This is a genomic window from Paenibacillus sp. RS8 (genome assembly GCF_041956825.1).
Taxonomy (GTDB): domain Bacteria; phylum Bacillota; class Bacilli; order Paenibacillales; family Paenibacillaceae; genus Paenibacillus_AQ.
Genome location: NZ_CP168131.1, coordinates 2,874,179 through 3,104,864, shown reverse-complemented (window position 1 = coordinate 3,104,864; position 230,686 = coordinate 2,874,179). Strand labels below are relative to the sequence as shown.

Below are 230,686 nucleotides of genomic sequence, written 5' to 3'. Positions count from 1 at the left end.
TTAAAAATCAGATTATATTACGCTTTGCGGATAGCTGCAACAATCAGGTCGCCCATTTCAGATGTACTGATCGCTTTGCTCTTATCTACCGCAATATCACTTGTACGGTGTCCTGCATCCAATACTTCAGCCACAGCAGCCTCTATCGCAGCAGCCGCATCCTCATAACCAAAGGTTAAACGGTACATCAGTGCTAAAGACAAGATCGTTGCAATTGGGTTCGCAAGCCCTTGTCCGGCAATATCAGGTGCGGAGCCGTGGACGGGCTCGTAGAGGCCATAATTACCGTCGCCCATCGAAGCAGAAGCAAGCATACCGATAGAGCCAGTCAACATCGCAGCCTCATCGCTCAGGATGTCACCGAACATGTTCTCGGTAACGATAACATCAAAGCTGGCTGGACGGCGCAGCAGCTGCATGGCGCAGTTATCAACGAGCACATGCTCTACTTCTACCTCCGGATATTCTGGAGCAATCTTATTTACAACCTCACGCCATAAACGTGATGTTTCAAGGACATTCGCTTTATCAACACTTGCAAGCTTATTGCGACGCTTGCCAGCAATTTCAAAAGCCTGACGTACGATTCGTTCCACTTCCATTACGTTGTATACACAAGTATCTACAGCTTCTTCTCCATGTTCACCTTGACGACGCAATTTATCTCCGAAGTAAATCCCGCCTGTCAGCTCACGAACGACCATAAGATCTGTTCCTTCCAGAACTTCCGGCTTTAGGGTCGAAGCATCCTTAAGGCAATCGAATACGACTGCTGGACGCAAGTTTGAGAACAATCCAAGCGCTTTACGAATGCCAAGCAATCCGGTTTCAGGACGAAGCTCCTTTGAATTGTTATCCCACTTTGGTCCGCCTACAGCACCCAGTAATACAGCGTCTGCACTACGACAGATTTCTAATGTATCTTCTGGCAGCGGTGTGCCTCTCTCATCTATTGCAATGCCACCAAATAGAGCGTGCTCCGTTTCAAAGGCATAACCAAATACTGCTTCCGTTCTTTTCAATACTTTTTCTGCTTCAGCTACTACTTCAGGTCCAATACCATCCCCTGCGATTACGGCGATTTTTTTAACCTCACTCATCTCAGTCACTCCTCAAGTGGTCTGCTCTAACAGACATAGTTCTTCTTTATATTGTTGTATCATACCCAGTCATAAAGGACAAAGATATAAAATCTATTGAACTGATAGGTAACGCCTATAAGTTAGGTTAGGAAATCCCATCTACCTATAAGGTTGGGGGGATTTTTAGCGTTAAATAATCTATTTTGGGAACTATGAGATTGTCATCCACCAAAAAGAGCTTTTCAGGCTTAAATAACTGTATCTTTTTCAATTTATAAAAATCGTAAAGCACCTGTTCAATTGACAAATTATTCATTAAAAGATATTTCGTCTCTAACATGGTGTTTAGTAATTGATCCTGCAAAATCAAAAATTGACCATTTATTTAGATCGCCAAAGAAAAAAGGTAGTACACCATCGCAACTGGCATTGGCGTGGACATTAGCAAAAGGAGCACTTCCAATACCAGGAACGAGACGAATTAGTTATTTAGAGGAAAATGTAGGAGCTGTGGACATTGTGCTGACTCCCGATGACTTAGCACGTATTGAAGCTGTTAGTCCTCAGTCAGCCGTTCAAGGCGGTAGATATGATGATAGCAGCATGAAAGGTCTCAATATCTAAATTCGTTATACGAATAGACAGCTTCAAATAAGCAGAAAGAAACCCGGCGGGTTACTTAGGTATGCGCTCTATGTAAAAACCATCCTAAGTCCGCTTCATATTTGCTCTTCTTTCTGAAGATGTTTACAATTAAGTTGAAATCATCTACCTAAGGAGTGAATGCGAAGTGCAATATGCTAAGCTTGGCAAATCCGGTATGAAGGTCAGTCGGCTATGTCTTGGAACAATGAACTTCGGCCCACAAACAGATGAACAAGAAGCCTTCCGTATTATGGACGCTGCACTCGACGCAGGTGTTAATTTTTTTGATACCGCTAACATTTATGGCTGGGGTGAGAATTCCGGTCTAACCGAAACGATTATTGGACGCTGGTTTAAGCAAGGTGGTGGGCGACGTGAAAAGGTCGTGCTGGCTACCAAGGTGTACGGAGCTATGAGCGATAAGCTCGACGGACCTAATGATGAACAAGGCTTATCCTCCTATATCATTCGCCGCCATCTAGAGGGCTCTCTGCAGCGTCTCCAGACCGATCATATTGAATTGTACCAGATGCACCATGTGGATCGCAGTGTCTCTTGGGACGAGCTGTGGGGGGCGTTCGAGCTTGCTGTAAATCAAGGCAAGATTGGTTATGTCGGCTCCAGCAACTTTGCGGGGTGGGATATCGCTGTAGCTCAACAAGAAGCCAAGGCACGTGGCTTTTTAGGGTTAGTTTCTGAGCAGCATAAATACAGCCTGACCTGCCGACTTCCTGAACTTGAAGTATTGCCAGCTTCTCTCCATCTTGGTTTAGGTGTTATTCCTTGGAGCCCACTGGATGGAGGTCTTCTCGGGCGTAATGCACTTAAGAAAATAGAAGGCAGCCGCAGTGGAGGAAACGCCGAGCGCGTAGAGCAATTCAAGGATCAGCTTGAGGCATTTGCAAGCTTATGTATGGAGCTTGGAGAACCGCAAGATAATGTAGCTCTAGCATGGTTGCTAGCCAATCCTGCTGTAACCGCACCAATTATTGGACCACGTACACTGGAGCAATTTGAGAGTGCACTACGCAGTCTTGAGATTGTACTAGATGAGTCAGTACTTAAACGGCTAGATGAAATCTTCCCAGGACCGGGCGGAGAAGCCCCTAAAGCTTACGCTTGGTAGGACTATTATACAAAAAGGGAGCCTAGACTAGGCTCCCTTTATTATTCGTGCTTATTCAGCTGTGTCCACGGTCACGCTTCCATTACTTGTGCTTAGGTCCACAGTATATGTTCCTTTACCGAGAATGGCAGTGCCATAGCTATCCCCGTCTCGATCCCAGGACACATTCCCTTTCAGCGAACCATTGCTGGTATCTGCTGTAATCTTCGCATCGGACACCGATGGCAATCCCACCGTAATCTTTCCGTTACTTGACGAACACTTCCATTTTCCGGTCACTGCTGAATTAATAGTGATCTTGCCGTTACTGCTTTTTGCGGTTAATGCACCATCTATATTATCCAATATAATAGCTCCATTAGAGCTTTTGAGTTGCGCTCCACCTTGGATGTTCTGAACAGTCAGTGAGCCATTACTGGTATGTGCCTCTACTCCGCCGGCAACATCATGAATATTTAATACCCCATTACTTGTGTCCACCACTAAGCCAGACTTTAAATTCCAGGCTTCTATCGACCCATCGCTAGTATCAACCTCAACAGCAAGGCTGCTAGGTACATTCACATTTAGATACGGACTTTTAGTATTAAATCCAAACTGAATATTAGAGAACCAATTATGATCTGTATCGAGCTCCATAATCAGCGTATCTCCCTCAGTTTTAACTTTCCATTTCTTTTCCAACGCACTTTCAGCTTCACTTTGGGATTTTCCAGGCAGAAGTAGGCTTCCCTCATAATCCAATGAGCTTCCATCTATCCCCTCGACCTTTACTTTTCCACTTGGAAGTACGATTTTCAGCGTCGTAATATTTTCTTTCACTTCGACATTCCCGCTAAGTGGAGTCAAATGTGTATTCCCAATTAGACTGCTCAGTGAGCCTCCGGCCATTACTGACTGAGCGCTGCTTGCTCCAATCAGCAAGATGATCAATAGGATAGCCCAGCCGCTTACACGGCTTTTGACATCGGATTTAATAAACAGCCTGAGCAACATCTCGAGTCCGAACAGGATCAACAGTGCTGGCCATAAATAACCTAGTACTTCATAGCTGATCATATTATACTGAGCCATTACAATAATGACGCCAAGCGTAATACAGCCTAAGGCTGCAGTGAAGCTCCCGATTTTCCATCTCCCCATAGTCAAATCCCCGTTTCTTATGCTCTCGTATTGTTTCGCAGCATCTTGAGTCCGTATGCTATCAGTCCCAATGAAAGCAAGATCGTACCAATGTTAATCTCAATCAACATTCTCCACAACGTCGGGAATGCTGAAATTACCAGCATAAGAAACCCGGCAACAACACATCCGATACCGACCCAAGCTGGATTCACATCTTCATGTGGGTAACCCGGCATAGAGGATATCCCCATCGTCCAAGGTTCTCCGAAACTGTCTGGATGAAACATCATACGCTCGTGTTCGGCTGCAGTTATTTTCATCCAAGCTGCTTTCTGCAGGGCATCAAACAATTGGTAAAACCATAGTGCAGCTAGGGCAAAAGGGAAGATCATGGGCTCAGACGGAATAAACATAATACATAAGGAAGCCCCGATCATAAACTGCAGTCCCTGCTTTTTGAAGCCTAAATACAAATGACCTACACCAGGAATCATAGCCAGCATAAAAGTGAGCCAACGTCTCTTCTTAATCATAATACATCCTCCTAAATTTTGGATAGCATAAACTTTGGTTTATCTGAATCCATCTATTTTTTATTAATCTCTTTATGACTATTTTCCAAAGCCACCAAACCATTGGGTCACCGAATTCGACACATGACCATTAATTTCAGTGATTCCATAAGCCAAATTCTCAAAAACTCCAAACTGTAACAATAACAAGCTTAAGCAGGCAGCCACAGCATAATGCATCCATGAAGTTCTAGGAGCAGAACGACGTCTTACGCTTGTCGCTTTAATTGCTCGCTCTCTCCGCCCTGTTTCGAGCTGCTCGATATGGGCCATAACACCTGATGCAAGATCTGGAAAGTCCATCTGTTCATGCTGATATTCGCTGTCTGCTTCCATTTCTGACCATAGAGCTGACATTTCCTTCGCTTCCTCCAGCCACTCCGCGCAATCAGGACAGGATTGTATGTGCAACCGGATACTCAGCTCCATATCTGAAGACAGTAGACCGTCAATGTAATGTGGCATCCATTCCTTCACTATTGCACAATTCATCGCAATTCCTCCCTTTGTCTACGCATCATCTGTCTGGCACGATATAGCTGCGATTCGATCGTCTTAACGGATACACCTTTTTGCTCCGCTATCTCTTGATAAGAATTCCGCTGAAAATAGTACAGCTGTACGACCGACCGGTACGGTTCAGCAAGGCTGTTCACATTCTCACCCAATTCAGCTGATTGTTCCTGCTCTAGCACCTGTTGCTCAGGTGTTTGAGAAGTTACCCAATCATTCTCAGTGTAATCAGCTGCACTTCGATGCCTCCACTCCCTATCATTAGCGCGTTTCCAGTCCAGACAGGTTCGGTAGGCTATCCGATACAGCCAGGTCGAGAAGGAAGACTGTCCTCTGAAGGAGGGGAGCGCTTTATATGCTTTTATAAAAACCTCCTGGGCCATATCTTTGGCCGATTCGGCTTCCCCAGTAATCTTGACGCACACTCTGTATACCATGCCTTGATAACGTGTCACCAAATGCCCAAAGGCTTGATGCTCACCGTTCAGCACGGCTGATATCCATTCCGCCTCTTCCAGCTTTCTCCCCTCCTTCACCTTCATAACGTTAGACGCCGGACAAATCCACTTCCCTGCAACTTCATCAAATCTTTTTAAAAAAAATTTTGAAATATCTTTGAGAAGGGAATATATTGTTTTTTGTCGAATAATGTTTAATTACTATGACCAAACGAAAACTCTTTCTAATTATCGTGTTATTTCTTACCATACTTACTTGCTTTCGCTTCCTATGGATTTGGGCTTCGCCTCATGCTATACAACCACAATTAGTCAAAGGAGTACTCGATTTACGGAATAACGAATTGAATCAAGACAAGCTCCTTACCTTAAAAGGGCAATGGGAGTTCTATCCTAATACGTTGCTTCCCACTTTCAATAAAGAATCGCTAAATAATGCTACGCCTAAAAAATATATACAAGTTCCAGGTCAATGGAACGAAGCAATTAATAATGGCAAAAAAACGGCTTTCGGTTACGGTTCCTACCGGTTACGTATTCTTGTAGATAAAAATGAAAAGCAGTCTTACGGCATCCTCATATCCGGGGTTCGAACCTCTTCGAAAATTTATATCAATGGTGAACTGCTAGGAAGTTCAGGTTCTCCGTCTGCCGATAAGGAAGACTATATTCCTCATGTATTACCTTACTCCATATCGTTTACAACTGATGAGAGTGAGATTGAAATTGTCATTCATGCAGCCAACTACTCTTTAGCTCATACAGGTGGGATTTACAAACCTATTTTATTTGGCAACGAAAAAGCTTTAACACACCAGAGGATCGTTTCCATAGGCCTTCAGCTGTTATTATGTGTAGTACTTCTACTTCATGCAGTCTATGCAGCAATATTATATACCATTGGACCGCGGCAAAAGATGTTGATCTATTTTATTCTATTGGTAATTTCCGCTATAACTACTGTTCTCATTGATGATGACAAACTTTTGCTGCATATGCTTCCCATAAACTACCAATGGAGCTTAAAACTATTAATCATATCTAATATTTTCGCTTTTATATTCATCTTACTAACAAGCAAGCAACTCATGTTCCAGAATTTAAAAATTAAAAGTGTTCGGATCCTGACTAGCTTATCTCTGGTACATATCCTTTTCATACTGCTCGGTCCCGTTGTCCACTATTACGAATCGTATATACTTATTTTTTTCATCAATATATTCGTTCTATCATTAGAAGTTGTAGTTCTCTTTCTGAAATCTACTCTTAGAAACCACGATGGCTCTATTTTTCTATTGTTATCTATCTTAGCCATCGTTAACAGCACCCATTGGGGATTGTTCAAAAATTACGACCTGATCAACGTTACCTATTATCCTTTTGACCTCATTATTGCCTTTTTATGCTTTGCGACTTTTGGATTCAAACGCTATTTCTGGAATACTAAGCAGACTGAGAATCTGGCACAGAGCCTGCAAAGAACTGTTACACAAAAGGATAATTTCCTAGCTAATACCTCTCATGAGCTGAAAAACCCGCTACATAGCATCATTAATATTGCTGAGACCATCTTAGACAGTGAGAGAGAATCCTTAATGCTTGAGAACGCAAATAATCTAGAACTGCTAATTACCGTTGGAAGACGTATGTCGCTACTAATAAACGATCTACTAGATCAATCACAGCTTCGTGAGAGCAACATTCAATTGCAACTAAGAGATGTTCCCATTCAATCCGTAGCTGTTGGTGTGCTCGATATGCTCAAATTTCTAACGGAAGGCAAAAACATTACCTTAATTTCGGAGATCCCTGATTCCTTTCCTTCTGTTGTGGCAGATGAAAAAAGGCTCATCCAGATTTTGTTCAATCTGCTTCAAAATGCTGTTAAATATACGAGTACCGGCTCAGTGAGAGTCCATGCGGATATTCATAAAGGTTTGGCGCGCATCCATATTACGGATACTGGGATTGGGATGAACGAAGAAACACAGCTAAGAGCCTTTCAACCCTATGAGCAAGGTGACTCAAACATGACAGCAATCAGTGGTGGAATCGGATTAGGCTTAAGCATTTGTAAACAACTGGTTGAACTTCACGGTGGAGAGATTAGCGTAAAATCTTCACTTGGCAAAGGCTCTACTTTTACTTTTTCTATGCCTCTATCCGATGCCAGCATCCAAAAATTCAATTCAGATCCCCCAACAGTGTCTGAATACAAGGACAAGCAATCCCAAATTACGCTATCCGAAATTGCCGCTACATCTACTTCATCAACGGATGGAAGAAGACCTAGGATTTTGGCTGTCGATGATGATCCCGTTAATCTGAAAATCCTTACTAGCGTACTGTCCATCAAAGACTATGAAATGGTTACGGTAACCAGTGGAATCGATGCTTTAATAAAGCTGGATACGGATCAATGGGATTTAATCATTACAGATGTAATGATGCCCCAGATGTCCGGCTATGAATTAACACAGAAAATTCGTGAACGTTTTACCATAGCTGAGCTTCCTATTCTACTTCTGACCGCACGTAGCCAGCCGGAAGATATATACACAGGATTTGTTTCGGGTGCAAACGACTATGTAATGAAACCCATGAACGCTATGGAGCTAAGAGGAAGGGTACGTTCCTTAACAGACTTAAAGCAGTCCGTAAATGAACGGCTTCGTCTGGAAGCAGCGTATCTACAAGCGCAAATACAACCACATTTCTTATTTAATACATTAAATTCTATATCTGCACTGGCATCTTTTGATACAAAGCGTATGAGTCATCTCATTGATGCCTTTAGTTCTTATTTGCGCTTAAGCTTTAACTTTTTGAACGCTGAGCCAATGATACCGATTGAACACGAGCTTGAGCTTGTGCGTGCCTATCTGTACATAGAGAAAGAACGCTTTGAGGACAGGATGACCATCAACTGGGATTTACCAGAGAACCTGCATTTTCAGTTACCACCCTTGACCATTCAGCCACTAGTTGAAAATGCCGTTAGGCACGGTATATTAAGCCGCTCCAAAGGAGGTACGCTTACAATATCCATCAAAGAACTCGCTAATGATATTGAGATTACGATTGCTGATAACGGTAAAGGTATGACTGCCGAACAACTTCATCAACTACTGAGCAGTCAGTCTAATGTAACACAAGGGATTGGATTTCTTAATACACATAAGCGGTTGTTACGTGTCTACGCTACGGGTTTGCAAATTAAAAGCAAGGAAGGGCAAGGAACTTCAGTAAGTTTCATAATCCCTTCTGAAAAAAGAAATATGATTCGCAAAAATTCCTATTCACAGACAGACTAGAATGAACCGAAATAGAAGTAAGAGTTTATTGTTTTTTGCTAAAAATACTATGTTGAGTGGTGAAATAACAATGATTCAAGCAGTGTTGGTGGACGATGAACGGCTTGCCCTCGTAAAGTTAGAATTCATGTTAAAAGAAATGGAATCTGTTCAAATACTCGCATCCTATACAGATCCTGTCCAAGCCATACAAGAAACTCCAGCATTGGAGCCTGACGTTATTTTTATTGATATTGAAATGCCTGAAATAAGCGGTCTTCAGGCTGCCGCAATTCTGCAAGAGATCTGCCCAAACGCAAATATCGTTTTCGTGACCGCGTATAACCAATATGCAGTGGAAGCCTTTGAATTAAATGCGATCGATTATATATTGAAGCCCGTACGACATGACCGGTTGCTCAAGACCGTGCAACGCTTGGAGGACAGATTGAAGCTTGCTCCAAAAAGCACAAGGATAGCGCATGAAATAACGATTCGTTGTTTTCAATCGCTGCGCTTTGAACGAGGAGGACAGCCATTGAACAATCTCCGCTGGAGAACCTCTAAGGCTCAAGAATTGTTTGCTTTCTTGCTTCATAATCGCAACCGATTTGTCAGTAAAGACACCCTGATTGACCTGCTGTGGCCAGACTTCAACCTTAAAAAGGCTTCCACCCATCTCTATACAACCATTTATCAAGTAAGGCAATGCTTAAAGCAGAGTGAGGTGGACCTGCATATCAGCAACGTCAGTGGCGGTGAAGGGTATTCGCTTGAGACCGGTCCGCTTCTAATTGATGCAGCCCAGTGGGAGCACAACATTCTCACACTCGAAACTATCACAGAGGATAATTGTGCAGAACATCAAAGCTTATTTGATCTTTATTCAGGAGATTATTTTGGAGATTACGATTATCTGTGGGCAGAGGGCGAACGACAACGCCTGCGCACCATTTGGCTGCACCATGCTATGGGGATGGCCCAGTTCTATATCGACAGCAGCAGAGTTCCTGAAGCTGTAACCGTGTATCAGAGGGTAGTACAGCTCCAGCCCTATTTTGAACAATGACATTTAGGATTAATGAAGGTCTACGACAGTATCGGGGAACGTTCCGCTGTGGAAGAACAATACAAAATTCTCAAAGATCTATTAATAAGTGAACTCAGTATCGGACTCCCAGCCAGTGTTGAAGAGTGGTACGAACAATGGGAGCTCCATAACCTCAGAGTTCAATAAACAAGAATATACTTTCTGAACATAACAAAGACACCCGATACTATCTGGGTGTCTTTGTTATTACGATATATTATATGCCCTATTATCCTAATTCCGGTTGATCTACGAAGGTAACAGCGGTATCTGAAGTGCTGTGCAATTCAAAGATGACAATCTCATTGTCGCCTTGTTTCAATAGAAGACCTGGCACATACATTGTTTTCTGTGGTCCGATATTCCAATAGCGTCCAAGGTTAAACCCATTAATGAACACGACGCCTTTAGTCCATCCTTCCATGCTCAAGAAAGTATCACAAGGTTCATCCACAACCAAGGTGCTGCGGAAGAAGCTAGGTTCCACTTGCCTGAATAAACCTTCAAACTGCAGACCAGATAAATCCGTTAATGGCAACGTATAAGTCGTCCATTCCGACAGAAACTGCCGTCCATAACGCACCCCTTCGGTAATCCCTTTACAATCTCTCATAAAAGGACCATAGTTGACGCGTCCTAAATTCTCCACAAGTATACTAACATGCAGCCCTTCGGCCGGCACCTCGAACTCTAATTTCACCTCTGGCTCTACACGATCTAAGGTTGCAGTGAGCTCTCCATTCAGAAAGACTAATGCGCGATCATGTAAATCCTGGATGAAGAACTCGTCTTTGGGACGAGGTCCTGTAAGGAACGTACTATAATGAATAAAGCCATAATCCTGACCCAATTTCTCCATCGGTTCAGGGTATGCAGAGTGAATGGGTACAGAAATGCGATTCAAGTTTGCGGTAAGTGAAGTTTGCTCCTTCATCTCTACTCTCCCATATGCTCTCTTAGCAACAGGAGCTGGAAGCTCAATGGGCCCCAGATCTACATATTTGGAGATCACTTCACGAACTGCATAATATTTAGCTGTCGGCTCACCGGATTCACTCAATAAGGAATCATAGTCATAACTAGTTATTGTTGGTTCATAGCTGTCAAACGTATGTCCATTCGCTCCGTTGTAGAACCCAAAGTTGGTTCCGCCGTGGAACATATAGAAATTGACGGATGCGCCTAAACTAAGTATCTCATCCAATACCTTCGCTACATCCTCAGCCGGACGCGTATGATGCTCCTCACACCAATGATCAAACCAACCGTTCCAGTATTCCATACACATGATTGGAGCCTCTGGTTGGTATTCACGGAGCTTGTTGAATGCTTCTACTGGACGTGATCCAAAGTTCACCGTCTCCAGAACACCTGGGACCATACCTCCCTGTAACATCGCGTCTTCAGGTCCATCGGAAGTGAATAGTAGTACATCTATCCCACGGGAAATCATGCTGTCTTTTAAATGAGTCAAATAGCGCTTGTCATTACCGTAACTTCCATACTCATTCTCAATCTGCATAGCAATGATCGGGCCGCCATTTGTACATAACAGTGGTTGTAATTTGGGGAGCAATACATCATAATACGCATCTACATGATCTAGAAATGGCTTATGGTAGCATCGAAGACGCATATCCGAATCAGCTAGCAACCAAGATGGCAGTCCACCAAATTCCCATTCTGCACAAATATAAGGTGCTGGACGAACGATGACATGCAGACCCAAATCTCCTGCCAATTCAATAAACCGGACTACATCTGCCATGCCTTCAAAATGAAGTTGGCCTTTCTTCGGCTCGTGTAAATTCCATGCCACATAGGTTTCAACCGTATTTAAGCCGCAAGCTTTTAATTTGATAAGACGGTCTTCCCAATGTTCCGGTAGAGTCCGAAAATAATGGATGGCTCCTGAGATAAGCCGTATCGCCTGATCGTTATAATAAAAGGAAGATCCTGAATAATGAAAAGTTGCCATATTCACAACACCTCGTAATGGTATGATCACTTAAGTAGAATAACTTGCTATCGCTTGATTGATCCGCTCTCTTGCCTCTAAGAGCCATGTTCCATGATCCCTTGGGTATACAGAGAAGGTCAACGATGTACTCAGACCCTCTTCCATAATGGCTATCGTTGCTTTCTTGCCAATTTTCTGTTCAAGTAATTCTAATGCGCGCAAATCCTGTAACCCTTCATATAGAACTTCTAATCGAATGGATTCAATCGGGCCTTCTTTTCCCGGATAGACCAAGTAGGCATCTCCTGAGGGAAATGCATGCTCAGCGTCAGTCGTACGATAAGGGTCCAGTTGCTGATTCAATGAATATTGCGAGTACCAAAAGTTATAACCCCAATGCAAGAAGCCCTGTAATCCGAATTTATACAATTGAAACCCGATTATACGATTTCTAGCAGACGGCATGTTGAAAAACCGGTTGGATACTTGTTCACCTTGAGCGCAGCAATAGTACGTCCAAAGGTCTGGAACCTGATGTTCTAAGAACGGTTCAATATGCGTATTCGCAGGAACCGGCCTTTTCACCAGGCCCTGTTCATACAACTCCAATTCGGACAAAGCGTCCATGATCGGGTAACTTGATAAATGTTTATAAATGATCTCACTTGCAGCTCGGTACGATTCCAAATGTTCCTCTCCTGGTTCATCTGAAATATGGAACCAGCTTTGCTGGTCTATTCCCTGCTCTTTCAAATATTGATCTAAGCAAGGTAATAATTGATCCAAGAAACTACGGTATTCCGCCGAGGATGCGTCCGTATCCCAGCCGAATAGTTGCTGATCTTCACCTTGAATGGTTACCATTATTTTTGGTGCACATTTTGCACCCCATTGAGTAAATAAATGAGAGAACTCAAAGTATTTGAAGCCAAGTCGGCGGCACATCGATACCCAACGAGTAAGCAGATCAAATCCGAATTCATAACGATCTCCCGCTTTAGTCACGGATATCAATTGAACGGTTGGACGTACTCCACCAATGGCTGTATCCAAAGGCGGTGTAAACAACGGAGTTAAGATCATGTTCATACCATGCTTAACCATCGTATCTGCATAACGTTCTATAAGGGCCCAATGCGCTTCACTAAATACTTCGACACCATACTTTGTAGCAAGACAATCCACATGGAACCATTCCGTATGAATTAGCTGTTGCGGCGGTAGTGTTGCAGGGATGACGGTTAACTCGAATACATCTGATTCACCTAACATCTGCCCTTCAGATGATTGGAAGAAGACCTGAATAGAGCGAAGCCCCGTACTCATTGTTTCATCCAAGGTTATCGTCACCCATAAAGATCGCCATTGTCCCGGGATCGATGAAATAGATTGTTGATCCAGCGTATACAATGGATCTGGATATAATCCCGGCGTAGTTCTTAGCACATCGTCATCATGATTTTTGAAACAAGGCATTTCTGAGGGAACAAGTCCAACGGATCTTATACATATTAAATCTGGAAGAGATGACTTTACCTCTACTTCAATATTCTTTAGAAGTGTGTCTGAGGTATAAGCGACTTGGAACGAAAATGTTTCTCCAACAAGTGCGGTTGCACTGTGATAGGATTCATGATTCGGCACTTCATCAGCAAATACCTTAACCAACGAACTTAATAACATCGTCTGAAATGGCTGCGGAGCATTCATCGTTGCTTCACCTCTTCATCATTACAGACACTTTGTGCAAATTCTTTCAGAACAATACTGTTACCCTCGATGCGAGATTGCTCTGCTGCAAAGGCCATAAGGTGACTTTGAACGGAATGATTGGCTGATGTAAGACCTTGAATCTTCCCTTCCGCTCGAACCAGCTTAACAAAATCTTTGATTAACCCCATATCGCCGCCGCCATGACCAACATGACCACCCGCATTCTCAAACGAGATTCTCTCTACCTTACCGCTGCCAAAATGGAGCACTTCAATTTCATTCTTCTCCATCGCACCGCGAATTTCTCCCGTGGTACCCATCAGCTTGAGGGTACGACTTACATCTTTGGTAAACGCACTCATTGTAAAAGCTATAGTTACGGAATTAGCGAATTCTAGATTTACCACTTGATGATCGACGACATCATTATCACAATGATAGACACATCGTCCATAAGGTCCTTCCTGAAGAGCATTCAGGCGGGCTTCATAGCTTGGATCATCACTAATTGCCGATGTAGGCCAATCCGTATTCTCCGTCAAATATTGATTAGGAGCATAATAGAGACATTTATCTGCTGCTGGGCATCCATCTGTGCAACGTAGCGGGGCTCCTTCCGGTGCTTCACTAGATTTAAAATGGGACAGTGAGCCAAAGGAAGACACTCGAACACATTCTGAATCTGTCAACCAGGAAAGAATGTCCAGATCATGACAAGACTTAGCGAGAATCATCGGACTGGACTCATCCTTTTTGCGCCAATTCCCTCTTACGAAGCTATGAGCTTGATGCCAGTAACCCACGTTCTCATTATGTTGAATGGACATCAATTGTCCGATCGCACCACTTTCCAGCAGTTCCTTAATCGTAGAGAAGAAATTGGTATATCTCAATACATGGCATATCGAGAAGACACGATTCACTTTAGAGGCCATTTCACCCATAAGTACACATTCCTTGGCATCAGGGGACATCGGTTTTTCTAATAGTACATGATACCCTGCCTCCAGTGCTTTCATTGTTGGCACATAGTGCTGATTGTCTTGGGTACAGATAAATACCGCATCTGCTACTTTCGGGGAGGCAAAAAAATCATCCCAATGGGTAAAGCACACGTCATCAGCCAGCTTATGTCTTTCCTTAAATTTATTTCTCCGCTTCGCATTCGGCTCTGCAACAGCTACAACTTGAAGCTCATTGGGGTGCTGAATCGCATATTCTGAATAATTAATTCCTCGCAGGCCCGCTCCAATTAAAGCAACAGTAACTTTCTTCATCGCAATCTGCTCCTTCATATGAGACTTTATGCTATGTCTGTACTCTATTTCTTTATTCTTTAACACTACCAACGGTCATTCCCTTTACGAAATACTTTTGTAAGAATGGATACACTACCATAATTGGCAATGCGCCCATGAATATTTGCGCCGTTCGGATCGTCTTCTCACTCAGGTTCTCCATCACCTTGAGCTGCTCAATGGACATCGATGACATCTGGGCATTGATAGACATAATCAAGGTAGAAAGATAGGTCTGTAGCGGATAATGCTCAGGTGAATTCAGGTAAAGGATACCGTCAAACCAAGCGTTCCAATGCCCAACTATGGTGAATAAGCCAATCGTTGCGATGGATGGAAGGGATATCGGTAAATAAATTTGCCAAAGTACTCTCCAATGTCCGGCACCATCAATCGTAGCCGCTTCATCCAATTCTCTTGGAATAGCTCTGAAGAAGTTAAGCATCAGAACCATATTCCATACATTCAATGCACCTGGTAAGATAAGCGCCCAAATGGAATCGATTAAGCCTGTATTTTTCACTACGATATACGTCGGAATTAAGCCGCCTCCAAAAAACATCGTAATCGCGAATATCCATACATATACGGTTCTAAACTTAAACTGATCATTCGATTTGGACAGTGGAAAAGCAGTAATAAATACTAGAAACAAGTTAACTACTGAACCGAGCACTACTCGTTTTACGGAGACTCCCAAGGAACGAAAAAACTCTACCTTTTCTCCTAAATATACATAAGCATCCCAGGAAAAGCCGACGGGCCAAAGCTTCACTTCTCCAGCCATCGCAGCTGTATTCGAGCTAAGTGAGATGGAGAGTAAGTGTACAAATGGGATAATGCCGAGTATGGTAATGAAAGTTAACAACAGCGTATTGAACACGATAAATAACTTTCTGCTGAATGATTGTTTATGTAGCACCATCTCCACCTCCTAGAATATGCGGTAATTGTTAAACTTGTAAGCTGCATAGTAAGTTGTTGATACCATAAATAAAGATATTATCGATTTAAAGAGACCCACTGCTGCCGCAGGTCCAAATTGTTGGCTGAACATCCCTAATCGATAGACAAATGTATCTATTATATCTGCGCCTGCATATACAGTCGGGTTATACATAATCAATATCTGCTCAAAACCTGCGTTAAGAATACCACCGAGACCTAATACACTAAGTAAAATAATAATCGGTGCTATACCTGGAAGTGTAATGTTAAGCATTTGCTTCCATTTCCCTGCACCATCTACCTCTGCCGCTTCATACAGCGTCGCATTAATTCCTGTGATGGCAGCAAGCAAGATGATCATATTGTAGCCCATGCCTTTCCAGACATCCGAGCCAATGATAATCCCCCTGAACCAACCATTATCAAGCATGAACATGATAGGTTCTAAGCCCATAGAGGAAATTAAGCCATTAATAGGTCCATTCAGAGAGAATAATTCAATAATGACACCCCCAAGGACGGTCCATGAAAGGAAGAACGGGAGGAAAATGGCGGATTGAATAAAACCTGCGAACCATTTCTTAGTAAGCTCATTTAATAATAAAGCTAGAATGAGCGGGACAAGCAGAGACAATACCATTTTGATGATGGCTATAACTAGCGTATTCCAAAGTACTTGCTTAAAATCCGGTAAATTAAATACATAACGGAAGTTATCTAATCCCACAAAATCGGATTTAAAAAAACCGGATAACGGCTCAAACTGTTGAAACGCCATAACCAGGCCGGCCATCGGTCCGTAGGCATAAATCAGTGTAACAATCACACCCGGTATTAACATGATATGAAGCGGAAATTCTTTCTTGAGTGATTTCATAGATGCCCTCCTCACCAACTTACTCATTTTAAAAACGGGAGGTGAGTCGTCTCACCCGACTCACCTCACCCGCTTTCTTGTTCCTATGATTTATTTCGTAGCTTCCGTGCTATACCATTCATTGACCTCATCGATAATTTCATTACCGCCAAGTGCCTTCCAGCTATCCACGAATTTATCGAAATCATCAAGAGAACCGCCCATGATAATCTTGGTAAAGGACTCTTGCATCAACTTATCCAGCTGACCACCCTTTTCCACTACTGTTGGTGTAGGAAGACCGTAAAACTCGTTGTATACAAATTGTTGATTTTCTTTAATTTGTCGTGTTAAGCCCCAACCACCGTCTTTTGCAGCCCGGCTATAATATTGACCCCAGTTTACACCTTTGGTAGCGTTAGATGTGTCGCCTGCTAGGAAGTCCTTAGTCGCTTTGAAAGTATCTGCAACGGTCTTATAATTTGCATCGTCTATTGTAATTTCAGTCTGATTAGCATCGAGCGCTTTGTTTACTTCCCTGTAAATCGTATCAATATCAACAGGGTTAGCAATCCGTGGGTTAAACCAGTTGTATACATAGCCATCTGCCGCTTTGTTCTTATCCTTGTATTTCTTATTACCAACTTCAATGTAGAAATTGAGCATCTTAATCGCTGCTTCTGGGTTCTTCATCTTTTTGTTCACAACGAAAATTTTATTGCTGCGGATTTTTGGAACAAGTGATTTAGCTGGACCATCAATCCCTGGAAGTTGAATTGCAATCCAATCCGCCTTTGGATCTTTGTCTACGTTGGAGTTAAGTGGCCAGTTCGGATACCACCACTCTCCGTAGGAAATACCCACTTTACCTGCAGTCAGATCTTCTACAGCCTTATTCTCATCCTTTAGTGCAAACTCTTTATCAATAATTCCATCTTTATACCATGCTTGTAGCTTACCAAGTGCAGTCTTCACTTCAGGCTGAATCAATCCCGGTAACAATTTGTCATCGCCGCCTTTAATCCAAGCCGATTGTTTATCACCAACGGAAGGATAAGCACCGAATCCATTAAAGAAACCTCTGACATCAAATCCCCAAAAGAAGAGATTCTTTTGCATGGCGATTCCATAGGTGTCATTCTTACCATTCTGATCTGGATCATTATGTGTGAATGCTTGTGCAACTTTCTCAAGCTCATCGATCGTCTTCGGTGCCTGTAAACCTAGATTATTAAGCCAATCTTGACGAACCCATAGCAACTGCGTGGATAAGAAGGGATCTTCAAATGCAGGAATACCTAATTGCTTACCATCCGCACTGAATGTTTTCATCGCGAATCCACCATCTGAGTCCATATAAGCCTTAAGAGCTGGTGACGCATATTGTGCATAAGCATCTGTCAGATCAGCAAGCATATCTTGCTTTTTAAGTTTCTCATAGTTCTTCTGATCAACTTCTATCACATCGGGTAGATCCCCCGATGCCATGGCAAGCGAGAACTTCTGCTCAAACTGGGCAGAGGGAACGGTCCATTTGTATTTCACTTCAATATTCATCATCTCTTTGAGATCTTTCAGGTAGGCATTTTGTTCCGGTGTTATTCCGCTTGGGGTTCTTGGATCTTCTGGTGGATTATATCCTAGTATTTCTGTAACAGTGACCGTTTCCGGATATTTCCCTAGTGGATCAGGTGCTGTGGCGCTGTCTGTCGCACTATTCGCAGTGTCTTCCTTAGGCGTAGTAGGTTCATTCGTATTTCCATTTCCTTGACTTCCACACGCTGACAATAATGAAAGAATCATCGTTACTGACAAAATCATTTTCCATGGTCCCATTTTTTTCATCTGAACGCTTCCCCCCTTTGTTTGCTGCAATTCTTGTTGTGAATCAGTGTTCCTAGTTATTATTTTAGTCACACGGGAAACCGCTTTCAATTTCACTTTTTTTACATCACTTTCACTTTATTTACTTATTTTGAATTTCGATATTCCTGTGGAGATAAACCCATTTTCCGTTTGAAGAATGTTGTAAAGTAGGATGGTGATTCAAAACCGACCCGGATGGCGATTTCATTTAATTTCAGAGTTGTATTCTTCATCAGCTGCAGAGCAACATGCAGCTTCGTCGACTGGATATACTCTAATAAATTTTGACCTGTCGTCTGTTTATAATAACGAGATAAATAGGACGGATTAAGATGCACCTCTGCAGCAATTGAGGTAAGCGATAAATCTCCAGATAGGTTCTCCTGCACAAATTGGTGAATTTGTTCGATGATTAGCGTCTTGAAATCTTCCTGCTCAATTCCTCCAGCTTTGTGCATCGTATCCTCAAGTTGACTTAGTTTCTCAAGGTCAAGGATAAGCATGTGCTGACCTAATAAAGCTCTCTTAAGAATCATAGAGCGCACTGCTTCAACTTGAAGATGGATCGAATCCCAATGGTTAAGTAAATCCCCCGATATTCCGAATGAAACGCAGACACTTAGCAGCTCATCACACTCATTCTGTACAGGTTCTAATATCCCTCTCATATAAGCAACGATTCCAGGCCAATTCACCCCTTGATCTGGATAGTTACTACGAAAGCGATTCAGCAACCCTTCATCCGGTTGAAGCAGCCATATGAATACACGATCATCATAAATCACTTCTTCACATGCAATAGATGCAGGCAGGTGATCATGGAAAATACGCTGAACAGACGGAGGCATTTTAAATTTAGGATCATCTAGTCGATCCAAGATACCCACAAGAAAGAACGAAGGACGATCTAATGCAATGCCGAACTCTACATCCTTGTAACGTGCATTATTGAGTATAGAAGTGATAGACTCCCCGCTCAGCACCCGCTCCATCAGCTCTCTCTTTAGGAAGGAACTAGCGATTTGATAGTGCATTTGTGCCTTCTCCAATTGAAGTCTACGACGGTTCTCCTCGTCTAGCTTGTCGACTGCTGCCTTCACAGCTTGGAAAATAGGTTCAATTCCTTCCGTTTTCAGAATGTAATTGTCCACATTCTTACGGATCGCTTCGTATACATAATCAAATTCACTGTATCCTGTAAGGAAAATCACTCGGCATAATGGCCAATAATAGACGATTTCGTCCACGAGCTGGAGACCATTCTTCTGAGGCATACGAATATCGCTAACCAAAATATCCAATTTCGTTTTCTTAGCAATTTCAAGAGCTTCGCTTGAGGAGTACGCTTTTCGTATATCCAGTTCAAATTCTGAGTTATCCTGAAACAGTTGGACTAATCCATTCACAATCACAGGCTCGTCTTCTACGATTAGTAATCTATACATAATCACACTTCCTTACTCTCATATTTAACTATCAGTTCTACCTTCAATCCTCCGTATTTGCTGCGTGAGACAAACAAGCCACTATCTGGTCCGTACTTCAATTGGAGTCTATTATTAACGTTGATTAATCCCGTCTTCTCAACTTGTTTCAGACCCATCGCAAGTTTCTTCTGCAAGTACTCTATTTCCTCATCTTTTAAAAGATTGCCGTTATCTTCAACCGTGATAATTACTACTCCCTCTTCGCATTCGGCACCAATATAAACAACTCCGTGTCGAGAGTCGTCTTCGAAAGCATGCTCGAACACATTCTCAACAATCGGCTGAATAATCAGCCTCGGTACTAAAATCGCATTCGCCAAAACGGGTATTTCTTCATATTCGAAAGAAATACGATTCGAGAAGCGAATACACTGAATTTCACAATAATCAAGCGCATGCTGATACTCCTTAAAGAAAGGCACCTCGTCCGATCCACTTCTCGTGATGTATTGATAATAGCTCCCTAGCTTTTGTGAGAGCTCAGCCGCACTATCGGAATCTCCTACTTTACACATCATGTAAATATTAAAGAAGCTGTTATAGAGAAAATGCGGGTTAATCTGTGACTGCAATTGCTTCAACTGCGAATGCTGCAGGGCAATCTTCTGCTCATAATTCTCCTCAATAGAACGCTTAAGTCTAGAAGCCATGCGATTAAAACTATTAAAAATATAGTAAAACTCATCTTTGGTCTTTGACTCGATGACTAAATCAAGATTATCCGTTTCTACCATACGGAATGTCTTAACCAATTTGGATAAGGGCCTATGAATCATTAGATTTACCGAATAAGAATAAAGTATCATTACCACAATAGCGATGACGAAAGAGGCATATAGTAGTGTGTTAAATTGGCTTAAGGGCCTTGTGATTTCATTCTGATTCACGTACATAATCAAGGATAGATTCAAAGAACTGATAAAGTTATGGGCAATAAAGTAACTTTTACCGCTCACCTTGTTTATTTCTGGGATATCGGAATTAAACTGATCCTGTTTGGTGATGAGCTTAAGGACCTCAGTAGATACTAACTGATCGTCTGTAGTAGATAGAATATTGCCCAGCTCATTACTTCCCAGAAATACCTCCGATTCTTGATATAAGGTTGCGATTTGATTCAGTGCCTCCAATAGCTTTCCTTTTGAGATTTCAATATAAGACCAAAGCTCCGCATTATCTCCTGTTTCTATAAGGAAAATCGCATCACCGCTCCGATAGAATGAAGGCTTCTGCTTAACGTTAAGTAACGAGGAAATTTTTTCGTACTCCATATTAGGAATAGGCGTGATCCCCGTCTTACCAGAAATCGTTTTGCCCAGAGACTTAACATATACCCCGGCGTTAACCACGTATTCGCTTGAGGCAATGATCCGATTCAATAGATCTTCAGCATTACCGATTAATTCTACCTCTTCATACTTTTCTAAACTTTCGCCTCGAAAACTAAGCTTCTGTATGTTTTTATCTTCTTGAAATTGTAATTGTTGATTGCGGATGAAATATATCTCTTTATCCAGTTGCTTGGAATAGAATGACGCCCCAGCCAGGGATGAGTCCAAAATCGTATTTTTGGTGAATGACATCCCCTTATAATTCACCCAAATATTCATCGATATGAGCGGAATCAAAAAGACGATAAAAACGATGACAACTTTCTGATAGACGAACCATTTTACTTTTCCCGTAGCCAGCAGCTTCATTCTCTACCTCCGTATCTACTCATTTTGAGCCCTTAAAGCTATAAAAAAGACCCGTAAAGTAGTCCTTTCCTCAAGGGAGGATTTTACGGGTAATGACTATTCTTTTAATTATAGATAGACTATCATCATGTCATGCTAAGAAGACTTTCATCCCATCATAGGAAATGATGAAATTCTCCTCTGCTGTATTCTTAACTAAAGTATCGTGCAACTCTGCGCTGTAATGAGAGAAATGAGTGAGAATAAATGATGTACTAGTATCACAGCTTTTTTGTTCAAGCAAACGTTCTCTTACAATCCGACATCCGGAGATCCCCATATGATAATCATATCTATCCTCTAGCCCATAATTACAATCTAGACTAACAACGTCCAGGTGTTTATCACGGAGATAATTGAAGGTTGCATCACTGAATACACCACTATCATTGCCGTATAAGAATCTTGTGTTATTCTGCTCAAGTAAATAGATAAAGCTATGTTCATCCGGCTTGTGATGGGCTGGCAATGCTGTTACTGTCACTTCTCCTAAAGTGAAGGGCATGAAAGGCTGTATGATATGAAACTCGTAAAAAGGATCTTCAATCTTATCGGTTCCATAATCATAGCGCAGAGCTGACTTCATCGTTTCTTCTACCGTTTCATTTCCGTAAATATGTAGTTTTTTTCCACTCTCCTGCAGCTGACAATACCAATGCTCATGCCTCATCATGAGCTCTGCTGCTGCAAAATGATCAGTATGCGAATGCGTAACAATCAAATGATTAACTTTCCCCAAATCCAATTTGTAACGAAGCTTATTCATATACATGTCAGGTGAGAAATCCAGCAGCAAATCAGAGTTAATAAGCGCTCCTGTACGAGCGCGAATATTCTTGCCACCAAGCTCCATCGCCATAGAGCAACGTTCACATTGACAAAATAAAGCTGGATAACCCTCACTTGCTCCAGTTCCTAAATACATAAATTCCATGGTATCATCTCCCAGCGCATTTTATGATAGCGCTTACTATTTAGTGAAAAAAGATATAAGCTAAATAGTGCCGCTGGCGCTACATTACGAATAATGAGCGAAAATCCCATTTTCGTCAAGGTTCACTTTGTTGGGAGTTAGGTAGCTCATCCGACTGGCACAGCCTCAAATTCAGTTCGTGTACTTTGGTCCTTGTGTTTGAGCAGGCTGTACGTTAGAGCGTGGAGATGCGAGGCTAAAGCCAGGCCCGGAAGCTCCCTCGAAGTGAAGAAGGTTATGAAGCGAGCAGCCATAGACCAAAAATAAAGAGTAAGGCTCCTCCAATAAGAGGAGGAGCCTTACTCCGTTGACATTTATACTATGGGAGTTGAGTGCCGCCTGTCTTCGCTCGCACCCTTGTCATTACGATGTATTAATTACTTCGTTTAAATCTTCGAGCTAACACAAATCCCACAAGAACTAGACTTCCACCTACTAAGTAAATAGGTAGCGCACTGTCTTCTCCCGTTTTCGGGAGCTGAGTTGGTTTATTGCTGTTATCCCCTGGTTCTTTCACTGTACCTGTCGGTACTTCCTCAACATCAATCTCAATCTCGATCTCTTCTTCATTTCCATTCTCATCTGTCACAATGATCGTGAACTTGTCTTTTCCAACGTAACCTGGATCTGGTGTATAAATCCACTTGCCGTCTTTAGTAATTGTTACCTTACCATGATCGGGCTTATCACCGATACTTGGCACGCCCCCAAGTGGGATTTCGCCTTCAAGCGGAATGTCCTCATCAGTTGTCAGATTCTGCACAGGTGGTGTTACCTGCGGAACAATAGGCGTACTAGTTGCCACCGGTGTGACTGTTGGCGCTGCTGTTGGTGTCACAGTTGGCATTGCCACCACAGGTGTTGCTGATGGAGTAGCAGTAACGATTGCTCCCGGTATTGACGTCGGGGTCGACACAGGGAAAATTGGATTGTCTGGCGTCGACGTCGGTGTTACTGTCGACACAGGTGTTTCCGTCGGCGTCGGCGTTGGTGTTACTGTTGGTGTTGATGTTGGTGTTACTGGTGATGTCGGTGTTGTTGTCGACGTCGGTGTTGTTGTCGACGTCGGCGTTGTTGTCGGCGTCGGTGTTGTTGTCGACGTCGGTGTTGTTGTCGGCGTCGGTGTTGTTGTCGGCGTCGGTGATGTTGTCGACGTCGGTGTTGTTGTCGGCATCGGTGTTACCGTCGGCGTCGGGATTTTATTGGTTATTGTTAACTTATAACCTGCCGTTGTATTAATATCCACTTCATGTGGTGTTGGATCAAGAATATATCCAACTGGTGCTTCTGTTTCAACTAATACATATTTACCACCTGGCAGCTTGGTAAATTCAAGTATACCATCTACACCCGTAGCACCCTTTTTAATCCAAATTTTGTCCTTATCAATGACACGATAGAGATCAAAGACAGCGCCACTTAGCAACTTAGCATTATCCTTATCATCTACCTTTGTAATCGTTAATGGACCTCTTACACCGCTTCCTGTACCGGAACCGCTAGAGAGCTTAACTGTAATATCCTCAGTAGATTCATGTGGAATGACCTTGATGTTCTTACCATCAAATTTAACCTTGTTTGTAACTTTATCATTATGATTTGCGGTGATCAGAGAGTCATATTTTAGAATGTAAGCCTCTGAAATATCTTTTAGGAAACTAAGCTTAAAGCTTTCCTTTCCATCGATATCCGTAGTAATCTCCAGCTTGTAGTCCGTATCTCTAATCAATTCTTGAGAAGTTTCTTTTACAGTTCCATCACTTAAGACTGTCGTTTTAAAGACATGGAATGTATTAGACAAGAGCATTTGATTATCACTCGGAATATCCGTAATTACAGCCTCTGTTACAAAAGATTGGTTACGGTTGATATTAATTACCCAATTAATCTTATTACCATTCTGTGATCCAGTTTTATTAACGTATTCCCCACCTTGAGGGACATTAACCGAAGCTTCCAGCTTTGCAGACTCTTTTGTATTACCGTCATATAGAATAGCTGTATTGGTAATTTTACTTAAATCAATCGCTTGATCAACAAACGTAGTTTTGAAAGTGACATAGAACGCGTAAGTAATGGCTTTGTTAAATGTTACCTTCAGTTCACTGCCAATCACCTTTGCTTCATAATCATTGGAATCCACATTTGCTCCCGGAGTTGGATCTCCATTCTTTCCATACCCCCATTTGTAAACTTTTACAGAATCCTTAACAACAACTTGGCCAGCCGGAATGGAATCAATCAGTTCGGGATTCTTTAACGTTTTCTGATTATAATTGGCGCCAACGTTCCAAGTAATTTCCTTCGTTTGAGCATTGTAAGAACCACTCTTTTTACCGTTGTTCTTTACCTCGGCTCTAGGATCAAAGGTAGCGGTAACTTCTTTTTTCTTCGGCTTACCATTCTCATCCCATTTAAGTGCGGCTGTATTGGAGAACTTATCCGTATTAGGAGCTAACCAATCGTAATTAAAGCTTGTTGTATAAGTAATTGTGTAAGGTTCTGATATCGGATCATTAAAAGTAATTACAAACCCATCAGTAATTGCAACTGGATTACTCTCATTGTAAACAACGCTATGAACGGTCGCAGTTCCACCTTTTGTCGGCTTAACCTTTAATGTATTTGGAACAAGCTTTAGTCCGGGATTACCGAAAGTATCCGTAACCACCAGATTATCCATAGTCACACTATCGTCGTTAATTTGGATGGTCCAATCAACTGTTTTATTGGCATAGTTAACATTACTATAATTTTTATGAAGAATATGCTGCTTGATATAATTTGAAGCGGGTTCAGTCTTTCCGTCATAAGTAACCTTGTTTGTAATCGTAGTATCATCATGAACTCTGTCATTTGCCTTTGTTTGATATTCAATTCTGTAGGCCGAATGAATATCATTGTTAAATTTCAGGTCAAAACCTTTTAAACCTGTCGCAGTTGTTGGGGTTATCGTATATTCGCTTGAATCAAGCGCTACTGCCGCCTTAACTCCTTGTCCATTTCCGTCGATAGTAACAGGATAGACCTTAACAGAACTAAGGATTAGATCTTGTGTATTGTTGAACAAATCATTCAATACAGCTTTTGCAGCTGTAATTGGTTTTTCATTGTAATTGAAATTTACAGCCCAGGAAATTATCTGAGTCGCTTCATCGTATCCTGTAGATACTTTAGACAACGGTTTACCGCGCCCTACTGGAACTGTAGCATCGTCTTTCTTAGATATTCCGTCACCTGTTAAGATAGCCTCATTCTTAAATGTTGTTGCATCTACACCAGCACCGATAATATCTGTTGAAAATCCGATCCGGTACGCCTTAGTAATCGGCTTGTCATTAAATTTCAGATTAAGCTCTCCAGAAGTGGAAGCTGTCACATCATACTTACTGTTATTCACCAAACTACCAAGACTTGCAGTCCCATCGACATTCACATCAAGCTCATACACAGCTATAGATACTGTATTTAGTGACAATTCTGCAGGAAGCTTGTCCGTAACCACCGCATTGTTAATACTATCTAGTGACTTATTCACATCAACAGTCCACGCGATGCTAGTTGGATTATAATACTGCGGCTTAGGCACACCATTTTTTTCTATCGAAGAACTGTCTTTGGGCTTAAGATTAAGTTCAATGATCTGAGTACCACCCTGTATCGGGAATGTTAGCGTCTGATTTGTGGAGCCTGTAATTTTCTTAGAACTCAAAAGCGATCTTACTGTAAAGGTCCCCCCCTACTTGATAGTGGGATTCGATATAATCGTTAAATGTAAATACAACTTTGTTCGTATTTTTGTCGACTGTATAAGTTCCAATAATTTCATCATCAAACATCAAGTTATCATTTAGGTCGTTATAAAGTTCAAACTGTGTAGGAAGATCAAAGGTAAAGGTTGATCCATCCTCATATTGATGTCCATCAGGAAGTGCCCATGTATAATTCAACTCCGTGTTGGAGTCAAGCTCATATACACTCCCAGTCACCGTACTAGTGTATTTGTCATCGGTGTATACAGCCAGCGTTACACTAGTAATGAGATTATCTCCAATCACAGTGCCGTTTCCACTCGCATATGCTGGCGTATTAAACCCGAAGCCAAAGCTATAAGCCCATTGCGTCACAAGTAATAATACTATGAGCCATGCGCTTATTTTCTTTTTTGATAACATTATTAAAAGCCTCCTTTTCAATTCGTTCATTGTGCTTTTCCAAAGCTCTATCTTTGGATCCAGTACTCTTATGCTCTGTATTTACCTCCTTGAACTTTTCTCCTTCTACAAATTGCCATGCTTACATCTATTGTAAATAGTGCATCTATACATAATCTGAACAGATTACTGTATCAGTCTTTTTAATCCCTTTTTATTCCAAATAAAAAAGCAGGGATATGCGAGTAACTCGCTTATCCCTGCGTATCAATAAATACCATTTGGACCTTAATTGTAAGGATAGTCAACTTAGAAGAAAGTTAATATAAAAATATACCTATTAAAGACTAGCGTGATCACGTTTGGTGTAAGTTTTACGTTTCTCCAAAAGCTTGTTCAGCGCATCAATATACGCGCGAGCACTTGCCTCTAGAATATCGGTACTAAGTCCACGACCCTGTGCAGCGACTTCACCCTGCGACAGTACTACATGAACCTCACCTTGTGCATCTTTACCACGTGAGACGGATTTAATGGAATAGTCCCCAAGGGTAACTTCCTCACCCGTAGCTTTGTCAATTGCGTTGTAGATAGCATCTACTGAACCATTACCTTCGGCAACCGCAACAATTGGCTGCTCTTCCGGACCATTAATAATAACCTTGGCCGTTGGAACAGCTTCATTGCCGTAAGTTACGTAAATCGTCTGAAGTCTGAATACTTCTGGGGTATCAATTAACTTCTCTTCAATTAATGCCAAAATATCTTCATCAGACACTTCTTTTTTCTTATCGGCCAAATCCTTAAACCTTGAAAAAGCTGTATTAAGCTCTTCTTCCGATAAATCATATCCTAGATCACTTAACTTATCACGGAAAGCATGGCGTCCAGAGTGCTTACCAAGTACCAGTTTGCTCTCTTTAAGGCCAATGGTCTCCGGTGTCATGATCTCATAAGTCGTTTTCTCTTTCAGCATCCCATCCTGGTGAATACCCGATTCATGAGCAAATGCGTTAGCTCCTACAATTGCTTTATTCCCTGGGACCACCATACCGGTGAGCTTGCTGACCAAACGACTTGTGCGAGAAATTTCGGACAACGTTAACGAAGTTTTAGCGCCAAAAAATTCAGCACGTGTCTCCAGTGCCAATGCTACTTCTTCAATCGCTGTGTTTCCAGCACGTTCACCGATACCATTAATCGTTCCTTCGATCTGATCGGCACCATTCTGAATCGCTGCGAGCGTATTTGCTGTAGCCATACCAAGATCGTTATGACAATGAGCACTAAGCTGTACACGTTCAATATCAGGTACATTTTCTTTTAAATATTTAAAAATAGCTCCGTACTCTGAAGGATTCAGATAACCCACAGTATCCGGAATGTTAACAACATTAGCACCTTCTCGGATAGCCATTCCGACCATTTCAGCCATGAATTCATACTCCGTACGACCTGCGTCTTCTAATGAAAACTCAAGCTTAGGGAAATATTTCTTGGCATATCGGATAGCGGATTGTGCAGTTTCCAGCACCTGAGCCTTATCCATCCGGAGTTTATGCTGGCGGTGAATAGGAGATGTAGCTAGAAAAATATGAATGCAAGGGTCCTGTGCCCCCTGCAGCGCTTCTTTTACAGCGTCGATATCTGTCTCTCTAGAACGCGAAAGACCGATTACCGTGACGTTCTTTACAGCTCTTGCTACCGCATTTACTGAAGCCAGGTCACCTGGTGAAGCAGCAGGAAAGCCCGCTTCCATGCGGTCAATCCCCAGCTTTTCCAGCTGGTAGGCGATCTCTACTTTCTCACGCGTGTTAAGGTTCACACCCGGCGACTGCTCTCCGTCTCGCAGCGTCGTATCGAACACATAAATTTTCCGCATGCAAAGCACCTCCCAAAGATTGTGCTAAAACCCTCAAATGCGGCTCGTATAGTCACGGCCGCATTTGAATGGTCACACTATTTAATCATAAGTATATATGATTACTTCTTAATCCAGTGCATCATTTCACGCAATTGGCTACCTACAACTTCTACTGGGTGAGCAGCTTCGTTGCGGCGAGTAGCTGTAAGGAAAGCACGTCCGGATTGGTTCTCAAGGATGAAGTCGCGAGCGAATTTACCTTCTTGGATATCCGTCAGAACAGCTTTCATTGCTTTTTTAGTATCTTCAGTTACAATGCGTGGTCCAGTTACATAGTCACCGTATTCCGCAGTGTTACTGATGGAATCGCGCATGCTGGACAATCCGCCTTCATATACCATGTCAACGATCAGTTTCAGCTCGTGCAGACATTCGAAGTAAGCCATTTCAGGAGCATATCCAGCTTCTGTCAAAGTTTCGAATCCAGCTTTGATCAGTGCGGAAACACCACCGCAAAGGACTGCTTGTTCGCCGAACAAGTCGGTTTCGGTTTCTTCGCGGAAAGAAGTTTCGATAACTCCTGCACGTGTACAACCAATACCTTTTGCATATGCAAGACCGATTTCTTTCGCTTTACCTGTTGCATCTTGTTCGATAGCAATCAAGCCAGGAACGCCGAAGCCTTCAACATAAGTACGACGAACCATGTGACCTGGAGATTTTGGTGCTACCAGCAACACGTCCGCATCTTTAGGAGCAACGATTTGTCCAAAGTGTACGTTAAAGCCGTGGGAGAACATCAGAGCCGCACCTTTTTTAAGGTTTGGTTCCACTTCGTTTTTATATACGGATGCTTGAGTTTCATCTGGCATCAGAATTTGCACAACATCTGCACGGGATACTGCTTCAGCTACTGGCAATACTTCAAAACCGTCATTTTTTGCAGTTTCGAAAGATTTACCTTCACGAAGACCGATGACAACTTGTAGACCACTGTCACGAAGATTCTGTGCTTGGGCATGTCCTTGGCTACCGTACCCGATTACCGCAATTGTCTTTCCTTTTAATACACTAAGTTCTGCATCCTGTTCATAGTACGTTGTAACTGCCATTGTCAATATCCTCCTTTAATTTGAGACCCATCATAAAGAGCGGGTGCTTCAAGAGAACTGGATCCATACCCTATCAAGTTCCTCTTCAAGCTCCCGCTCTTTAGCGGGAAGTTCATTCATATCATATCAGATTAAAGCAATCAAGCAGTAATCCGTTAAAGTCGCAAAATAAAATATTTAAGAGTTACCGCGCACCATAGCCGTAACACCTGTGCGAGAAAGCTCTCTGATCCCATAAGGCTTCAAAAGCTCGATCATCGCATCAATCTTCTGTGTATCTCCAACTACCTGCACCAGCAATGTTGTACTTCCGATATCTACAACCGAGGCTCGGAAGGTTTCTACAACACCCATGATCTCCGGACGCTCACTTGGATCAGCGTTCACTTTAATCAGAGCCAGTTCACGTGCAACCATTGGCTTAGCTCCAAGATCAACGACTTTGATAACATCAATTAGCTTATAAAGCTGCTTCTCGATTTGTTCAAGGGTATGCTGGTCGCCAAGAGTAACGATAACCATCCGGGATAATCCGACCTCTTCGGACTGGCCGACTGTAATACTCTCAATATTAAATCCGCGGCGACCGAACAAACCTGACACCCGCTGAAGCACACCCGGCTGGTCATTTACGAGTACAGAAATCGTATGTCTTGTCACTGTTATTCATCCCCCATCAGCATATGATCGATGGTTGAACCTTGAGTTACCATCGGGTAGACATTCTCGTCTTTTGGAACAACGAATTCTACCAATACTGGACCCGGTGTTTCCAGAGCTTGCTGCCATGCATCACGAGCCTCTTCCTTATTCGTGGCCCGTAGACCTTTTACGCCATAAGCTTCAGCCAGCTTTACAAAATCCGGACTGCCTGCAAGGTCTGTATAGCTATAACGTTTGTCATAGATAAGATTCTGCCATTGGCGAACCATTCCAAGTACCTGATTGTTAATAACAACGATTTTGACCGGTATGTTGTTAATCGAACAAATCGCAAGCTCTTGGGAACACATTTGCATGCCTCCGTCTCCGTTAATCGATACTACCAATCGATCAGGATGTGCCATTTGTGCGCCAATTGCTGATGGGAATCCGAAGCCCATCGTTCCTAGACCACCTGAAGTAATCCATGAACGCGGATGATTGAACTTGTAATATTGTGCTGCCCACATTTGATGCTGGCCAACGTCCGTAGTAACAATCGCTTCACCATTAGTGGTGTCATTAATCATTTCAATAACCCATTGTGGTTTAAGCTCTGTCTCCGAATCTTTATACCGAAGTGGCTGATCAAGCTTCGACTGCGCGATATGCGTTCTCCAAGCATCAGCCTTAGATGCACGGCCAACCTCAGGAATCAGCATTTCCAGTACAGTTTTTACATCTCCAACGATCGGAATATCAGGCGATACATTTTTTCCGATTTCTGCAGGATCGATATCGATATGCACGATCTTGGCTTTTGGCGCGAAGCCGTCCAGCCTACCCGTAACACGGTCATCAAAGCGGGCGCCGATATTAATGAGCAAATCGCATTGTTGAATCGCATTGTTTGCGGTATATGTGCCATGCATACCTGGCATTCCCATCCAAAGCTCTTCTGCACTTGGGAAGGCTCCAAGTCCTAGCAAGGTTGTAGTGATTGGAATCTCTGTCCGTTTCACGAATTCGAACATTGCTTCATGTGCTCCGGAGTAGATAACTCCTCCACCCGCAATGATAATTGGACGTTCAGCAACCGCAATCGCACGAACCAATTTATCAAGCTGCAGTTTGTTTGGAACTGTACAAGGGTTGTAGCCACGAAGATTTACGGTCTTCACTGGTGTGAACAATGTCTTTGCCGCGGACACATCTTTCGGAATATCGATCAACACAGGACCTTTACGACCCGTATTCGCCACATGAAAAGCTTCATGAATGACACGTGGGAGATCCTCAACATCTCTTACAAAGTAGCTGTGCTTAGTGATTGGCATCGTGATTCCGGTAATGTCTGCTTCCTGGAAAGCATCTGTACCGATCAAGCTGGAGAATACGTTACCTGTGATTACAACCAATGGAGTGGAGTCCATATATGCTGTAGCAATACCTGTTACAAGGTTTGTTGCTCCAGGACCTGAGGTTGCGATACATACCCCTGGTTTGCCACTTGCTCTAGCGTAACCGTCAGCTGCATGAATCGCGCCTTGCTCATGACGTGTTAACACGTGATTGAAATCCGTAAAACCGTACAATGCATCATAAATGTACAATACAGCCCCACCTGGATAACCGAATACTGTGTCTACACCCTCCAATACAAGGCTGCGGAGTAGTATTTCCGAACCGGTAATGACTTCCGGCTCCATCCATTTTTCTTTTAGCTGCTCTGTAGACCGTAATTCCGGTATTTGCGCGCTCATCAGTATTCCTCCTCCGATATTTAACATTCATTATGCAAATGACGGACCGTCCTCTATACATCAGCAAATAGTTATTTATAAAACAAAAAAACCTTTCGCCTCCCACGCACAGTATTAGCGCGTGAGGGACGAAAGGTTGATCTTCCGTGGTACCACCCATGTTTGCATTACATCTCGCGATGCAACGCCTTATCAGGTATACAAAAATCCATCGATGTAGGCAAGGGCCCTAATCTCTGTAACCTGAAGTCCGTAACGCGGACTAAACGATTCCCCCTAATAATTCCACCACTCTAGCCAGTGGACCTTTCAGGGAAACAGCTCCGAGGTGAGCTCGTATATAAGGGATTTCGGTGGAGGTTGCAGCAAATCCTCACACTCTCTGAGCAAAAGAGCCCTTAAAACTTCGTCCTCATCATCGCCGATACATGTATGTTCGTTAAAATGTTTAGACACATTATATGATTCCTAACACGGATAGTCAATACCCATATTTTTAAAATCGTCACAACTCCTACTTCTACGCACTCGGAACGCCTGACCCTCTCCCAACATATGATGTACGACAATGCGTGGAAAGGGGACGCTCTAATGATTCGCTATCGTCGACCCAAGCAGGATGACGTTATTATTTTTGATTTAATCGAGCGACAGCTTGTACCATTATCTCATCTGCCGCAAACTGAAATCACTAAAATCAAAAAGGATTTACCCCGTCGCCTGGGACACGGAATCATCCTTGTCACCTGTCCCGACTATGAAAGCGATCCAAACGGGTTTGTCCATTTCTTGCTGCATGGTGATTTACTCTACATCGATATGCTGGCTATTGCACCCGAAGCCCGGCGAAAACACTTGGGGAATATGCTTATGGATCGAGCAGAAAGGTTTGCACTATCTCGCGGATGTCATCGTTCTAAGGTTTCCGTAGATTTAGGGAATGAAGCAGCGCTATCCTTTTATCAAAAATTGGGCTACAGCGTAGCCCGTTATCAGTCCCTAAGTTTTTGTTACGAGCTTGAAAAACGCTTCACGTAGCTAAAGCAGCTCTGATCGGAACTTAAAAGAATCCAAAAGGTTGATATGGTGTGCCTCCGTACCCATAACCTCCATAAGGAGTTCCATACCCGTAACCGCCGCCATAAGGTGTAGCTCCGCCATAGCCACCACCATAACCACCGCCATAAGCATAAGGTGCAGTTCCAACGGCGAGCAAATCAAACAGCACTAATGGAATGATTGCTTTCGTTTGTACTTTTTTACCACTTACACGTTGCAATATAAGACGATTTCCTGATACTCGTAGCAGCTTACCTGTAACCTGAGTGCCATCCTTTTTCACAGCGATGATCTGCTTACCTACGAGCCTCATAACCTGCTTTTTCGTAACTGGCTTAGTCATAATATCCCCTCCAAAAAAATGTTTTGCAAGCCTCTGATTCCCATCATCTTCAAAACAGTTTATTCGCTTAGAAGGACCTTCGCCTGTACACTTGCCCGTACTTTTCAATGTTTATCCATATCGATGCTAACAAAAAAACCGCATTTCCGGAAAAAGTCCGGAGATGCGGTTCGGTAATGTTATAAGCTAAAAATTGAAAAGATCTAGCGCTTACTAGGATCGTATGGCTGACCTAACGCCTTAGGAGCAGCGGAACGACCTACAGCACCCACCAATACAATGATCGTTAATACGTAAGGAATCATAAAGATAAACTCTTGTGGAATGTCCTTTGACCATTCAAACAATTGTACGTAGTTACGGATCGCTTGAGAGAATCCGAAGAATACAGCAGCGCCAAAGGCACCAAGCGGATTCCACTTACCAAAGATCATCGCTGCAATAGCGATAAAACCTTGACCTGAAATCGTATTATGTCCAAAGGTTCCGGTTGTAGTTAGAGTGATTGTAGCACCACCGATACCAGCCAGCAATCCACTCAGCATTACGCCAATATATCTCATCCGCTTCACCTTGACCCCTAAGGTGTCTGCAGCACTAGGATGTTCACCTACTGCGCGTAAACGCAGTCCAAATGGCGTTTTAAACAAAACGAAATAAATAACAATAACCAGCACAATGGCCAGATAAGTGGTCGGATAGGAATTAAATACCCCTTCACCAATCACCGGGATTTTAGAGAGCCCAGGAATTGCAACCTTGTTAAACCCATCGATTAGTGGAGTTTCAGCAGATCCATCAAACAGCAGCTTTACCATGTAGAGCGTACTGCCTGCGGCTAAAAAGTTAATAACCGTACCACTGATCGTCTGATCCGATTTAAAGGTAATAGCTGCAACTGCATGAATTAGTGAACCAAGTACCCCGACGGCCATAGCACATAGTACGCCAATCCAAGGAGCCCATTCACCCATCCCAGCATCTTGAGCATAATAACCGCCCACTGCTGCGGCAAAAGCACCAAACATCATCAAACCTTCAAGTCCAATATTTACGACACCGGAGCGTTCAGAGAAGATGCCGCCAAGTGAGGCAAAAATAAGCGCTGTGGAAAAAACAAGCGTTGTATTAAGCAGTTGACCTAACGTCTGCAGATCCATCTATAACACCTTCTCTTTCTTGCGCTTGAAGTAAAAGGGCTTAAGCACCCAGCGCACAATCCCTTGTGCCGCAATAAAGAATATGATTGAACCTATAACGATACGAATAAGCTCTGGAGGAACATCTGCAGCAAAACTCATTCCTGCAGAACCATAAGTCAACGTACCATAGAGAATCGCAGCAAGAACAACACCAAGTGGATGTGTTAAACCAAGTAGAGCCACTGCGATACCATCAAATCCATATCCTGGTGATGCCGCGAACACAGATTGATAATGGAATACACCCAGTACCTCCCCTGCTCCGGCCAACCCTGCAAATACTCCACTTATGAACATTGCTTTTACAACGTTACGGCCAACATTCATACCTGCGTACTCGGCAGCATGAGGATTGTAACCAACAGCACGCATTTCATATCCTTGCTTAGTCTTCCATAAGTAGACATAGAAGAATACTGCTGCGGCAAGGGCAATAGCTGTTCCCCAGTGCAGACGTGCATTGTCAAATAACGAATTCAAGAACGTCATAGAAAGTGAAGCTGGAATATCCTCGGAACGATTCTGTCCCGGGAGTAACAGAAATGCTCTTACAATATAATTCGACAAGTACAGAGCAACCCAGTTTAACATGATCGTGGTAATAACTTCATTAATCCCACGTTTGGCCTTCAAGTAGCCAGCGATACCAGCCCACAGACCTCCACATAACCCCGCTATAATAACAGCAAGCGGAACCAATATGAATCCTGGCAAGGCTGCAAATTTAATGCCCACTACGGTCGCAGCTGTCATACCAATCATCACTTGTCCGTCTGCCCCGATATTAAACATCCCTGAACGGAATGCAAAGGCTACGGCTAAACCAGTGAGCATTAATGGCGTCATTTCGCGCACGGCTTCACCAAAGTTGTACAAGTTACCAAATACGCGTGAGAACAGTGCGGAGTAAGCAGTTATCGGGTCATAACCACCCATAAGCATAACTATTGCTCCCACAAGAAAACCAAGCACGATGGCGACAAGAGGAACGATATAGCTGTCAGTTGTGAAGATTTTTTTGAACTTATTCAACTGCCTTACCTCCCCGCTTCAAGCTGCCTGCCATCATAAGACCCAGTTCCTGGTCATTCGTATCCTGCGGGAACACTTCACCGACAATTTTGCCTTCATAGATAACAGCAATTCTGTCTGATACATTCATAATCTCGTCCAATTCAAACGAAATGAGCAATACAGCTTTCCCTTGATCACGCTGTGCGATAAGCTGCTTTTGAACAAACTCGATAGCACCAACATCTAGACCGCGTGTTGGCTGTGCTGCAATAAGTAATGTCGGATCTTTATCTATTTCCCGAGCAATAATCGCTTTCTGTTGATTTCCGCCGGATAGAGAACGTGCTTTGGTCTGAATTGAAGGTGTACGCACATCAAATTGCTCCACAAGACCTTCAGCATATTTATCAATGACATCATTTTGCATAAAGCCATTTTTGTTATATGGACTCTTATAGTAAGTTTCCAGAACCATGTTCTCACTTACTGAGAAATCAAGCACCAAACCATGCTTATGACGGTCCTCTGGAATATGAGACACATTCATCTCCGTAATCTTACGCGGGGATAAATTAGCTATTTCGTTCCCGGACACCTGAATAGAACCAGAATCAATTTTACGCAGACCTGTAATGGCCTGAATCAGTTCACTCTGTCCATTGCCATCTACACCAGCTATTCCAAGAATTTCTCCGGCTTTAACATCAAAGCTAAGGCCGTCCAGCACTGAGACACCATCTTTACTCTTGCTGTTCACATCCTTCAGCTCGAGTACAGTTTTGCCAACCTCAGGAGCCTTCTTATCCACCTTAAAGGTTACGCCACGTCCAACCATCTTCTCAGCTAGTTCATTCGGATTAGTCTCTGCGGTATTTACGGTATCGATTACTTTTCCGCGTCTAATAATGGTGACCCGATCAGATATTTGCATAATTTCTTTAAGCTTATGCGTAATCAGGATAATAGATTTTCCCTCTGCAACAAGCCGCTTCATAATCGCCATCAATTCCGTAATTTCTTGAGGCGTAAGTACTGCAGTCGGCTCATCAAATATGAGAATATCCGCTCCGCGGTACAGGGTCTTCATAATTTCTACCCTTTGCTGCATACCTACAGAAATGTCATGAATAACGGCATTTGGATTCACTTGCAGGCCATATTGCTCCGATAGCTTCCGAACCTGTTCCGCAGCGGATTTATAGTCAATTTTAAGACCTTTCTTCGGCTCCATCCCAAGAACGATATTCTCAGTCACCGTAAAAGGTTCCACAAGCTTGAAATGCTGATGCACCATACCAATACCAAGCTCAATCGCTTTATTGGGGTTGTCAATAATAACCGGTTTCCCGTCGATTTCAATACTACCTTCATCCGGTTGGTACAATCCAAATACGATATTCATTAGAGTAGATTTGCCTGCACCATTCTCACCTAGCAATGCAAGGATTTCACCCTTCTTTAATGTCAAGCTAATGGAATCGTTAGCAACAATACCGGGAAATCGTTTTGTGATTTGCTTCAACTCTACGACTGGAGCCGCAGCACTCATGGAATCACCCTCATCACAGAAATATATAACTACCATGTAGACACGGATGTACCGCCCTTTTCAAGGCGGTATAACTGTGTCTAACTTATTATAACCAGTGCTTTAACAAGGAATAAGGCCAGCGCATAACCGGCCTTATTCCTTGTTGCTTATTGATATCCGATAAATTAAAGGGAGATATTACTCTGCAGGAACTGTAATGGTTCCATCAATGATTTGTTTTTTGAAATCTTCAACTTTAGCCAAGATCTCTTCAGAAACGTTAACTTTAGATGTATCAGAGATACCTACACCATTGTCTTTCAAACCAAGAACAGTTGTAGTACCGCCTTTGAAAGTACCGTCGATTACTTCTTTGGAAACCTTCTTCACAGCTTCGTCAACGCGTTTGATCATGGAAGTCAAAGTTACGTCTGTACCAAATTCAATGGATTGGTCTTTGTCTACACCGATAACCCATACTTTAGCACCGCCGGCTTTGTTACGGGATTTAGCTTCGTTAAATACGCCATTTCCTGTTGCACCAGCAGCAGGGAAGATGATGTCATTACCATCGTTGTACAATGTAGCTGCAAGGGATTTACCAGTATCCGGTTTGTCATATGCACCTGCATAAGTAATTGTAACTTTAGCTTCAGGGTTAACTGCCGCTACACCAGCTTTAAATCCTACTTCAAAACGTTTGATTACTGGGCTTTCCATACCACCAATGAAAGCTACTTTGTTAGTTTTTGTAGTCAAACCAGCAACCACACCAACCAAGAAAGAACCTTCGTTCTCAGAGAAAGTAACGGATGCAACGTTAGGAGCATCTACAACGCTATCGATAATTGCCAAGTTAGCATTTGGGTTCTCACCAGCAACCTTTTTAATTGCGTCGCCAAGATCAAAACCGATACCCCAAGTCAAGTTGTAGCCATCTTTAACGAATTGGTTAAGGTTTGGCTCATAGTCAGCATTGGATTTACTTTGCAAATATTTAACGGAAGTGCCAGTTTCTTTTTCAAGAGCTTGTAATGCTTCCCATGCGGATTGGTTAAACGACTTATCGTTAACACCACCGATGTCAGTAACCATACCAAATTTGAAATCTTTTCCGGCGTTTGTTCCGCCATTTGTTCCTGCATTAGTCTCGCCATTTGCAGCATTCTTAGCGTTGTTGTTTCCGCAACCCGCCAATACTACTGTGAATGCCAGTAACATTACAAGAGATAGTTTGAAAACTTTTTTCATTGAATGTGATCCCCCTTAAAATATTGGATGTCTTCTGTGTTCTGCTTGGACATTCCATAGATCAAATTATAACTGCAATAAAATCTAAAATCCAGTCCATAAATGACCTCAGGTCAATAATAATTTGTACTTTTTCGCAAGTAACCGCTTTCCATGACACGACATGTAATCATCATGTTTGGGTGATGTTAGAAAACCTTAATTTCTTCTGTATAGTATTCCAACACATTACAAATATTATTGCACACTTATGTGTTTTCTATTATCATGATTGCTTAGTATTTGCACTGAAAGGAAGTTATCAGATATGACCGATGAAAAAAATCCACAAACGATGCCGGCTTTTAAGTATTGCCGTGAATCACGCGTTTTCAAAACCGGACGTGTTTTCCCTAATGATGTCAACAATCACAAAACATTGTTTGGCGGCAAGCTTATGAGTGGCATTGATGAAGTAGCCTCCATTTCAGCTATGCGCCATTGCCGCGCTAACGTCGTCACAGCCTCTACAGACTCCGTTGACTTTTTGAGACCCATCCGACCTACAGACTCTGTATGCTTCGAATCCTTCGTTTCTTGGACAGGACGCACAAGCATAGAGGTATTTGTAAAGATCATTTCAGAAAATCTATATACGGGTGAGCGTGCCGTAGCCGCCACTTCATTTCTTACCTTTGTTGCAGTCAGCGAGGATGGCACTCCCACTCCGGTTCCTGCTATTATCCCGGAAACCGATGAAGAGAAACTGATCAACGAATCCGCAAATGAACGTTCTGAGCTGCGCAAAGTGAGAAGAACCATCAGCAAAAAACTCGCTGCCGAACTCAATACTGTGAAGTACTGGGAATAACTCTGCATCAAGCAGAGTTTTTTCCTCATTTCTTAAACAAGCTTTCATTCTATACACTTTATACCGCACAAAAAAGCACCGCTGCATGGGCAACACGCAGACGGTGCTTTTCGATTATATCACAACACTTACGCGTTGATTTTCTCTTTGGCAATACCAGCCAATGAGTTGAATGCGTTAAGATCATTTACAGCCAGATCAGCCAACATCTTACGGTTAACTTCTACACCAGCCAATTTCAGGCCGTATACAAGCTTGCTGTAAGAAAGACCATTCAAACGAGCTGCTGCATTAATACGAACGATCCACAGTCTGCGGAAGTTACGTTTAGTTTGACGACGGTCGCGGTAAGCGTAAACCATCGATTTCATTACTTGTTCTTTAGCTGTTTTAAAAATGCGGTGTTTAGAACCGAAATAACCTTTTGCCAATTTCAACACTTTTTTATGTCTACGACGAACTACAAATCCGCCCTTAACTCTTGCCATATTAATAAACCTCCCAAAAATGTGTGATAAACTATTTCAAGTTAGCCAATCCTTGTTTCAAACGTCTTACATCCCCAGGGGCCATTACTGGATTACCGTTCAGAACGCGCTTAGCGCGTTTAGATTTGTGGGACAGCAAGTGGTTTTTGTGAGCTTTGTAACGTGTTACTTTACCAGTTCCGGTAATTTTGAAGCGACCTTTCAGGCTGCTATGTGTTTTCATCTTAGGCATGGTGTTTCCTCCTTGAATATTATGCGGCGCCAAATTGCAGGTAAGCAAGTGACTCCAGATTTATTGGGCTTTAGGAGCCAAAATCATAATCATGCTGCGACCTTCCAGCTTAGGCTGGCGCTCAACAACAGATATATCAGCCACTTCGTTCTTAACTCTCTCGAGGATTTTCTGGCCGATATTCGCATGTGTAATCTCACGTCCGCGGAAACGTACGGAGCACTTCACTTTATCGCCTTCACCCAAGAACTTGATCACATTGCGGAACTTGGTTTGATAATCATGTTCCTCAATGTTAGCACGGAACCAGACTTCCTTGATATCAACGATCTTCTGGTTCTTACGCGCTTCCTTCTCTTTCTTCTGCGTTTCATAACGGAACTTGCCGTAATCCATGATGCGGCATACCGGCGGCTTAGCCTGCGGTGCTACATTGACTAAATCTAGATTAAGATCGATCGCCATTTGCAACGCTTCGCGGATCGGTTTAATTCCGATTTGTTCACCTTCCGCACCAACCAACCGAACTTCTTTGGCCCGAATTTCATCATTGATCATATGTTCCTTACTGATAACTCTCCACCTCCGGATCTTTTTAGCAACTATACTATCCTACTCCATAAAAAAGGGGTGCCGGTAACACCCGACACCCCGTGTTTGATCAACGTTCATGAACATTAACATTCATAAAGCATTGAGATCAAAACCAGCCGGCGGAAATGCCAGTCAGGTGAGAAGCAGGTGCTTCTTCTTGCAATCCCTATGATTTGCGTACTTGAATACTATACATCACTCCAAACGGAGTGTCAAATCTTTTTATACAACATCTTTAAATATGTTAAACCTGTTTGCTTTGAACTTCTTCAAGTCTTACGACACGCGTATGCTTGGTATGGCTCCATTGCTTGTTGTTCTGCGTGAAGAACGCATAGAACGTAATAGGATACCAAGAGATCAGGTAAATTGGGAAGAACAACAGATAAGCGTACACCTTCTTAAATTTAACCTTCTCCAAAGCCATCGCAACCCCAAAGGTCACCAGATTCAAGCCGATAGCAAGGAAGCCGAGCCAGACTGGCAAGCTGCCGTAAATATTAGCGATGTTTGGTCCGTTAAAGAGGGCCATATCCACCCACATTACCGCCGTCATTAAAAAGGTAAGCAAAACAATATATACATTCGCTCCGTAAAGCGCAAGGTCAAACTTTGTTAAGCTGCGTTCTTTAATACTTTGCCAAAGTAATGGGAAAAAATAACGACGTGCTACAGTAAAGTGTCCCTGCATCCAGCGCAGACGCTGTCTTGATGAAGCCTTGAAAGTTAGAGGCTTCTCATCAAACACCTTTGCGTCATAATTGAACTTAGGATATACACCATGAGATGCACTGCGCATCGTGAACTCTAGATCTTCAACCAAGCTTGTAGCTCCCCAGCCCATCTCTTTAAGAAGAGTGGTCTCGAAACACATTCCTGTTCCGCCAAGGAAGTTCGCCATATTCAAATTATGGCGTGAAAGTTGCCACAAACGGTTAATATACCAATACGACACACCATACGCTGCAGTGATCCATGAATCTTCTGGATTCTTAGTATCAATATAACCTTGAATAACACGTGCTCCTGAACATAGATCATTATTCATCTCCATTAGGAACTCTGTATGTGCCAGATTATCGGCATCAAACATTACGACTGCATCATATTGACGCTGCATGCCCCAAAGCTCCTTGAGCATCCATTCAATTGCATAACCTTTACCACGCAGATTCGGGTTAGTGCGGACACAAGCGTTCATTCCGTGCTCTCTAACGATGCGAGCTGTACCATCTGTACAATTGTCACAAATTACAAATACGTCAAACAGTTCTGAAGGATAGTTGAGCTGCTTCAGGTTCTCCATTAACGCGCCGACGACTTCTTCCTCGTTATGTGCAGCAACTAGTACTGCAAATGTTTTTTCTGGCTTATACTTTGTTTTTGTCTTTTTCCTGTGTAGACCAAATAACGAAAAGGTAAACTGATAAACTGCGATTGCTGCCAAGATCACTTGGAGCGTAACAAACAGTGCGTCTGTCATGACCTTTTGATGCCCCCTTTTTTCACTCTCGGTGTTCTTTTTTTCTCTCTAGATTGCTTAACGTTCCTTCTGACCCTTTTGTTGCATCCCTTTACAATAGACCAAGAGTATTCTTATTCTCGGCAGACTTCACAATTTTTATATATGTTGTTTAAAAGAATTGTATGGAATCCATGATTTAGGATCCTTATTTATCTCTTACCCTTTTAAACATGTTTAGTCCGCTTGAATCATTGTACGGCGTTAGCGGCTCTAAGTCAAAACTAGCAAATTTCTAGCAAAACTGAGCTTTTCCTTGAAATGGACTACCTTTAAAAAGTATGATTAAGACAGATCTATGCTAAAGAACGGACTGCTCATAAGCACCTGTTATCGGTAGCCAACTGGCGGAGGGACAAGATATGAGACATTTATTCATGAAGCTACATCTCTGGGAGCAGCGCCTTTTTAAGTGGATCAACGGACGAATGCACAATCGCTTTCTGAACTTTTGGCTCTTCTATCTCACGCATTTGGGTGGAGCTACAAGCACAATTGTTATCAACATACTGATCTGGGCATTTGCTCCTCAGGCATGGAGAACTGCCAGCCTGCAAGCAATGACAGCTCTAGCTGTTAGCCATTTGCCCGTTGCTGTCGCCAAAAAACTGTATCCACGCATGCGGCCTTATCTGGCGTTACCGGATACGAACACATTTCGTAATCCATTAAAGGATCATTCTTTTCCGTCTGGTCATACTACAGCTATCTTTGCTTCAACGGTCCCATATATGGTAGCATTTCCTGCCTTGACCGTTATTCTGCTGCCCCTGGCCTGTATTGTCGGGTTTTCACGCATTTATCTGGGATTACATTATCCATCAGATGTATTTGCAGGCTTAGTGATCGGAACCAGTGTCGCAGCAGGTACCATAGCCTTATGGATCTGAAGTATATAGGTTAAACCGGGAAAACCTTTGAGAATAGGTGAATCAAAATTGCAAAAAAAAAGAATCTTAATACTCTCAGAAGGCTTTGGCGCGGGACATACTCAAGCTGCTTATGCACTGTCGAGCAGTCTGCGCCAACTGTCACCTAATTTACAAACAAAGGTGCTGGAACTAGGGAATTTTCTAAATCCCAAAATGGCACCTATTATTCTGTCCGCTTATCGCAAGACGGTAACGACTCAACCAAAGCTGATGGGCTACGTCTACCGCCATCAGAAATCATTTAATCGTCTTACCACACTTGCCCTGCATCGTATATTTTATACGCATACCAAAAATGTTGTTATGCAGCTGAAGCCTGACGTTATTGTCTGTACACACTTTATTCCGGGAGCAGTAGTATCTCGGCTAAAGAGAGTGGATCCAACCTTACAGGTACCGCTCGTAACTGTTATAACAGATTATGACGCACATGCCAGCTGGATCAGTCCAGAGGTAGACCGTTATCTGGTTTCAACACCTGAGGTTAAGTCCAAATTGCGTATGCGGAACATTCCTGCTGCGAAAATTCGGGTCACAGGGATACCCGTACATCCTAACTTTTGGGAGCATCCTGGAAAGCAGGAGATAAGAGAGCAATTCAATCTAAAGGATATCCCCACAGTACTAGTCATGGGCGGCGGCTGGGGGATTATGAACGATCAGGTAGTAAATGCCTGTCTTGCAGACTGGCGGGACAAGATTCAGATTGTCTTTTGTCTCGGAAATAACGATAAGCTGCTGCGTGAAATGAAAGAAGATCCTCGTTATAATCATCCAAATATTTCTCTAATCGGCTTTACGCGTGAGATCGATAAACTTATGGAGGTATCCGATCTGCTAGTCACAAAGCCGGGTGGAATGACCTGCAGTGAAGGACTCGCTAAAGGAATTCCGATGCTTTTCTATCACCCTCTGCCCGGGCAGGAGGAGGAGAATTGCCGCTATTTTACTGCATCAGGCTTCGGAGAGCCGATAGAATCTTTAGACGTAGTCGTAATGTGGATGGAACGCCTCTTAAACAACTATGAAGACGTGCAGAATAAGCGGAAGCTCCATCTAGAGGAAATCGCTCGATACCACCCCTTACAAAGCGCTCAAAGCATTATCGAATTACTAGAATAGCAAATAAAGCGGCAAGCCTCCATATCTCTGGAGACTTGCCGCTTTATTGTTAACTACAGCCGATATTTATCTAATCGGGTAGCCTGATACTGTTTGAGTGCTTCTGCGCCTACAATTGCCTCACAACGATGGATATTCACGCCACGTCCGACAAATTTCGTCTCGTATTCCGTCATAATATGATCCTCATTTATGATGCCGTCTGCATGTAGGTCCAAAGAAATATTTTTCATCTGTAAACCAAAGTCTGCAAATGCATTCAATGAGAATTCAAATAGGCTTCGGGAATCTGTTTTCAGATGAATTTCACCTAGGTCGCTTAGCAGGCCGCGATATTTGTCAAGAAAACGCGGATGTGTCAAACGACGTCGAGCATGCTTACTCTTAGGCCACGGATCACTGAAGTTAAGATAAATTCGTTCCAGCTCTCCAGGAGCAAATACTTCCTCTGCGTAATCAATATTGGCAAGCGCCAATTTCAGATTAGGTGGCGTCTCATGACCTGCTGGCTCCCAAACTGCTCTAGCCTTATCTCCAGCACGACGGATCAGTTCATCATACATATCAACGCCGATAAAATTAATATCGGGATATTTGAAGCTCATTTGGCTGATAAACTGTCCCTTGCCCATTCCGAACTCCACATGGATCGGATGATCATTTCCGAACAGCTTGGACCACTCACCTTTATAACTCCGAGGGTCAAGAATGACTAGATCGGTCTGTTCTTCCAAACTTTCACGTATTCCTTTTCTTCCGCGTAAACGCATAGGTATTCCTCCGATTATCTCTTATACGATAACTGTCACTTGCAATATTGTGCCGAAATTGTCCCGAAAAGTAAAGGGATTGGGGTAAAAAAGAAAAAGGAATTCTCTGGTTCAGCTCTTAAATGAGCTATCCAGAGGAATTCCTTCGTTGTGTATATTTGGATTTAAGGCTCATTCTTGTCCGGTAGATTAGGATCTACTTTGTGTTTGAGCTTGTGGCAAATGTCTTTTTTTCGAATGCACTACGAATTTTACGCTGTGCATCTGTCTTGATCTTAGGGTTTCCGTTAAATTCCACGCCTGTTAGTGCAAGGGCTTCGTCTGGCGTTAAGTGGACTTCAATCGAATCTTTACCCTCAGCATATACCGTTTGAGAATTCATTGCTATCACCTCACGGTTATTATTATGGATCGGACGACACGAAATTATGAACTCCTGGTTGAAATTCTTTATGCCACAGCAGCTTTTCACACTCTGAATATAACATACTATGTAAGCATTTTCAAGTTGAAAGCGCCTTACTTGCAGCCTATTTTTCATGCCAGTCCCGGGAGTGAATGTTACGCCGAGCTCTGTTTTTTGATACAATGTATTGGATTATAAAGAAACGGCTGTGTGTTCTCTTTTATAAAGATGCCATCCGTCTCAGAAAAATATAAAGATCAGGATTCTTATCCATGATTATATTTTCAGAAAGGAGCTCTTTGTGTCTAATCTTCAATACACTACTCCTCCGCTCCTGTGGGGGGATAAACGTTTCCATACTTGGAATTATGAAATGCGTGAGCAAATGAATACCAAGGTGTTCAAAGTTATGCTCGATGCAGGCTTTACCTGTCCCAACCGTGATGGCTCCATCGCTAAAGGTGGTTGTACTTTTTGCAGTGCCAGAGGTTCTGGTGATTTTGCGGGAAGTCGCCGAGATGATCTCGTCACCCAATTTAATAATATCCGTGACAAACAGCATCTAAAATGGCCAAACGCTAAATACATCGGATACTTTCAGGCCTATACCAATACGTACGCTCCGGTCGAAGAGCTTAGAGAATATTTCGAAGTGATTTTGCAGCAGCCAGGTGTCGTAGGACTATCTATTGCTACACGGCCTGACTGTTTGCCAGATGATGTTGTCGAATATTTAGCGGAGCTAAACGAACGCACGTATCTGTGGGTAGAGATGGGGCTTCAGACTATACACGACTCTACTTCTGAGCTAATTAATCGGGCTCACGATAGCCAGTGTTATGTAGATGCTGTTGAGAAGCTGCGGCGTCACGGCATTCGTGTCTGCACCCATATCATTCACGGTCTTCCACAAGAGACGCATGAAATGATGCTTGAAACGGTATCTGCTGTGGCTCGCATGGATGTGCAAGGAATTAAGATTCACCTTCTGCATCTCATGCGTAAAACACCAATGGTGAAGCAATACGAAGCCGGATTGCTTCGATTCATGGAACAGGACGAGTATGTGAAGCTAATTGCCGATTCACTCGAAATTCTGCCTCCTGAGATGATTGTCCACCGTCTAACTGGCGACGCGCCTCGAGATCTCTTAGTAGGACCGATGTGGAGTCTCAAGAAATGGGAAGTGCTAAATGCCATTGACGCTGAACTTGTTGCCCGCGATACTTGGCAGGGTAAGTATTGGAGGAAGAGCTGATGGGCTTTATGTCCGTTCTAAGCTTTGCCCATAAATTAATCTCTGAGCGACTGACCCTAGGTGACCGAGCGATCGATGCTACTGTGGGGACAGGTGCGGATACGCTTTTTCTGGCCAAAACAACCGGAATTCGTGGGGAAGTCTATGGTTTCGACATCCAAGCTGCAGCATTGAGATTGGCTGAAGATCGCCTGCGGCTTGCAAGGGAGAATGCGCCTTCGCTCGCTGACGTCACCTTGCTGGAACGCAGCCACGCCGAAATGGCCGAAGCCGTTCCAGCAATCTGGCATGGCACCGTTGGGGCTGTGATGTTTAATCTTGGCTACTTGCCTGCGGGCGATGCCGACAAGAATATCATTACTCAGCCTGACAGCTCTATTGCAGCCTTGGAGGCTTCACTCCAGTTACTGCGTCCAGGGGGAATCATTACGGCAGTTCTTTATCCCGGCCATGCAGGTGGAGATCTCGAAGCCGCCGCTGTTGAATCATGGGCAACGGCAATCTCCCCACTTGTAGCGCAGAGCATTGTTTACCGCCAGCTGCAGCGCAAGGATTCACCTTATGTAATTGCGCTCGAGAAGAAAAAAGGAATCCCCTCTTAATCTGTAAGTAATTAACCATCTTATATTTGGAAGGAAGATGTAATAATGACACAACCATATCCTTTGAAATTTCAACCGGAGTTTAAAGAACGTGTCTGGGGAGGCCGTGCGCTAGAGAAATTCGGACTAGATCTGCCTGAGGGACATATTGGTGAAGGCTGGATGATCGCCGATCACGCGAATGGAACGTCTTCGGTAGTAAATGGAGCGTTAGCCGGCCAAGGCTTGGATCAAATTCGTGAGCAGTTCGGCCATGAATGGTTCGGAAGCAAAGGGATTTCAGAGGCGGGCGGTAGATTCCCTCTACTAATCAAATTGCTGGATTGCAACGACAATCTTTCCGTTCAAGTCCACCCTACAGATGATTATGAGGGATTACCTCAAGGTGAACTGGGCAAAACAGAGATGTGGTACGTGTTAGACGCTAAGCCAGGTGCCAAGATCATTTATGGTCTTAAAGATGGTGTTGACCGTGAAACATTGCGCGAAGCACTGGAGAAAGGAACCGTTATGGATAGCCTTCAAGAAGTATCTGTCTCCGCAGGAGACTCCTTCTATATTCCAGCCGGAACCGTTCATGCGCTATGCGCTGGTGTCGTTGTAGCAGAGATTCAGCAAAATTCCGACACTACATACCGCATTTATGACTATGACCGTCCAGGCCTGGACGGAAAGCCACGCGAGCTTCATATTGAAGATTCACTTAATGTGACAGCCTATGAAGGCGCCGGTGCTACTTCAATGAAGACAGATAACGCAGTCCCTGGAGAGTGGTTGCAGCTTGCAGCTTCACCATATTTTATCGTAGAAAAGGGAATCGTAAATGGTTCATGGGACCTCACCACTACAGAAGACAGCTTCACTATTCTAGTGATCTGTGAAGGCAGTGGACATCTTACGTGGGATGGCGGCTCTCAGCCTTATGCTGCAGGAGAATGCTATCTGATTCCTTCCAACCTCGGCCGTTACGCTATCGAAGGTCATTCTACTGTGCTTCGTTCTTATTTACCATAAGTCGAGAACCTTTAGGAGGAATGGACCATGAAGGAAAACAGTTTTACCCTAACGGATCCCATAGGTGTAAATATCCATGTCTATGAATGGTTACCTGAATCCGATGTTCCAGTTAAGGGTATCGTGCAAATTTCTCACGGAATGTGCGAAACGGCTGTCCGTTACGCTCGGTTTGCGGAAGCATTAACCGGAATAGGTTATGCAGTATATGTAAATGACCACCGGGGACATGGTAAAACCGCTGGTCAAGTCAATCTCCTCGGCGATGTCGGAGAGGACGGATTCTATTGGATGCGGCGCAACCTGCTTCAGGTAGCCGCCAAAGCACTCTCCAAACATGAAGGAAAGCCCATCTTTCTTTTCTCTCATAGCATGGGCTCCTTTCTGGCCCAAAAGCTGATGTGTGAAGAAGGTAACGAAATCTATACAGGGTTTATCCTAAGCGGTACAAATGGTCCCCGCAGTATGCTGCGCCTTGGCGAATCTCTGGCTAGTGCACAGCTTAAGCTAAAGGGAGAACATCACCGCAGTGTATTGATGAATAGCTTGGTATTCGGCAGTTACAACCGTGCCTTTTCTCCCGTAAGAACAGCTTATGACTGGCTGAGCAGCGATGCTGCAGAAGTTGATAAGTACATTTCCGATCCATTCTGCGGAGCCATTTGTACGACACGTTTTTTCCGTGACTTCTTCCACCTCCTAAGGGAGATTCATTCCGAAGAATCACTTAGCACATTATGTACAAGCAAGCCCATTTATATATTTGGTGGAGATAAAGATCCTGTAGGGATGACCGGCCAAGGTATTCCCCGTCTAGCTGAGTTGTATAAGAAACGAGGAGTGGCAGACGTTGAGTATCGACTATATCCAGGTGGCAGACACGAGATGCTAAATGAGGTAAACCGGGATCAAGTTACAGCTGATGTAATTAACTGGCTAGACCAGCATCTCCCTTCTGAGGTTACGGCTACAAGTTAAGAAAAAGCCGAAGTTTTGAGGCTAGTGGATTTTATGTAGAGCAGCGGTCCTCCCGTTATTGGGGGATCGCTGCTTTTCGTTTTGGGTTGTGTGCAGCTTACTTTACCCCTTACTACCTTACTTTCCCCCACTGCTTTCGGACTCAGATGACGATTGCGAATGACGCAAAAATAGACCGCCCCAAAGGAACGGTCTATCCATCAAACTGAACCGCCTTATTACAATGGCAGCGTATAGTACTGAGCACGTTGGCTCTCGTTCTGCTGGTACATCACGATCAGGAGCGTGCGACCTTCTCGAACGGAAGAAGGTTCAGCTACGGCTACAGCCGAGCTTGTGGTTTGGACAGACTCTTCTAAACTACTCTCTGTGCCTCCTTGTATTAGCGACTCTGAAGAAGGTACAACCCCGTCGACAACATTGTCCGCTTCCTCTTCCTCTGAACCCCCATCTGCCCGTAGACCGCTAATGGATTCCAGCACCGCTTCTAGCGAGAAGGGCAGCACTTCAAGTACTGTATACTTTTGCAGTTCTCTTTCACTGAGTCCGGCTTCTGCCAATTGGGCAGAGATTTGACCCGGATTAGCAGCGATATCCCTCAAGTAACTCGACCAATCCGACTTATCCAGCACGAAATCCCACCAGATTTTGCGAGGCTTATACTTGTGTCCTAGGAAATAATCAAGCTTCATTAGCCCAGTAATAATATCCATAGACGGAGTCCCACGATCTATCAAGAAGGACTGCAAACGGGTAAAGAGATCTTCTAGCTGATGCCCAATCTTTTGCCAGCCTCTCTCCTCCCAGTAGTCACCGAACTCCTGAAAGAAATCAAATGGTGAATCAAACACGTGACGGATCAAGTATTTGGCTGTATGGTCCATCCGGTGGCTGTTCCAGTATTTCTCCAGCACATCCTCAAGCCGCTTCAAACGAATAATATCCGAGAAGGTCATCATATGACTGCTAAGAATTTCGTAAGGGGCATGTTCCATATACGTATACTCATATTTTGCCGCCTGTGCACGCAGACCCGTCCCGCGAAGCATTTTGAGGAATCCAAGCTGCAGCTCTTCTGGCTCCATAACAAATACATCATTAAAGGTTTTGCGGAAGGTGGTGTAATCCTCCATTGGAAGCCCCGCGATTAAATCCAGATGCTGATCGATATTGCGACTTTCCTTAATCTTCATTACCGTACGAGAGAGCTTCTTGAAATTCTGGCGGCGTTTAACAAGCTCGTTCGTCTCATCATTCGTAGACTGTACACCAATTTCAAATCTAAAGATGCCCGGAGGCGCATTATTCGACAGGAAATCCAGAACTTCTGGCCGCATGATATCTGCTGTGATTTCAAACTGGAACACACAGCCTTGATGATTATCGATCAGGAATTGAAACATTTCCATTGCATAGTTGCGGTTGATATTGAAGGTGCGGTCCAAGAATTTAATGATTTTGGCGCCATTTTCTATTAAGTAGAGTAAATCAGACTTCACTCGTTCAATATCATAGTAACGTACGCCTACCTCAATACTGGATAAACAAAATTGACAGTTAAACGGGCACCCACGGCTCGTCTCAAAATAAACAATACGTTTGCTCAGATCTGGAATATCCTCTGGAAAACGATGCGGTGTAGGCAGCGTATTTAGATCGCTTTTGGGACGAGGTGGATTTACAATGATCTCCTCTCCCTTACGATAAGCAGCTCCGTACACAAAATGAAATTTCCGGTCGTCTCTCAGCTCCTGCAGCAGATGATGGAACGTCTCTTCTCCATCTCCATTGACGATGAAATCAATGCCAGCTTCTCTCTTCATCCAATGCAGCGGCTCATAAGAGACTTCCGGCCCTCCCAGAACAATCGTAACCTCAGGCATCACTTGCTTAAGAATTCCGATCAGCTTGAGCGTCTCTTCGATATTCCAGATATAACAGGAGAAGCCAATCACATCTGGCCGTTTCTGAAACAAGTCGGACACGATATTCATTACGGGATCTTTAATGGTGTACTCCACCAAATGAATATCTTTAAATTCATGCTCACTGTAAGCTTTAAGCAAACGGATCGCCAGTGAGGTATGGATATATTTTGCGTTTAGCGTGGTCAGAACGATTTTCAATGCTACACGACCTTTTCTACATTTCATTTTGAAAAAACTCTAGGAATGCCTTACCATACTTCCGGTATTTCACTTCCCCGACACCCTTTACCCTCAGCATTTCCGCTTCGGTCTGCGGACAAACCACACTCATCTCACGCAGCGTTGCATCATTAAAAATAATATAAGATGGCACATGCTCTCGGCCTGCCAGTTCCCGCCGAATCAGACGCAGCTGCTCAAAGACAGTCTCATTGACTGCCGAAGGTGACAAATCATGTCCGCGACTACGAACTCGCGTACCGGATGCCGCACCTGCTCGTGATGGCCGCGCCACCCGCTGCATCACCTCACGCTGTCCTCGCAGTACCTCAGCAGCCAAAGGCTGGAGCCGTACTACCGGATATTGTCCTTCAGACAATGCCAGATATCCTTCAGAGATAAGTACATTGACACTCTCCGAGATCTCCTTCTCCGTCCGGCTCGACATCGCACCATGGGTCGGCAGCTTATCAAAACCATACTGCATCACCTTCTGATTGCGAGAACCTTTAAGCACAGAAGCCACCAACGCTACTCCATAACGCTCTCGCATACGGTGGATGCAAGAGAATATCTTCTGTGCATCTACAGTCATATCTACAAGCTCTCGTTCATCTGTACATGAGCTGCAAATCCCGCATGGCTTGTCTCCATGTGCCTCACCAAAATAATCCAGCTGAGCACTCCGCAAACAACGGGTAGTATAGCAATAATCAATCATTTGCTGAAGTTTGCGATACTCGTTAGCTTTGCGATCCGTATCCTGCGGATTCTGCTCAATTAGGAACTTTTGTGTCATAATATCCTGCGCACTAAAGAGCAGGATACACTCACTAGGTTCACCGTCACGCCCAGCACGACCAGCCTCTTGAACATAAGCTTCCATATTTTTCGGCATATTGTAATGAATTACGTAACGGACATTGGATTTATCAATCCCCATCCCAAAGGCATTTGTGGCCACCATGACCCGGATATCATCATATAGGAAGCCTTCCTGACTATCTGCCCGCTCCTGATCATTCATCCCTGCATGATAGCGGCCTGCTGCTATTCCTGAAGCCTGCAGCCTTTGATACAGATCATCTACTTCTTTGCGTGTAGCCGCATATACAATGCCCGGTTGGTGGGAATGCGTCGCTGTGTAGTCCATGACGAATTCCCGCTTATTCTCTCCACGTAGCACAGACATGGCTAGATTATCTCTTCCGAGTCCAGTCATGAAAATACCTGGCTCGCGCAGACGAAGCAGCCGAACCATGTCCTCCATAACCTCTGGCGTCGCCGTCGCTGTAAATGCAGCCAAGATAGGTCGTTCTGGCAACTCGTCCACAAAAGGCGATACCGACAAATAACTTGTGCGGAAATCATGTCCCCACTGTGATACACAGTGTGCCTCATCTACAGCCACACAGGAAATCGCCAGCTCAGCCATCTCCAGTCGGAACCAGTCCAGCTCTAACCTTTCGGGCGCGACATAAAGCAGCTTCAAATCGCCGCGACGGGCAGCACGAATCCGCTCATTCACTTCTTTTCCGCTTAACGTGCTATTAATAAAGGCTGCCGGAATACCTGCCGTGGTCAATGCATCCACCTGATCTTTCATCAGCGAGATCAATGGCGATATCACCAATGTCAGTCCGGGCAGCAGCAATGCAGGAACCTGATAGCAGATCGACTTCCCGCCTCCAGTAGGAAGAATTCCCAGCGTGTCGCGACCTTCCAGCAAGTTCTGAACAATCTTCTTCTGACCATCCCGAAAATCTGGATAACCGTAATATTTCTGCAGTTCAGCCTGCGCCTGTTCAATAGTAGGTGCTTGCATCTTCATATCTCTCATAACCCCTTAAGCGTTTCTATCTTTAGTTTAGCGGTCAATGGTGTATTGAGCAACACTCCTGAACTATCGTCACCTAGTTCTTCTTTTGAAATATTTACATAAAAGGTCTTCTTTTAAGCCAAGCTTTAAGATGAGTGATTTCATAGAAAGGTGGAGCGACCGTGCAAAATTGGAAACAAAAATATACCTCTTTTAAACAAAAGCCTGCACGCAAAGAGTCCTCTGCCCAGGAGAATCGTCCGCTAAAACCACTGGATTCCAGCCTAAAAAGCAATATAAGCTTCATTCGACAAGTCTTTGGAGAAGACAGCGACCTTATTGTCCGTAACTTTAAAGTGTACGGTAGATATGATGCGGCTATTATCTTTTTTTCTTCTGTAGTGGACCAGAATCAGATTCAGAACTATGTTTTAAAGCCATTAATGAATGTTTCCTCCGACCCCTCAGAAATTCCAGAAGATTTAAAAGATCTAGCTGATTACATCTGGAGTATGACGGTACAAGTAACACAAGGGAACCGAACTAAGGACCTAAATACTCTAGCCTCCATTTTGTTGGAAGGAAATGTAGTCCTACTCATAGATGGGATGGATCAGGCCCTGTATTTCAATCTGCGTAAAATTGAGCATCGTAGCATTGAGCAACCTCAAACTGAACAAGTCATACGCGGTTCGCGTGATGGGTTTATAGAGAATTTAGAATCCAATATCTCTTTGCTTCGCTATCGACTGCAAACACCGGATTTTCGTGTAGTAACTGCCCCTCTTGGCGTACGGACGCGCTCAAAAGTATCTGTTTGTTATATCGAAGGAATAGCCGATCCAGGGCTAGTTCAAAAGGTGATGAAGCGATTATCAGCAATAAATGTAGACGGCATCCTTGATGCGGGGTATATCGAGCAATTCATAGAAGATCATCCCCTTTCCCCGTTTCCACAGGTTCAGCCAACCGAACGTCCGGATAAATCTATAGCCTCTTTATTAGAAGGACGAGTCATCATCCTTGTAGATGGCTCACCATTCTGCCTCATCGTCCCGGCGCTTTTCAATCAGTTCTTTCAGACGATGGATGACTATACAGAACGTTTTGTTGTAGGAAGCCTCCTAAGAATGATCCGCCTGATCGCATTATTATTTTCCCTTTTCTTCCCAGCCTTATATGTATCCATTATCTCTTTCAATCCTGAGCTATTGCCGACAGAGTTCGCCGTAGCAATAACTGGTGCAAGAGCTGGCGTACCCTTTCCAGCCGTATTGGAAGTTCTGATTATGGAAGTCTTCATGGAGGTGCTGCGCGAAGCAACCATTCGCCTACCGCAAATGATTGGCGGGGCTCTTTCTATTGTAGGTGTGCTTGTCATTGGTCAGGCAGCCGTAGCAGCAGGTCTGGCGAGTCCCACTACCGTAGTTGTTGTTGCTATAACGACTATAGGGTCTTTTGCCACACCCGCTTACAATGCTGCTATCTCTTCAAGAATGCTTAGATTTCCATTGATCATATTGGCAGGCTGCTTTGGCCTGTACGGAGTAATGCTTGGCACTATTGTTATTGTTAACCACTTATTATTCCTGGAATCCTTTGGCGTTCCCTACATGACACCCTTTGTGCCTACGATTTGGAAAGACCTCAAGGATAGTATCGTTCGGGTACCTTTATGGTGGATGCGAAGTCGCCCAAGCTTTCTCAATACACCTGATCCTGACCTTCTTGCGAAGGATATCCCCAAAATGCATACCGATCTGATTTTTAAGGAGAAAAGTGAAGCTGATGAATAGTAACCGCCCCATAACAACGATCCAAGTCATGGCTGTAATCATCAGTACGATTATAGGAATAGGAATCTTAAGTATTCCTCGTTATATGGCTGAAGCCGGAGACAGTGGTGCACCGCTCGTAACTGCTTCTGGCGTACCTGTTGCTTTTTTGGGTTGCTGGTTTACAGCGGTTGTCTGCCGAAAATTCCCTAACGAAACGTTGTTCGTATTCAGCCGCCGCCTTCTCGGAACTTGGCTCGCAGATATTTTCTCCATGCTTATTACTTTGTTTTTTGCTTTCTCTGCCGGGATCACCATGCGCCAATTCGGAGAAGTATGTGTTGCGGTTGTCTTTAAAAAGACACCAATCGAAGCAGTAATTCTCTTAATGCTCCTACTGGTTGCCTTATCAATCCGTAGAAATATTGTAAAATTCACTTATGTACATGTTTTTTATTTACCCTTTATTCTATTATCCGTTATCGCAATTATATTGGTAGCTATGAGAAATGTTGATGTTCTGAACTTGCTACCCCTCACCGGAAATTACACCACCTTTTCAAGCTTTTTCAAAGGAACGATTACGTCCGCTGGCCTTTATCAAGGCACATTTGTCATCATCCTGCTGGTTCCTCTAATGAAAAAACCTCAACAGATCCTTAAAGCAGGTACTGTTGCGCTTTGTATCATTGGATTCATTTATGTAATGATCGTTTGGGTCACTCTAGGCATGTTTGGAGCTCAGGAAACCAAATTACTGTCCTATCCAACCCTAGAAGCAGCTCGCTCCATATCCATCGGCGCAGGACTATTAGAACGGTTTGATGCTCTTTTTATAATAATTTGGGTGATTTCTATATTCACTACCATCTTTACGAACTACTACTTAGCCGCATACTCTCTGCAACAAGTGCTGCGGCACAAGGATCACCGCCTAATATCCAGTTTCTTACTTCCACTTATCTTCACTTTTTCACTTTTGCCGAGAAATATATTTCAGGTCTATTCATTTGCTAGCATTACAGCAATAATCGGTTTGATTTTTTTGACCTTCTATCCTCTTTTATTATGGTTAGTCTCTTTAATCCGAAATAAAGGAGCCATTACTCATGAATAAAAAAATTTACAAGCGTGTAGTTCTTATATTTATCCTCTCACTCTTGTCTGGATTGCTCGCAGGTTGCTGGGACCAGCTCGAAATTGAAGATCGTGCATTGGTGCTAGGGTTATCCATTGATTCCGTCCCTCCAGACAGCAAAACAAATGATGACCAAACCACTCATCTTAAAAGCGCAAATATTAACCTACCCCAAATTCGAGTAACTGCCCAAATTGCGGTTCCGGGAAGAGTTCCACTGGGACCAGGCAGTGGGGGTGAAGGCGGAGGCGGAAATCAAAATCCAGTTTGGGTCGTAGAAGTATACGGGTACACATTAGATGACGCCATGAACAATTTGCAGCAGCAAATTTCTGATCCACGTTATCTAATTCATTTACGAGTGATTATTATTAGTGAGGACATAGCAAGAAAAAGCATGGATGACTTAAATGATTATTTGCGGCGAAATCCAGAAGTTCGTCGCCGGACCTGGCTGCTAGTGTCCGAAGGGGAAGCTGCCAAATTCATGAATATTAATCCTCCACTGCAGCGAGTGCCGACCCTTTACATCCTCTCTACCATGGAAAAAGCAGTGACATCGGGGAAATTTCCCGCTGATTATATAGGTGTATTCTGGTCAGCAGATTCCAAATGGGGCGAAAGTGGTTATCTGCCTTACGTCTCATTACATCAGGAAGACAATATCATGATTAAAGGCCTAGCTTACTTTAGTGGTGGAGTGATGGTCGGTTCGACGATTCCGATTGAGATTGGCGCATATATGTCCATGAAGGGCATTAATCCCGGGGGATACTCCGATCTTTTTTATGCTGATGAATTCGGTCCGGTGATGCTCAAGGTCAACGACCGGTTCACGAGGGTGAAAGTTCAATTCAAAGAGGGCAAACCTCTCATCACCTATAACCTCTCTTTAGAGGCGGCTCTAGATGAGCATTTACGTAGTAATATCCCTATCGATTCCAGCCGTTCTTTAGAAAAGATTGAGGATATCTTTCAAAAGAAAGTGATCGGTATTTTCAACCACCTTATCGAAGAAACTCAACAAGCGCATTCCGATGTCTTTGGCATGGGTGAATATATTCGTGCATATGCTCCCTCCTACTGGAAAGCCCATGTTCGTGACAAACATGACTGGGAGCAGCAGTATTCCAATCTCAGTATTGAAGTTAAGTTGAAAACTCACATCGACAGAGTAGGTCTTAAACAAAATTAAATGACCTTTATAGGAGGCTCTACTATGCTCTATCACCAGCTAACCTACGTAATTGTTGCGCTGCTGATCTCCAGTGTTCTGTTGCTTACTGTGGATACTAAAATATATGCAGTCAATGCTATGCACCGGGAAAAGAAATGCGCTAATGTGATCGGTTGGATATATTTCAGCTTATTCCTGCTGATAGGACTAGCTCAGCTATTCTACCTATAAATCGAATTCGTTTCTTGCTGCCCTTCACATAGTATTTCTTAACCGCCCATGGTATATTGAGGAGTACAATATTAAAGGACGGAGAATGCAGTCATGAACACAAGAAGAAATCCTAAAGAAACAGCCAAAAGAGGTACTCGTTCCCACAACAATTCCCACAGCAAGCCAAATGGCAAGCTTAATCATAAAGCTAAAGCACCCGCAGCGCCCAAGTCATTTACAGTAAATGAACCTTCTGAGCTGTTACCCTTCTTACTCATCCATATCACAGGCCGTGGACGAAATGCTATTAAATCTATCCTCTCGCGTGGACAAGTAGCAGTGAATGGTAAAGTAGTCACACAGCATAATTTTCAATTACATCCGGGTCAAACTGTGACGATTGATCATGAGAAGCCTGTACAAGTAGCGGAAATGATCGGACTCACCATCGTCCATGAAGATGATGATCTAATCATTATTCAGAAGGATGCTGGACTGCTGTCGATTGCCACTGCGGAAGAAAATGAATTAACAGCTTACCGCCAGCTTATGGAGCATGTCCGCATCAGCAATCCTAAGAATCGAATTTTTGTCGTGCACCGCTTGGACCGCGATACATCTGGGGTAATGATGTTTGCCAAAAGCGAACGGATCCAGCAAGCACTGCAAACTACGTGGAAGGATACCGTGAAAGAACGTTCTTACGTAGCTCTAGTCGAAGGCGCCGTTAAAAGACCTGAAGGTACAGTGAGCTCTTGGCTAAAAGAAACCTCTACCCTGAAAATGTACTCCAGTCCTCATGAAGGCGATGGTCTACATGCGATCACACATTATAAGCTCATTCAGGCGAACCGCCACTTCTCGTTGCTTGAGGTAAAGCTTGAAACTGGACGCAAAAATCAGATTCGTGTTCATATGGCAGATATCGGCCATCCGATCGCAGGAGACAAGAAGTATGGTGCAGAGACCAAAACGGTAGGCCGTCTCGGTCTGCATGCTCGTGTACTTTCTTTTATTCATCCTACTACAGGAGAGTTAATGACCTTCGAAAGTCCAATTCCGAAGACATTCCTGAAATATACCGCACCTGCACCTACGAACTAACAAGATCACAGTGAATACCCATTCATCCTAAGGGGGCTGATTACAGTGGAGCTTACTACACTACAATCGCTACAATAACTTAACAAAGAATGGGTGATTAGCTATGACAACAGCACATCATTATGAATGTATTGAACGTTTACCCACGACTGAGGAGCATGCCTCCTTATGGGAAGCTGTCGGTTGGGGGAACGTGAATACGGAAATGACCGCAGCCTCTCTGGCTCATTCGGTGTATGGTATGGTCGTTGTACAGGAAGACAAGGTTATCGGTATGGGGCGGATCGTCGGCGATGGGCACATGTATTTCTATATACAGGACGTAGCCGTGCTTCCCGAATTTCAGGGCCAAGGCATTGGTAATGTCATTATTGAGCAGCTACTACACTATATTCGATCTCATTGTTTTTCTGGCGCGTTCGTCGGACTTTTCGCATCACATGGGAATGATACCTTTTACGAACGATACGGCTTTCAGAATCACGCCCCCGGTATGACGGGCATGTTCAAGGTCATGGAGTAACAAGCGAAAGATGCCCGGTCCATATGGTCCCTGGGCATCTTTTTCACTTCTATTTAGATCATGTTACAATACTAATAAACAAAAGAAGGTGCCATTATTGTTCCATCCTACTGTCTTCGATAATATTAAAATTGCTTTTGAGAACCAAATCTACGATTACGATAATTTGGACGGAATTCTAGTAGTTACGGATCGTTCCGACCTTCTGAATATGGCATTGATGTCCAGAGAATTTAGCCTTTCCTTCCAATTGACGGCCGGCAGGAGCGTAACCGCCGAAGTCTTTCTTACTTCATCTGTGAAAGATCTTAGCGATGAAATATTGGAAGTGCCTAACACGGATCCCGGTTGCAATCTTTCGTTACGTTTTTATATGGAGATCGAAGATATCCCTGCTGAATGTCAGGCGATCGAGAGTATTCTCAAAGCGATCTGGGGGCCTGAATTCCAGCCTGTGCAATCTTTAAGCTTCATTTATGGTCAAGAAGGTGAAACCTACAACAACTGCATCGAGCTGCGATTCAAAAGGCAAATCACAGAGGAGCAGATGGAGGACATTCCGAACCTGCTGAATCATCTGCTGCAAAGTGTAGAAGAACTGGAATCTTTCTCCGTATAATCTCTACTGTACACCGTTCGTACTTTGGAAAAAGAGGTGAGCCAGAAATGAAATTCCTGCCTGCAACTAAAAGTAACCGTTGGTTTATCTGGATGGCTGTTTATGGTGTTTTTCTGTGGCTGCTTTTTATTCTGCACAGATTCGTTATGATGGCTCATACATTGGATGTCACACTCTTGCTGCGCTTCGCACTCTTTTCCATTGTCGTATCTGGTATCGTTAACGTCTTAGCATGGTTCGGAGCTCGTCTACTCTGGTTAATCACTACAACAGGAATAATCATCGGTTCAGTAATTATGCTAAGCTACACCTATAGAGAGATGTCCGGTTGGGAGGATCTCGCGGGACTCCTTGCTTTTTTCTTTTTTACATGTGGAGGATTTGCACTCGGTTTATTGGCGGAAGCAATTCGTCTGCTGGTTAAGCAGTGGCCGAAAGCTTGAACGGAGGAGATGATCGATCGTTGTCCAATTCTTTTCTAACCAAAAATGCATTGTCCCATTCCTTAAAAGAACTAATGGAACATACGTCGCTCAATAAAATTACAGTCAAACAGCTCGTGGACCATTGCGGACTAAATCGACAAACCTTCTATTATCATTTTCAAGATATATTTGATTTACTCGGTTGGATCTATAAGACTGAGGCTGTAGAGAGCATCGCCCAGTATCGTAGCTACAGTACGTGGACGGACGGTTTTTATAAAATCTTCTGCTATATCGAACGAAATAAAACCTTTTGCTGCAACACCTTGAACTCACTGGGCAGAAATCATCTGGATGCGTATCTATACGAAGTGACGAATGATCTCATTATGGGTGTCATAAACGAACTGTCCGCCGGGATGGAGGTTAGCCACGAAGATAAACATTTCATTGCTAACTTCTATACACTGGCCTTCACAGGCCTTGTCATTCAGTGGATGAGAGACGGGATGAAGGAGCATCCGGATCACATTATCGAGAAGCTAAGTGTACTCATTGAGGGGAATTTTCTAAAAGCTTTGCACAAATATGAGAACAAACCGTTGTAACCTTTGGGTTCAGCGGTTTTTTTGTCTAAAAACTAGACACATGGACCGTAATGACTAAAATCCATACACTCTAAAAGGATTGATTATACCTTCGAAATTGGAGTTGGTTTACATTAAGAGTGTGATTATTTCAACAACAACTTGGAGGCGACCATTGTGAAAAAAGAGTACGGTAATAAACAGGTTTATTTTGTCGGTGGCGGAATTGCATCCTTAGCGGGCGCGGCTTACCTGGTCAGAGACTGTGACTTTCCGGGACAGAACATTCACATTATTGAAGAGATGAAGATTCTCGGTGGCAGTAACGACGGCGCAGGTGACGCTGAGCACGGTTATGTCATTCGCGGTGGCCGGATGCTTAACGATGAGACCTATGAGAATACATGGGATTTACTCATGTCGATTCCCTCCCTCGACCATCCTGAGAAATCCGTTAGAGAAGAGATTATAGAATTCGATACCGCCAATCCAACACATGCTAACGCTAGACTCGTTAACCGCAACGGTGAGGTGGAAGATGTATTGTCCATGGGCTTCGATATGGCTGACCGGCTTGCGATGGGTAAATTGATTATTACACCGGAAGAAAAAATGGGAAAAGCTCGGATTAACGACTGGTTTGGTCCACACTTTTTCACCACGAACTTCTGGTATATGTGGGCTACTACTTTCGCATTCCAGCCTTGGCATAGCGCTGTAGAGCTTAAACGATATATGATTCGCTTCGTTCATGAGTTCCCAAGAATTCAAACCCTGGAAGGGGTAACCCGCACTCCATATAACCAGTACGATTCTATCATCTTACCTATGCACAAATATCTCGAAGGCTTCGCCGTTGACTTTACACTGAAATGTACAGTAACTGACCTGCAGTTCAAAGATGGAGATGGCATTACCGTAACCCAAATGAACGTCCTGCGCCAAGGTGTCCCAGACGTTATTAACATAAGCGAAGACGATATCGTAATCGTCACGAACGGCTCCATGACTGAAGGATCAAGCCTTGGATCCATGACCTCTGCCCCACGTCTCAATGGAAAGGGTAGCTCATGGAAGTTATGGGAGAACATCGCTGCCAAAAAACCAGGTCTCGGCAATCCATCATCCTTCGATGATCATATCGATGGTTCGAAATGGGAGTCCTTTACCGTGACCTTCCAAGATTCCAAATTCTTCGATCTTATGGAGAAATTCACTCGTAATCGTGCAGGTACTGGCGCATTGGTTACCTTTAAAGATTCGAGCTGGTTAATGTCCGTTGTCTTAGCTTTCCAACCGCATTTCCGCAATCAACCAGAGCACGTAAAAGTATTCTGGGGTTACGGTTTGTACCCTGACAACGTAGGAGACTTCGTGAAGAAGAAAATGAGCGAATGTACCGGTGAAGAAATTATGGAAGAATTAATCGGTCATCTTCATTTCGAAGAACATAAGGACGAGATCATGGCAACTGCTAATTGTATTCCATGTATGATGCCTTATATCACTTCACAATTCATGCCTAGATTAAATAGCGACCGACCTAAAGTAGTGCCTGAAGGCTCCACTAACCTTGCCTTCGTTGGCCAATATTGCGAAATTCCAGATGATGTTGTATTCACGGAAGAATACTCTATCCGAGCAGCAAGAACTGCAGTATACACATTGCTCGGCATTAACCGGCCTATCGAGCCTATCAATCAACATCAGTACGATGTCCGCACCTTGTTCACAAGCTTTATCACTTCTTTTAGATAAACACATCATAAAGAAACAAGCGCTTCTGGATAGATTCAGGGGCGCTTGTCTTTGTAGTGTGTAAAACATGATTTAATAAGAACTCTCCATTCCAGGCGAAATCGTGTGTATGTTAAGCTCAACATGAATTTCAATAGAATGGATGAGAGAATATGTACATCGAAAATGGAAATTTAGTCATTCGTAATGCAACAGCAAATGATGTCCCCCGGTTATGCAGTTGGTGGAACGATGGAAAGATTATGGCACATGCCGGTTTTCCAAATGGCATCGGCTGCACAGAGCAGGATATATTGGAGAAGCTTTTGACCGACACCGAACTTAATCGTCGCTTGATACTGGACATCGAAGGTGTCCCATCAGGAGAAATGAACTATAGAACCATTGCCGACGGCACTGCAGAAATTGGCATCAAAATCTGTGATTCTAACGAACAGGATAAAGGCTTTGGAACTGTATTTTTAACCATGTTGATTAACTTTTTATTTGAAGATATGGGATATCGCACAATCGTTCTCGATACCAACGCCAAGAATTCAAGAGCTCAGCATGTATATGAGAACATTGGCTTTCGTAAAGTTGCCCTTCATTTGAATTCGTGGAGAAATCAACTTGGAGAATGGCAATCTTCTATTGATTATGAATTAACAAGAGCAGAGTTTCGGAATTAAAAAAAGAAGAAATGGAAACTTCTCCATCTCTTCTTCTCTACACTATACAAACTTTATATATTGCAAGATCCGTCAGCGCAGCCATCATCCGTGGATACTTCAGATTTTCCATTGCCAACCACCTGCAGCGTTGGTCCTGCTTGCTCCTCCGCCCACACGGTATCCAACACCTCTGTAAACACAGGCCCTGGCTGTGCACCAGATAACGCATATTTATTGTTGAACACGAAGAATGGTACACCCGTAATATTCAGACGGCTTCCTTCTTCGATATCGCCGTTCACTTCAGCTGTGTAAGCATCTGTCTCCAGCATTGCCGTTACTTCTGCCTGATCCAGCCCTACCTCGGCAGCAAGTGTAGCAAGTACACTGCGATCACCAAGATTTAATGAATCCGTAAAGTAGGCCCGTAGCAGACGTTCGGACATTTCTGCACCTTTTCCTTTTGAGCTTGCAAAGTGACTCAGACGATGACTATCGAAAGTATTCGTATGCTTCACTGTATCAAAATTGAATTCCAATCCCACATCTTGCGCTTGCTCAGCTAACTGAGCATTCATTGCTTTTGCTTTTTCGATAGACATTCCGTATTTGGTAGCCAACAGCTCATGAATATTCTTTTCTGTACTCACCTCTGCGTGTGGATCTAGTTGAAAGCTACGGAATACCACCTCTACTTGATCACGGTTCGGAAATTGACTCAGCGCATTCTCCAAACGTCTTTTACCAATATAACAAAATGGACACGCATAATCGGACCAAATATCTATTCTCATGAAAAAACCTCCTAATATTATTGTTCATTTGTAACGGCTTAATTAGATTGATAACTAAATATTTTTCACTTACTATTATATAGTTAAAAACCGAAAAATACAAACTTAACTTTTATTAAAGAACTCTTATTAGACCTGAACCCCAACTAAAAGTATACAAAAGTGGTATATACGCTCTTCTTCAGGACCGATAGAATGAAAGTAACCATTTCGCCGGAAGACTGCATTCAGAGTAGCGGACGAAAGAAGTCCTGAAGGGGGATTTAAGATATGTATGATCTATCTATAGTGATTCCTACCCGTAACCGAATTAATGATCTTACGGTGTGTATAGAGTCCATTGGCAAGCAGACAAATCTTGAGGATATCTCCATCGAGCTATGGATTGTGGACGACGGTGAGATCCCTGAGGACAGATTAGCCTGTTATCGTGAAATACTAACTGAATTACCGCAGGCTGAACTGCATTATCATCGTAAAACTAAGCCTGGCCTCTGGCTTTCCCGTTACGAAGCGCTAGGACTTATTCATGCAGAAATTGTACTCCACTTAGATGACGATGCAGAATTAGATGACCCCTTATATATTCGACGACTGTTAGATACTTATGCAGCCGATGATTCCATTGTTGGTGTCGGTGGTGTAGCCAAAGGCATACATAGTAGCAAGCTAAGTAAGCTCTTCGGTATGCTAACCGGGCAAATGTCCGGATCACCGGGCAGATTGTCGGCAAGTATGTTTGCAGGCTCGCAATTCCTTTGGGGAGAGAAGAAGCATGTATTTGAAACGGATTTTTTTCACGGCTGCAATATGTCCTTCAAGCGCTCGGCACTTTTTGATATTAAACCCTATCCATGGATGACAAGCTATTCCATAGCTGAAGATATTTATTTGTCTCATTTGGCCAGCCGCTATGGCAAGCTTGTGATTAACCCCGCCATGAAAATCATCCATCATGAGTCGCCAGGCTCTCGCGATAAGGCGGGTATTGTAGCACAAGCTACCGCCATCAACCACTACTATCTGCTCAACTTGCGTAAAGCTCCGTTTATGAATTATGCTGCCTTGATCTGGACACTATCATGTCTGACGGCTAAAGCAACCTTAAAGCGGAATTTCAAAGCCGTCAGCGGATATGCCAAGGGCATCCTCTTCGTATTAAATCCTCGTAAGAATAAATACAGTGAATATATGCTTGATTAATTAGCATCGTTTTATTCTAAATCTTCTGCGTTGCTCCGAATCAGGATACGGGGCTTTTTTTGCTATGGTGACCGATTTATCCCTTAATCTGTCATGAAATTAATTTCCATCAAGCTGATATCTAGGGTATTATAAGTAATGATGTGGTTTAGAAACTAACTTTATGGATGGTGGAATATGTTCAAGAACAAAAAAACGACGCTGATCCTCGTTGTAATTGTCATCGTCGTCATAGCTGTCGGTGCTTGGCTAATTACTAAGGATAAAGACGATAAAACAGCGGGAACTACGGGTAGCGCAACAACATCCGGAAAAGGAGAGGAAAAGTCTCTCTCACAAACTTTTTATATTTATGACACTGTTGTGAATATCAAAGTGTTCGGTGCTACAGTAGAACAAAAAAATATGGATGATATCCAGCAGATGCTGGAGCGAATGGATATGGAGCTTAGCCGCACCAAAGAAGGTGGAGAGACTTACGCAATCAATCAGGCAGCAGGAAAAGAAGCGGTTGTTGTTTCTGACGAGACCCTGGATGTAATTAAACAATCCATACAATACGCAAAGGAAATGGACGGGCTATTTGATCCTACAATCGGTCCGTTAATCGATCTTTGGAATATCGGTAGTGGTGGAGATAAGGTACCTCCCCAAGCGGAAATTGATAAAGCGAAGAGCCTAACCAATTACAAGGACGTTGAAATTGATGAAGCTGCAAAAACTGTAAAGCTGTTGAAGGAAAATATGGTGCTAGATCTGGGCGGCATTGGTAAAGGTTATGCTGCTGACCGTATCGCTGATTATTTGAAAGAGCAAGGTCTGAATAGCGCTATGATTAACCTCGGAGGCAGCAGTATTATTGCACTCGGTAAGAAGCCAAACGGAACGGAATGGAATATCGGATTGCAGGATCCGGATCAAAGCCGCGGCACACAGCTAGGAACTATTAAAATCTCAGATGAGGTCATCGATGCTTCTGGTGTTTACGAACGGTATTTTATGCAGGACAATGTTCGTTACCATCATATCCTTGATCCACGTACAGGATATCCTTCTCAGAACGGTCTCAAAAGCCTTACCATTATGAGCCCGAATGCAACAGACGCAGATGCCTTATCAACGGGGGTATTCTTGATGGGAATTGAAGAGGGTATGAAATATCTTGAATCTTTACCTGAAGATGTGGAAGCTTTCTTTATTACCGACGACAACAAAATCTATGCCACCGCAGGTATTAAAGAAAGAATGAATCTGACGGATCCAACGTACAGCTTCGCAGACTAAATGAAAAAAGCTTGCCCCATAGAGCCGAAGCCGGCTTTCTAGGGAGCAAGCTTTTTTTATAGATCTGACTTGGAGCAGCGAGAAGGACGCCTCTCTCTCAGTTTAATATACGAACAAGAAAGAACTATGGTTTAATACAGTTAAACCTCGGAAACATCTACATCAACAAAGGAGCGAAATTCATGAACCTTGTGAGACCCCTACCTTCCATAGCGGCTGGCTATCGTCATACCGCCCTGCTTAAATCAGACGGTACTGTGACGGCTGTGGGTGATAATAAATATGGCCAATGTGATGTAAGCGGCTGGCGCGATATTATGGCGGTTGCGGCGGGTAATGCTCATACGGGTAATGCTCATACCATCGGGCTTAAATCGGACGGCACGGTAACGGCTGTAGGTTGGAATAAGTATGATCAATGCGATGTAAGCGACTGGCGTGATGTGGTGGCAGTTGCAGCGGGTTGGCGTCGAACCGTCGGACTTAAATCGGATGGCACAGTAGTTGCTGTGGGTCGAAATAATGAAGGCCAATGCAATGTAAGTGACTGGCGTGATGTGGTGGCAGTAGCGGCGGGAGACTGGCATACCGTCGGGCTTAAATCCGACGGCACAGTAACAGCTGTGGGTAATAATCGGTATGGCCAACGCAATGTAAGTGACTGGCACGGCATAGTGGCTGCAGCGGCAGGTTACCTACATACTGTCGGGCTTAAATCCGACGGCACGGTGCTTGCTGTCGGTCGAAATCATGAAGACCAATGCAATATAAGCGGCTGGCACGGTATTGTGGCTATATCAGCAGGTAGCCATCATACCGTTGGCCTTAAATCAGACGGTACTGTAGTTGCTGTAGGCTGGAATAAACACGGCGAATGCAATATAAGTGACTGGTGCGATATTGTGGCGGTTGCGGCGGGTTGCACTCATACCATCGGACTCAAAACGGACGGTACGGTGGTTGCTGTGGGTAATAATGAACAGGGTCAATGCGATGTACACAGCTGGCAAGGCATCCAACTACCAAGAAATTAGTTCTCAAAATTATTAATACATAAAATAATGAAAGCCATGCGCCAATTTCTCTCGCATGGCTTATGTTTTGTAACTCCTCTTACACAAGAGGAAGCTCGCCAAATTCCTTATAGTTAGTAAAAATATAACTAGGTTTATGATCCGTAGCCGGTTGTCTGCCTCTCGGATTGTACCAACAAACCTTCCATCCAGCCGCAAGCGCTCCAACTACATCATTAGCCCAAGTATCCCCTATATAAAGCGAGTTCTCCGCCAAAGTGCCTGTCTTTTGGTTTACATGTACGAATATTTCCGGATCTGGTTTAGCAAGACCTACAGCATCAGAGATAAAGATCATATCCTCGGGAATAATCTGATCTAACCCTAATCCCACAATCTTATTCATCTGATGATCCTTCGGTCCATTCGTAATAATGCCTACCTTATGCCCGTCCGCAATGAACCGTTCAAGGTGCTCACGCACGCCATCAATCATTTGAATAGTGTATTGTCGTCCAATATATGCCGCTTGTACCGCCGAGGCTTGGTCACGATCAATCTGTAACCCATACTCTGCAAAAGCAAGCTCCAACCGCCGCACTCTTGTCTCTTCAAGCGGAATCTCACCGCGCAAATACATCGGCCATAATACATCGCTATGATGTCTCACTTTATAAAATAATTCCGCAAAGTCCAGACAATTCTCATCTGGGCGGAGTACTTCACGCACTGCTTCTTTAAAAGGAACCAGATGATCATATAACGTATCATCGAGATCAAAAAAGATTGCCAACTTATGACTTGTTTCCACTTTAACGCCCCTTACTCATCTTTCTCTCTAGCTATCTTCAGAAAAAAAGGTTATAGGTATAAAATTCATCATCTCGAAGGTATCCATGCGCTTCATACAACCGCTGCGCACCCACATTCACTGTCATCGTTGTCAAGGACAAGCCCTTCGTATTCGTAGAGAGGGCATGGTCTCTAGCACTGTCCAGCAGTTTGGAACCTAGGCCATGCCCTCGCAGTCCCTCAGTAACAAACAAATCATTCAGTATCCAGAGGCGCTCCATCGTAACCGATGAAAAAGAAGGATAGAGCTGTGTGAAGCCCCGCGCGCGTTTCTCATCGCCTTCCCCCTCAACCACCATAAGGATCACAGATTCATTCAGCTTTAGCCTGTCAGCTAAGAAGGCGCGTGCACCTTCCCGATCTGAGGCTGCTCCATAAAATACTCGATACTCATCAAATAATGGGATGAGCCGTTCTAAATCATCCAGAACCACTCGTTCTATACGATAGTTATTCATCCTCAGCGCTCACTTTCCGGCTTCGCCCGTTTTAACCTCATTGTAAATGGTTACCGAGCCGTTCACCATGGAGAGAACGCCGAATGATTTGGACAATTGAGCCTTATTCCTTTGAATCGTAGAACACATGCCGGGCACTAACTTTACCCGCTTCGATATCTAAAATTCCGAAAGAATACAATTTCTCACGCCGCTTATCTGTAGGAGAACCTGGATTAAATAGCAGGATACCATTCTCCTCTCTTAGCAAGGGCTGATGTGAATGACCAAAGAGAATACAATCCACCTCATCATTCGCAAAAGCAAGCAGGGCATTTCCATCCGTTCCTTTGCGAGAATGCGGCGTATGTCCATGAACCATTCCGATTCGGATTCCCTCAAGAGTAATAATCTTGCGTTCTCCGAAACGTTCAATGATCTCATCGCCATCATTATTTCCGGCAATACCCTCTACCGGTGCTAATTTCGTCAGTAAATCATAGATACCCATACTCACCCAATCACCCAAATGTAGGATTAAATCCACATTTTGAAACTCTGCAATCAGCGCCTTTGGCAGAGACTTAGCCATTCTTGACATATGTGTATCAGATACGACTCCTACTTTCATTAATCTCATCTCCTAATCTACCATACTCAACTTTTGTTATCTCACATATCCATAAATCTAATATTCAAATAATTGTACGATTTGCTTAAGCGAGAAGCAAGTTCTGATACTTCTTCCGCTCCCTTGCTGGAGTAAGTGAACAAGAAGAAAGTTCTATTCTCGATTTGAAAATTGTCTGACTGCCTCTCTTTTACAATCTTTAATTCCTAACATCAACTTCCCACAATTTGTGACATAGTTCATATACTTCCAATTGAGAAATAAGAAACAATGATCTTATAAACAAACCCATAATTTGTTTAATGTTGAATATTACGGAAACAGCTTGTCACTTTTGACGGAAGGATGGATCATTTTGGAGTTGGATCTTAACGGGATCAATGCTGATTCACTGGTTCAGATGCTTAAGGCGTCATTTACCCTTGAAAACTGGGACGGTATCCTCCAAATCGCCGATAAACTATACAGCGAGATTAATCACTTCTACAGCATAAATCAGCGGGAGAGCACCGACGGGCAGAAGGAGAGCGACTTCGGGTTAAAACGCAGCATCGTCTATTACTTCGGATTTTCTATGTGTTTGAAAGGGATTGCGCTTGAGAAGATGGGCCGGTATGATGAGGCTAGAGAGTGCATCTCGAAGTATGAGGAATTGGGATGGATTAACGATATGGACGCAGGCGGCTGGGCAGAGGTTGAATATTATAGTGAAATTGCCCGAGCTAACCGATATGTGATTGATCTGAACGAGGGGAACACAGAAGTTCTACCGGATTATCTGGTTTTCCTGCGGCATAACAACGAAGAGCTCTTGCCAGGCATGACACATATTCTGGAGTCCGCGATCAAGCATGAGTACAACGTCGATGAGGTGCTGATCGAGTTCAAAGAGCAGATCGAGTCGATGGAGGAATACTACGAAACAAATAGGAATATTCGTTATTACTTAGATTTCATTTACTTAAAGGCAAAATATTATTCCTTAAATGGGAACATATATGACGCTATAAATATGCTTTCATATGCTATGGCATCATCCGTTAAGTTTAAAGATGATACGGGGTTCCGCAAGTCAGCGGCTCTCTTTGAGAAACTCCGGAATCAGACAACCCCAGAGCAGTTGGACAAGTACCTTGGGTTGATGGAACAAATACTAGTCTAGGGAGGATTTAAAAATGAAGAAAAAAGTATCTACGCTAGCCTTGATTCTGGTTGCTTTGCTAAGTGTTAATGGTGCGATAGTTAGCGCCGACGGAGACTTCACCGCCACGGCCAAGATTCCAAGCGGCGGCATCGCCCCTATGAGCCATGGGGTAGACCATTAATTAAATCAATAATTGGACGAGCCCCTGCAACCTATGCAGGGGCTCGTTTGATATGTTCATCAATTAAATTTTGTTCCAGTACCATTAGGACTCTCGATCCTGCCAATTCCATAGTCTTACTTCCCCCACATGCAAATCGCTGACCCATGTTTCTTCCTTCAGCTTAAGCAATTCTTTCACCGGACCGGTTACTACAGCTCCATATAGCCTAACTCCGTTCTTCTCCAAATAACTAATGGAATCATCCAAATCAATAAACGGAATTACCCTGTCCGCGATTGATTTATGCTCTTGCATCAAGTGCAGCGTCTTGAGGAAGTTTGCATTACGCAGTTCACCATCACCATATGACTCAACAGATGGTGAAACACTCGAACGGCTAGTCACCCCTCCGAACCATCCTCGCCTCTCCTTGGATTCCTGGACAACTTTCATATCATCATCATGCCAAATAGGCATATACGGAAAACCTAATGGATCATTTACGACCGGCTGTCGTGTCCGTGGACCTGTATCTGCTGCAAACCACAAAGGCTGAAGATTCTTAGGCTCAAACTTCTTCAACAGCTCATCTGTCGTAAAAAATTGATCAAAAGACAAGTACGCTTCCGCTACTGTTCCTTCCGGCAGCTTCTCCAATCTCTCCCACTCATTGCTGTTATCCATACTGTTTGTCGCAGATTGATTCTCCTGTGGATACACAAAATAATAACCTACACTTCTACTATCATCCGTCCATGAATAGTTGTAGAGCCTAGCCCACCCAAATAGGAGCTTCATTGAATAATCCCCGACAGTAATTTGTTCATCTCCCACTTGTTTCTCTATCTTACTTGTCAGATTCATGCTAAAAAATGGACCGGTACCACTACTCAAATGTACAATCGTATTCGGCTGTGAGACAGCAATAGCGGAAGAAACAACATCACTATAAGTCTCTCCTCTATCTCCAGTGCTATAAAATATCGCAGTGATGACACTGCTGATAATCAAGAAAATTAAAAACGCAGAAATTACCGTTAAAGTATTCGATATCCGAGCTCTCCATTTACCCCAGCGGATGATCTTCTTTTCCTTGCCAGGTCTGTTTCTTTTACTCTTGCCGAATTTTATGTTCTTATCCTCACTTGAAGCCCGCTCTTCTTCACCCATCAGTTCATCCAGATAAGCCTGATAAGCTTCCATCTTCTCTAACTCCCGCTCCACTTCATCTCTATCCTCGTCAGGAAGAGTACCTTCCCCATACCTTTTTAATTTCATCTTGAATTCCTCACTCATGCTCATTCCTCCTCCGTTCCGCTTCACGCAGCTTCTGTCTGGCTCGAAAGATCAATATCTTATATTGGGACAGGCCCACATTCATAATGTCCGATGATTCCAGATAACTAAGACCATGAAAATCATGTAGTAGCAGTGCATGCCTCTGATTGTCCGGTAGCTCACCTATCGCAATCCTCATCTCTTCCCAACGTTCCTGCCGAAGCAGCGTGCTTTCCGTGGTATCTGGATGAGCAAGCTGTTTAAAAAACTCCTCACTCTGAACAGTACTACGTCCTTCCTTCCGCTTATAATCTACGAAGGCGTTGTACGCGACACGGAACAACCATGGCTTAATCTTCTCGTCCTTACAATCCTCCAAATATAAATAAGCACGGTAAAAGGTCTCCTGCATTAAATCTTCGGCCGCATGATGATCACCGCAAAGGGAGCGCAAATAGCGGTAAATATCCATCACATACATCTGATATATTTCATCCAGTGAATTTCGCTTCATGCACTCCCCCCTTAACCTAACCACGTACACCAACATAAAAAGTTACAGTTAAATTCAACAACTAGTATGAATATATCAGTAATTCTATGGAAGAATGCAAAAAAAGCCCGCTGACAAGGAGGTTTACTCCTGCCAACAGGCTAGTTAATAACCATCTGGGAATCATTTAATCGTTCAATTCCCCCGAGTTGCTCTGCTTACAGAACAATTTCAACTTCTTTGAGCATTTCGCTAACAGAAATTAAACCGCCACCAGACAAGTACCAGTAGTTAGGATCTAGGTAAATGATTTTACCGTTTTTAAAAGCATTTGTGTTCTTCACGAGATCGTTCTCAACTGCATCCTTCGCTGAGCCAGATTTGCTGCCATCACTCTTCACAGCCGCATCTCTATCTACTACGAACAGATAATCCGGATTCTTGTCAGCTACATATTCGTAAGATACGCTTTGACCGTGAGTGGATACTTCGATTTTTTCATCCGCTTGTGCAAATCCGAATACGTCATGGATAATACCGAAACGGGAACCAGAACCATACGCACTGATTTTTCCTTCATTGGCAAGAATAATAAGCGCTTTTTTGCCATCAGCTGTAGCTTTCTCATTCAGAGCTTTAATGGAGTCATTAATAGACGCAAGCTCAGTTTCTACTTCAGCTTCCTTGCCAAAAATTTGGCCCAATGTTTTCACATTCTTCGTGAAGGATTCCATGTAATTTGCATTATCTACAGCAACATACAGTGTAGGAGCAATTTTGCTGAATTCTTCATAAGAATCTTGCTGTCTACCGGAAATGATGATCAGATCTGGAGAAAGACTGTTGATTTTTTCGAAGTCAGGCTCTTTCAAACCACCGACATTCTCATATTTGGCATCGCTATATTTAGAGAGATAAGAGGGTACATTACTTTGAGGCAATCCTGTAACCTCTACGCCCAGTTTATCCAAAGTATCTAGTGTACCGAAGTCAAATACAACCACTTTCTGTGGGTTGCTCTTAATCGTAATTTCTCCAAGCTCATGTTTAATAGTAAGCTCTTTTGATTCTGTAGCCGGTGCAGTAGTACCTTCAGTATTGCCTGCCGCTGCTGTATTATTATTTGAAGTTGCTGCATTATTGGAGCCACAGGCCGCCAAGATTACGGCAAGAAACACTGTCATGATTAGTAAAGATACGTTCTTCTTCAAAGTGTTCACCCCTAAAATTTATAGTCATGCTATTTGAATTATTCGCGTATACGTCAGGAAGCTGGCGCCTATCACTTCTAGCGTTACGTCATAATAATTTCCGAATATAAGCGGCATCTTATTTAGAAATAGACACCAATTTTACGACCACCTATTGTTTCTATAGGGATATCCATGTCATATACATCCCTAAGTACTGCTGTATCAATAATTTCATCCACCGTACCCGATGAAGCTACCCGCCCATTCTTGAGCGCTACGATGTAGTCCGAGTAACAAGAAGCGAAATTAATATCATGAATGACGAGTACAATCGTCTTACCTTTCTCTTCCACCAATCGGCGTAACACCTTCATAATTTGTACAGAATGCTTCATATCCAGATTGTTAAGTGGTTCATCGAGCAAAATATATTCGGTATTCTGAGCCATAACCATAGCAATATAAGCTCTCTGACGTTGTCCACCGCTAAGCTGATCGATATATTTATCCTGCATTTCCTGTAGGTCCATGTAAGCAATCGCTTCGTCAACAAACGCTCGATCTTCAGCTGTGAGCTTCCCTTGTGAATAAGGGAACCTTCCGAAAGAAACAAGTTCCTTCACGGTAAGACGTACGCTGATATGATTGGACTGCTTTAGCACCGATATCTTACGAGCAAGTTCATTGCTTTTACAGCTGCCAATTTCCTTTCCTTCGATCAGTACTTCTCCCGCGTCTTTGGAGATAAGTCTACTGATCATGGAGAGCAACGTGCTTTTACCAGCTCCGTTAGGGCCGATAAACGAGGTAATTGCACCTTTTTTAATGGATAAAGACACATCGTCAACGACGGTTACTCCGCCATAACGCTTGGTTACATGCTTAACTTCTACCACGACTTATTCTCCTTTAACAGCAGATAAACAAAGTAGACGCCACCTGCAAAATTAATGATTACACTAACCGTAGTAGTGAATCCAAACACACGTTCAACTAGAAACTGCCCCCCGACAAGCGCAATAATGCTTAGCAAAATCGTGCCGGGAATCAGATAGGAATGCTTATACGTACGGAACAGCTGATGTCCCACATTGGCTACTAATAAACCCAAGAAAGTAATCGGCCCCACTAAAGCCGTTGATATCGAAACATAGATAGATACAATAACTAGCAACCTTTTGACTACATAGTCATAATTGATCCCTAAGTTGATCGCTTCATCTTTTCCTAAAGAAATAACATCTAAATACTTTACAAATCGCATGAAATACAACGTAGTTAGCGCTAGAACAACTGTAGACAATATCAATAGATCACTGCTGACATTGTTAAAGCTGGCGAACATTTTCCCTTGTAAAATCAAGAATTCATTCGGATCAATCAGCACTTCCATAAAAGAAGACGCGCTCTGGAACATCGTCCCCATAATAAGTCCTACGAGCAGCAGGAAGTATATGTTTTGGCCCTCTCTGCGGAACATTAGCTTATACAGCACACCTGAGAACAGAACCATAATGCAAGCTGAGAACAAGAAATTCACATTTTTATTCATAAACGTCATATTTGATGAGCCTAGGGCATATACACCGAACGTCTGGATCAACATGTACAAAGAGTCTAGCCCCAGAATACTAGGTGTCAAAATACGATTGTTCGTAATGCTCTGAAAAACTACGGTAGAAATAGCTATCACTGCTCCGGTGATTAGAATCGCAGCAAGCTTTTTCCCCCGACTGGGTAGAACATAATCCCAATTGCCCATAACATGGTAGGTCATAAACAAGGCGATAAGAGCAACAGCGCTTAAGGATAATATAGTTAGTTTCGTCTTCATCACTAATTCGCCTTTCTTCTCATCAGCAAGTAGATAAACAGACCACTTCCGATGACGCCTACCGTGAGACTGATTGATATTTCGTATGGATATATAATGAGCCTGCCCAGAATATCACAGAACAGGAGGAACACCGCACCGAGAATGGCAGTATGCGCCAGATTTTTTTTCAAGTTATCGCCTATGTATAGCGTTACTATGTTAGGTACAACAAGACCTAGGAAAGGAATTGTACCTACGGTTAAAATAACTACTGAAGAGATTAACGCTACAATCACCAACCCTACGTTCACAACGGCTTTGTAGTTCATACCGAGATTAACGGAGAAATCCTCCCCCATACCGGCAACGGTGAACTTATTGGCGAAAACATACGCAAGAATGACAAGTGGAATACTGATATAGATTAATTCGTATTGACCCTTAATAATCGTTGAGAAATCGCCAAGCATCCAAGACGAGATATTCTGAACCAAATCATTCTTGTAAGCAAAAAATGTAGTAATCGAGCCTACAATGTTCCCGAACATGAGTCCGACCAGCGGGATGAAAATACTATCCTTGAACTTGATCCGATCCAAGATTCTCATAAATATAAATGTTCCCAATAGGGCAAAAACAAAAGCAACGAGCAGCTTCTGCATCGGCGTCGCCCCTGTGAACAGCATCAGGGACACGAGAATACCGAATTTCGCGGAATCCATCGTGCCCGCCGTAGTGGGAGAAACGAATTTATTTCGAGATAATTGCTGCATAATTAATCCGGCAATACTCATGCTTACACCAGCTATAATCAGTGCAGCTAAGCGTGGAATCCGGCTGACTAGCAGGGTCTGCATCTGAGATTCCGTAAGCGAAAAAAGATCCAGAGGTGAAATGTCCTTTACGCCAATAAACAAAGATATAAATGAGAATACTATTAGAAGTAGGGACAAATATTTTAGTTTCATGAGTTATTCCTTATCTCTTGATAATGATTTTCATTCGCACTATTTACGATTATACCTAAGCCCACTTGGAGGGTCAACCCTTTCGTATAGTAAAATTTAAAACAATTGAATTTTATAAATAACATTAAAAAAAGAGACACCCACATGGGCATCTCTTTATCACATGATCTATTTCCGCTAGCTATAGCAGTTATTTATACTTGTGCCAATCCTGACTACTGTTCTCCAACAGATGTGCAAAATCATTCTCAAGCCGCTTTTGCTCAGCTTTTCGCTGATCTTCAACCGCTTTACGAGCCGCTTCCTTGCGGTCATTCTCTTCCGCTTTCAACGCATCAGATTGCGCCTTCAGCTTTCCAAGAACATCACTGCTCAACAGGTCTTTTAGCGTAGCTGGTGCATCGGTCGCAGCAGGACGCGGAGTGGTAGGCATTTTCTTTTTTTTAGCCACTGTCAATCATCCCTTCTAGTAATGAATTAATTTGGAATTCGTTTAAATTATTGGTCTTTTCGTTTATAATGTTCACTAAGAGGTGAGCCATATGAAGTCCACTGATTTATGCCCCCAACTACAAAAAAGTATGGATATTATCGGCAGGCGTTGGACAGGTTTGATCATCTACCAGCTCCTCCAAGGACCACAACGTTTCAATGTGATTGAAGCAGCTTTGCCCATCAGCGGAAGGTTACTCTCCGAACGGCTTAAAGAGCTGGAACTGGAAGGAATCGTTCTTCGAGAAGTATTCCCTGAGACACCTGTGCGAATCCAATATTCCTTAACGGATAAAGGACTTGCCCTAGAAACAGTCATCCGAGATTTGCAGCGTTGGTCAAAAATATGGATTGATTGTGACACAAATAACGTAGGCTCAACACTTGAAATGTAAGCGTTTCAATTATGGCTATTAGATTTTAAGTCCTATGATCACCAAATCACGTTCTATACCATCCAGTTCAGCCACACCAGGCAGTAATCCCCACTCTTCAAAACCAAATTTCTTCAGTAAGCCGAGGCTTGGATCATTATGTCCAAACACAAAGCCAACTAAGTTCTTAATACCAAGACTAGGGGCTTTCTCAATAGCCTCTGTAAGAAGAATTCTACCGGCTCCACCACCACGGAACTTTTCACTTACGTATACACTAATTTCTGCTGTTGCATTATACGCTGGACGACCGTAGAACGATTGAAAGCTGAACCATGCCGCAATTTCATCCCCCTGCTTAAGTACCCACAAAGGGCGATGATGGCTGTTATGTTCAAGGAACCATTTTTCTCTGTCTGCAACAGTAATTGGTTCCAGATCCGCAGTGACCATCCGTCCAGCAATCGTTGAGTTGTAAATCTCCACAATAGCTGCTAAGTCTGCAGGTGTTGCATCTTCAATCCTGCTATTCTCCCATTTCATCCCTTGATTCCCCCAAATGTGTTAATTACTTAGGCCGACCTGCTCCTGGCTCCATAGCCACAGCCGTTCGGCCTCTTGTCTATTCTGCGCTCTGGGAGACAGCTGCTTAATCTTTCGTCGATAATAATATTGTCCTGTTACTTCTCGAAGCTCAAGTGCCGTTGCCAAATAAATCGCTGTATCGGCTCCTTGCTCGGGTGTTAAGAAGAAGTATGACAGCAGCTTAAGGATCGACTTGCCGAAGCCCGTCTCTCGGTTCACACCGATATTCGTGCCTACTGCTCCTGGATGTACGCAATTCACAGTCACCTTTGTACCATGAAGACGCAAAGCCAGCTCCCTTGTGAACAAAATATTAGCTAGCTTGGACCGAGCGTAGGCTTTGGCGGGATTGAAACGGCGATCGAGGGTTGGATCTTCATAGTGAAGTGCACCTATTTTGTAAGCACCGGAAGCAACGACAACGATACGGCCTTGCTCTGCTGCCTTTAAAGGCTCCAGTAACAGATTCGTAAGCAGATAATGCCCCAAATGGTTTACACCAAGATCCATCTCAAAGCCGTCCTTCGTAAGCTGACGCTTAATCGTGACTACCCCAGCGTTATTGATGAGTATATCTAGAATCGGATATTTCCGGGTGAATTCCTCCGCAAAACTACGAATGCTCTCCAGCGAGGCCAGATCACACAACATCAGCTCGATATCCTCGGAGTGGCTCTTTTGTTTAGCGGCAGCAAGCGCTTCTTCTCCTCGCTGGCGATTGCGGCATACCATTATTACTTTGGCTCCCTTGCGAGCCAGTTCAACTGTCGTCGCTAGCCCCATTCCGGAATTTGCTCCAGTTACAAGTACAATTTTACCCTTCATCCCAAGAATCACTCCTCTCTCAACAACCGTACCCCAATAAGCTTCCACCTAACCTTACGAGAAGTATATTTAAAGATTATGTTACACCAACTAGTAGTCTCAAGAAAAGCTACATCTCACGATTAATGGTATAGATGAACAAATATGCGTTACTGCTTAAGGTTAAGTTCTAGAATAGGGATGTCGTGATTAGCCAACGATAGGTGTAGTTCATCATGTGCGTCTAGTCTATTTTTGATCTATAATAAGAATATTGCGGTTCTAATCGTGAAGTTGAAAGGGGAATACCAACTATGAATAACGCTCTGACAAGCCTAGAGCAGCAAATGGCGAGTGAAGGACTTGATGCCCTCCTCGTAACAGATCCCAAACATGTCTACTACTTAACCGGATTCGCCAGCGATCCGCATGAACGCTTCCTGGGTCTGCTGTTGATACGTGGAGAGGAGCCTATGCTGATTCTACCCGCACTAGATGCGGAAGCAGCTCAAGCCGCTTCTTCAGTCACCAAACTCCTAACCCACAGTGACACTGATAATCCCTATATCCTGCTTAAGGATTGTTTCGGCAGCAGTAAGATAGGTACTCTTGGCATAGAGAAGGAACATTTCTCAGTAGCCCGTTTTGAACATTTAACCGCTGCCGTTCCAGCGGAACGATTTAGTGATATTGGTCCATTGCTGCGCAGCATGCGTTCCAAAAAGACCCCGGATGAAGTTAAGCGCATGAAGCATGCCGCTGAGCTAGTTGAGGAAGCTTTGCGCCGCGTGCTTACCCATGTGAAAACAGGCGTTACAGAAAACGATCTAGTAGCTGAGCTAGAATATCTAATGAAAAAGGTTGGCGCTTCTGGCCCTTCCTTTGACACCATGGTGCTTTCTGGTCCGAAAACCGCCCTGCCTCACGGTGTTCCAGGCAACCGGGTCATTCAGCCAGGTGACTTCCTGATGTTTGATATCGGGGTATACGCTGATGGTTATGCTTCCGATATTACACGTACCTTTGCTATTGAATCCGTGGATGACAAGCTTGTCACGATCTACAACACCGTGCTCGCTGCTAACGAAGCTGGGATCGCTGCTTCCAATCCTGGAGCTCCTTTCGGTTCTGTCGACAAAGCTGCACGTGACGTGATTGAAGAAGCCGGATTCGGAGAATATTTCTTGCACCGTGTCGGACACGGACTGGGTATGGATGTACATGAATATCCATCACTCCATGGACAGAACGATGACATTATCGAGATCGGCAACGTGTTCACCGTTGAGCCAGGGATTTATGTACCGGGACTAGCGGGTGTGCGTATCGAAGATGATCTGATTATTACAGCTGAAGGTGCGGAGACCTTAACAAGCTTCCCTAAGGAACTGACTATTCTTCATTTGTAGAAAAGAAAATATAGCCGTAGTTCATATGAGCCCAATATTGATACCAAGAGTATCCGAAAAATATTAGAATCAAAGATAGCCCATCCCTAATAAGTTGGAAAAGAATCACTTTCAACTTACTGTGATGGGCTTTCTCTTTTTCCCGCACCATACTCGACTTATTCAGACCCTTTCAAATCCATAATCCCTTTCAACATTTCATCTGCCATTTCCGCATATTGGTTATCTCCATTAGTTGACTTTGCCTGTCCGCATCATTCTACTATTCAAATTTTAACTGGAGAGAATCACAAATTGGCATATAGCCTATCTTTTGATAGATGCTATTAGATGTGGGATTTGCTAAGTCCGTATATAAGACGCACTTAGTAAATCCTTTATCCAATGCAAGTTGGCTTATTTGCGCCACAATTGAAGTAGCATAACCCTTACTGCGCTCATATGGAGAGGTATATACAAATGCCACGCCAATAGCCGTCTGCATTACCCTTGTATATCCTGCCATAGAAACGGGTATCCCGTTGTCCTCTAAAATATAGAGTTTTTTCGATGCTATTCGGTAGAGGTAAGGGTCTGCATCTTGCGGGATGGACATTTCCGTTTTGCCATAACTCGCCGCTGCATAAAATGCTTCAGCCCAGTATGGGAAAAAGTGAATATCCTTTTCATCCAGCAATCGAACGATACCAGCCTTTTGAATGTCTGGATTTACTGCCGTAAGTTCATATATACGTTGGCTCATGGTTGTTTTAATAGTTAATCCCTTGCGCAAGGTATATTCTTTGGCAAAATACTCTGCCAAGGTTTTTTCGGTTGTCACACCTGGAATTTCACGATCTTTTAATCCATCTATCAGACAGTTTATAGCTTCTGGGTTAATTTTGTTGTCCGTTGCATAAAGCGTAATATTGTGTGGCGGTGTCATTATGGCGGTAAGTTGTATGCCCTTAGCATCCGAAATCGTTGCCATAAGCCAATTTATAGGGTCACGCCAGTCTGTTTTGTCTTTTCCTTCATGCCCAATTATGATATTGCCAAGAGGAATCAAATTTTGCGCTTCATGACGCATCAGCACATCATAGGTATCAATGTAAAACTCATGCACATCCGTATACAACTTGAATTGCATTACAATATCCCCCTTTCACCGCTCAACGTTTTTCCGGATTTTTCGAAACTAATCGTTCTTTCTTACGGTTTGCTGATTTATCAAAAGTACTCCTGCTCTTCAACCCTGCCTGTTGAATTGCACCAAACCTTACCCAAAGCTTCAGCATGATCAATTTCAACTTGCCGTAATGTCAAACGTTCTGTAGCCATCAATTTACTCATTCGATAACCCTCCAATTTAATAATTAATTTATGAAGACGCAAAAAAACCCCATCCCATTTGGGACGGAGCTGCTCCGCGTTACCACCCTGATTGACGTTTATAATAAACGCCCACTTAGCCATCGTCCAACAACGATGCTTCTTTGTAACGGTAGAATCCCGGGCCCATCTACTATAATTCGGGGGCCAGCTCTGAGGTGATTTTTCGATTCGGATACCCGCTGCCTCGCACCAACCGGCAGTTCCCTGAACGGCATTTCCGTATCTACTTGTCCTCTTCATCGTATTTGGTAATTATTAATTAAGCTCAATATAAGATATTTGCAAAATTCTGTCAATAACTCAAACAACAACTGCCAAAGGAACTGCTATTCAGCAGAAATCTCTACGTACTATCTAACCCCAATTTGACGCCGAAATTAGGCATTAACCTTGCCTAGGGCGAATATCTTAACGGGAAAGTACATTTTAAAAATGAGGTGATACTCTTGGGATACTTCGTTACTGTGGAACCGGGCGTAAAAGTATTTATAGAGGACATCAATCCGAAGGGAAATAAAACGATACTTTTTATTCACGGATGGCCGCTAAACCATAAACAGTTTGAATATCAGTTCAATTTCCTTCCTAAGCTCGGATATCGTTGTATCGGAATGGACTGGAGAGGATACGGCAATTCGGATAAACCATTCGATGGTTACGGTTTCGATAGATTAGCAGATGATCTTCGTATGGTCATCGAGGCGTTACAGCTAAAAAACATAACACTGGCAGGACACTCTACTGGAGGTGCGATCTCAATTCGTTATATGGCACGTTATAAAGGGTACGGGGTATCTAAACTCGTCCTGATCGACGCTGCGTCTCCATCAAGCGTTCCAAAAGAATTTACGAATAAAATCATCGAAGAGACAAACAATGACCGTCCAAAAATGCTGCAAAACCAAACGGATCTTTTTTTCTTTCAGTACATTTCTGAACCGAAATCTGAATGGTTCTTTCTAATGGGTTTACAAGCTGCGAATTGGTCGACTTCCGCCATTATGGTCACGCTAAGAGACGAGAATGTTTACAACGATCTTGGACAGATCGATGTGCCCACATTAATTATTCATGGAATTCATGATAAAGTCGTTCCGTTTACCCAAGCTCAGGAAACAAATAAGCTGATTAAAAATTCGCAATTAGTTCCATTCCAATACAGCAGCCATTGCCCTTTTTTGGAGGAGCGTGATAGATTCAACCAACTATTATCTTCTTTTGCATAACGCCTCGCCAATCTAATACCTTATCCTTCAGTTCACTAATTCATCTTCTGGCAACTGCTCTGCTGGCTCCTCACGCCTGCATTCCCCACATCCCACGAATCGACTCTGCCTCTTTAACCATCCTGCCGACTAGCTCTGAGACTGTAGGGATATCATGGATCATTCCTGTTACTTGACCAGCCCAGCCGATGCCCTCTTCTTTGATGTCATCATAAACCCAGCGCTTGTTGGCTGCGCCGCTGATGTATTCTTTTAAGACCTCATACGTCGGTGTTACACGCTCGACTTCAAGAATTTTGTCGCTATATTCATTGCGCAACACTCGCGCGGGCGCTCCGATAGAGCGTTTGATTACGACTGTATCTGACTCAGAGCTTTCTACTAAGGCTTTTTTATAAGAAGCAGCCGCATGAACACATTCCTCTGTAGCAACGAAACGTGTCCCCATTTCAATTCCTTCAGCCCCCAGTGCATGGGCAGCCATCCATCCGCGGCCATCCCCGATCCCGCCTGAAGCAATCACAGGAATTTCAACCGCATCCACTACTTGGGGCACGAGCACCATAGTCCCAACATCATCACGTCCCAAGTGTCCTCCTCCCTCTTGCCCAACAACAATAACCGCAGAAGCGCCTAATTGTTCAGCTTTTTGGGCTTGTCTACGTGAGGAGACGAGCACCAGCGTTTTAATATTCGTAGACCGAAACATTTCCAGCATGGGGGCTGGATTTCCTCCGGTGAGGCTCACAACGGGAACCTTCTCGTCGATGGCGACCTGCAACCGATCTTCATAACCAATACCATGCATACCGATGGCAAAATTAACACCAAATGGCTTGTCCGTCAAAGTACGTACACGTTCTATTTCTGAACGTACAGCCTCTGCACTCGGAAGACTCATCGCTGTGACTTGACCCAATCCACCAGCATTCGAAACTGCAGCCGCGAGGTCTGCATAACCTAAATAAGCAAGTCCACCTTGAATAATAGGGTACTCTATGTGCAATAACTCCGTAATACGGGTGTTCCATTTCATCTTCATCTACACCTTTCCTATCTTTAACCCAAGCAGAATCACAGCCAACAACAAGGCAACTCCCACTGCTAGATAATCCATTTGCTGCAATTGCAATACCCTATAAGAAGTTCTCCCTTTACCATTTCCATAAGCACGCGCATCAATCGCATAACTCAGCTGTTCAGCACGTTGAATCGTCGTGAAGAGCAAAGGAATAATGATCGGGATGTAAGCAAATATCCGTCTAGGCGGCGATAATGCTGTAAGATCATAACCTCTTGCCTTTTGTGCGAGAAGAATACGATCCAGCTCCTCCTTGATGGTAGGAATAAACCGAATCGCAATCACTATCATTAATGAGAGTTGTTCTACAGGTACCCCCAATTTGGACAGAGGAGCTAACAGCTTTTCAAGACCATACGCTAAATCTAGCGGTTTAGTAGTTAATGTTAATATTGAGGCTAATAAGATGAGCAATATTATACGCCATACAAAACGTAATCCCATTCGCAGTCCTTCTTCAGTCACCTCAATAAATGACCATGACCAGAGGATCGTTCCTTTGGTAAACACGGCGTTATACACAAAGGTAAACAGCAAAATAAATAATAGCGGGCGCAGCCCTCGCCAGAAAAAATGAAAAGGAACCTTTGAAAAAAGTAAAATTCCGAACACAAAAAAGGTTGCAATAACATAGCTAAGACCTGTTCCAAGCGTTAGAAAGCTCAGCATGAGAATCACGATACCAATAAGCTTTGTACGAGGATCTAAACGATGGAAAATCGAATGCGTCTCCACATATTGACCCACTAATACGGAATCAGCCATGTTCATGCCCCCTCGAGTGCCAAATCGGCAGAACAGCATCGAAGATATCCTGCTCTTTACAGCTAGAAACCTCTATTTTTTGACCGGATAGTTCCTCTACTAGCTTCAATAGCTGTACGGGTTCAGGCATGGACAAACCTAATTCTATTAATAATTCTTCCTTTTCCAGAAATAATGTTCTGGGGTTATAATGCCCTTTTAGCTGACCTTTGTGAAAAACCATCACCTCATCCGAGTACTCGGCAACATCATCCATCTGGTGTGAAACGAAGAGAAGGGTACGCTGGTCTTGTTGTTGCCATGATTTCAGCAGCTTCAATAAAGATACTTGGCTGGCTGGATCGAGCCCCGCTGTTGGTTCATCCAAAATTAGCAGCTTCGGATTCGTCATCAGCACAGAGGCAATAGCCACACGGCGCTTTTCTCCACCGCTTAATTGGAATGGATTTAAAAGGAGAATCTCCTCTGACAGACCTACTTGCGGCAAAATCCTTTCAATCGCCTCTGTAATTTGCTGACTTGAAGCCCCCTGCAGATTTAGAGCAAAAGCAAGCTCCTTATACACCGTGGTTTCGAATAGCTGATGCTCCGGATATTGAAAGACGAAGCCCAGCTCAGGGACGACCTTTAATTGTCCTTTGGCATCTCTGGGAGCAGGCTGCTGATCAATCCAATAGTCGCCTTTTACGGTGGGAATCAAGCCCTTCAGCACTTTGACAAAGGTAGACTTTCCTGCGCCCGTTGGACCGATAATCGAAATCCATTTGCCCGCAGAAAGGGTACAGTTTACATCGTGCAAAGCCACATGATCAGCATAGTTCACACTTAAATGATTTAATTGGTAGACCATTGTGATCGGACTCTCCCCTTCCAATCGGGTGTTGGCGGCGCTGCTGAATGGAGTAATGCTTGTACACGCACTGCAAAGGGCAGTTGTAATTGATAGTCCGCAACAGGCATCGTTTCAAAAAAAGCCAGTGGATCGCCGTCAAACTCAAGCCGCCCTTGATGCAGGAGTAATAATCGCTCTGCTGAAAGCACTTCCTCCATATGGTGAGTGATCTGAATAATGGTCAGACCTTGTCGATGCAGCTCTTGCATGATGGAAAGCACCTGCTGTCTTCCCTGAGGATCAAGCATAGAGGTGGCCTCGTCAAAAATAATGACTTGCGGGCGCATCGCCAGTATAGCGGCAATAGCAACACGCTGCTTTTGACCTCCAGAAAGCTGATGTGGCATAGCATCCAGATAATCCTCCATATGAACAGCCTGCAAGGCATCCTCCAATCGGCTGCGCATTTCCTCCCTTGGCACACGAATATTTTCCAAACCAAAAAGCACCTCATCCATAACGGTTGTGGTGATAAATTGATCCTCTGGATTCTGAAAAACAAAGCCGATTTGACGATGAATTTCTGTAAGATCAGTTGGCTTTGAGGTGTCTAGGCCCTTAAACTGTATCGACCCTTTTCGCGGCAGCAGCAAACCGTCCATTAGCTTGGCAATGGTGGATTTTCCAGAGCCATTAGCGCCAACAATCGCCACAAATTCCCCCGCTTCTATCGTAAAGCTGATATCCTCTAAGACGGGCTGACCCTTTTTATAATAAAAATGAACTTGATCGAAGGTAAGCATTTATTCACTCCCCTTTTGACGGTGCCAAGCAGCGAAAAATGCCTCAATGCTGTTCTCGGAAAAGGCAGGCGCAGGCTTCTCCCATTTCGTCACCTTTGATCCATTCACAGCAAAGATTTCACCGGTTAAATCAGCGTCGGTCTCGCTCAATACTGCATTTACGAAGGTAGCAATATCCTCTGGAGTGCCTATTCGCCAAAACTCTGGGAACGGCTCATTACGACTGGCATGTTTCTCTTTCAAATGATCAATGACAGGTCTGGTCATATCTGTTAAAGCGGCTGGTGAAATCGCATTTACCCTAATCTTGTCACGTTTCAACTCCGCTGCAAGTGTCCACATCATTCCGAGTATTCCAGCCTTGGCTGCACTATAATTCACCTGACCCACGGAGCCTGTTAACCCAGCGGTGGAGGTCATCAACAGAATATCACCGCCTGTCTGACGCATATGCGGTAGTACGCGTTGAATGCTGTAATAGGTGCCATTTAAATGCACATCCAGCACGGCCTTCCATTCTTCATCTGTCATCCGTAGACACTTCTGATCCTGCAAATTGCCAGCGTTCGCTATCAACACCTCAATATGGCCGTATTTGGCAATAACCTCTTCAACCATTACAGAGACCGCAACCGGATCTGCTACATTCGCAGAGTATCCCGATGCTTCACCGCCTGCCTGACGAATCTCGCGCACAACCTCATCGATTAAGACTTGTTTTGTGCCGTTTACAGCCACTTTATAACCGGACTTGCCGAGCTGCACGGCGATACTGCGCCCTATCCCTCTTGTCGCTCCAGTAATTAAGGCTACTTTGTTCATGATTACACCTCTTTCACTGAAAAAGCTCCTGAAGCAATAAAATCGCCAGCTTCTGTTGTAAGGATCACTTTCACATCGCAGTCATCCTCCACAAAATCAAAAATCACGACATTATCTACTTCTATAGGTTGATGAAATTTCAGCTCATACTGAGTGATCCACTGTGCCCGATGCTCAGCGAGATATAAGGATTGAGCTAATCCCATAAGATACATTCCATGTGTGATGGGCCGCTTAAATCCAACTTCAGCTGCAGCATCTTCATCTAGATGAATAGCGGCCAGATCTTGGGAAGCTGCTGCATATTGCCGGATGGCTTCAGCAGTTATGAATTTTTTCATCATGATTATCACCTACCCGAATTAACACCGTTTCTGCAGTAACTATAAGCTCACCTTCACATTTACAAACCAGTGTATGGTTGTAAAAGGTCAGCTTGCCCTGCCGGCCTTCCTTTTGCACCTTGCTCGTTAATGCTAATTCACAATCTAACGTCATCCCTGCCGTAATCGGAGCTTGATATGAGAATTTCTGAGTGCCGTGAAGCAAGGGCTCTCCCTTGCTAAGCCAAGGAATATCGAAGACCTGCCAAAAAATAATAGGCATCGTAGAAGGAGCAATCAGATTGCCATTAGTCGTCTGCACGGGTGCCTCAATACTCTGTGCGTAATCCGATATCCACTCAGCAGTCATAAGAATCTGATGTCGGACGCTGTTCATTCCGTAACCTCCACAAGCGTAGCCAGCCCCAACCCGCCGCCAATGCCCAAAGTGGCAAGTCCCCTTTGATAAGGCGTATGCTGCATTTCAGCACATAAACGCGTCATTAAAATAGCTCCGGACGCCCCATATGGATGACCGATAGCTAATGCGCCTCCTCCAAGATTGACCTTTTCCTGTGGGATCTGAAGCTCATTCAGTGAGGCTAGAACTTGTGAAGCAAAGGCTTCATTAAACTCTACGATATCTAAATCGGCTATGGTCAGCTGTTGACGCTGTAACACCTTTTGTACAGCTGGAACTGGCCCCATACCTAAATAATTTGGATCCACACCTGCCGCTTGCGCATCCACTACACGCAGTATAGGCTTAAGCTTGAGTTGCCGACATTTCTCACGGGACATCATTAATAGAAGCGCCGCACCATCATTAATAGGACAAGCATTTCCAGCAGTGACAGTACCCTTTTCTTCAAAAATTGGCGGTAGCTTTCGCAGCTTATCCAAGCTCGTATTGACCCTAGGACATTCGTCGGTATGCACCCACTCTCCCTCAACCAGAAGAGGTACAATCTCCTGCTGAAACTGGCCACTTTGCTGAGCATGAACGGCCTTCTGATGGCTTTTCAAGGCATATTGATCCTGCTCTTCTCGGGAAATCCCGTACTTCCGCGCTACATTTTCCGCAGCAATCCCCATATCCGGATCACCGTAAGCGCTAGGTGTAAAATGAGCACGGGTATATAGCTGTGGAATACCCATCAAGGTCTGTGGCTTAGCCATCTTCCAGGGAGCACGGCTCGTGCTTTCAACGCCGCCTGCGAAATAAATCTCACCAGCACCGCTTTGAATAAGCCTAGCTGCAATATTAATCGCCTCTAGCCCAGAACCGCACTGCCGATCCACAGTGACACCCGGAACCGAAACAGGCAATCCCGCTTCGAGCGCTGCTACCCGGGCAATATTCCCACCCGGACCGACCACATTTCCAATAATGACATCATCGATTATATCTACAGGCAGGTTTGTCTCTGCCACAATATGCTGAATAAGCGGCGCCAGTAATGCTTCCGGCTCCAATGTACTTAATAAGCCGCCCATCCTGCCAATCGGTGTGCGTTTTGCCATGACAATCACTGCTTCGATCATACCATCGCTCTTTTCACATAGTCTTTCATCGCTTGCCGGGCAATTTTTCCGCTGCTAGTATAGATAAACTCATCAACTGTCAGCAGCTGCTTCGGCGCTTTGTAACTTGCTAAATACTGGCGACAATAATTCTTTATTTCGTCTATAGATAAATGCTTTGCACCATTCCATTTCACGAGGACTGCCAGCTGTTCTCCCCAATAATCGTCAGGGACGCCAAGCACCATTACTTCTTGTATTTCCGGAAGATGCTCCAGTACTCGCTCTATTTCCTCTGGATAAACGTTCAGCCCACCCGAGATGATTCTATTTTTCAAGCGACCCGCCAGATATAAATAACCAGCTTCATCCTGATAAACATAATCCTCCAACACAAGCCATCCCTCTCGAAAAGCTGCTGCGGTCTCCTTCGGCAATTGATGGTAGCCTAGAAATATCATATCACTTCGCACATATAACTGCCCAATCTCCCCCGTAGGGACTTCACGGAACTCTTCATCACGAATGGAAATTTGCACTCCGGGATAGGGCTTGCCTACAGAGTTCGGATTATGCTCTTCCAGAACATCCAAATAACTAATATAACTCGCTTCTGAGGAACCATAGGATTCATAGAGACGCGTTCCGCCGAACACTTCCATGCCCTTTTTTTTGGACAGCCAAGGCCACTTTGCACCTGAGCTAATAATCGCATCAATCTGCGTCTGCCCAGGAACAGCCTGCTGCATCATGGATTCGAGCATTGTCGGTACAACGAACAGCACCACACCCGGAATCTGCTTGCACAGCTCTAACACATGCTTGGCGCTAAATTTTTGGGTAATATGAAAGTTTGCTCCACCATACAGACTCTGCATTACAGCGAACAAGGACAGCGAATGCACAAACGGACCCGGTGCTAAAACATCCTTCATAGAGTCCAATTCAAAGGCAGCACTCGATACCTCAAAGCTCTTTAACCACGATAAATGGGTACGCATATATCCTTTGGGTAGCCCAGTTGTGCCTGAAGTAAAACCGATAAATAATAACTCGTTCGTCTCATCCAACTCAGCCTCTGGTTTCAGCGCATCCAGCCACTGATCATAGGAACCTGTTCGTTCATTTGAAAAAGTCAGCGTTGGGATGGCTTCGTTCATAAATACCAGATGCTTTGCAGCTTCCGGCTCAGCAAAAATCATCGACGGCTGGCACTGCTTTATAATCATCTGCAGCTCATTTGCGCTCCACTTGGGATCTAAAGGAATCGGAACACAGCCCGCATAAATAGCCCCTAAGAAAACTTCAACAAATTCAATACGATTCGTAGATAAAATAGCAATTTTGTCATGCTTCAAGCCCTTTTGCTGTAGACCATTCGCAATTCTCTGCATCGCTTGTACTAATGTTGCATAGGTATGCGTCGCTTGGGCCTGGGTTAAGGCAATGCTGTCGGGCTGCTGTGCTGCATGGCACAGTATAGGCACTACTAGATTCATCCTTCATCACACCTGTTCGTAATTTCTATGACTACCGAATATGTACACTCTCTTCGATCGGACTGATAGCACTTAAATTGAAGAGCAATAACGGCAGCTTTAACCAACGAATTGCAAGGCACACTATTAGAATTGCTACGATAGCTTATTTTAGCTTTATATTAATTTTATGTACACATTTTTCATGTAACGATTAAGCCTTCTAATGACCGGAAAAATCAAACAGCGCGCATCGATTATAATCGGTACGCGCTGGCTGTAGTGTTGTTTATTCCTTCTTTTGAACAGATGAAGGTATTCCATCTTCAGCAAAAGTAAAAGTTCGGGCGATATATAAGATAGGTGTGCTTACTGCGGTTAGTAAGAATTTCGCTAGATACGTTGTAAGCAAAATTTCAAGCCATACACTCCAGTTATACAACCCAGCAAATGCAATGGTGCAGAAGATTAGTGTATCCACAAAAGAACTGACCATCGTGCTGCCGTTGGAACGAATCCACAGCTGACTTGAGGTGCTGTAATATTTGCGAATCCAGGCGTATAACCGAACATCTAGGAACTGACTAATGAAGTAAGCAGTAAGACTACCCAGAGCTAGTCGAGGCATCAGCCCAAAGATCGTCTCTAAAGAAGACTGAGCGATATCGGTCTCTTGCGGCTTAAATACTAGTACCATCTGCATAATGACTGTCGTCATAAGCAAAGTGAAGAAACCAAACCAAACTGCTTTGCGTGCTTCCGCTCTTCCATACTTCTCATTAAGCAAATCGCTGGTCATATACAAAGTGACATACATCGTATTTCCGAGTGTCATCACAATATCAAATGGCATAGCAATCGTCTTAGCTACCTGAATGTTAGCAATTACAGTAGCGATACCTACCCAGGCATACATTCCATTTTTGCCGAACAGGCGGTAACAGAGTAGAAAAAAGGCAAAATTGACAATAACAAATAAAACTCCCCACAACAAATTGAACATATTACTTAAATTCCTCCTAGTTTTGTTTACGCGGGATGGTTACGAACCGCGGCTTACCTTATGTTTGGAACAAAACATTAATACTCTATCACACTGTCATCAAACAATCCATAAAAATAAACAAATAATGAATTGGGTATTTATACCCATTTTTATTAAATAAAAATAAAAGTGTCAGTAATAATTCATCTTTTTCAGAAAAATATGCTCTATAAACTAAAATTTTCACTATTCATCCAGAGGTTAATTATATAGAATAGTATCAAACACTTCATTCCCGATCCATTTAGTTGATATATTACATAACTATGGAATATATTGCAGGTTGCCAGACACTAGCACTCGGTAGGGAGATAGGATGTATTCCAATAAGAAATGGAGCTTCGCTGTCCATAAAAAGGGGAGAACAACAATATGTTTCGTTTCAAGCAGTCGATCAGTCGCCGATTCACGCGTTTATTGTTTGTAGTTCTATTACTCACGTCTCTTTTGTTAAGTACCAGCTTCTACTTTATATCCACCAGTATTTTCAACAGCTATGTCATGCCACAAATCAATCAAATTCTAACTGCAGCTGCTCAGGACGTATATAAGAATATTAACACCATGCATGCTCAGCAAGCACTAAAGAAGAACGAACAAGCAGCCACCAATCTTGAATTCTATTTTCAGGATAAGAAGAAGCAGCATGGGGTTGAGACTATTTTTCTAGTCAATCTTAAAGGCAAGGAAGCCGAGGTTCTGACCGTAGATCATGATGGAAAATTAAAGCGGGATGAAATTGTTAAGGTATCTTCTGCAATGCAGCAAGCTCTTAAAGGAAAGAGCGGACTAAGCGATACATACAGAGACGCCCATGGTGTACATAAGTCAGCTTATATCGGAATTCCCGGAAGTACGATGGTTATCGGAATCAGCAGTGATGTAAGCTTTATTCAAGAAAAAACAAACAGCATTCTGTGGACCAGTGCCGGGATCACTCTGCTAACGCTAATCATAGGTTCAACCGGTGCCTGGTTTATGAGCATGCGGATAACTCGTCCCATCTCTAAGCTTGCAGCTTACAGCGCCCGTCTCGCTGAGGGAGATTTCACAGAGGAATTAACGGTTAATGGCACTGATGAGGTCGCTCAGCTATCCAGAAGCTTCCAAGCGATGACCCTACGCCTAAAAGAAATGATTGGACATGTACTCGTTACCTCAAACACAGTAGTCACCGATTCCAATTCCTTAAGAGAGCGTGTAGACGTCTTAAATGAAATGGCGGACCACTCTAGCTCTTCCGTAGTAGAAATCGGCAAAGGTAGTACGACCATCGCGAGCAGTGCTCTAGATAATTCAAAAGCTATGGAAGAAATCAATTTCGGCATTCAGCATATTGCTTCAGCAGCTACCGAAGTCACAGAGCAGATCAGTGAAGCTTCCGCTGAGGCGAGTGGCGGTAATGAGATTGCTCAAAGTGCTGTTCTGCAAATGCGCCAGGTTGAACGTGCTTCTTTGCAGTCACTGGAGCAATTACAAATTATGAACGAACGTTCAGTAATGATCGGAGAAGTCGTTCATAGTATTACTGAAATTACGAAGCAAATCCAAATGCTGTCACTCAATGCTTCGATTGAAGCAGCGCGTGCAGGTGAACATGGTCGCGGCTTTGCCGTTGTTGCCGGAGAAGTACGTAAGCTTTCCGAACAATCCCGTAATGCGAATGAGCAGATCCGTGATTTCCTTCTAGGACTTCAGGAAGATATGAATCGCTCCGTTACTGAGATGAACCAAGTGAATTCTGAGGTAGCCTCTGGGGTAGGCAAGGTGACAGAAGCGGGCGATGCCTTCAATCACCTCCTGATTCTGATCCAGAGCATCAATCAGAATATTCAATCCGTATCTGCAGCTACGCAGCAAATCTCAGCAAGTACGGAAGAAGTCAGTGCTTCCGTCGAGGAAACCGCACAAATTACTTCAAGATCCCAAGAAAGTGCGGATACATTATCCGAGAACTCAGAGCGCCAGCGTATAGAGCTTGAAGGACATGCAGTAACCGTCCAACATCTCTATGAGCAGGCTAAAAAGCTTCAGGAAGCTGTACAACAATTTAAGATCTAAGCTTAAATAAAAACAGCCCGTTCACACGAAAGTGTTGAACGGGCTGTTTTATTTAGGCACTGCATTGTCTTTAAACCCATCAACTAGTCCTTTCTTGCATAACGAGTTACCATTCATAGCTTAGTACACCATGTTAATCTTAGTGTCTCGGTGCCCAAAGAATGACCGAAACGCCGATCACACAAATAACAGCACCAACCCAGTCATATACATCGGGTGTTTTCTTGTCTACTAGCCAGCCCCATAACACAGCGAGCACGATAAACACCCCGCCGTAAGCTGCATACACTCTTCCGAAGGATGGAAACTTCTGCAACGTAGGAATAATGCCATAGCTTATCAGAATCAAAGAACCTACCAAACCGTACCAGAGAGGTCTTGATTCTCTTAGCCATAACCATACTAAGTATCCGCCTCCAATCTCAGCAAGGCCGGCAATTACAAATAGCAGAATGGCAGCAACCATGTCATCCCTCTTTCTTATCGAACTCTAAAAATATCAAATGATTCGCAAAATATGATACAACGTCATCACGGTTAGCAAGTATGTGTACAAGCAAGAATCTGGGCCACCAAACAGCTGGAGCCACAGGCATTAATAGAGTATAAAATCAGATTGAAAGAGCTGGCTACTATGCGTCCCCCGCAGGAGCCACTTACATAAAGTTGTGCTGGAGCAGCACTAATACTAGTAGCAGCACAACCTCTAGCAGCTCATTCAGCGCGCCGTACACATCGCCGGTGAGCCCGCCGAGCCGGCTGCTGATCCGCCGCGCAGCCACAGTGCCGCTGGCCCAGGCTGCAGCCGGCAGCAGTAACGCTGCCGCCAGATGCAACGGCCACGCGCCTAAGCCCGCGCCGAGCGCCAGGGGCGCAGCGGCTGCGGCTAGCGAGAGCAGCGCGGCTATCGCCAGCGCGCGCCGCTCATGCGAGGGAGCGAGGCCGGCGAAGCTCGCGGCCAGCCCCTCGTTCCCGCGGGCAATGGGATAACGCACCATTGCCCGCACCATATACCAGCGGCTCCAGATCGCTGGCAGCAAGAGCAGTGGCAGCTCGTAATAGGCGTAGCCTTCGATTAATGCTGCCACTAAAGAGGCCTTTAACAGCAAGAGCAGCACGCAGGCGAGCACACCCATCGCACCCACACGGCTGTCCTTCATAATCTCCAGTATTCGTTCCCTCGGTCGGTAGCTAAGCAGACCATCCGCGCTGTCCATCCAACCATCGAGATGCAAGCCGCCAGTAAGTCCTACCCATAAAATGAGGGTAATAACAGCGGCTGGCCAAGCCGGTAACATCCAGCCCGTCAAAGCTGCTCCAGCAGCTACGCACAGTCCGATAGCTGCACCCACCACGGGATAGAACAGCACACTTCGGCGCAGCAGCTCAGGAGAAAATCCGGCATCACTCTTTACAGGAAACCGAGACAAAAACTGAAAGGCAGCCGCGGCAGCATCCCTGCGCTCCCTCATAAGCGATACTCCCTGCTCTTAAGTTCAATTGGAATGCCAGCAGTCACTAGAAAGACCTGCTCACATTGCCTAGCGAGTAACGCGTTCATGCGTCCTGCCAAATCACGGTACAATCGACCAAGCGCATACTCTGGAACAATACCGTCCCCTACTTCATTAGTGACCAAAATGAGATTTCCTTTAAATGTACGTACACTGTCTTCAAGTCTTGTAATCTCGCTCTCAATCAGTTCTTGTCTATCCGTAAATCCTTCCATGGCAAGCAGTACATTCGATAACCACAACGTTAGACAATCTACAAGGACCGCCTTCTCACCAGATAAACGCTTAAGAAGATCTGGCAAATCATAGGGCTCCTCTAACGTCTCCCAAGCATACCCGCTTTGCGAGCGCTGATGCTGATGCAGTGCAATCCGTTCCTTCATTTCATCATCAAACGCTTGTCCGGTTGCTACATAGGAGGCCTGATCTGTCAGTGACGACATCAGTTTTTCTGCGAAACCACTCTTCCCGCTACGTGCGCCACCCGTTACAAGAATACTCATTGTTTCCCAGCTCCAGAGATGCCTGCACTTTCAAAGGTGGCCATCTCGCTCAAAATACGGCATATCGCCTCTATTAAATGAAGAGACAATACGCCTCCAGTTCCTTCACCCAAACGAAGGCCAAGGTTAAACAACGGTTCAAGCCCAAGCTGCTCCAGCATCAGCTTATGTCCCTGCTCACCTGATACATGGGAACCTATCATATAGGCAATGGATTCTGGCGCAAGGGCCTTCGCGACGAGAGCTGCCGCACCCGAAATAAAACCGTCCAGAATCACAGGGATCCTAGCAGCGGCTGCGCCAAGAATCAGACCGGTCAAACCGGCGATTTCCAGTCCCCCTACTTTGGACAAAACATCCAGCGGATCTGCCGGATTCGGCTGATTCACCTTTAGAGCACGTTCCACAACTGCAATTTTATGTAGTAAACGTTCATCATCAATTCCCGTTCCTCTTCCGACGGCTACTTCAGGCGCTATTCCTTTTAGAGCACACAGAATAGCTGCACTAGCCGTTGTATTTCCTATGCCCATTTCACCCGTAATAAAAATCTCCGTCCCGTTATCAATCGCTTCTTGTGCGATTTTTATGCCTACAAGCACAGCACTCATCGCTTCCTCACGACTCATCGCAGGTCCCGCAGCCATATTATCCGTTCCCCGGCGTACCTTACGATCAATCAGATCCTCATGACTAAGATCGCCGTTAACACCGATATCTACGAACTTTACCTCTGCCCCGGCTTGGCGTGCCAGTACATTCACAGCCGCTCCTCCGCTAAGAAAATTATAGGCCATTTGCATTGTGACTTCCTGCGGAAAGGCGCTAACTCCCTCGCAGCATACACCGTGATCGGCAGCCATCACAACAACCGTCCGTTTGGTGAAGCTAGGCTGCTCCGTACCCGAAATTCCAGCGAGCTTAACAGCCAGAGTCTCCAATTGTCCCAAACTGCCCGGCGGTTTAGTTAGAATATTCAGGCGGTGCTCCGCCTTTAGGAAAGACTGTTCATCAGCTGGTGTGATTCGTTTAATTACTTCTTGAATCGTTGAAATCATATTTTAACCTCCAATTAAAGATATCCGTATCACCTATTCTATCTTATCTACACAGAAAAGCCCCCATCTATGATAGATGGGGACCGCTAGAATTACAACTTCACTTTCATAAATCCTTCAATTCTCTCCAAAGCTTCTGTCAATTTTTGTAGAGATGCTGCATAAGAGCAGCGAATATACCCCTCTCCACCGGCTCCAAACACATGCCCCGGAACCGCAGCAACACCAACCTCCTTGAGCAGCTGCAAAGCGAAATCCTCTGATCTCAATCCGGTATTAGCGATGGAAGGAAAGGCATAAAATGCACCCTCCGGCTCATGGCAAGGTAATCCAATGGATCGAAATCCACTAACCAGCAGCTTTCTTCGCTCATCGAAGCATCGTTTCATGTGGTCCTTATGTTCCATACCATTACGCAGTGATTCTATGGCAGCGATTTGACCTAGTACCGGTGCACACATTGCTGTGTACTGATGGATTTTAAGCATCGCAGCGATTAATTCCTGATCACCACAGGCATAACCTACTCGCCAGCCAGTCATCGCAAAAGCTTTGGAGAAGCCGCTAATGACAATGGTTCGTTCCATCATCCCTGGAAGAGAGGCAATGCTGACATGTTGACTGTCATAGGTAAGCTCGGCATAAATCTCATCTGAAATGACAAGTAGGTTATTCTCTTTTACAATCTGAGCAATCGGCAACCAGTCTTCGTAAGACATTACTGTTCCTGTAGGATTACTCGGAAAATTTACCATAAGAATCTTGGAACGCGGGGTAATTACCCTCTGCAACGCTTCAGCAGTAAGCTTAAAGCCCTGCTCGGCTGAAGATTCAACCTCTACCGTAACCCCCCCGTTCAAATGGGTAATCGGCGAATACGCGATGTAGCTTGGAGAAGGGACGATAATCTCATCCCCGGGTGTGATAAAGGCCCGCAGAGCCAAATCTACAGCTTCACTACTTCCCACCGTAACCATAATCTCATTAGTTGGCTCATAACGGAGATTGAAGCTTGTGTGCAGATAAGAGGCGATCTCTTCTCTAAGCTCCAATAAGCCGGAATTTGGTGTATACCTCGTTTCCCCATCATTTAAAGCACGAATGCAGGCAGCTCTTACATGCTCCGGTGTTACAAAATCCGGTTCGCCTACACCAAGCGATATAATATCCTGATTTCCCGTACTTAGGTCAAAAAAAGCCCGAATTCCCGAGGGAGCAATCTCTCGCACACGTGGAGCAACCCATTCATTATGCATGGCTGTACACCTCTTCTTTTGGACTCTTTTCCGCCAGGGAAAGAGAAATAATTGCGTCCAGCAGTCCGCTGAAGGAGTAGCCTGCCGCTTGCGCGCTTTTTGGTAAAAGACTGGCCTTCGTCATGCCCGGTAACGTGTTCACCTCCAGCACATACGGAATACCATCCTTGATGAGCATATCCACTCGTGCATACACACTGCATTTTAATGCTTTATAGCAAGTTAAGGCTGCATCACGCACTCGCTCATACACCTCGGCCGGTAGTTCGATGACCCGTTCGTCTGCCCCGCCATCTTCATACTTAGCACTGTAATCGAACCACTCCGCATGTGCGGAGGTGATCCCTAAAACGGGCAACATCTCTCCATTTAGAATGGAGCAGGTGATTTCCTGGCCTTGAATGTAGCTCTCGATCAGAATCGATTGATCACAGGCAAAAGCCTTCTGTACTGCGCTCAATAATTCTTCGCTACTGCTGACCTTTTCCATTCCAATACTCGAACCGCCTGAACACGGCTTCACCATAACAGGATATCCGATCCGATCTACCGCTTCTTGAGAATAATCCTTCATACTATCCCAGCACAGCCAATCTGCCGTATTGACGCCTGAGCAGCGCATAAGCTTTTTAGAAAGATCTTTATCCATGCAAATGCTGCTAGACAAAACCCCACTGCCTGTATAAGGAATCCCCATTGTCTCCAGCGTCCCCTGAACCGTACCGTCCTCACCGTAAGCCCCGTGGAGCGCAAGCAGCGCGATATCGATTCCTTTTGCCTGCTCAATCAGCTCTTCACGTTTGGTGATCACTATTGGAGTAACTTCATATTTATTTGGATCCAGATTCTTCAAAATCTCTCTCCCGCTATTCATGGATACCTCAAACTCTGAGGACACCCCGCCCATAATTACGCCTACTTTCATCTTCATCTCAAGCACCTCTTTATCCCATTAGTTGTCGTGCTGTTCTACCAATAATCTCGATCCCCTTGCGGATATCCTCATCCGTCACTCTGGAGAAACCGATCCGTATTGTATTTTGACCCTTACCGTCTGTGAAGAATATATCTCCTGCTGTAAAAATAACCCCTTGCTCATGACAGGCTGCCAGCAGCGTCCTAGTATTAAAGCCCTCCGCGAAGGTTACAAAAAGATGCAATCCTCCGTCCCCTGATAACGACTTATACGGAATAAACTCCTTACAGCATTGCAGGGTTAGTTCATATTTCCGTTTGTATTCTGCTCTGGCTTTTTTCAAATACTTCTCTAAATGTCCGCCCAATAAGTATTGATACAAAATGGATTGATCCAGCGTCGAGGTATGAATAGTACGTGCGCGCTTGACGCTTTCGAGAGAATAGATTAACTCCTGATCTGCCAGCACCCAGCCTACGCGTAGTCCCGGAAATAATACTTTTGAGAAGCTACCTAGATAGATCACGCTGTTGCCGCTACCTGCTGCTGCGATTAGTGGAGCCACATGTGAGCCCGAATATCGTAATTCCTCGTTAAAACCATCCTCGATCACCGGTATTTGATACCGATTCATCAGCTTCATTAGCCCCTGTCTTTTCTCGGGGGACATTACAATACCGGTCGGATTATGATAAGAAGGGACGAAGTAGGCACAGTCAAAAGCTTGCTGCTGCAATGCCTTCTCCAGCTCTACCAGATCAATCCCATCACGCTCCATAGGAATTCCGGTGATCTCAAAGCCGTTCAGCTTCAGATTTTTGATCGCCGTATGATGCGTCGGATTCTCACAAATGACCGATCTATTCTTCTTGCTAAGTGCCGACAATACAATATCGAATCCCTCTGTAAAGCCATTGGTGATCAATATATCCTTGCCCTTCATTTGGGCGCCCTTGTGCTCCATATATTGCTTCAAATAGTCTATTAAAGGCTTATACCCTTTGGCATATCCATAATTCAGTAAGACGTTACCTTCCACCGACATACGATCCATAAAGGAGCGCTTCACATTATCCAGATCAAAAAGGCTTTCATCGGGTGCGATGCTCGTAAAGGAGATCGTACCCTTCTCCGCTCGTAAACCGCGCTTCATGATGTCCATTTCCTCTGCGAGTCGCGCATGATCGTTAAGACGTGACTTCCAGTCCATCGTCCAAGAGACAATCGTTTCACTGCCGGGAGGTGAAGGCGCCACATAACTTCCTTGCCCCTGAACTGTATAGGCAAACCCATCATCCTCAAGCTCTGCATACGCAGAGATTACAGAGTTGCGGCTAACCTTAAGCAGTGTGCTGAGCTCTCTTGTGGAGGGCAGCTTTTGGTTGCCTTGTAGACCGCCTTTTATAATTAAGTGCTTCATATAGTCTTTAATTTGTATATACACCGGCCGTCCGGCTATAAGCTTAAAGTCCTTAAACATCTCTCGGGTCGCCTCCATAGCTATCATGGCATAATCAAGCGCGTAAAAAAAGAACCACAGCCATAGGATTTTAATCTGGCTGTGGTTCTATGAGCGAATAAGCTGACAAATTTGATAATTTTCATTCTACGCTTGGGAAATGGTTAAGGAAGGATGACCTCCGCTTCGATTACTGCTTCTCCTTCACCAGCAGGGGTTTCAAAACCACTTAGAAACCGAGTTAGCGTGTCCTCTGTGATCGTAAACGCCGCATTGGCGTCAAAACGTTCACTCCGGATGAGCAGTCGCCGCCGCAATTCATCCGGCTGAACCTTTAAGTAAATCAGCTCCCAGACACCGCCATGCTCTTCAATTAATTGCTTATAATCGTTCCGTCTATTCCGTTGCCAAAAGCTGAAATCGACAACCACATGCTGTTTAGCCTGAATCAGATTTACTAGCTCCCCACGCAGCTTTAATTCTGATTCTTTTAAATAGGTATCATAATTCTGCTCTGGATAATCGACTCCAAAACGACCGTAAGTGGCCCAGATGTCCTCATCAATCGAGAGACGAACGAATCCTTCTTTCTCCAACTTTTGAGCAAAGGTCGTTTTACCCGACCCTGCCACACCGCACATCATCACAACGATGGGAATCGCGCTCGTACGCTTTTGCTGGAGTAAATTTTCGATGACCCTCTTTTCATACAGCATTATAAAGGATCTCCCTTCCACTTTAACTAATGTTCTACTATCTCAGTGTACTGTATCATTTTTCATTAGATTTATTATTAATTACGGCTATGATGATGGTATACTACTCGTTACAAAATACTTTCTCAAGGGATTGTGATAAGGATATGGTGAAATCAGTCCAGTTGACCTCCTAAAATGAAAAATGAATTAATTTTAGGAGGTCATAATAAATGATTTTTAACCCGATTGTCATGGATAACTGGAGCAGAAAACCCTATTTTGAGCATTATTTAAACAATGTCAGATGTACCTATAGCATGACCGTAAATATTGACATCACCCTTCTACTGTCAGAGCTTAAGCATAAGGGAATTAAACTATACCCAGCACTAATCCACATGATAACTACGGTGGTGAACCGTCATAGTGAATTCCGCACATGCTTTGATTCTCAAGGTAGATTAGGTTATTGGGATAGCTTGTCACCTAGTTTTACAATTTTCCATGATGATGATAAGACTTTCTCAAGCATCTGGACTTCGTACGGTGAAAAGTTTAATGATTTCTATAACCGTTATCTGGATGATATGAAAATGTACGGAAGTGTAAAACAATTTATCGCTAAAGCAAACGAACCACCGAACACCTTCCCTATTTCTAGTATTCCGTGGGTCAGCTTCACGAGCTTTAACCTGAACGTGTATAACGAGGGAACTTTCCTACTTCCCATCTTTACTATAGGAAAATATTTTCATCAAGACAAAAAAATACTATTACCAATATCGGGGCAATTCCACCATGCCGTGTGCGACGGTTACCATGCGAGCATGCTGTATAATGAATTACAATTACGTGCAGATACCTGTGAGGAATGGTTGCCCAACAATTAACCACGTTATTCCGCTGACGTTCGAACGATAGTTAAACATAAAGGGTTCTACATATTAGATATGTCTAATATGTAGAACCCTTTTTTATTTGATTTTCTCATAAATCTCCCGAAAGATCTGCCGACCATTTCCCGTTCTGCCAGAATAATCTGAGTACCATTGCTGTTCCAGGAGAAGGTGCAACAGCGCTGTAGAATGTGACTCCCGGAACTACCTGTGCAAGGAAATTCCGGATAACACCACCATGTGTGACTACCAATACCCTGTTTGTTACTACCTTATCCTTGTTTTCTTTAATTGATGCCTGCACAAATGAATCCTCAGCCGCTCGACCCAAATCTAATAGAAAGCTGCGCACCCGTTCGTCAAACTGCGCCCATGTTTCTCCATCTGGTGGTGTAACCGTGGAAGGATTATCAATCCAGCTTCTATACAGTGAATTATCCTTCAATTCCTCATAAGTACAACCTTCGAAAGCTCCAAAATTCATTTCACGCAACCGCTGATCGTAGATAGCTACCTTCTCTAGTAAAGGTGATATGTAAGCTAGTGTTTCCCGACATCTAAGCAAATCGCTGCAATATACACGCCAAAAGCCATTTGATGCTTCAAGCCCCTGTTCGGTCAACCAACCAAGCGGCTGTTTTAGCTGAGATAGCTGCTCCACTGCACTTGAAAGCAGTGGGAGATCCGTATGTCCTAAGTAACGATGTTCAGCATTCCACTGAGTTTGCCCGTGGCGAACGAGTACTAGTTCTAGCTCTATAAGAGGAAACGCCATGTCTAGCATCAGCCCCCGATCCAGATCCACGCTATAGCTGCGCAGACAGCAACAAATATTGAAGAACAGAGCATCATCATCCGCGAGGTCTGAATAATATCATCCGGCTCCATAGATCGTACCGGGTCACCCATGTATGCCCGGAAAGAAGCCACACCATGGTACACGTTCTCGCCACCGAGCCGGATACCGAGGGCGCCTGCAACAGCAGATTCTGGATAGCCGCTATTCGGGCTTGGATGGAGTCGTGCATCCCGCTTCACCATCTGCAGGCATCTCCGCCAATCCAGATGAAGCACCCATGCACACAGAGCCAAGAGCAGTGCCGTTATCCGCGCTGGAATAAAGTTGGCGACATCATCTAACCGAGCGGATGCCCAGCCGAGATCACGGTATTTATCATTCTTATATCCCACCATGGAATCGAGCGTGTTGACTGCCCGATAAGCCATAGCAAGCGGCGCGCCACCGATGAGCGCGTAGAACAATGGAGAAATAATCGCATCGACGATATTCTCTGCTACAGTCTCCACCGTGCCGCGCACAATTTCCGGGGGATCTAGTGTGGTCGTATCACGTCCCACGATCATCCCCAGAGCCTTGCGAGCTGCAGGAATATCACCTTTACGGAGTTCCACGTACACCGCCATCCCTGCATCCTTTAGCCCCTTGGAGGCAATCGTGGTTGAAATCAGCCATGCCTCGGCTATCCAGACGAGCCAAGGTGAGATAAACGACAACAGCCATAGAAGAATGGCAGTCAGTGCCCAAGCGCCGCCCGCCACACACAGCGGAAGTAATACCCCCGCTCTTCGCAGGCTTTGCGGACGGGACCATAGAAGGCGGATCACCCGCTCCAGAGCCGTGATCGCTTTGCCCATTCCAATTACGGGATGGGGCAAGCTGCGCGGGTCACCTACAATCCGGTCAATCACATAAGCCGCAAGCAGTACCAATGCGATTGTCACAGGCGATCACCTCTGAACAATTTCCAACATCTCCAGCGATTCCAGCGATTCATTCTCATTAGCTGTCCTTCCTTGCCTGCACCGACAGCAAACTTCCTGTCACAGCGCTATACACAAGGCGGCCGATAGCGCCCCCCAGATCGGTAGCTGTTCCGGCGTAGACATGCTCTGCATTGTATCGCCCGCTTTGGCTCACAGCCAGTACGATCGCATCCGTAGTTGTTCCGGTTGCGATCAAGCCATTCTCGGGATCGGTAATCCCGAGATCAGCCAGAGCAGCAGCTTTGGCTTCGACAGCTGTCTGCACAGCATTGACCATGGCCGCCGGTGTCAGGCGGCCATCAATACCTAACATTATGTTAATCGTACCCGGGCGATAAACAGTCAGCACATTGCGTTCCACACCAGCGCGCGCAGCATTTCCTGCGGCTGCAGTAACGCAAACAAAAATCCCCGCGGAGCCAGTGTCTTCTTCAGCTACCGCTGCATGCTCAAGCGGTACAGCCGTCATCAGACCCGCACAGCCAGATAATGAATACCCCCAATTGCGCAGCTTATTCTCCATATCCTGAACTGGATCACTACATTCATAATTGCGGTCAACATATAAATTGACAGCCCGCTCTAGCCGATTCATTCCTCCACCATAGAACGCACTCGATAAACCATCTGCTTCAGCAGGCAGCTCCAGTAGCAGATGGTTTCCCTTCCACTGTAAAGCAAGCCCTGGCCAGATAGCCGAATGGTACTCTTTTACGCCTCCAGCGAGGTTAAATGGAATCTTCACTTGCACCATTTCCCGATCCAGCTCCTTTCAACGCTCATCCGTTTCTTTAACCAGCTCCACGGCCGCTCTTTCTATTCCCAGCCCTCTCACTCATCTATCGCCTATTCCTCTAATTCAGCAAATACTCTATATCCACCTTAGCATCTGTCCCTCAACCCATTTATTGCACTTTGTACAACAGATTTAGCTAGATACACTGGCAAAATTCATTCTGTTGTAATTCGTGCAATAGAATGTCACGTAAGGGTCTGTTTCGCGCCAATTTTCAAAATTCTATTGTACAGAGTGCTATAGAATCGAATTTCTACTCCTTCTAGGCGTATTCTGTTGTACAAAATACAACAGAATTCACTTTCGAGGGTATCCATCAAAAAACACCTAATCAAAATCTATCACAACCTTGAGCATGCGAGCTGAAGCATCCAATCCGGCCTCAAACCCTATTCTTTTGCGCTACATAGACCACTTAGCAGTTTACTCTCAGCCTTCTGCGCAACATGAATCACTCAGGCAGTTGACTCCCAACCATCTCCGCTGCACCAATCATGTAAACGGTACCCCATCAGCACCCTCCGCTGCACCAGTCACTTCCCCGCCAGAATCTTCCCCATCTGATTCAGCAGTCGGACATTATCTTCATGTCCCTTAACGGCAACCCGGATATGCTCTTCCCCTAAACCTGGGTACATAGCGCAGCTGCGCACCAATATACCGGCGCGCCCAAGACGGGTCTGCATCTCCGCCGCGCTCCATGACGAAGGCAGACCACAGAGCAGAAAGTTGGCTTCTCCTGGCGGCACATCGCAGCCCAGCTGCATAAGGCCTTGCCGCAGCAGCTCACGCTCCGCCTTTATCAGCTCTCGCGTGCGACGCTCATACTCGTGCCCACACTCAAGGCAGGCTTCACCGGCTAGCAGCGCCAAGCCGTTCACGCTCCAAGTGACCTGCTTTGCGGTCATCGCCTTTGCAAGCTCTGGATGCGAAATTGCAAACCCGAGACGCAGTCCAGGAATCGCGTAAAATTTCGTCATCGACCGTACCAGTATCGTATGCGGAAACTGATCCAGCTCCGGCAGCAGCGTATTCCGTTCAGCCTCTGGAATAAAATCAATAAAAGCTTCATCCACAGCTAAATAAGTTCCGCAGCTCTCTGCCTTCTGCGCTAGCCAGCGTAGTTCATCCACCGCATACTGAACGCCATTAGGATTGTTCGGCTGTCCAAGGAACAGCAGCTCAACCTTCTCCAGCAGCCCGGCAATCTCGTCCACTCCAGCTCGAAACTGCTGTTCCCTTGTGCCCTGAACAGATAATACTTCTGCGCCGAATTGCACAGAAAGCTGTCTATACTCAGAGAAACAAGGTTCTACGATGCCCACCCTTTTCGGGACGATCGCAAGCAGCAACAATGCCATAGATTCTGCTGCTCCGTTACCTACGGTCAACCAGCTACTATCTATACCGAGATCCTCTGCTAGCAGGCTTTTGAAGCGTCGGTGTCCAGGGTCCGGGTAAGCAACCACCGTAGACAATGCTGTTTTAAGCAGCTCCAAGACCGCCGGTGGAGGCCCGAGAGGATTGATGTTGGCACTGAAATCGAGAAATGTGCCGCCAGCTTCCTCATATAGTTCCGAAGCCGTTAGCAAATCACCGCCATGGCCGTATTTTTCAAGCATATTTACACTCCCTCTATCAACTATCTCCTGCTCAATATGTATGTCTTTGCCACCATTATTGCGTCTTTGCCGGAAATACGTCAATGCTTCCCCGGAGGAATCATCTGAATAACCCAACTACACAAACCCTTATTCAGAACTACGAAGCTATCTCTTTTGTTAAAAAACCGCTTTTAGTTTAAAATGAGAACTGTAATCAATTTTGCTGCAACGGAGGAATTCACTATGCTTTTTATTGATAACACAGGGATTACTGACGCATCCATCAATTTGGCGATTGAGGAATATGCGCTGAAACACTTGCCGATGGACGAGAGTTACCTGCTTTTTTATATTAACAGCCCATCTATCATCATCGGTAAACACCAGAATACGATTGAAGAAATCAATCAGGAATATGTTAAAGAAAATGATATTAAGGTTGTGCGTCGTTTGTCCGGCGGTGGAGCTGTCTATCACGATCTCGGAAACTTAAACTTCAGCTTCATTACCAAGGACGACGGCCAATCCTTCCATAACTTTCTGAAATTCACCCAGCCGGTGATCGACTACTTGCAAAGTATGGGTGTAAACGCTGAGCTTAGTGGCCGGAATGACCTTCAAGTCGGCGAACAAAAAATTTCCGGAAACGCTCAATTCTCCACACGTGGACGCATGTTCAGCCATGGCACATTGATGTTCGATCTCAATTTGGATAATGTACAAGCCTCACTGAAAGTAAATCCAGAGAAATTCAAATCCAAAAGCACCAAATCCGTACGCAGTCGCGTAGCCAACATCAAAGAGCTGCTAGGTACAGATATGACCATTGAAGAGTTCCGCTCCGGCTTGCTGCGTTCGATCTTTGGCATGGAGCCATCCGAGGTCCCTCAGTACAAACTTCAGGAAGCAGACTGGGTCAAAATCCACGAAATCTCCAAAGAGCACTATCAGAACTGGGATTGGAACTACGGTCTGTCACCAAAAAGCAACGTCAAACACACACGCAAATTCCCTGCTGGAATTATTGATATTCGTATGGATATTGAAGATTCCCTCATTAAGGACATCAAAATCTACGGTGACTTCTTTGGGGTTGGTGACGTAGTCGATGTTGAAAATGCCCTTCGTGGCAAACGTTATGACGAGGCTGAAGTTAGAGAAGCATTAGCTCATCTAGATCTGAAGCATTATTTCGGACGTATTGAACCGGAGGACTTTATCGGACTGGTTTTCTTAGAGGAATAGTTATACAAAAATAAAGGGGCCTGCTTATCCTCTGCGCAATTTGCGTAAAGAATAGACAAGCCCCTCTTTCATATTCATTTTAGTTCAAGGAGAAAGTATAAATACATAGACAACGAACGCTAGAGTCAGCATGATGCAGATGTTCTCTACGGCTCCACCTTTTTTCGTGCCTGTACTCATTAGCTTGAGACGCAGCTTAAAGGGGATTGGCGGCAATGGTGTAATTCCTCTTTGAGTAAGGGAGTCTGCCAGTAGATGAAGTGCATACGACATACCGCCAGCTATCCATAGACTGCCACCGTCATTTATACCGGCTGAGGCGAAATACAATAAGGCGCTCCAGCCCGCAACACCATACAAGGTATGTGTCAGGCCACGGTGCGGGACAATCGATGAAACGACGAGCACGCACGCTGCAATGTAGTTCCATGGATCATAGGCTTCCCCGAAGGCAAAGAGTGCTATGGCGATTAAAATCATGACCAAATGGCGCAGCTTTCGGCTTGGAAGGAATGATACACTACCTACAAGCAATGCCAGCACAATATTCCAAGGGCGTTCCACGATTCCGGCAAAATAGAGATATATTGCCGCGCCTATCAAAGCAATTTGCAGCGCTCTCAATAGAAACTCTGGAATCGCCTTGCGCACGAGCAGCGAATTCGGTTCATCGATATCAGGCAGCAAAGAGCTTAACGCTGCGACCGCAATAACTGGAATCGTAATCTCGTGTGACATCAAACTCATTACAGATAGGGTAACCCCAGTGCTGATTATTAAATGGGATCTGCCCATCATGGTGAAACCGCTCCTTTCTAAGATGCGAAAAACAAGAACAAATGTGCGGTTATCGAAGTATATCAAGACCCTGTTTTTTTGTCTAGCCTAATCCCTTAAATCCCTTTAAATATAAGCCTTTGAGCGATTCCTATCTTGTCCTCCCCATGAATATAAGATACAATTTGGACAACTTGACCTTGTCGTTCTTACAAGGACGGCATTTGCCGAAGAGAGGATGACCTTAGAAGTGAAGCGTTCCCGTATGGCCGATTTCAGCCTGCTACTTGTGGCGATGATGTGGGGATGCACCTTTCTGATTGTTCAAAATGCTGTCAAAGTGCTCCCTCCACTCGCGTTTAACAGCATCCGCTTTACAGGTGCTGCCCTGTTGCTGGCTCTAATCACTTTTATTTTTTACCGCAAGGAGTGGAAGCAGTTAAGCTTCCGCATGGTACGCGATTCTCTGCTGCTAGGCCTTTTTTTGTTTATGGGCTATGGCTTCCAGACCATGGGACTTCTATATACAACCACCTCCAATACCGGGTTTATTACCGGTCTATCGGTCGTATTGGTTCCGTTTCTCTCTCTGGCGCTACTAAAGCATGCCATTTCACGTTACACTTGGTTCAGCGCGGCGCTTGCCGCAGTAGGTCTTTACCTGCTGACCTTCACAGGCTCTGCTTTGTCCCTGAATAAAGGTGATGCTCTTATCCTGCTATGCGCCATAGCTTTTGCGCTACAAGTCGCATATACTGGCGTTTATGCACCTCATTATCCGGCTTTGCCGCTGGCAACCTTGCAGCTCGCCTTCGTTGGACTGTTCAGCATTGTCGCTTCGTTTATCTTTGAAGGAGCTGCACCGCTGGCACATAGCGCAGAGCTTATCAAAGACCCAGACGTTCTCTGGGCACTTTTAATCTCTATTGGCCCTACCAGCGCTTTTGCTTTCTGGATTCAAACCGCCTGCCAGAAATACACTACGCCTTCCCGGGTAGCCATTATTTATGCCACAGAACCTGTATTCGCTGTGCTGACAGGCTTAGCCTTTGGCGGAGAAACGCTTGGTATGTCCGCTCTGCTCGGTTGTGGTTGTATTCTGGGAGCTATGCTTATGGCAGAGCTGAGTCCGGAACCGGGTCAGAATCAACATAAGAAGAATTATTTTTCCAAATTACATTTATTTAGAAAGAGATAAGGAGAGAGACAAATGTACAAATTGATCGCAATTGATATTGATGACACTCTAATTAACGATGACAAGGAAGTAACTCCCGCTACACAGACTGCGCTTGAAGAGGCTGTAGCCGCTGGCGTTGTTGTAACCCTTGCTACTGGCCGAGCTTATGCTTCTGCACAAGCCATTGCCCGTCAAACTGGACTTAACGTGCCAATCATCACTTACCAAGGCGCACTCGTTAAGAACTTGCTCGATGAAAAGGTACTATATGAGCGTTACGTGCCACAAGATGCGGTACACAAGCTGTTCACTTACTGCGTGGAGCATAATCTGCATTTGCAAACTTACATTGACGACAAGCTGTATGCCCGTGAAGACAACCAGAAGATTAAAGATTATACAGACCTGAACAAAACACCATATTATATTGAACCAGATTGGGAGAAGCTTGTCCCGCAAAAAACACCAAAAATGCTGATTATCGATGATCCTGCATTCTTGGATGAGCTGGCTCCAATTCTACGTGAATTGCTCGGCGATTCCGTGCATATTACCAAATCCAAACCACAATTCCTAGAAATCATGCATCATGAAGGAACCAAGGGAATTGCGCTTGAATTCCTAGCCAATCATTTTGGTTGTGATCTCTCCGAGACTATGGCTATGGGTGACTCTTGGAACGATCATGAAATGCTGGAGGCTGCAGGGCTTGGTGTTGCTATGGCTAACGCTATTCCTGCGCTGAAGGAAATTGCTGATTTCGTGACCCTAAGCAACAATGAAGATGGCGTAAAATACGCGATTGATAAATTCATTCTCAATAAAGTGAACTAAATCGGCTGAACTTAATAGTTTTATATACGTTAAACTTAAGATTTTTCTATTAAGGTAAGTGCGTGACTGCGGGGAATTTTTGGACTTCCGGCCGCTGTTGTCACCAGATTTCTTTGATTATATACCGTGTTTCACGGTTGAAATCCGGTGACAGCTTATGCTTCCGATGCGAGCTTTCCTTTGGAAAGCTTTCAGGCGATCGCTATTGCTCCTACAGTTCCAAACTTCCCCTCCGTCGCTTTTCCCTTTTTAGAATGTTTTAAAGTTCAACTTATATAGAGTTAAAGTTCAATCTATATAAACTCACATTCTTAAAAAAGGGTGCTGTAACGTCATGATATCTGACGTTGCAGCACCCTTTTGTTATTTCAGTAAGCTTGGAACTCCTGTAGATGCAAACTCCATTACCTCATGCCCGCTCTCGCCAGCTTCTTCCTCTTCCAGCTGTGAATAGTACAAGCCATGATATCTTCCTTCCGCCGCAAGCAACTCTTCGTGGGTACCGCTCTCCACAATTTCACCGTTCTCCATCACTAGAATGATATCGGCATTCTGAATCGTAGATAGACGGTGGGCGATAACAAGTGTGGTTTTGTCTCCCATTAGTTTACGAATCGCCTGCTGCACCAGCTTCTCCGATTCATTATCAAGCGCTGCAGTAGCTTCATCTAGTAGCAAAATTGGAGAGTTCCTAAGAATCGCTCTTGCAATCGATAGCCGCTGACGTTGTCCACCGGACAGGCGTGAACCTTCCTCACCGATATCTGTATCGAGGCCCTCCGGCAACTCCATTACAAAATCATAAGCATTTGCTTGTCGCAAAGCTTCCAGAATTTCTTGCTCACCTGCATCCGGATTTCCATTCCGAATATTATCACGGATACTTCCCGTATACAGCCCGGACTCTTGCGGCACATAAGCAAAGTGACTCCTAAGCTTAGCAAGACTCATTTCACTTATCTTCTCATTATTTATAAGTACTTCACCCTCATCAGGTTCATATAACCCAAGCAATACTTTAAAAAGCGTAGATTTCCCTCCACCACTCGGTCCCACAATCGCCATTTGAGCCCCTTTGTGAAGCTCTAAGCTGATCTTGTTCAAGCTGTGTTTCTCTGCTCCCGGATAAGAGAAGGATACCGAGGACATGACCATACGCTCAAATTCAGGCTGCTTCGTCACTGCTTCGGGTAGAGCCTTCACTTCTACAGGGCTATCCAACACTTCAAAGATTCGTCCCGCCGCCCCAAGTGATTGCTGCATCGAATTGATCAGTCCTGGTAATGCCGAGAACGGCATGACTAGATAATTCATGAGCTGTATGAAGGCAATCATCGCACCGACCTCAAGGGATCCTTTGGCCACAAAATAACCAGCCACGACCAGCGCAAGAAGAAACGTGAAGTTTCCTAAAAACGACGAGAATGAGCCGGTAGCTCCCTCAATTCTTCCCCTCTTCAACTCTTCGGAAGTAATATTTTCACTATGTTCCTGATACTGCTTCATTAGTCTGCGCTCGATGGAAAAAGATTTAAACACCATACTACTACCTAGAATGTCATGCAAAAAAGAAGTAATCTTGCTCATATGATTCTGAATCCTCACACTGTTCTCACGCATCGCTGAACCGAAGATTTTTCCCGTAAGGAACATCAAGGGCCCCATTGCAAAACAGATCAGAGCCAGTAGCCAGTTAATATAGAGCAAATAACCAAAAGCCGCGAGAGCAAGCAAAGGGTTACGGATCAGATCAATCATTACCTCGCCGGTAGCATTACCCACAGATTGATTATCATTAGTAAAGCGGGACAATAAATCCCCGGAATGATTACGGTCAAAATAAGACTGAGGAAGTGCTAAGGAATGCCGCATCATATCCAGCCGCAGCTCATTTCTGATCTTGGCAGAGATTTTATTTTTGAGATACCGATCGATGAAACCGTTAATTGCACTCACTAATAAGTAGATTAAACCGAATATAACCAGCCCTTTAAAAGCTTTGACATCGAGTCTAACCGCAGCATCTGTAATCACTGAGAGCAGCCAAGCAATCGTTAGATCCAAAACAATCCCAAATAAAGTCGTAAATAATAAAACCGTATATAAGAGCTTATGCCTTAACATGTATGTACTTAATCTTGAAAAAACACCCTTTTGCTTCAAAAAATCAGCCCTCTCCCCCTAAAATTCCACGCCTCTAACCTTCGCAAACAGCTTGCTGTCATGTATTTCCCCATCTAGCCCAAGGCGCTCTCTCCGTAAAATACCCTCCAGTGTATACCCTGCACGCTCAGCAACTGCAGCACTTTTGATATTTCGTGCACTACACCGAATCTCGATGCGATTAGCTTCTAATTCCCTGATAGCAAAATCGGTGATTCCGTTCACCGCTTCAGTCATATAACCTTTGCCCGCGCAGGAGCTTCGAATCCAATAACCAATTTCAAAATTTCGCAGTTCCCAGTTTATACGATGCAGGCCACTGCAACCGATAAAACTACCCGTAGCCTTATTAAAAATGCGCATATGCAGCTGATTACGTTTTAAAAAATCCAGCCTAGCCTCACGTGTGAATCTCTCCGATTCATCCAAAGTCGGACTCGTTTGAGCAAAAGGCATCCAAGGTTTCAATTCCTCTAAACTTTCACCTATAGCCACATTCATACTAACGCCATCCCCCCACAAAGGGGCACGAATAAGCAGACGCTCGGTCTCAAAGCTCTCAGGAAATTCAATCAGGATCGGATCCATAGGATTAGCCACTTGGAACTCCCCTTTCCATTGTTGATAATTATTCTATATCTGTAAATATAAGACGGTAATACTTTCTGATTATAAAGTATAAACATGCTTCTGAATACTGAATGCAATAGATATCACAAAAGGGACAGCAAACGGCTGAATTTGCCCGAATGATGTCCCCCTTGTATCATAGAAAAGTCACACCTTAAACCAAATCATTGAGGTTTCTAGTTAAATCGCATATATATTGTTGTTGTCTTTTTCATGTATACTATAACCAGTTTGACTATCTTAACAAAAATAGAGGAGTAACTTCACAACATGATCAAAAGACTTACTGCACTATTTTCTATTCCCTCTTATGCCTTACTCTTTTTGTGTATGCTACTGCAGGGAATGGGGATTTCACTCAGCACACCCTTCTTATCCATTTATTTCACGGAACAGCTTGGCGTATCTGTCGGGATGTTTGGTATTTTTCTAGCTACCACATTAGTTGCCGGCATATGGATTAGTACGCTTATCGGGAGACGCTCTGATCTCGGCTTGAATCGAAAACATATTTATCTTGTTGCCACGCTCTGTAATGCACTGGCTTTTGGCGGGTACTTGCTCATTCAGGATTTTACGATCTTGTTCATCTACATGATTGTGTTCACCGCTCTCGGTGCACCAGGGATGCCTCAACTGTTCGCCATTGCTAGAGAAGCAGTGAATAAGAGTGATTTTACGGATACAGCGTTTGCGAATTCTACCTTGCGCTCTGCTTTCTCTCTCGGCTTTATTACAGGCCCTTTAATCGGCACCCTGCTAATCGCTGCTGTTGGGTTTAAGGGGATTTTCTCGGGTACAATCGGAGTTTTCCTGCTTGTTGCCTTACTCGTTTTCTTATTTCTCAAATCAAATACAGAGCTGAGCAGCAACAAGGCTGAAGTAAAAGTAAAAAGCTTCCGGCTCGTTCAGAACCGTAATATTCTGCTGCCTTTTCTGATTCTGATACTCATGTATGTAGCGCACTGGACAAGTAGCATTAATACAGCCCTCTTTATTACAAACAATCTAGGGGGAACGACAAGCGATGTCGGTCTAGTCAGCAGTATATGTGCTGCGCTGGAAATTCCATTTATGATTATGCTAGGTCTACTCAGTGCAAAGTACAGTAATCGATCCTTGATGATGTGTGGGGCGATTCTAGGCGGCGCTTATTATCTCGTTGTCATTCTCTCTGGCGCGATGTGGCAGATGCTTGCAGCCCAAGTTCTACTCGCCGTTTTCGTTGCTGTTATTTCAGCGATTGGCATTAGCTACATCCAGGATCTGCTTCCAAGCATGCCTGGGTATGCATCTACACTGTACTCTAATTCATCCACGATCGGCAGATTGATTGGCAGTCTTGTTGGCGGGGGATTAGCCACTCTTGTAGGTTACCGGTATTCATTCGTACTCTGTTTTGTACTCATCACTATTGCCTTAATCATGCTTGCGGTAAGCGGACGTCAACCTGTACATGAATCAGATAAATTAACCGTTTAACCTGTTTATTGGCTCTATCTTTGTCCTGTAAGCCCTTCTCTTCTAATGTGAAGAGAAGGGCTTTTTGTGTAGTGGAATTTTCGTACCTGTCTGTGCCAGTGTAACATTCTCCGGCAAAATATATGACTGTCTCATATCCACATCATGCGACATATGAGTATATACTGCCTTTGTAGGCTTAACGATTTGCAGCAGCTCCGCCGCCTCCGTCATATCGTACACAGAACGAGTGGATAGCTCTGCCGCTTCGTAATAGAAGCTTGTACCAAGGACCAGCAGGTCGGCTCCATGCATCAGACGTGTCTCCTCAGCCCCAAGAGATATGGAATCAGGACAATACACCCATGTGTAGTCCTCCTTCTCTAGCCGAAAGGCGTACGAGTATCCATTCTTCCCATGGTTCACTTTCCAGGTATCTATCTTCCAGCCGTCCAGCTCTATACCTTCATCACAGGGAATCATCTCGATGTGATTTCGCAGCCAAGGGTATTGCCGCTCGATAATGGGAATGACTTCTGCTGGAGTATAAAGTTCACCCTTAATGCCCGTCCATCGACAAGCATCGGCCCATTCCGGCAGCCCGCCAATATGATCAAAATGAGCGTGAGTCACCAGCAGTCTTCGCATATTCCGTACTCCCTGCGCCTCCATCTGACGTCGCCAGTCTGGCCCGCAATCAATCACTAGAAAGTCACTGCCATTATCTATAAGTACAGAGGAACGCAGCCTTATATTGCTTCCCTGTTCCCTTGCTTCTGTGCAGGTCTCGCAGCTGCAATATACCCGAGGAACACCCATGGCATCCCCAGTACCCAAAAACACCAACGTATCCATAGCCCATCTCTCCTTCAGTTCCCATCAAGGTAGTCTTAAATTATTATATGTCTATCTTAAAGATGCTCACCAAAATATCCCCACAAAGTGAAGCTTTGCTTCGATGCGTACCCAGGTACTTTGCGGGGGCCCCAAATATATACTTTCGTCAAAAAAGTCATCCCTTAAGCAGTAGCCCTGCTAGGATGACTCTATTTTTACACCTCTACCTATATTCCTGCAAGTACCTGATACCAAATTCCCCGCTTGGAATAAAGCGTGCTTCGCACCTCATCCCAGCCGCCTAAATAATTAATATCGAAGAGGCCCGCTGGATCGGGGTAGCGGCTTTTGTTCTCTGCATAGACCTGTTTATCTACGGGGCGAAAACCATACTTTGCGAAGATTTCTTGTGCCTGAGGGGTTATCAAGAAATCAACTAATGCTTCTGCCGCCGCGCGAGTCCCATGCTCATCCGCATACTTCTCTACGACAGCTGCCGGGTTCTCAATCAGAATTGTATTTTTAGGAATAATGACTTCATATTTAACTCCCTGAGCAATCCGGGCCAGCAGTTCATTCTCATAGGTGACAATGACATCACCCACTCCATACTCGAAGGCAGCCATTGACGCACGTCCGCTCTTATCCAGAGATTCCACATTGGCATGTACACTTTCCAAAAAAGCTTTGGCTGCTGCCGGATCCTTAACCCCCTCTTGCTCCTCTGACAGCTTCAGACCAGCCCCATAGATCGCGTTGATATCCCACTGCGCACCACCGGATGTTTTGGGATTTGGGTATAACACTTTAACCCCTGGCTTGGCTAAGTCCGCAAAATCATAAATTCCTTTGGGGTTTCCCTCACGGGTACCAAGTGCGACTACCGAACGTGTCACCATGCCTTGTTCACCCTGCTCTTTCCACGTTGGCGCTACGAGTCCAGCCTTAACCAGCTTCTCGACATCACCTTCCATGGCTAGCAGTGTAACATCCGCTTCGAATCCACCCACAATTGCACGTGCCTGTGTTCCGGAAGCTTCATAAGACTGCTGAAAACTAATCTCCTGACCAGTATCCGCTTTCCACTGTGCTGCAAATAACGGTAAAATATCTTTCATCGCATCCTTAGCCACACTGTATGCGCCAACGACCAACGTGACATCCCCTGGCTTAGAGGGATCTGCCATCGTCGTAACCGCCTTCTCATTCCCGCAACCGACTGCCGCCAGCGTGAGTATGGCCAGCATTAGGGCAGCAAAACATCCGTGCAGTTGTCTGCTCCTTATGAAATTCATTGCGGCCCACATCCTTCGAGATAATGATTTTAAAGTCTCTTTAAAAGTAGCTCCAATGATTAAGCCAAGTTCTAGTAACCAACGTTCGGTATTTGCCGTAATTACGCGGAATGTTTGGACTTCCACTCCATTACTCTATACCAATACTTCAGTTACTCTAAACCTAGCTCATCACATTCGCTACTTTCAAAAAAATTGAAAATCATTTTATTTATTTTTAAATAAAAATAGGCATCGGATCTTCTTTCAGGTTGTTCTCCTGGATCCAGCTTCGCTCATCATTAAACAGGTAAGCCCGGTGCACTAGGACTGAGATGTCCTGCCCCGGCTGTAATGTTTCTTTCTCCAAGGAACGGTAAGTGACCAGCTTATGACCATTAACTTCAACCTCAACAAGCCATTCACTTCCACGGAAATGCAAATGCTTTACGACCCCTTTTTCCGTAGCTGAAGCCATCTTGAACTCATGCAGGTTACCCACTTCAATATACTCAGGACGAATAAGTGCCTTGGTAGGTTTACCGTCTCCAGCGCCTTTAAAGCCCTTCACCTCAGAAGCATCTTCAATCAGTGTCGACTCCCCGATAAAAGTTGCCACAAATGGTGTTTTAGGCTCCTTATAAATATCCCAAGGTGTACCCTTTTGTTCCAACTGTCCTTGGTTGATGATCATAATCTCATCTGCTACTTCTATCGCTTCGTCTTGGTCATGCGTTACAAAGATCGAGGTGATACCTACACGCTCAATCAGCTCACGTAGCCAAGCACGCAGCTCCTGACGGATCTTCGCATCGATAGCTGCGAACGGCTCATCTAAGAGCAGTAGCTGTGGCTCAGGTGCGAGCGCACGAGCAAAAGCCACACGCTGACGTTGTCCACCAGATAGCTGATGCGGATAACGCTTCTCGAAGCCTTTTAACCCCGTAAGCTCCACCAGTTCCATAACACGGTCACGAATCGCAGTTTTGCTGGCCTTTTTAACTTTTAATCCAAACGCAATATTATCAAAAACAGTCATGTGCTTAAATAATGCATAGTTCTGAAAGACGAAGCCGATCCCGCGCTCCTGAGGAGGAAGATTGTTAACTGTCTGACCATGAAAAATAATCTCGCCATTATCCGGTGTTTCCAGCCCGGCAAGCATACGCAGAATTGAGGTTTTACCGCCACCACTCGGGCCAAGCAGTCCGATCAGATGACCTTTTGTAATGGTGAAATTGACGTCCTTGACCGCATGAAAATCTCCAAAATGCTTATTTAATCCCCGCACTTCAACATGCATATTACTGCACTTCCTTTCTTCTCTTGGTCCATTCCATCAACAACAGTAGACCTGCGGAAAATGCAGCCAGAACTAGCGCTATTCCTCCAGCAGCCGTTACATTAAAATTCTCAACATCCTGATAGACTAGCGTCGTTGCCGTCTGGGTTTTGTTCATAATGTTACCCGAGACCACGAGCACCGCGCCGAACTCTCCTAGTGAACGCGCCACCGTAAGGATGACCCCATACACAACCGCCCAACGAATCGAAGGCCAAGTCACCTTCCAGAAAATAGTCCAGCCACGAGCGCCCAATGTAGAAGCAGCTTCCTCCTGCTGTGATCCAATCTCCTGTAGCACCGGCATCACCTCACGCACCATTAAAGGAAAGGTTACGAACAAGGTGGCAATGATCATTCCGGGAATCGCATAGACGATCTTCAGCCCAATCCCTTCAAAAATCGCACCCAATGCACTATCTGGACCCAGCAACAGGACAATCATCAGCCCGCCAATAACTGGGGACACAGCATAAGGTAAATCAACAATACTGTTAAGCAAGCCCTTTAGACGTCTATTTATCCAGTTCGCCCGAACAAGATACAGAGCCATCATAATTCCGAACAAAGTATTTAATAACGTTACTACTATCACAACAAGCCCAGTCATCATAAGCGCATGCAGCGCTTCAGGCCTAGTCAGAGCATTCCAGAAACCACCGAATCCTTCACTAAAAGCACCTATAGCCATTTTTCCTAGGGGTGCAGCTATTAGCAAGAAAAACACCAAGTAAGTGAGTCCGATCCACAATTTTCTCATGAGCGTCTCCCCCTCATCTGCAGCATATTAATGAGCCAAAGAATGAGAAAAGATAAGGTCAAGAGAATGACAGAAACCGCTGCTGCGGAAACCGGATTATCACTTTCAACTTCACCAAAAATAAAAACAGAAGATACGAGAGTACGACCTGGAATATTGCCTGCTACGAGGACTACAGCACCGAATTCAGCAAGTGCCCGCGAGAAGGCAAGCATTCCACCGCTGATCATCCCAGGAGCCATAGAGGGGAGAATAACATGCCAGAAGACTCTAGTTCCCTTGGCACCCATTGTATAAGCCGCTTCCTCCTCGGAAGGATCAAGTTCCTCCAGTAAGGGCTGAACCGCTCGAATCACGAAAGGAAAGGTTACGAAGACCATAGCAATTACAATTGCCGGCTGATGAAAAACAATTTCAAAACCAAGCGCTTCTGCAGCCTTGCCGATAAGACTACCAGGCCCGAGCAAGAGCAAAATCATCAAACCACCAACTGCTGTCGGCAGCGCAAATGGCAAATCCACAAGACTGTTAAGCAATGCTTTACCCATGAAATGATAACGAATAAGAACCCAAGCAATCATTGTTCCTAAAAAGACATTAATTAAAGTAGCGATGATCGCCAGCTTTAAGGTTAACAGCACCGACTTCCAGGCAATCGGGTCGCTTATGCTTTCCACAAAATTACCGAAACCCAGTGAAAAAGAGTTGTAATAGACCCCAAGTATAGGCAGCACGATCAATACTACAAAATAGAGCAAAATTGTCGTTCGGAAACCCCAAGTCCAACCTTTGTGTCTAAGCAGCGAATTCAATGATTTTGCCCTCCCACCTCCGGCTAACCGGTCGGTATACTAACCAACAACTTCATTAATTATTCCTATTTATATACTTGGTTTTATAATATTACTACTTTACCAAATCCTTCTCGCTGCCGTCAATTACTTTCAAGTGAATTTGGGGTAAAATATATATAATAAAGTATAGGAAAAAGTGGCACATCACAGGAAGGGGAATGATTATGCTGCATACACTGGAGATTACTACAACGAAACGGGATGAATTACGGGATATTACTCGTGAAGTCATTTCTTTTGTGAAAAAAAGCGGAGTGCAAAGCGGTGTGATCGTAGTTTATTGTCCACATACCACCGCAGGAATTGCAATCAATGAGAATGCAGATCCTGACGTGAGGCATGATGTTCTGATGCGTTTGGATGAAGTCTACCCTTGGGAGCATCCGAAGTATCGGCATGCTGAAGGCAATACTGCTTCACACCTTAAATCTATTACCACAGGACCTTCCCAAAGTATAATTATCCATGATGGTGAAGTATTACTCGGACGTTGGCAGGGTATTTATTTTTGTGAGTTCGATGGACCAAGACGAAGACAATGTTTCTTAAAAATTATTGAGGGATAAACAATATACAAATGGCCGCTCCGTTATGCCCCGGAGCGGCCATTAAAATATAACTAGAATTAAATATTACTTTGACCAAGCAGAGAAGCAGTGTTATACCAATGCACAGCTTTAAAGTATAAACTTATAAAAAAAACAGCATGTTAAAGGCTGCGACATAAAACCTTGATATGAGCTGATGCTGCCTCTTTTACATCCTCAAATGATACTTTATCTTGGATATAATAAGAAATAAATCCGTGAGCGGATAAGAACAAGGTTAGCGGCACGTTCTGCCAATCCTCGGACACATATCCCTCTTCCTTCATATGACGGCGTACAATACTTGAGAATAAATCAAAACATCGTCCCTGCTCTGCTCTACAATAAGCCAGTAGCTCTTCATCACGAATCATGAACATAATCTCATATTGATAAGGATGATCTATTCCAAACCGTATAAACTCCATAATCAGCTGCTCTACTCGAGTCATGCCTTCTTCAGGTGGCTTATTCATTACTTGGCTCAGTAAAGCAGCCACATGATTAAAATCTTCGACAACAATGGCGTAGAACAACTCCGCCTTCTCTTTGAAATGATAATAGAGAGAGCCGTGGCTGTACCCCAAATGCTGACCGATGCTTCGCATTGAAATCGCTCGATACCCTTTGGTAATAAACAGATGCCTAGCGGCCTCTAATATTCTTTCCCTCGACAACTCCTGCTCCACTGCTCTCCTTGCCATATACCTAATCCCCTTCGCTGTAGTAAATCCGCCGCCCTTCCGTTACCAAGGCTTGCCCTTGGGTTAGATCTGTTATCCATGCCATAAATGCGTCTCCCTCATCATTTCGCGGTAAACATAACAACGTTACTTTATCGGTGAACAAAGTCTCGCCGGTTTGAATACCTCTTCCCCGAAGTTCGTTCTCAACCTTGCCTAGCCAAGTGTACTCAATTTCTACGAATACCTCTCGTCTTAGCACACGGGTGATCACTTCTCCTGCTTCTAGCGCAAGCACTGCTCCATCCGTATAAGCTCTAATCAGCCCTCCGGCACCCAGCATAATGCCTCCGAAATAACGGGTAACAACAATTGCGACATTTTTAACTCCCTGGTTGCGAATTACTTCCAAAATCGGTTTGCCGGCTGTTCCACTCGGCTCCCCGTCGTCCGACTGCCTCTGGATTTCGTCTCTCTCCCCAATCACATAAGCAGAACAGTTATGCGTTGCGTCCCGATGTTTCTTCTTAATGTCTTCGATAAACAACATTGCTTCTTCTTCATTCTCAACCGGCATAACATGACCAATGAAGCGAGATTTGCGGATTACGACTTCCTTGGAGCCGGAAGAGCGCACCGTCCGATATTGTTCTAACATAATTATTCCAGTCCTTATATACATATGATGTCTTCATATAATGTCAGGAGCAGTCCCGGTATTGGATTACCTATGGACTGCTCCTGGTGACTTACACTAGTATGAATGGTCTCTAAAATACTGCTGCAATACTATTCTGTAAGTCTTGCTTCCAGCTCTGCCTTTTCTTTTTCGTAACCCGGTTTGCCAAGCAGCGCGAACATATTCTTCTTATATGCTTCCACGCCTGGTTGGTCGAATGGATTAACACCGAGCAGGTAACCGCTGATGCCGCAAGCTTTTTCAAAGAAGTAAACCAAATAACCAAATGTGTATGGTGTTTGATCAGGAATAGTAACGATAAGGTTAGGTACTTGACCATCTGTATGCGCAAGCATTGTACCTTGGAAAGCCTTCTTATTTACGAAATCCATAGTCTTTCCTGTTAAGAAGTTCAAGCCATCCAGATCATCTGGATCGTTCTCAATGGTCACATGATGAGCCACTTGATCTACTTGGATTACCGTTTCAAAGATATTACGGTTACCTTCTTGGATAAATTGACCCATGGAGTGTAGATCCGTAGAGAAATCAACGGAAGAAGGATAAATACCTTTGAAATCCTTACCTTCGCTCTCGCCAAACAATTGTTTCCACCACTCGGATACAAAGTGTAGGGAAGGCTCATAGTTAACGAGAATTTCAGTTGTCTTACCTTTACGATACAGAGCATTACGAACTGCAGCATATTGATAAGCTTGGTTAGTAGCTACATCCGGATTATTGAACTCATCCGCAGCGGCAGCAGCACCTTGCATCATCTCTTCAATGTTAATACCTGCTACAGCGATTGGAAGCAAGCCTACAGGTGTCAATACGGAGTAACGTCCGCCTACATCGTCTGGAATGATGAAGGATTCATAACCTTCTTCAGTAGCCAATTTCTTAAGGGCACCTTTTTCCTTGTCTGTAGTAGCGTAAATACGTTTGCGAGCTTCTTCCTTGCCATATTTCTTCTCCAGAGCTGCGCGGAAAATGCGGAAAGCAATAGCTGGCTCAGTTGTAGTTCCGGATTTGGAGATTACGTTCACGGAGAAGTCTTTGCCTTCTACTAGATCAAGCAAATGCGTGATGTATGTAGAACTGATGTTGTTACCCGCGAAATAAACTTCTGGAGTTTTGCGCTTATCTTTAGAAAGGTTATTGTAAAAAGAATGCGAGAGCGCTTCAATCGCTGCGCGTGCTCCCAGATAAGAACCACCAATACCAATTACAATCAGTACTTCGGAATCGCTCTGGATCTTCTTGGCAGCTTGCTGAATGCGTGCGAATTCTTCCTTATCATAAGCTGATGGAAGATCAATCCATCCAAGATAGTCGGAACCTACACCAGTCTTATTATGCAACTGTTCGTGTGCTAACTTAACTGGGGCGGCAAGGTTGTCAATTTCTTGTTGGTTGAAGAAAGAAAGGGCTTTGGTGTAGTCAAAATTAATCTTCTTAGACATCGGTAATGGAAACCTCCTGTTTATCTCTTTAAATTTGAAACCGCTTGTTACAACTTTATAATTAGGATACTTTAATTTGCCTTGACTGGCAAGGTCTTAGGGCACATCCCGGGCTTTAGAACCAAGTTTTCGAAAGTTTCATGGAAGCGTTTCCCGCGTCAATAGGCATGGCCGAGCTGTGGTGCTAGCCTAAGTGCCGTGATAGAATGAAGAAAACGGAAGGTGGCTATACAAATGAAACAAATCGGTTTTATCGGACTTGGAACAATGGGAGCGCCAATGGCTTCCAACTTGCTTCGCGGCGGCTTTCAGGTGACGGTGTACAACCGTACGGCAGCTAAATGTAAACCTCTTGAAGCAGAAGGTGCTCAGACTGCTCTTACACCACGTGCTGCCGCTGAAGGTAAGGATGTTATTATTACCATGATCAGTAATGATGATTCGGTTCGTGAAGTGTTTTATGGTCAGAATGGGATTCTCGATGCGCTTAAGCCAGGCGGCTTGATTATTGATTCCAGTACCATTTCTCCAGGACTAGTTCACGAAATCGCCACTGCTGTAGAAGCTCGCGGCGGACATTTCCTAGACGCACCAGTAACTGGTAGCAAACCGGCAGCTATTGACGGAACCTTGGTGTTCATGGTTGGAGGCAGTGCTGAAGTTATAGAACAGCATCGCGATATCTTCGATACTATGGGCCGGCTACTCCTGCATATGGGCGACAACGGTAGCGGTGCTGCAGCGAAGCTGGCACATAATGCAATGGTTGGCATTCACAATGTCGCTCTAGCTGAAGGCTTCTCCATCGCTGTCAAATCCGGTGTGCCTGCCGATAAATTCCTGGAGCTTGTTAAGAATGGCTCTGCGGGCAGCAAGCAGGCCGAGCTGAAGGGTCAGAAAATTATCGATAATGATTTCAGCAATCAGTTCTCTCTTGGTCTTATGCTGAAAGATCTTAAGCTGGCTTCCTCGCTAAGCGACTCCACTGGCGTGCCTACGCCTATGCTCGGTGTAGCTAAGAGCATGTTTCAGGCAGGATTCAACCACGGCTTCGCTGATGAGGATCTGTCCGCAGTGGTCAAATCCTATGAAGAATGGATCGGGCAGAAAATCGGCAGTAAAGCAGACCAGTAATAAATACAAGATTCATATCGAAAAAAAGGATTATCAAGCAAGAGCGGCTTCGGCGTCCTTATCAGGACGATAAGCGTTTATGCGAGAAATATAAGGATAAAGTATAGTGTGAAACTTATATTTTATCCTTATATTTCTAGAAGGGGTCTCAAGCCAAGAATGAACTTGGCTTGAGACCCCTTTACTGTTACTGCAAATATGTATGTACTACTATGGAGTAGTTATAAAATCAGGTTGTTCTTCGCCGGTTATTCCGGCGTCACTTGCCGGTTCCTGTACTGTCTCTTCTATCGGCCAAACGAGCTTTGCCTTACGTCCATCAATCCACCAGCTCCCGCTCGGGGTAGTGGCTAATAACCAGGTGCCCCATCTTCCCTTGACCTGGACAGACTGCGGATTGAGAGAGACCACTTTAGGAGCGTATGTATCTGGGTACTTATAAGCAGGTATACTTTGCTGGAATTCAGCATTCGCAAATATTTCCTCGACGATAACAAGCTTTCCCGGAGAAGGATGAATCCATCCCAGTCCTTCCGCTGCTTGAACCTGATACCAATCGCCCTTCTTCGCAATCACTTGAAGCATTTGCGGCTGCAGATTGATACCTCCTGTTGAAGCTCCAATTTTAGTATAAAGTTCCGTTCCCGACAGCAAACTCATGGATCGCTGAGGATATTGAGGCTTCTGCTTATTCAGCCATAAGGAATAGGATTGTAGCGCAGAGTAAAGCCCAACCTCTTTATTCTCTGACCAGATCTTATCAAACTGTTTTAAGGGAACATTGGTCTCCCCCACATAACTTGCAATTTCAATTGTGAACCCGGGACGGCCATACTTCTGAATGAACCAATCTTTATAACCACCCCCGGAAGGATTCTTCTCCGGAGCTACCAGAGAATAGCCTGTCAGATTACCAAGCGTCCGAGCTATTGTTTTATCGCGGTTAAGATTGCTGCTGAGAGAATTAAAATTCCAAAATATGATTTCACCAGAGCTGTGATATGAAATTGTTACTTCCGGATCAATTCTTTCCGTCAATTCCATCATCATCTGCACTTCAGAGGTTTCAGCTGGCTTCTTCCCTTTATAATTCTGATACCAAGGAGTTGAAGCCGTATTCTTTATGGTGTTCCAGTTAGCCGGATATTGACGGTTAAGGTCAATTCCCTGCATATTTGCTTTCCAGCGAGTAAAGTTTGTGCTGTTCCCATTATATTTTAACAGCGTTTTGGCCACATTGGCTGGAAGCCCTTCAGTGCCCTGTTGGGATAAAGTAACGCCATCCGGATTAACCATCGGAACGATCCAAATGCTGACTTGATCAAGCAAACTGCGTACGTTATAGCCTCCTATTTTCCCATTAGTTTTATAAGCCTGGGCATACGTATCGAGCATTTTCATCAATAAACTAGTTGTCATCCACTCTCTAGCATGATGCGAACCGTTAAGAAATAGCACTGATTCTCCTCTGCCTAACTTCACCGCCCACAAATCCCGTCCATAAGGAGACTGCCCTAAAGATTCGGACATTACCAGATCAGGGTATTCCTGCACTAACCTCTCAATATCCCTTTTCATTAAGTTATAAGAATAGACTTGATTGGGATTCACTATATTCGTTGCTGCCTGAACCGGCGCTGCTGTTACGAATACAGTTACCAGCAGCACACAACTGAGCAACAATAGTGTAATCTTATGTATTCCCTTGCGAAAATCTGTCTTTCTCATGTTGTCATCTCCTATATCTGTCTACTGATAAAAATATCAGTCTACTAAATTGATATTGGAAGTATATGAGAATGTCATATTTTAGTCAATAAATTAATTATATTAATCTTTTTTAAATAATTGCATATTTTCTTTTGATTTTTTGCTCTATCCTGGGTACACAAAAAGAAGTATCCCGGCTGCCGAGGCAACCGGGATACTTCTTCATTTCTATACTTTGAATTACAATACTGGGTAAGAACAGCAATAATCAGTTACACCGAATACTTCCAACGCAAATTTTGAGTTTCCAGGAACATTGAACGTCTCCGCTCCCTTAATCTCCTGCCATACTTCGCTGCCGGGTAGCAGCACTTTAAGATCACCGGACAGAATCTCCATAATTTCAGGACCATCCGTACCAAATTCATATACACCAGGTAACATGATGCCAAGTGTCACCTTAGTTCCATCCTGTAAAATTACCGTACGGCTGGTTACTTGTCCGCCATAATATACATTGGCTGCTTTTTCAATCGTTGCGTTGTTAAACTGACTCATTACTTGTTCTCCCCCTAATGATTATTCAGTTAATTACAGAAGTGCTTTCACACGGCTAACTACATTCTCAACAGTAAAGCCGTATTCTTTCATTACTCTGTCGCCAGGTGCGGAAGCTCCGAAAGTAGTGATGCCGAGGATATCGCCTTGGTCACCAGTGTAACGTTCCCAGCCGAAGGTTTGTGCCATTTCGATAGCAAGACGAGCCTTAACTCCTGGAAGAATTACGGAATCACGGTATTCCTTATCTTGTTTTTCGAACAGATCCCAGCTTGGCAAGCTGATTACACGAACATCGATACCTTCTTCAGCCAAAGCAGCTTGTGCTTTAACAGCCAGTTGTACTTCAGAACCAGTTGCGATCAGTTGTGCTTGTGGAGTGCCATTCTTGGAATCAGAGACAACATAACCACCACGTTTGATGTTTTCACGAACGCCATCAACGGTTCCTGCAAGAATCGGCAAGTTTTGACGAGTCAGAACCAAAGCAACCGGATTCTCTTTGTTTTCCATAGCATAAGCCCATGCTGCAGAGGTTTCGTTAGCATCAGCCGGACGAATAACTGTCAGACCTGGGATGATACGCAGGGAAGCCAATTGTTCGATTGGTTCATGCGTAGGACCATCTTCACCGACTGCAATACTGTCATGTGTCAGTACATAGGTTACTGGCAATTTCATGATCGAAGCCAAACGAATAGCTGGACGCAGGTAGTCTGTGAATACGAAGAATGTTCCTCCGAATACTTTAAGACCCGTGTGCAGTGCAATACCGTTCATCGCAGCTGCCATACCAAACTCACGTACGCCGAAATAAATATTGCGGCCATCATAAGATTCTGAAGTGAACGATGTCAAACCATTCAAATGCGTCATAGTGGAGCTTTCCAAGTCAGCGGAACCGCCCACAAGCTGAGGAACGCCAGCAGTCAGACCGTTAAGTGCACTACCGGAAGCGACACGAGTCGATACGGCTTTATCTTCAGTAGTGTAAGTTGGAAGGTTAGCATCCCAGCCTTCTGGAAGATCGCCGTTGATTACGGTTTCGAATTGTGCAGCAAGCTCTGGATATGCTTTTTTGTAAGCTGCAAATTTTTCGTCCCATGCTTTGTTAGCTGCGATTCCGTTTTTCTTCACTTCTGCAAAATGAGCACGAACTTCATCAGGTACATAGAAATCTTCTTCGTATACCCATTTGTAGAAATCTTTAGTCAGCTTAGCTTCTTCTGCTCCAAGCGGGGAACCGTGAGTACCGCCATGGCCGCCTTTACCTTGTTTGTTAGGGCTACCATAACCAATTACAGTTTTCACTTCGATCAAAGTCGGCTTGCTAGTCTCAGCTTGTGCTTCAGCAATCGCTTTGGCAATCGCAGGAAGATCATTTCCGTCTTCAACGCGCAATACTTGCCAACCGTAAGCATCAAAACGTTGAGCTACGTTCTCGGAGAAGGAAAGGTTCAATTTACCATCAAGAGAAATATCATTTGAATCATACAATACAACCAATTTGCCCAGCTTCAAATGACCAGCGAGTGAAGCGGACTCAGAAGAGATCCCTTCCATTAGGTCACCGTCGCCACAAATAGCGTAAGTATAGTGATCAATCACTTTATGTTCATCTTTGTTGTAGGTAGCGCTCAATTGCGCTTCAGCCATAGCCATACCAACAGCCATACCAATACCTTGTCCAAGTGGACCTGTAGTAGCATCAACACCAGCGGTGTGACCTACTTCTGGGTGACCCGGAGTCAAGCTGCCCCATTGACGGAAATTTTTCAATTCTTCCATAGGAAGATCATAACCACTAAGGTGCAACAAGCTGTAAAGAAGCATAGAACCATGTCCTGCGGACAATACAAAACGGTCACGGTTTACCCATGTCGGATGATCAGGGTTGTGTTTCATTGTTTTTGCAAACAATTGGTAGCCCATTGGTGCAGAACCCATTGGCATACCTGGGTGGCCGGAGTTTGCTTTTTCAATGGCGTCAATCGCCAAAGTACGAATCGTTGTAATGGACAGGTTATCTACAGTTGAGTTTTCTTCCTTTTGGATCGCTTGTTCTTGTTCACTCATTTAATAGTTCCTCCTCTGAAATCTCAAGAATGTCATTTTGACTCTTATTGTATCATTAGTGTGGAAGCAATTCCAATTGTTTTTAAAAACTCTTTATTTCAACAGCTTATGTTTTGCAATATCGACGTATTTATATACACACAAGAACTATGAGACAAGCCAGAATTGCACTAGTCTATGGTCTAGTTTTTAATTACGACTAAAGATTGTTTTACAATGCTCAAATATGCAGTAAGATGGAGTTAGTTAAGCATAATTTTCATGCATTATCCAACATTTCCTAGTGGAAAGGAACTTTGAACATGCGTTCGAATAAGGACATCTTTATCGTGCTTACCGGTACAGGTACGGCCTTTAGTGGTTTTATAAAGTGGTTTACAAAAGCCGATCTGAATCATGCTTCGATCGCCTTTGACTGTGAACTGCGGGAGGTATACAGCTTCGGAAGAAAAAAAATGCACAATCCATTCGTGGCAGGTCTAATTCAGGAGAACTTTATTGACCCTTTCTATAGCAGTGCGAATTGTTCTATTTATCAGTTGCGTGTTAGCGCTGAGGAATACGATACGATGTACAATCACGTCCAAGGGATGATGCAAAATCAAGAACGTTATAAATACCATCTTTTAGGATTAATCGGTGTGCTTCTGAATATTAAAATCGATAGAGAAAATGCTTATTTTTGTTCCCATTTCGTTGCCTCTTTATTTGAAGAAACTGCAGTTCAGCCTGTGAATAAGCCTTCCTGCTTCGTTACACCGGAAGATTTCGCTCTTTCACTCTGTGCACATAAGATTTTTACTGGCAAGCTATCCTATTATTTACGTAGAGCTCAGAGAGCATCTGCGCGCCCATCCTCTTTACCATTACATACTACTTCGGTCGCCGCACGAATGATGCGGATGAATGAAGACCGGACTGAAGGGGTCGTATAAAAGGTTTTAGGCTTGTGAAAAAGGACGAAGTGGAACGTAATTCCACTTCGTCCTTTTTAATTAACCCTCAAATAACAAACTCAACCATGTACTGTTTGCACATGAGGGCATAGCCCAACGATTGATATAGTGTAATTGCACCGATATTCTCTTCAAGGACATTTAAATACACATTGGAGGTAACCCTTCTTCCCGATCGGGTGAGCTCTGTGCATATCTTTTTTCCGTAGCCTTGCCTTCTCCATCTTACATCCGTTCCGATGTTGCCCAATTCAACGTAATCCTCGCTATAAATATGGTATCCCCCTACCGCAATCAGCTCACGTTGTTCCATCACACCATAGAACGGATACTGTAGTTCTTCTTTTGAAAAAGCCATTGTATCTAAATCGGCCATTTTAGACTCAATAAGCTCAAAATTAGAGGGGCCCAAATGTACAACACTTGTATCCACCGGTGGTAACGCTTCTTGATGGATATGCTTCATTAGAAGCAATTTCTTGGGAGACTTAACAAGCTCAAGCTGTGAAGCAAGTAGAGCCATAACTTCTTCATTAACGATTACACTACCGACAGCATTGTCAGGTAAATTCAGTTGGTCTTTCATAATTGAAAGCACGGACCGGAGACAAAATGACTTCTCCACAGGGAATACGGAAAAAGCATGGAACGGGAGCCCCCTTAAAAAAGCCAAAACGCCGAGCAGCTCCCCCTGGTCTGTAAACTGTCCATAGTGTACCGAATTATGCTTACGAGCTGTAAGGTATGAATAGTATAAAAAATGCTGTTCTCTATTAATCGAACTCAAGATTGATTTCATTTCCGCTGGTATTAATTCTCGAATCATTTACCTACCCCTATCAATGTTTAATACATTGCTTCAACATTAACATGATACCAAGAAGTCAGCAAAAAAAAGAGATGGGATAGATGATATAGGGTCCTACTCTACTTAATCCGATGACTCTGGAAATACTCCGACCAATCCGATGATATAACAACTGTAACGGTATCCGTTTTGGTGTTGTACACATTCTGAGCCGTAAAGGTAAAAGTAACCGGACCATCTGGTAGCTTTTCAAATGAACTATCGTACAATTCACCTGTCCAGAAGATTTTATCATCGTTAGTTGGGCTGAGCTGCGTAGTGAACTCTCCGTTCATGGTCACTTGCACAGTATCCGGGAGACCTGTTGCTGTACCTTGCAGAATAAAACGCTCTCCTGCCCAAAATACGTTGTAGCCTCTTGGACTCTCCTCATTTCCGCTCTTTTTCAAGTTATAACCTTTACGGTTGTTGTTCCACTCTTCGGTGTGCTTCACTGCACCTTTTATACTTAATAGATTCACCATAAAGTATTTACGTGCAGAAACATTGCTCCAGCTGAATCCGTCAAAAACTTCAACCTCGACGGCATACTTCTCGTTCTCGATTAGTGTACCAGCTGGAATCTGCCATTGCTTAGCGCTTGATACTTGTTCACCGGATTGGACCTTGATTGCACCGGTGGCCAAGTTAATAATCCGCACCTTATAGCGTTGCTGCAGATCTCCGTCCTCATCTTGATAATCCCATTTAATGATTGGTGTGAGTGTACTTGCGATTGTGGGATTTGACGAGTCCATACTGGTTGGGTACGTTATCGAAACTGTAGGTATACGGTTGACTATGGTAACATTCTGGGAAAGATCTCGATATAGCCCTAGAGAATCTGTTACACGTTGTCTAAACGTAAAGGTACCATTGCTGCTAAATTGCTTGGTAAAGTCATTTTTTACACTTGCGAGAGCTTCTGAACCATTTGATGTTTTCAGATAATACTTAAGGCTAATGCTATCTCCTTTAGGCTCATCCTTGTCCGTAGCCGTACTTTTAATATTCAAAACATCTGTACGGTAGATCGGTTCCTTTGTAGCATCTCTTCCCGTAACTGTGATCAGAGTGAATCCCGGCTTAGGAGCATTATCGATGATGAATGTTTTTTCATTTGATACATCTGACCATGAAAATTTGGAGTATGCTCGACCTTGCACTGTAAAGTATTCAAACCGTTCAAATGTATTATTTGGGATTTGATATTGTCTGAGCAATCCTGAAGGATCCGGATTTTCTATGGTGGAGACTAATAGACCGTCCTTCGCAAAGAACTCTAACCTGTATTTCTCCTGTGGATCATTTTCCGGATCCGCGTAAGTCCACTTGATTAATGGATCGCCTTGGTCCGAGTCAATCACAGATGGGTTTGTTGCTGTGCCTGAAGGGCTAGTTAAAGTCATAGAAGGTGCCAGATTCTCTTTTACTTGGACTTGTAATCCAGCGATATTCGACTTATCTCCTATCTGATCGATTGCCCAATGTTCTAGCGTATATATCCCCGGATCTGAGAAGGTAAGCGTAATATCGCGAGTAAGATACGATTTCACTTCACCCGTACTGTTCGTTACTTTCCAGTAGTATTCTAATGAGCCTTGATCTGATGTATCTTCATCGGTATCGCCTGAAGTAAATTGTTTTGTATCATACTGATTTACGGATGAAGGTCCGTTAATCTTGGCAACAGGAACATGATTCTTAACCATAAATGTGCGCGTCGCATAAGAGCTTAACCTTCCATCAGAAGCTGTGAGCTGCATTTCCCAACCGTCAGAAATGGCCTTTTTATGCGAGATACCATTACGATTTATGAGATCACGAATGGTCATTGATTGATAACGGTTGTTTCCTGCCCAATAGTAAGGAGAATCATTAAATTTTGCATTCCAGGCATAAGATAAAACATCACCATCTTTATCCGGATCTGGTGTTAAGTTATCCATTGTGATAATCGTATCGCGGTATATTTCGTTAGGCATTGTAAATGCTGCAGCCGGTGGATGATTGACTACTTGTACATTTTGAGTGTACCAATCTGACCACAAACCACGATTATCATGTACTTGTAGATTGAGTTGATAATTCCCTTCACCGAATGATGCGATATTCGGCGGTGTTGTTGCTCCACCCCAATGTTCCCATACTTTATTCCATCCGTCTTTGATTACAGTCCAGTAATATACATCTAATGGATCATTATCTGGGTCGAAAGATTTGTCTGTAATGGTCGTAGATTTACGATAAGAAACGATATTCGGATCAACGGTAAATAATGCAACGGGTGGTAGATTAACTGACGCATTCCCCACAATACGTTGACACCAATCACTCCATGCACCGATTCCATTATCTCCATCCACATCACGGACTCTTAAACGTATGTCGTAACTGTCCTTTTCATAAACTCCCCCAGGTGGCTGCCCGTCGATCCACATCTCATCAAAGGTCTTTTTATATTGCCATTGCCACTGCATAATCCCTTTATCCGAACTTGTAATATGATCTAGATCATAGGAGGAATCTATTAATTGAACATTTCCATTGATAAGCTTTGCAGAAAAAAGCGCTATTGGCTTACGGTGAACTTTAAAACTCATCGTAGATGCGGCATCTCTACTCCACATCTGATATTCAGCAAAGAGAGCATCCCTTTTCGGTATATCCTTAGCTTGATAACTCACGACATATTGTCCGGTATATGGAAATGAAGTGTAAAGGCTTGTCCTCCATAATCCAGAATCCCCTAAAATACCCATTGAGTTATCAAAGTAATTGGGATCATGATCATATCTCACTCGATCAGCGTATTTAGCATCTCCCTCATAGTCTTCATAGGTGGTACCGCTATTCTCGATAGGACTATTCACGAGGACAAAAGCGTTTCGCTTAAGTCTATTGGTAACTTTAAAAGTCATATTCACAGATTCCGACAAATTCGCAGGATCAGCTACTTTTACAGTCATCGTATAATCCCCTGGAGGAATAGAGTCACCTATAGCATCTACAGGAATAGAGAAATACTGATATCCTTTCGTTTGAGATACTACCGTCTTCCTATAAAATACATTGGGTATCTCCGCACTTACGATAAGATCATCATTATCTGGATCGTGGACATATCCCTCGATGTTAAGTGTATTGCGTCCAGGCTCGTTCTGCAGGACTTGATTATTAGGTGTATTTAACGAAATGGTAGGTGGACTGTTCGGTATTAAGGGGTATACAAATCGAATGGTATGACCAAAAGATATTAAATCATAACCTTTATCTGGTGCCAAACCTCCCGAGTTTCTTTGATAGCCTATCTGTAGCGAGTATTCTATAGATATCCCTTTGGGTATACCATCAAAAACATTTGAACCAATCCAATTTGAATAAGGGGCATCTGTTGCTAAATTAATTTTAGTATCAACGACATTTGGTTCAGTATCGTATGCTTTGAAAAACAGTTTTTCAAGTGGTTTAAACATGACATATTGACCATATTCTCCAGCTGGACAACCATACGCGTAAGACGGAAGATTTTGAGACATTGCCCCCTCACTTATTGCGCCAACACACATAGTTGTACCTTGGACTATACTCGACGAACCACTTTCTTTATGACGAGCGATAGTTGCTTTTGAAGTAAATAATGCATCTGGACTAATATCAAATGTTAATTGTTTGGTTGTTTTATTGTATTTAATGTTAGTAAGCTTTTGATTATTTATAGTTATATTTGAATCTCCGTAGTTCCATCCTGCATCATGGTACTCGGAGTAAGCAGGAATGTTAACATCCTTATAATTGACGATATTCGGATCACCAGTCGCAGCTTCTACGGTTTGAATATATATGCTCTGACTAGGCATTAATCCGAATAATAAAGTGATTATAAGGACTAGAGAGAACATTTCTTTTATTTTTTTCATTTAAGCACCTTTCTACCAGGACCAATCCACTTCTGGCGCTCTATTTTTCACTTCTACTACTCTTGAGCTTAGCTTTTGGCCATCTGAATTTGTAGATTTCCGATCAGCTTCTGTCACAAACTCATCAATGGTTGGTTGACCAAATTCTTCAAAGACAGTAAGTCGAACTTCATATTTCCCTACCTCGCTCAGTTCTAAATTCAAACGATCCGCATTTTCATTACTAAAAATCACCCATTTTTCTCCTTCAAAGCTGCCATCATTATTAGAATCATAACGATACTCCCATAATCTGCGGCCGATTACATCTTTGTCAGAAGAATATGAAATATCATCTAATGAAACAACCGCTTTGTTCCCAAAGTCGGGACTTCGATAGACCACTCCTGGTAGAGTAAAGTAATTATACGGTACTTCATCTGGAACGATATCAAAAGTAATCTCACTACTATCTGAGTAACCAAGTGTGTTTTCTACATAAATCGTAGCTTTATATTTACCGGGTTTCTTAAATAAGACGTCTTTGTTTTCAAAATCAGATAGTGTGCCACTGTACTTTATATCTGCATTCGTCCCACCAGAAACAGCAGTAATCGTAACTCGCGTTTTACTCGATACTAAGGGAAACCGTGTTGGACTCTGGCTTCTATTGAATAATGTCGTTTTACGATTTTGTTTAAGTGTTCCTTCTATGGCTAACCCTGCTGATGGTTTCGGCTCAGTGACGGTAATTTCTCTACTCGTACTCCCCGTTTGATTTTCATTGTCTACAACTGTGAGCGCGATAGGGAATGTTTTACCAATTTGTTCAGGTGTGTACCACACATATCCTTTTGAAGCATTACCGATCTCTCCTTGCGCACCCGAAGTTTCCCACACGTAGATATTAATGTATCCATCTGGGTCATAGGATGCTGCACCGCTAATTAGCGTATCATCTCCTGCTTTGACATATCTCGGTGCTGAAATTCTTGCTATAGGTGGCTTTCCTTCCGGAGTTGTTGGATTCGTTGGTGGTGGAGGAAACGTAACTGTGGGATTGTTTTTATAAACACCTGCCGAAATCTGTAGAGGCTGTTCCAGAGAGGTGATGGTTCCATTCTTTGTAACGATCGGCTTTTTAAAGCGGACGAGAACGGTTAAAGCATATTCCTGAGTAAAATGTTCGCCCGTAACACTCGATTTTTTGATCTCAAAATCAAATAAAGTACTCACGTTAAATGTCTTTGCAGACTCCTTTTTCGTTTTGAGTGTATTATTCCTATCTTTCTCTTTAGCATAGAACACCCACTCATCAATGTTTGAAGCATCATTGTAGCCTTGCAGCTGCCCCATTAATGAAATTTGTACGGGTTCATCTTTATCTCCCAATTTTGTTGGATTGGGGTTAGGTTTGTTTAGAGTTACCGTACCGGTAAGTGTGGGTTCTGTAGGGAGGGTGTAGTCGAAGGAGATATTACCGCTGTATTTGTAGGATGTTATATTAGCCGAACCACTAAAGTAGTAGCTTAAATTTGTTTTATAACGTCTACCTAACGCATGACCACTTGGATCAAAATTTTGACTTAATTGTTCTGGACCATAATTTTTTAAAGCAGCGTCTGTTTTATAATAAATAATAAATTGATTTCCATTTACAACATTATGATTAACATAGGTTGTTGGAAGCGATTCATTAGGTACAACTAATTGGACAGTTGACTCTATGATCTGAGACGAATCAATTACCGAATTCACGTTTTTGTCGTACCATTTAATTCCCGAACGTGATACTTCAGACTGAGTAACCACTGTCATATCAGGTGGATCATTTCTAGGTGTACCACTACCTTGTCCATTCCTATCGCTATGTTTTTGACTATTAATGTATGGGTCCCATTCATTTATCTGCCATCTTACTCCGTCTGAATATCGCCAAATAGAATTGCCGGGAATTGTTACAAAAAGGGTTTCAAACGAGCCGTGATAACCGAGCACATTATCTATTTGTTGCTTTGCTTCTACGCCCTTTAAAGTAACCTTTATTTTTCCATTCTCCATTGTCAGAGCAACCTTTTGATTGGTCCCATTATATTTAAGAGAAGAGACATCAATTGCCGAACTGGATACTCCACTTGGAAGATCTAAGTAGTAAGATTTTTGGGCATTTGCAGACCCACTAAGAATTTCTGAAGGTATTGACACAGTTTTGTTTTGCGAATTAGCTGCCTTAATATTCTGTGGGATATATACAAAAATTAATATAACTGTAATCAGAACTATCCAGATTTTTTTCATAAATATTATTCTCCTGGACGTTTAACAATATATTTTTCTTCAAAACCTCCACCAAAACTAGCATATATAGAAATAACCGAAGGGTCTTTAAAGTACCCATACATTTGATAACTAGACAGTTTTTCACCCGGTTTCAACACCCAATTCCACAATGCTTCCTTATTGTTCAACTCTAACATTGTTTTTCCTGGTGTTGGTGCAAGAAGATTAACACTATCCACTTTAAGATGCCATTTCTCATTCAAATCTACCGCACTTACTTGAATGACTTTACTACCCTTATTTTCAATGGTGAGTTTAGTCCATACCATATATTTAGTAGGTGTTTTATAAATTCGATCTGAATAACCATAAATCTTCATTAGAGACTGTGCTTCTTTAGACTTTACATCGTAAAACATCAGCTTCTCTAACGTGTACGTTAATCCTCCAGCGCTGATAGTTACCGGTAGATCCACTTCTTTTTTCAATCCAAATTTACTCAGATTATCCCTCATAATAGGCATCGGCGTTGCTGTTGGTTTCACGCTTGCTGTAGACTTTACCGCAGCTGTTGGCTTAGCAGTAGCTACTGGTGTAACCGCTTCCGCATTTGCAACCACTCCCTGCCCCAATACTGCACCTAATAACATTGTTGCTGCCATAGTCGCCTCTACAATTTTCTTCTTCATCCCCAAATCTCTCCCTAGTCTCAATTGGATTTTCCCTACTTATTGAACTTATACTCTTGAACTGCTGGTACTCTGATTGGCTCTTGTGTTTTGGCTCTGGAGATCAACAGCGGATGTTCCGTCTCAATGACGGCAATAACCGAGGGACCCTCTATGTATTTGGTAATGCCATATTCACTATCCTCGTATAAAAGCGGAAAAGTCACTCCATCCGCATCATCAACAATATCGAACTTCACGATCTTTACTTGATTCTTAAAACGGCTGCCTATTTTAGGAGAAAGACCGTTATCAAGTCCGAGATTCGCCTGTAAGGCATGCTGAAAAGTATCGTATGCAAGCGTGGGATCGATAATTAAACGGCCTTGCGTGAGTTCAATCTCATCTAACTCCTGCGCGGCATCGTGAACAGCGATATTGTTTGCATCTTTTAGCATGCTGCGCAGCATGTCCCACTCCTGATTCTGAATCTGAAAGAACCAGGAGTAGATAAAGATCAGTAGGACAAATGCCAGCTTAATAATGTAATCCATAAATTAGGCTCATCCCTTAATCAATCGAGATATTCACTCATAATTGACCCATGCCCATAATATCGGGTAGGCTGCGAAACCGTGGAAAAGTTATACGGAAACAGATTTATTCGCGGTGCCGTTACAAAAACATCTAGTCGTTTTTTTCGTTCCTGAACAGTGTCCGTGCTGCTTTTGATTTCTATGGAACCCTCTGAGAACCCAATCGCCTTCAGATTTGAAATCACTTCGTTCCGCATAGATGCTGTGACCATCCCCTCCGTTGCTGCTTTTTGTGTGATGTAGGACGTATTAGCTTTGACCTGCAAATCTAGCAGATAATCAATATAGGTGAAAATGGGCTGCAGGATAATAAACAGGACAAGCCACATGAATAATGCCCGGAGGACGGTCTCCTTCAATAGAAACGCCTCCTCCTAATATTGCTCTACTTGCTTAGTATGTGTGATGATATCGTCCTGACTGCTGCCAATGATATGCGTGGCTACCGTAATGAACATCCCTGCGATGACAAAACCAATGGCTAGAAACATTGCTATGGAGATCGAGTCTTTTTTCATAATTGAGTTAAACCGAAGTGTGGGTTAAGACCCGAGCAACTGCAGTTTGGCTGGAATCCAACGGCTGAATTAAGGTTACACCCGGGATATCCGGTCTATTATCATCCGTATCATTAATTACATCTTGCACCAAAGGAACTAAAATCGCGATTACGATGGCCACGCACAAAAATCCGATAGCGATAAACAAACCAGTAGAAATAGCGTCCTTTTTCATTGTTAAAATCTCCCTTTTATTTTATATTTTTTAAATAATATTGAATATATAATTTTTCACTGGAACATGCCGACCCCATTAAAATTCCCTTTGATCAGCAAAATGTACTGCATCGCCATCGCGACGATCATCAAAAAAGTAGCAATCGATGGGATAACGTTAATAATCGTCGATAAATCACCGATAAAAGACCATTTTTTTAAATACTGATCACTGGAGATTTTGGAGATGATCTTCCCTTGCTCACGTAAATAATTAGCAGCTTCTGTGTCGTCGTCCATCCCCTCAGTAGCCAGCAGAATGGAACGAATGTCATTAATAAAACTATGGTCATCCGGAAACTTGGCACAAAACCATTCAATCGCCCCCTCCACACCCTCATCTACTGCTCGTTCTGACAACTCGTACAAGTCCTGACGTATATATTGAAAATGTCCAGCCGTACTCCCGCAAAAAGTGCCAAATTGTGCATATCCACGCTTGCGTAGCCGATTATTCTCGTATAGACGAATGAAAGAGATCAGCTCACCGTCTTTTTTAATAACCGTCTTTTGATGAAGCCATGCAAGTACCCAGCCAAACGGAAGATAGCGCATCGGACTACTGATTACGAGAATAAGTAGAGCAATTAGAGGATCATAGATCGAAAAGGCATCGGAGCGTATAAAATCGCTGATGACTTGAGTTATTAAATAAATCAGCGCTGCTGAATAACGGAAAAGCGTAATTTTACGAGCCGAAATCGATAGACCAGAGTCATTCAATAATTGCTGAAGTCTATCCCCCTGTACCCGTTCCCCAAGCTTATTCCACCGTAGTCCTAATCGGACAAGATATCTTTCCTGTTTACTACTACTGCTTACAAAGACAAGTAATGCGACATATACAATCCCGATTACAGTAACTAATAGTAACAATCTGTCCATAGCTCATCACCTTAGTGGTAGTCCAGTTTAGGTCTGGCGAGAATAGTACTGATCACAAAAGAAATAAAAAGTCCGGAGATGATCACCATTAAAAAGGAAAGCCCTACTGTAGTCTCAAATTGCAATTGGAAATAGACATCAGGCTTCAGCATATACATAAAGGTTCCAACCGTAGATACTAGCACCAATAGATTCCCGTATAAACCAAGGCTGATCGCATCTCTACTGCCCGCTTTTACAGTCAAAATCGTATCCCTCTGTTGCTCCATAGAACGGTTTAATAGCATCAGCGAGCTTTTTAAATAACGGGTTCCTTCCTTCTCGGCGTAGAGCAGATCCGATATAAACTCCAAAGCGAAAGTAGTGCCAATCGCACCGGAAAACCTTCCGGCTTCCTCAACAAGCTCCTTCTCATTACTGTAATTAGAAAATGCAGCCCCTAGCAGCTTCAATGGACCTTTCAGCACATTCTTATCCGTAAGAAAATCAGCTGTCCGATCAAGAATGGAATCTACCGACAAATGAGTGAATTTGGTAGAGATCTTGACTACATCAAGTAGATCGTAGCTTCCGTGCACCTTCCTCTGTGCGTAGATGTATCTCATACGAAAATAAGGAATCATCGCGGAAATCACAGCCATAAAAAACGGAAATCTCCAAGCCTCTTGGATCGACTGTCCTTCATTAAAGGTGATTCCATCCAAAAACGGATTGTTAAAACTAAGTCGCCCAGGAAGCTCACTGATCGTCAGTAGTCCTGATAGAAAAACCGCAATAAATACTATTACTGTACGCCCGACAAAACGCATAACACTTACGCCGGGCTCATAGTTTTGATGTACAAAATACAGAAAATTATCTAGATGACGGTAAAGCCACAGCCTTTTTTTTACTGAGCTAACCCTTTTACCAAAAATACTCATCTTATGTTTGATCCGAAAATCTACTTTATGACTCACCTGCCATAAATGCCGTTCAATTAGTGGTTTAATGAGCAGCCACATTCCCCACACAATCAATAAATGGAGGAAAAAACGAAAAATATACAATAATAGATCCACAGTTTCACCCCCTTACTCGTTAAGAATGATCTTAGATTTCAAGCTTTCCTTAATTGGCTGATCCATTGGCTTTGCGGTTGCAAGTCGTCCTAGCAAATTCTGAAGCAACTGTGTCGCCTGCTCATTTTTCTTAGTCATCTTCAGAATCAGGCTCTTCGTCAGCTTGTCATTATAAGACCAACTCATAGTCTGAGGTTCCCAGCGCATCAGATCATTCGCGAATACGGAGTTCTTTTCCTCTTCATAAAAGACTTCCGATATTCGCGTCAGCCGCTTCTTCCCATTTGGAACACTCTCCAAAATAAAAACTAGCTCGCATGATTTCAGTGCAGAGATTAAATGTCCCTTAAGACTCCCCCCAATTCTTGTCGACACGGCAAAAGCGCCTTGATAAGGAATGTCCTCCGAATCCACGGTGTGGAAGGTTCCGGTGATACCGTCATATCCCTTCTCCCCACTCCACAGGTAAAATTCCCATTCGTTATACCGCATTTCTGTCATATACAAAATGTTTGGGTCATGCCGCAGTGACTCTACCCCCACCTCCATTAATTCCTCGTTTGCAGCCTGTATCGGAATAATTCGATGCCCTTTAATCTGATAAGGTAAAATCGACTCCGGATGCTTCTCTATCATCACCACCCCCATACAAGACGAGGATCCAAGCAGTTGCTCGCCGACGATCGTATTTGCAAAGGTTGTTTTTCCTGATCCAACAGCACCCGCAATTATGGTATTGCGAAAAGTGGATGATAACGCCCGAATCATTTCAACTGCTTCTGCTGGAATACATTCAGTACCTGCTTGATCTTCTAGACTCAGGAACTCTACAACCTGCCGCCGCAGTGATATGGTGGTGAAGCCATCCCATACTCTCGGGGATACCCAAATGGCAAGTCGGATAAATCGACCGGGCCAGAGCGGATCATCCATTTTGAACTCCACCGAAGGGTTGTCCTTGTTCAGCTTTTTGTTGGGATCACTTTTTAATAAAGAACGCTTTAACTGCTCCACCCGATCTAGAGAAGGCATCTCGTACGGATAAGCTACAAACTCACCTTTATGATTATAAAAAATTTGCTTTCCAATCATCTGGAGCCCCGTTGACTCACTGTATGCACGATCAGTAAACCAACGATATGCCGGTCCAAAGCCCTTCCACTCATGATAGAGCGCTTCTGCCACCGTCCGGTATGCTTCTGGAACCTTGCCCGTAAATGGAGTCTTCCGTAAATACTTTTCTATCTCATTCATAAAAAAGCTAACTGCCTGCGGATCGCCAATTAGCGCCTTCGCATTTAGCTCGAAGTAGGCATCATCCTCACGCTCCAGCCCTTGGTTCATATCATTTTTCATTTTTTGCAAAAATGTATAAAAGTCTTCCTTACCCGGTTTACTCAAGCGCAGAATGCTTTGTTTCAGAGAGAACAACGGACGCTTCGTTTGATTTCCGTTCATAGGAATATACCTTTCTTTTTAGCTTCTGGTGCTAGCCCCATCGACACTAGCAGAGAATGTACCTTATCATCTACATACTGCAGTTCCTTTTTCCCTAACGGCAAGCTCTCCTGCAAGGGCTGGTAATACGGTAGCTCCAGTAAGATTTCAGTCCCAAAGCGAAGCGCAAGATTTTTAGGTGAAGATATTTCTTCTACATTGCTGCGGTTAATAATCAGTTGAAAATCATGTGGACGTAGATCCATATGCCCCGCAAGCTCTAGTAGAGGTTCAAGTCTGTATTCATGCTTCGGATGAGTGACGATCATGCGTAGTGCCGATTTGTGCATTCCAACATACCATGCAGCGCTTTCCGGAATTGAGCCAAAGTCAGCAATAACCACATCCGCATTCGCTCCAGCCCTAGCCAAAAAATATTCAATCTCATCCTCCTGATAGTCTTGTGCGCTCAAGTAATCGTAATTGCCTGGAAGATACATATAACCATCTTGCTTAATGAATTGTTCAAAATCCTCATCATGTATCATTTTCCCTGTAAGCCTTGACCGAAGCCTATCAAGACTGATGGTCGCTTTACGATCATGTCCGGGATCATATAAATCAAGCCCAAGGATAATAACACGGAGACCTGACGCAGCAATCCGCCTTGCGAATAGTTTGGCTACACTTGTACAACCAACTCCCGGACCTGAGCCAAAAAATCCAACCAGATTGCCCCGCTCCTCCCCATCCTCGTCTAAAATAAAACGAATTTTCTCTATCACCACTGACGAGGTAGAACGAGGAGGGATGAAATAGATACCTAAGCTTTCACAGAGCATATGTACAGCTTGGTAACCACTTATTCCCTTTTGCAAATATACATATAGGATCGTTGAACTTGGATAATTCCGGCGCAGTTCGCTAAGTGACTGAGCTTTAATCTGGTCACTAGTAACCATTAGCATATGGTTCTCTACATGAGATGGATCAGGAAGTACACTTTGTGTGATTACTATAAATCCCGCATTTTTGATATCATTAATCGTTAACTGATCTATGCCTAGACTAAAAATTTTCAAGACTCTTCCCTCCTACTCGACCCGTACGATCCACAGCTTTTTCCCCTGCTCCAAAAATTGTCCTAGCCGTTGTCCATCGCTTTTCTTCAGCTTCAGTTCCGGTGTCGCCACCTTGCCAGTCGAAGTGAATCGATTATTGTTGTTGCCCTTTTCTGAATCTAGCACATCGTTATTATCTTCAGTTCGCACATAGTTCACGGTGACTCCAGATAAAAACACCTCCTTCACGGGTTCACTAAGTGGAATTTGCCCAATCGGCTCTTCCCCGTCCTTGTTGACATTCGGACTAACCGATTCACTCTGCTTCTCTTTGTCACCTTCAACTAGATAAATATCTACCTTATCCCGGCTTCGCAAAGAACCATTAATGGCATAGATAGCCTCCTTTGGTATAGGAAAAATCCCTTCATCCTCCAGCGGCTCTAAATCACTAACATCCACTAGCGACGCTGTCAAAATACTTCCGTTAGTCAGATTTACGTTCGTAATCTTGTGCTCTACCTGTTCGATTTCAGTTATTACGCCGGAAGGTATATCTTTGGTCTGAACAGAGTCCAGATACACATCACTTGCTTTCAGCTCATAGTTTTTGGGAAGAAACTCCCCGCCTTCCACCTTTATTTTGACCACGGTTCGGGAGAGCACGTAGGGCTTGAAATAAAGATCATACCCCAGCAGTCCGCCGACTCCAGTAATCAAAATGAGGCTTGCGAAGAAATAGTTGCGTTTTAGCAGTTGCCCACGCTGTAAAGCCAAACCTTCCACCTCCTTAAAAACACGATTTTGAGAACGACAAAAAGCAACTTGGCGTAAATAGCCAAGCTGCTGGTAAAATGCTTTTTTACCTGTAGAGATTTAGAGAACTATTAGATTATAGGGTTCCGGTAAAAAGCGCTCAGGTTCACACCATAGGCTTTCACCAGAAAATAACCTTTCTATTTAAACACTACAGTCTTATTTTGATGGACGAGGATCCGGTCTTCGATATGCCACTTCACTGCACGAGCCAGAACAACCCGTTCAATGGTGCGTCCAATCCGCTTCAGCTCGATGACATCATCACTGTGGCTAACCCGCTGTACATCCTGTTCAATAATCGGGCCACCATCAAGCTCTTCTGTAACATAGTGAGCAGTTGCTCCGATAATCTTCACCCCGCGTTGATACGCTTGGGCGTAAGGATTACCACCAATAAAGGCTGGCAGGAAGGAGTGATGAATATTAATAATCTGGTGACGATAGTGCTCAATAAACGACGGTGAGATAATCTGCATGTAACGAGCCAGGATTATAACATCAATGTCGTCTCCGATGACTTCAAGCTGACGTTTTTCCGCCTCAGCCTTAGTATCCGCTGTAACTGGAATATGGTGGAAAGGTATGCCGAAGGACTCGACATACGATTTCATATCCAAATGGTTACTAACAACGAGAGCGATGTCGGCTTCTAGATCGCCAGCTTGCCACTGCCAGAGAAGTTCCACAAGACAATGGTCTTCTTTAGAGACAAATATGGCTAATCTTTTCTTATGACGAACATTGAATATTTTCCAGTTCATCTTGAAACGTTCAGCCACTCCGCCGAACAAAGATCGTATCTCTTCCAGACGATCTCCTAATTCAGGAAGGTCAAACTCAACTCTCATAAAGAACATTCCGCCATCTGGATCCATTGTGTACTGATCCGATTGCACAATATTCGCACCATGCTGATACAGAAAGTGTGATACTGCCGCCACGATTCCCGGTCCATCAGGACAGGAAATGAGCATACGCGCCCGGTTGGAATATGATTCGGCACCTGACGAATTGTTTCTTTTTACGTGTAATTCCATGATCCCATCCCATCCTCTCATCTACATGTGCAATCTGAAGTCTAGCTTATGCATGAACGAGCACTTACTTGCCTGCTAACCATGCAATCAAGCGATGATTAATTGCTTCCTCGCTCAGCGCAGGGAACAGCTCGGCAGCGATGACTTCGTCATATAGACGCTCCAGCGGTTCACGCGGATCAGCTTTTTTAGCCTTGGCATCGTTCTTCAGCAACTCCCAGACATTAAGCACATACTGACGGGAATCGATCTCCTTCTTAGCAAAAAACTCGCGGAGTGTTTCAACATCTTCTATAAACTCCGGTCCAAATCGTTCAGCTACGTTACCACGGAGCAAAGCGATCTCTACCTCATACATCGGACGCTGTTTCTTAGCATCCTTACCCACCCATGGTGTTTCCAAAATGAAAGGCAGCCCTGCCAATTTCTCATGATGGACAATTTTGTTAATCGTATCAAAACCGATCCAACCCGATCCAATTGGAGTATGACGGTCTTTACCTGCTCCACATGGATTTTTGCTGTCATTGATGTGGATGACCCCAAGACGATTCAAGCCGATAATCTCATCAAACTGGTTAAGAACGCCATCCAAATCATTAACGATGTCATAGCCAGCATCATGAATGTGACAAGTATCAAGACATACGGACAAACGCTCGTTATGTTCAACCTTAGCAATGATCGAAGCAATCTCCTCAAAGCTGCGTCCGATCTCTGTTCCCTTGCCAGCCATAGTTTCTAGGGCGATATGAACTTCCGTTTCATTGGTTCCCCCAAGAACCTCATTAAGGCCGTCTGCAATCCGCTGGATACCATATTCAGCGTCCTTATCAGTGAAAGCACCTGGATGTAATACGATATGCTTGACCTCAAGCGCATGCGTACGGCGAATTTCTTCTTGTAAGAAATCAACGGCCAACTGATACGTATTCTCTTTATAGGAAGCGAGATTAATAATGTAAGGTGCGTGGACGACAATCTCCTCCACACCATTTTCTTTCATTGCTTGCTTCCCTTCAACGGGATACATGGCATCAATCGGCTTGCGGCGCGTGTTCTGCGGCGCTCCTGTATATATCATAAATGAGCTGGAACCATACTCATTTGCTTCATTTGCTGCGGTCAAAAGACCCTTGTCCGAGCAAGACACATGTGAACCTATTTTCAGCATACTTCTTCCCTCTTTCCTTCACGAATTACCCCCTATTCTACCGTGATCAGAAAAATAAATCTAGATAAGGTCAATATGCTGGGTTCTGCTTCGCAAAACTTTGGAAATAAGCTATACTTTAATATGAGATTAAATTATGTGAGAATACTCATTGCCAAAAGGTGGTGTATGCATGTCTATCCAATCAGGACTTGGTTTATTATCCGCAACACCGAGCAATTGGTTCATGAACTCTATCGCTTTCTGGACATTTATGCTGCTGGGTTCCATGTGTATCGGCGGTTTTTTTATGTTCCGAAAATTCCTAAAGGTATTGCCGAAAGCCGATGGAAAATCTAAGCTGGACTGGCAAAATTACTGGGTAGAACGCAGCCGATCACTCTGGAGTGATGAATCCAAAGCTTTTTTAGACCAGCTTGTTCAACCTGTGCCTAGTCCGTTTCGCGATATCGCCAAACATTCTATTGCTGCTGAGATCGGAAAAATCGCAGTGGAAAGCAATGCGAAAGAGGTTACTCGTGATCACTGCATTAAAGGTTACATAGTCGCCACACCGCGGCGTGACAATCGTTTCCTCGTCAATTTTCTCGAAAAGAACAAAATCGATTACTCTGCTTACCAGCATTTATTTAAGTGATTGTTAATCGAATGTCGTGTTCAGAACGGAGGCCAACCTTATGAAATATGTAATATGTGGCGGCACCGGTTTTATTGGCAGTGAACTAACAAAATACTGGCTGCAAGCAGGAAATGAAGTCGCCATCGTCGGTCGCAATCTACCTAAAGCTGCGCCATATCATCCTAAACTGAGTTACCACACATGGGACACCCTTAAAGCTGATCATGCCCCCCTAGAGAATGCAGATGCCTTGGCTAATCTTGCTGGAGCTTCTCTTAGCCAGCGTTGGAGCCCAAGCGGCAAAAAAGCAATTATGCAATCTCGTCTTGCAACCGTTTCCGCTGCTGCTAAGCTACTCGACAGTTTGAAGCACAAACCGTCTGTAGTCATTCAGGCGTCCGCTGTAGCTATTTACGGAACTTCTTTACAAGATACCTTTAGTGAATCATCACCAGCCCATGTTATGGACTTCCCCTCTGAAGTGGTTCATACCTGGGAAGAAGCTTCTGATAAAGCATACCAAGATATCCGTCTAATCAAGTTACGTACCGGTGTTGTACTTGGCAATGAAAGTGGTGCCTTCCCAAAAATGAAGCTACCCTACTTACTGGGCTTTGGCGGTAACATTGGCACAGGAAGCCAGTGGGTCCCCTGGATTCACCTGACAGATATCGTTCGTCTGATCGATTATTGTATTCAGAATCCCGCCATTTCCGGACCCGTTAATGCGACTGCTCCACATCCAGTTACAAACGAAGAGTTTGGGAGAACGATCGGGAAAGTGTATAAACGGCCACATTGGTTTCCACTACCTGCCTTCTTATTAAAAACAGCAGTTGGTGAATTGTCCGAGATCTTGCTCAAAGGGCAACGCGTCCTTCCAGCGGCGGCATTAGAACAGGGTTTTAGCTTTACATTCCCCACACTTCAAGCTGCTTTAGAAGATCTGAAAAGCCAAAAATAGCAGAATCATCATTCACTTGTAATCCTAAGCTTCATCCATGTGGAATGTGTAACTTCCTTTTACAATCTTAAATACGGCCCCCTCTGACAGCGGGTACTCTTTATAAGGGATCATGGCTTCGCCTTGAAAGAGTGTTCCATTTCTGGAGTCGAGATCCTTTAGCACGTATCCGCCAGGGCTCCTAGATATTTCAGCATGTACTCTTGAAGCTCCTTCGGATCTCTCCACGTACTGAGCTACTTCTGCCGAGCGGCCGATAATAAAGCTAGTTCGGTTTAACACAATGGTCTCCGCCTCTGCCTCATCCTCATCATTTCTTTTGAGATAAGGAACATTTCGAGCTGGCTTGTGATTTCGTTTGCCCTGCTCAGGTGTCTCCTCTCGTGATAATAAAGCAGTTGGAGCTATTGGCTCTGGTGGTGTTACAAAACTATGTTCCTCTATCCTGGATTCAGCTCGTGCAGTTGGAACGCTTGATAGAGGATCCGATGTATACTGATCTACCTTTGGAATCTTTGCTGCGGGACGCGTAGTTGTCACAGGATTTCTACCGAAATTCCACTCCAATTCTCTTCGACTCGAACTCCAGTTTGTATCTTCAGGGTCCTCATTCGTATGATCCTTTTGTTCATTACTTCCAAACCTTATCCTTCCGCTCCATACCATCCAACTCAATACAGACAATGCGATCGTTGCAATCCCACAAACGGCTAGCCACAACGGCTTTGGACTATTTAGATATAGGAATTTCCATAATAAAGCGTCTCCTAATAGGCACCCTAGAATTAAATAAGTTCTTGAGCTTGAGGTTTGTGAATTTATCAAATTATCATCCTCTAGAGATGGAAGCGACTTCTCCTCTTCTTTCAACCTGAGATTGGGACTGGAATAGCTACTCAACCAAGGAGCGGCGTTCTGTTGCATATTCAGAATCTTTTCCTCATTCCGCTCACTTATTTTTTTCTGAGGAGCAGTTACCTCATTCACAAACAGTTCCCTTACTCTCTCTTGCATTCGTCTTTCTGGTTCTATCAGACTTGCTTCTGTCATCTTTGGAGGAATAGATGCCATTATTTCACTATTGCTGATTTCTCTACTTCTAGAATCCCCCTCTGTCAAAAGCTCTGAGAGAAGACTCTTGAGGCCAGCCGGTGTAAATTCTTCTTCCCCACAGTATTGCAATACTCTTTGAACACCACTGCCAGTAAGCTCTGTAATAGAAGCCATTAGCACCATGATCAGCGACTTGAGCGATTCTCCCAGCCTAGAAGTAGGCTCATTCCCCTGAATAGGAATATAGGTTAGGTATACCTTACCACTATGCAACGAGCCTTCAATAAAAATATAATCTCCATGCAAAGCATATTGTTCCGCCCGCAGCATGTATAACCTGCCATCCTCCATCCCTTGTGCAATTTGCAGTAGTAAACCAAAAAATGAGGTCATGCTTAGCTTCTCACTTTTGAGCAAATGACTGAGCATTTTTTTACGCAGAACAGCGTATTCCATAGTAACCTTCAAATCGATTTCCCTAAGTAATAACCTTAAATGATGAGGAATGTCGGTGTTCATCAGCATACGAGCCTGAACCATATTAAGCTTACTCACCGGCATTCCTTCTGGTTCTCCAAGCATCATATATATACCGTCCTGCTGTATAAAGTCACGGGTTAATCCGTACAACAAGCATCACCACCTCCTATTTTAAAAATAAAGATAAGCGCATATGGTACCAGGGACTACAGCCAGCATGAAAGGAAATCTCAACAGCTCACTATCTTTATTTTTAAATAGGAATGAACTTTTCAATAATATAAATCCTGAAATTGTGTTAATGATCTTACGCGTACGCCTGCCTGTTTCCCGTCTCATTAAGACAATTATCCAGCCTATTAAAGCTCCAAATAATACGGAGTACACCACGACCTGCAATGTAAACAGCATTCCTGTCCAAGCGCCGATCCCGGCAAAAAGCTTAACATCCCCCGCGCCAACCGCCCCTATCAAATGCATGATCAGAAGCACTGAAAATCCTGCTACAGCACCCACACCAGCCTTCAGGAGTCCATCCCAGCCGTTCATCAGCACTTGAGCAAGCAGACCGGCAAGCAAACCTGACACTGTAATCCAGTTCGGTATTCTCATCGACTTAATATCTGTAATAAATGCAGCTGCCAGAAACGGAAAACACCCCCAAAACGCCCACTCCGCCATGGTTTACACTCCTTTTCTTTCCTCTTCATTCATTTCACTACTGTGAACATAACCTCAATAGATCTTCCATCATCAAGCTGTATTACAAATGGCCAAGTACCCGGAGTAGTATTCACACCAATTTTCCACTCCCACTCGATATATCCATCCGCGTCCGCTTGTTTCCAGCCTAAATACTTGGCAGTGCTTCCTCCGCTTTTATAAAAGACGGATAAGCTAGCGGAAGCATTTGGCGGAATTTTGGCACGAACTTTGCCTTGCTTATTTGCTACAGCTGGATTCGGTTTTTCCAAAATCACAATGAAATCCTCTGGTTTGCTAGTGCCGTCATCGCCCTTATTTATACCTTCACCTGTATCTCCGATCCAAAGACGTTCAACAGCACTTGCCTCTAGTACAATGCTTTGGTTTAAAAAGGGTACTTTCATTGGCAACTCATAGCTAACCACCAATCCAAAGTAAGGTCGAGTACTCCTCTTTAATTCAGGCACGATAATGTTAGATACATGAATTCGATCATAATCCAGTAAGTCTGATGACAGATACGGCTTCAATAAGGGTTTAATCGCCAGGTCCAGTACACTCTCAGAGGTCTCCGCCTGTAGCTTCTGCAGCGGTCCCTCACCCTTCTCTAAAGCCGACATGACCCACTCATTCAGCGGCTTGGGTAATGCCATTGCGTAACTGCTGCCCCAATCTGTAAGAGACAAGCGAGGTATTGTCCAATTCGATTCAGCTGGATTGCCAGCGGATAGATCCGTGCCCCCCTTCACTGCATCAGCGTCCGCTTCGCTTGTTGCCCCCCATTTCTGCACCGCCAAAGCCGCAGGGTACATATGCGTTGAAATAGATTTCACAGTATCGGATGCTGTACTTTGTAAGGCTGTCGAATACAAAGTCATCTGTACGATAGAAATTAGGAACAGAACAAACAGTAAGAAAAACGGAAGTACCATCGCCGCCTCTACTACCATGCTACCTTCTTCCTTAGTCCTCCCCCTAATCCGGTACTCGTCCCTCATATCCTTGCCAACCTCCTGCTAATATGAAAAATCAATCTTTACTTCTCTCATATATGTTCTTCCTTGAACTTTTCCTGAATACCCAGCGCTATAATCCAAAAGCTTCACTACACCTGGCAGAAACCATAACCGCATTTTGAGCTTAATATTCGAGGATACATAAGTGCTTCTTTCCTCTGTATTTATTCCTGTGTTGAGACGAATTAGAGCCAGCATCCGAGATAACTGAACATTCCCGCCTCCATGCATCATCATAAACAGACGCAAATGATCGCGATAAGTCAACTGGGCTGGTAAGTATTTGGATAGAGGAATGGAATCTTTCTCACAAAGTAGTAACATATCTTGAATAGCTTGCTGGATTCCATACAACAGCGCCGCAGCGAGAACAGCCAATGGATTTCCTAAGCTTGCCTTCTCAATAAAACCTTCCATCGTTCGAATAGACAACCGCATAGCGAATATTTCAGCATAAGCCGCGGCTACATTGCCTGCAGGATTATAAAATCCATATAGAATGTATTCCAGCTCTTGTGCTTGAGGATTAAGCTGTTCTTTAAGCTTATCTGTATCCTCTACAGAACCTTGTGCCAATGTAGCTAACTTGGAAACGTCAAAATGCTGAAAATAGAGGGCAGAATACTCCGTTTGGAAAAGTTTATCTCTAGCTCCTGCCATAATGCCACCCATCGCTGCATAGATCCCGTCCATATCCTCCATCGCCGAACTCCCAGCAGCATAAATGTTTGAGCTAACTTCTGATTTAACCAGTGGATCCGATACTATTTCCTCATTAAAAGCAATATTCTCTTCATAATATTGGCGAAGTGTTTGATAGTCTTTCAGAGAATCTGTCACTCCGTTACCCATCATTCGAATCTTATCGAGCAACGCTTTCGCTTCACCCAGCTTCGATTTAGCTTCTCTCTCCAATTGTTTACGCTCTTTATCTGAGCTACGGTGCTGTTCAATTAAAGCCACATCATTAGCGATAACATTCCCCTTCTCGCCGTAATTCTGTACATAGTTTTTCACCACACGTGTAGCTTCAAGAACAGAAGATATCATTCGGTAGGAGTCCCCGTTGTCACTCAAAGCTTCATACAGCACACCTGACATTCCTGCTACGATTGGTTCAATGGTCTCGAAAGCACTTTGCTGCGTGGATATATTATTCTCCATCTGACTTAAATCAGTTGAGGTGAGAATCAGTGCATCTTCCTGTTCACGCAGCTTTTTAAGCGGGTCTGAGCTTATCTCTCCTGAGCTCGCCGGAATATCCCAATTATTAGCAGGATCATTTGATAGATCCCCACCCTCCATTCGCGACTGTTCCAATACATTTCTCATCTCGTCATTCAATTGCTGCGCCTTCTTTAACGCTTCTTTCGCTCCCTCCATTGATCTTTCATGATCTTCACGAAAAGCTGTTAATAAGGCAGGAAGCCGCGATAACATCTCAGTAGTTCGACTCTGGTAGAGTGACAATTGATAAGTGTACTTTGCAGGCTTTTTACTATCACGATAAAGATCATCGTAGTACTTCCCAAGGTAGTCGCTATACTGTGCTGAAATATCTGCGGCCGATTGCATACTTCCGAGCGAACTGGCTGAAATGGACTCTCCCGGCGGATTCATAATCCATTGAAGTAGCCTTCTTCCACTCTCCGCAGCCTGGCTTCTCCGCTCTAACATAAGATCCAAAGCCTCTTCTCGCTCGTCATATAACGGCTGCAGCTTACTGAGCAAAGTAGTAGCGCGTGAAGCCTCTTCCATTACTCCTGACATTGGTTTAAATTTACCTGCCAGCTCTAACGCGAAATCTATCGGGGCCTTATATTTCATTTCTTCCAGTATTTGTCGACGAGCAACTTCATAGCTACCCAATGGTCGGCTCCATTCCAAGGATGAGGATTCCAGCGCAAAGGGGATTAGATTGAAAGCATCACTCCGACCACTTTTATGCAGATTATCATTGAGTACTTTAGAGAGCAGAATATCCCCGTCACTCTCTCCGAATGCGAACAAACCATACTTCTCTCGCAGCTCAACATCGTAGGATGACATTACAGAGCGGACGCTAGCCCTCGCTAGACGTTCCTCTTGAACATTGAATGCAGCAATGCGCGCATAATCAATCAGCACTGCTGTAAATAAAAAGACGAAAGCCAATACCATGATTAGGAAAATCGAGACCGAGCCTTCTGTTTTCCCCTCGTGCTGCCCCTGCATCTTTCTCTTTCGATTCTTTCCGCTAGCGAGGCAACTAGTAAAAATACTCCTCATCAAAACCTCCCTCCTTATCCCTGCTTTCAATGAATATTAGATCCACGGGCAAAGAAATATCACTTATCCTGAAGCTTGGTCATCATTGTAGATGCATCCTTCTTCTCCATATGGACTCCAGATCCACCACTCCCCTCTGAGCCTCCCTTGAACTTTGCCCCGAAGTATCGCATCAAGTCGACTGTACGAATAAACTCAACAGGTTCAGCGATGATAGATTGAGCTTTCACATTTGGTTTTGCCTCATCAGAAAGAATCTCATCAAGTACGGGTAGGTTTAGTAGGCGATTTAACTCAGCACTTACTTTCCGTCCGGTAAGGCTGTATACATAGTTCATATTTCCCGGCATATTATACGGAACCATAGTGGAGGAATGCCTGAGTTTAAGTACGGGCAAATCACTTTCATCTGACACTTCACCAGGTAACTCTATGGTTACACCGCCACTTCCAGCTTCTCCGCCGAATAATGAAGATAGCAACGCGTCGTCACCAATCCTCCAATAGAGGGAGTCATATTCACCAACAGCGTAGGATCCAGAAACCTCTTTATGACTGTTACCCCAATTGTAAGCCGCACGCTCTGTGGCTCCTGAGGCCACTTGTATCAGCATGGATTTCTGATAGCTATACAAGCAGAAGAACAATAGAAGCATCGTAATACACATGACCAATGGCAGCAGAAGTGAGGCTTCAATAGTAAAGCTGCCTCGATCTTCCTTAAGCTTGCTCACTCGAATACGTCCTGGCTCTTTTCACCCGCAGTGCTAATCAGATCTTTAACTACTTTTACAATCTCCTCACGAAATACCAAAACAACCGCAATCAACACAGCAATGATCAGAATCATCTCCAGCGTCCCCAGACCTTCCTCGTCCTTCCAAAAGCTCTTTGCAGTACTCACCATTGTCGTCATCATTCGTTTCATCCTCCTACATTTTTAACATCATGAATGCTGGTGTTCCCACCAGTACAATTACTATTAAAAAGATAACTACCATCGGAAAGACTAGCTTAGAGGAAGCCTGCTCCCCTCGCGTTCGACTGATAGCTTTCCGTTTATCCCACAGCATTCGCGATAGGTCGCGTAGCGATAACACAAAATCCGCTCCACCCCTGCGGTAATTCAGAAGAACCGTCGTCGTGAACAAGGATACCTCCTGCACTGCGCATCTCTTACTAAAATTCTCGAATGCCTGCTGAAAAGAATACCCTCCTTCCCATTCACTGGTCATAATCCTAAGCTCCTTATACAGTGGATGATTAACATCACCTCGGTGGCTCTCTACACAGCGGATAATCGCCCGCTGCACAGTCTCACCTGCTCCTACCAGCAATACAATACTGTTCAGAAGCTCTGGTAGCTCGAGCATAATATTTTGCTCCCGCACCCTCACCTTTTTATGTAAATCACTGACCATAGCAGCCGGTAGAGCTACCGCCAAGAAAAAGCCTAGAATCAGACCTGTCTGATCGCCGCTAAACCCTGTGATCAAGCTTCCACCCACAAGCAACAACCAACTGTAGCTAAGCATCTCACCCATGAACAGCAAGGTCCGTTCTGCACTGTAACGCATCCCATAACTTCGCTGCAGGGAACGTTGAATCCTGAACATCAACGATGGAAAACGGCTGGCGGTGCCACTCTTCTCAATGAGCAGCAGCAGCGGTTCACCCAGCTTCCGAAGTCGTAAACCGTCCATGGGAAGCCTCCTTAACCCGGCATATCTTTTTCCGCATTTAATTCGTAACAGAGCCCAGACAACAAGTAAAAATATAGTGAATACTGCACATAGCCATCGCATGATTTCATCCCCTTCACAGCGGAATGTCCATTATTTTAGTAGTCCAGAGATAACATAAGAACAACGCAATAAGCGCTAGTGTCGATATGGCTATACCCGCTCCCGTATACATAGGCTCCATATAGTCTCCTGCAGTTAAACTCATAAAGATCACCATGATCAGTGGGGATATCAGCAGTGCTTTAGCCTCGAACTTCTTCTGTGCAATGCTTACAGCAATATCCTGCTGAATATCTAGCTTCTCTCCGATAATCGTGGATGTACGGCGTACTACTTCTACAAGATCACCACCAGTACGTTTACATACAGAGAACACGTCAGCGAATCGCTCGATATCTTCCATTCCAGCTCTTTCACTGAAATCCCGTAGCGCTTCTTCCACTGGCTGACCGTATTCCATGCGCGTACAGATAATATTTAGCTCCGAGATCATATCGCCGCCTCCCTCCGGGTCGAGCATACGTAGATCCTGCACTGCTTCCCGGAAAGCATTCTCGACCGAGCGCCCTGCTGAGAGCGAGGAAGACAATGAAAATAACGTCTGTTTAAACTGTAAATTAAGCATACTCCGGCGTCTTTTCAGCAAATAATTACGCAGTATACGAGGTGCATACACCCCACCTGGCATAAGTAGTAAAGACAGTATCCAATGATGATAAAAAAGATATCCCACTACAAACAGCAGCAAACTGCCTACTGCGATTGCCAGAATTTTCTGTACCAAAGTCAACTCGTAAACCGTATAATCCGGCAATAATGAATGGCCTCCGGAATCAGCTTCCTTAGGCTTTTCAGCAGCAAACTTAATCTTAAGCACTGCCTCTTCCCCCTTTTAGAATTCAGAATCCATACTGTGATAACGGGTAGGAGGTTACACCAGCCATTCTAAGCTTTGCTGTATGTATAAGCGGGTTTCCACTAGAAACTAGCCCCCCTTGTACCCGTCCCTCTCGCTCACCGGACTCTTGAAATTCATATAGAGGGTTCAAGACCACTTCTCCATCTTTTAGGCCCCCAACCTCACTAATCTCCATCACTCGCCTAGTGCGATCACGGAGCCTGGACAAATGTACGAAAATATCAATCGCCGATGCGATCTGCTGACGTACAACCGTTACCGGCAGATCCGCAGCACTTAGCACCATCGTCTCCAGTCGACTGACCATATCGTGCGCGCTGTTACTATGTCCTGAGGACAAGCTTCCATCGTGTCCAGTGTTCATCGCCTGCAGCATATCGAGACATTCCGCTCCCCGCACCTCACCCACAACAATTCGATTAGGCCTCATCCGCAACGAAGATCTGATCAAATCCCGAATGGAGATCTCTCCTCTACCTTCTGTATTCGCGTTTCTAGTCTCCAAGGATACAAGATTAGGCACAGTTACAATCTGTAGCTCAGCGGAATCCTCTATCGTTATGACCCTCTCCTGTGAAGGGATAAACTGAGATAACGCGTTTAGAAAAGTGGTCTTCCCTGAGCCCGTTCCCCCGCTGATAAAAATATTGTATTTAGCAGCTACTAAGATTTGCAGAAGCTCTGCTGCTTCCTGGCTTAAGGCTTCACGCCCCACCAATTCATTCATCGTCATCGGCGTCTCTGGGAATTTACGAATAGTCATCGCCGGTCCTTTCAGCGAGACTGGCGGAAGTACAATATTCACACGGGATCCATCCTTAAGCCGAGCATCAACGATAGGAGAGGAGTCATTAACTACCCTGTTAACTCCGGAGACTACCGTTTGGATAATGTCCTCCAGCCTGCTACTGGACTCAAATTCCAAAGGAAGACGACGAATCTGACCCTCCTCTTCTATAAAAATCTCAGTATGACTGTTGATCATAATCTCCGTGATCGCCGGGTTATCCACTAATGGCTGAAGCACATCCAATCCTCGGAAAGAATCAAACAATCTCTTTACTAACTCATGCTTCTCATGCGCCGTTAAATAACGTAGACTTTCACTTTCTAGAATCGTTCGTTCGATATAACCGGTAAGTTCACGGTTTCCTACTGCAGAAGTTACATCAAGTCCTGCACGAATCTCACTACGCAGCGCCCTGAACATCTCCTCATTCATGCAAGTTCTTCCCAGTAAAAACTAATGGGAGTTCTGGCTCTACAATCCGCTTACACAACTGCAAGATTTCCCTCTGAAATTGCGGTGAGTTCAAAAAGAGCTCCTCACGGTGTTGCAGCGTCCATGATTGGATAAAGGGGCATACCCCTTCAATGCTAATTCCTTCAGGAGGCACCCACTCTTCCATACGATTTCCCGCAAAATTCACTACAAACCTACTCTTGTCCATCACATGGGGTGTCATACCAGAGTTAGGGGTGTTGCAATGCGATAACCACCTCATAGTCTTATACATGCTTACATCATCATTTTTCAGGACCCACAGTAGAATCCTGCTTCTTTGTAACACAGCTTTTGCTCGTTCTTCCTCGATGCTGCCGGTATCCACAATAACAACATCAAAGTTTCTCTCAGCAACTAGACGCTCTAACAAATCCAATGTATCTTCCATAGTCATCTGAAGCATTTCCTTCACATTAATAACTGGCCTAAAAGCAGCCGTTCGGAGGTGATCATATCTAATGAAGTATTGTCCTAATTCGATCGTATCTGCTTCACCCTTGTCTCGACTGGCCTTTATTTCATAAAGCAGTCGCTCTAGCCCAGGCGTATGACCTGCAGGGATTCGAAGAAACAACCCACTGCTATCTACACTTTCAAGGTTTAGATAAAACACCGAAAGGCCCATCTCACCAAGCTGCTTAGCCATATTCAATGCTATTGTGGTTTTGCCCATGTTACCGCTAGAAGAGACGACCCCAAGTAACAGCGTTTCATCTAGCACAGAAGATCCTCTACCTCTTTGGACTTCACATAACTGAAGGAAAGCCCCCAGAAGGGAAGGCAATGCCTGATATTTGGCAATCATCACCCCTCCTGCTAGACTCTTAGCACTCTTACCAAGATAACCTCCATCCTCACTCAGGACCGCCCATGGAACCATGTTTTTTCCCTCTATCAGCCAAGCCTCGATGAAAGAAGAGTCCCCTACAACAGCATCCGGGATGTCCTCTCCCCTCATGAAATCAATAAAAGCATCCTTTCGGCTAAAAGCCGTAATACGCAGCATTTCTCCGTACTCGCTGTGATGAAGATAATGTAATAGAGGTTCGATATATTGACTTTCACGCACTGCGAGCACAATCCTTGCCGCCATGAAACCACGCTCCTTTCGATAAAAAGAAATCCATTATTTCCTCAAAAAAGACAGCAAAAAAAGCACCGACAATAACCGTGGATACGGTAATTGAACGGTGCTTCCGTCGCCATTCCTTTAATTTACAGCTATAGTAGCATATATACAAGAAGGCAGCAATAAGTTTTTTCTCACACTAGCTGGATACTATACTCTCATCTTATCTTCGCGCCAGTTCTTAATGGCAGACCGGATATCGTTAGGATTGAGCTTCTCCTTCACGGCTCGCTGACACAGTGCTGGGAACTCATCGTCACCTGCATAGCGCAGCGCTATAATTTGGGATAATTCAAGCTCCGGGTTCAAAGCTTCGCCTGTCAGACGGAAATAGCGAAATTGCTCTTCCACTCTCACCACGCGATCCTGATTTTTTGTCGCATATATACGAATTCTCGTAATCGCAAATAGTAGGCATAAGGACAAGCCAAATAACAGCAATGGCACCGTTAAAACCCCATCAGCACGTATCTCTTGAACAGCATAAATCGCCGACCACACAAACAAAATTAGCGCAAGAGGCATCGTCACAAAATGATAAGGCCAATCAAAACGCATAAATCCTTTAGGCTTCCCTTTATTCATAATTCATCTCCATATTTTATATGACTTGTATAGTGCTTAAAGCTTGGTCTCGCCGGGAATAGCAACGACAAAGGGCTTGTTATTCTCCCAGTACAGCGACTTCCCTGAAACTTTAGTCGTTCCATCCACATTAACGATTCCGCAAATAATCTGACTTCCCCATACACTCGTATAATAATAGGCATAGGATGGTGCTAAAACAGGGGCTTTACCATATTCCTTTGCAATAGGATGTCCAAATATCGCGGTAAAATCTTGTTTATCAGCCTCTTTCGAATCGTCCAAATCTGCTTCCCATACGACTGTTCTAATGTTGTCTTTAATCTCATAATACGATACAAAATGCCCATAGATTATGAAATATCCGTCAGACCTGCCTTCTGGAAAATAATACGACATAGACAACGCTTCATTATCACCCGTTAATTGAGACGGCTCTCTTTCTTCAAACGGAAATTGTAAGGCAGCAATGCGGGAAACAACCAAATCGTTACTATTATAATTCTGCACAAGCTTTGCATTTGCACGTTCCTGAACCCGGACAGTATTCGTACTAACGTCCAGAGTTACTCTAGCCCCAAGAGCTTCTGCAATAAACCTTAGCGGTACTGTAACTCTTCCATCCATGATTCTAGCAGGTGCATCCAGTTGTACAGATTCCGAGTTCTTCCATGCTGTTCGAGAACCTACTGTAAGCTTAATCTTCATAGAGTCTCTGATGATCGTTACTTGCTTTGTACGGGCTTCCCACTGAATAGAAGTATTCTTGAAGCTCTCAAAAGCCTTCAGCGGAACCATCGTCTGTCCAGAAACGATATGCACACCGTAATTCACGCTCGAATTATTCACCATTACCTTGAGCTTAGCCTCTGCGGATACCGTTCCCATCGTACCTAAAGAAACTAACATAACTATTAATAGATAAAGCCCTGCCTTTCGCAGCATCCCTTCACCCCTCGCTAAATGTCCTTAACTATACCAAATTATGGTTACATTATAACATCTAGCCAAATCTCGGATTACAAAAATCTTTGTTTGATCTCCGGTGTTGGGAGCAGACACTGCTCATCGCGCCCGAACCAACGGTAACGATTCCTTGCAACATAGCGGTAAAGGATATTCCGTATTTGGCGCGGCACTATAATGAAGAAATACGCAGCAGGCCAAGGCCATCTCAATCTACGCGCAATCCGCAGTACAGCAGCCGACTCTGTATAACACACACCGTTCTCCAGCAATACAACTGTGTTCAACTGCCCAGGTTGAAGTCCAGCCTCCCTCATTAGCTTAGCAGCAATTTCACTTTGTAAAGGCGCAAATAGAAATTTAGCCTTGGGATCACGCGGGATGATGAAACGAATCAAACCTTGGCAAAGATGACACACCCCATCGATCAGCACAATGGATTTATTTTGCATAATGTTCAGCTCCTCGTTCATTGCTCCCCCTCCCTGATAAAGATAAGTGTATCGCATATTTTGGGTAAACAAAAACGCGGGATAGAAATCCCGCGCCAACATGTACCGTTCTTTAATTATTCAGCAATTGCCTTTTCAATCCATTGATCGCCGATCATTTGTCCTTCGAAATCAGCAGTGAATGCCTCCATGCATTTACAGATGAAATCTTTGCGGCAAATTGGACATGGAGTTTTAAGCAGGCGGCTGATGTTCGTCATTTTCCATTCCGGAAACCGATTATAAAACGCACGGCACTCCGTTCCATCAGCAAGCTTGATAATGAACTCGTACAATCCTTCCTTATCGTTGCTGCTGGCTTTGGTCACATTCGTAATATTCGGTCTGTAAGACATCTTCATCACCCATTATTTAAATTTTTGGTTGTAAATTGCACACGCAACATATTCTCAGATACTTAGACATATTAAAGAATTTTAAGGGTGATGTCAACCAAAGACGCCTAACACGGAGGCTATTTATTACTCTTTTATGATCAACGCCTTTATTCAGTCATTATTTCCATAAAATATATACAGATACATTTAATTTATGATCATTAATTTCACAATGATTTGATAAAGCGAACGGGCGTTAATGATTCATAGAACATTCTTATTTGGCTCTCTCTCATAAATGGTGTACAATTAAATTGTGATAAATCAAAATAGGAATTAAAAAGGAGGTGGCATCCATGAGTATATATGATTTTGAAGTCAACACTCTTCGGGGTGCAGAAGAATCATTGTCCAAGTACAAAGGCAAAGTGCTCCTTGTTGTGAATACAGCTAGCAAATGTGGATTTACGCCTCAGTATAAAGGGCTTCAGGAAGTGTACGAGAAATTTAAGGATCGTGGATTCGAAGTGTTAGGTTTCCCAAGCAATCAGTTTGCCGGCCAAGAGCCTGGTGAAAGTGATGAAATTGCAGAATACTGCGAGATTAATTATGGAGTAACCTTCCCCATGTTCGAGAAGATTGATGTAAAAGGCGACGAAGCACATCCCTTATTCAAATACTTATCTAAGGAAGCACCTGGTGTTCTAGGCTCAAAAAGCGTGAAATGGAACTTCACGAAATTCCTGGTGGATCAAGAAGGCCGTGTCCTTAAGCGTTTTGCTCCTAAAACTACTCCTCAGCAGATCGAATCTTATATCTCCAAGCTTTTGAAATAATCCGTTTAAGAAAAAATTCCGAAAAAGGATACCGGCCACATCACTCAGTCCACTAGCTGATATGCGGTCAGTATCCTTTTTGTCTTTAAACATGATATTGTGATAAATCCCCCTCCTAACCCCTTTGGAATAATTTATATTATTGATGAAGAAAATTACTGGGAGGGGCAAGCGATGGTTAAACTGCGTGATTTGCCAGAACTACAGGTTATCGGTTGGACAAATGTTAATGCCTCTGGAGAGCCTTATCCGAATCTTTGGGAATTTGTTTTTGGTGAGTTAGATATTGATGCGAAATTTGACTCCATCCCCTCAAAAGTTCAAGACAGCGGTTGTTATCTGGGTCTATTTCAGAATCGTACATCTGTCCCCCGATTGTGGGAACAAGCTGCTTGGGATCATGAGTTCTTCCTTGCGGTCGAAGTAAAGCTAGATTTCATTCCTGAAGGGCTTGTGCAGAAGACCTTCCCTGCATCAACCTATGCCATATTTACAGCAAACGGGGTGCCTCACTCGGCTTTTCAGAACACTTGGAATCACATACATAATGAATGGCTGCCGCATTCCGAATATATGTTCAATCCGGATGGTGTCTTTTTCATTCAATATACAGAAAATTCCGGACCAGATGATGAACGATTCGAAGCCCATTTATGCGTCCCTATTAAGAAAAAGTAGTGCTTTCCCCAATGCTTGATTAAGCACAAAAAAAAGAAGCCTTGCGTCGCAAGGCTTCTTTCGTCAATCTATATGCGGTAGAGAGGACTCGAACCTCCACGGGTATACACCCACTACCCCCTCAAGATAGCGTGTCTGCCATTCCACCACTACCGCGCGGTGTGTTAAACATAGAACTTTGTTTGAGGTCAACATTCATTATTATAAATGTACTTTTCCAAAATGTAAAGGCGTTGATTCAAGAATTTTCATCTACCAATTTCTGCTTGCGATACTCAGCGAAAGCTATGTATTCTTTAATGAATTCCTTTTCTTCTGGAAGCAATTCATCCACTCGACCTTCACTTGTCTTCGCTTCTTCGAAATCATAGGTCGCACTGCTCTCTTTCAATATCTCAGGTGTGTTTCTGCCTAAGATAAGCCAATCCAGACTCACATGAAAAAAAGCACCGATCTCAATCAATTTATGTGTTCCCGGAGTAGACTTCCCCCGCTTCCAATCGCCCATATTCCCTGTGCTAATGTTTAACTGCTCACAGAACGATTTCTTGGTCAGACCTTCTTGCTTAATTAAGTACTCTATACGTTCGTAAATGGTCTGCATCAGTGAACCGCCTTTCACAAAAAAAAATAAAAAAAGACTTATTTAAGTGATTCGTATTGTAAAATAACGTAAAAAAGTATATAATTGGTGCTATTATGTATTATCCGATTATATCATATGGCTAGAATGACGATAAGAGGCGACTCAGGTGACAAGTAACTCCCTTTATTATCTTATCATCTTGAAGGATCTCTAGGAGGGAGCGGTTACTTTTGTCAAAGTGCTTATCATCTTCCATTATCCATTCACTTGAACGCCTCCCCCACAATGCAGTGGTCATCAACAATCAAGGAGTTATCCAGTTCACCAATCGGAAGTGGAAGGTATTTAGTCATGAATACGGCCTCTCCCCCCATAACAAATGGATTGGAGCTTATTATTCGGAGCTTATGCAAGATGTGATTGTCGATTCCGAACAATGGGCCAAGCTTTGTGAGTCGGTGACAATCATACTCAGCAGAGAACACCAGGTTTATACTGCTGAATTCTCCATACAACCTATCAATAAAGGGAGCCGGATTTTTCGTTTGGAGCTCTATCCTCTTCTTTCAGATGATTATTTAGAAAATGCTTTTATTATTTCTCTATATGATTTGGGCGCTTTTATAGAAGGAACTCAGCTGTCAGGAATCACCAGCCTCTGTTCGACATGCCAGTCAACACATGAGTTAATCCCTATCTGCGCTTCCTGCAAATCTATTCGAAATTCTAAGGATGAATGGATCACTATTGAACATTTTTTAAAGCAACAGCTTGCTCTCCAATTCACCCATGATATCTGCCCAGACTGTGTCAGACAGCTTTATCCCCAATATGCCAGAGCCTTTAAGAACTAATCAGTTTATCTAATCTTATAAAAAAAAGTAAGAAAACCTCTGCGAAGCAAAGGATTTCTTACTTTTATTTGTATGCGGTAGAGAGGACTCGAACCTCCACGGGTATACACCCACTACCCCCTCAAGATAGCGTGTCTGCCATTCCACCACTACCGCATAATATGACCCGTATGGGATTCGAACCCATGTTACCTCCGTGAAAGGGAGGTGTCTTAACCCCTTGACCAACGGGCCTTAGCAAGGTTGTCTTAACGTGACAACAAAAATTATGATACCAGAAATATAGAGACATGGCAAGCACTTTTTTTCATCCATTTTTCAGCCCATAGCATTCTTAGATACTTCAATCATCTCTATATCCCAATCAGATCTAATTCTGACCTTGACCCACTCATATTGTTCCCTTGAATCGCTGTATATCTCATAGACATAAAGAAGCTTTCTTCTGGAGCCATGGTCCTCATAACGGATAGGTTCAATAGAAAGATTTGCGCCACAAGATATTACAGTCTTGGATAGCTTTCTCCTAATAGAAGGATAGTGCTTACCATTCAGTACGCGATGCATATGTAGCATCATACCAACGCCGATCAACGCAGCAAGCCCACCGAAGATCAGTCCTGCCAGGCCGTTATAATAAGACATATCCCCTTGATGTGTAAACGAAAGTATAGCGGTCTGCGTAAGAACGAGGGATATCAAGGAGGCTGCTAGATTGGATAGTTTAATTGCCGAAACTGCCGGCGCTTTTCCTTTTCTCATTGTAACAATCGATCCATGCACCGCCGTACAGAAATAACCGCACGCAATAAATGATAAAAACTATGCTAGACGTAGTCAAGATGACTCCAACCCTGAAGTAGCTCTTATATTCTTCTCTGCCGTACCCATACGGATGTGTTTCGTCAGGCGGCCGCTTCCCCTTAAGATGCCTTTTAACCGCAGTTGCCTTCGCTAAGGCTAACCCTACATTGTACAAAGCATATATACATAAGAAGATTGAGGCAGTATAGAGCCCTACAATCATTTTTCCAACGGCCATAACAATGTTCATATAAAACGATATTTTTGCATACTTGATTGAACGTTCTATTTTTCTTTGATCCATATTCCTCACTCCCACTAACTAACAAAAAAAGAGCCCTTGAGGCTCTAACGAATATATTCACGGATTCATAATTGAATCCGAGTTCGATCATCTTCTTACTGAAGCTTTTTCCAGCTGAGAGGGCGAGCGGAATGCGCAGTTTTCTATCCCGAACAAAGCTTCCCTTCCCCTGCATGGAATAAATAAGCCCCAGCTCCTGCAGGCGTTCATATGCTTTCCGAGCGGTCATACGCGGAACCTTGAACCGCTCTGCAAGCTCATGCTCCGATGGCAATTTATCGTCAGACACATACTCGCCTGACTGAATAGAGGCGTTCAAATGATCCATAATATCCATTTCTTCAGACATTCTGATCACCCCCATAGCAGCAATTGCTTACGTTCCTTCAGTGCACCTACAACTGCAGCATCAGGACTTTTACTGCCAAGTGTTATAGGACTTTCACCATAGAAGCCATGAAAATCTGAACCTCCGGTCATGATCAGATTATATTTAAGTGCCAATTCCCGTGCCCGAAGCTCATCTTCTTCTCTATGCAATGGATGCCATACCTCAATGCCTTGTAAACCAACCTCCACAAGTTCATCTACAGCCTCAAAGCTCTGGAATTGCCCCGGATGTGCTAGCACAGGAACACCACCAGCCAGAATAATGGTCCGAACTGCATCTTTCGCATCGACATATTCTATCGGAATATAAGCAATGCCAGGTTGTTCCCCTCGCTGCCCTCGTGAGAAAAGCTTTTTATATAAGTCGCCATAGATCCGATCCGTATAGCCTTGATCAATTAGCGCATGCATAATATGCTGCTTATATACTCCCGTTCCGCCTTCGGCGTAGCTCAGGACATCCTCCCAGCGAATGTTATAGCCAGCTTCGATTAACCGCTTAGTTGCCAAGCAACAGCCTTCATGACGCCGTAAAAGTAGAGGACTACATAAAGCATTAATGGCTTCATGATCCTCTTCGATAAAATAGCCAAGAATATGAATCCGACGTTGGCGCTGCGTATCATAGCCTGATATCTCAATGCCAGGGATAAATTCGATGCCACGCTCTCTGCACATCTCGTCCATCTCAGCTAGCCCCTGTGTTGTATCATGATTGGTAACTGCCAAGTGCCCGATTTGTTCTTGTACAGCAAGCTCCAGCAGCTCTGTAAAATGAAGTGAACCATCCGACATTTTCGTATGACAGTGCAGCTCAATTTTCATAGCTTCCTCCTTCAATTTACTTCTTGAGCCCATTCTAACTTGATGCCAAGTAGCAAGGGTCATGGCAATGTAAGCGGAACGTTAAAAATTGTAATAATTTAGATATAAAAAAAGAGCAAACCCAGTGTGATGATCTGGGTTTGCTCTTTTGTTTTCCTCTGAACTTATGGATTAACCTTCGCTTCGAAGGTTTGTACTCCATCTACAAATTTTAGCACCACCGCTGCTTTTACCGGGTCATGCGTTTCATTCATTGTGATCTTACCCGTAGCCAGTTGTAAATCCTTCGTCCCAGCGAGTGCCTCCTTCAGCTTCTCAGGGTCCGTGGAGTCCGCACGTTTAATAGCATCCGCTACTAGCTTCACAGCATCATATCCAAGCGCAGCCATCCCATCTGGAACAAGATCACCGTTAGCAGCCTTGAAGGCATCTACGAACGATTTCACTTCAGGCGAGCTATCTTCAGGTGAATAGTGATTGGACATATACGTATTATTGAGCGCCTCAGCGCCGGCAATCTCAGCCAGCTGTGGTGAATCCCAGCCATCCCCGCCCATAAACGGAACAGTGATGCCCATCTCACGAGCTTGTTTTACGATTTTGCCGACCTCTTCATAATAGCCCGGGAGATAAATCACATCAGGATTAGCTTCTTTAATACGTGTTAACACGGCTTTAAAATCAGAATCTTTTTGTTGATAGGATTCTTCGCTTAAGATAGAGCCGCCATTTTTAGTAAAAGTAGCTTTAAAAAAGGTTTGCAGCCCTTTGGAATAATCACTAGAAGCATCTGTATAAATAACTGCTGTTTTCGCTTTAAGTGTATCCTTGGCGAAGTTCGCCATTACTTCTCCTTGAAAAGGATCAATAAAAGAGGCGCGGAATACCCATTCATTCAAGTCACCAGTACGTTCATCAACAGTTACTTTGGGGTTAGTGGCTGAGGAGCTGACCAGAGGAATGCCTTTTTCTTGAGCAACGGGAACAATCCCTAGTGTATTCGTAGATGTAGTTGCACCGATAATAGCTACAACTTTATTGGTAGTAATTAGCTTTTGCGCTGCGCGTGTCGCCTCTTCCGACTTAGATGCATTATCCGCTTCAATCAATTCAAGTTTTTTGCCGAGCACTCCACCAGCATCATTAATTTCTTTTACCGCCAGCTTTGCCCCTTTAAGTGCAGAATCACCGAAGGAAGCCTGGCCGCCTGTAAGCTCAAGGTCTGCTCCAATCTTGATGGTCCCTCCACCAGCATTCTCGCCCTCAGCGGTAGTGTCGTCTGTCTTGTTCCCACAGCCTGCCAGCAATCCACCAGCCAATAACACAGTCATCAATATGGCCCCGATTTTCTTCATCCTCTTCCAGCCTCCCAAAATAAATGATTTATAGGTTCTTTCTGTGATGCTGTTGTGAACTAGCCGATGAATTAATGTCCCAGATAAGCCATTCTGATCTCTTCCGAGTCTGCCAATTCCTTGGCATCTCCCTCAAGCACCACTCTGCCTGTTTCGAGCACATAAGCTCGATGAGCAATCTTAAGTGCCTGATGCGCATTTTGTTCTACAAGAAGTACTGTCGTTCCAGAGGCATTCACTTCTTGGATGATCCGAAAAATATCCTGAACGAGCAATGGAGCCAGCCCCATGGAAGGTTCGTCTAGCAGCAATAGCTTGGGATGCCCCATCATTGCACGCCCCATAGCGAGCATCTGCTGCTCCCCGCCAGACAAGGTGCCGGCAAGCTGTTTTTTCCTCTCTAAAAGACGCGGGAAGGTGGAGTAGACCTTGGCAAAGTCAGCAGCTAAGCTGCCCGAATCTTGTAAAAAAGCGCCTAACTCCAGATTTTCTTCCACCGACATATTAGCAAATACACGCCTGCCTTCCGGACAATGAATAAGCCCCTGTTTTACGATGGACTGCACACTCTGATTCGCAATCGATTTTCCAAGGAAATCTATAGTACCTGTCTTCGGTTTCAGCAATCCTGAGAGGGTCTTGAGCAATGTAGACTTTCCTGCTCCATTAGCTCCAATTAGAGTTACAATCTCGCCTTCTTTTACATGCATACTTAAATCCTTCAAGGCATGGATGGCCCCATAATACACATTAATTTCTTGTATACTAAGCATGGTCCACTACGCCTCCTGTCCTAGATAGGCTTCGATGACTTTTGGATGATTCCGTATTTGTAGCGGTGTACCCTCAGCAATCAGCATTCCGCGATCAAGCACATAAATCCGGTCACACACTCCCATTACAAGGGACATATCATGCTCGATAAGCAAGATCGACAGATCAAAGGACTCACGGATCCAAGCAATCAGATTCATTAGCTCTTTGGTTTCGTTCGGGTTCATCCCTGCCGCAGGTTCATCCAATAGCAAAAGCTTAGGCCCCGCTGCAAGCGCACGCGCAATTTCCAGTCGCCGCTGATTTCCGTAACTAAGATTCCCGGCACATTCATCACATTGATCAGCTAGATTAAAGATTTTGAGAATGTCCATAGCCTTCTGTGTAATTTTGTTCTCCTCAGTAAAATGCTTAGGCAACCGGAGCATAGAGGTAAAGATTGAATGTCTGGCATGCTGGTGAAACGCGATCTTAACATTATCGAGAACCGTCATAGCGGTAAATAGCCGAATATTCTGAAATGTCCGCGCAGCCCCTTTTCGATTAATACGATAAGGCTTCATCCCACCTACAGCCTGATTGCTCAGAGTAATGTTACCACTGGAAGGCGGATATACCCCCGTCAACAGATTAAAAAGAGTTGTTTTCCCCGCCCCATTAGGTCCAATAAGTCCAATCAACTCACCTTTATTAATGTGGAGGGTTACTTCATTCAGCGCCTTAAGTCCCCCAAATGCACGACTCGCCTGTTGAACATCAAGAAGCACTTCCGCTGTTAATGCTGTCACTTGGCTTGACCTCCTTTTTAGACAATTTCAAGAAAGAAAAACCCGTGCTGCCAAGCAGCCCCTTAGGCCGAAAAATCATCATCAGAATTAGAATCGCCGAGTAAATAATCATCCGCAGCTCCGGATACTCCTGAAGCACCGTAAAGAGCACTGTCAGCACAATCGCACCCACGATGGCACCGCTTGTACTTCCTAGTCCACCTAACACAACCATGACTAGAATTTCGAATGATTTTAGAAAATTAAAGCTACCAGGATTGATGACGTAGAACTTATGAGCAGAGAGACCACCAGCTATCCCCGCAAATAATGCACCGAGTGAAAAAGCAATGACTTTGTACAAAGTCGTATTAATCCCCATCGCTTCAGCAGCAATTTCATTCTCCCGAATCGCTGTACAAGCTCGGCCGTGAGTGGAACGTATAAAGTTATTGATCACAACAACCGTGACCAGTGTGAACAGAAACATAATCGTCCAAGTCGTTTGATTGGGGATGCCGCTTAGACCTGAAGCTCCGCCCACATATTCTGTATTGAGCAGGACAATCCGAATAATCTCTCCAAATCCCAGCGTAGCAATGGCCAGATAATCTCCATTTAGCCGTAAGGTCGGAATCCCAATAAGCACACCAAAGAATGCAGCCACCAGACCAGAGATTACTAACGCCAGTACGAAAGGCATGTCAAAATTCAGAGTTAGAATAGAAGAAACATACGCACCAATGGACATAAACCCAGCATGCCCGATTGAGAATTGCCCTGTTATCCCGTTAATCAGATTCAAAGACACCGCCAGCATGACATTTATACAAATCAGAATTAGCGTAGACTCCATAACATCATCAAATATTCCCGTTGTTAGAAGAACTTTAATGATGACATATAGGACAATAGCTAAGACGATGCCGATCCAAAATGACTTGTTTATCTTCTTCATACGGCATCTCCCTACACTTTCTCACGGACATTTTTACCAAACAGCCCGGACGGTTTAAAGATAAGGATTAGGATGAGTACAGCAAAGGCCACACCATCACGCCACGAAGAATACCCCAGAGAAGAAACCTCTGTCTCAACTGTACCCAGCAGAAGCCCACCCACCAAAGCGCCGGGAATGCTGCCAATGCCACCAAGCACAGCAGCCACGAAAGCTTTGAGTCCTGGGAGCACACCCATCATCGGGTCAACCGAATTGTAAGTCATTCCAAAAATAACGCCCGCCGCTGCCGCAAGTGCAGATCCTATAGCAAAAGTAGCTGAAATCGTCCGATCCACATTAATCCCCATCAGGCGTGCAGCTTCCATATCAAAAGAAACAGCCCGCATCGCTTTACCGATCTTGGTTCGGTGCACAATATACTGGAGAATGATCATCAAAACAACCGTCGTTCCCAAGATCATAATTTGGTTGGAGTCTACCTGAATCGAAGAACCAAACAAGGTGTATTGCTGCTTATTAAGTATCTCTGGAAAGCCTTTAGCCTGAGGCCCGAGAACAAATACACCTGTGTATTCCAGAAAAAAAGAAACGCCGATTGCAGTAATAAGTACAGCGATCCGCGAGGCTTTTCGTAGAGGTTTGTAGGCTAGCCGTTCGATCGACATCCCCAGTAACGCACTGATGGTCATAGAGATCACCAATGAAATAAGTAAGACCAGGATTGGAGGCAGCCCTGCCGTAGCCAGATACCTAGCGCTGAACAATCCGATAAACGACCCCACCATAAACACATCACCATGAGCAAAATTGATCAATTTAATAATCCCGTAAACCATGGTGTACCCTAGTGCGATCAGAGCATAGATGCTCCCTACAGAAATCCCGTTAATTAATTGTTGAATGAAATACTCCATCGCCGTCCCCCTATTCCTATATTCACTTTTTAAAAAGCACCTTTCTTAAGCTTACATTCATTTTCATTATTTTATGTCACTTATATTAACATAAAAATACAAATAGATTAACGATAACTGTGTTATTTACTAAAAAATTCAATATTTACGTTATATTACATGACATATAATTTCATTGAACAAGGAGTGATTCTACGGAAAAACGTGTAAGGAGGAGGAAAACTGAGGAAAGCAGAGATTTTTGAAGTTCGGCACCAATTGACCCATGTTCGATATTCATTCGAATGCTGAACTCAATGGGAAATAATATAACATTTATCTCATTATGACATACAAAAAAAAGCTTATTCCCAACCGATAAACGGAAGGAGAATAAGCTGTTCACATTTTTTCTTTTAATTCTAATTCTTTAATCTGCATCATATGATGTCGGTCATGTGATATAAAATCCTTTAAATATGACTCAAAGCAAAACCTTCCGTCAACATATTTTTCCGAGTATTTTTCCTCTTCAAGACTACCTATACAATCTAATATTAAGTTACGATACTTCATCGTCAATTCTATTATTTCGTCTTTAGTTTTTGTCTTACCATATGTAACAGCATCATTATTAAATAGATCGAAATCAATAAGTTGAAGTGTTATCGCTTTATCGCACACTATCGGTTCTATTGTCGATTCATAAAAGTATTTATCCCATAGCATTATATGACTAACAACATCATGAATTGCCCATTTCCCTTCAGCGATGGGTGTTTTCCAATCTAAATCAATAATTTCTAGAACAAATCCATTCCATTCCTTAAACTGATTTAGCAAGTCTGATCTGTTATTCATTTGCATATCTCCTTTTTTATCATCATAATCCCAGAATAATTCTTTCTAAAAAGATTACATCATTTGACTTATTTGATGTTGTAACAAACTTGCCAATAAGAACTTCTCTTCACTATCAGCTGCGCCCACTAATAGACTATGACCAAGTTCATCTCTGACAGTAATGTTAATTTCGTTTTGCTTTAAGATAATAGTTCCAACCTCTTTAGAACTCAACTTACTAGTAACTCGCTTTACAAAAACCGAAGCTGTCATTCCAAGAGCTTATTTTTTATATATGTAATCAATAAATCCTTGCCGTATCCATTCGCCTTCAAACTTTCTTTCCAATACTCGATCTTCTTTGTATATTAATTGCATATCCTCAAACATAGAATCCGCCTCATGATAATCATAATAAGAGTGGATCACTAATTCATCATCTTCCATTTGCTCATACTGATGTTCCCCTAAATCAACCCCGTCACCGACTCGAAAATCCTTAAGGGTTAAAAAATTAACGAACAATAGCCCACCAGGTTTCAGCACCCGTTTCAATTCATTTATTGCTTCTTTCACATCTTGTTTTTTCATATGAAAAATAGAATTATACGAATACACGAAACTCATCGACTCATCGTTTAATGCCAACTGTCTCATGTCACCCTGATGAATGTTTAAATTCTGCCCTCTTTCTGCTGCGAACTGATTAGCTCTGTTCATTTGTTCAACATTCATCTCTATTCCGTATGTAGCGTATCCATAATTCGCAAACAAACTTAGTGGAGGTGTATCTCCTCCTGCACCACAATCTAATATTGTTTTTTCCATACCACTTTCATTACACAATGCCAAAAATCTGTACAGGGGTATTTGTTTAAAAAGCTCCATGTTTATTTCGCTCCTTTGAGTTTAGGTTAATCCTTTCTCAAACCACCTTACTCATAGCTAAGATCCTTTTTGTAGTAAAAATGCTTACTTCCAAGTGGAGCATCTTCGATAGTTGCAATCACTTTATATCCATACTTCTTATAAAATCCGGGCGCTTGAAAGCTGAATGTATCTAATTTGATAAAAGTACATTTTTTCGCTCTAGCAACTTGCTCTGCTTCTTCCAATAATCTTTTCCCGTAACCTTGACTACGATAGTTATCATCCACCCACAAAATACCAATCTCCATCCAATTCCAACATATCGCACTGTTGATACCGGCAATAATATCTCCTTTATCATCCTTCAAGCATAAATTCACCTCCTCATAGATGCCATTTGGTACTTGTTTAGAATTAAATTCAATAAGTTTTTTTCTAACGTAATCTGTTTCTTCATTTGAGCTATAAAGTATCTTAGGATTAATCGACATAAGTTCCTCCGGATGTTTTATCTCTAACATTGAATCCCCGCAATTCCAAAAGTCCCATTTATAACTTTCTCGTACTCATCCCATTCAAAATAAAAAGGCCCAACATTAATAGCTTTATTGCTGGGTTCCAGTTTGAAATCTCTCCATATGATAAGATTCTCTTCTTTTTCAATAAATACGGATATAAAGCCGCATTCTTCATCGCCACACCAGGGACAGACTAATATTGGGTACCTATAGTACAAATATTCATGCATTTCGTTTAACAAGAAATAGTTAATCATTTTCCTTTGATGCTCTTCACTACCCCACCCGAGCGATGGAACCATATCATGTTTTTTAAGCGTTTGGTAAAGAGACCTATCATCAATTATTATGTCAGCAAATTTGGTATTTTTATTTCCTTCTTGATCACGATCAAGACTATCATATCTACTTGACAGTTTAGTTTGTAATTGATTTAAAATTTTCATTTTCCCTCCGCAGTATAACTACTGTGTTAGCTGATGTAATCGACTTCGTTAGGCTTATTAGTAAACATTCGCTTTTCTCACTCTATTCACCTTCCCAAATATAGAATCCGGCCACCATCATCACTAATAATTTAGAAAAAAGACAATTTATACAACAAAAAAAGAGCCCCCAAAATGGAAGCTCTTCTTATGTAATTCAGAACGGAGAGAGTGGGATTCGAACCCACGCACCGCTTACGCAGTCTAACCCCTTAGCAGAGGGTCCCCTTATAGCCACTTGGGTATCTCTCCATAAAAATGGCTCCCCGAACAGGACTCGAACCTGTGACAACTCGATTAACAGTCGAGTGCTCTACCAACTGAGCTATCAGGGAACATTAGAAGTAAATTTAGAAGTGAACATGAATTAATTTATCATGATTTCAAGGTCTAGTCAAGCGGGTAAAATAATTTTTGTGATCGTTTTCAAATTTACCTCTTACTCTGCCTCAATATAGATTTAAGAGGGAGCTATCCCCCTCTAGTCTATACGTAACACCATTCCCCGTCTTCCGGAACCTGTACTCGATCTTGTAGCTCCTCCTTCTCCAAGTGAGCTTTTAACTTATCTCGGGTAACTAGGCAATGGTTGATGGCGTTCATGTGTACAGCGATGACCTTAGAAGAAGGAGCATATTCGCATAAGTCTACGACATCCTGCTCATTCATTGTGATATGGCATCCGCTTAAAAACTGCGCACCACCAGCATTTACAACTGTCACCTCAGGTTTAAAAACGTCCAATGCCATTTTCACCTTATCACACCAAATTGTATCCCCAGCCACATATAGAACAGGTTCTCCTTCCGCCTGAAACACAAACCCGGATACCTTACCCATAAGTTTACCAGTCACTCCAGTGCCATGTCGTCCATCAGTACGTGTTATAGTTATTCCATTAAACGTCAGCGAATCTCTAATTTCCGTGGTATGCTCAAACCCCTGCTTCGATAATTTATCTCCGTCTCCTTCCTGACATAATAGTGGTAGATCATGCGGCAACAAAGAAATGGCAGCGGCATCCCAATGATCCTGATGAAGATGTGTGACAAGAATTACATTAGGACTCAGCCATTGTTCTATGGCTCCCGGCAAAGGAACGAGCGGATTCCGACGATCATTTTCCGTATTAAAAATGGGAGGATTAACACCCTGCTCACTCAACATAGGATCGATCAGAAATGTACTTCCACCATACTCCAGCCATAGGGTCGCGTTGCGAATATGCTGTATTTTCATCGTAAGCCCTTCTTTCTTTCAGATCTCTTCTGCTACAATAAATTATAGTTGGACCTTGAAACAGAATACATTGAGATTGGAAAGAGATTGGCCTGTTCTACTTTCATGCAGAAAGGATTTTAGATAATGATGAGTTCTTACTCCATAGATGATGTGGATTTTCGCATCCTACAGCTTCTAATTGAAGATTCCACGATCAGTCACAGAGACATTGGGCAGCAAGTCCATATGACGGGTCAAGCTGTGGGCGCGCGTATTCGCAAAATGCAGGACACAGGAGTCATTGAAGGTTACACCGTTCGCTGGAATCCGGATAAGGTTGGGGAGACTATTCATGCCTTTATTACTGTGTTTCTGGGTTCGAATACGGTCCATCCAGCCTTTCAGACATTCGCAAAGCAACATGACAGCGTTAAAGAAATACATCGCGTCAGTGGAGAAGGCTGCTATTGGATACGTGTTCGTACGGGAAGCCAAGAGGAATTGAATAACTTTCTCGACGAGCTGCTGAAGTTCGGAAATTACAGAGTCAATCTATCAATGGGAAAGCTGAAATAAGGCTGTATCGCGTAGGAGGCCGCTATCGAATCAGTTGACCTTATATGCAAAAACGCAGAGCAACAATTCTCCAATAATCGGAGAACCGCTGCTCTGCTGTCTTTTTACATATGAAATGTTATAGCTTCTACTACCAAAGCTAATTCAATAATTTAGCTGTTCTAAGCAAACGAACTAGAATTACAGCTGCTTCTGCACGGCTAGTATCACTGCCAGGCGCAAAGCTGCCTGCGGATTGGCCTTTCATAATCCCTTTAGCAGTTAAGACATTCACAGCTTCAGTTGCCCAAGAAGAAATAGAAGATGCATCTGTGAAAACATTTGTAGCAGTGTTTGCTCCAGATACTTCAGCTCCAAGGTTCAGCAGCTTCAATGCTCTAGCTGCCATAACAGCCATTTGCTCCCGTGTAATAGGAGCATTCGGACGGAAGGTTCCATCCTCATAGCCTTGAACTAATCCTAGAGCTGCTGCGGCTCTTGCGTCCGCTGCATACCACGATAAATCGGACACATCACTGAAGGTCCTCGTTGTATTCCCAACGACAAGACCCAACGAACGAATCAGCATAGCCGCGAACTCGGCACGACTAACTGATTCCTGAGGCGCAAATGTATCTGCGGATTGTCCGGTCAAGATCAGTCGACTAGCAAGCATCTCAATCTCATTCTTTGCCCAGTGTGAAGAAATATCCCCAAATGTAACAGGGTGCAGTGCTGCGACGAATACACCGCTCGCACTACTGCTCTTAACAGTAACCTTGGTCATCCCATCCACGAGTTCGAACATCGCAGGTACATAACGGAAGGAACCTGTCTGTTCATCATAAATAAGGACTACCCCTGTCTTCGCATCCAGCGCTTCCTTAATCATAAATGCACGTTCTACATAGGTGGTGCCGAATCCATTAGCAGGTACAATGGTTTTGCCATCTGTAACCTTTAAGGTAATACTTACCGGAGTTCCTTGTACAGTAAAGCCTTGTTGCCTAGCCTTGGCAAGCAGTTGTTCCAAGCCTTTTCCGCTTAGCGGATTTAGTTGGAACTCTAGCGTACCTGCTGGCATTTGTGCCGCTTTCAGCACGCTCTCCACGAGTCCTAGAGGGAAGCGATAGCTCATATCGCCACTGGCAATAACAAGCACCGCATTCGGGCTAAGTACTGCCGCATTGCGTAAAGCTTCTGCGCTAAAGCGAGCTGTACCATCTCCATTAGCTGAAATCTCGATCACAGCCTGCCCAGCAGTCGCCTTAGCCTTTAACTGCGCATCATGATTAGCAGCTGGTGTTGGCGTTGGTGTAGCGACAAGTGCAACAGGATTTACTGACCCCGCCGGATCAGGAGTAATAGTTGGACCTGGTGTGCTCGTTGGAGCTGGTGTACTCGTTGGACTAGGTGTACTTGTTGGTTCAGTCGGATCCACAGGATCCGTCCCACCATTAGGTAATACCACCTCAACTGTATACACCCTCTTATCGTTGCCAACAGTTACCGTGAAGTCTGTGCTTCCCGCTTTAAGCCCATGCAGACTGCCGTTTGTAAAAGTAGCAATATTACTGTTCGTCAGCACAAGTGTAGCTTGTGAAGTAATCTCCACCCCTTCTTTGTCAAACACCTGAAGGATCGCTGACTTTCCTTGTTCCAGTACAACAGGTCCGCTCTGTCCATCTTCAAGCTTGAGGGAGAACGGTTTAACAGCTGTGGCTATTCCTTGGTTCTGTTCAATGATGCTTAATTCAGGAGATGCATTGGTCAGGAGATTCATCCGTTCGCCACGAATAATCAAGTTGTCGACGAGCAGGTTACCTTTCAGATTTTTCGTAACTTCTATACCGCTTGTGCCTGCCCCGTCTAATACATTATTCGTCAGCATAATTCCATCAATCGTCGTGAGCGCTTCTCCCTCAAGGTTACCGTGGGCAATCAGGCCAGAATAGGTGCTGTCGAGCGCCGTATTGTTACGGATGAACACTTTTCCTTTCAGATCACTCTCACCAGCGTACAGCCATAATGCACCGAGATTCACCCCATAACCGGAATCATAACTGCCTGTGCGAAGTAATGTATTCCGCTCAACGATAGTCGTTCCTTGGAACGGCTCTGCGGAGAAACGGGTAGATACAGCGATCCCGGCTCCGTTAGTCACAGTATCTTTTACCACGTTATCTTGAACTTTGTTATCTTTACCACCGAAGACCACAATGTTATCGGCCAACCATGGCAGTGAGACGTTATTAAAGCGTGCCGTATTGTTATAGCTAAGTGTCCGTTCCGCGCCATTCACTTCATTCAATTTGGCATCTGTGAACGACCACATCGCAATACCATCATCCCCTGGATAACGGATGTCACTTTGTTCCATCATGCTGTTGCCCGTGCCTACGGCAAAGTTAATTCCATCTGCCATAAGGTTACGGATTCGAAGACCTGCCATGTACAGACCATTTGTGCGAGCCTTCTCACCAATAGGTTGTGTTAACCACAAGCCTGCTTTGGTATGTTCAATCCATACGTTCTGAATGACCGAGCCTTGCCCAAAAGCACCATGGAAGGCATTGGTGAATGCTTCATCATCTCGTACGTTTATACCACCATCAATTAATAGGTCGTATACACCGACTTTGCCGCCATGACCATAAAATTTTGCTCCATTCAGAACTGTATACCACATGCCTGCACCACGAATTTCAGCCGTATCCAGATCCAGCAAACCCTTTCCGACATTGAAGGTACCTGCTGGGAACCAAACCCCAGTACCTGTTGCCTTCGCTTCGGCAAGCGCTGCCTTAAAGGCTGCGGTATCATCATCTTCATCATTGGCTACCGCTCCAAAATCCGTTACGGAAATAAATCCTTCAGGGCGTGTTAACTCAGGTGCTACCTGCTCCATATCCACCAAGTCGATGACGTATGAAGTGGCATTGTCTCCTGTTCCCTTCTCTAAACGAATGGTAGCTCCAGCAGGAGCGTTCCCAATCAGAGCATGAATTTCATCAAAGAAGCGATGTCCACTACCTTGACGAGGATCATTAGACCATGGGTAACTACCGTATTCCCAAGCGTATTTTGATGTCAGATTTAGCTTTTTCTTAACTCCATCTACATATAGGGTCAAAGTTTCATCAGCACCAGTACCATCCGAACTGTCAGGAATGGAATAGCGAAGAACAATAGAATTAGCTGCTTCTGCAAGCTTGAACTCTACATAGTCCCCCGTATTCTTCAAGGCGACAGCTTGTCGTCCAGAAGCCTCTGAAGCCATTGTGAGATATTTCCGCGAAGGACCGATCAGCGTTCCGTTAGTCGCTGCATCTTCAGCTTCATAACTAATGTAAGGAACTGTGGCTCCGCGGTAAACTTTGTTTACGCTATTTTTTACGGTCAGGCTATCAATACTTACTTTGCCCCAATCAATGTTGCCGTTGCTTAGAGAAACCGTATTAATCCCTGCACGAAGCTTCAGCTTCACCTGTTCAGTCGTCCAAGAGGAGGACTTCGCCAAGCTAACTTTAGCCGATTCCTTCAGGCCGTTCACCTCAAGCAACAGATCCGTTACATCACTGGAAGTGTTCTTGTATCGAACAACGGCATCGTATTCTCCAGCTTGCTGGGCATTGACTGCAAACCGCATAACATGATCGCCTTGGAATGCTTCTCCTCCTGCATAAATTGCATCTGTAGGAATGGGCAAGAAGCTCCAAAGAGTGCTATCGGTTCCCACAGCAGAGCCAAGTTGAACAGCTGATGCGTCGTGAGTAAGATAGGCTGTTTTATCCGCGCTTAGCAGGAGCTTGTAGCCTAATTTCTCTTCCAGCGTCCACTTGGAACGTTCAGTTTCCCCAGAAGCTAACAAGAGGGCTTGGTCTGCTTCATTTAAAGAAAGATAATGTTTGGTCTGAACGTTCATTATGCGTTTACGTCCATTTACATCCTGAACGATCCACTGGGAGTGAGCAGCGTTATCGGAAGGTTCCGCATATACGAGCGCCCCTTCTTGTTCAGCCAATACTTTGCCAGTTAGCCCTTTCGGCACGATCGTTATAATATTGGTATCGTTCTGAACTGGAGTTGTTGTCTTGTTATTGCGCAGTTCTCCAAACGGAGTAGTAAACTCCTGCGAAGCTGCTTCAAGCGTCCATTGAGCTAAGCCGTCACTCTCTAGTAGGAGCGCACGTTCAGCATATCCTGTCTTATTCGCAATGTTTATTAATTCATCGTCGTATTCTCCATAGAGACTACGAATGGTGTAATGCGTATAATCGGAAGCCAAGCTTACTTCCCAAGCAGATGCTCCGTCTATAGCCGGTTCTGCGCTACTGCTCTCCAAGTATGAATAATCTCCATTCAATGTTAAAAAATGTCCAGTTGCACGATTGATAATCGTCTGTTTGCCGTCCTGCACAGCTATATTCCAATGCGAGAATCCATTCTCTGTTGACGGCTGCCCGTACAGAACAACTCCGTGCTCATTCTCGTATAAATACTCCCCGCTGTTTGCATTCTTAAATCTTACAGGGTAAGCAGGGATCGTCGGCGCAATCGCTTCAACGGCTTCAGCGGTAAAATGCGCACTGTTTCTATCCGCTGCATCGGGAGCCTTACTAATCTTAATAATCGGATTTCCCTTCTCATCGGAAGCCCCATACATATAGTGGCCAGCCCATCCACTCTTGAAAGTAGTCAAACCTGAAGGCTGCATATCCACAATCCACTTAATGCTGCCCCATACATCATAGACAGTTTGCAGTGTCTGAACGGCAACATTAGGCTCAACCTCATCTACTGCACCACCTATATGCTCCAGGGAGAGATAACGTCCAGTACCTTTATTTTTAATCTTCACAGATCCATTGCTGCCAGCTATTTCTTGCAGCTGCCAGACAAAGGTATCGTCGTTCATATCAAGTGAACCATAAGTAGCCTGACCTACTGTTACATCCTCGTTCGCAGCGGCTAGAGGGGTCATTTTTGCGTCAGCGGTTGCAGATTCCGTCTTATCCTGCGGCACCACTACTTCAGTGTCCTGCGAATCATAGACAGCTTCGGTGACAGTCTTAGATTCTAGCAATTTCTCTAGTACATCTGGAGAACTCAGCAAAGGACCGTCCTTAAGATATTGATCTTCACCATTTACAGCGTCTAGCTTGAAGCGGAACAAGTCCTGCTTTTTCTCGGTGACAGGAACAAATCTCCACTGCGGACTGCCCCAACCTGGATTGATCACACCATACTCAGCATATTTAGTGAGATTCTGAAGTGAGATGAATTTTTCTGGGAATGTATTAGGTTCCTTGTCGAGGACACTACTGATTACGTAGGTACTATTCCCAATATTTTTTCCTGTCCAGATGTATGCCTGCTGCACATTATTCCTGTCTGGTAGCTCGGTGACCTGAATATGGCCATCTGGCATATTCACCGTGTTAATATAGTGGCCTGTTTTCTTATTCTTGAATAGCTTACGGCCATTGTACTTCTCAACCAGCCATTGATCAGAGCCATCCTTCTGCATATTTCCGTACTTCAAAAGGCCGTCAGCAGATTCATACCAATAAAAAGACTTCCAGCCATTTTGAATACGATAATATGGAATGGTGCCATCTGTTGGTGTGTTAGGGTCTAGAAGCTGCCACTGGGCGCTTAATGAAGTCGCATCCCCACTTGCTCCTGCACTGTCTCCACCCAAGGTAGATAGATAGATGCCTTTACTCCCGCAATTTTCTAACGTCTGGTAGTCATCATAATCATCAGAATCTTTAAAATTCCATTGATCCGAAGGTTGGCTACCACTGATCTGCAAGGCCTTGGCTGTGCCATCACTATAGGAAAGGTAATGATTAGTTGCGGCATTACGGATACGTTTATTGCCGTCATAATCCTCTATATACCATAGATAATCGGATGAATCAGCAGTATCTGGAGCAATTAATCCGTGCTTAAGTGCACCGTTTGCGGATTCATACAAGAAATCTGTAGCTACTTGTGCATCTGTATAAGTTGCCAAGCGTACCGGCTGCAACTCGGAAATAGGAACAATTTTCCACTGGGCATTAGGATTGGTTGCTTCACCCGGCCAGCTGTTAGAGCGCACGTTATTATCTTCCTCAAACTGAGGATTCAGCCATAAAGGTTTAACTCCGTCGGTTAATCCTTTATTACTTAAGGTAATAAAACCCGCTCCATCCGCACCTGGTGCATCTTCCTTCACCCATTCGCTTAGCGTCACCTTGTCCGGATCGATTTCTTGCGAAAAAACTCCAGCCCAAGTCACTTCATTTTGCTTAATATAATGACCCGTCTCACGGTTTCGAATCATCAGTGTTCCGTCGTCCGTTCCCGGCTCAAGAAGCCACTGGGCAGCCTCATTCTTCAAAGGCTGTTTACCGTAAAGTACATTTCCTTTTTCCTCATACATCACCTGACCGGGACGCATCCGGCTTTCCAACCGTACAGGTACTGTTCCTGCGTTAGGATCGATAAAAGCCCACTGCGGACTCTCAAACGTAATATTGATATCCGAGCTTACCTGCGCATAACCAAGCTGATTCTCCTCATGGATAACCAGCTTACTCTCAGGTACGCTCGCGCTTCGGATGATCATGTATCCGTTTCTATTGGAAATATCGATCAGCCATTGATCCGTAACACTTCCAGCTCCTTGGAGATCCGCCGCCTTAAGTGTATCCTCTTTGCCGTTATTACCAGCCATTGTAATGTAGTGGCCCGTCTTTACATTCTTAATTCGTGACAGACCATTTACCGTCTCCACTGTCCAATGCGATGATGTGTCCGCTGGATTGGTCATGCCATAACGCACGATACCATCAGACGTTTCATATAAGAAATTATTTTTCCACTTATTCTTGATGAGTACTGTCCCTGATGGGATTAGCCCTGCGCCTGTTCCTCCAACTCCCTCTGCACCTACGGAACCGCTACCGATTCCCATCACAGGCAAGCTTGAGAAAATCAGCAGCATCGCGAGCAGACCCGCCATCGCGGACCTGAATCGTTTCATAAATGTACCCCCTCTACCTAATATGGACTTCCCTTCCATCTTAAGTTGGTAACGCTTACAAAACGATGTGTGATTTTATCCAGAAAAAGGTGTATTTGTACGTATCTCCCGAAAGGTCTGAGCGCTACTGAGAATTGACAAATCTGCTGAACCCTAAGATAGTTAATTTAATAAGAAACGAGCATTCATTAAATGGAGGTACATATGAAATTCAAAATGGATTCACCAAAAATATCAGATCCAGACGCTCTACTCCCTGAGCAAATATATTCGCTGCAAACCAAAGATGAATTTAGTCGTTGCAGCATAAGCGATACAGTTATTGATAATCAAGAGGCGAATAAAGTCAGCTTTGATCAAGTGGTTTTAAAAAATGTTACGATTATCGAGTCGTCCTTAACTGGGATTGAGCTGATGGATGTGATTTTTGAGCGATGCGATCTATCCAATGTGGATTTTACGAATGCGATTATTCATCGAACCGAATTTAGAAACTGCAAGCTCATTGGTACGGACTTTACAAGGGGGCGATTCCAAAATGTTCGCGTGGTAGATTGTATCGGGGATTTTGCAACGTTTCGAATGGCTAATCTGAAGCAGGTTGCTTTTGAGAATAGTTCATTGATGAGCTCTGATTACTACCAATCCAATTTCCAGAAGGTCAGCTTCAGTGAGTGTAATATTGATCAAGCCACCTTATCAGGATCAAAGCTTAACGGGATTGATCTAAGTGACTGCGAGTTCAGTGGCTTAATCGTGGATATTCAGGATTTAGAAGGATGCATCATTTCGCCTCAGCAAGCTGTTTCCTTTGTGGGATTGATGGGTCTGGTTATAAAATAACGCCATGCTCGTGTCTGATTACTGGACTTCCAGCGCCAGCAGCTTCAGCTTCCCCGAACATTTACCGCAGCGGTAGCGCTTGGGATCTACTTTTCGCTTACGCGGATACTCCATGGCGCACGCTGTACAGATCAGCTTGTACCGATAAGGCAGTGACTTCCGAGCTTTCGCACCCGGCAATGTCTGACAGTAGCGACTTCCGCCAACTTGTGCAAGCAGTCTCTTGAAATCAGTGTCACGATGCATATACCCTCGCTTCGCCAAATGCAGATGATAATGACAGAGCTCGTGTTTGATAATCTTCTCCGTCTCTTCTCTACCGAACATAGCAAGCTGATGGGGATTAATCTCTATATTATGGCTTCTGGTAAAATATCGTCCGCCTGTTGAAGATAATCGGCTGTTAAAGCTTGCCTTGTGCCTAAAGGGTACACCAAAGCTGTCCCGCGACACCTGCTCAATCCACAGCTGAAGCTCTTCGTTGCTCATCGTTTCCATAGCGTTCTATCACAAGTCCTTTCCACGGGAATTAACATCTCTACTTGAATTGTAACTTGTGCATAGGCTAAACTGTCAAGAAGGAAGACAAGTACGGAGGGAGAATGACCAATGCCGAAAATGCGGTATGTAATTTTGCAGCAACATCAAGAATTGCAATTCGTGGAAATGCCCGAGGAATATGCGTACCAGCTAAGTGCGCTCAATTTACGTCTAAACAAAGAAATCGACAAGCTGACAGCCGATAATGTACCGGATCTGCCCTTAGCGATTGCTGAGTGTGATTCACTGGATCTGTTACGTGAGGATTACTCCCTGGAGTCCGGTCTGGATTATATCAATAGATTGGAGCAGGCCTTCGCCTCTGTTCAAGAGCAGAAGAACTATCCACTGATCTCCCTGCTGACCGAGATTCGGGCATTGCAAGCTCAATTAGAGCAGTGGTACGAAGAGGAAGCAGAAAGCATTCTGTAAATCGTCACCTTTAGGCTCATTTCTCCATATGCTAACTTACGTAAGCAGTTAGAGGAGTGATACCCTTGCCACAGTGGCTCTGCCATCAACTGATGAAAGCCTATTACAAAAAAGACCGCCGTCAGATCAAGCTGCTGAACGAGTGCTGGTTCTTTTATCGTAATTCTGCGGAATCACCGGATTCCATCCAGAGAAATTTATAGGGTTCGTTAAATTCAAAAATCCATCCCGCATTGTGCAGGGGATGGATTTTTGTATACGGTTCGTTGAAATCTCAATTAGAACATCGGGAAGACATATTTGACTAAGAAGAAAAGTGCTCCGAAAAAAATAATAATATAAGCAGCATATTTAATAAAGGTAGATGCGACAACACTGGAATCCGACTTCCGTTGCACCTCTGTATGCTCCACTTCAACGCTTCTATCTTTATAGCCCGGTTCCATCATCAATCTCTCCTTTCGAATATAGGCTGTAGATAGTCTCCATTAACCCGGGGCTTTCAGAGTTGAAACAAAATTCCAAATCGAACCAGTTATTGTTTAGCATCATAAAGCTGCTTATTTCGTTTACGATTCCAAGCACATCGCCTTATGAATTCGAGCTCCCTGATGGTTCGGCTCCAAGTCCAATGCTTCTTCAAAGCGCTCTTTCGCTTCCGTCATTTTCCCTAAGCCTAATAAGCCTAGACCCATCATGAACAAGCAATGAATTTGATTGCGTCTGTTCAGATCATCCTCGAATACGAGAAAATCAGGTAAGGATACAGCAAAATAATCAAGCTTTACCTCATCAAAGAGATGTCTTTCTGCAAAATCGATCAGCTGATTGAAACGCCGTTTCGCTTCCTTCGGATGATTCAGCTGTATCCATGCTAAGCCTTGATAGAAGATCATTTCTGGCGGCTGATCGTTGTAGTACATTGCGCTGGCTGGTTCCTCCAAGCCTTGTGACGCAATCGCCCAGTGACGTGCTGCTTCCTCTGTCTTGCCTAATCCGTTATAAGCCACACCAAGCTCGTAATACACATTATTCTCTTGCGCACCATCGAGCTTACCTTCACCCAAATTCTCTGGATAATGCAGCGTACGTGTTAATAATGAGATAGCCTCCTCATATTGACCTTCCTGATTAGCCTGCCTGCTCAGCTCAACAAGCGCCAAAACATATTGTCCTGTGGCTTTCCCTTCTCCACCTTCCCATGGATGGAATTGACGTCTTAATAGAACAGACAAAGCATCCTCATACTCGCTAAGCAAATTCAGTAGAGTCACATATTCAAGGTACAAATCATCCCGCTTCTCCACAAGCTCCATATGCTGCTGTAATCTTGCCATGCGCTCTTGGGCAGGGACACCCATCTTCTTATGCAACTGATCCAGCTCATAGAATACTCTCGCATCATTCATATTGTACTGGAAAGCTTGTTCAAGTGACTGCAAAGCAGCCGCAGCGTCATTCCGCTTATTGTAATAAGCAAGCGCAAGGTTACGATGAACCGTCGGGAAACGATCATCAAGCGCGACGGATTGTTCCCAATGACGAATGGCATCGTCGGCACGTTTTTTATCATAGAATAGATTCCCAAGATAATAATGAGCCTTACTATCCAGTGGATTGCATGTAATCGCGCTTTCTAATACCTGCAGCTCAAACAAGCTGTTCGGGAAGCAGTAATCAGAGGGTGCGGATTGAGCAAGCTGACGCTGCGCTGTTGCTTCTTCTTTACGGCCTATTTTCTCGTATACATAAGCCAATGTGTAATGCACCATCGGGTATGTGGGTTCATTCGATGCCATACGAATCTGCTCTAACACCTGTGCAGCTTCCACGTATAATCCACTACCTGCATAATCAGAGGCCAGATTTAGATAGTTATGCACATCGTTTCTCATGAACTGTGCAAGCTTCATTTGAGCCTCAGCAGCTTCCTCTTGTCGCCCGAGCAATTTAAGCGTTAGCACTCTCTCATATGCAGCACCGAAGTCCGCGATATCTAGCCTCAATGTCTCCTCTGCGAATGTAATTGCCTCAGAGTAACGTCCAAGCTTACGTAAAAGTGCTGTTTTCACATGTCTTGATTTATAGTTTCTAGTGTTACGTACCAAAGCACTTGTTGCGAGCTCCAACGCCTCTCCATACGCCACACGTTCACAAGCAATTTGACTCAGTGCATAATATCCACTATCTTGGAATGCTGCAGACCATACCACCTTATAAAAGGCAGCAAATGCTTCTTCATTACGATCCTGCAATCGGAGTGCTACACCAAGCTGATAGTAAGCTTCACTATCATAGGGGTTCGGATTACGCCAAGTCAGCGATTCAATCGCTGTACGGAAATGTTCTTCCGCTTGCTTGAACAACCCTCGGCGAAGCAGCAGCGTTCCATAAGCCACATTAATTCGAATATCGGAAGCATCTCTTTTTAAGCCTTCTTCATAATACTGCTCTGGCTCGAACGTGGCATGACGGTATTGCTCCAGATGAACTCCAGCCAAATACAATTGCTCTGTGCTTTTTAATTCTTCCGGTAGCGGAAGTGGCTTTGCTGCATCTGGAACCTTCTCAATACTAGGCTTCGCTGGACGATATGATATAAGGCTGTTTCCGTTCGTATCAAATACCGTTACGATTAAGTGATGCGGTCGATCGGCTTCATCTAACGTAATGACCGATTTGTAGGTTAATTCTGGAGAGAGCGTGATCGTATCCTTCACATACGTTCTATGCTGACCCCTCAGTTCAATAACCGCATCCTCAAATACCGAAGTTCCGTAGGCCATCACAGTTGCAGTCTGTAAAGTCTCATCTACCTCAAGATTGACGGCAGCATCAACAGAAGCATTTTTCACAATTCCGATGTTCTTATATGGCATGAAATATTGTGTAAATGACTTCTCTTCATACGGCTGGAGCCAAGTGAAATCGGGTTGATTATCCGTAAATACCCCTGTCATTAACTCAATATAGGGTCCGTCCTCATCAGTTAAATTACGATCCCACGCTTGACCAAATTCGCCGTTCCCCCAAGTCCACTGCTTTTTACCCGGAGATACATGGTGATTCGCTACGTGAAGCAGACCTGCTTCAACCCCATGATCATAACCGCCCACGAAATTGTAATCGGATTTGTACGCCATGTATGACGTAGGAACCGGAATATTTTTATAGCGTGAAATATCTACACCTTCGGAATAATCCTTCTTGTAATACGTTCCTGTTGCAATTGGGAATCTGGACACATCACGTTTACCATGGTCGAATACAGCTGTCACATCCGGCGGAAACACCGATTGAGTATCATCATTGACTGCAACTGCAGGGTTTGCCCACCATAAGAAGGTCTGTGGCTCCGGGGTTCGGTTATATAGCTGTGCTGTAACTTCGAGATAGGCTTTTCCAGGATGCAGTGTGAAGCCGGTTGTGACCTTCGTTCCGTACATTCGGTCAATTTCACTCACCCATACAGTTGCACTGCCATCTTCATTCTCCGTAATCACATGCTCCACAGGGCCAAACGTGTTCGGACGATGATGCTGCGGCCAGTTAAATTCAATACCGCCTGAAATCCATGGTCCTGCCAGACCAACAAGCGCAGGTTTAATCACGCGATTATAATAAACAAAATCATAATTGTTCGTCTTATCCAGAGCGCGATAGATACGGCCGCCAATTTCAGGCATGATCTCAATACGCACATATTCATTTTCGAGCATGACCATCTGATACGATTTCATTTCTTTCTCATCCATAATTTTATCAACCACAGGATGTGGATATACTCGCCCCGAGCTGCCTTGATAAACTCGCTTCTCGAGGAACATTGGATTTTTATCGGGTTCACCTGTTTCATAGGTAGGAATTTTAACTGCTTCTTCCCATACGCGGACACCGTTTGTTAGAACTGTAGAAGGCCCTCTCATACTCATTTCCATACTCTCCTCCTTCGTGATATAGCTCTAATTTATCGTTGCATGCGCTTTTAAACAATTGACGATAATCTGTAAATGATGGACAATATTCTTATCCTATAAATAATATTCCCCTTATGAATAGGCTGTTATTTCAAATAAATAAATTATGTTCTTAAAAAGGAGAGTTATCATGACAGATATCTCATTAAAGCCGGATGGCTTCGATGAGCAGAAGCTTTTTGTGCTGCCCGATTTCATGATGAATGAATTACATGAGAATCCGTTAACAAATTCCTTCTATGTGAGTGACATTGGCTGCTTCCCAAGAGCGAAGTTTCATTATCGAGAGCGTCCACAAGGATGTGACTCGCATATTCTGATGTATTGCGTAGAGGGTGAAGGGTGGATGGAGAGTCATCACAATAAGCTGATTCAAATAAAAGAACGGCAATTAGCTGTCATTCCTGCCGGAACACCCCATCGATATGGTGCTTCAGATGTGAATCCCTGGACAATCTACTGGATGCATCTAAAAGGACCGCATGCCGCTGCGTTGATTCAAACTTATGCCATGGATATAGAGCCGCTAACCTTTACACTGAACCTTCATAGCCAATGGATCGAAGATTTCGAGCAATGTTATGCCCTGTTATCGGATAAGCCTTTTGCCATGCGTAATCATATCTATGTGTCTCAGTGCATTCGTCATCTGATCAGCCACGTGGGATTGAGTACCATGAACTCTGAGCAAGATAAAAAGAACGAACGTTATCTTGAGCAAGCCATTCGCTATATGACGGATCGAATCAACAGCTCTATTTCACTCCCGGATGTAGCGAAGCATATAGGATTATCGAAACAGCATCTAATTTATCTATTTAATCAAGAAACCGGAGTCCCCCCGATTGAATTCTATCTGCGCCTCAAAATGCAGCGAGCCGGTCAACTGCTAGCATTAACCGATCTACATATTAAAGAAATCGCTACTGCTATCGGGATGCAGGACCCCTACTACTTTTCTAGATTGTTCAAAAAAATAATGGGATGCTCGCCGACTCAATATCGAAGCATCCCAAAAGGGTAACAAGAAAAGCCACACGACCGCTGCACCTGGTAAACCAGTATAGTGGAGTGTGGCTTATATTTTTATTATAGAGGTTCTAATTAAAACTACGGTTGGAAACCCAGGAGCCTTGCAGTTTACGAAGCATAATAATTTGTCCGGTGTGGTATGAATCATGCAAAATGAGACTCATTACCTCTTCCCCTGGGGCATGACCCGAACCGCCCCAATCATATGCACCTTCTTCCAACGCCTCAATGATTTCTCTAAGCGCAGCATGCACGTCCTTCAGGTCTGCGACGGCCTTCGCCCATGCTTCTTCCCCTTCCGTTGTTACAGTGAAGGTATCATCGTTGCTTTCAGCATCAGGTTGTTTGGGCAACCCTTTTAACTTACGCAACAAACGAACCTTATAATATGTTAAATGGTTAACCGTCTCCCAGATGGAATTGATTGCACTCCCCTCTGGCTTCCAAAGTGCCTGTTTACTATCCACACCTTCCAGTGCATCGCTTAACGGCGGAGCCCAATCCTCGATATCCATGCAATAATCCCAATTTTGCAGCAGAACCTCACTGATTTTATTTTGCATGTTAACCTCCTAATACTAACTGAATTATGTAACTACTTAAACCATCATATAGTGGTTACGTAAGAAATGTAGCATATTTCCATCGCTCAATCAAGTAACTAGCTAATCTTATTTTTAACTGTTACAATGATTTGTAATCAGCGTTGAATCGGAAAGGATGAACAGACCGTGTTGTGGGAGGATTTCATTAACAGTTACTGGCGGGATTGGCGTACAGGGGATAAGAATAAGGATAGGGACAAGCTCGATGAAGAGGAGTGGGTTTCTAAATGGCTGAAGAAGCATGCTCTATTAGCAACACAGATGCCGAATGACATAGAACTGGCACAGCTTAAAGAGCTTCGCTCACTGCTATGGAAGTGGGTACAGACCATTGTACAAGGGGAATCAGTGTATGGAGAAATGCTGGAGCAGCTCAATCCCTATATGGACAAGGGCCCTGTTACGCGGCGAATGATATGGGAAAGTGACGGGCAAGCGGCGATAAAGCTGTTGCCACTACATAGCGGTTGGGAGCAGGTGATGGCGGAGATAGCGGCGTCTTTTGCGGAGGCTTTGCTTGAAAAAGAACCCTCAAGATTCCGTATCTGCGAGAATCCTGATTGTCTCTGGGTGTACTATGATGATACACGTAACCGTTCTAAGCGTTACTGCGATGACAAGGCTTGTGGCAACCTCATGAAGGTGCGGCGGTTCCGGGCGCGGAAGAAGGCTGAAAAAGGTTCGGAGTGACTATTAAAGGAACTCTTGCGGGATGACGAATTCCGATCAACATTTATCCCCCCCAAACTTTTCAACACTCCTAATACGTCTTGCTAGTAAGTGCGCTAATAACACACTTATTACAACTAAATGGAGCGTGAACACACAATGAAAAAGAGCCCTTTTAAAGTATTGAAGCTTGGTGTAGTCGGATTAACGGTTGTGGGAATAAGCGCTGGCATGTTACCAATGAATGGCACTGCTTTTGCTGATGCAGTGAACACGACTAAGCCTGCCATCAATGTACCGATTTCAGCTGTACCGATTTCCACCATCAATAACACTGGGATCCAAATCAAAGAAGTAATTCTCACATCTTCAACGGAGCTTCTGAATACAAATATTAAAGTGCCACAGATCGTAGGTATGTTGGACACTAAGGCTCAGGAAGAAATCAACAGTATCATTCTGTCTAATGCGCAGAAAGACCTTGCTCTTTGGGAAAAGGATGCAACTGAAGCAGCAGCAGACGCTAAAAAGGCTGGTTTCGAGTATCGTCCATATGAGCTATACATTATTTATGAATTAAAAGAAAATGGATCGGATAACCCTTCCGGAATGATCTCACTTGTTGTTACTTCTCAAGGTGAAACTGGTGGAACGGGTATGCCTCGTGTAGATACATACAATGTATTTAATACGAAACAAGCGAAGCGGATTGCCTTGTCAGATTTCTTTGGAAACGACTTTAAGGAAAAGTTGAATGCCGGTATCCTTGCGAAGATCAATGAGGAACCTGAGAACTACTTTATTGAGGATTTCAAAGGAATCAATGAAGAACAAGGTTTTTATATTGAAAATGGTGAGGTTGTCATCCTCTTCCCTAAATATAGTATTGCTCCAGGCGCCATGGGAACTCCTGAATTTCGTTTCAGTACCCATATTACGAACAACCCGAAGCTCGATTTAAGTACAATAGCTACATTTAAGAATGCTAATGGGGTTTCAATGGTGTCATTACGAGATGTGGCGAATCGTTTAGGATATGAAATCAAGTGGAATCAAACGTCGCGCTCAGCTGAGTTGAAGAAAGGTGCACAGTGGACCAATGTTACCTTAGGTAAAGATTCTTACTTTTTTGCCAAAATGGCACCTGTCACTTTAGGTACTGCTCCTATCCTAAAGAACGATACGATATACGTTCCGGTTAAAATGGTTACGGATATTTTACGTGTGGAAATTAAGAACGGCTAATTGGGCTAATGGCATTCCAGAATGATTTTTTGTTCTAGAATGCCTTTTTAAATTCATAGGTACTTGTGTACCGATTTCTGATCCATTCATGGTCACTCCTTTATTTACCAAGAGAAGTTAAGAACTTTTTTAAGTTAGTCATACGTCTTGCTGACATAAGACAACTGATGACGAAGGAATGAACTACCATGAAAGAAATCAAGGTTACACCACCGACTAACTCTTTAGAACCTGACAATTCCACGACTAGAAGGCGTTATATGCCGGGAATAGATGGACTTCGAGCACTATCTGTGATCGCAGTTATCGCGTATCATCTCGACCTCAATTGGGCTCCAGGAGGACTTATAGGGGTCGGAATATTCTTCGTTCTGTCTGGATATCTGATCACGGATCAAATCATCCAAAGGTGGAAGCAGGACCGACGGTTCGATCTTAAAGATTTCTGGATTAGACGAGCGCGACGGCTATTGCCTGCTATGTTTGTCATGCTTTTTGTCACTGCTATGTGGCTTCTGTTGTTCGATCGTTCACGATTAGCAGCATTACAAGGGGACTTTATATCTTCAACGTTATACTTCAATAACTGGTGGCTTATTTTTCACGATGTATCTTATTTCGAGAGCTTTGGACCTCCTTCTCCTATAGGTCATTTGTGGTCGCTCGCTATTGAGGAACAGTTCTACTTCATTTGGCCATTGGTTATTATTGTAGGGTTACGCCTTGCACCTCAGCGAGGTAAACTCATTGTGATGTGTCTAACAGGTGCATTCCTCTCGGCACTTGCTATGGCGCTAATCTATCAACCTGGAGTTGATCCAAGCCGAGTCTATTATGGTACTGATACCCGAGCTTTTGCTCTACTGATTGGAGCCGCTCTCGCTCTAGCATGGCCGAGTCAAAATTTGACCGATAAGATTTCACGCAGATCTCGCTATATCCTTGACTTCAGTGGTGCAATCGGATTAATCACCCTCATTCTTATGATTTGGCGGACGAATGAGTACGGACAATTTCTTTATTATGGCGGCTTGGTTCTAGTGTCGATCCTTTCCGCAATTGTAATAGCTGTACTCGCACATCCTGCGAGCCGACTAGCTAAAATCATGGGTTGCAAGCCCTTGCGTTGGATTGGCGTACGTTCCTATAGTATTTACATATGGCATTATCCAGTCATCATTCTAACTAATCCTACAGTAGATACAGGTGGGTTCGATGGTTTCCGTGTTCTTTTTCAGCTGGGAGTTAGCCTCCTATTAGCCTCACTATCGTGGAAATATATCGAAGAACCTATTCGTCAAGGTTTATTAGGAAGATGGTGTACGAAATTAAGCATTCGTCTGCAATTCAAGATTCGACCCTTATTCATCTTTATTGCAGTCCCGTTAATCATATTGTCCATATCCTGTAGTAGCAACTTGGATACTAAGATATCCGCAGATCCGAATACAGGCACTAATATTAATCACGATAAGAATAAACATAATGTCACACTAGTGCCCCCTCAAAATGTACCAACACCTGTGCCTGTGCCTGTACCAGTACCAGTAGATCCACCGAAGAAGCCAGAACCTCAGCCTCAGGTAGAAGAAGCAGGTAAAGGTGTTACTGCAATAGGTGATTCCGTAATCCTCGATGCTGCTCCTTATCTACAAGAACTTCTGCCAGGCATTGTTATCGATGGTAAGGTAGGCAGGCAGATGTCACAGGCACAAGAAGTGGTCGATAAACTTAGGACGAAGGGGAAACTTGGCACTCGAGTGATCATTAATCTAGGTACGAACGGAGCTTTTAACTCCAATCAATTGCGGAAATTACTTATTTCACTTGAAGATGTTCAGCAAGTCGTACTAGTAAACACACGTGTACCGAAAAAATGGCAAAATACTGTGAATACTTTGCTTAAGAAAGTGGCTTTAGAATTCCCCAACGCTATGGTTGTAGACTGGCATTCCTCAAGCGAAGGAAAGGACTCTTACTTCTATGAGGATGGCGTTCATCTAAAACGAGAAGGTGCCAAATCCTATGCAGCACTTGTAGCTAAAGCCATACAAAAGGAGAATCAATGAGAATAGTAATCTAACAAACTAAAGCTACGCAATATAAAAAGAGAAGGGTTTTACGAATATGCTTAAGAGGAATAAAGAGAAATTACTCACTCTTTGTATTACAGATAACAAGGAGAACATATACCGTCTAGCTTACAGCTATGTGAAGAACAAAGAGGATGCATTAGATGTTGTTCAGGATTCGATTTATAAAGCTCTCTCCTCTATAGGGTTGCTAAAGAACCCAGAATCCGTAAAGAGTTGGTTGTTTAGAATCGTAGTAACTACCTCTCTGGATTTTCTGAGGAAACATAAAAGAGTTCAACCAGTAGATGATGAAGCACTCGACTTTTTTATCCCTGGTGCGGTAGACGTGTATCCAGATATTGATTTAGAAAGATCGCTGGATGATCTACCCCTTAAGTATCGAAATGTCATCGTCCTTAGATATATCGAAGATTTAAAGATCGAGGAAGTTGCGGAAGTATTAAATGAAAACGTCAATACAGTAAAGACTAGACTATATCAAGCACTCCAGTTATTAAGAGTCAACATGCAGGAAGAATCCTCAAAGGAGATCAATTAGAATGGATAACCAAATCAAAAAAATTATAGAAGATTATAACAAACTCCCTATTCCTGAGGAATTAGATTTCGTTGTAAGTAAAGCATTAAAGAAAAGGAAGATAAGAAGAATACGTTACCAGTGGATATCTGGAGTTTGTGCGGCAGCCCTATTTTTCGTGATTGGGATTAATGTCAATGTTAACATTGCCAACGCCTTCTCCGCTATACCTGGTGTAGACAGTATTGTTAAAGTGCTAACTTTTAGAGAATACAAAGTGGATGAGCAGACCTATAATGCAGACATAAAGGTTCCCATCATTACTAACCTAGAGAATAAAGAGCTGGAATCGACTCTGAATGAAAAATATCTCGAAGAAAACAAAAAACTATATGATGAGTTTCAAGCAGAGATGGAGTCTTTAAAGCAATCCGGAGAGGGTCATTTAGGGGTCGATACAGGCTTTGAGGTTAAAACGGACAATGCTGAGCTATTTGCTATTAGCAGATACGTGGTAAATACCGTAGGTTCATCGTCAACAACAATGCAGCACGATACGATAGACAAGAAGAATCAAATCCTGCTAAGTCTGCCTATGTTATTTAAAGATGATCGATATATCAGTATCATAAGTGAAAATATTAAGGAACAGATGCGCTCCCAAATGAAAGCAGATAAAGATATGTTCTACTGGATTTCAACAGATGAACCCAATGAAGACCTTTTTTATCAATTTGAAAATATAGCTAAAGATCAAGATTTCTATATCAACGATAAGTACCAGCTGGTTATTTCCTTTAACAAATATGATGTGGCTCCTGGCTACATGGGCGTTAGAGAATTCATCATTCCAACAGATGTTATTGCAGATGTTCTGGTCAGCCGTACGTACATTAAATAAATCATTATGAGACTCATAAGGGGTATGCGTTTTGTATCCCTTATGAGTCTTTTTTTGCGTGAAAAGTCATTAATCAATCCCTATGCCTCTAATGTCTTGCCATCCTATTTTTATTTCTTCTAATAATTCATCCCCTATCTTAACTTCTATACTTGAGATAGACTCTCCCCCAACGCTGTGGTAGAAATGAATCGCAGGATTGCCTGCCAGCACCCAAGTCATGAATGAACTATAATTTTTCTCCAATAAGTTCTGTGCTACGCTTCTTATGAGCCGCTTACCAAGACCTTTTCCTTGGTGTTCCTTAAGCAAATAAAGTGCGTAAAGCTCCGCATCGTAGAGATCCGGTTCCCTTCGCGCCCCTCCATTTGCAAAGCCAATGATCATCCCAGCCTCATCTTCAGCCACATACATAACCTCGTCTTTAATGGGATTTTCAAAATTCCGAATCCAGCGCTTACTTCTAGCTTCCACTGTGATTGCATCAAGAAACTCATCTGATATTAGTCCTTTATACGTGGTTTTCCAACTCATAGCGTGAACGAAAGCAATCCCGTCTATATCACTAGCTGTTGCTTTTCTGATCTTCATTTTATCTCACCCCTGCAGCGCCTTTCGCACGCTTAATATATATTTCGCCTGATCCAGCGGGTTCACACCCCGGCGGGTGCGCTCTGCGGATACATCTGAAGGACATTCTTCATAGCCGGCAAAAAAAGAAGTGAACGTGCTGCGCCCCTTTGTGTAGGAGCTTAAGCTGACGGGATAATCGAGCGACGTTGCCAGCGGCAAACGCCCTTCGATGATCATCCGGTCGCCTTGCAGCACAGGTGGATCGAACGTGCCGCGCATCTGAACCAGGTCGTTCATCACACGGCCGCCATTCTCCTCAGGAACTACGATGCGAACCTGAAGAATCGGCTCCAGCAGCTTAGTACCTACCTGCGCGAGTCCATCCATAATCCCCATAGGAGTCGCTACGGCAAAATCCAGCGGATGTGTATGCCACACATGATGCTGTCCCTCAATCAAGGTCACTTTCAGATCGGTAACCTCCCAGCCGTACAAGCCCTGCTGTAACGCTTCCAGCACACGGCGTGCGGTCTCGCTCTGATATTGCGGCAGCAAATCAGAACTCCGAACTACCGAATCGTAGACTAATCCACTACCTGGGGGACCTGGCTCAATCTGAAACCGCAAAATTGCCCAGCATGGCTTCGGCATTGTATAGGCGATAAAGCCTTCCCCAGCAGAGGCTGGTGTTTCTTTATAAATGACAGAAGGCTGACCAAAGGTAACCTGAAGGCCATAGCGCTCCTTCAGAACACTGTTCAGAATCTCCAGCTGAATAGGTCCCATTACTTTGATATGCAGCTCCCGTTCGTCCTGCAGCCACTGTGCATCCAAAAGCGGATCTTCATCCGCCAGCTCCTGCAGCGCTCCGATAACCTTATGATCATCCATATCGGTTTCCCAGAATACGCGCACTGTTAACAGCGGCACTGCCAGCTTCGCTTCCTCCGGAATCGCCTCCGGATGGCCGAGTATGTCTCCAATACGCACCCCTGAAAGACCATAGATTACAGCGATATCCCCCGCTTCAAGTGCTCCGACATCCTCAGTACGGCCGCCTTCGACCTTACGGATCTGGGTCACTTTCCCCTGAATATCCTGTGTGTTGTTCATCACCGTATCGCGGTTACGGATCGTTCCTTCGTAAAGGCGGACAAACGCCATTCGTCCCATACTTTTATCACGTTGAATATTGTATACGATCCCTGATACCGAGCCCTCAGCATTTCCACCCGCACGAGGAAAATACTCAATCATCGCGTCCAGCAATGCCGTAATACCAAGCCCCTTGGCGGCAACACCATAAACCATTGGGTAATAGCGTCCAGATGCGGAAGCCGTCTTCATTGCTTTTTTCCAAGCTGAAAGATCAATCGAACTACCTGACATATACGCCTCTAACAGATCTTCATCCCGCTCAGCCAATGCCTCCAACAGTTCAGTCTGTGCCGCAAGATCAGCCTCGCTCCCCCACAAATCTATTGCCCCTATGTACTCCTGCTCTTTGCCCACCGGTTGCTGCACTGGAATGATATCACTAGATAAATAGTTTCTCGCCTCTGCCAGCACTGCTTCAGGGTCAGCACCTACCCGGTCCATTTTGTTCACAAAAATAAGCGTCGGAATCCCCAGCTTCCGCAGCGCGTTCCAGATCATCTCACTTTGAGCCTGAACGCCCTCTACCGCAGACAAAATAAGCACCGCACAATCCATCACCCGCAAAGACCGTTCAACCTCTGACAGAAAATCTACGTGCCCCGGTGTATCGACGAGATTGATCTGCACACCTTCCCAAGTAAAAGAAGCCAATGCCGCCCGTACCGATATCCCGCGTTGCCGCTCCACATCCATTGAATCTGTTAATGCTGTCCCACTATCAACACTGCCAAGTGCACGAATGCGACCACATTCATATAAAATATGCTCCGTAGTTGTTGTCTTCCCGGCATCCACATGGGCAAATATCCCCACATTAATCCGTTCTGCCCCTTGCTGCTGAATCATCTATAGTTCCCCTATCATGAGCTAGATTGATCTAAATTCATATTTTTTACATCCTTACATTCCATAGTAATATATCCACCCCTGTTGTTCCACCCTGCAGTTCAATTGGTTAGATTCGGCTATGCCGGGTATGTAATTACTAACTAAGAAATCTAACGCCAAGGAGGAAATTCATCATGACAGATCAACGTTTACAGGATAAAGTTGCAGTGGTTACAGGCGCTGGTTCTGGTATTGGAAAAGCTACAGCCATACGGTTTGCCCAGCACGGCGCTAAGGTATACATGCTTGACCGCACACCTGAGGACTCCTATGAAACTAAACGTGAGATTGAGTCTATTGGAGGCACAGCAACAGTAATTGAATGCGATGTCTCCAATCCAGGTCTAGTCGAAGAAAGTATTCGCAAGGTTGGGGAGGCGGCCGAGAAGATTGATATTATTTTTGCTAATGCCGGCATTAATGGTACATGGTCTCCTATCGAAACACTGGAAATCGATGATTGGGACAAGACACTGGATACGAACCTACGCAGCACCTTTGCCACAGTAAAATATGCTATCCCCCATATGAAAGAACATGGCGGCAGCATCATTATCACCAGCTCCATTAACGGCAATCGAGTATTCTCGAACATCGGCGCTTCCGCTTACTCATCTTCCAAGGCAGGACAAGTTGCTTTTATGAAAATGGCGGCATTAGAGCTGGCGCAATACGGCATTCGCGTGAATGCAATCTGCCCAGGATCAATCGATACACAAATTGGAGATAATACGTATAAAAGCGATGATCTTCAAGAAGTGAAGATTCCTGTGGAATTTCCGGAAGGCAATCATCCGCTGGAAAATGCACCGGGTAAACCTGAGCAGGTTGCCAATCTGGTATTGTTTCTCGCATCGGATGAATCTTTTCATGTGACAGGAACTGAGATTTATGTAGATGGTGCCGAGTCGCTCCTGCGAGGATAACGTTTTATTTGAATCGTGATAATATTTAATACATTCACTGCAACATTTTGGTCTATTCTACCATCTAAGAGTATGGAGGTGACGCATAATGAAGAAATCATTATTCATAAATAATGCTAAAAAAATGACTATAGCCTGCGGCATTTTGGCAGCGAGTATGTCTTTTGGGGCATCCGCTTTTGCTTTTTCAGATTTGAAGGGTGATCCTGCGGAAGCAAAAATCAACTCTTTGCACAAAGAGGGGATTATAAACGGAGTTGATAAAGATAAGTTTGCGCCTAAATCTAAAGTGAGCTTTGCACAAGGGATACAGTTCATCGTAGGCGGCTTGAATCTGAAGCCTGTGTCAGGTAGCAGCTCTTCTAAAGCCAGCGACTATTTTGATAAGGTAAGTGACAAAGCCTGGTATGCTTCAGCATTTGTGATTGCCAAGCAAAATGGCCTTTCACTCGACCGGACAGTGGACCCTAGCGGAACCATCACCCGCGCTCAGTTCGCTCACTTATTGACGCAAGCGCTGCAAAGTAAAGGTAATTTCCCTGTTACGCTGATGTATATAGACATTAAGGATGGCGATAAACTCTCTACTGAGGTGATAAACAGCCTCCAGATCCTGTTGAATACACATATTGCCACACTCGATAAGAACGGTAATTTCCGGCCAAATGGTGCCATCACCCGCTCAGAAGCAGCCGCTCTGACCTATGATGCTGCCGCTTTTGCCAAACGCGTAATTGTGTCTAATGGAAGCCCTGCTACTCCTGCCTACGAGACTGAGGTTACACTAACCAAAGCCGGTGAAGGGGTAAATAAGGCTACGCTGACCGTTAATAATCTACCTCATCCAGGGTATGGACTTGTGATTGAGCGAATTGAATTTGGCAAAGACAAAACCGCTGTGATTTACTTTAATGTGACTGCTCCTGATCCAGGAAAAATGTACGCACAAGTGATTTCAAAAGCATCTGTTGTCACTTATCTGCCAGAGGGCTATAAAGCGATCGCTAAATCGGTATCCGGATCTACATCTTATTCTTCTAGTGCTACGCAATAAAAGCTCCGGACTCGATTCTAATGCTACGAATCAAATGAAGGTGCCCCAAAAGCCGTGAAATGGCTACTGAGGCACCTTCGTTTTTTTGAGGTCTTTCCCATGTTCTAAACCCTTCGTCATCTAGACCCCTAAGCTAGGGCGTCCATTGATCATGAATTATACCTACCAGTGCATGATCCTCTCCAATCTTCTCAAAAACTAGACGAAGGCTGCGCCAGTCCATCCCTTCCACTGAAGGATCGATCCCCTCAATATGATATTCAACGAAATCGTATTGATCCTTTGGATACACTTCGTTTAAGTTATTAATCATTGTGCCCTGACCCAGCCCTTTGTTCACAGCAATCTCGGCCGTCTGAATGAAATCCGCATCATAAACAAACCGCTTGTAGTAATCTGCGAAGGTCAGCTCGATGAAATCACCAGAGCCAGCAAATGTTCTCCACACTCTTTTGGTGGAATCATTCATTAAGTCCTCTACTTCATCCTGGGTGAATACAAGATCATGTTTTGTATCCACGTATGCATATGGAGAGAAGCGCAGCCCTTTCTCCCGATGTACCCATGCGGCCAGTTGCTTCATATCCTTATTCCTAATGGCGTTCATAACCGTAGACGCAGCTTCCTCAACTAATGGCGGCAATCCCTCTAGATCCTGCGGCTGCTCCGTGCTTGATGGCTCCGTCTGCTGTGGTAGTTCCGTCTCCTGTGGTGGTTCCGTCGTAACCAAGGGTTGTGCCGTCTGTGACTGCTCTGGTGTCTGCTTCGGCTCCGTACCCGCTTCTGGAGTTCCGCTACATGCAGTAAGCCATAACATAGCTGCTATCAGCGCCAGCCCACCGAGATTTTTTGCAAAGTACATAAGATTCCTCCTCACCTTTTGATCATTTCTTACTTAGACTGATTTGAACAAATGAAGGTTGCAAGCTTATACTAAAACTATCAATCAACTCTTGAATGACGGAGGGGTTACTATCAATTTATCAGAGAAACTAAAGAGCCTTCCCCTGACTCCCGGCGTGTATCTCATGAAGGATGGTCTCGGTCATATTATATATGTTGGTAAGGCGAAACAGTTGAAACGGAGAGTAAAATCTTATTTTCAAAACTCGAAGTCTCATTCACCAAAAGTAAAACAGCTCGTTAGACATATTAAAGATTTGGATATTATCCTTACAGATACCGAATTTGAAGCTTTTATGCTGGAGTGCAAATTAATTAAAGAAATAAAGCCCATGTACAATCGAAAAATGAAAAATCCACAGGCTTATACGTATATCGTAATAGGAACGGATGATAAAATGCGTTCGTTAGAGATTACCTATGACCCTGATGTTCAGGAAGGAAATCAGATTTGGGGTCCCTACACGAGCAGAAGTACTGTGGAGCGCGCCGTACAAGGTATCAAGGAAAGCTCAAGAATCCTTTGCAGCAATCCTAGCTTCAAAAATTCCTTATGCCTAAACCATTCGCTTGGCTTATGCATAGGGATGTGTGCAGGCGGAGAAGCCGCAGATCAATATAATACAATCATTGATAGCGTCATAGCCCTACTAAACGGAACGGATGCCAGCCTTCTTGAACAGATGGAACAACAGATGACTGAGGCCGCAGAGCAATATGACTTCGAAACCGCCGCCAAATACAGGGATTACATCGGAGCCATCAGCTTCCTGAATCACAAAGAGAAGGTTATCGAATTCGCTGCAGAGAATCAGAATATCGCGATCCTTGAAGCCATGGATGAACAGACGCTTAAACTCCTATTGCTCAAGGGTAACCGCATCCTGATGCATACTAAACTCGAATATGATCAACCCGATATCACCCACCTGCAAGCCGTTATTACATCAGCGATTATGGACGCTTTCCGCGGTGAACTTAACCAGGCCCCGGCAGCAATCAGCCGCCATGAAATTGACGAAGCACAAATTATATACAGCTATTTAAAAAGCAGCTCCTGCAGCTACATCATCGTGCAAGAGGATTGGCTTGCAGCCGAAAGTCCTTCCCGTCTAGACACTCCGGTAGACGAGCTGCTCCGGATCTTTTTAAATGCTGCTCCAACCCATTCGTATAATTTTTAATTCTAGGTATGGGTCGTGACTACGACAAAGACGGGCGCTATCGCTCCTACAGTTCCTTTTATACTAGTTAACGACTGCCTGCCTTTGCAGGCTTCGTTTTTCGGTTTCGGTTCAACAATCTTTTATAGGCCATTCACACTATTCTTTAATTCCTTCAATGGATTTCCCACGTCTATCTCCTCCTAGTAATAAGCCTATATTTCAACTGTTACTCTAAACTTACCCAAAGAGAGCAGGTCCTTCACTCCTTAAACAACAAAGAAGGCTTCTTCAACCCCATGTACGGAGCCGAAGAAACCTGTTTTGAAGCTTGCATATCCCTCAACTATATCTACTCAAGCCTTCATCCAAAAGATTAACTGCAAAGGTTAATTGCTCTTCAGATACAATAAGCGGAGGATGCCAAGTGATACAGTTCCCTCCTGCCAATTTAAAAGAAAGACCCTTCTCCAGGCAATAATACAGAACTCGCTCTGCTAATTCCTCATTCTTCTCTTTAGTCTCTCTGGACTTCACAAGTTCAATAGAGATCAGTAGTCCAGCAATACGGACATCTCCGATGTAATCATGTTTAGCCCATAGAGCCTCAAGTTTTTCTCTTACAAATTCAGACCGACTGATGCATTGTTCCTGCAGCTTCAAGTCATCAATGTAGTGGATAGTGGCACAGATCGCCGCACTTCCTAACGCCGGCTTCTCATGGGTATAGTGACCCAAAGAAATATCCGCCGCACAATCATATTGCGTTCTGGTAAGCACCGCCGCCTGCGGGATCACTCCTCCACCTAACCCTTTTCCGAGGACGAGAATATCCGGTTCGATATCAAAATGCTGATGAACATAGAATCTTCCACTCCGCATCAACGCTGTTGGAATCTCATCAAAAATGAGCAAAATCCCATATTCATCACATATTTTTCTTAATCTTGTGAAATAGGATGTTGGCGGGATATGCGTATCCGTCGCCCGAATAGGCTCAAGTAAGATCGCCCCGATCTCTCCTTCATGTTGAATCATATACTCCAAATAGTCGAGGCAGAAGGTAGCAACTGCTTCATGCGAATAACTTCTCAGCAGGTTGCGGTATCCGTTAAAAGGAATGGCTTTTAGCATCCCTGGCATTTGCGGGCCCATATCCTTTTTAAACACATATTCTCCGCCCACAGCGATCGTATCCAGCCCCGCACCATGAAAGGACTCCCACATGGAGATGACCTTATGTTTTCCCGTCCATTTGCGAGCAATCTTAAGAGCCAGACCTACAGCTGCACTTCCAGAAGGAGTGAACAACACCTTGTAGTCCTTTGAGGTCGTTTTGTTGATTAAAGCTTCTGCAGCTTGTACCGCAATATCTGCCGTAAATCTTCTTGGAATGAACGGTAGCTCGTCGAGCTGTTTTTTCACAGCTTCAGTTACGTAAGGATTCTTATAGCCAATCTGATGAATGCTATTTCCATGAAAATCAAGATATTTGCGTCCATTCACATCTGTGATATAACATCCCTCAGCATCTACGATACTGTTCAAGCACGGCGTAGACATGGATTGTCGCATATACGCACGCTCGTCCGCTTCGATCCTATCTATACTCACAGCGCTTAACTGAGTCATCCACTCTGTCCGTAAGGGGCTAAAGTTGATGTCACCTTCTCTTTTTAGCTCATGATTATCTCGCATAAGGTCTGATTCCTTGAGAAATCAGGTCATTTATTCGTCCAATCAGCTGAGGCAGCTCACTCATCGATTGAATCGTAAAGTCTGCCCCGTTTTGAATAAAAGAGGTCTGTGTCGCTGAGATCACCGTTTCCTTCTCCACGTCTGAAAGTGCATTAAATTCCTCCTGGCTTAAGCCCATTTCAGAGCTTCCAATGATTACACCTACGGACCAGACGCCTGCATTAACACCCTCTTGAATGTCTGAAATCGTATCGCCTACCTTAACAACCTTCCATGCTGCCGATAGCTTTAAAGCTTCCATATTATGATAAATCATATACGGGTAAGGTCTTCCCAGTGAATGCGTTCCATCTGGCGTGATTACATAATCCGGTTGATAGCCCTTCCCAGCGGCATTCGGAATGACAACTTCCATCATGGACTCTGTATATCCAGTGGTTGAACCAATCTTTAGTCCTTGGCTTCTGAGCACTTGGACGGTCTCAATAACCTGCGGAATCGGATCAGTATATTCGGATAAGGATGCCATCAGGGCCGGTTCGAATTCAGCATACAGGTTCTCTACATCCTGTTCAGTAAAAGCTCTGCCATACTTTTCTTCCCACAAGCCACCTACTCTTGGCATGGATAACATCGCGCGGATATGATCTATTTTCAGCATCCCCATAGGGGCTCTAGCTTCCTGCATCGTAACTTCAATCCCAGCTTCCCGAAAAATATCAAGAAACACATTCACCGGTGCAAAGCAGCCAAAATCAACCGTTGTTCCTGCCCAATCCAGAATTACGCCTTCGATTTGATTCATTGTGTCATTCCTCCCATGTATGCTTCGATAATATTACATAAGTTCTGGATATCTTCTTCGTAAATCTCACCAATATTCCCAATCCGGAAGGTATCATGCTCCGTTAATTTGCCTGGGTAAAGGACGTACCCCTTTTCTTTCACATATTCATAGAAATCTTCAAAGCTGAATGTCTCGTTCGGAAAAAGAAAGGTGGTTATAATAGGAGATTGCTTCTCGTCTGTGATATACGCCTCTATTCCTATTCTCGCAAGTCTTTCTCTCAGTACGCGGTTATTATTCTGGTATCTTGCTGCCCTTGCAGGAATGCCGCCTTCTTCGATCAGTTCTTCAATCGCTTTCGAAAAAGCAGCCACTACATGGGTCGGAGACGTATAGCGCCATTTCCCATCCGCGTCCATCGCCTTCCATTGATCATATAGATCAAGTGATAAACTACGTGCATTTCCTTTACAGGTGAGCAGTTTATTCAGTTTTGCAATGACAAAACCAAACCCCGGAACACCCTGAATACATTTATTAGCGCTGCTGATTAAATAGTCAATTCCAAGCCCAGGAACATCAATCTCTATTCCGCCAAAACTGCTCATCGCATCGATAATTAATGTTTTATCGCAGGCTTTTGCCAGTTGTGAGATCATCTCAAGCGGGTTAAGAATCCCTGTCGTCGTCTCGCAATGCACCATCGCAATGTGCGTAATGGCTGGATCCTCTTTAAGAATCCCTCTAAGCTCTGCCACTTGGGGGAATTCATTATATAGGGCACTATACACACGATAATGGAGTCCGATATATTGCGCCATTTGCACAATACGTTCTCCGTAGGCACCGTTTGTAATAATCAAAAGCTTATCATCCGCTGAAATCGCCGTAGTCAGCACAGATTCCACTGCAAACGTACCACTACCCTGCATGAGAACTGTCGTATATTCATCGTTCGTTGCCCTTGCCAAATCCAGAAGTCTGGATCTGATTTGTTGTGTAATGTTCTTATAGTCCTGGTCCCAAGTACAACGGTCAAAGAGCATTTGCTCTTTGACCGTGTTAGTAGTTGTCAATGGACCGGGTGTCAGTAATTTATAGTTGTTCATGGCCCTTCACTCCTTCTAATCTTATTTATTTTCTTTAAAGAATTGTTGATGTTGCTCCAGCAATTCCACAGTCAACGGCTTAACAAATTTCATACTGTGTGCAGGTTTATGGATATCACTAACCGTTTCATCTTTATAAAGAGCTACTGGGTAATTTGTAATTAAGTCTTTTCTAGCATCTTTAACAATCGTTTCTGCCATTTTCATAGCCAGTTCTGTCGTTGCATCGTCTTTTTTCACCACGGCTACGGATTCTGTAAGCGAGAAGTTACCTTCCGTTGGATCTACATAGTCAATCGGTGCGCCTTCTTCTTTAGCTAGTACTGCCTGATGACGAAGTCCAAACCCTGCAGCTACTTCTCCTGCTTTTACCTTTTTAATCGGACCGGAACCGGAGCTTTCCAGATGTGGGCCTACATTAGCAACTAAATCATGCAGAACCGTTTTGCCTTCTTCCTCACCGTATTGCGAAATAATCGCCTGAACTAACAACCAGCCTGTCGAAGAGTCCATAATGTTCGGAACAGATACCAAGCCTTTAAATTCTGGTTTCGTTAAATCTTTAATGGACGTTGGCATCGCCAGTCCTTTATCTTTAAGAACCGATGTGTTAACAAAAATAGCACCGGTATTCGCCAAGATCGGCGTATAGTACGCTGGATAGGAATCTAGCGCGTTCGTCGTAAACGATAGGTCTTTGAACATGCTGTGTTTCTCTTGCGCACTTTCTACAAAATAAGAGCTCATCGTGATCAGGTTAGCCTCAATTTTGTCTCCCTCAGCCATCAGCTTTCCACCCAGCTCAGAAGTACCCAAGGATTGAAAGAGATATTGCCCTTCGTACCCCGCACCTTTTAGCGCAGTCTCCATAGAAGCCACAGCTTCTTCATCCGCATTGGTCAAAATCACTACTTTACTCGCATCACCCGATGCTTTATTTCCACAACCTGCTAATGTAAACACCAAACTCAAAGCCACGATAGACAACATAATCCCCTTGATTCCCTTAATTCTCTTAGACATAATTTCTCCCTCACTTTAACTGGTTTTTTTATATTTAAAATCGTTAACTAACGAGAGTTTGATTGCCTTTTCTGAAAATAGTCACCTAGGAGCTTGATAATAAGGTTGGTGCAAAAGATCAGGATGGATAGGACAAACACCTCATTAAATTTGGCGAAATGCTGCAACTCCTTTATTTTGCTAGCCACTACCGAGGTTTGGGCAGTCACTAGAAAGATAATTCCACTAATGGTCACCATCGCATTGATAAAATAGTAGCTGACCATCTCTATCACCGTGGATGCAGAGTTCGGCAGAATGACCCGGCGAATCGTCTGCAGCCAGCTGTCACCTAATAATTCAGCAGTGGTTTCCCACGATGGATTCATTTTCGCCAGAGAGTTCTTTGCCATCAAATAAGGAGTTGTAAAGTAATGAACAAGGGTGCAGAGCACAAGAATCGTAAAGGTTCCCTTGAGACTGCTGTTATTGAACAGAAGTAGATACGACAGACCAAGGACCATACCCGGTACCGTGTTCGTCACCATCGACAGGATGTCGAAAGTCGCTTTCCCTTTTATAGGTGTTCGTACATTAATGATAGCCGCAGCATACGCTACGATCGTACCTATGATTGCCGTCAATCCTGCTACCAGAAAGGAGTTTTTATATACATTGATTAAATCGCTTGATTGAAAAACATCCACAAAATGCTTGAACGTAAACGTTAGATCATAAGGATAGCCATTCACCAGCGGTGCAACGAACATGACAGCAAACACCGCCAGCAGTCCGATTAGAATCACGGATGAAATCAGTCCAAGAACCGAATCTCTGCCTTTATTCCGGATCATCTCGATTTCAGTCACCTTGTCATAATGGAAATTGAACTTTTCAAGATAAGTTAACAGCACCACCCCAAACGCCGCCGGTATTAACATCAGTACAGCAATCACAGCACCATTGTTGAAATCCGGTATCGCCCCAAGCATGACTTGATATAGCTGTGTAGCAACTACGTTATAAGTCCCGCCCACCGATGCAGGGATCCCGAAATCTGTGAAGCTCAGGATAAAAGAAAGAACAAACGCCCCTCCCAAAGTGCCCCACAAAGGCCTAACAATGGTGTTCATGAAGCTGCGCACCGTCCCGTCACCCATAAGCTTGGAGACGACGATGAACTTTTTATCAATGTACTTGAACGAATTATGAATCAGCAGGAAAGCCGAAGGTAAGGTATAAATTACGTAGCCTATCAACAGACCATTAAATCCATAAATCTCAAATAAATTCCGCCCGAAGATTTTAGTAATCAGTCCCTGGTTGCCAAAAGAGTACATTATCGCAAACCCATATGTAATCGTAGGCAGCAGCATGGGGATCAGGATTCCAGTTCTAATGATGCTTTTTAAAGGGCGATAGATTCTTGTACAGTGGATAGTATAGGAAAGGATAAAAGCTAGAACAGTAGTGATGAGTGCCGTCGCACCGGAGACCTTCATACTATTTCCGATGGACTCTCGAATCTCTTGATCTGCCAGAATGGTGAGATAATTGGATACCGAATAACCTTGGTCCGTTTCAAACGAGCGGATGAATAAAACTGCCAGTGGCAAGATCAGGAAAACGATAAATAACAATACGATTGGGATAAAAATGATCCGCATTTCCGGTTTAGCTTTAGGCATAATGTTCACCGAACAGGTTATAGATATTTTCCCGTTTCACTTGCAGCTGCCCCAGAATAAATTCTTTTACAAAATCATTGCTAGGTTGTTGAATGATCTCTTGAGGCGTTCCGAACTGGGCAATATGACCTTGATTAATGATGAGAATTTTATCCGACAGGGTTAACGCCTCTTCAGGGTCATGGGTGACGATAATCGTCGTAAGCTTATATTCTCTGGCGATGGATTTAATCCGGGCTTTAATAGATTCCTTGATGATTCCATCCAGTGCGCTTAGAGGTTCATCGAGCAGTAATAATTTGGGCTTCATTACGAGCGTTCTTGCCAAAGCCACCCTTTGCTTCTGCCCACCGGATAGAGCGCCAATCTTCTTCGTTAAATGCGGCTTTAATTCCAGAAACTCGATATACTCCTGAACCTCATGCTCCGACGTTAATCCCTTTTTATTTTTCAGACCATAAACGATATTCTCGTAAGCATTTAAGTTAGGGAACAACGCATAATCCTGGAACACTATATTAAATCCGCGTTTCTTCATGGGTACATTACTTAAATCTTGATCATTAAAAATGATTTGCCCCTGCTCCATCTTAGCCAATCCTAAGATGATGTTTAGCAAGGTGGTTTTTCCACTCCCGCTGGGGCCGAGTAAGGAGACAATTTCCCCTGCTTGGATGTCTAGACTAATATCCTCTAGAACAACCTTGTTATCGTAATGCTTGCTTATGTTTTGTAATTTAAGCAAAGGTTCCACCTCCTCAAGTACAACCTCAGTATAAAAAGGTTTTGTTTTTGAGGATAAACAGTTACGTAAAATGTATGTAAACTTTAAATAAGTTGTGACTACATTATAAGTATATCATGACTAAGTTGCAAAGGAGTTGTTGCTACCCTATCCTAATCCCTTTATACTTCAACTATCGAAAGCGATATAAACTTTGAATGGGTGATAACATGTTTCCACTGGAAAGGCAAAAGAAAATCATAGAAATCTTAATGTTGAAAAAGGTTCAGAAGCTGCCGGAGCTAGCAGAAGAGCTTAATATTTCTATCGATACCCTTCGCAGAGATATCAACCTACTGGACAAGCAAGGGAAGATCAAGAAGATTTATGGTGGAATTAAACTGGTGGAATCGGAGTTTGCCGAATCTCCAATGGATGCGCGGATGGTCGGTCACTTAGAGGAAAAGAAAATGATCGCGCAAAAGTGCAGCGAATATATCAACGATGGGGATTGCATCTATCTGGACAGCGGCTCTACCACCTATCAGATCGCCAAATATATCAAGAATAAAAAGAATCTCACGGTCATTACGAACTCCATTCCTGTGGTTAACGAACTGATGAACAGTGCGGTTGAGCTTATTATCATCGGCGGAAAGGTCCGGCTAAATGAGCAGTCTGTCATTGCATATGATTATCTATTTAATTTCAGTGAGTTAAATATCCTTAAAGCTTTTATTTGCGCAAGCGGCATTACCCTTGAAAAAGGCATCTCCGACTATAACCTGGAGGAAGCCCAAACTCGTAAAAAAATTATCGATCTCTCCAAAGAGGTTTATGTTGCCGCAGACCATACTAAATTCGGGAAAGATGTGACCATCGGCATCGCCTCACTCGATAAAATCGGGTACATTATTACCGACCGTAATATAGATCGAAGCTTCCTACAGAAGTTTAAACCCAAACGTACGAGCTTGATTGTTGCGGAATAAAGACTTTCATCATCCATCTAAAAACACAAAAAAGCCTCTCCTTGGATTTGAAATGGTGCTGGTAACTCCATTTTACCTAGGGGATTTTTGTGTTTTTTAGAATCATAGACACTTACCTGATGCCATGATCGATAATTAGGGAATATCTCCCTAAAATCAAAAAAATTCTGCGCTTCAGACTACTAATTAGGGAAAATCTCCCTATAATTCAGGTGATTCGTTGGTAAATGTAGATATTCGCCTAATTATCAGGGAGGAATTCCCTAATTCCATTGATTTTATGCAAATATCAGCTTTTTTCAGGGAGTTTTTCCCTAATTACTCTCCCAAACATCATTGTTCTGAACATCCCCGAGCTTAACATCATAGACATCATTTCAGGAATCTCTTAAACTAAAAAATCAGAAGTACTATTACATTATGGAGTGTGAATATGCCCTTGAATCAGATGTCCGAATTACACCAGAGAAACAAATTAATTATTTACTTGTTTTGGGGCTGTTTGTTGTTCGGTTCAATTTCGCTTTACAGATTTCCACAAACAATCATGGCGATTATGTCAGCAGCGGTACCCCTTGGCTTATTGTGTACGATACTAATTTGGAAACGTGTGGCTACACCCTATATTATGTACATAACAGCTATTGGCTTTAATATCATTACATACTTCTATATCGATGCAGGAACTAGCATTATAAGCACATTTATTCTATATTGGGGACTAGGCATCGTATCCCTCTATCACAACTATCGTCCGCTACTCCTTAATGGAGTAATTTCTTGGATCTTACTCAACTATTTCCTGATGACGAAACCAATTTACGCTTCAGTAGATGTATTAAGAATTAATACACTTCTCATCGTCATGATATTGGTTCTGATCTATCAGAGTCAGATTGGTACGAAAATGTTCAAAAATATGTCTAAGAGCAGCAACGAAGCTGAACATGCTAGAGCAGAAATGGAAACCATTCTAAAAGGTGTTACTGAATCCGTAGGAGTTCTGAGTCAATCTAGTAACCTAATGAATAACAACGTATTGACTACAGATCGAATTTCCAAAGAAGTCGTGACTGCCTTTCAAGAGATTGCCAGCGGAGTGGAATCACAAGCACAAAGTGTCAGCGATATCTCAAATGCCATGCAGCAATTAAACGAATCGGCTACGCAGGCAAATACGGCATCCATCTCAATGAGCACAAGAAGCCGTAATACCGATCAAATCACGCAAGAGGGGCAAGCGCAAATCGTTCGCTTAACTGGAAATATGTCAGAGGTCACGGATATCGTAAAGAGTACTGCTGACTTGCTGACACAAATGAATGAAGAGAATCAGAAGATTGAATCGATTGTTTCCAGTATCGTGGGGATCGCTGAGCAGACGAATCTTTTGTCGCTAAATGCTTCTATTGAAGCCGCACACGCAGGAGAACATGGCAAAGGATTCGCAGTGGTGTCCAATGAAATCCGTAAATTAGCACAGAGCTCCCACAATGCCTCCGCAGACATTACTCAAATTCTTAGAAGCATTCAAAGTCATATTGCTCAGGTTGGCGATATGGTATCTAACGGGTTGCTAGTTGTAGAATCCGGAAGAAATTCCGCAGATGATATTGCTCGATTGTTCGAGGGTATTCGGAATAATACACAACAGGTGCTTGAACAAGCAGAAGATTTGAAGAATAGGAATGATCACATCAAACACGCTTCCTCCCTTGTACTAGGTGAAGTCCATTCCGTGACTGCGATTACCGAAGAGAATACAGCAGCAATTGAGCAGGTTCTTGCGAGCGCTGAGGTTCAGCAACAACATGTTTCTGAAACAGTAGTCAGCATCCGCAATCTAAATGAATTAGCTACTAAGCTAAATAATTTAACGAGACCCTCATAGGTCATGCTGTGTTAATACCATTCATTCAAACAAGCATAAACGCCTTTGCATCCCTATAAGAACAGTTAGCAGTTATGCGAGAACTATAAAGATAAGGATAGCGTGAAACTTATACTTTCTTATATTGAAAAAAGCCATCTACTCCAGGAATAGATGGCTTTCTTTGTTTATTTAATTAAGGCTTCCCGCCTCAACACGCGGTGGACGCATGGTCAGGCTGACCCTGCCCTTCTTCAGGTCAACACCCATCACCCAGACGGTGACATTGTCTCCTACGGAGACAACGTCCATCGGGTGCTTCACAAAGCTGCCGCTGAGCTGGGAAATATGCACCAGCCCATCGTTCTTGATGCCGATATCGACGAATGCGCCGAAATCGATCACGTTGCGGACGGTTCCCTGCATTTCCATGCCGGGAACCAGATCCTCGATCTTCAGCACGTCGGTGCGGAAGATCGGTAACGGCAGCTCCTCGCGCGGATCGCGGCCCGGACGCTGCAAGCTCTCCAGGATGTCTCGAAGCGTTGGCACGCCGACATCCAGCTTCACAGCCAGCTCCTCGGCATTTTGTGCCTCCAGCTGCGAAGCCACTTCTTTGCTGCCAAGCTTGTTAACATCTAGGCTTAGCTCACGGAACAACCGATCCACCACCGGATAAGACTCGGGGTGAATAGGTGTGCGATCCAAGGTGTTGTCTCCACCAGGAATCCGCAGGAAGCCGATACATTGCTCATAGGACTTGGCACCTAGACGAGGTACCTTTTGCAATTGCTTCCGTGTCGTGAACTTACCGTTCTCTTCACGGTACTTAACGATATTTTTAGCAATCGTTCCATTAACGCCTGCTACGTAAGAGAGCAAGGCTGGAGATGCCGTATTCACATCTACGCCCACATGGTTAACCGCCGATTCTACGACAGCCTTTAAACTCTCTTCCAGATGCTTCTGGGAGACGTCATGCTGATACTGTCCCACACCGATAGCTTTCGGATCGATCTTCACCAGCTCCGCCAGCGGGTCCTGCACACGACGGGCGATTGAAGCCGCACTGCGCTCTGCCACATCCAGATCCGGAAACTCTTCCTGCGCCAGCTTAGAAGCCGAATAGACACTCGCTCCCGCTTCATTTACGATCAGGTAGGCCAGCTCTGGATCGCCAATATCGGCGATCACTTCTGCCGTAAATTGTTCTGTTTCACGAGAGCCTGTCCCATTTCCGATCACGATAAGCTGAATGCCGTATTTAGCGATTAGTTCTTTAAACTTAGCTGCAGCTTCAATTTTCTTGTTGTTCGGCGGCGTAGGATAGGTCACGGCTACTTCAAGCAGCTTACCCGTATCGTCTACGACGGCCAGCTTACAGCCGGTACGGTATGCAGGGTCAACACCCAGCACACAACGTCCCTTAACGGGCGGCTGCAGCAGCAAGCTGCGTAGATTCCCAGAGAAGATCGAAATCGCTTGGTTCTCACCCCGTTCGGTCATCTCTCCACGAACTTCACGCTCTACGGAAGGAGCTATCAGACGTTTGTAAGCATCCTCGGTCACTGCTTCCAGAAGCTCCTTCACCGGGGATGGCCCTTTAATGATTTTCCGCGCAATATAAGCATGAATTTTGTCAGTGACAACCTCAATGCCTACCTTCAGAATATTCTCCCGTTCACCGCGGTTAATAGCGAGTATACGGTGAGGTGGCATTTTGTGTACAGGTTCACGGTAGCTATAGTAGTTCTCGTATACGGATTCCTGCTCTGCATCCTTAGCTTCAGACACAAGGATGCCCTGACTTGCCGTATATTGCCGTACCCAAGAGCGGACCGCAGGATCGTCAGCAATATTCTCGGCGATGATATCTAGCGCGCCTTGAAGTGCTTGATCTGGGGTCTCTACTCCTTTTTCAACATCTATATATTTCGCAGCCTCGGTTTGTGGGTCCCCTTGTCTCTGCTGCTCCATAATCCAGTTGGCAAGCGGCTCTAAGCCTTTTTCCTTCGCAACACTAGCACGAGTCTTACGCTTCTGCCGGAAAGGACGATACAAGTCCTCCACTTCCTGAAGCTTGACTGCGTTAGTGATTTGTTCATGAAGCTCCTTGGTCAGCTTGCCCTGCTCTTCAATATTGCGGATCACGTCTTTCTTACGTTCGCCCAAATTGCGAAGATAAGCCAGCCGTTCTTCAATATCACGCAGCGCATTTTCGTCCAGCTCACCCGTCATTTCCTTCCGATATCTGGCGATGAACGGAATCGTATTCCCCTCATCCAGCAGTCCAACCGTTGTACGCACCTGCTTCAGGCTAATGTTTAATTCCTTGGCAATCGCTACAGTAATCAGTTCCTGCTCCCGCTGTGCGGCCGCCTCATCCGTAATGACTCCCGTATTGCTGTTATCTACCGTCATTAGTATCCCTCTTCCCGTACACAATCTGCTTATACAATTCTTGTTCTCATACTTAAAATAGTATCACAGATCGGCTCTGTACCAAAGTCCAGCCTAGCGAGGGGGCAGATTCAATGGTTTAAGCGCGTTGTCCCATTCCTCTTTTGCCGGAACTAAGTGACAACATAAAGCATAATGCTAGAACAAACGCCGCTGCCACATATGGGAAGTTAATGCTTAGATCAAAAAGATATCCTGCAACGATAGGCCCTGCGATATTACCAAGACTCGTATAAGCAGAGTTCATCCCTGCTACGAAGCCTTGTTGTGATTCCCCCGCCATTTTTGATAGCTGAGTGCCTACTGCTGGTCGAAGAATGTCCATAGCCAAGAATACAATAAAGGTAATCACACAAATCGCCAAAAATCCACTTACAAACAGCGTCAGTAGAATGAACATTGCAGCAGTTATAAGACAAGTGGAGATTACCTTATTCTCACCGAATTTATTCAGAATCCAGCCAAATGCAGATACCTGCACTACAGCACCGGCGATCGAGCCAAAGGTAATCACGAATGCAATATCTTTAGGGGTAAAGCCAAATTTATGGTCCACGAACAATCCGAACACCGTTTCATAATTGGCCAATCCAAAAGCCATGACAAATACAATAATTAATCCGAAAAAGTACGGTTCACGATAAGAACGCATCAATTGCGTGAAGAAGCTCTCTTGATTATTTTTCGATACCTTCGCTTCCATCCGTTTCTCTGCAGACAGAGACTCAGGCAAGATCAAAACTGTAATTAGAGCTGCAACCCCAGCCGCACCCGCTGCACAGAAAAAAGGCACCCGCATTCCAAGCTCAGCAAGATAGCCGCCAATTCCTGGACCGATAATAAATCCGGTAGTAATGGCTGCATTAATTAGCCCCATGCCTTTAGCTCTTTCTTCAAAAGAAGTCGTGTCCGCTACATAGGCCATAACTGCCGGCATAATTAATGCAGCACCTACACCACCGAGCAATCTGGAAACGAACAAAAGCCAGGATACATTTGCCAGACCAAAGAGCAGCTCTGAAAAAGCAAACACGATCAGACCCGCAACAATCACTTTTTTTCTGCCAATTCTGTCGGATAACCTGCCCGAGAATGGTGATACTAATAATTGGGCAAGTGAGAATGAAGCCACTAACAACCCCACGGTACTTCCGGTGATCCCAAGTTCATTCATGTAAGTAGGCATTATTGGAACTACAAGCCCGATTCCTGTAAAAGCAAGAAAAATATTAAGCATAACAAGAAGCATTGCGCCTCTGTTTCTAAGTAGTAACGACATTGTGTTAACCTCCGTGGTTTCTAAAGCCAATTCTTCGAGTAGTAGTTTTACTGTAGAGACCGACCATCCGGTCTAAATTATAGCCAAAAAAATAGTCCTTCCATTTCCGGTGCCCTCGAGAAGCTTCAGCCTTCATAATTCCTGAATGTAAAGCTTCTTTCATGCCCCCATATATCTTACCCCGTATATATCCCTTGTAATAACAATCGTACTGATTCCCGGTAATATTTTTTGATATCTTCCGGAGTCTTTTCAGGAATAGAACATTCAGCAGCTCGCCCGATCCCTTCGAGCATACCATTTACAATAATCACATAATCCTCTAAGTCACCCTTAATAAAATCCCCCGTGTCCATGCCTTCCTTCAGAAGATCGCGACACGCATGCGAGGCAGCCTCATATAAAAGAGCAAGCCGCTTAGTGATATCCTCCGGATGAGCTCTGCCTCTTGAGAATTCCTCAAGCGCCCGAATCAACGGATTCTGGAAATCATTTGCATAGTGCTCGGCTAACGCATATAAACGCTCCTGAACACCTACAATTTCCTTCTTCTTATCTTCCCACGCCTGTAGCCACTGCACCGTATCCTCTTCTACTACATATAGAAAAAGTTCATCCTTGCTCGGAAAATGATGATATAAGCTGCCCTTGCTGACATTCGAGGCTGCGCAAACTTCATTCATGGTTACAGCTGCATACCCCTTCTGAACAAACAGCTGTGTGGCTTTAAGTACAATTCGTTTTTTTGTTTCTTCTCCATCTGAACGTCCTTTGATTCTAAGCACCTCCTAAACCGACCGTACGGTCTAATGTTATCAGAACACTTCAAAAAAGTGAACCCCTAATCCTTCTTTACCATCAGTACGCAAAAATGCACATCAAAAGACGCCCGGATTCGTACCCGAGCGCCTATCTCATGGATTATCTATAACCCTAGGTGATTAAAAATCAATCAGTCCAAGGCTGATTTGCAGCGAATCATCCACCTTCTTCATCGTTTCATCATCAAGGTGGGTGATCTTGTCAGTTAAGCGTTGTTTGTCAATCGTCCTAACCTGCTCCAGCAGTATAACAGAATCCCTGTCAAAGCCATGAGCCGCTGCGTCAATTTCCACATGCGTAGGTAATTTAGCCTTCTGGATTTGGGCTGTGATTGCAGCCACAATTACCGTCGGGCTAAAGCGATTGCCAATATCATTCTGGATAACCAGTACTGGCCTTACTCCGCCTTGCTCAGAACCTACAACCGGCGAAAGATCAGCAAAAAAAACATCGCCACGTTTAACGATCAATGTCTACACCCCGCTTACTAAGCGGCCAAGAGTGCTGTCTGCATCTTCCTCCGCGAGGAACGCCTCGCATGCCATGGTCAAGTTGATCTTAGCCATTTCCATGTAGCCGCGCTGCATGGACTCCCGGATAGAACGTTTCCTCCGTTCGCTCAAATACAGCTTCATGGCCTGCCTAATCAATTCACTCCGGTTGGAATTCTCCAATTGAACAATTCCGTCCACTTCCTGTAAGAGATGATCGGGCAAGCTGATCATGATTCTTTTGGTGTTCTGCAAATTGGCCACCTTCTCTTCCACCCCCACAAACCTTCTGCCCTTGTGTTCCAGTGTTGCAATATACAAGGAATTTTATACAAGGAATATATGCCGCCAGTATATCAAGTATGCTGCATCCCATTATAAACTAGAAATGGCGGTTCGTATAGGCTTTTAGTCATATCTCCTAATACGATACAATTCCTTCTATTTTCTCCCTTGAATAACATCACTGTCAAGAACTTTAAGATTGTAGCAGAGCATTTACTAACTTAGGAAGTGTGCCTTCACGGATATAAACGCGGGGCACCCGATGAGCCAGCATGCAAATTACCTCGTAGTGAATTGTTCCAAGATGGAGAGCCAACTCGTCTGCCGTGACCATCACGTCAGCTTGACGCCCGATGAGTACAACTTCTTCGCCTGCTTTAATTTGTTCCGCTTCTTCAGCGAAAGATTTGAGTGATACCATACACTGATCCATGCAGATTGTTCCGACGACAGGAACGCGGCGTCCACGTATTAACACCTCCGCTTTGCCAGTTAGCATGCGGGAATATCCATCTGCGTACCCCACAGGTAGCGTTGCGATAATCTCCTCGCTGTCTGTGAAGTACCGAGTGCCGTAGCTGACGCCCCAATGAGGAGGCAGGCTCTTCACATATACAACCTGCGTCTTCAGCGTCATTACCGGATGTAGATCTACCCGTTGACGGTTTACCTCAGTTGAGGGATAAAATCCGTACAGGCTGATGCCTACCCGCACCATGTTGCTGGATAAATAAGGTGAATCAATGGCCGTAGCGCTATTGCCCGTATGTATGATCGGGATCTGAATGTTCTGCTCCCGCAGCGTTTCCGCCACGCTCATGAACCGTCGATGCTGTTCCAGTGTATAGCTTTTGTCTAGTTCGTCTGCCTTGGCAAAATGGGTAAACATACCCTCCAGCTCCGCCTGCGCAACAGACTGCACTTCAGAGATAAATGCAGGTGCGTCAGCTGGTAAAAGCCCCAGTCTCCCCATCCCGCTATCAATCTTGATATGCACCTTCAGCCGATGATCCGGATCTATAGGAAGCTGTCTGATAGCCTCTAATACTTCCGGAGTGAACAGTGTTACAGTTACATGGTTCTCCCAGGCAACGGCTATTCCTTCAGGAGAAGTGTAGCCAAGCACCAGTATAGGAATCAGTATTCCCGCCTGACGCAGCTCCAATGCTTCATCCAAAAAAGCCACACTAACATAATCTGCTCCGAGTCTTTCCAGTTCCCGTGTTACTTCCACTGCTCCATGGCCGTACGCATTTCCTTTGACGCATCCCATAAACTTTGTCTCTGCCGGCAAGTAGCGGCGAAAGGCTTCGTAATTGGCACGCAATTCATCCAGATTAATTTCGGCTACTGTCGGTCGATAGCTTGCTTGCACTTCAAAGTCACCTTCTTACGTTGTAGTAAAACGTCATAGCTGCATAACATCAATCATTGTCTTAGTACTCATGGTAATGCTATGGAAGGTGGCTGTCAATGTGACCTCAGTTATCTTTTGCCTTCAGATCAAAGAGGCTGGAGTGCTGGCAAATATAGAAAGGCGGATACTACGTTGTAGAGGAAAGAATCCCACAAAACGCAGTATCCGCCTACTTTATATTATTTACCCGATTGTGCCTCCATAGAAGCGGCAATTTGCATCATTTCGTTAACAGGAAGATTAGCACTTGTAATTCTGTACTCTATACCCTCAGACATCCATGTCAACGTCTGCTGCTCATCACCACTAAGAAGTCCTGCGGTAAAACCAAGATCTATCAGTGTTCCAGGAGCCAACGCTACTGCACGGTCCAATGGACGGGCTTCCATGATGGTGTATTGATAAACCCCATCATACCGGATGAGAACGGCATGATCTTTGTTCCCCTCCATTTTATGGGAGTCCTTCAACTCAACGCCTGCCGGAACATATCCCGGTTCGATGATCCCAAAGTCACCAAGCTCAGCAGCGACTGGTTGCCCCTCTTGCTCCTGACCTTCCGGAACTACTACTGGATTTCCATTTTCGTCAACCTCAGCTACTGTGCTTTCTGAAGCAGCACCTGTGGTCATATTCTTTTGCATATCAAAGGAATCCTTTGTGAAATCTGTATCGAATTTAAAGGTGTCAAACTTCACATCCACAACGACCTTAGCTTCAGAATCAGAGACTTGAACCTGTTTAGGCTCATAAGTCTTTTTATCCAACCAAATCTTCTGCCGCACAAGAGCATTGCTTTGATAATTCGCAGCTACCTCAAACACATAGTTATCTCCATCTTCCACAAATTGACGATTGTTATCAGAGACGATGCCCCGAACTAGCGTCTGATACAAGTAAACCTGACCTTGATTGTCCGGCCAATCACTCTGGAAGCGGAAGCTCTTATTCATACTTGGTGTGAGTACGAATACTCCCTCATCATTACGAAGCACGATCTGCGTAATATCCTTCTGAACATTTGCCAAGCTGATCCGGTAATAAGAAGGGTTCTTGTACCATACTTCTACCTTATACTCCTGCGGCTGCTCGCCGGTGAATAGGGTCATAATGCCTGAAGCTTGGTACGTTCCCTGCTTACTCTCCAACTTGTCAGCCACATTGTTCAAATCCTTGACCACGGAAGCGGCATCCTTCTTCCCGCACCCCGTCATCACCAGGGCCACGCTCATAATGATCGCGAGTACCCATATTGTCCGGCGCATGACATCATCCCCTTAACCTGTTTTGAATGCATTGATTAGTACATGTCTATGAGGGACTTGGCCGCAATATGCAGACGGGCATGACAAGCATGGGACTTAGATTTATTTTTTAGGAATATACAAACAAAAAAAGCCCACGCAAAGCGCTGGCTTTATGTTTTATACAGAAATGCAATAACATTATGTAAGTCTTATCTATTGAATAGAGCGAAAATTATAGGATCAATTTCTTGTTTCAACTCTCGTTATCGTTATGTACGGCTTTATTGTACTCATTAATTAATTCATCCAACCTCATGGACTGTCTGATCACATTGGGATGTAACAATCCTCCGTGTTGCCTTTCCATTAAATAAAGTTTGGCTCTAGCACCCTCTATTCTTTTTTGGATAATTTCTGGCTTATTCATTAACACAACCTCCTCAAAGTAATATATTAGAGGCATATGTCAAATTCCAAATTTTACAATAGAGTGCAGTACTATAAAGATTTAGGATCAAGAAATATTAGATACAAAGCCATTTTTCTTTTCGTTGATTCGCTGCACCTTACTAATTAGGTTTTGATATTCTTTTTGCGTTTCGATGGATGCTATGTGTCTTAGCTGTTCGAACATCCCAACACATTTTATAATACATGATTCGCTATTTATCTTTACTGAACATTCCAAACTTATCATTATATACTTTATACTAATCTCATATTCATTTCTTTTTATGTAGTAAGAAGCGATCTCAGCCATCAAGTTGGTATATCTATCTTCGAGGATTTGTTGATTATAGGATCTATTTTCTAGGCGATGATCTCTACATTCTGATTTTTTTTGTTTAAACCGCAGAAGAATATCATCCACATTAAATTGATAGTAATTAGCTGCTTGAAGGATTTTGAACAGACCTGAAAGAATTTCTTCCTCTCTTTGTTCAATGTATGCCACATATTCCGGCAGCACCGTTACATCCCCTTTTAAAATTCGCAGCAAGTAAATATTAGCCCGCGCCCACTCCATGCATTGATTGATATGCTGCAAAGCTTCTTCCGTGTCTTCACGAATCCAGCTCATATCCATATATAAGTTAACATAATGTAATGCTCTATCATAATTGCCAAGCTCTCTATAAACTACTGAACGTAACATGTAAGAGTATTGAATATACGAGAATAGTGGTATTTCGGGTTCCTTTTGAAGCTTGCTTTTTCTGGCACGTTCGTATTTGGAATGATATTGAATCGTTGCTTTATTCCCCATTTCCTTAGCTATTGCCTTTACCTTGTCCCAATGTCGCAAAGCGCTATATGTATTCGCCAAATCTTTCAGCGCATCGAGCTGGTCCACCTCATCAAGCCGGTTAACAAATCCTTCAAATTGCACCGCTGCTCGCAAATTAGCATCCTGATCCTCACCCAAAGCGATTGTGAACAGTCTGTATTGGCAAAGAGCCAAACGCTCTGAATGCTGATACTTCTCACTCTCAGCCACACTCTGATATAACATCGCTGCTGCTTCATATTTCCCTTGCGCAAAAAAATCTTCCGCAGTATCAAATAACGAAGGCGTATAAGATAAGCTGTCCATCATGATCCCAACTACCCGTGCAATACAATCCAGCTTATCCAGCTCTGCACAGCGATATAGAAATGGCCGAAGGCGTCTCCAATTCGGATTGGAATGTACAAAACACTCATCCACATATAAATCATAGTAGCTGCCTTCTTCTAATCCCATACCTTCTGTAATTCGATCTAATTGTTGCATGGCTATTGGACGATTCCCATTAATGATATTACTGATCGTGCCTGAATTTACCTTAGACACCTCTGAGAACTGATTGATCGTAGTCCCATGCTTCTTGAGATAGTCCGCCAGTTCTGCACGAATGGTCATCCGCTTCATGATCAAAGCCACCTTTCGCCCAACATAATACAGATATAAATTAATAGTATTTTAATAAATATATGTCTAATTATTCCAGTGGTCAAATACTTTTTTCCTATCGCTCTTCAATATACAATTATTCGGTGAGTAATGTATAGACTATAGATTAGTAAAAAGCAAAAACCATCAGAATGCAAGGTGTAATAGACCTTTTCCGATGGTTTTTCCTATGATAATTCTATCTATTGTTATTCAATACATGCATATAAATTCAACTATGAGCTGGGTTTAATCATCAAATCTAGCTTTTTAATGTAAGGGTCTAGCGCTTCCATTAACTTCTCTTGGTTTTGTATCTCCTCATTTGAAAGCCGTTCCATATGAACACTACCATCTGAATCAAATACCTTGGTATCATAGCTTTGTAACTCAATTATTAATCGTTTAGTTTCCTCAAACTCCTTATTTGTAAGCCTCTGTTCAGCTTTTTCAAGCAAGCTATTCCAGAAAGTATCACGATCAACGGATTTCACTGATTTCTTTGATGTTTTGGCTTCATTCATTTGTTCAAAATAAGGTTCAAGCTCCATCTGTAATTTCTTGTAAGCCTTCTTCTCCTGCGCACTTAATTGTTCTAGGTGAAAGACGCCTTCAGCATCAGCCATTTGCAGATTATAAGCTCCCAATTCTTTCAGTAAGGACATCAGCTTTGTGAATTCCTCTTCGTTAAAGGTTTGCTTCGCGTTCTGCAGCTTCGCTTCAAGCCTATCGTATTGTTGCTGGGTTACTCCAATCGTAGCAGCGGTTATCTGTGAGCCATATAGGGTGTCCGCCAAATAATTATATCCGGCATAAGCTCCAGTAGGAATTAATAATGCTGCCGCCAAAATACTTGCTACAAGCCATTTTTTCATTCGTCTTCCCCCTTGTTTGGGTGCAGTCCTATTTAGTATTTGCTCCTTCAGTTCCGGTGGGGCTGTACAATTTCTAGCCTCTTCCTGCAGAGCTGTCCGTAGCTCTTCATTGAAATTCATCCAGGTCCACCACCTTTCCCTTAAAAAGAATATGGTTCGCTGGCTTCTGGCGAAGCTTGTGCAGTGCAGCATGAATACGAGATTTCACGGTTCCGAGAGGAATACCTAGTATCAAGGCACTTTCTTCTTGGGAAAATTCGTTTAAATAATGCAGAATGATCACCTGTTTCAGCTTAAATGGAAGACACTCTACACTTGCTAGCAGGGCTTGGTTGGATAATCTGTCCACAACATCATTCGTAAATTCGTGTTCCATGATCAAATCAGCATGCTCTGCCTTTTTCAGGATTCGAAGATGCGTCCATCTCTTCCTCCGATAGGCATAAATTTGTCTCATGACCAATCCCATAAGCCAGGGTCTAAAGGGGCGTTCCATGTCGAAGCGTTCAAGAGACCGGTGCATCTGCAAATAAATTTCTTGAACAATATCATCCACATCAGATGATTCACGAACGAGGAAATGAACGGTCTGATATACATCCCGGATCGTTGCATCATATAACTCACTGAACGCTTCACGACTGCCGGCTTGCGCAAGCGTAATGAGCTTAGAATTTTCATTTGGATGTTTCATCCCTTTCAACCCCCTCCTTCGGTCTTACAATATATATTGGTAAAAAAAAGAGATATCGTTCGATTTATTTTGAGCGTCAACTCGACTCCTCAACTTGACAAGCTTATTATAGCTTCTATATATTTTAGAAACTAAAGTAAATTGGAGCGTGGCTATGAGCACAGAGCAAGATAAACAATACGCTATCCATAAGGTTATGGAATCTATGGCAAATGTGCAGCAGAAATCCCAGTTCTTCATTGATATGATCACCAAGCAGGAGACACTGACTCACAATCAGATCCTACTGCTGTTCCAGCTCAGACTTATTGGAAGCTTGAACATTACTGACATCTCCGAACGATTTATTATTACACCGGGAGCCGCTTCCTCGATGTGTGATAAGCTGGAAGATGCCGGTCTTATCGAACGTGTGCGGACGAAGGAAGATCGCAGAGTCGTCAACATAGTCCTTACAGAACAAGGACATCAGCGGATTCTCCATATCTTCGAAGCCTTTCCTACCTCGGAGTTGGATAAAATCTCAGGAACCTTAGAACAAATCAATGAGTTAATGGATAAAATGATGAACTAATGTTTATATAACTGCCTGTCAGGAAACTGACGGCAGTTTTTTTATGCTTATAACTCCGAAATGTTATATTGACTATATATTATAATGGATATATATTTTAATCATTAAAATATAATTTGAAAGGCGGCTCCCTATAAAATGCCCCATGCTAGTGATACTTTTGAACGTAATGAAATGATCGGTCCACCGCTGAAGGTGAGAGGTTCATTAATCCTCCAAGAGGATATTCGTGCGGATACTGTCGATGTTGTTGGACATTTAAGTGCTCAGAAGAATGTAACTACCGTGAAGCTAAAAGTATCTGGTGATTGTTCGATTGGAGGTCATTGCAGGGCCGAGCAGGTTATAAATCTGGGAGGACTCCGTGTACAACAACTCCAAGCCAATAGACTGCAATCGTCAGGATACTTCTCCGCAGCACAAAATGTTGCAGTCGAAACCTTTTATGCCGAAGGTGCTGTGAAGATCCATAGATTAACTGCTGGCTCATCGATTGAGCTACGTTTAGGAAACAGAAGCACAATTGAGGTCATGAAATCTAGCGGAACCATTACTATTAAGCCCTCTTTGAAACTAATGAATGCGCTAATCCCCTACTTCCGGAAGCTTACTTGCGAAACGATTGAAGGAACTAGCATCATGTTATACCGAACAACAGCCGATCTCGTCTGCGGGGAAGATATCATCATCGGTCCGGGTTGTTCTATCGGGGAGATCCGCTATAGCAAAAGTCTAACAGTAGACCCGAAATCACAAGTTGATCGGACCGAGTTTTTAAATCATTAGCAAACGTAACAAGCTTGTCTCTGCTTTGTTTACAGAAAGTGACCTACTACGCGCTGATTTAATCTATACTTAAGAGGACTGGACTTAATCCTCGGAGGTAATTATGAATAAAATCATCGTAATCGGAGCTAGCACGCTCTTTTTAGCCGGATGTGGAACATCGGCATCTATAGATATGAATACATCAATAGCAATTAACCAAACACAAACAACTGAAGCACCACTGAAGCTAATCGTTGATGGAGAAACCGTTCTTCCATCTCTCCCACCTTTTTTCTCAGGTGATAAGGTCTATGTACCTGCAAAAGTACTCATGGAGTACTATTCTTCTGAACAACGATGGGATAGTGCTACGAAAACCTTAACCATCTCTGACGGAAGCAGTAGTTATGTACTGAAGCCGGGCAATGAATATATGCAAGGTGACGGATATCAAAATACGCTGGGGGGACCTGCGATTCTACGAAACGGCAATTTATATATTCCTGCTGACGCATTAAGCAGCCTCTCCGGAGCAGAAGTGCAACTGAATGCCTCGCAAACTGAAATATCAATTACATCTGGAGATGTTAGTACTACCGTAAGAACCCCCAGCGAACCTCTCGCTATTGCTACAGAAAATGACCAAGTTAAGCTGTATACTGCCCTTAAAAATGGCGATATCTACGAGGGATTTGTTGTAGAGGTGAACGGTAATAAACATACGTTTAATTGGGAAGCACCAAGATTGCTAGGTTACACTCCTGAGATTCATTATGCCGATATAGATCAGGATGGGCAGGAAGAGGTTGTTGTCATACTGTGGCTCGGTACAGGAACGGGCATGTCTATGCAAGAGCTTCACGTGATTAAGCCAAACCAGTGGAAAGAAATGAATATACCTTCCGCAGATGAAGCGGTCTCCACATTGGTTACTTCAAAAATTTCCAATGAAAAAGGCGATGCCCTCATACAAATTCAGGTTAAAGGTTCAAATCCATCTATGGTTACTATGCGGTATCCAGATCGTGGAGAGGATGACAATCTTGGCGAAAAAGCAGGTATTGGTGCTGTTACTTACTACATGGTGGAAGAAGGCAGGCTGAAGGCTGAAACCAATGTTTATATTGGATTTCTGGAGAGCATTGGCACACTAACCTTTGACTACAAAACGGGAAAGACTGGAATGGAACCTGAATCCATTCGCTTTGAGCCTCATGAGGAGTACGCCTCTTATGTAGTGGGTAAGCAGCTATGATTGATGCCCATATCCATTTAGAGCAATATGAGCCTGAGGTTTCAGAACAAATGTTAAGTGAGTTGCCTACCTTAGGAATCGAAGCCTTGATTGCTGTCTCTATGAATTTAGACTCTTGCTTCCGTACCCAAAAGCTTGCCGCTACCTATCCCGGAATGGTACACCCCGCTTATGGCTTTCATCCGGAGCAACCATTACCGCAGGAAACTGAGTTATCCAATCTGCTGGAATGGATTGAGCGTCAAGATCGGGGGGATTTCATCGCTGTGGGTGAAATCGGACTGCCTTATTATTCGCGTGCTGAGGCACTGGAGCGCGGCGAAGCCTTTGATATGGAGCCTTATATTCAGCTTCTTGATCAGTTACTCGGGCTTGCCGCCCGTATAGATAAACCAGTGGTCTTGCACGCTGTTTATGAGGATGCGCTGATTGCCTGCGATCTACTAGAGAAGCATGGTATAAAGCGTGCCCATTTCCACTGGTTTAAGGGACCCGAAGAAGCCATTGTCCGCATGATCAACAACGGCTGCTATATCTCTTTCACCCCTGATATCCTATACGAGCCGGAGATTCAGGAGCTTGCCCGCCGCTACCCTCCTCAGCTTGTCATGGCGGAAACCGATGGCCCTTGGCCGTTTGAAGGACCCTTTGCGGGAAAAATCACTCATCCATCTATGATTCAAGACGTCGCCGCCGCTTGGGGAGCGCTCCATGGCTACACCCCTGGCCAAGCGGAAGAAATACTGATTGCGAATACTAGGCAATTTTATAGCTTGTAGATAGACAAAAGGATGGCCCCTAGCTAACGGCTAATGCCAGGCTATCCTTTTGAATAATCACAGCTTTATCCCAATTTGGGAGTTCATAACCTCTCCACACCCATTAACGTTCCGCCAGCGAACTCCATTTTATAAATATCCGGCTTAGTGGTTTGAAGCAGAAAATTCAGATCATATTTGGCGTCAAAATAATTCATCATTAGTGTCATGACTGCACCGTGAGTGCCAATCGCAACCTTTTGACCACGGTGTTTATTCAGTATTCCTTGCAACACGCTAACGGATCGCTTCTGACACGTATGAATGGATTCCCCACCAACCGGAACAAAATCCGGATCAGCAAACATTGTTGTCAGTAATGGGTATAACTCCTGGTCAGGCATGATCTTATTTCCGTCTGAAAAATGGATTTCTCGGAGGTCTTCAACATCCTGAATCTCTGCACCTACCTCCTGCGCCAATCCAGAAATCGTATGTATCGCCCGAAGATATGGACTTGAATAGAAAACTTGAATTCCTTCGGGACGTAACTTCTCCGTTATCTTGCGGGCATCCTCCTCCCCCTTCGCTGTTAATCCACGTGTTCTCTCAGTTCCTCCGGGCAGCTTGGGTGATTCTCCATGCCTAACCATATAAATATAAGTAGCCATTCGTTTCCCTCCTTCTATCTTTATAATTTCTCGTGTTCTATCTAAACTCCTCCATACAATAAAATAAAAAAAGCCCTCACGGGCAAGAATCAATCCTAGCGAGCTAGAAAAGTCTCTTAATTGCACTCTATACAACTATTAATCGTAAAAAGAGCTCTGCTGAGCAAATAAGTGTAGTTCATACAACTAAAGTTCGCTTTGAAAGATGGAACAGCATTTAATTGCAGATTCTGCAACTAAATGCTAGGTAAGCTCGCTAGGTAGTCTGTGCTACTCAAGCTTTCTAGTCTGGCTAGTTAGCCTGACCTCCACTCAGACTTCTGCAAGCTTTTTTCTGAATAAATCAGCAGCCTTAAGTTTCCATCACTTTAACCTTCGCCGATTGCTCCACTATGCTATCCGTCATCTCCTTCTCCTTAGGCCACAGCACGCGTCCGAATGCGATGCCCAGCACACCAATCAGAGCAATTACGATACCAAAGTTAAAAAAGATCCGGCTAGGCCCAGCGGCCTGAACCAGCATACCACCAAGGAGTGGAGCGCCAATCATCACACCGCTAAGAATCGTACTCTGAATACCGAACACACGCCCTGTCATATGCGGGGGAGTTTCTTTTTGCAAACAATAATTGAAGGTAATCATAAACATTCCGTTTCCGAGACCCAGTACGAATCCTAACAGCAATACAGGAAGGCTTGTGACGCCTGGCTGAAGCAGACCAAGCCCTCCGACCGATACACCAATGAGTGCATAACCCGTTCCTAGCTTCCAGCCGTAGCCTGTTCCCCGATTCATTTTGTTCATGACCATGATCATGAATATAGCACCCACGCCAGTTGCCGCGACAAGCCAGCCCAGCATAGATTCCTCAGCAGGTGCAATAATTCTGAATAGACTTGTAAACTGGAAGTCGATCATTTGAATAGCTAACGCACCGATTAAACCAAACAGCATACTGTTTAGCAGCAATCTGCTGCGCAGCATAAAGCCCCAGCCTTCCTTCCACATCGTACGAAGGGGAACCTGTTCCTCTTTATCGCCCTGATCTGAGCCGACTTGTCCTACCTCATTATTCTTAACGGTCAGTAGAAGCAGGTACGAGCAACCTCTGAGACAAGCATTGATCAATATACACCATTGTGGTGTTAGCACTGACAATGCGAAACCTCCAAGTAACGGTCCAGCGATTTTGGAGCCTTGATTTACAATTCCATTCAGTGAAGTCGCTTGCAGAAGCTGATCCTCTCTAACCAAACTGCGAGTCATTGACTGCTGGGCAGGTACGTTTAAGGTAGAGATAGCAGCTCGCAGCATCAGTAATGGGAGCAACCACACCATACTGGGAGCGAAAAGTACTAGTACTGTTAACAATGCCGTAAGTAGATCACACATCCGCATTAGCTTTAGCTTATTCAGTCGGTCAGCCGCTACTCCTGCCACGGAGCCAAGCAGAATCCCAGGTAAAGCTATAGAGACTGGAATCAAAGCCAGCATTAGCGGACTAGCTTGCCAACGGTATCCTACGAGTACCTGAATCGCCAGCGCATCGAACCAATCCCCAAAAGTAGCTGTCGCGAATGCGCTGTATACACGCATATACACTTTGTTTTTTAGCAGACTCGTTCCTGCTTGTGATGAAGCATTCATCGGACATTCCTCCAAGTTACGATTAAGAACATATGAAGCATGACCTTAATGTACTGGAGAATTGTCAGAGAATTATCAGAGAGCTGTCACGATATTCATAAGCACGGTTTCCAAGGATTGCTCCAAACGATGGAATCCCCGTTCTTCCTTCTCTCGTTCAAATAAATCTGCATATTTCCGATGTAAAGCTGACTGTGGAGAAAACTCGTTACAATAGTGAACAATTCTGTATAATGCATATATCTGCATCGGCACGAATCCTGACCTTTCAAGCACCTGAAGCGCCTCATCCAATAACTGCTCTGCTTCACGCCAAGACTTGCGCCGTAGAAAACACAGGCCTCTTGCAACTTTATAACTGCCGATCTCCCGCAAAAAAGGCTTCTCCTGCAAAAGCGCTTCAATGTCTTTCGCCATCCGTTCTAATTCCTGATCTTCTGTTCCCATCCACAAGTGTACGAGCATTTCAGAAATTGCCGTTACAGGAATGAAGTTCTCATACCCTGGCTCTTTAATCACTTCATGCGTCAGCTTTAATCGTTCTAATGCTTTTTCCGGCTGCCCGGCCAGCGTGTATAAATCCAGAATATTAAGGATCTCCATTTCAACATGCTGGGGCGGCAAAAGAATCTTTTTCTCAAGGACTAGCTCGCAGAACTCCAGTTTCTGCTTTGGATCACCCAAAAACATATAACATATTAACAGCGAATAGAATCGCTCTTCTATCTCAACTTCCTCCGTGTTCAGAAGCCATTCCAAATCTCCCTGTACAAAATGAATATAGATCGAATAGAACGGATCCATTTCATAACCCAAAACATCCTGTTGTCGCGCTAAGGTTAACATGGATCGGCCTTGGCCGTATTGATGATATTTTACGAATACTTCCCGCATCGTCTTTTGCATTTCCAGGTCATATGTAGTCGGATTAGCCATGGCGGCAGAGGAATCCTGCATAGTCAGGCTATAGCCGAATCCCCGAACAGTCTTAATATCTAGGCCTTGTAGCTTGCCAAGTTTTTTACGAAGACGATAAATATGATCGTCTACTGTACGCTCCACCGGATATTCCAGCGGCCATACGTTATCCAGCAACTGTTCTCGGCTGAACGTACGTCCTCTATTTTTGTACAAGAACTGAAAAAGCGTAAATTCCTTTGGAAATAATTCTATCGTTATCCCATCTGTGGTCACTTTATATTCGCTTTCGTTTAATTCCAGCTGCATGATAGAACCTCACTTTCCCCCGAATCCGCTCATTGATTACATTATATCAGTCCGTCCAAGGCGTACTCCAGAACAAAGAGAAAACATACAAAAAGAGCAACCTACAGATTTCTCTGTATGATTGCTCTATGCACCCATTGCTGGTTTTACCCAGCCATATTGTTAAAGGAATCCTGTTCACTAAACACAGAAATATGATCTACTGTGCCGGTTGAGCTTGGAATAATAAATTTCAGCTGGTATTGGTCATTGGCTTGATAGGTGTAAATCTTATCGTCACCATTTGTTTTGGTGTCATCCGGTTTGCCAAGTGGAACGAACATCGAAGATCAGGCTACCTTTGTTAAATCCAAATACGACATGTTTGTCAGTGTAAGTAGCATAAATACCTTTTCCAGCTGACTCTTGTTGATCAGGCTTACCCCAGTCCGCTTCTACCTCATCAATAAGACCAGTATGTGCAGCATATTCAACACCGGGCACCTTTCCTTTTTTGGCAAGTACAAGCAGTTCTTTAAGCTGTTTAGCGCTATCTTGCGGATTAGCGTTGGCTGCATTTTTATTAGTCTCCGTAGGGGAAGTGGTCGCTGCTGATGCTGTTTCCGTAGGTGTGGTTGATGGGCTGACTTCCGGTTCAGAGGTTGCTGTTACGGCAGTTTCAGTAGGTGCTGTGGTTGGGGTAGCTGAATTTGCTTGTTCATTGTTCGAGCTGCATCCGGCTAGTCCAATCATCCCTGTGAGCAAAATAGTGGCTGCTAAAAATTTAATCTGTGCTGACATGATGACATCTCCTTAGTAAATTCGCTTAAAGCCGATTGTAAAAATGGAACCGGACATATCTATCATTTACCCAAATCTGCGGAACATCAATAAATTACGGATTAATGCG

The 230,686-nt window shown here is 43.9% G+C and carries 221 protein-coding genes, 5 tRNA genes, 1 pseudogene, 1 riboswitch and 2 other annotated features; of the genes and pseudogenes, 64 read left to right on the top strand and 163 right to left on the bottom strand.

Features of this window, described 5'->3' with window-relative positions; all coding sequences use genetic code 11:
• Window positions 1–17 precede the first annotated feature (17 nt).
• Entirely contained in the window at window positions 18–1,100 is a 1,083-nt protein-coding gene (gene leuB, locus ACDZ28_RS15370) for a 3-isopropylmalate dehydrogenase (protein ID WP_076119963.1), read from the bottom strand.
• Window positions 1,101–1,382: 282 nt separating this feature from the next.
• On the opposite strand from leuB, the gene ACDZ28_RS15365 reads away from it, so the two are divergent.
• Both ACDZ28_RS15365 and ACDZ28_RS15360 read left to right on the top strand, forming a co-directional pair.
• Entirely contained in the window at window positions 1,383–1,706 is a 324-nt protein-coding gene (locus ACDZ28_RS15365; protein ID WP_375105111.1) for an aldo/keto reductase, read from the top strand.
• A gap of 166 nt (window positions 1,707–1,872) precedes the next feature.
• A complete protein-coding gene (locus ACDZ28_RS15360) occupies window positions 1,873–2,853 on the top strand; it encodes an aldo/keto reductase (protein WP_076119966.1) in 981 nt (326 codons plus the stop codon).
• A 51-nt stretch (window positions 2,854–2,904) separates the two neighbouring features.
• Here the strand turns inward: ACDZ28_RS15360 and ACDZ28_RS15355 are convergent, their stop codons facing one another.
• The 4 genes from ACDZ28_RS15355 to ACDZ28_RS15340 form a co-directional block, all read right to left on the bottom strand.
• Entirely contained in the window at window positions 2,905–3,996 is a 1,092-nt protein-coding gene (locus tag ACDZ28_RS15355) for a DUF4097 family beta strand repeat-containing protein (RefSeq protein ID WP_375105110.1), read from the bottom strand.
• Window positions 3,997–4,013: 17 nt separating this feature from the next.
• A complete protein-coding gene (locus ACDZ28_RS15350; protein ID WP_076119968.1) occupies window positions 4,014–4,511 on the bottom strand; it encodes a hypothetical protein in 498 nt (165 codons plus the stop codon).
• A 78-nt stretch (window positions 4,512–4,589) separates the two neighbouring features.
• On the bottom strand, window positions 4,590–5,042 hold the full coding sequence (locus ACDZ28_RS15345) for an anti-sigma factor (RefSeq protein WP_076119969.1): 453 nt from the start codon (window positions 5,040–5,042) through the stop codon (window positions 4,590–4,592).
• Window positions 5,039–5,605: an RNA polymerase sigma factor gene (locus ACDZ28_RS15340; protein WP_076119970.1), complete on the bottom strand. Its 567-nt coding sequence runs from the start codon at window positions 5,603–5,605 to the stop codon at window positions 5,039–5,041. Before ACDZ28_RS15340 ends, ACDZ28_RS15345 begins: the two co-directional genes overlap by 4 nt.
• 119 nt (window positions 5,606–5,724) lie before the next feature.
• Between ACDZ28_RS15340 and ACDZ28_RS15335 the strand changes: the two genes are divergently transcribed.
• Together ACDZ28_RS15335 and ACDZ28_RS15330 are read left to right on the top strand one after the other, a co-directional pair.
• Window positions 5,725–8,835, top strand: coding sequence for an ATP-binding protein (locus tag ACDZ28_RS15335; protein WP_375105109.1), 3,111 nt, complete (start codon window positions 5,725–5,727; stop codon window positions 8,833–8,835).
• A 70-nt stretch (window positions 8,836–8,905) separates the two neighbouring features.
• The gene (locus ACDZ28_RS15330; protein WP_375105108.1) at window positions 8,906–9,883 is read left to right on the top strand and encodes a response regulator; all 978 of its coding nucleotides are present in this window, start codon (window positions 8,906–8,908) and stop codon (window positions 9,881–9,883) included.
• Between the two features lie 250 nt (window positions 9,884–10,133).
• Here ACDZ28_RS15330 and ACDZ28_RS15325 read toward each other — a convergent pair whose 3' ends face one another.
• The 15 genes from ACDZ28_RS15325 to ilvB form a co-directional block, all read right to left on the bottom strand.
• Window positions 10,134–11,882, bottom strand: coding sequence for a beta-galactosidase (locus tag ACDZ28_RS15325; RefSeq protein ID WP_375105107.1), 1,749 nt, complete (start codon window positions 11,880–11,882; stop codon window positions 10,134–10,136).
• A gap of 30 nt (window positions 11,883–11,912) precedes the next feature.
• A complete protein-coding gene (locus tag ACDZ28_RS15320; protein WP_375105106.1) occupies window positions 11,913–13,574 on the bottom strand; it encodes a DUF4091 domain-containing protein in 1,662 nt (553 codons plus the stop codon).
• The gene (locus ACDZ28_RS15315) at window positions 13,571–14,854 is read right to left on the bottom strand and encodes a Gfo/Idh/MocA family protein (protein ID WP_375105105.1); all 1,284 of its coding nucleotides are present in this window, start codon (window positions 14,852–14,854) and stop codon (window positions 13,571–13,573) included. The genes ACDZ28_RS15320 and ACDZ28_RS15315 overlap by 4 nt, the downstream gene beginning before the upstream one ends.
• Window positions 14,855–14,906: 52 nt before the next feature.
• Window positions 14,907–15,800, bottom strand: coding sequence for a carbohydrate ABC transporter permease (locus ACDZ28_RS15310; RefSeq protein ID WP_375105104.1), 894 nt, complete (start codon window positions 15,798–15,800; stop codon window positions 14,907–14,909).
• 9 nt (window positions 15,801–15,809) lie between these two features.
• Window positions 15,810–16,700: an ABC transporter permease subunit gene (locus ACDZ28_RS15305; RefSeq protein WP_341111043.1), complete on the bottom strand. Its 891-nt coding sequence runs from the start codon at window positions 16,698–16,700 to the stop codon at window positions 15,810–15,812.
• 90 nt (window positions 16,701–16,790) lie between these two features.
• The gene (locus tag ACDZ28_RS15300; protein WP_375105103.1) at window positions 16,791–18,524 is read right to left on the bottom strand and encodes an extracellular solute-binding protein; all 1,734 of its coding nucleotides are present in this window, start codon (window positions 18,522–18,524) and stop codon (window positions 16,791–16,793) included.
• Window positions 18,525–18,649: 125 nt separating this feature from the next.
• The gene (locus ACDZ28_RS15295; protein WP_375105102.1) at window positions 18,650–19,990 is read right to left on the bottom strand and encodes a helix-turn-helix domain-containing protein; all 1,341 of its coding nucleotides are present in this window, start codon (window positions 19,988–19,990) and stop codon (window positions 18,650–18,652) included.
• 2 nt (window positions 19,991–19,992) lie between these two features.
• Window positions 19,993–21,732, bottom strand: a complete 1,740-nt coding sequence (locus ACDZ28_RS15290) for a sensor histidine kinase (protein ID WP_375105101.1) — start codon at window positions 21,730–21,732, stop codon at window positions 19,993–19,995.
• Between the two features lie 130 nt (window positions 21,733–21,862).
• On the bottom strand, window positions 21,863–22,705 hold the full coding sequence (locus ACDZ28_RS15285) for an MBL fold metallo-hydrolase (RefSeq protein ID WP_339289685.1): 843 nt from the start codon (window positions 22,703–22,705) through the stop codon (window positions 21,863–21,865).
• Window positions 22,706–23,117: 412 nt separating this feature from the next.
• A complete protein-coding gene (locus tag ACDZ28_RS15280) occupies window positions 23,118–26,456 on the bottom strand; it encodes a collagen binding domain-containing protein (protein ID WP_375105100.1) in 3,339 nt (1,112 codons plus the stop codon).
• Window positions 26,446–26,919 carry an Ig-like domain-containing protein gene (locus tag ACDZ28_RS15275; RefSeq protein WP_375105099.1) on the bottom strand — a complete coding sequence of 158 codons (474 nt, stop codon included), beginning with the start codon at window positions 26,917–26,919 and terminating at the stop codon, window positions 26,446–26,448. Before ACDZ28_RS15275 ends, ACDZ28_RS15280 begins: the two co-directional genes overlap by 11 nt.
• A 319-nt stretch (window positions 26,920–27,238) precedes the next feature.
• Window positions 27,239–28,780, bottom strand: a complete 1,542-nt coding sequence (locus tag ACDZ28_RS15270; protein WP_341111031.1) for a 2-isopropylmalate synthase — start codon at window positions 28,778–28,780, stop codon at window positions 27,239–27,241.
• A 101-nt stretch (window positions 28,781–28,881) separates the two neighbouring features.
• Window positions 28,882–29,874 (bottom strand): ketol-acid reductoisomerase, encoded by a 993-nt coding sequence (gene ilvC / locus ACDZ28_RS15265; RefSeq protein WP_036679485.1) that lies wholly within the window; start codon window positions 29,872–29,874, stop codon window positions 28,882–28,884.
• A gap of 177 nt (window positions 29,875–30,051) precedes the next feature.
• On the bottom strand, window positions 30,052–30,540 hold the full coding sequence (gene ilvN / locus ACDZ28_RS15260; protein ID WP_209445830.1) for an acetolactate synthase small subunit: 489 nt from the start codon (window positions 30,538–30,540) through the stop codon (window positions 30,052–30,054).
• Window positions 30,537–32,279, bottom strand: coding sequence for a biosynthetic-type acetolactate synthase large subunit (ilvB, locus tag ACDZ28_RS15255; protein ID WP_339289680.1), 1,743 nt, complete (start codon window positions 32,277–32,279; stop codon window positions 30,537–30,539). The genes ilvN and ilvB overlap by 4 nt, the downstream gene beginning before the upstream one ends.
• 591 nt (window positions 32,280–32,870) lie before the next feature.
• Between ilvB and ACDZ28_RS15250 the strand changes: the two genes are divergently transcribed.
• Window positions 32,871–33,317 carry a GNAT family N-acetyltransferase gene (locus ACDZ28_RS15250; protein WP_375105098.1) on the top strand — a complete coding sequence of 149 codons (447 nt, stop codon included), beginning with the start codon at window positions 32,871–32,873 and terminating at the stop codon, window positions 33,315–33,317.
• Window positions 33,318–33,339: 22 nt separating this feature from the next.
• On the opposite strand, the gene ACDZ28_RS15245 is transcribed toward ACDZ28_RS15250, so the two are convergent.
• The 5 genes from ACDZ28_RS15245 to ACDZ28_RS15225 all read right to left on the bottom strand — a co-directional run bounded on the left by ACDZ28_RS15245 (window position 33,340) and on the right by ACDZ28_RS15225 (window position 38,679).
• Window positions 33,340–33,681, bottom strand: a complete 342-nt coding sequence (locus tag ACDZ28_RS15245) for a hypothetical protein (protein ID WP_339289678.1) — start codon at window positions 33,679–33,681, stop codon at window positions 33,340–33,342.
• Window positions 33,682–33,884: 203 nt separating this feature from the next.
• On the bottom strand, window positions 33,885–34,841 hold the full coding sequence (locus ACDZ28_RS15240; protein WP_341111027.1) for an ABC transporter permease: 957 nt from the start codon (window positions 34,839–34,841) through the stop codon (window positions 33,885–33,887).
• Window positions 34,842–35,915, bottom strand: coding sequence for an ABC transporter permease (locus tag ACDZ28_RS15235; protein ID WP_042125082.1), 1,074 nt, complete (start codon window positions 35,913–35,915; stop codon window positions 34,842–34,844).
• Window positions 35,908–37,446 carry an ABC transporter ATP-binding protein gene (locus ACDZ28_RS15230; protein WP_042125080.1) on the bottom strand — a complete coding sequence of 513 codons (1,539 nt, stop codon included), beginning with the start codon at window positions 37,444–37,446 and terminating at the stop codon, window positions 35,908–35,910. Before ACDZ28_RS15230 ends, ACDZ28_RS15235 begins: the two co-directional genes overlap by 8 nt.
• A 180-nt stretch (window positions 37,447–37,626) precedes the next feature.
• A complete protein-coding gene (locus ACDZ28_RS15225) occupies window positions 37,627–38,679 on the bottom strand; it encodes a BMP family protein (protein WP_042125078.1) in 1,053 nt (350 codons plus the stop codon).
• A 307-nt stretch (window positions 38,680–38,986) separates the two neighbouring features.
• Between ACDZ28_RS15225 and ACDZ28_RS15220 the strand changes: the two genes are divergently transcribed.
• Window positions 38,987–39,529: an acyl-CoA thioesterase gene (locus ACDZ28_RS15220; RefSeq protein WP_375105097.1), complete on the top strand. Its 543-nt coding sequence runs from the start codon at window positions 38,987–38,989 to the stop codon at window positions 39,527–39,529.
• 128 nt (window positions 39,530–39,657) lie between these two features.
• Here the strand turns inward: ACDZ28_RS15220 and rplT are convergent, their stop codons facing one another.
• From rplT to ACDZ28_RS15200, 4 genes are all read right to left on the bottom strand, one after another.
• Window positions 39,658–40,017: a 50S ribosomal protein L20 gene (rplT, locus tag ACDZ28_RS15215; protein ID WP_042125073.1), complete on the bottom strand. Its 360-nt coding sequence runs from the start codon at window positions 40,015–40,017 to the stop codon at window positions 39,658–39,660.
• Window positions 40,018–40,048: 31 nt separating this feature from the next.
• Window positions 40,049–40,249 carry a 50S ribosomal protein L35 gene (rpmI, locus tag ACDZ28_RS15210; RefSeq protein ID WP_036679507.1) on the bottom strand — a complete coding sequence of 67 codons (201 nt, stop codon included), beginning with the start codon at window positions 40,247–40,249 and terminating at the stop codon, window positions 40,049–40,051.
• Between the two features lie 60 nt (window positions 40,250–40,309).
• Window positions 40,310–40,807, bottom strand: a complete 498-nt coding sequence (gene infC, locus ACDZ28_RS15205; RefSeq protein WP_042125071.1) for a translation initiation factor IF-3 — start codon at window positions 40,805–40,807, stop codon at window positions 40,310–40,312.
• A 56-nt stretch (window positions 40,808–40,863) separates the two neighbouring features.
• Window positions 40,864–41,008, bottom strand: a sequence feature (ribosomal protein L20 leader region).
• 79 nt (window positions 41,009–41,087) lie between these two features.
• Entirely contained in the window at window positions 41,088–42,326 is a 1,239-nt protein-coding gene (locus tag ACDZ28_RS15200) for a glycosyltransferase family 2 protein (RefSeq protein WP_042125070.1), read from the bottom strand.
• A gap of 401 nt (window positions 42,327–42,727) precedes the next feature.
• On the opposite strand from ACDZ28_RS15200, the gene ACDZ28_RS15195 reads away from it, so the two are divergent.
• Window positions 42,728–43,255, top strand: a complete 528-nt coding sequence (locus ACDZ28_RS15195) for a phosphatase PAP2 family protein (protein ID WP_042125066.1) — start codon at window positions 42,728–42,730, stop codon at window positions 43,253–43,255.
• A gap of 48 nt (window positions 43,256–43,303) precedes the next feature.
• Window positions 43,304–44,419 carry a glycosyltransferase gene (locus ACDZ28_RS15190; RefSeq protein WP_375105096.1) on the top strand — a complete coding sequence of 372 codons (1,116 nt, stop codon included), beginning with the start codon at window positions 43,304–43,306 and terminating at the stop codon, window positions 44,417–44,419.
• 53 nt (window positions 44,420–44,472) lie between these two features.
• Here ACDZ28_RS15190 and trmB read toward each other — a convergent pair whose 3' ends face one another.
• Window positions 44,473–45,189 (bottom strand): tRNA (guanosine(46)-N7)-methyltransferase TrmB, encoded by a 717-nt coding sequence (gene trmB, locus ACDZ28_RS15185; protein WP_036679523.1) that lies wholly within the window; start codon window positions 45,187–45,189, stop codon window positions 44,473–44,475.
• A 196-nt stretch (window positions 45,190–45,385) separates the two neighbouring features.
• The gene (locus ACDZ28_RS15180) at window positions 45,386–45,571 is read right to left on the bottom strand and encodes a hypothetical protein (RefSeq protein ID WP_042125061.1); all 186 of its coding nucleotides are present in this window, start codon (window positions 45,569–45,571) and stop codon (window positions 45,386–45,388) included.
• A gap of 325 nt (window positions 45,572–45,896) precedes the next feature.
• Between ACDZ28_RS15180 and ACDZ28_RS15175 the strand changes: the two genes are divergently transcribed.
• From ACDZ28_RS15175 to ACDZ28_RS15160, 4 genes are read left to right on the top strand one after another with little or no spacing between them, the layout of a single operon-like run.
• On the top strand, window positions 45,897–46,853 hold the full coding sequence (locus ACDZ28_RS15175) for a TIGR01212 family radical SAM protein (RefSeq protein WP_042125059.1): 957 nt from the start codon (window positions 45,897–45,899) through the stop codon (window positions 46,851–46,853).
• Window positions 46,853–47,455 carry a class I SAM-dependent methyltransferase gene (locus tag ACDZ28_RS15170; protein WP_375105095.1) on the top strand — a complete coding sequence of 201 codons (603 nt, stop codon included), beginning with the start codon at window positions 46,853–46,855 and terminating at the stop codon, window positions 47,453–47,455. The genes ACDZ28_RS15175 and ACDZ28_RS15170 overlap by 1 nt, the downstream gene beginning before the upstream one ends.
• Before the next feature lie 45 nt (window positions 47,456–47,500).
• Window positions 47,501–48,469 (top strand): type I phosphomannose isomerase catalytic subunit, encoded by a 969-nt coding sequence (locus tag ACDZ28_RS15165; RefSeq protein ID WP_042125055.1) that lies wholly within the window; start codon window positions 47,501–47,503, stop codon window positions 48,467–48,469.
• A gap of 27 nt (window positions 48,470–48,496) precedes the next feature.
• On the top strand, window positions 48,497–49,447 hold the full coding sequence (locus ACDZ28_RS15160) for an alpha/beta fold hydrolase (protein ID WP_042125053.1): 951 nt from the start codon (window positions 48,497–48,499) through the stop codon (window positions 49,445–49,447).
• A 218-nt stretch (window positions 49,448–49,665) separates the two neighbouring features.
• Here ACDZ28_RS15160 and ACDZ28_RS15155 read toward each other — a convergent pair whose 3' ends face one another.
• Window positions 49,666–51,573: a B12-binding domain-containing radical SAM protein gene (locus ACDZ28_RS15155; RefSeq protein WP_375105358.1), complete on the bottom strand. Its 1,908-nt coding sequence runs from the start codon at window positions 51,571–51,573 to the stop codon at window positions 49,666–49,668.
• A 16-nt stretch (window positions 51,574–51,589) separates the two neighbouring features.
• A complete protein-coding gene (gene recQ / locus ACDZ28_RS15150; protein ID WP_375105094.1) occupies window positions 51,590–53,425 on the bottom strand; it encodes a DNA helicase RecQ in 1,836 nt (611 codons plus the stop codon).
• A gap of 170 nt (window positions 53,426–53,595) precedes the next feature.
• Here recQ and ACDZ28_RS15145 point away from each other — a divergent pair, with 170 nt between their 5' ends.
• From ACDZ28_RS15145 to ACDZ28_RS15095, 11 genes are all read left to right on the top strand, one after another.
• Window positions 53,596–55,209, top strand: coding sequence for a spore germination protein (locus ACDZ28_RS15145; RefSeq protein WP_375105093.1), 1,614 nt, complete (start codon window positions 53,596–53,598; stop codon window positions 55,207–55,209).
• Window positions 55,202–56,305, top strand: coding sequence for an endospore germination permease (locus tag ACDZ28_RS15140; protein ID WP_375105092.1), 1,104 nt, complete (start codon window positions 55,202–55,204; stop codon window positions 56,303–56,305). The genes ACDZ28_RS15145 and ACDZ28_RS15140 overlap by 8 nt, the downstream gene beginning before the upstream one ends.
• Window positions 56,298–57,521, top strand: a complete 1,224-nt coding sequence (locus tag ACDZ28_RS15135) for a Ger(x)C family spore germination protein (protein ID WP_375105091.1) — start codon at window positions 56,298–56,300, stop codon at window positions 57,519–57,521. Before ACDZ28_RS15140 ends, ACDZ28_RS15135 begins: the two co-directional genes overlap by 8 nt.
• 24 nt (window positions 57,522–57,545) lie before the next feature.
• Window positions 57,546–57,734 carry a CLC_0170 family protein gene (locus ACDZ28_RS15130; RefSeq protein ID WP_375105090.1) on the top strand — a complete coding sequence of 63 codons (189 nt, stop codon included), beginning with the start codon at window positions 57,546–57,548 and terminating at the stop codon, window positions 57,732–57,734.
• 93 nt (window positions 57,735–57,827) lie between these two features.
• Entirely contained in the window at window positions 57,828–58,820 is a 993-nt protein-coding gene (locus tag ACDZ28_RS15125; protein WP_375105089.1) for an RluA family pseudouridine synthase, read from the top strand.
• A 103-nt stretch (window positions 58,821–58,923) separates the two neighbouring features.
• Complete coding sequence (locus ACDZ28_RS15120) at window positions 58,924–59,343, top strand: GNAT family N-acetyltransferase (protein WP_076119979.1); 420 nt, start codon at window positions 58,924–58,926, stop codon at window positions 59,341–59,343.
• 97 nt (window positions 59,344–59,440) lie between these two features.
• Window positions 59,441–59,962, top strand: a complete 522-nt coding sequence (locus tag ACDZ28_RS15115; RefSeq protein WP_042185682.1) for a hypothetical protein — start codon at window positions 59,441–59,443, stop codon at window positions 59,960–59,962.
• 47 nt (window positions 59,963–60,009) lie between these two features.
• Complete coding sequence (locus ACDZ28_RS15110) at window positions 60,010–60,405, top strand: hypothetical protein (protein ID WP_341049691.1); 396 nt, start codon at window positions 60,010–60,012, stop codon at window positions 60,403–60,405.
• A gap of 20 nt (window positions 60,406–60,425) precedes the next feature.
• Complete coding sequence (locus tag ACDZ28_RS15105; RefSeq protein ID WP_341147336.1) at window positions 60,426–60,995, top strand: TetR-like C-terminal domain-containing protein; 570 nt, start codon at window positions 60,426–60,428, stop codon at window positions 60,993–60,995.
• A 156-nt stretch (window positions 60,996–61,151) separates the two neighbouring features.
• Window positions 61,152–62,732 carry an oleate hydratase gene (locus ACDZ28_RS15100; protein WP_375105087.1) on the top strand — a complete coding sequence of 527 codons (1,581 nt, stop codon included), beginning with the start codon at window positions 61,152–61,154 and terminating at the stop codon, window positions 62,730–62,732.
• A gap of 152 nt (window positions 62,733–62,884) precedes the next feature.
• Window positions 62,885–63,403, top strand: coding sequence for a GNAT family N-acetyltransferase (locus ACDZ28_RS15095; protein ID WP_042125033.1), 519 nt, complete (start codon window positions 62,885–62,887; stop codon window positions 63,401–63,403).
• Window positions 63,404–63,456: 53 nt separating this feature from the next.
• Here ACDZ28_RS15095 and ACDZ28_RS15090 read toward each other — a convergent pair whose 3' ends face one another.
• Window positions 63,457–64,179, bottom strand: a complete 723-nt coding sequence (locus tag ACDZ28_RS15090; RefSeq protein WP_375105086.1) for a DsbA family protein — start codon at window positions 64,177–64,179, stop codon at window positions 63,457–63,459.
• Between the two features lie 270 nt (window positions 64,180–64,449).
• Between ACDZ28_RS15090 and ACDZ28_RS15085 the strand changes: the two genes are divergently transcribed.
• The 3 genes from ACDZ28_RS15085 to ACDZ28_RS15075 all read left to right on the top strand — a co-directional run bounded on the left by ACDZ28_RS15085 (window position 64,450) and on the right by ACDZ28_RS15075 (window position 67,700).
• Window positions 64,450–65,382, top strand: a complete 933-nt coding sequence (locus ACDZ28_RS15085; protein ID WP_375105085.1) for a glycosyltransferase family 2 protein — start codon at window positions 64,450–64,452, stop codon at window positions 65,380–65,382.
• Between the two features lie 177 nt (window positions 65,383–65,559).
• Window positions 65,560–66,666 carry an FAD:protein FMN transferase gene (locus ACDZ28_RS15080; protein ID WP_375105084.1) on the top strand — a complete coding sequence of 369 codons (1,107 nt, stop codon included), beginning with the start codon at window positions 65,560–65,562 and terminating at the stop codon, window positions 66,664–66,666.
• Between the two features lie 182 nt (window positions 66,667–66,848).
• Window positions 66,849–67,700 (top strand): RCC1 domain-containing protein, encoded by an 852-nt coding sequence (locus ACDZ28_RS15075; protein ID WP_375105083.1) that lies wholly within the window; start codon window positions 66,849–66,851, stop codon window positions 67,698–67,700.
• Between the two features lie 79 nt (window positions 67,701–67,779).
• Here the strand turns inward: ACDZ28_RS15075 and ACDZ28_RS15070 are convergent, their stop codons facing one another.
• From ACDZ28_RS15070 to ACDZ28_RS15060, 3 genes are all read right to left on the bottom strand, one after another.
• Window positions 67,780–68,490: an HAD family hydrolase gene (locus ACDZ28_RS15070; RefSeq protein WP_042125024.1), complete on the bottom strand. Its 711-nt coding sequence runs from the start codon at window positions 68,488–68,490 to the stop codon at window positions 67,780–67,782.
• Between the two features lie 37 nt (window positions 68,491–68,527).
• Window positions 68,528–68,989 carry an N-acetyltransferase gene (locus tag ACDZ28_RS15065; RefSeq protein ID WP_076121693.1) on the bottom strand — a complete coding sequence of 154 codons (462 nt, stop codon included), beginning with the start codon at window positions 68,987–68,989 and terminating at the stop codon, window positions 68,528–68,530.
• Between the two features lie 103 nt (window positions 68,990–69,092).
• Window positions 69,093–69,599: a metallophosphoesterase gene (locus ACDZ28_RS15060; protein ID WP_042125020.1), complete on the bottom strand. Its 507-nt coding sequence runs from the start codon at window positions 69,597–69,599 to the stop codon at window positions 69,093–69,095.
• Window positions 69,600–69,954: 355 nt separating this feature from the next.
• Between ACDZ28_RS15060 and ACDZ28_RS15055 the strand changes: the two genes are divergently transcribed.
• Entirely contained in the window at window positions 69,955–70,761 is an 807-nt protein-coding gene (locus tag ACDZ28_RS15055) for a DNA-binding protein (protein WP_375105082.1), read from the top strand.
• Window positions 70,762–70,774: 13 nt separating this feature from the next.
• Window positions 70,775–70,924 (top strand): hypothetical protein, encoded by a 150-nt coding sequence (locus ACDZ28_RS15050; RefSeq protein WP_375105081.1) that lies wholly within the window; start codon window positions 70,775–70,777, stop codon window positions 70,922–70,924.
• Window positions 70,925–71,008: 84 nt separating this feature from the next.
• Here the strand turns inward: ACDZ28_RS15050 and ACDZ28_RS15045 are convergent, their stop codons facing one another.
• The 7 genes from ACDZ28_RS15045 to ACDZ28_RS15015 form a co-directional block, all read right to left on the bottom strand.
• Window positions 71,009–72,202: an anti-sigma factor gene (locus ACDZ28_RS15045; protein ID WP_375105080.1), complete on the bottom strand. Its 1,194-nt coding sequence runs from the start codon at window positions 72,200–72,202 to the stop codon at window positions 71,009–71,011.
• A complete protein-coding gene (locus ACDZ28_RS15040; RefSeq protein ID WP_375105079.1) occupies window positions 72,195–72,698 on the bottom strand; it encodes a sigma-70 family RNA polymerase sigma factor in 504 nt (167 codons plus the stop codon). The genes ACDZ28_RS15045 and ACDZ28_RS15040 overlap by 8 nt, the downstream gene beginning before the upstream one ends.
• 197 nt (window positions 72,699–72,895) lie before the next feature.
• Window positions 72,896–73,888, bottom strand: coding sequence for a siderophore ABC transporter substrate-binding protein (locus ACDZ28_RS15035; RefSeq protein ID WP_375105078.1), 993 nt, complete (start codon window positions 73,886–73,888; stop codon window positions 72,896–72,898).
• A 122-nt stretch (window positions 73,889–74,010) separates the two neighbouring features.
• Window positions 74,011–74,766 carry an ABC transporter ATP-binding protein gene (locus ACDZ28_RS15030; RefSeq protein ID WP_375105077.1) on the bottom strand — a complete coding sequence of 252 codons (756 nt, stop codon included), beginning with the start codon at window positions 74,764–74,766 and terminating at the stop codon, window positions 74,011–74,013.
• Complete coding sequence (locus ACDZ28_RS15025; protein WP_375105076.1) at window positions 74,760–75,704, bottom strand: iron chelate uptake ABC transporter family permease subunit; 945 nt, start codon at window positions 75,702–75,704, stop codon at window positions 74,760–74,762. Before ACDZ28_RS15025 ends, ACDZ28_RS15030 begins: the two co-directional genes overlap by 7 nt.
• A 2-nt stretch (window positions 75,705–75,706) precedes the next feature.
• Window positions 75,707–76,654, bottom strand: coding sequence for an ABC transporter permease (locus ACDZ28_RS15020; RefSeq protein ID WP_042125010.1), 948 nt, complete (start codon window positions 76,652–76,654; stop codon window positions 75,707–75,709).
• A 190-nt stretch (window positions 76,655–76,844) separates the two neighbouring features.
• On the bottom strand, window positions 76,845–77,105 hold the full coding sequence (locus ACDZ28_RS15015; RefSeq protein ID WP_042125008.1) for a YqkE family protein: 261 nt from the start codon (window positions 77,103–77,105) through the stop codon (window positions 76,845–76,847).
• 91 nt (window positions 77,106–77,196) lie between these two features.
• Between ACDZ28_RS15015 and ACDZ28_RS15010 the strand changes: the two genes are divergently transcribed.
• Window positions 77,197–77,541 carry a helix-turn-helix domain-containing protein gene (locus ACDZ28_RS15010; RefSeq protein ID WP_042125006.1) on the top strand — a complete coding sequence of 115 codons (345 nt, stop codon included), beginning with the start codon at window positions 77,197–77,199 and terminating at the stop codon, window positions 77,539–77,541.
• Window positions 77,542–77,559: 18 nt separating this feature from the next.
• Here ACDZ28_RS15010 and ACDZ28_RS15005 read toward each other — a convergent pair whose 3' ends face one another.
• Window positions 77,560–78,063: a GNAT family N-acetyltransferase gene (locus tag ACDZ28_RS15005; protein WP_375105075.1), complete on the bottom strand. Its 504-nt coding sequence runs from the start codon at window positions 78,061–78,063 to the stop codon at window positions 77,560–77,562.
• Window positions 78,064–78,084: 21 nt separating this feature from the next.
• Window positions 78,085–78,930, bottom strand: coding sequence for an SDR family oxidoreductase (locus tag ACDZ28_RS15000; RefSeq protein ID WP_375105074.1), 846 nt, complete (start codon window positions 78,928–78,930; stop codon window positions 78,085–78,087).
• 293 nt (window positions 78,931–79,223) lie between these two features.
• Between ACDZ28_RS15000 and ACDZ28_RS14995 the strand changes: the two genes are divergently transcribed.
• Complete coding sequence (locus tag ACDZ28_RS14995; protein WP_339289652.1) at window positions 79,224–80,318, top strand: Xaa-Pro peptidase family protein; 1,095 nt, start codon at window positions 79,224–79,226, stop codon at window positions 80,316–80,318.
• Window positions 80,319–80,580: 262 nt separating this feature from the next.
• Here the strand turns inward: ACDZ28_RS14995 and ACDZ28_RS14990 are convergent, their stop codons facing one another.
• Together ACDZ28_RS14990 and ACDZ28_RS14985 are read right to left on the bottom strand one after the other, a co-directional pair.
• Window positions 80,581–81,447, bottom strand: a complete 867-nt coding sequence (locus ACDZ28_RS14990) for a GNAT family N-acetyltransferase (protein WP_375105073.1) — start codon at window positions 81,445–81,447, stop codon at window positions 80,581–80,583.
• Between the two features lie 80 nt (window positions 81,448–81,527).
• A complete protein-coding gene (locus ACDZ28_RS14985; RefSeq protein ID WP_375105072.1) occupies window positions 81,528–81,650 on the bottom strand; it encodes a hypothetical protein in 123 nt (40 codons plus the stop codon).
• Window positions 81,651–81,706: 56 nt separating this feature from the next.
• Window positions 81,707–81,941, bottom strand: a binding site (T-box leader).
• Window positions 81,942–82,138: 197 nt separating this feature from the next.
• Here ACDZ28_RS14985 and ACDZ28_RS14980 point away from each other — a divergent pair.
• A complete protein-coding gene (locus ACDZ28_RS14980; protein WP_375105071.1) occupies window positions 82,139–82,918 on the top strand; it encodes an alpha/beta fold hydrolase in 780 nt (259 codons plus the stop codon).
• Window positions 82,919–82,988: 70 nt separating this feature from the next.
• Here ACDZ28_RS14980 and ACDZ28_RS14975 read toward each other — a convergent pair whose 3' ends face one another.
• The 10 genes from ACDZ28_RS14975 to ACDZ28_RS14930 form a co-directional block, all read right to left on the bottom strand.
• A complete protein-coding gene (locus ACDZ28_RS14975) occupies window positions 82,989–83,954 on the bottom strand; it encodes an NAD(P)H-dependent flavin oxidoreductase (RefSeq protein ID WP_375105357.1) in 966 nt (321 codons plus the stop codon).
• Window positions 83,955–83,960: 6 nt separating this feature from the next.
• Window positions 83,961–84,764 carry an energy-coupling factor transporter transmembrane component T family protein gene (locus tag ACDZ28_RS14970; protein ID WP_375105070.1) on the bottom strand — a complete coding sequence of 268 codons (804 nt, stop codon included), beginning with the start codon at window positions 84,762–84,764 and terminating at the stop codon, window positions 83,961–83,963.
• Window positions 84,757–85,614: an ATP-binding cassette domain-containing protein gene (locus ACDZ28_RS14965; RefSeq protein WP_042124990.1), complete on the bottom strand. Its 858-nt coding sequence runs from the start codon at window positions 85,612–85,614 to the stop codon at window positions 84,757–84,759. The genes ACDZ28_RS14970 and ACDZ28_RS14965 overlap by 8 nt, the downstream gene beginning before the upstream one ends.
• Window positions 85,599–86,399: an energy-coupling factor transporter ATPase gene (locus ACDZ28_RS14960; RefSeq protein WP_375105069.1), complete on the bottom strand. Its 801-nt coding sequence runs from the start codon at window positions 86,397–86,399 to the stop codon at window positions 85,599–85,601. Before ACDZ28_RS14960 ends, ACDZ28_RS14965 begins: the two co-directional genes overlap by 16 nt.
• The gene (locus tag ACDZ28_RS14955) at window positions 86,400–87,221 is read right to left on the bottom strand and encodes an SDR family oxidoreductase (RefSeq protein ID WP_375105068.1); all 822 of its coding nucleotides are present in this window, start codon (window positions 87,219–87,221) and stop codon (window positions 86,400–86,402) included.
• 2 nt (window positions 87,222–87,223) lie between these two features.
• A complete protein-coding gene (locus ACDZ28_RS14950; protein WP_375105067.1) occupies window positions 87,224–87,565 on the bottom strand; it encodes a MaoC family dehydratase in 342 nt (113 codons plus the stop codon).
• Window positions 87,540–87,941: a MaoC family dehydratase N-terminal domain-containing protein gene (locus ACDZ28_RS14945; protein ID WP_375105066.1), complete on the bottom strand. Its 402-nt coding sequence runs from the start codon at window positions 87,939–87,941 to the stop codon at window positions 87,540–87,542. The genes ACDZ28_RS14950 and ACDZ28_RS14945 overlap by 26 nt, the downstream gene beginning before the upstream one ends.
• Window positions 87,938–89,089 carry a thiolase family protein gene (locus ACDZ28_RS14940; protein WP_375105065.1) on the bottom strand — a complete coding sequence of 384 codons (1,152 nt, stop codon included), beginning with the start codon at window positions 89,087–89,089 and terminating at the stop codon, window positions 87,938–87,940. The genes ACDZ28_RS14945 and ACDZ28_RS14940 overlap by 4 nt, the downstream gene beginning before the upstream one ends.
• Window positions 89,086–90,567: an AMP-binding protein gene (locus tag ACDZ28_RS14935; protein WP_375105064.1), complete on the bottom strand. Its 1,482-nt coding sequence runs from the start codon at window positions 90,565–90,567 to the stop codon at window positions 89,086–89,088. Before ACDZ28_RS14935 ends, ACDZ28_RS14940 begins: the two co-directional genes overlap by 4 nt.
• Window positions 90,568–90,835: 268 nt before the next feature.
• Window positions 90,836–91,549 carry a queuosine precursor transporter gene (locus ACDZ28_RS14930; protein WP_042124975.1) on the bottom strand — a complete coding sequence of 238 codons (714 nt, stop codon included), beginning with the start codon at window positions 91,547–91,549 and terminating at the stop codon, window positions 90,836–90,838.
• 10 nt (window positions 91,550–91,559) lie between these two features.
• Window positions 91,560–91,605, bottom strand: a riboswitch (PreQ1 riboswitch).
• A 358-nt stretch (window positions 91,606–91,963) separates the two neighbouring features.
• On the opposite strand from ACDZ28_RS14930, the gene ACDZ28_RS14925 reads away from it, so the two are divergent.
• Complete coding sequence (locus tag ACDZ28_RS14925; protein ID WP_042124973.1) at window positions 91,964–93,652, top strand: methyl-accepting chemotaxis protein; 1,689 nt, start codon at window positions 91,964–91,966, stop codon at window positions 93,650–93,652.
• Between the two features lie 139 nt (window positions 93,653–93,791).
• Here ACDZ28_RS14925 and ACDZ28_RS14920 read toward each other — a convergent pair whose 3' ends face one another.
• From ACDZ28_RS14920 to ACDZ28_RS14885, 8 genes are all read right to left on the bottom strand, one after another.
• Window positions 93,792–94,118 (bottom strand): YnfA family protein, encoded by a 327-nt coding sequence (locus ACDZ28_RS14920; RefSeq protein ID WP_042185628.1) that lies wholly within the window; start codon window positions 94,116–94,118, stop codon window positions 93,792–93,794.
• A gap of 190 nt (window positions 94,119–94,308) precedes the next feature.
• Window positions 94,309–95,124 carry an adenosylcobinamide-GDP ribazoletransferase gene (gene cobS / locus ACDZ28_RS14915; protein WP_375105063.1) on the bottom strand — a complete coding sequence of 272 codons (816 nt, stop codon included), beginning with the start codon at window positions 95,122–95,124 and terminating at the stop codon, window positions 94,309–94,311.
• Window positions 95,121–95,669 carry a bifunctional adenosylcobinamide kinase/adenosylcobinamide-phosphate guanylyltransferase gene (cobU, locus tag ACDZ28_RS14910; protein ID WP_042124967.1) on the bottom strand — a complete coding sequence of 183 codons (549 nt, stop codon included), beginning with the start codon at window positions 95,667–95,669 and terminating at the stop codon, window positions 95,121–95,123. The genes cobS and cobU overlap by 4 nt, the downstream gene beginning before the upstream one ends.
• Window positions 95,666–96,727: a nicotinate-nucleotide--dimethylbenzimidazole phosphoribosyltransferase gene (gene cobT / locus ACDZ28_RS14905; RefSeq protein WP_042124965.1), complete on the bottom strand. Its 1,062-nt coding sequence runs from the start codon at window positions 96,725–96,727 to the stop codon at window positions 95,666–95,668. Before cobT ends, cobU begins: the two co-directional genes overlap by 4 nt.
• Before the next feature lie 92 nt (window positions 96,728–96,819).
• Window positions 96,820–97,983 (bottom strand): aminotransferase class I/II-fold pyridoxal phosphate-dependent enzyme, encoded by a 1,164-nt coding sequence (locus ACDZ28_RS14900; protein WP_042124964.1) that lies wholly within the window; start codon window positions 97,981–97,983, stop codon window positions 96,820–96,822.
• The gene (locus ACDZ28_RS14895; RefSeq protein ID WP_042131925.1) at window positions 97,976–98,908 is read right to left on the bottom strand and encodes a D-alanine--D-alanine ligase; all 933 of its coding nucleotides are present in this window, start codon (window positions 98,906–98,908) and stop codon (window positions 97,976–97,978) included. The genes ACDZ28_RS14900 and ACDZ28_RS14895 overlap by 8 nt, the downstream gene beginning before the upstream one ends.
• 19 nt (window positions 98,909–98,927) lie before the next feature.
• Window positions 98,928–100,379 carry a PLP-dependent aminotransferase family protein gene (locus tag ACDZ28_RS14890; protein ID WP_042124962.1) on the bottom strand — a complete coding sequence of 484 codons (1,452 nt, stop codon included), beginning with the start codon at window positions 100,377–100,379 and terminating at the stop codon, window positions 98,928–98,930.
• Between the two features lie 143 nt (window positions 100,380–100,522).
• On the bottom strand, window positions 100,523–101,074 hold the full coding sequence (locus ACDZ28_RS14885) for an ATP-binding protein (protein WP_156114738.1): 552 nt from the start codon (window positions 101,072–101,074) through the stop codon (window positions 100,523–100,525).
• 212 nt (window positions 101,075–101,286) lie between these two features.
• On the opposite strand from ACDZ28_RS14885, the gene catA reads away from it, so the two are divergent.
• The gene (catA, locus tag ACDZ28_RS14880; RefSeq protein ID WP_042124960.1) at window positions 101,287–101,946 is read left to right on the top strand and encodes a type A chloramphenicol O-acetyltransferase; all 660 of its coding nucleotides are present in this window, start codon (window positions 101,287–101,289) and stop codon (window positions 101,944–101,946) included.
• A gap of 97 nt (window positions 101,947–102,043) precedes the next feature.
• Here the strand turns inward: catA and ACDZ28_RS14875 are convergent, their stop codons facing one another.
• From ACDZ28_RS14875 to cobD, 4 genes are all read right to left on the bottom strand, one after another.
• A complete protein-coding gene (locus ACDZ28_RS14875; protein ID WP_052414497.1) occupies window positions 102,044–102,727 on the bottom strand; it encodes a histidine phosphatase family protein in 684 nt (227 codons plus the stop codon).
• A gap of 8 nt (window positions 102,728–102,735) precedes the next feature.
• Window positions 102,736–103,695, bottom strand: coding sequence for an adenosylcobinamide-phosphate synthase CbiB (gene cbiB, locus ACDZ28_RS14870; protein WP_042124956.1), 960 nt, complete (start codon window positions 103,693–103,695; stop codon window positions 102,736–102,738).
• Window positions 103,696–103,753: 58 nt separating this feature from the next.
• Window positions 103,754–104,491 (bottom strand): adenosylcobinamide amidohydrolase, encoded by a 738-nt coding sequence (locus ACDZ28_RS14865; protein WP_375105062.1) that lies wholly within the window; start codon window positions 104,489–104,491, stop codon window positions 103,754–103,756.
• A 575-nt stretch (window positions 104,492–105,066) separates the two neighbouring features.
• On the bottom strand, window positions 105,067–106,155 hold the full coding sequence (gene cobD / locus ACDZ28_RS14860; RefSeq protein WP_375105356.1) for a threonine-phosphate decarboxylase CobD: 1,089 nt from the start codon (window positions 106,153–106,155) through the stop codon (window positions 105,067–105,069).
• A gap of 225 nt (window positions 106,156–106,380) precedes the next feature.
• Between cobD and ACDZ28_RS14855 the strand changes: the two genes are divergently transcribed.
• On the top strand, window positions 106,381–107,382 hold the full coding sequence (locus ACDZ28_RS14855; RefSeq protein WP_339291262.1) for a lipoate--protein ligase: 1,002 nt from the start codon (window positions 106,381–106,383) through the stop codon (window positions 107,380–107,382).
• 84 nt (window positions 107,383–107,466) lie between these two features.
• Here the strand turns inward: ACDZ28_RS14855 and ACDZ28_RS14850 are convergent, their stop codons facing one another.
• Complete coding sequence (locus ACDZ28_RS14850) at window positions 107,467–108,180, bottom strand: metal-dependent hydrolase (protein WP_042124949.1); 714 nt, start codon at window positions 108,178–108,180, stop codon at window positions 107,467–107,469.
• A 244-nt stretch (window positions 108,181–108,424) separates the two neighbouring features.
• Here ACDZ28_RS14850 and ACDZ28_RS14845 point away from each other — a divergent pair, with 244 nt between their 5' ends.
• On the top strand, window positions 108,425–109,357 hold the full coding sequence (locus ACDZ28_RS14845) for a DMT family transporter (protein ID WP_375105061.1): 933 nt from the start codon (window positions 108,425–108,427) through the stop codon (window positions 109,355–109,357).
• A gap of 12 nt (window positions 109,358–109,369) precedes the next feature.
• Complete coding sequence (locus tag ACDZ28_RS14840) at window positions 109,370–110,173, top strand: Cof-type HAD-IIB family hydrolase (protein WP_042124947.1); 804 nt, start codon at window positions 109,370–109,372, stop codon at window positions 110,171–110,173.
• Window positions 110,174–110,536: 363 nt separating this feature from the next.
• On the opposite strand, the gene ACDZ28_RS14835 is transcribed toward ACDZ28_RS14840, so the two are convergent.
• Window positions 110,537–112,297, bottom strand: coding sequence for an ABC transporter ATP-binding protein (locus ACDZ28_RS14835; protein WP_375105060.1), 1,761 nt, complete (start codon window positions 112,295–112,297; stop codon window positions 110,537–110,539).
• Between the two features lie 57 nt (window positions 112,298–112,354).
• A complete protein-coding gene (locus ACDZ28_RS14830; protein ID WP_375105355.1) occupies window positions 112,355–112,924 on the bottom strand; it encodes a GNAT family N-acetyltransferase in 570 nt (189 codons plus the stop codon).
• Window positions 112,925–113,236: 312 nt separating this feature from the next.
• Between ACDZ28_RS14830 and ACDZ28_RS14825 the strand changes: the two genes are divergently transcribed.
• Window positions 113,237–114,448, top strand: coding sequence for a sugar efflux transporter (locus tag ACDZ28_RS14825; RefSeq protein ID WP_042124945.1), 1,212 nt, complete (start codon window positions 113,237–113,239; stop codon window positions 114,446–114,448).
• A 42-nt stretch (window positions 114,449–114,490) separates the two neighbouring features.
• On the opposite strand, the gene ACDZ28_RS14820 is transcribed toward ACDZ28_RS14825, so the two are convergent.
• The 5 genes from ACDZ28_RS14820 to cysT form a co-directional block, all read right to left on the bottom strand.
• Entirely contained in the window at window positions 114,491–115,282 is a 792-nt protein-coding gene (locus ACDZ28_RS14820; protein ID WP_375105059.1) for an MBL fold metallo-hydrolase, read from the bottom strand.
• 209 nt (window positions 115,283–115,491) lie between these two features.
• Window positions 115,492–116,559: a sulfate ABC transporter substrate-binding protein gene (locus ACDZ28_RS14815; protein WP_375105058.1), complete on the bottom strand. Its 1,068-nt coding sequence runs from the start codon at window positions 116,557–116,559 to the stop codon at window positions 115,492–115,494.
• A gap of 217 nt (window positions 116,560–116,776) precedes the next feature.
• Complete coding sequence (locus ACDZ28_RS14810; protein ID WP_042124940.1) at window positions 116,777–117,841, bottom strand: sulfate/molybdate ABC transporter ATP-binding protein; 1,065 nt, start codon at window positions 117,839–117,841, stop codon at window positions 116,777–116,779.
• 1 nt (window position 117,842) lies between these two features.
• On the bottom strand, window positions 117,843–118,640 hold the full coding sequence (locus ACDZ28_RS14805; RefSeq protein WP_042124938.1) for a sulfate ABC transporter permease subunit: 798 nt from the start codon (window positions 118,638–118,640) through the stop codon (window positions 117,843–117,845).
• Entirely contained in the window at window positions 118,637–119,452 is an 816-nt protein-coding gene (gene cysT, locus ACDZ28_RS14800) for a sulfate ABC transporter permease subunit CysT (protein WP_042124936.1), read from the bottom strand. The genes ACDZ28_RS14805 and cysT overlap by 4 nt, the downstream gene beginning before the upstream one ends.
• A 206-nt stretch (window positions 119,453–119,658) precedes the next feature.
• Here cysT and ACDZ28_RS14795 point away from each other — a divergent pair, with 206 nt between their 5' ends.
• Entirely contained in the window at window positions 119,659–120,060 is a 402-nt protein-coding gene (locus tag ACDZ28_RS14795; protein WP_076118089.1) for a secondary thiamine-phosphate synthase enzyme YjbQ, read from the top strand.
• A gap of 143 nt (window positions 120,061–120,203) precedes the next feature.
• Here ACDZ28_RS14795 and ACDZ28_RS14790 read toward each other — a convergent pair whose 3' ends face one another.
• From ACDZ28_RS14790 to ACDZ28_RS14780, 3 genes are all read right to left on the bottom strand, one after another.
• Window positions 120,204–120,785: a TetR/AcrR family transcriptional regulator gene (locus ACDZ28_RS14790; RefSeq protein WP_042124932.1), complete on the bottom strand. Its 582-nt coding sequence runs from the start codon at window positions 120,783–120,785 to the stop codon at window positions 120,204–120,206.
• 4 nt (window positions 120,786–120,789) lie between these two features.
• A complete protein-coding gene (locus ACDZ28_RS14785; protein WP_076118091.1) occupies window positions 120,790–121,422 on the bottom strand; it encodes a YigZ family protein in 633 nt (210 codons plus the stop codon).
• Between the two features lie 131 nt (window positions 121,423–121,553).
• The gene (locus tag ACDZ28_RS14780; RefSeq protein WP_042124930.1) at window positions 121,554–122,909 is read right to left on the bottom strand and encodes a glucose-6-phosphate isomerase; all 1,356 of its coding nucleotides are present in this window, start codon (window positions 122,907–122,909) and stop codon (window positions 121,554–121,556) included.
• Window positions 122,910–123,143: 234 nt separating this feature from the next.
• On the opposite strand from ACDZ28_RS14780, the gene ACDZ28_RS14775 reads away from it, so the two are divergent.
• Window positions 123,144–124,043 (top strand): NAD(P)-dependent oxidoreductase, encoded by a 900-nt coding sequence (locus ACDZ28_RS14775; protein ID WP_076118093.1) that lies wholly within the window; start codon window positions 123,144–123,146, stop codon window positions 124,041–124,043.
• A gap of 210 nt (window positions 124,044–124,253) precedes the next feature.
• Here the strand turns inward: ACDZ28_RS14775 and ACDZ28_RS14770 are convergent, their stop codons facing one another.
• The 3 genes from ACDZ28_RS14770 to tkt all read right to left on the bottom strand — a co-directional run bounded on the left by ACDZ28_RS14770 (window position 124,254) and on the right by tkt (window position 128,387).
• Window positions 124,254–125,771, bottom strand: a complete 1,518-nt coding sequence (locus ACDZ28_RS14770) for a M14 family zinc carboxypeptidase (RefSeq protein ID WP_375105057.1) — start codon at window positions 125,769–125,771, stop codon at window positions 124,254–124,256.
• 222 nt (window positions 125,772–125,993) lie between these two features.
• Window positions 125,994–126,311, bottom strand: coding sequence for a pyrimidine/purine nucleoside phosphorylase (locus ACDZ28_RS14765; protein ID WP_042124925.1), 318 nt, complete (start codon window positions 126,309–126,311; stop codon window positions 125,994–125,996).
• A gap of 33 nt (window positions 126,312–126,344) precedes the next feature.
• A complete protein-coding gene (gene tkt / locus ACDZ28_RS14760) occupies window positions 126,345–128,387 on the bottom strand; it encodes a transketolase (RefSeq protein ID WP_042124923.1) in 2,043 nt (680 codons plus the stop codon).
• A gap of 302 nt (window positions 128,388–128,689) precedes the next feature.
• Here tkt and ACDZ28_RS14755 point away from each other — a divergent pair, with 302 nt between their 5' ends.
• Entirely contained in the window at window positions 128,690–129,322 is a 633-nt protein-coding gene (locus tag ACDZ28_RS14755; protein ID WP_375105056.1) for a hypothetical protein, read from the top strand.
• Between the two features lie 67 nt (window positions 129,323–129,389).
• Here the strand turns inward: ACDZ28_RS14755 and ACDZ28_RS14750 are convergent, their stop codons facing one another.
• From ACDZ28_RS14750 to ACDZ28_RS14680, 15 genes are all read right to left on the bottom strand, one after another.
• Window positions 129,390–129,929 carry a GNAT family N-acetyltransferase gene (locus ACDZ28_RS14750; protein WP_231574060.1) on the bottom strand — a complete coding sequence of 180 codons (540 nt, stop codon included), beginning with the start codon at window positions 129,927–129,929 and terminating at the stop codon, window positions 129,390–129,392.
• A 341-nt stretch (window positions 129,930–130,270) separates the two neighbouring features.
• The gene (locus tag ACDZ28_RS14745) at window positions 130,271–134,110 is read right to left on the bottom strand and encodes a hypothetical protein (RefSeq protein ID WP_375105055.1); all 3,840 of its coding nucleotides are present in this window, start codon (window positions 134,108–134,110) and stop codon (window positions 130,271–130,273) included.
• A gap of 12 nt (window positions 134,111–134,122) precedes the next feature.
• Window positions 134,123–136,387: a hypothetical protein gene (locus tag ACDZ28_RS14740; protein WP_375105054.1), complete on the bottom strand. Its 2,265-nt coding sequence runs from the start codon at window positions 136,385–136,387 to the stop codon at window positions 134,123–134,125.
• Window positions 136,388–136,392: 5 nt separating this feature from the next.
• The gene (locus tag ACDZ28_RS14735; RefSeq protein ID WP_375105053.1) at window positions 136,393–137,058 is read right to left on the bottom strand and encodes a hypothetical protein; all 666 of its coding nucleotides are present in this window, start codon (window positions 137,056–137,058) and stop codon (window positions 136,393–136,395) included.
• A gap of 35 nt (window positions 137,059–137,093) precedes the next feature.
• Window positions 137,094–137,591, bottom strand: a complete 498-nt coding sequence (locus ACDZ28_RS14730; RefSeq protein WP_375105052.1) for a hypothetical protein — start codon at window positions 137,589–137,591, stop codon at window positions 137,094–137,096.
• 20 nt (window positions 137,592–137,611) lie between these two features.
• A complete protein-coding gene (locus ACDZ28_RS14725; RefSeq protein WP_375105051.1) occupies window positions 137,612–137,992 on the bottom strand; it encodes a hypothetical protein in 381 nt (126 codons plus the stop codon).
• 15 nt (window positions 137,993–138,007) lie between these two features.
• Complete coding sequence (locus ACDZ28_RS14720; protein ID WP_156113062.1) at window positions 138,008–138,151, bottom strand: hypothetical protein; 144 nt, start codon at window positions 138,149–138,151, stop codon at window positions 138,008–138,010.
• A gap of 7 nt (window positions 138,152–138,158) precedes the next feature.
• A complete protein-coding gene (locus tag ACDZ28_RS14715; RefSeq protein WP_375105050.1) occupies window positions 138,159–138,368 on the bottom strand; it encodes a hypothetical protein in 210 nt (69 codons plus the stop codon).
• 56 nt (window positions 138,369–138,424) lie between these two features.
• Window positions 138,425–139,294: a hypothetical protein gene (locus tag ACDZ28_RS14710; protein ID WP_339289610.1), complete on the bottom strand. Its 870-nt coding sequence runs from the start codon at window positions 139,292–139,294 to the stop codon at window positions 138,425–138,427.
• A gap of 11 nt (window positions 139,295–139,305) precedes the next feature.
• The gene (locus ACDZ28_RS14705; protein WP_375105049.1) at window positions 139,306–140,355 is read right to left on the bottom strand and encodes a hypothetical protein; all 1,050 of its coding nucleotides are present in this window, start codon (window positions 140,353–140,355) and stop codon (window positions 139,306–139,308) included.
• Window positions 140,356–140,367: 12 nt separating this feature from the next.
• Window positions 140,368–141,813: an ATPase, T2SS/T4P/T4SS family gene (locus tag ACDZ28_RS14700; RefSeq protein ID WP_375105048.1), complete on the bottom strand. Its 1,446-nt coding sequence runs from the start codon at window positions 141,811–141,813 to the stop codon at window positions 140,368–140,370.
• Complete coding sequence (locus ACDZ28_RS14695) at window positions 141,810–142,874, bottom strand: hypothetical protein (protein ID WP_375105047.1); 1,065 nt, start codon at window positions 142,872–142,874, stop codon at window positions 141,810–141,812. Before ACDZ28_RS14695 ends, ACDZ28_RS14700 begins: the two co-directional genes overlap by 4 nt.
• Window positions 142,875–142,886: 12 nt before the next feature.
• A complete protein-coding gene (locus ACDZ28_RS14690; protein ID WP_076118116.1) occupies window positions 142,887–143,630 on the bottom strand; it encodes an SAF domain-containing protein in 744 nt (247 codons plus the stop codon).
• 179 nt (window positions 143,631–143,809) lie between these two features.
• On the bottom strand, window positions 143,810–144,709 hold the full coding sequence (gene purU, locus ACDZ28_RS14685; RefSeq protein ID WP_042124906.1) for a formyltetrahydrofolate deformylase: 900 nt from the start codon (window positions 144,707–144,709) through the stop codon (window positions 143,810–143,812).
• A gap of 64 nt (window positions 144,710–144,773) precedes the next feature.
• Window positions 144,774–145,883, bottom strand: a complete 1,110-nt coding sequence (locus tag ACDZ28_RS14680; protein WP_076118117.1) for a deoxyribonuclease IV — start codon at window positions 145,881–145,883, stop codon at window positions 144,774–144,776.
• 172 nt (window positions 145,884–146,055) lie between these two features.
• Between ACDZ28_RS14680 and ACDZ28_RS14675 the strand changes: the two genes are divergently transcribed.
• Window positions 146,056–146,520: a DUF2621 domain-containing protein gene (locus tag ACDZ28_RS14675; protein ID WP_042124904.1), complete on the top strand. Its 465-nt coding sequence runs from the start codon at window positions 146,056–146,058 to the stop codon at window positions 146,518–146,520.
• A 40-nt stretch (window positions 146,521–146,560) separates the two neighbouring features.
• Window positions 146,561–147,466, top strand: a complete 906-nt coding sequence (locus ACDZ28_RS14670) for a TIGR01777 family oxidoreductase (RefSeq protein ID WP_042124902.1) — start codon at window positions 146,561–146,563, stop codon at window positions 147,464–147,466.
• 24 nt (window positions 147,467–147,490) lie between these two features.
• Here ACDZ28_RS14670 and ACDZ28_RS14665 read toward each other — a convergent pair whose 3' ends face one another.
• The 14 genes from ACDZ28_RS14665 to ACDZ28_RS14600 all read right to left on the bottom strand — a co-directional run bounded on the left by ACDZ28_RS14665 (window position 147,491) and on the right by ACDZ28_RS14600 (window position 160,464).
• Window positions 147,491–149,152: a DUF6382 domain-containing protein gene (locus tag ACDZ28_RS14665; protein WP_375105046.1), complete on the bottom strand. Its 1,662-nt coding sequence runs from the start codon at window positions 149,150–149,152 to the stop codon at window positions 147,491–147,493.
• A gap of 18 nt (window positions 149,153–149,170) precedes the next feature.
• Complete coding sequence (locus ACDZ28_RS14660) at window positions 149,171–149,680, bottom strand: prepilin peptidase (RefSeq protein WP_042124900.1); 510 nt, start codon at window positions 149,678–149,680, stop codon at window positions 149,171–149,173.
• A 29-nt stretch (window positions 149,681–149,709) separates the two neighbouring features.
• A complete protein-coding gene (locus ACDZ28_RS14655; protein WP_375105045.1) occupies window positions 149,710–150,702 on the bottom strand; it encodes a TadE/TadG family type IV pilus assembly protein in 993 nt (330 codons plus the stop codon).
• A gap of 18 nt (window positions 150,703–150,720) precedes the next feature.
• Complete coding sequence (locus ACDZ28_RS14650; RefSeq protein ID WP_339289602.1) at window positions 150,721–152,988, bottom strand: hypothetical protein; 2,268 nt, start codon at window positions 152,986–152,988, stop codon at window positions 150,721–150,723.
• A gap of 59 nt (window positions 152,989–153,047) precedes the next feature.
• Window positions 153,048–153,722, bottom strand: coding sequence for a TadE family protein (locus tag ACDZ28_RS14645; RefSeq protein ID WP_081389772.1), 675 nt, complete (start codon window positions 153,720–153,722; stop codon window positions 153,048–153,050).
• Window positions 153,719–153,907 carry a Flp1 family type IVb pilin gene (locus ACDZ28_RS14640; RefSeq protein ID WP_042124893.1) on the bottom strand — a complete coding sequence of 63 codons (189 nt, stop codon included), beginning with the start codon at window positions 153,905–153,907 and terminating at the stop codon, window positions 153,719–153,721. Before ACDZ28_RS14640 ends, ACDZ28_RS14645 begins: the two co-directional genes overlap by 4 nt.
• A 13-nt stretch (window positions 153,908–153,920) precedes the next feature.
• Window positions 153,921–154,796 (bottom strand): type II secretion system F family protein, encoded by an 876-nt coding sequence (locus ACDZ28_RS14635; RefSeq protein WP_375105354.1) that lies wholly within the window; start codon window positions 154,794–154,796, stop codon window positions 153,921–153,923.
• Window positions 154,797–154,806: 10 nt separating this feature from the next.
• Complete coding sequence (locus ACDZ28_RS14630; RefSeq protein ID WP_375105353.1) at window positions 154,807–155,601, bottom strand: type II secretion system F family protein; 795 nt, start codon at window positions 155,599–155,601, stop codon at window positions 154,807–154,809.
• 31 nt (window positions 155,602–155,632) lie between these two features.
• Window positions 155,633–156,874, bottom strand: coding sequence for a CpaF family protein (locus ACDZ28_RS14625; RefSeq protein ID WP_375105044.1), 1,242 nt, complete (start codon window positions 156,872–156,874; stop codon window positions 155,633–155,635).
• Window positions 156,867–158,030, bottom strand: coding sequence for a hypothetical protein (locus ACDZ28_RS14620; protein ID WP_076118130.1), 1,164 nt, complete (start codon window positions 158,028–158,030; stop codon window positions 156,867–156,869). Before ACDZ28_RS14620 ends, ACDZ28_RS14625 begins: the two co-directional genes overlap by 8 nt.
• A 186-nt stretch (window positions 158,031–158,216) precedes the next feature.
• A complete protein-coding gene (locus tag ACDZ28_RS14615; RefSeq protein WP_375105043.1) occupies window positions 158,217–158,651 on the bottom strand; it encodes a DUF6526 family protein in 435 nt (144 codons plus the stop codon).
• Window positions 158,652–158,687: 36 nt separating this feature from the next.
• Complete coding sequence (locus tag ACDZ28_RS14610; protein ID WP_375105042.1) at window positions 158,688–159,596, bottom strand: copper amine oxidase N-terminal domain-containing protein; 909 nt, start codon at window positions 159,594–159,596, stop codon at window positions 158,688–158,690.
• Between the two features lie 74 nt (window positions 159,597–159,670).
• Window positions 159,671–160,090 carry a thiol-disulfide oxidoreductase DCC family protein gene (locus tag ACDZ28_RS14605; protein WP_076118136.1) on the bottom strand — a complete coding sequence of 140 codons (420 nt, stop codon included), beginning with the start codon at window positions 160,088–160,090 and terminating at the stop codon, window positions 159,671–159,673.
• 95 nt (window positions 160,091–160,185) lie between these two features.
• Entirely contained in the window at window positions 160,186–160,464 is a 279-nt protein-coding gene (locus ACDZ28_RS14600; RefSeq protein WP_042124803.1) for a hypothetical protein, read from the bottom strand.
• 338 nt (window positions 160,465–160,802) lie between these two features.
• Here ACDZ28_RS14600 and ACDZ28_RS14595 point away from each other — a divergent pair, with 338 nt between their 5' ends.
• Window positions 160,803–161,282 carry a glutathione peroxidase gene (locus ACDZ28_RS14595; protein WP_042124801.1) on the top strand — a complete coding sequence of 160 codons (480 nt, stop codon included), beginning with the start codon at window positions 160,803–160,805 and terminating at the stop codon, window positions 161,280–161,282.
• Window positions 161,283–161,456: 174 nt separating this feature from the next.
• A complete protein-coding gene (locus ACDZ28_RS14590) occupies window positions 161,457–161,960 on the top strand; it encodes a GyrI-like domain-containing protein (protein WP_375105041.1) in 504 nt (167 codons plus the stop codon).
• Window positions 161,961–162,033: 73 nt separating this feature from the next.
• Here the strand turns inward: ACDZ28_RS14590 and ACDZ28_RS14585 are convergent.
• Both ACDZ28_RS14585 and ACDZ28_RS14580 read right to left on the bottom strand, forming a co-directional pair.
• Window positions 162,034–162,116, bottom strand: a tRNA-Leu gene (locus ACDZ28_RS14585).
• A gap of 82 nt (window positions 162,117–162,198) precedes the next feature.
• Window positions 162,199–162,564, bottom strand: a complete 366-nt coding sequence (locus ACDZ28_RS14580) for a helix-turn-helix domain-containing protein (protein WP_076118204.1) — start codon at window positions 162,562–162,564, stop codon at window positions 162,199–162,201.
• Between the two features lie 212 nt (window positions 162,565–162,776).
• Here ACDZ28_RS14580 and ACDZ28_RS14575 point away from each other — a divergent pair, with 212 nt between their 5' ends.
• The gene (locus tag ACDZ28_RS14575; RefSeq protein ID WP_375105040.1) at window positions 162,777–163,400 is read left to right on the top strand and encodes a hypothetical protein; all 624 of its coding nucleotides are present in this window, start codon (window positions 162,777–162,779) and stop codon (window positions 163,398–163,400) included.
• Between the two features lie 73 nt (window positions 163,401–163,473).
• On the opposite strand, the gene ACDZ28_RS14570 is transcribed toward ACDZ28_RS14575, so the two are convergent.
• The 19 genes from ACDZ28_RS14570 to ACDZ28_RS14480 form a co-directional block, all read right to left on the bottom strand.
• Window positions 163,474–163,556, bottom strand: a tRNA-Leu gene (locus ACDZ28_RS14570).
• A 6-nt stretch (window positions 163,557–163,562) separates the two neighbouring features.
• Window positions 163,563–163,634: transfer RNA gene (locus ACDZ28_RS14565), tRNA-Glu, on the bottom strand.
• 84 nt (window positions 163,635–163,718) lie between these two features.
• Window positions 163,719–164,162 carry a hypothetical protein gene (locus ACDZ28_RS14560; RefSeq protein WP_375105039.1) on the bottom strand — a complete coding sequence of 148 codons (444 nt, stop codon included), beginning with the start codon at window positions 164,160–164,162 and terminating at the stop codon, window positions 163,719–163,721.
• Window positions 164,125–164,427, bottom strand: coding sequence for a cation transporter (locus tag ACDZ28_RS14555; RefSeq protein WP_375105352.1), 303 nt, complete (start codon window positions 164,425–164,427; stop codon window positions 164,125–164,127). The genes ACDZ28_RS14560 and ACDZ28_RS14555 overlap by 38 nt, the downstream gene beginning before the upstream one ends.
• Entirely contained in the window at window positions 164,336–164,857 is a 522-nt protein-coding gene (locus ACDZ28_RS14550; RefSeq protein WP_375105038.1) for a GntR family transcriptional regulator, read from the bottom strand. The genes ACDZ28_RS14555 and ACDZ28_RS14550 overlap by 92 nt, the downstream gene beginning before the upstream one ends.
• Window positions 164,858–164,862: 5 nt before the next feature.
• Window positions 164,863–165,723: a PHP domain-containing protein gene (locus ACDZ28_RS14545; RefSeq protein ID WP_375105037.1), complete on the bottom strand. Its 861-nt coding sequence runs from the start codon at window positions 165,721–165,723 to the stop codon at window positions 164,863–164,865.
• A gap of 164 nt (window positions 165,724–165,887) precedes the next feature.
• The gene (locus ACDZ28_RS14540) at window positions 165,888–167,078 is read right to left on the bottom strand and encodes an ABC transporter substrate-binding protein (protein ID WP_339289539.1); all 1,191 of its coding nucleotides are present in this window, start codon (window positions 167,076–167,078) and stop codon (window positions 165,888–165,890) included.
• A 71-nt stretch (window positions 167,079–167,149) separates the two neighbouring features.
• Window positions 167,150–167,851 carry an ABC transporter ATP-binding protein gene (locus ACDZ28_RS14535; protein ID WP_076121920.1) on the bottom strand — a complete coding sequence of 234 codons (702 nt, stop codon included), beginning with the start codon at window positions 167,849–167,851 and terminating at the stop codon, window positions 167,150–167,152.
• Window positions 167,852–167,857: 6 nt separating this feature from the next.
• Window positions 167,858–168,640 carry an ABC transporter ATP-binding protein gene (locus tag ACDZ28_RS14530; protein WP_081390102.1) on the bottom strand — a complete coding sequence of 261 codons (783 nt, stop codon included), beginning with the start codon at window positions 168,638–168,640 and terminating at the stop codon, window positions 167,858–167,860.
• Window positions 168,609–169,577: a branched-chain amino acid ABC transporter permease gene (locus ACDZ28_RS14525; protein ID WP_375105036.1), complete on the bottom strand. Its 969-nt coding sequence runs from the start codon at window positions 169,575–169,577 to the stop codon at window positions 168,609–168,611. Before ACDZ28_RS14525 ends, ACDZ28_RS14530 begins: the two co-directional genes overlap by 32 nt.
• Before the next feature lie 11 nt (window positions 169,578–169,588).
• Window positions 169,589–170,416, bottom strand: coding sequence for a branched-chain amino acid ABC transporter permease (locus ACDZ28_RS14520; RefSeq protein ID WP_375105351.1), 828 nt, complete (start codon window positions 170,414–170,416; stop codon window positions 169,589–169,591).
• 459 nt (window positions 170,417–170,875) lie between these two features.
• Window positions 170,876–171,334: a DinB family protein gene (locus tag ACDZ28_RS14515; protein ID WP_042124785.1), complete on the bottom strand. Its 459-nt coding sequence runs from the start codon at window positions 171,332–171,334 to the stop codon at window positions 170,876–170,878.
• A 54-nt stretch (window positions 171,335–171,388) separates the two neighbouring features.
• Window positions 171,389–171,589, bottom strand: coding sequence for a hypothetical protein (locus ACDZ28_RS14510; protein ID WP_042124783.1), 201 nt, complete (start codon window positions 171,587–171,589; stop codon window positions 171,389–171,391).
• Between the two features lie 9 nt (window positions 171,590–171,598).
• Window positions 171,599–172,204 carry a class I SAM-dependent methyltransferase gene (locus tag ACDZ28_RS14505; protein WP_042124781.1) on the bottom strand — a complete coding sequence of 202 codons (606 nt, stop codon included), beginning with the start codon at window positions 172,202–172,204 and terminating at the stop codon, window positions 171,599–171,601.
• 47 nt (window positions 172,205–172,251) lie between these two features.
• A complete protein-coding gene (locus tag ACDZ28_RS14500; RefSeq protein ID WP_339289535.1) occupies window positions 172,252–172,677 on the bottom strand; it encodes a GNAT family N-acetyltransferase in 426 nt (141 codons plus the stop codon).
• 23 nt (window positions 172,678–172,700) lie between these two features.
• On the bottom strand, window positions 172,701–173,150 hold the full coding sequence (locus tag ACDZ28_RS14495) for an oxidoreductase (protein ID WP_375105035.1): 450 nt from the start codon (window positions 173,148–173,150) through the stop codon (window positions 172,701–172,703).
• A 202-nt stretch (window positions 173,151–173,352) separates the two neighbouring features.
• A tRNA-Ser gene (locus ACDZ28_RS14490) sits at window positions 173,353–173,441 on the bottom strand.
• A 7-nt stretch (window positions 173,442–173,448) separates the two neighbouring features.
• A tRNA-Asn gene (locus tag ACDZ28_RS14485) sits at window positions 173,449–173,524 on the bottom strand.
• A gap of 151 nt (window positions 173,525–173,675) precedes the next feature.
• Complete coding sequence (locus ACDZ28_RS14480) at window positions 173,676–174,428, bottom strand: MBL fold metallo-hydrolase (protein WP_375105034.1); 753 nt, start codon at window positions 174,426–174,428, stop codon at window positions 173,676–173,678.
• A gap of 129 nt (window positions 174,429–174,557) precedes the next feature.
• Here ACDZ28_RS14480 and ACDZ28_RS14475 point away from each other — a divergent pair, with 129 nt between their 5' ends.
• Window positions 174,558–174,986 carry an Lrp/AsnC family transcriptional regulator gene (locus tag ACDZ28_RS14475; protein ID WP_081954235.1) on the top strand — a complete coding sequence of 143 codons (429 nt, stop codon included), beginning with the start codon at window positions 174,558–174,560 and terminating at the stop codon, window positions 174,984–174,986.
• A 139-nt stretch (window positions 174,987–175,125) separates the two neighbouring features.
• Here ACDZ28_RS14475 and ACDZ28_RS14470 read toward each other — a convergent pair whose 3' ends face one another.
• Window positions 175,126–182,001 carry an S-layer homology domain-containing protein gene (locus ACDZ28_RS14470; protein ID WP_375105033.1) on the bottom strand — a complete coding sequence of 2,292 codons (6,876 nt, stop codon included), beginning with the start codon at window positions 181,999–182,001 and terminating at the stop codon, window positions 175,126–175,128.
• A 204-nt stretch (window positions 182,002–182,205) separates the two neighbouring features.
• On the opposite strand from ACDZ28_RS14470, the gene ACDZ28_RS14465 reads away from it, so the two are divergent.
• Window positions 182,206–182,844, top strand: coding sequence for a pentapeptide repeat-containing protein (locus ACDZ28_RS14465; protein WP_375105032.1), 639 nt, complete (start codon window positions 182,206–182,208; stop codon window positions 182,842–182,844).
• 18 nt (window positions 182,845–182,862) lie between these two features.
• Here the strand turns inward: ACDZ28_RS14465 and ACDZ28_RS14460 are convergent, their stop codons facing one another.
• Window positions 182,863–183,333 carry a SprT family protein gene (locus ACDZ28_RS14460; protein ID WP_081389778.1) on the bottom strand — a complete coding sequence of 157 codons (471 nt, stop codon included), beginning with the start codon at window positions 183,331–183,333 and terminating at the stop codon, window positions 182,863–182,865.
• A gap of 120 nt (window positions 183,334–183,453) precedes the next feature.
• Between ACDZ28_RS14460 and ACDZ28_RS14455 the strand changes: the two genes are divergently transcribed.
• Together ACDZ28_RS14455 and cmpA are read left to right on the top strand one after the other, a co-directional pair.
• Window positions 183,454–183,816, top strand: coding sequence for a hypothetical protein (locus tag ACDZ28_RS14455; protein ID WP_042124766.1), 363 nt, complete (start codon window positions 183,454–183,456; stop codon window positions 183,814–183,816).
• Window positions 183,817–183,881: 65 nt separating this feature from the next.
• Window positions 183,882–184,019: a cortex morphogenetic protein CmpA gene (gene cmpA / locus ACDZ28_RS14450; RefSeq protein WP_094874036.1), complete on the top strand. Its 138-nt coding sequence runs from the start codon at window positions 183,882–183,884 to the stop codon at window positions 184,017–184,019.
• A gap of 75 nt (window positions 184,020–184,094) precedes the next feature.
• On the opposite strand, the gene ACDZ28_RS14445 is transcribed toward cmpA, so the two are convergent.
• Together ACDZ28_RS14445 and ACDZ28_RS14440 are read right to left on the bottom strand one after the other, a co-directional pair.
• The gene (locus ACDZ28_RS14445; protein ID WP_170880244.1) at window positions 184,095–184,265 is read right to left on the bottom strand and encodes a hypothetical protein; all 171 of its coding nucleotides are present in this window, start codon (window positions 184,263–184,265) and stop codon (window positions 184,095–184,097) included.
• Window positions 184,266–184,385: 120 nt separating this feature from the next.
• Window positions 184,386–187,748 (bottom strand): DUF5107 domain-containing protein, encoded by a 3,363-nt coding sequence (locus tag ACDZ28_RS14440; protein WP_375105031.1) that lies wholly within the window; start codon window positions 187,746–187,748, stop codon window positions 184,386–184,388.
• Window positions 187,749–187,923: 175 nt separating this feature from the next.
• Here ACDZ28_RS14440 and ACDZ28_RS14435 point away from each other — a divergent pair, with 175 nt between their 5' ends.
• Window positions 187,924–188,817, top strand: coding sequence for a helix-turn-helix domain-containing protein (locus ACDZ28_RS14435; RefSeq protein ID WP_375105030.1), 894 nt, complete (start codon window positions 187,924–187,926; stop codon window positions 188,815–188,817).
• A gap of 76 nt (window positions 188,818–188,893) precedes the next feature.
• On the opposite strand, the gene ACDZ28_RS14430 is transcribed toward ACDZ28_RS14435, so the two are convergent.
• Window positions 188,894–189,388: a DinB family protein gene (locus ACDZ28_RS14430; protein ID WP_042124764.1), complete on the bottom strand. Its 495-nt coding sequence runs from the start codon at window positions 189,386–189,388 to the stop codon at window positions 188,894–188,896.
• Window positions 189,389–189,556: 168 nt separating this feature from the next.
• On the opposite strand from ACDZ28_RS14430, the gene ACDZ28_RS14425 reads away from it, so the two are divergent.
• The 5 genes from ACDZ28_RS14425 (at window position 189,557) to ACDZ28_RS14405 (ending at window position 194,858) form a co-directional block, all read left to right on the top strand.
• Complete coding sequence (locus tag ACDZ28_RS14425) at window positions 189,557–190,120, top strand: CGNR zinc finger domain-containing protein (RefSeq protein WP_042124762.1); 564 nt, start codon at window positions 189,557–189,559, stop codon at window positions 190,118–190,120.
• Window positions 190,121–190,258: 138 nt separating this feature from the next.
• Window positions 190,259–191,344: a stalk domain-containing protein gene (locus ACDZ28_RS14420; protein ID WP_375105029.1), complete on the top strand. Its 1,086-nt coding sequence runs from the start codon at window positions 190,259–190,261 to the stop codon at window positions 191,342–191,344.
• A 188-nt stretch (window positions 191,345–191,532) separates the two neighbouring features.
• Window positions 191,533–193,413 (top strand): acyltransferase family protein, encoded by a 1,881-nt coding sequence (locus ACDZ28_RS14415; RefSeq protein ID WP_375105028.1) that lies wholly within the window; start codon window positions 191,533–191,535, stop codon window positions 193,411–193,413.
• Between the two features lie 58 nt (window positions 193,414–193,471).
• Window positions 193,472–193,978 carry an RNA polymerase sigma factor gene (locus ACDZ28_RS14410; protein WP_042124760.1) on the top strand — a complete coding sequence of 169 codons (507 nt, stop codon included), beginning with the start codon at window positions 193,472–193,474 and terminating at the stop codon, window positions 193,976–193,978.
• 1 nt (window position 193,979) lies between these two features.
• Window positions 193,980–194,858: a DUF3298 and DUF4163 domain-containing protein gene (locus tag ACDZ28_RS14405; RefSeq protein WP_042124758.1), complete on the top strand. Its 879-nt coding sequence runs from the start codon at window positions 193,980–193,982 to the stop codon at window positions 194,856–194,858.
• Window positions 194,859–194,927: 69 nt separating this feature from the next.
• On the opposite strand, the gene ACDZ28_RS14400 is transcribed toward ACDZ28_RS14405, so the two are convergent.
• Both ACDZ28_RS14400 and ACDZ28_RS14395 read right to left on the bottom strand, forming a co-directional pair.
• Window positions 194,928–195,449 (bottom strand): GNAT family N-acetyltransferase, encoded by a 522-nt coding sequence (locus ACDZ28_RS14400; protein WP_042124756.1) that lies wholly within the window; start codon window positions 195,447–195,449, stop codon window positions 194,928–194,930.
• 6 nt (window positions 195,450–195,455) lie between these two features.
• Entirely contained in the window at window positions 195,456–197,435 is a 1,980-nt protein-coding gene (locus ACDZ28_RS14395) for a GTP-binding protein (RefSeq protein WP_375105027.1), read from the bottom strand.
• Window positions 197,436–197,611: 176 nt separating this feature from the next.
• On the opposite strand from ACDZ28_RS14395, the gene ACDZ28_RS14390 reads away from it, so the two are divergent.
• Window positions 197,612–198,403 (top strand): SDR family oxidoreductase, encoded by a 792-nt coding sequence (locus ACDZ28_RS14390; protein ID WP_375105026.1) that lies wholly within the window; start codon window positions 197,612–197,614, stop codon window positions 198,401–198,403.
• A gap of 88 nt (window positions 198,404–198,491) precedes the next feature.
• On the top strand, window positions 198,492–199,457 hold the full coding sequence (locus tag ACDZ28_RS14385) for an S-layer homology domain-containing protein (RefSeq protein WP_375105025.1): 966 nt from the start codon (window positions 198,492–198,494) through the stop codon (window positions 199,455–199,457).
• A 133-nt stretch (window positions 199,458–199,590) separates the two neighbouring features.
• Here the strand turns inward: ACDZ28_RS14385 and ACDZ28_RS14380 are convergent, their stop codons facing one another.
• A complete protein-coding gene (locus ACDZ28_RS14380) occupies window positions 199,591–200,319 on the bottom strand; it encodes a hypothetical protein (RefSeq protein WP_042124748.1) in 729 nt (242 codons plus the stop codon).
• Between the two features lie 166 nt (window positions 200,320–200,485).
• Between ACDZ28_RS14380 and ACDZ28_RS14375 the strand changes: the two genes are divergently transcribed.
• Window positions 200,486–201,544 carry a UvrB/UvrC motif-containing protein gene (locus ACDZ28_RS14375; protein WP_375105024.1) on the top strand — a complete coding sequence of 353 codons (1,059 nt, stop codon included), beginning with the start codon at window positions 200,486–200,488 and terminating at the stop codon, window positions 201,542–201,544.
• Between the two features lie 321 nt (window positions 201,545–201,865).
• Here ACDZ28_RS14375 and ACDZ28_RS14370 read toward each other — a convergent pair whose 3' ends face one another.
• The 6 genes from ACDZ28_RS14370 to ACDZ28_RS14345 are packed head-to-tail and all read right to left on the bottom strand — an operon-like array spanning window position 201,866 to window position 208,552.
• Window positions 201,866–203,221 carry an aspartate aminotransferase family protein gene (locus ACDZ28_RS14370; protein ID WP_375105023.1) on the bottom strand — a complete coding sequence of 452 codons (1,356 nt, stop codon included), beginning with the start codon at window positions 203,219–203,221 and terminating at the stop codon, window positions 201,866–201,868.
• Window positions 203,211–204,026: a phosphonoacetaldehyde hydrolase gene (gene phnX, locus ACDZ28_RS14365; RefSeq protein ID WP_375105022.1), complete on the bottom strand. Its 816-nt coding sequence runs from the start codon at window positions 204,024–204,026 to the stop codon at window positions 203,211–203,213. Before phnX ends, ACDZ28_RS14370 begins: the two co-directional genes overlap by 11 nt.
• Window positions 204,023–205,117: a 2-aminoethylphosphonate--pyruvate transaminase gene (gene phnW, locus ACDZ28_RS14360; protein WP_375105021.1), complete on the bottom strand. Its 1,095-nt coding sequence runs from the start codon at window positions 205,115–205,117 to the stop codon at window positions 204,023–204,025. The genes phnX and phnW overlap by 4 nt, the downstream gene beginning before the upstream one ends.
• A gap of 21 nt (window positions 205,118–205,138) precedes the next feature.
• On the bottom strand, window positions 205,139–206,140 hold the full coding sequence (locus tag ACDZ28_RS14355; protein WP_375105020.1) for an extracellular solute-binding protein: 1,002 nt from the start codon (window positions 206,138–206,140) through the stop codon (window positions 205,139–205,141).
• Window positions 206,141–206,187: 47 nt separating this feature from the next.
• A complete protein-coding gene (locus ACDZ28_RS14350; RefSeq protein WP_375105019.1) occupies window positions 206,188–207,807 on the bottom strand; it encodes an ABC transporter permease subunit in 1,620 nt (539 codons plus the stop codon).
• Window positions 207,800–208,552: an ABC transporter ATP-binding protein gene (locus tag ACDZ28_RS14345; RefSeq protein ID WP_042124736.1), complete on the bottom strand. Its 753-nt coding sequence runs from the start codon at window positions 208,550–208,552 to the stop codon at window positions 207,800–207,802. Before ACDZ28_RS14345 ends, ACDZ28_RS14350 begins: the two co-directional genes overlap by 8 nt.
• A gap of 197 nt (window positions 208,553–208,749) precedes the next feature.
• On the opposite strand from ACDZ28_RS14345, the gene ACDZ28_RS14340 reads away from it, so the two are divergent.
• On the top strand, window positions 208,750–209,523 hold the full coding sequence (locus ACDZ28_RS14340) for a DeoR/GlpR family DNA-binding transcription regulator (protein WP_341110882.1): 774 nt from the start codon (window positions 208,750–208,752) through the stop codon (window positions 209,521–209,523).
• Window positions 209,524–210,070: 547 nt separating this feature from the next.
• Window positions 210,071–211,414 carry a methyl-accepting chemotaxis protein gene (locus tag ACDZ28_RS14335; protein ID WP_375105018.1) on the top strand — a complete coding sequence of 448 codons (1,344 nt, stop codon included), beginning with the start codon at window positions 210,071–210,073 and terminating at the stop codon, window positions 211,412–211,414.
• A gap of 171 nt (window positions 211,415–211,585) precedes the next feature.
• On the opposite strand, the gene ACDZ28_RS14330 is transcribed toward ACDZ28_RS14335, so the two are convergent.
• The 11 genes from ACDZ28_RS14330 to ACDZ28_RS14280 all read right to left on the bottom strand — a co-directional run bounded on the left by ACDZ28_RS14330 (window position 211,586) and on the right by ACDZ28_RS14280 (window position 222,896).
• Complete coding sequence (locus tag ACDZ28_RS14330; RefSeq protein ID WP_042124732.1) at window positions 211,586–213,814, bottom strand: Tex family protein; 2,229 nt, start codon at window positions 213,812–213,814, stop codon at window positions 211,586–211,588.
• Window positions 213,815–213,932: 118 nt separating this feature from the next.
• Window positions 213,933–215,132, bottom strand: coding sequence for an MFS transporter (locus ACDZ28_RS14325; protein ID WP_375105017.1), 1,200 nt, complete (start codon window positions 215,130–215,132; stop codon window positions 213,933–213,935).
• Between the two features lie 176 nt (window positions 215,133–215,308).
• Window positions 215,309–215,917, bottom strand: coding sequence for a TetR/AcrR family transcriptional regulator (locus tag ACDZ28_RS14320; RefSeq protein WP_052414476.1), 609 nt, complete (start codon window positions 215,915–215,917; stop codon window positions 215,309–215,311).
• A 156-nt stretch (window positions 215,918–216,073) separates the two neighbouring features.
• Window positions 216,074–216,424, bottom strand: coding sequence for a type II toxin-antitoxin system PemK/MazF family toxin (locus ACDZ28_RS14315; protein ID WP_042124727.1), 351 nt, complete (start codon window positions 216,422–216,424; stop codon window positions 216,074–216,076).
• Window positions 216,425–216,427: 3 nt separating this feature from the next.
• Window positions 216,428–216,709 (bottom strand): CopG family ribbon-helix-helix protein, encoded by a 282-nt coding sequence (locus ACDZ28_RS14310; protein ID WP_025698676.1) that lies wholly within the window; start codon window positions 216,707–216,709, stop codon window positions 216,428–216,430.
• 214 nt (window positions 216,710–216,923) lie between these two features.
• Window positions 216,924–218,105, bottom strand: coding sequence for an alanine racemase (gene alr, locus ACDZ28_RS14305; protein WP_042124725.1), 1,182 nt, complete (start codon window positions 218,103–218,105; stop codon window positions 216,924–216,926).
• 221 nt (window positions 218,106–218,326) lie between these two features.
• Complete coding sequence (locus ACDZ28_RS14300; protein WP_042124723.1) at window positions 218,327–219,412, bottom strand: outer membrane lipoprotein carrier protein LolA; 1,086 nt, start codon at window positions 219,410–219,412, stop codon at window positions 218,327–218,329.
• Window positions 219,413–219,647: 235 nt separating this feature from the next.
• Window positions 219,648–219,821, bottom strand: coding sequence for an aspartyl-phosphate phosphatase Spo0E family protein (locus tag ACDZ28_RS14295; protein WP_197069747.1), 174 nt, complete (start codon window positions 219,819–219,821; stop codon window positions 219,648–219,650).
• An 87-nt stretch (window positions 219,822–219,908) separates the two neighbouring features.
• On the bottom strand, window positions 219,909–221,309 hold the full coding sequence (locus ACDZ28_RS14290) for a helix-turn-helix transcriptional regulator (RefSeq protein WP_042131890.1): 1,401 nt from the start codon (window positions 221,307–221,309) through the stop codon (window positions 219,909–219,911).
• A 254-nt stretch (window positions 221,310–221,563) separates the two neighbouring features.
• Window positions 221,564–222,322, bottom strand: a complete 759-nt coding sequence (locus ACDZ28_RS14285) for a DUF3600 domain-containing protein (RefSeq protein ID WP_042124721.1) — start codon at window positions 222,320–222,322, stop codon at window positions 221,564–221,566.
• Window positions 222,309–222,896, bottom strand: coding sequence for a sigma-70 family RNA polymerase sigma factor (locus ACDZ28_RS14280; protein ID WP_042124719.1), 588 nt, complete (start codon window positions 222,894–222,896; stop codon window positions 222,309–222,311). Before ACDZ28_RS14280 ends, ACDZ28_RS14285 begins: the two co-directional genes overlap by 14 nt.
• Window positions 222,897–223,050: 154 nt before the next feature.
• Between ACDZ28_RS14280 and ACDZ28_RS14275 the strand changes: the two genes are divergently transcribed.
• The 4 genes from ACDZ28_RS14275 (at window position 223,051) to ACDZ28_RS14260 (ending at window position 226,272) form a co-directional block, all read left to right on the top strand.
• Entirely contained in the window at window positions 223,051–223,470 is a 420-nt protein-coding gene (locus ACDZ28_RS14275) for a MarR family winged helix-turn-helix transcriptional regulator (protein WP_042124717.1), read from the top strand.
• A 138-nt stretch (window positions 223,471–223,608) separates the two neighbouring features.
• A complete protein-coding gene (locus tag ACDZ28_RS14270; RefSeq protein ID WP_375105016.1) occupies window positions 223,609–224,256 on the top strand; it encodes a hypothetical protein in 648 nt (215 codons plus the stop codon).
• A gap of 103 nt (window positions 224,257–224,359) precedes the next feature.
• A complete protein-coding gene (locus ACDZ28_RS14265; protein ID WP_375105015.1) occupies window positions 224,360–225,493 on the top strand; it encodes a copper amine oxidase N-terminal domain-containing protein in 1,134 nt (377 codons plus the stop codon).
• Complete coding sequence (locus tag ACDZ28_RS14260; protein ID WP_375105014.1) at window positions 225,490–226,272, top strand: TatD family hydrolase; 783 nt, start codon at window positions 225,490–225,492, stop codon at window positions 226,270–226,272. Before ACDZ28_RS14265 ends, ACDZ28_RS14260 begins: the two co-directional genes overlap by 4 nt.
• Window positions 226,273–226,355: 83 nt before the next feature.
• Here the strand turns inward: ACDZ28_RS14260 and ACDZ28_RS14255 are convergent, their stop codons facing one another.
• From ACDZ28_RS14255 to ACDZ28_RS14240, 4 genes and pseudogenes are all read right to left on the bottom strand, one after another.
• Window positions 226,356–226,922, bottom strand: coding sequence for a histidine phosphatase family protein (locus ACDZ28_RS14255; protein WP_042124710.1), 567 nt, complete (start codon window positions 226,920–226,922; stop codon window positions 226,356–226,358).
• Window positions 226,923–227,274: 352 nt separating this feature from the next.
• Window positions 227,275–228,570, bottom strand: a complete 1,296-nt coding sequence (locus ACDZ28_RS14250) for an MFS transporter (protein ID WP_042124708.1) — start codon at window positions 228,568–228,570, stop codon at window positions 227,275–227,277.
• A 75-nt stretch (window positions 228,571–228,645) separates the two neighbouring features.
• Window positions 228,646–229,797, bottom strand: a complete 1,152-nt coding sequence (locus ACDZ28_RS14245; RefSeq protein WP_375105012.1) for a winged helix-turn-helix domain-containing protein — start codon at window positions 229,795–229,797, stop codon at window positions 228,646–228,648.
• 146 nt (window positions 229,798–229,943) lie between these two features.
• Window positions 229,944–230,529, bottom strand: a pseudogene (locus ACDZ28_RS14240) (YjgB family protein).
• Window positions 230,530–230,686 lie beyond the last annotated feature (157 nt).

Excerpts from the sequence above, each read along its gene's own strand:
- ACDZ28_RS14470 (WP_375105033.1), bottom strand. The coding sequence starts at position 182,001 with ATGAAACGATTCAGGTCCGCGATGGCGGGTCTGCTCGCGATGCTGCTG.
- ACDZ28_RS14670 (WP_042124902.1), top strand. The coding sequence starts at position 146,561 with ATGAAATATGTAATATGTGGCGGCACCGGTTTTATTGGCAGTGAACTA.
- ACDZ28_RS14785 (WP_076118091.1), bottom strand. The coding sequence starts at position 121,422 with ATGTTAGAACAATATCGGACGGTGCGCTCTTCCGGCTCCAAGGAAGTC.
- ACDZ28_RS14830 (WP_375105355.1), bottom strand. The coding sequence starts at position 112,924 with ATGGATCCGATCCTGATTGAATTTCCTGAGAGCTTTGAGACCGAGCGT.
- cobU (WP_042124967.1), bottom strand. The coding sequence starts at position 95,669 with ATGAGTATTCTTGTAACGGGTGGCGCACGTAGCGGGAAGAGTGGTTTC.
- ACDZ28_RS15050 (WP_375105081.1), top strand. The coding sequence starts at position 70,775 with ATGAAGAAAAAAGTATCTACGCTAGCCTTGATTCTGGTTGCTTTGCTA.
- cobS (WP_375105063.1), bottom strand. The coding sequence starts at position 95,124 with ATGAGGGAGCGCAGGGATGCTGCCGCGGCTGCCTTTCAGTTTTTGTCT.
- leuB (WP_076119963.1), bottom strand. The coding sequence starts at position 1,100 with ATGAGTGAGGTTAAAAAAATCGCCGTAATCGCAGGGGATGGTATTGGA.
- ACDZ28_RS14985 (WP_375105072.1), bottom strand. The coding sequence starts at position 81,650 with ATGAGTAAATTGATGGCTACAGAACGTTTGACATTACGGCAAGTTGAA.
- rpmI (WP_036679507.1), bottom strand. The coding sequence starts at position 40,249 with ATGCCTAAGATGAAAACACATAGCAGCCTGAAAGGTCGCTTCAAAATT.
- ACDZ28_RS15120 (WP_076119979.1), top strand. The coding sequence starts at position 58,924 with ATGACAACAGCACATCATTATGAATGTATTGAACGTTTACCCACGACT.
- ACDZ28_RS15290 (WP_375105101.1), bottom strand. The coding sequence starts at position 21,732 with ATGAAGCTGCTGGCTACGGGAAAAGTAAAATGGTTCGTCTATCAGAAA.
- ACDZ28_RS15160 (WP_042125053.1), top strand. The coding sequence starts at position 48,497 with ATGAAGGAAAACAGTTTTACCCTAACGGATCCCATAGGTGTAAATATC.
- ACDZ28_RS14295 (WP_197069747.1), bottom strand. The coding sequence starts at position 219,821 with ATGAATAAGCCAGAAATTATCCAAAAAAGAATAGAGGGTGCTAGAGCC.
- ACDZ28_RS14430 (WP_042124764.1), bottom strand. The coding sequence starts at position 189,388 with ATGCAAAATAAAATCAGTGAGGTTCTGCTGCAAAATTGGGATTATTGC.
- ACDZ28_RS14715 (WP_375105050.1), bottom strand. The coding sequence starts at position 138,368 with ATGAAAAAGGACGCTATTTCTACTGGTTTGTTTATCGCTATCGGATTT.
- ACDZ28_RS14605 (WP_076118136.1), bottom strand. The coding sequence starts at position 160,090 with ATGAACGAGGAGCTGAACATTATGCAAAATAAATCCATTGTGCTGATC.
- ACDZ28_RS15130 (WP_375105090.1), top strand. The coding sequence starts at position 57,546 with ATGCTCTATCACCAGCTAACCTACGTAATTGTTGCGCTGCTGATCTCC.
- ACDZ28_RS14680 (WP_076118117.1), bottom strand. The coding sequence starts at position 145,883 with ATGCTGAAAATAGGTTCACATGTGTCTTGCTCGGACAAGGGTCTTTTG.
- ACDZ28_RS14890 (WP_042124962.1), bottom strand. The coding sequence starts at position 100,379 with ATGTTTAAGGACTTTAAGCTTATAGCCGGACGGCCGGTGTATATACAA.
- ACDZ28_RS15250 (WP_375105098.1), top strand. The coding sequence starts at position 32,871 with ATGATTCGCTATCGTCGACCCAAGCAGGATGACGTTATTATTTTTGAT.
- ACDZ28_RS14555 (WP_375105352.1), bottom strand. The coding sequence starts at position 164,427 with ATGATTGTAGGGCTCTATACTGCCTCAATCTTCTTATGTATATATGCT.
- ilvB (WP_339289680.1), bottom strand. The coding sequence starts at position 32,279 with ATGAGCGCGCAAATACCGGAATTACGGTCTACAGAGCAGCTAAAAGAA.
- ACDZ28_RS15010 (WP_042125006.1), top strand. The coding sequence starts at position 77,197 with ATGAAGTCCACTGATTTATGCCCCCAACTACAAAAAAGTATGGATATT.
- ACDZ28_RS14330 (WP_042124732.1), bottom strand. The coding sequence starts at position 213,814 with ATGACGGTAGATAACAGCAATACGGGAGTCATTACGGATGAGGCGGCC.
- ACDZ28_RS15140 (WP_375105092.1), top strand. The coding sequence starts at position 55,202 with ATGAATAGTAACCGCCCCATAACAACGATCCAAGTCATGGCTGTAATC.
- trmB (WP_036679523.1), bottom strand. The coding sequence starts at position 45,189 with ATGCGTTTACGCGGAAGAAAAGGAATACGTGAAAGTTTGGAAGAACAG.
- ACDZ28_RS14335 (WP_375105018.1), top strand. The coding sequence starts at position 210,071 with ATGGCGATTATGTCAGCAGCGGTACCCCTTGGCTTATTGTGTACGATA.
- ACDZ28_RS15340 (WP_076119970.1), bottom strand. The coding sequence starts at position 5,605 with ATGAAGGTGAAGGAGGGGAGAAAGCTGGAAGAGGCGGAATGGATATCA.
- ACDZ28_RS15355 (WP_375105110.1), bottom strand. The coding sequence starts at position 3,996 with ATGGGGAGATGGAAAATCGGGAGCTTCACTGCAGCCTTAGGCTGTATT.
- ACDZ28_RS14855 (WP_339291262.1), top strand. The coding sequence starts at position 106,381 with ATGCTTTTTATTGATAACACAGGGATTACTGACGCATCCATCAATTTG.
- ACDZ28_RS15075 (WP_375105083.1), top strand. The coding sequence starts at position 66,849 with ATGAACCTTGTGAGACCCCTACCTTCCATAGCGGCTGGCTATCGTCAT.
- ACDZ28_RS15085 (WP_375105085.1), top strand. The coding sequence starts at position 64,450 with ATGTATGATCTATCTATAGTGATTCCTACCCGTAACCGAATTAATGAT.
- ACDZ28_RS14355 (WP_375105020.1), bottom strand. The coding sequence starts at position 206,140 with ATGTCTAAGAGAATTAAGGGAATCAAGGGGATTATGTTGTCTATCGTG.
- ACDZ28_RS15325 (WP_375105107.1), bottom strand. The coding sequence starts at position 11,882 with ATGGCAACTTTTCATTATTCAGGATCTTCCTTTTATTATAACGATCAG.
- ACDZ28_RS14840 (WP_042124947.1), top strand. The coding sequence starts at position 109,370 with ATGTACAAATTGATCGCAATTGATATTGATGACACTCTAATTAACGAT.
- ACDZ28_RS14325 (WP_375105017.1), bottom strand. The coding sequence starts at position 215,132 with ATGTCGTTACTACTTAGAAACAGAGGCGCAATGCTTCTTGTTATGCTT.
- ACDZ28_RS15180 (WP_042125061.1), bottom strand. The coding sequence starts at position 45,571 with ATGAATTCTCAAACGGTATATGCTGAGGGTAAAGATTCGATTGAAGTC.
- ACDZ28_RS14400 (WP_042124756.1), bottom strand. The coding sequence starts at position 195,449 with ATGAAGATCAGAAAAGCAACAGCTAGTGATATAGACGGGATTGCTTTC.
- ACDZ28_RS14885 (WP_156114738.1), bottom strand. The coding sequence starts at position 101,074 with ATGCTGTATGAAAAGAGGGTCATCGAAAATTTACTCCAGCAAAAGCGT.
- ACDZ28_RS14875 (WP_052414497.1), bottom strand. The coding sequence starts at position 102,727 with ATGGCGTTTCCTCTTATAGAGCTAGAACTAGTACTCGTTCGCCACGGG.
- ACDZ28_RS14580 (WP_076118204.1), bottom strand. The coding sequence starts at position 162,564 with ATGCAGACCATTTACGAACGTATAGAGTACTTAATTAAGCAAGAAGGT.
- ACDZ28_RS14920 (WP_042185628.1), bottom strand. The coding sequence starts at position 94,118 with ATGGTTGCTGCCATTCTGCTATTTGTAATTGCCGGCCTTGCTGAGATT.
- ACDZ28_RS15240 (WP_341111027.1), bottom strand. The coding sequence starts at position 34,841 with ATGGATCTGCAGACGTTAGGTCAACTGCTTAATACAACGCTTGTTTTT.
- ACDZ28_RS15195 (WP_042125066.1), top strand. The coding sequence starts at position 42,728 with ATGAGACATTTATTCATGAAGCTACATCTCTGGGAGCAGCGCCTTTTT.
- ACDZ28_RS14955 (WP_375105068.1), bottom strand. The coding sequence starts at position 87,221 with ATGAACAAAGTAGCCTTAATTACTGGAGCGACAAGAGGGATAGGGCGC.
- ACDZ28_RS14750 (WP_231574060.1), bottom strand. The coding sequence starts at position 129,929 with ATGAAAGACCAACTGAATTTACCTGACAATGCTGTCGGTAGTGTAATC.
- ACDZ28_RS15330 (WP_375105108.1), top strand. The coding sequence starts at position 8,906 with ATGATTCAAGCAGTGTTGGTGGACGATGAACGGCTTGCCCTCGTAAAG.
- ACDZ28_RS14595 (WP_042124801.1), top strand. The coding sequence starts at position 160,803 with ATGAGTATATATGATTTTGAAGTCAACACTCTTCGGGGTGCAGAAGAA.
- ACDZ28_RS15045 (WP_375105080.1), bottom strand. The coding sequence starts at position 72,202 with ATGAGTGAGGAATTCAAGATGAAATTAAAAAGGTATGGGGAAGGTACT.
- ACDZ28_RS14655 (WP_375105045.1), bottom strand. The coding sequence starts at position 150,702 with ATGAGGGACGAGTACCGGATTAGGGGGAGGACTAAGGAAGAAGGTAGC.
- ACDZ28_RS14515 (WP_042124785.1), bottom strand. The coding sequence starts at position 171,334 with ATGAATAACAGATCAGACTTGCTAAATCAGTTTAAGGAATGGAATGGA.
- ACDZ28_RS14350 (WP_375105019.1), bottom strand. The coding sequence starts at position 207,807 with ATGCCTAAAGCTAAACCGGAAATGCGGATCATTTTTATCCCAATCGTA.
- ACDZ28_RS15170 (WP_375105095.1), top strand. The coding sequence starts at position 46,853 with ATGGGCTTTATGTCCGTTCTAAGCTTTGCCCATAAATTAATCTCTGAG.
- ACDZ28_RS14995 (WP_339289652.1), top strand. The coding sequence starts at position 79,224 with ATGAATAACGCTCTGACAAGCCTAGAGCAGCAAATGGCGAGTGAAGGA.
- ACDZ28_RS14990 (WP_375105073.1), bottom strand. The coding sequence starts at position 81,447 with ATGCAATTCAAGTTGTATACGGATGTGCATGAGTTTTACATTGATACC.
- ACDZ28_RS14420 (WP_375105029.1), top strand. The coding sequence starts at position 190,259 with ATGAAAAAGAGCCCTTTTAAAGTATTGAAGCTTGGTGTAGTCGGATTA.
- ACDZ28_RS14265 (WP_375105015.1), top strand. The coding sequence starts at position 224,360 with ATGAATAAAATCATCGTAATCGGAGCTAGCACGCTCTTTTTAGCCGGA.
- ACDZ28_RS14445 (WP_170880244.1), bottom strand. The coding sequence starts at position 184,265 with ATGATGGAACCGGGCTATAAAGATAGAAGCGTTGAAGTGGAGCATACA.
- ACDZ28_RS14805 (WP_042124938.1), bottom strand. The coding sequence starts at position 118,640 with ATGAGAAAATTGTGGATCGGACTCACTTACTTGGTGTTTTTCTTGCTA.
- ACDZ28_RS14610 (WP_375105042.1), bottom strand. The coding sequence starts at position 159,596 with ATGCTGCGAAAGGCAGGGCTTTATCTATTAATAGTTATGTTAGTTTCT.
- ACDZ28_RS14770 (WP_375105057.1), bottom strand. The coding sequence starts at position 125,771 with ATGAGAAAGACAGATTTTCGCAAGGGAATACATAAGATTACACTATTG.
- infC (WP_042125071.1), bottom strand. The coding sequence starts at position 40,807 with ATGATCAATGATGAAATTCGGGCCAAAGAAGTTCGGTTGGTTGGTGCG.
- ACDZ28_RS14730 (WP_375105052.1), bottom strand. The coding sequence starts at position 137,591 with ATGGATTACATTATTAAGCTGGCATTTGTCCTACTGATCTTTATCTAC.
- ACDZ28_RS14945 (WP_375105066.1), bottom strand. The coding sequence starts at position 87,941 with ATGAACAGCGTCCGACATCAGATTCTTATGACTGCTGAGTGGATATCG.
- ACDZ28_RS14640 (WP_042124893.1), bottom strand. The coding sequence starts at position 153,907 with ATGATGACGACAATGGTGAGTACTGCAAAGAGCTTTTGGAAGGACGAG.
- purU (WP_042124906.1), bottom strand. The coding sequence starts at position 144,709 with ATGGAATTACACGTAAAAAGAAACAATTCGTCAGGTGCCGAATCATAT.
- ACDZ28_RS14825 (WP_042124945.1), top strand. The coding sequence starts at position 113,237 with ATGATCAAAAGACTTACTGCACTATTTTCTATTCCCTCTTATGCCTTA.
- ACDZ28_RS14370 (WP_375105023.1), bottom strand. The coding sequence starts at position 203,221 with ATGCGAGATAATCATGAGCTAAAAAGAGAAGGTGACATCAACTTTAGC.
- ACDZ28_RS14675 (WP_042124904.1), top strand. The coding sequence starts at position 146,056 with ATGTCTATCCAATCAGGACTTGGTTTATTATCCGCAACACCGAGCAAT.
- ACDZ28_RS14390 (WP_375105026.1), top strand. The coding sequence starts at position 197,612 with ATGACAGATCAACGTTTACAGGATAAAGTTGCAGTGGTTACAGGCGCT.
- ACDZ28_RS15305 (WP_341111043.1), bottom strand. The coding sequence starts at position 16,700 with ATGAAATCACTCAAGAAAGAATTTCCGCTTCATATCATGTTAATACCG.
- ACDZ28_RS15125 (WP_375105089.1), top strand. The coding sequence starts at position 57,828 with ATGAACACAAGAAGAAATCCTAAAGAAACAGCCAAAAGAGGTACTCGT.
- ACDZ28_RS14255 (WP_042124710.1), bottom strand. The coding sequence starts at position 226,922 with ATGGCTACTTATATTTATATGGTTAGGCATGGAGAATCACCCAAGCTG.
- ACDZ28_RS14495 (WP_375105035.1), bottom strand. The coding sequence starts at position 173,150 with ATGAAAATTTTAAATCAATTACAAACTAAACTGTCAAGTAGATATGAT.
- ACDZ28_RS14245 (WP_375105012.1), bottom strand. The coding sequence starts at position 229,797 with ATGCAGCTGGAATTAAACGAAAGCGAATATAAAGTGACCACAGATGGG.
- ACDZ28_RS14525 (WP_375105036.1), bottom strand. The coding sequence starts at position 169,577 with ATGAAGAAGATAAACAAGTCATTTTGGATCGGCATCGTCTTAGCTATT.
- ACDZ28_RS14755 (WP_375105056.1), top strand. The coding sequence starts at position 128,690 with ATGCGTTCGAATAAGGACATCTTTATCGTGCTTACCGGTACAGGTACG.
- rplT (WP_042125073.1), bottom strand. The coding sequence starts at position 40,017 with ATGGCAAGAGTTAAGGGCGGATTTGTAGTTCGTCGTAGACATAAAAAA.
- ACDZ28_RS14520 (WP_375105351.1), bottom strand. The coding sequence starts at position 170,416 with ATGGTTTACGGGATTATTAAATTGATCAATTTTGCTCATGGTGATGTG.
- ACDZ28_RS14475 (WP_081954235.1), top strand. The coding sequence starts at position 174,558 with ATGAGTTCTTACTCCATAGATGATGTGGATTTTCGCATCCTACAGCTT.
- ACDZ28_RS15275 (WP_375105099.1), bottom strand. The coding sequence starts at position 26,919 with ATGTTATCAAAAAAGAAAATAAGCGCATGGCTCATAGTATTATTACTT.
- ACDZ28_RS14780 (WP_042124930.1), bottom strand. The coding sequence starts at position 122,909 with ATGTCTAAGAAGATTAATTTTGACTACACCAAAGCCCTTTCTTTCTTC.
- ACDZ28_RS15165 (WP_042125055.1), top strand. The coding sequence starts at position 47,501 with ATGACACAACCATATCCTTTGAAATTTCAACCGGAGTTTAAAGAACGT.
- ACDZ28_RS15320 (WP_375105106.1), bottom strand. The coding sequence starts at position 13,574 with ATGAATGCTCCGCAGCCATTTCAGACGATGTTATTAAGTTCGTTGGTT.
- phnW (WP_375105021.1), bottom strand. The coding sequence starts at position 205,117 with ATGAACAACTATAAATTACTGACACCCGGTCCATTGACAACTACTAAC.
- ACDZ28_RS14745 (WP_375105055.1), bottom strand. The coding sequence starts at position 134,110 with ATGAAAAAAATAAAAGAAATGTTCTCTCTAGTCCTTATAATCACTTTA.
- ilvC (WP_036679485.1), bottom strand. The coding sequence starts at position 29,874 with ATGGCAGTTACAACGTACTATGAACAGGATGCAGAACTTAGTGTATTA.
- ACDZ28_RS14625 (WP_375105044.1), bottom strand. The coding sequence starts at position 156,874 with ATGAATGAGGAGATGTTCAGGGCGCTGCGTAGTGAGATTCGTGCAGGA.
- recQ (WP_375105094.1), bottom strand. The coding sequence starts at position 53,425 with ATGAAGATGCAAGCACCTACTATTGAACAGGCGCAGGCTGAACTGCAG.
- ACDZ28_RS15335 (WP_375105109.1), top strand. The coding sequence starts at position 5,725 with ATGACCAAACGAAAACTCTTTCTAATTATCGTGTTATTTCTTACCATA.
- ACDZ28_RS15310 (WP_375105104.1), bottom strand. The coding sequence starts at position 15,800 with ATGGTGCTACATAAACAATCATTCAGCAGAAAGTTATTTATCGTGTTC.
- ACDZ28_RS14285 (WP_042124721.1), bottom strand. The coding sequence starts at position 222,322 with ATGAATTTCAATGAAGAGCTACGGACAGCTCTGCAGGAAGAGGCTAGA.
- ACDZ28_RS14795 (WP_076118089.1), top strand. The coding sequence starts at position 119,659 with ATGCTGCATACACTGGAGATTACTACAACGAAACGGGATGAATTACGG.
- ACDZ28_RS14395 (WP_375105027.1), bottom strand. The coding sequence starts at position 197,435 with ATGATTCAGCAGCAAGGGGCAGAACGGATTAATGTGGGGATATTTGCC.
- ACDZ28_RS14765 (WP_042124925.1), bottom strand. The coding sequence starts at position 126,311 with ATGAGTCAGTTTAACAACGCAACGATTGAAAAAGCAGCCAATGTATAT.
- ACDZ28_RS15295 (WP_375105102.1), bottom strand. The coding sequence starts at position 19,990 with ATGTATAGATTACTAATCGTAGAAGACGAGCCTGTGATTGTGAATGGA.
- ACDZ28_RS14970 (WP_375105070.1), bottom strand. The coding sequence starts at position 84,764 with ATGGCTGATTCCGTATTAGTGGGTCAATATGTGGAGACGCATTCGATT.
- ACDZ28_RS15200 (WP_042125070.1), bottom strand. The coding sequence starts at position 42,326 with ATGACAGACGCACTGTTTGTTACGCTCCAAGTGATCTTGGCAGCAATC.
- ACDZ28_RS14940 (WP_375105065.1), bottom strand. The coding sequence starts at position 89,089 with ATGATCGAAGCAGTGATTGTCATGGCAAAACGCACACCGATTGGCAGG.
- ACDZ28_RS15135 (WP_375105091.1), top strand. The coding sequence starts at position 56,298 with ATGAATAAAAAAATTTACAAGCGTGTAGTTCTTATATTTATCCTCTCA.
- ACDZ28_RS14845 (WP_375105061.1), top strand. The coding sequence starts at position 108,425 with ATGGCCGATTTCAGCCTGCTACTTGTGGCGATGATGTGGGGATGCACC.
- ACDZ28_RS14735 (WP_375105053.1), bottom strand. The coding sequence starts at position 137,058 with ATGAAGAAGAAAATTGTAGAGGCGACTATGGCAGCAACAATGTTATTA.
- ACDZ28_RS14615 (WP_375105043.1), bottom strand. The coding sequence starts at position 158,651 with ATGAATAAAGGGAAGCCTAAAGGATTTATGCGTTTTGATTGGCCTTAT.
- ACDZ28_RS15220 (WP_375105097.1), top strand. The coding sequence starts at position 38,987 with ATGACCGATGAAAAAAATCCACAAACGATGCCGGCTTTTAAGTATTGC.
- ACDZ28_RS15080 (WP_375105084.1), top strand. The coding sequence starts at position 65,560 with ATGTTCAAGAACAAAAAAACGACGCTGATCCTCGTTGTAATTGTCATC.
- ACDZ28_RS14950 (WP_375105067.1), bottom strand. The coding sequence starts at position 87,565 with ATGATGAAAAAATTCATAACTGCTGAAGCCATCCGGCAATATGCAGCA.
- ACDZ28_RS14960 (WP_375105069.1), bottom strand. The coding sequence starts at position 86,399 with ATGCTTACCTTCGATCAAGTTCATTTTTATTATAAAAAGGGTCAGCCC.
- ACDZ28_RS14835 (WP_375105060.1), bottom strand. The coding sequence starts at position 112,297 with ATGTTAAGGCATAAGCTCTTATATACGGTTTTATTATTTACGACTTTA.
- ACDZ28_RS15245 (WP_339289678.1), bottom strand. The coding sequence starts at position 33,681 with ATGACTAAGCCAGTTACGAAAAAGCAGGTTATGAGGCTCGTAGGTAAG.
- ACDZ28_RS15110 (WP_341049691.1), top strand. The coding sequence starts at position 60,010 with ATGAAATTCCTGCCTGCAACTAAAAGTAACCGTTGGTTTATCTGGATG.
- ACDZ28_RS14405 (WP_042124758.1), top strand. The coding sequence starts at position 193,980 with ATGGATAACCAAATCAAAAAAATTATAGAAGATTATAACAAACTCCCT.
- ACDZ28_RS14460 (WP_081389778.1), bottom strand. The coding sequence starts at position 183,333 with ATGAGCAACGAAGAGCTTCAGCTGTGGATTGAGCAGGTGTCGCGGGAC.
- ACDZ28_RS14440 (WP_375105031.1), bottom strand. The coding sequence starts at position 187,748 with ATGAGTATGAGAGGGCCTTCTACAGTTCTAACAAACGGTGTCCGCGTA.
- ACDZ28_RS14275 (WP_042124717.1), top strand. The coding sequence starts at position 223,051 with ATGAGCACAGAGCAAGATAAACAATACGCTATCCATAAGGTTATGGAA.
- ACDZ28_RS14865 (WP_375105062.1), bottom strand. The coding sequence starts at position 104,491 with ATGGTGCAAGTGAAGATTCCATTTAACCTCGCTGGAGGCGTAAAAGAG.
- ACDZ28_RS14435 (WP_375105030.1), top strand. The coding sequence starts at position 187,924 with ATGACAGATATCTCATTAAAGCCGGATGGCTTCGATGAGCAGAAGCTT.
- phnX (WP_375105022.1), bottom strand. The coding sequence starts at position 204,026 with ATGAATCAAATCGAAGGCGTAATTCTGGATTGGGCAGGAACAACGGTT.
- ACDZ28_RS14260 (WP_375105014.1), top strand. The coding sequence starts at position 225,490 with ATGATTGATGCCCATATCCATTTAGAGCAATATGAGCCTGAGGTTTCA.
- ACDZ28_RS14385 (WP_375105025.1), top strand. The coding sequence starts at position 198,492 with ATGAAGAAATCATTATTCATAAATAATGCTAAAAAAATGACTATAGCC.
- ACDZ28_RS14710 (WP_339289610.1), bottom strand. The coding sequence starts at position 139,294 with ATGGACAGATTGTTACTATTAGTTACTGTAATCGGGATTGTATATGTC.
- ACDZ28_RS14620 (WP_076118130.1), bottom strand. The coding sequence starts at position 158,030 with ATGGCGGCAAGGATTGTGCTCGCAGTGCGTGAAAGTCAATATATCGAA.
- ACDZ28_RS15095 (WP_042125033.1), top strand. The coding sequence starts at position 62,885 with ATGTACATCGAAAATGGAAATTTAGTCATTCGTAATGCAACAGCAAAT.
- ACDZ28_RS14600 (WP_042124803.1), bottom strand. The coding sequence starts at position 160,464 with ATGTCTTACAGACCGAATATTACGAATGTGACCAAAGCCAGCAGCAAC.
- ACDZ28_RS14300 (WP_042124723.1), bottom strand. The coding sequence starts at position 219,412 with ATGCGCCGGACAATATGGGTACTCGCGATCATTATGAGCGTGGCCCTG.
- ACDZ28_RS15025 (WP_375105076.1), bottom strand. The coding sequence starts at position 75,704 with ATGAAGACGAAACTAACTATATTATCCTTAAGCGCTGTTGCTCTTATC.
- ACDZ28_RS14550 (WP_375105038.1), bottom strand. The coding sequence starts at position 164,857 with ATGTCTGAAGAAATGGATATTATGGATCATTTGAACGCCTCTATTCAG.
- ACDZ28_RS14590 (WP_375105041.1), top strand. The coding sequence starts at position 161,457 with ATGGTTAAACTGCGTGATTTGCCAGAACTACAGGTTATCGGTTGGACA.
- ACDZ28_RS14975 (WP_375105357.1), bottom strand. The coding sequence starts at position 83,954 with ATGAAATGGAACACCCGTATTACGGAGTTATTGCACATAGAGTACCCT.
- ACDZ28_RS14930 (WP_042124975.1), bottom strand. The coding sequence starts at position 91,549 with ATGTTCAATTTGTTGTGGGGAGTTTTATTTGTTATTGTCAATTTTGCC.
- ACDZ28_RS14650 (WP_339289602.1), bottom strand. The coding sequence starts at position 152,988 with ATGAGGAGTATTTTTACTAGTTGCCTCGCTAGCGGAAAGAATCGAAAG.
- ACDZ28_RS15300 (WP_375105103.1), bottom strand. The coding sequence starts at position 18,524 with ATGAAAAAAATGGGACCATGGAAAATGATTTTGTCAGTAACGATGATT.
- ACDZ28_RS14720 (WP_156113062.1), bottom strand. The coding sequence starts at position 138,151 with ATGAAAAAAGACTCGATCTCCATAGCAATGTTTCTAGCCATTGGTTTT.
- ACDZ28_RS14340 (WP_341110882.1), top strand. The coding sequence starts at position 208,750 with ATGGGTGATAACATGTTTCCACTGGAAAGGCAAAAGAAAATCATAGAA.
- ACDZ28_RS14540 (WP_339289539.1), bottom strand. The coding sequence starts at position 167,078 with ATGAAGAAAATCGGGGCCATATTGATGACTGTGTTATTGGCTGGTGGA.
- ACDZ28_RS15040 (WP_375105079.1), bottom strand. The coding sequence starts at position 72,698 with ATGAAGCGAAATTCACTGGATGAAATATATCAGATGTATGTGATGGAT.
- ACDZ28_RS15090 (WP_375105086.1), bottom strand. The coding sequence starts at position 64,179 with ATGAGAATAGATATTTGGTCCGATTATGCGTGTCCATTTTGTTATATT.
- ACDZ28_RS14700 (WP_375105048.1), bottom strand. The coding sequence starts at position 141,813 with ATGAACGGAAATCAAACGAAGCGTCCGTTGTTCTCTCTGAAACAAAGC.
- ACDZ28_RS14850 (WP_042124949.1), bottom strand. The coding sequence starts at position 108,180 with ATGATGGGCAGATCCCATTTAATAATCAGCACTGGGGTTACCCTATCT.
- ACDZ28_RS14250 (WP_042124708.1), bottom strand. The coding sequence starts at position 228,570 with ATGAATGCTTCATCACAAGCAGGAACGAGTCTGCTAAAAAACAAAGTG.
- ACDZ28_RS14895 (WP_042131925.1), bottom strand. The coding sequence starts at position 98,908 with ATGAAAGTAGGCGTAATTATGGGCGGGGTGTCCTCAGAGTTTGAGGTA.
- ACDZ28_RS15225 (WP_042125078.1), bottom strand. The coding sequence starts at position 38,679 with ATGAAAAAAGTTTTCAAACTATCTCTTGTAATGTTACTGGCATTCACA.
- tkt (WP_042124923.1), bottom strand. The coding sequence starts at position 128,387 with ATGAGTGAACAAGAACAAGCGATCCAAAAGGAAGAAAACTCAACTGTA.
- ACDZ28_RS14510 (WP_042124783.1), bottom strand. The coding sequence starts at position 171,589 with ATGACAGCTTCGGTTTTTGTAAAGCGAGTTACTAGTAAGTTGAGTTCT.
- ACDZ28_RS14820 (WP_375105059.1), bottom strand. The coding sequence starts at position 115,282 with ATGGATACGTTGGTGTTTTTGGGTACTGGGGATGCCATGGGTGTTCCT.
- cobD (WP_375105356.1), bottom strand. The coding sequence starts at position 106,155 with ATGCTTGAAAAATACGGCCATGGCGGTGATTTGCTAACGGCTTCGGAA.
- ACDZ28_RS15350 (WP_076119968.1), bottom strand. The coding sequence starts at position 4,511 with ATGATTAAGAAGAGACGTTGGCTCACTTTTATGCTGGCTATGATTCCT.
- ACDZ28_RS15285 (WP_339289685.1), bottom strand. The coding sequence starts at position 22,705 with ATGGAATTTATGTATTTAGGAACTGGAGCAAGTGAGGGTTATCCAGCT.
- ACDZ28_RS15345 (WP_076119969.1), bottom strand. The coding sequence starts at position 5,042 with ATGAATTGTGCAATAGTGAAGGAATGGATGCCACATTACATTGACGGT.
- ACDZ28_RS14535 (WP_076121920.1), bottom strand. The coding sequence starts at position 167,851 with ATGCTTAGTATACAAGAAATTAATGTGTATTATGGGGCCATCCATGCC.
- ACDZ28_RS14500 (WP_339289535.1), bottom strand. The coding sequence starts at position 172,677 with ATGTCGATTAATCCTAAGATACTTTATAGCTCAAATGAAGAAACAGAT.
- ACDZ28_RS14935 (WP_375105064.1), bottom strand. The coding sequence starts at position 90,567 with ATGAATCTAGTAGTGCCTATACTGTGCCATGCAGCACAGCAGCCCGAC.
- ACDZ28_RS14545 (WP_375105037.1), bottom strand. The coding sequence starts at position 165,723 with ATGAAAATTGAGCTGCACTGTCATACGAAAATGTCGGATGGTTCACTT.
- ACDZ28_RS14465 (WP_375105032.1), top strand. The coding sequence starts at position 182,206 with ATGAAATTCAAAATGGATTCACCAAAAATATCAGATCCAGACGCTCTA.
- ACDZ28_RS14810 (WP_042124940.1), bottom strand. The coding sequence starts at position 117,841 with ATGCATGTTGAAGTGCGGGGATTAAATAAGCATTTTGGAGATTTTCAT.
- ACDZ28_RS14560 (WP_375105039.1), bottom strand. The coding sequence starts at position 164,162 with ATGAGAAAAGGAAAAGCGCCGGCAGTTTCGGCAATTAAACTATCCAAT.
- ACDZ28_RS15065 (WP_076121693.1), bottom strand. The coding sequence starts at position 68,989 with ATGAATAACTATCGTATAGAACGAGTGGTTCTGGATGATTTAGAACGG.
- ACDZ28_RS14270 (WP_375105016.1), top strand. The coding sequence starts at position 223,609 with ATGCCCCATGCTAGTGATACTTTTGAACGTAATGAAATGATCGGTCCA.
- ACDZ28_RS14815 (WP_375105058.1), bottom strand. The coding sequence starts at position 116,559 with ATGAATTTCATAAGGAGCAGACAACTGCACGGATGTTTTGCTGCCCTA.
- ACDZ28_RS14505 (WP_042124781.1), bottom strand. The coding sequence starts at position 172,204 with ATGGAGCTTTTTAAACAAATACCCCTGTACAGATTTTTGGCATTGTGT.
- ACDZ28_RS14375 (WP_375105024.1), top strand. The coding sequence starts at position 200,486 with ATGAAGGATGGTCTCGGTCATATTATATATGTTGGTAAGGCGAAACAG.
- ACDZ28_RS15020 (WP_042125010.1), bottom strand. The coding sequence starts at position 76,654 with ATGAAACTAAAATATTTGTCCCTACTTCTAATAGTATTCTCATTTATA.
- ACDZ28_RS14775 (WP_076118093.1), top strand. The coding sequence starts at position 123,144 with ATGAAACAAATCGGTTTTATCGGACTTGGAACAATGGGAGCGCCAATG.
- ACDZ28_RS14790 (WP_042124932.1), bottom strand. The coding sequence starts at position 120,785 with ATGGCAAGGAGAGCAGTGGAGCAGGAGTTGTCGAGGGAAAGAATATTA.
- ACDZ28_RS14455 (WP_042124766.1), top strand. The coding sequence starts at position 183,454 with ATGCCGAAAATGCGGTATGTAATTTTGCAGCAACATCAAGAATTGCAA.
- ACDZ28_RS14380 (WP_042124748.1), bottom strand. The coding sequence starts at position 200,319 with ATGTACTTTGCAAAAAATCTCGGTGGGCTGGCGCTGATAGCAGCTATG.
- cobT (WP_042124965.1), bottom strand. The coding sequence starts at position 96,727 with ATGATTTCAACGATTCAAGAAGTAATTAAACGAATCACACCAGCTGAT.
- ACDZ28_RS14900 (WP_042124964.1), bottom strand. The coding sequence starts at position 97,983 with ATGCATAATGAATGGGTTGCTCCACGTGTGCGAGAGATTGCTCCCTCG.
- ACDZ28_RS14925 (WP_042124973.1), top strand. The coding sequence starts at position 91,964 with ATGTTTCGTTTCAAGCAGTCGATCAGTCGCCGATTCACGCGTTTATTG.
- ACDZ28_RS14480 (WP_375105034.1), bottom strand. The coding sequence starts at position 174,428 with ATGAAAATACAGCATATTCGCAACGCGACCCTATGGCTGGAGTATGGT.
- catA (WP_042124960.1), top strand. The coding sequence starts at position 101,287 with ATGATTTTTAACCCGATTGTCATGGATAACTGGAGCAGAAAACCCTAT.
- ACDZ28_RS14965 (WP_042124990.1), bottom strand. The coding sequence starts at position 85,614 with ATGGTCTACCAATTAAATCATTTAAGTGTGAACTATGCTGATCATGTG.
- ACDZ28_RS15315 (WP_375105105.1), bottom strand. The coding sequence starts at position 14,854 with ATGAAGAAAGTTACTGTTGCTTTAATTGGAGCGGGCCTGCGAGGAATT.
- ACDZ28_RS14740 (WP_375105054.1), bottom strand. The coding sequence starts at position 136,387 with ATGAAAAAAATCTGGATAGTTCTGATTACAGTTATATTAATTTTTGTA.
- ACDZ28_RS14415 (WP_375105028.1), top strand. The coding sequence starts at position 191,533 with ATGAAAGAAATCAAGGTTACACCACCGACTAACTCTTTAGAACCTGAC.
- ACDZ28_RS15060 (WP_042125020.1), bottom strand. The coding sequence starts at position 69,599 with ATGAAAGTAGGAGTCGTATCTGATACACATATGTCAAGAATGGCTAAG.
- ACDZ28_RS15230 (WP_042125080.1), bottom strand. The coding sequence starts at position 37,446 with ATGAGTGCTGCGGCTCCAGTCGTAGAGTTGAAGCAAATCACAAAACGA.
- ACDZ28_RS15005 (WP_375105075.1), bottom strand. The coding sequence starts at position 78,063 with ATGAAATGGGAGAATAGCAGGATTGAAGATGCAACACCTGCAGACTTA.
- ACDZ28_RS15000 (WP_375105074.1), bottom strand. The coding sequence starts at position 78,930 with ATGAAGGGTAAAATTGTACTTGTAACTGGAGCAAATTCCGGAATGGGG.
- ACDZ28_RS14410 (WP_042124760.1), top strand. The coding sequence starts at position 193,472 with ATGCTTAAGAGGAATAAAGAGAAATTACTCACTCTTTGTATTACAGAT.
- ACDZ28_RS15270 (WP_341111031.1), bottom strand. The coding sequence starts at position 28,780 with ATGCGGAAAATTTATGTGTTCGATACGACGCTGCGAGACGGAGAGCAG.
- ACDZ28_RS14280 (WP_042124719.1), bottom strand. The coding sequence starts at position 222,896 with ATGAAACATCCAAATGAAAATTCTAAGCTCATTACGCTTGCGCAAGCC.
- ACDZ28_RS14660 (WP_042124900.1), bottom strand. The coding sequence starts at position 149,680 with ATGGCGGAGTGGGCGTTTTGGGGGTGTTTTCCGTTTCTGGCAGCTGCA.